Origin of the sequence: Tsuneonella litorea (assembly GCF_025154015.1) — a bacterium.
GTDB lineage: Bacteria > Pseudomonadota > Alphaproteobacteria > Sphingomonadales > Sphingomonadaceae > Tsuneonella > Tsuneonella litorea.
Genome location: NZ_JAOAMV010000001.1, coordinates 396983 through 617149, shown reverse-complemented (window position 1 = coordinate 617149; position 220167 = coordinate 396983). Strand labels below are relative to the sequence as shown.

Annotated in this window: 221 protein-coding genes (2 of these 221 only partly in view); 103 read left to right on the top strand and 118 right to left on the bottom strand. The window is 67.7% G+C overall.

What is annotated here, in order from left to right:
• Positions 1-613, top strand: the 3' portion of a protein-coding gene (locus tag N0B51_RS02915) for a hypothetical protein (protein ID WP_259960677.1). It extends 221 nt beyond the left edge of the window; the window shows 613 of its 834 coding nt (coding positions 222-834); the start codon falls outside the window, past its left edge; its stop codon occupies positions 611-613.
• A 4-nt stretch (positions 614-617) separates the two neighbouring features.
• Here the strand turns inward: N0B51_RS02915 and N0B51_RS02910 are convergent, their stop codons facing one another.
• Positions 618-1409, bottom strand: coding sequence for a COG4705 family protein (locus N0B51_RS02910; RefSeq protein WP_259960676.1), 792 nt, complete (start codon positions 1407-1409; stop codon positions 618-620).
• A gap of 95 nt (positions 1410-1504) precedes the next feature.
• On the opposite strand from N0B51_RS02910, the gene N0B51_RS02905 reads away from it, so the two are divergent.
• Positions 1505-1990 (top strand): helix-turn-helix transcriptional regulator, encoded by a 486-nt coding sequence (locus tag N0B51_RS02905; RefSeq protein ID WP_259960675.1) that lies wholly within the window; start codon positions 1505-1507, stop codon positions 1988-1990.
• Here N0B51_RS02905 and N0B51_RS02900 read toward each other — a convergent pair.
• A complete protein-coding gene (locus N0B51_RS02900) occupies positions 1987-2925 on the bottom strand; it encodes an adenosine kinase (protein ID WP_259960811.1) in 939 nt (312 codons plus the stop codon). The genes N0B51_RS02905 and N0B51_RS02900 overlap by 4 nt on opposite strands.
• Positions 2926-3075: 150 nt before the next feature.
• On the opposite strand from N0B51_RS02900, the gene N0B51_RS02895 reads away from it, so the two are divergent.
• The gene (locus N0B51_RS02895) at positions 3076-3774 is read left to right on the top strand and encodes an EI24 domain-containing protein (protein WP_259960674.1); all 699 of its coding nucleotides are present in this window, start codon (positions 3076-3078) and stop codon (positions 3772-3774) included.
• On the top strand, positions 3771-4187 hold the full coding sequence (locus N0B51_RS02890; protein WP_259960673.1) for a hypothetical protein: 417 nt from the start codon (positions 3771-3773) through the stop codon (positions 4185-4187). The genes N0B51_RS02895 and N0B51_RS02890 overlap by 4 nt, the downstream gene beginning before the upstream one ends.
• Before the next feature lie 33 nt (positions 4188-4220).
• On the opposite strand, the gene N0B51_RS02885 is transcribed toward N0B51_RS02890, so the two are convergent.
• The 12 genes from N0B51_RS02885 to N0B51_RS02830 are packed head-to-tail and all read right to left on the bottom strand — an operon-like array spanning position 4221 to position 12417.
• Entirely contained in the window at positions 4221-4577 is a 357-nt protein-coding gene (locus N0B51_RS02885; RefSeq protein WP_259960672.1) for a HesB/IscA family protein, read from the bottom strand.
• Complete coding sequence (locus N0B51_RS02880) at positions 4574-5077, bottom strand: GNAT family N-acetyltransferase (protein ID WP_259960671.1); 504 nt, start codon at positions 5075-5077, stop codon at positions 4574-4576. The genes N0B51_RS02885 and N0B51_RS02880 overlap by 4 nt, the downstream gene beginning before the upstream one ends.
• Complete coding sequence (locus tag N0B51_RS02875) at positions 5074-5586, bottom strand: SUF system Fe-S cluster assembly protein (protein WP_259960670.1); 513 nt, start codon at positions 5584-5586, stop codon at positions 5074-5076. Before N0B51_RS02875 ends, N0B51_RS02880 begins: the two co-directional genes overlap by 4 nt.
• A 14-nt stretch (positions 5587-5600) precedes the next feature.
• On the bottom strand, positions 5601-6767 hold the full coding sequence (locus N0B51_RS02870; protein ID WP_259960810.1) for an aminotransferase class V-fold PLP-dependent enzyme: 1167 nt from the start codon (positions 6765-6767) through the stop codon (positions 5601-5603).
• 5 nt (positions 6768-6772) lie between these two features.
• Positions 6773-7516 carry a SufD family Fe-S cluster assembly protein gene (locus N0B51_RS02865; protein ID WP_259960669.1) on the bottom strand — a complete coding sequence of 248 codons (744 nt, stop codon included), beginning with the start codon at positions 7514-7516 and terminating at the stop codon, positions 6773-6775.
• Positions 7513-7923 (bottom strand): hypothetical protein, encoded by a 411-nt coding sequence (locus tag N0B51_RS02860; RefSeq protein ID WP_259960668.1) that lies wholly within the window; start codon positions 7921-7923, stop codon positions 7513-7515. Before N0B51_RS02860 ends, N0B51_RS02865 begins: the two co-directional genes overlap by 4 nt.
• Positions 7923-8669 (bottom strand): Fe-S cluster assembly ATPase SufC, encoded by a 747-nt coding sequence (gene sufC / locus N0B51_RS02855; protein ID WP_259960809.1) that lies wholly within the window; start codon positions 8667-8669, stop codon positions 7923-7925. The genes N0B51_RS02860 and sufC overlap by 1 nt, the downstream gene beginning before the upstream one ends.
• Before the next feature lie 2 nt (positions 8670-8671).
• Positions 8672-8983, bottom strand: coding sequence for a hypothetical protein (locus N0B51_RS02850; RefSeq protein WP_259960667.1), 312 nt, complete (start codon positions 8981-8983; stop codon positions 8672-8674).
• Positions 8980-9513: an endonuclease domain-containing protein gene (locus N0B51_RS02845; RefSeq protein ID WP_259960666.1), complete on the bottom strand. Its 534-nt coding sequence runs from the start codon at positions 9511-9513 to the stop codon at positions 8980-8982. Before N0B51_RS02845 ends, N0B51_RS02850 begins: the two co-directional genes overlap by 4 nt.
• Positions 9510-11000 carry a Fe-S cluster assembly protein SufB gene (gene sufB / locus N0B51_RS02840; RefSeq protein WP_259960665.1) on the bottom strand — a complete coding sequence of 497 codons (1491 nt, stop codon included), beginning with the start codon at positions 10998-11000 and terminating at the stop codon, positions 9510-9512. The genes N0B51_RS02845 and sufB overlap by 4 nt, the downstream gene beginning before the upstream one ends.
• Positions 10997-11416, bottom strand: coding sequence for an RrF2 family transcriptional regulator (locus N0B51_RS02835; RefSeq protein WP_259960664.1), 420 nt, complete (start codon positions 11414-11416; stop codon positions 10997-10999). Before N0B51_RS02835 ends, sufB begins: the two co-directional genes overlap by 4 nt.
• Positions 11417-11448: 32 nt before the next feature.
• Positions 11449-12417 (bottom strand): AraC family transcriptional regulator, encoded by a 969-nt coding sequence (locus N0B51_RS02830; protein WP_259960663.1) that lies wholly within the window; start codon positions 12415-12417, stop codon positions 11449-11451.
• A 384-nt stretch (positions 12418-12801) separates the two neighbouring features.
• Between N0B51_RS02830 and N0B51_RS02825 the strand changes: the two genes are divergently transcribed.
• The 4 genes from N0B51_RS02825 to N0B51_RS02810 all read left to right on the top strand — a co-directional run bounded on the left by N0B51_RS02825 (position 12802) and on the right by N0B51_RS02810 (position 17990).
• Entirely contained in the window at positions 12802-13827 is a 1026-nt protein-coding gene (locus N0B51_RS02825) for a quinone-dependent dihydroorotate dehydrogenase (RefSeq protein WP_259960662.1), read from the top strand.
• A gap of 10 nt (positions 13828-13837) precedes the next feature.
• Positions 13838-15559 (top strand): gamma-glutamyltransferase, encoded by a 1722-nt coding sequence (gene ggt, locus N0B51_RS02820; RefSeq protein ID WP_259960661.1) that lies wholly within the window; start codon positions 13838-13840, stop codon positions 15557-15559.
• A gap of 69 nt (positions 15560-15628) precedes the next feature.
• Entirely contained in the window at positions 15629-17449 is a 1821-nt protein-coding gene (locus N0B51_RS02815; protein WP_259960660.1) for an AMP-dependent synthetase/ligase, read from the top strand.
• Positions 17450-17492: 43 nt separating this feature from the next.
• On the top strand, positions 17493-17990 hold the full coding sequence (locus N0B51_RS02810; protein WP_259960659.1) for a DUF2165 family protein: 498 nt from the start codon (positions 17493-17495) through the stop codon (positions 17988-17990).
• On the opposite strand, the gene N0B51_RS02805 is transcribed toward N0B51_RS02810, so the two are convergent.
• The 4 genes from N0B51_RS02805 to N0B51_RS02785 form a co-directional block, all read right to left on the bottom strand.
• The gene (locus N0B51_RS02805; protein WP_259960808.1) at positions 17987-18514 is read right to left on the bottom strand and encodes a hypothetical protein; all 528 of its coding nucleotides are present in this window, start codon (positions 18512-18514) and stop codon (positions 17987-17989) included. The genes N0B51_RS02810 and N0B51_RS02805 overlap by 4 nt on opposite strands.
• Positions 18515-18588: 74 nt before the next feature.
• On the bottom strand, positions 18589-19023 hold the full coding sequence (locus N0B51_RS02800; protein WP_259960658.1) for a hypothetical protein: 435 nt from the start codon (positions 19021-19023) through the stop codon (positions 18589-18591).
• Between the two features lie 69 nt (positions 19024-19092).
• Complete coding sequence (gene thiS, locus N0B51_RS02795) at positions 19093-20073, bottom strand: sulfur carrier protein ThiS (RefSeq protein WP_311201820.1); 981 nt, start codon at positions 20071-20073, stop codon at positions 19093-19095.
• Positions 20045-20464: a MerC domain-containing protein gene (locus tag N0B51_RS02785; RefSeq protein WP_259960657.1), complete on the bottom strand. Its 420-nt coding sequence runs from the start codon at positions 20462-20464 to the stop codon at positions 20045-20047. Before N0B51_RS02785 ends, thiS begins: the two co-directional genes overlap by 29 nt.
• A 94-nt stretch (positions 20465-20558) precedes the next feature.
• Between N0B51_RS02785 and N0B51_RS02780 the strand changes: the two genes are divergently transcribed.
• The 4 genes from N0B51_RS02780 to rpsI all read left to right on the top strand — a co-directional run bounded on the left by N0B51_RS02780 (position 20559) and on the right by rpsI (position 23040).
• Positions 20559-21596, top strand: a complete 1038-nt coding sequence (locus N0B51_RS02780) for a COX15/CtaA family protein (protein ID WP_259960656.1) — start codon at positions 20559-20561, stop codon at positions 21594-21596.
• Positions 21593-21916, top strand: a complete 324-nt coding sequence (gene cutA, locus N0B51_RS02775) for a divalent-cation tolerance protein CutA (protein ID WP_259960655.1) — start codon at positions 21593-21595, stop codon at positions 21914-21916. Before N0B51_RS02780 ends, cutA begins: the two co-directional genes overlap by 4 nt.
• Before the next feature lie 126 nt (positions 21917-22042).
• Positions 22043-22522 (top strand): 50S ribosomal protein L13, encoded by a 480-nt coding sequence (rplM, locus tag N0B51_RS02770; protein ID WP_259960654.1) that lies wholly within the window; start codon positions 22043-22045, stop codon positions 22520-22522.
• On the top strand, positions 22522-23040 hold the full coding sequence (gene rpsI / locus N0B51_RS02765; protein WP_259960653.1) for a 30S ribosomal protein S9: 519 nt from the start codon (positions 22522-22524) through the stop codon (positions 23038-23040). Before rplM ends, rpsI begins: the two co-directional genes overlap by 1 nt.
• A gap of 76 nt (positions 23041-23116) precedes the next feature.
• Here rpsI and N0B51_RS02760 read toward each other — a convergent pair whose 3' ends face one another.
• From N0B51_RS02760 to N0B51_RS02750, 3 genes are read right to left on the bottom strand one after another with little or no spacing between them, the layout of a single operon-like run.
• Positions 23117-23977, bottom strand: coding sequence for a metallophosphoesterase family protein (locus tag N0B51_RS02760; RefSeq protein WP_259960652.1), 861 nt, complete (start codon positions 23975-23977; stop codon positions 23117-23119).
• Positions 23967-24863: a diacylglycerol/lipid kinase family protein gene (locus N0B51_RS02755; protein WP_259960651.1), complete on the bottom strand. Its 897-nt coding sequence runs from the start codon at positions 24861-24863 to the stop codon at positions 23967-23969. Before N0B51_RS02755 ends, N0B51_RS02760 begins: the two co-directional genes overlap by 11 nt.
• Positions 24860-25126, bottom strand: a complete 267-nt coding sequence (locus tag N0B51_RS02750; RefSeq protein WP_259960650.1) for a hypothetical protein — start codon at positions 25124-25126, stop codon at positions 24860-24862. The genes N0B51_RS02755 and N0B51_RS02750 overlap by 4 nt, the downstream gene beginning before the upstream one ends.
• Positions 25127-25329: 203 nt before the next feature.
• Here N0B51_RS02750 and N0B51_RS02745 point away from each other — a divergent pair, with 203 nt between their 5' ends.
• Positions 25330-25626, top strand: coding sequence for a UrcA family protein (locus N0B51_RS02745; RefSeq protein ID WP_259960649.1), 297 nt, complete (start codon positions 25330-25332; stop codon positions 25624-25626).
• Between the two features lie 132 nt (positions 25627-25758).
• Here N0B51_RS02745 and N0B51_RS02740 read toward each other — a convergent pair whose 3' ends face one another.
• The 3 genes from N0B51_RS02740 to N0B51_RS02730 form a co-directional block, all read right to left on the bottom strand.
• Positions 25759-26523 carry a LytR/AlgR family response regulator transcription factor gene (locus N0B51_RS02740; RefSeq protein WP_259960648.1) on the bottom strand — a complete coding sequence of 255 codons (765 nt, stop codon included), beginning with the start codon at positions 26521-26523 and terminating at the stop codon, positions 25759-25761.
• On the bottom strand, positions 26516-27739 hold the full coding sequence (locus tag N0B51_RS02735; RefSeq protein ID WP_259960647.1) for a sensor histidine kinase: 1224 nt from the start codon (positions 27737-27739) through the stop codon (positions 26516-26518). The genes N0B51_RS02740 and N0B51_RS02735 overlap by 8 nt, the downstream gene beginning before the upstream one ends.
• A 76-nt stretch (positions 27740-27815) precedes the next feature.
• On the bottom strand, positions 27816-29342 hold the full coding sequence (locus N0B51_RS02730) for a fumarate hydratase (protein WP_259960646.1): 1527 nt from the start codon (positions 29340-29342) through the stop codon (positions 27816-27818).
• 148 nt (positions 29343-29490) lie between these two features.
• Between N0B51_RS02730 and N0B51_RS02725 the strand changes: the two genes are divergently transcribed.
• From N0B51_RS02725 to N0B51_RS02710, 4 genes are read left to right on the top strand one after another with little or no spacing between them, the layout of a single operon-like run.
• Positions 29491-30087: a protein-L-isoaspartate O-methyltransferase family protein gene (locus N0B51_RS02725; protein ID WP_259960645.1), complete on the top strand. Its 597-nt coding sequence runs from the start codon at positions 29491-29493 to the stop codon at positions 30085-30087.
• A 2-nt stretch (positions 30088-30089) separates the two neighbouring features.
• The gene (locus tag N0B51_RS02720) at positions 30090-31574 is read left to right on the top strand and encodes a TolC family outer membrane protein (RefSeq protein WP_259960644.1); all 1485 of its coding nucleotides are present in this window, start codon (positions 30090-30092) and stop codon (positions 31572-31574) included.
• A gap of 40 nt (positions 31575-31614) precedes the next feature.
• Complete coding sequence (locus tag N0B51_RS02715) at positions 31615-32133, top strand: DUF2497 domain-containing protein (RefSeq protein WP_259960643.1); 519 nt, start codon at positions 31615-31617, stop codon at positions 32131-32133.
• Positions 32134-32152: 19 nt separating this feature from the next.
• A complete protein-coding gene (locus N0B51_RS02710) occupies positions 32153-32530 on the top strand; it encodes a (2Fe-2S) ferredoxin domain-containing protein (protein ID WP_259960642.1) in 378 nt (125 codons plus the stop codon).
• Here N0B51_RS02710 and N0B51_RS02705 read toward each other — a convergent pair.
• Positions 32527-32814, bottom strand: a complete 288-nt coding sequence (locus N0B51_RS02705; protein ID WP_259960641.1) for a hypothetical protein — start codon at positions 32812-32814, stop codon at positions 32527-32529. The two genes, N0B51_RS02710 and N0B51_RS02705, sit on opposite strands and share 4 nt — an antisense overlap.
• A gap of 110 nt (positions 32815-32924) precedes the next feature.
• On the opposite strand from N0B51_RS02705, the gene N0B51_RS02700 reads away from it, so the two are divergent.
• From N0B51_RS02700 to xth, 3 genes are read left to right on the top strand one after another with little or no spacing between them, the layout of a single operon-like run.
• Positions 32925-33356, top strand: a complete 432-nt coding sequence (locus tag N0B51_RS02700) for a CBS domain-containing protein (RefSeq protein WP_259960639.1) — start codon at positions 32925-32927, stop codon at positions 33354-33356.
• Between the two features lie 31 nt (positions 33357-33387).
• The gene (locus tag N0B51_RS02695; protein WP_259960638.1) at positions 33388-33717 is read left to right on the top strand and encodes a HesB/IscA family protein; all 330 of its coding nucleotides are present in this window, start codon (positions 33388-33390) and stop codon (positions 33715-33717) included.
• A 10-nt stretch (positions 33718-33727) separates the two neighbouring features.
• Positions 33728-34501, top strand: a complete 774-nt coding sequence (gene xth / locus N0B51_RS02690) for an exodeoxyribonuclease III (RefSeq protein ID WP_259960636.1) — start codon at positions 33728-33730, stop codon at positions 34499-34501.
• A gap of 19 nt (positions 34502-34520) precedes the next feature.
• Here xth and N0B51_RS02685 read toward each other — a convergent pair whose 3' ends face one another.
• The 10 genes from N0B51_RS02685 to N0B51_RS02640 form a co-directional block, all read right to left on the bottom strand.
• Entirely contained in the window at positions 34521-35171 is a 651-nt protein-coding gene (locus N0B51_RS02685; RefSeq protein WP_259960635.1) for a cell wall hydrolase, read from the bottom strand.
• Positions 35172-35368: 197 nt separating this feature from the next.
• On the bottom strand, positions 35369-35704 hold the full coding sequence (locus N0B51_RS02680) for a DUF1491 family protein (RefSeq protein ID WP_259960634.1): 336 nt from the start codon (positions 35702-35704) through the stop codon (positions 35369-35371).
• Between the two features lie 4 nt (positions 35705-35708).
• Positions 35709-36194 carry a PaaI family thioesterase gene (locus N0B51_RS02675; RefSeq protein ID WP_259960633.1) on the bottom strand — a complete coding sequence of 162 codons (486 nt, stop codon included), beginning with the start codon at positions 36192-36194 and terminating at the stop codon, positions 35709-35711.
• Positions 36181-36642, bottom strand: coding sequence for a PTS sugar transporter subunit IIA (locus N0B51_RS02670; protein ID WP_259960632.1), 462 nt, complete (start codon positions 36640-36642; stop codon positions 36181-36183). The genes N0B51_RS02675 and N0B51_RS02670 overlap by 14 nt, the downstream gene beginning before the upstream one ends.
• Positions 36643-36738: 96 nt before the next feature.
• Positions 36739-37308, bottom strand: coding sequence for a ribosome hibernation-promoting factor, HPF/YfiA family (gene hpf, locus N0B51_RS02665; RefSeq protein WP_259960806.1), 570 nt, complete (start codon positions 37306-37308; stop codon positions 36739-36741).
• 46 nt (positions 37309-37354) lie between these two features.
• The gene (gene dnaQ / locus N0B51_RS02660) at positions 37355-38041 is read right to left on the bottom strand and encodes a DNA polymerase III subunit epsilon (RefSeq protein WP_259960631.1); all 687 of its coding nucleotides are present in this window, start codon (positions 38039-38041) and stop codon (positions 37355-37357) included.
• A 64-nt stretch (positions 38042-38105) separates the two neighbouring features.
• Entirely contained in the window at positions 38106-38699 is a 594-nt protein-coding gene (gene coaE / locus N0B51_RS02655; RefSeq protein WP_259960630.1) for a dephospho-CoA kinase, read from the bottom strand.
• Positions 38696-39553, bottom strand: coding sequence for a shikimate dehydrogenase family protein (locus N0B51_RS02650; RefSeq protein WP_259960629.1), 858 nt, complete (start codon positions 39551-39553; stop codon positions 38696-38698). Before N0B51_RS02650 ends, coaE begins: the two co-directional genes overlap by 4 nt.
• Positions 39550-40131 carry a Maf family protein gene (locus N0B51_RS02645; protein WP_259960628.1) on the bottom strand — a complete coding sequence of 194 codons (582 nt, stop codon included), beginning with the start codon at positions 40129-40131 and terminating at the stop codon, positions 39550-39552. The genes N0B51_RS02650 and N0B51_RS02645 overlap by 4 nt, the downstream gene beginning before the upstream one ends.
• A complete protein-coding gene (locus N0B51_RS02640) occupies positions 40128-40973 on the bottom strand; it encodes a pyruvate, water dikinase regulatory protein (RefSeq protein WP_259960627.1) in 846 nt (281 codons plus the stop codon). Before N0B51_RS02640 ends, N0B51_RS02645 begins: the two co-directional genes overlap by 4 nt.
• Before the next feature lie 315 nt (positions 40974-41288).
• Between N0B51_RS02640 and hemE the strand changes: the two genes are divergently transcribed.
• From hemE to rho, 3 genes are all read left to right on the top strand, one after another.
• Positions 41289-42314, top strand: a complete 1026-nt coding sequence (hemE, locus tag N0B51_RS02635) for a uroporphyrinogen decarboxylase (protein WP_259960626.1) — start codon at positions 41289-41291, stop codon at positions 42312-42314.
• Positions 42315-42345: 31 nt separating this feature from the next.
• Positions 42346-42789: a CopD family protein gene (locus N0B51_RS02630; RefSeq protein WP_259960805.1), complete on the top strand. Its 444-nt coding sequence runs from the start codon at positions 42346-42348 to the stop codon at positions 42787-42789.
• A gap of 182 nt (positions 42790-42971) precedes the next feature.
• Positions 42972-44237: a transcription termination factor Rho gene (gene rho, locus N0B51_RS02625; RefSeq protein ID WP_259960625.1), complete on the top strand. Its 1266-nt coding sequence runs from the start codon at positions 42972-42974 to the stop codon at positions 44235-44237.
• A gap of 163 nt (positions 44238-44400) precedes the next feature.
• On the opposite strand, the gene N0B51_RS02620 is transcribed toward rho, so the two are convergent.
• The 4 genes from N0B51_RS02620 to N0B51_RS02605 are packed head-to-tail and all read right to left on the bottom strand — an operon-like array spanning position 44401 to position 47997.
• Positions 44401-45255, bottom strand: coding sequence for a DUF3800 domain-containing protein (locus N0B51_RS02620; RefSeq protein WP_259960624.1), 855 nt, complete (start codon positions 45253-45255; stop codon positions 44401-44403).
• A gap of 22 nt (positions 45256-45277) precedes the next feature.
• Entirely contained in the window at positions 45278-45682 is a 405-nt protein-coding gene (locus N0B51_RS02615; protein ID WP_259960623.1) for a nuclear transport factor 2 family protein, read from the bottom strand.
• Positions 45682-47298 (bottom strand): FMN-binding glutamate synthase family protein, encoded by a 1617-nt coding sequence (locus tag N0B51_RS02610; RefSeq protein WP_259960622.1) that lies wholly within the window; start codon positions 47296-47298, stop codon positions 45682-45684. The genes N0B51_RS02615 and N0B51_RS02610 overlap by 1 nt, the downstream gene beginning before the upstream one ends.
• Positions 47299-47997 carry a dienelactone hydrolase family protein gene (locus tag N0B51_RS02605; protein ID WP_259960621.1) on the bottom strand — a complete coding sequence of 233 codons (699 nt, stop codon included), beginning with the start codon at positions 47995-47997 and terminating at the stop codon, positions 47299-47301.
• A 96-nt stretch (positions 47998-48093) separates the two neighbouring features.
• Here N0B51_RS02605 and N0B51_RS02600 point away from each other — a divergent pair, with 96 nt between their 5' ends.
• From N0B51_RS02600 to N0B51_RS02555, 10 genes are all read left to right on the top strand, one after another.
• A complete protein-coding gene (locus tag N0B51_RS02600; protein WP_259960620.1) occupies positions 48094-48360 on the top strand; it encodes a DUF6489 family protein in 267 nt (88 codons plus the stop codon).
• Between the two features lie 37 nt (positions 48361-48397).
• On the top strand, positions 48398-49669 hold the full coding sequence (mnmE, locus tag N0B51_RS02595; RefSeq protein ID WP_259960619.1) for a tRNA uridine-5-carboxymethylaminomethyl(34) synthesis GTPase MnmE: 1272 nt from the start codon (positions 48398-48400) through the stop codon (positions 49667-49669).
• A 64-nt stretch (positions 49670-49733) separates the two neighbouring features.
• Positions 49734-51584, top strand: coding sequence for a tRNA uridine-5-carboxymethylaminomethyl(34) synthesis enzyme MnmG (gene mnmG / locus N0B51_RS02590; protein ID WP_259960618.1), 1851 nt, complete (start codon positions 49734-49736; stop codon positions 51582-51584).
• The gene (gene rsmG / locus N0B51_RS02585) at positions 51581-52204 is read left to right on the top strand and encodes a 16S rRNA (guanine(527)-N(7))-methyltransferase RsmG (protein ID WP_259960617.1); all 624 of its coding nucleotides are present in this window, start codon (positions 51581-51583) and stop codon (positions 52202-52204) included. Before mnmG ends, rsmG begins: the two co-directional genes overlap by 4 nt.
• 8 nt (positions 52205-52212) lie before the next feature.
• Positions 52213-52989, top strand: a complete 777-nt coding sequence (locus N0B51_RS02580; RefSeq protein WP_259960616.1) for a ParA family protein — start codon at positions 52213-52215, stop codon at positions 52987-52989.
• Positions 52986-53948 (top strand): ParB/RepB/Spo0J family partition protein, encoded by a 963-nt coding sequence (locus N0B51_RS02575; protein ID WP_259960615.1) that lies wholly within the window; start codon positions 52986-52988, stop codon positions 53946-53948. Before N0B51_RS02580 ends, N0B51_RS02575 begins: the two co-directional genes overlap by 4 nt.
• A gap of 115 nt (positions 53949-54063) precedes the next feature.
• On the top strand, positions 54064-54543 hold the full coding sequence (locus N0B51_RS02570; protein WP_259960614.1) for a Csu type fimbrial protein: 480 nt from the start codon (positions 54064-54066) through the stop codon (positions 54541-54543).
• 203 nt (positions 54544-54746) lie between these two features.
• A complete protein-coding gene (locus N0B51_RS02565) occupies positions 54747-55229 on the top strand; it encodes a Csu type fimbrial protein (RefSeq protein WP_259960613.1) in 483 nt (160 codons plus the stop codon).
• Between the two features lie 32 nt (positions 55230-55261).
• Positions 55262-56047 (top strand): fimbrial biogenesis chaperone, encoded by a 786-nt coding sequence (locus N0B51_RS02560; protein ID WP_259960612.1) that lies wholly within the window; start codon positions 55262-55264, stop codon positions 56045-56047.
• A complete protein-coding gene (locus N0B51_RS02555; RefSeq protein WP_259960611.1) occupies positions 56019-58481 on the top strand; it encodes a fimbria/pilus outer membrane usher protein in 2463 nt (820 codons plus the stop codon). Before N0B51_RS02560 ends, N0B51_RS02555 begins: the two co-directional genes overlap by 29 nt.
• Positions 58482-58530: 49 nt before the next feature.
• On the opposite strand, the gene N0B51_RS02550 is transcribed toward N0B51_RS02555, so the two are convergent.
• Together N0B51_RS02550 and msrC are read right to left on the bottom strand one after the other, a co-directional pair.
• On the bottom strand, positions 58531-59364 hold the full coding sequence (locus tag N0B51_RS02550; RefSeq protein WP_259960610.1) for a YMGG-like glycine zipper-containing protein: 834 nt from the start codon (positions 59362-59364) through the stop codon (positions 58531-58533).
• 144 nt (positions 59365-59508) lie between these two features.
• Positions 59509-59991, bottom strand: a complete 483-nt coding sequence (gene msrC / locus N0B51_RS02545) for a free L-methionine (R)-S-oxide reductase MsrC (protein ID WP_259960609.1) — start codon at positions 59989-59991, stop codon at positions 59509-59511.
• 63 nt (positions 59992-60054) lie between these two features.
• Between msrC and N0B51_RS02540 the strand changes: the two genes are divergently transcribed.
• Entirely contained in the window at positions 60055-61515 is a 1461-nt protein-coding gene (locus N0B51_RS02540; RefSeq protein ID WP_259960608.1) for a PQQ-dependent sugar dehydrogenase, read from the top strand.
• A 16-nt stretch (positions 61516-61531) separates the two neighbouring features.
• On the opposite strand, the gene N0B51_RS02535 is transcribed toward N0B51_RS02540, so the two are convergent.
• Both N0B51_RS02535 and N0B51_RS02530 read right to left on the bottom strand, forming a co-directional pair.
• Positions 61532-62350 carry a DUF815 domain-containing protein gene (locus N0B51_RS02535; protein WP_259960607.1) on the bottom strand — a complete coding sequence of 273 codons (819 nt, stop codon included), beginning with the start codon at positions 62348-62350 and terminating at the stop codon, positions 61532-61534.
• Entirely contained in the window at positions 62347-64077 is a 1731-nt protein-coding gene (locus N0B51_RS02530; RefSeq protein WP_259960606.1) for an acyl-CoA dehydrogenase family protein, read from the bottom strand. The genes N0B51_RS02535 and N0B51_RS02530 overlap by 4 nt, the downstream gene beginning before the upstream one ends.
• Positions 64078-64137: 60 nt before the next feature.
• Between N0B51_RS02530 and N0B51_RS02525 the strand changes: the two genes are divergently transcribed.
• Positions 64138-65082, top strand: a complete 945-nt coding sequence (locus N0B51_RS02525) for an L-threonylcarbamoyladenylate synthase (RefSeq protein WP_259960605.1) — start codon at positions 64138-64140, stop codon at positions 65080-65082.
• Here N0B51_RS02525 and N0B51_RS02520 read toward each other — a convergent pair.
• From N0B51_RS02520 to N0B51_RS02495, 6 genes are all read right to left on the bottom strand, one after another.
• Positions 65079-65414: a hypothetical protein gene (locus N0B51_RS02520; protein ID WP_259960604.1), complete on the bottom strand. Its 336-nt coding sequence runs from the start codon at positions 65412-65414 to the stop codon at positions 65079-65081. The two genes, N0B51_RS02525 and N0B51_RS02520, sit on opposite strands and share 4 nt — an antisense overlap.
• A gap of 58 nt (positions 65415-65472) precedes the next feature.
• Positions 65473-66315: a head GIN domain-containing protein gene (locus N0B51_RS02515; protein WP_259960603.1), complete on the bottom strand. Its 843-nt coding sequence runs from the start codon at positions 66313-66315 to the stop codon at positions 65473-65475.
• A 127-nt stretch (positions 66316-66442) separates the two neighbouring features.
• Positions 66443-66976: a CarD family transcriptional regulator gene (locus tag N0B51_RS02510; RefSeq protein WP_259960602.1), complete on the bottom strand. Its 534-nt coding sequence runs from the start codon at positions 66974-66976 to the stop codon at positions 66443-66445.
• A 272-nt stretch (positions 66977-67248) separates the two neighbouring features.
• The gene (gene fdxA / locus N0B51_RS02505; RefSeq protein ID WP_259960601.1) at positions 67249-67587 is read right to left on the bottom strand and encodes a ferredoxin FdxA; all 339 of its coding nucleotides are present in this window, start codon (positions 67585-67587) and stop codon (positions 67249-67251) included.
• Complete coding sequence (locus tag N0B51_RS02500) at positions 67587-67895, bottom strand: RNA-binding S4 domain-containing protein (protein ID WP_259960600.1); 309 nt, start codon at positions 67893-67895, stop codon at positions 67587-67589. Before N0B51_RS02500 ends, fdxA begins: the two co-directional genes overlap by 1 nt.
• 7 nt (positions 67896-67902) lie before the next feature.
• Positions 67903-70383, bottom strand: coding sequence for a helicase-related protein (locus N0B51_RS02495; protein ID WP_375545926.1), 2481 nt, complete (start codon positions 70381-70383; stop codon positions 67903-67905).
• A 192-nt stretch (positions 70384-70575) separates the two neighbouring features.
• Here N0B51_RS02495 and N0B51_RS02490 point away from each other — a divergent pair, with 192 nt between their 5' ends.
• From N0B51_RS02490 to N0B51_RS02475, 4 genes are read left to right on the top strand one after another with little or no spacing between them, the layout of a single operon-like run.
• Positions 70576-72204 (top strand): M23 family metallopeptidase, encoded by a 1629-nt coding sequence (locus N0B51_RS02490; RefSeq protein WP_259960599.1) that lies wholly within the window; start codon positions 70576-70578, stop codon positions 72202-72204.
• A 43-nt stretch (positions 72205-72247) separates the two neighbouring features.
• On the top strand, positions 72248-73243 hold the full coding sequence (gene hemB / locus N0B51_RS02485; RefSeq protein WP_259960598.1) for a porphobilinogen synthase: 996 nt from the start codon (positions 72248-72250) through the stop codon (positions 73241-73243).
• Entirely contained in the window at positions 73236-73796 is a 561-nt protein-coding gene (locus tag N0B51_RS02480) for a GNAT family N-acetyltransferase (RefSeq protein ID WP_259960597.1), read from the top strand. The genes hemB and N0B51_RS02480 overlap by 8 nt, the downstream gene beginning before the upstream one ends.
• A complete protein-coding gene (locus N0B51_RS02475; protein WP_259960596.1) occupies positions 73793-74401 on the top strand; it encodes a gamma carbonic anhydrase family protein in 609 nt (202 codons plus the stop codon). The genes N0B51_RS02480 and N0B51_RS02475 overlap by 4 nt, the downstream gene beginning before the upstream one ends.
• A 114-nt stretch (positions 74402-74515) precedes the next feature.
• Here N0B51_RS02475 and N0B51_RS02470 read toward each other — a convergent pair whose 3' ends face one another.
• The gene (locus N0B51_RS02470; protein ID WP_259960595.1) at positions 74516-76108 is read right to left on the bottom strand and encodes a cisplatin damage response ATP-dependent DNA ligase; all 1593 of its coding nucleotides are present in this window, start codon (positions 76106-76108) and stop codon (positions 74516-74518) included.
• A gap of 81 nt (positions 76109-76189) precedes the next feature.
• Here N0B51_RS02470 and N0B51_RS02465 point away from each other — a divergent pair, with 81 nt between their 5' ends.
• The gene (locus tag N0B51_RS02465) at positions 76190-76546 is read left to right on the top strand and encodes a hypothetical protein (RefSeq protein WP_259960594.1); all 357 of its coding nucleotides are present in this window, start codon (positions 76190-76192) and stop codon (positions 76544-76546) included.
• A 1-nt stretch (position 76547) separates the two neighbouring features.
• On the opposite strand, the gene N0B51_RS02460 is transcribed toward N0B51_RS02465, so the two are convergent.
• From N0B51_RS02460 to N0B51_RS02445, 4 genes are all read right to left on the bottom strand, one after another.
• A complete protein-coding gene (locus N0B51_RS02460; RefSeq protein WP_259960593.1) occupies positions 76548-77552 on the bottom strand; it encodes a ligase-associated DNA damage response exonuclease in 1005 nt (334 codons plus the stop codon).
• A 34-nt stretch (positions 77553-77586) separates the two neighbouring features.
• The gene (locus tag N0B51_RS02455; RefSeq protein ID WP_259960592.1) at positions 77587-79617 is read right to left on the bottom strand and encodes an alpha/beta hydrolase family protein; all 2031 of its coding nucleotides are present in this window, start codon (positions 79615-79617) and stop codon (positions 77587-77589) included.
• Positions 79618-79679: 62 nt separating this feature from the next.
• Entirely contained in the window at positions 79680-82058 is a 2379-nt protein-coding gene (gene clpA / locus N0B51_RS02450) for an ATP-dependent Clp protease ATP-binding subunit ClpA (protein WP_259960591.1), read from the bottom strand.
• A gap of 155 nt (positions 82059-82213) precedes the next feature.
• Positions 82214-82414, bottom strand: coding sequence for a DUF1192 domain-containing protein (locus tag N0B51_RS02445; RefSeq protein ID WP_259960590.1), 201 nt, complete (start codon positions 82412-82414; stop codon positions 82214-82216).
• Positions 82415-82551: 137 nt separating this feature from the next.
• Here N0B51_RS02445 and N0B51_RS02440 point away from each other — a divergent pair, with 137 nt between their 5' ends.
• The 5 genes from N0B51_RS02440 to N0B51_RS02420 all read left to right on the top strand — a co-directional run bounded on the left by N0B51_RS02440 (position 82552) and on the right by N0B51_RS02420 (position 86967).
• Positions 82552-83529, top strand: coding sequence for an NAD(P)H-quinone oxidoreductase (locus N0B51_RS02440; RefSeq protein WP_259960589.1), 978 nt, complete (start codon positions 82552-82554; stop codon positions 83527-83529).
• Positions 83522-84163 carry a glutathione S-transferase family protein gene (locus tag N0B51_RS02435; RefSeq protein ID WP_259960588.1) on the top strand — a complete coding sequence of 214 codons (642 nt, stop codon included), beginning with the start codon at positions 83522-83524 and terminating at the stop codon, positions 84161-84163. The genes N0B51_RS02440 and N0B51_RS02435 overlap by 8 nt, the downstream gene beginning before the upstream one ends.
• A gap of 105 nt (positions 84164-84268) precedes the next feature.
• A complete protein-coding gene (locus N0B51_RS02430) occupies positions 84269-84424 on the top strand; it encodes a hypothetical protein (protein WP_259960587.1) in 156 nt (51 codons plus the stop codon).
• Positions 84425-84516: 92 nt separating this feature from the next.
• Positions 84517-85221, top strand: a complete 705-nt coding sequence (locus tag N0B51_RS02425) for a DUF1013 domain-containing protein (protein WP_259960586.1) — start codon at positions 84517-84519, stop codon at positions 85219-85221.
• Positions 85222-85284: 63 nt separating this feature from the next.
• The gene (locus tag N0B51_RS02420; RefSeq protein ID WP_259960585.1) at positions 85285-86967 is read left to right on the top strand and encodes a long-chain-fatty-acid--CoA ligase; all 1683 of its coding nucleotides are present in this window, start codon (positions 85285-85287) and stop codon (positions 86965-86967) included.
• A 29-nt stretch (positions 86968-86996) separates the two neighbouring features.
• Here N0B51_RS02420 and N0B51_RS02415 read toward each other — a convergent pair whose 3' ends face one another.
• A complete protein-coding gene (locus tag N0B51_RS02415) occupies positions 86997-87392 on the bottom strand; it encodes a bactofilin family protein (protein ID WP_259960584.1) in 396 nt (131 codons plus the stop codon).
• Positions 87385-88539, bottom strand: a complete 1155-nt coding sequence (locus N0B51_RS02410) for a M23 family metallopeptidase (protein ID WP_259960583.1) — start codon at positions 88537-88539, stop codon at positions 87385-87387. Before N0B51_RS02410 ends, N0B51_RS02415 begins: the two co-directional genes overlap by 8 nt.
• Before the next feature lie 234 nt (positions 88540-88773).
• Between N0B51_RS02410 and N0B51_RS02405 the strand changes: the two genes are divergently transcribed.
• The 4 genes from N0B51_RS02405 to N0B51_RS02390 all read left to right on the top strand — a co-directional run bounded on the left by N0B51_RS02405 (position 88774) and on the right by N0B51_RS02390 (position 92115).
• Entirely contained in the window at positions 88774-90045 is a 1272-nt protein-coding gene (locus tag N0B51_RS02405; protein ID WP_259960582.1) for a glutamate-5-semialdehyde dehydrogenase, read from the top strand.
• A 79-nt stretch (positions 90046-90124) separates the two neighbouring features.
• On the top strand, positions 90125-90403 hold the full coding sequence (locus N0B51_RS02400) for a hypothetical protein (protein WP_259960581.1): 279 nt from the start codon (positions 90125-90127) through the stop codon (positions 90401-90403).
• On the top strand, positions 90400-91461 hold the full coding sequence (locus N0B51_RS02395) for an aldo/keto reductase (protein WP_311201819.1): 1062 nt from the start codon (positions 90400-90402) through the stop codon (positions 91459-91461). Before N0B51_RS02400 ends, N0B51_RS02395 begins: the two co-directional genes overlap by 4 nt.
• 3 nt (positions 91462-91464) lie before the next feature.
• Positions 91465-92115, top strand: a complete 651-nt coding sequence (locus N0B51_RS02390; protein WP_259960580.1) for a nicotinate-nucleotide adenylyltransferase — start codon at positions 91465-91467, stop codon at positions 92113-92115.
• On the opposite strand, the gene galE is transcribed toward N0B51_RS02390, so the two are convergent.
• Entirely contained in the window at positions 92112-93146 is a 1035-nt protein-coding gene (galE, locus tag N0B51_RS02385) for a UDP-glucose 4-epimerase GalE (protein WP_259960579.1), read from the bottom strand. The two genes, N0B51_RS02390 and galE, sit on opposite strands and share 4 nt — an antisense overlap.
• A 387-nt stretch (positions 93147-93533) precedes the next feature.
• Between galE and rsfS the strand changes: the two genes are divergently transcribed.
• The 9 genes from rsfS (at position 93534) to N0B51_RS02340 (ending at position 100992) form a co-directional block, all read left to right on the top strand.
• Positions 93534-93956 (top strand): ribosome silencing factor, encoded by a 423-nt coding sequence (gene rsfS / locus N0B51_RS02380; protein WP_259960578.1) that lies wholly within the window; start codon positions 93534-93536, stop codon positions 93954-93956.
• Positions 93957-94015: 59 nt separating this feature from the next.
• Entirely contained in the window at positions 94016-94441 is a 426-nt protein-coding gene (locus N0B51_RS02375; RefSeq protein WP_259960577.1) for a 23S rRNA (pseudouridine(1915)-N(3))-methyltransferase RlmH, read from the top strand.
• Between the two features lie 18 nt (positions 94442-94459).
• A complete protein-coding gene (locus N0B51_RS02370) occupies positions 94460-95668 on the top strand; it encodes a murein hydrolase activator EnvC family protein (RefSeq protein WP_259960576.1) in 1209 nt (402 codons plus the stop codon).
• A 117-nt stretch (positions 95669-95785) separates the two neighbouring features.
• Positions 95786-97123 (top strand): S41 family peptidase, encoded by a 1338-nt coding sequence (locus tag N0B51_RS02365; protein WP_259960575.1) that lies wholly within the window; start codon positions 95786-95788, stop codon positions 97121-97123.
• On the top strand, positions 97123-97593 hold the full coding sequence (locus N0B51_RS02360; RefSeq protein WP_259960574.1) for a disulfide bond formation protein B: 471 nt from the start codon (positions 97123-97125) through the stop codon (positions 97591-97593). The genes N0B51_RS02365 and N0B51_RS02360 overlap by 1 nt, the downstream gene beginning before the upstream one ends.
• A 10-nt stretch (positions 97594-97603) precedes the next feature.
• Positions 97604-98101: a demethoxyubiquinone hydroxylase family protein gene (locus N0B51_RS02355; RefSeq protein ID WP_259960802.1), complete on the top strand. Its 498-nt coding sequence runs from the start codon at positions 97604-97606 to the stop codon at positions 98099-98101.
• Positions 98102-98162: 61 nt separating this feature from the next.
• Positions 98163-98759: a hypothetical protein gene (locus N0B51_RS02350; RefSeq protein WP_259960573.1), complete on the top strand. Its 597-nt coding sequence runs from the start codon at positions 98163-98165 to the stop codon at positions 98757-98759.
• A gap of 79 nt (positions 98760-98838) precedes the next feature.
• Positions 98839-100065 carry a glycosyltransferase family 2 protein gene (locus N0B51_RS02345; RefSeq protein WP_259960572.1) on the top strand — a complete coding sequence of 409 codons (1227 nt, stop codon included), beginning with the start codon at positions 98839-98841 and terminating at the stop codon, positions 100063-100065.
• Between the two features lie 6 nt (positions 100066-100071).
• Positions 100072-100992, top strand: coding sequence for a glycosyltransferase family protein (locus tag N0B51_RS02340; protein WP_259960571.1), 921 nt, complete (start codon positions 100072-100074; stop codon positions 100990-100992).
• 11 nt (positions 100993-101003) lie between these two features.
• Here the strand turns inward: N0B51_RS02340 and N0B51_RS02335 are convergent, their stop codons facing one another.
• The gene (locus N0B51_RS02335) at positions 101004-102722 is read right to left on the bottom strand and encodes a hypothetical protein (protein WP_259960570.1); all 1719 of its coding nucleotides are present in this window, start codon (positions 102720-102722) and stop codon (positions 101004-101006) included.
• Between N0B51_RS02335 and N0B51_RS02330 the strand changes: the two genes are divergently transcribed.
• On the top strand, positions 102658-103824 hold the full coding sequence (locus tag N0B51_RS02330) for a glycosyltransferase (protein ID WP_311201818.1): 1167 nt from the start codon (positions 102658-102660) through the stop codon (positions 103822-103824). The genes N0B51_RS02335 and N0B51_RS02330 overlap by 65 nt on opposite strands.
• On the opposite strand, the gene N0B51_RS02325 is transcribed toward N0B51_RS02330, so the two are convergent.
• From N0B51_RS02325 to rfbA, 5 genes are all read right to left on the bottom strand, one after another.
• Entirely contained in the window at positions 103815-104618 is an 804-nt protein-coding gene (locus N0B51_RS02325; RefSeq protein WP_259960568.1) for a sulfotransferase family protein, read from the bottom strand. The two genes, N0B51_RS02330 and N0B51_RS02325, sit on opposite strands and share 10 nt — an antisense overlap.
• On the bottom strand, positions 104615-105940 hold the full coding sequence (locus N0B51_RS02320; protein ID WP_259960567.1) for a lipopolysaccharide biosynthesis protein: 1326 nt from the start codon (positions 105938-105940) through the stop codon (positions 104615-104617). Before N0B51_RS02320 ends, N0B51_RS02325 begins: the two co-directional genes overlap by 4 nt.
• Before the next feature lie 199 nt (positions 105941-106139).
• Positions 106140-107195, bottom strand: coding sequence for a dTDP-glucose 4,6-dehydratase (gene rfbB, locus N0B51_RS02315; protein ID WP_259960566.1), 1056 nt, complete (start codon positions 107193-107195; stop codon positions 106140-106142).
• Between the two features lie 9 nt (positions 107196-107204).
• Positions 107205-107762, bottom strand: a complete 558-nt coding sequence (gene rfbC, locus N0B51_RS02310; RefSeq protein WP_259960565.1) for a dTDP-4-dehydrorhamnose 3,5-epimerase — start codon at positions 107760-107762, stop codon at positions 107205-107207.
• A complete protein-coding gene (rfbA, locus tag N0B51_RS02305) occupies positions 107753-108640 on the bottom strand; it encodes a glucose-1-phosphate thymidylyltransferase RfbA (protein WP_259960564.1) in 888 nt (295 codons plus the stop codon). The genes rfbC and rfbA overlap by 10 nt, the downstream gene beginning before the upstream one ends.
• Before the next feature lie 379 nt (positions 108641-109019).
• Here rfbA and N0B51_RS02300 point away from each other — a divergent pair, with 379 nt between their 5' ends.
• Positions 109020-109217: a UDP-N-acetylglucosamine 2-epimerase gene (locus N0B51_RS02300; RefSeq protein ID WP_375545914.1), complete on the top strand. Its 198-nt coding sequence runs from the start codon at positions 109020-109022 to the stop codon at positions 109215-109217.
• Between the two features lie 80 nt (positions 109218-109297).
• On the opposite strand, the gene N0B51_RS02295 is transcribed toward N0B51_RS02300, so the two are convergent.
• The 9 genes from N0B51_RS02295 to wecB form a co-directional block, all read right to left on the bottom strand.
• Complete coding sequence (locus tag N0B51_RS02295) at positions 109298-110311, bottom strand: NAD-dependent epimerase/dehydratase family protein (RefSeq protein ID WP_259960563.1); 1014 nt, start codon at positions 110309-110311, stop codon at positions 109298-109300.
• A gap of 144 nt (positions 110312-110455) precedes the next feature.
• Positions 110456-111694 (bottom strand): glycosyltransferase family 4 protein, encoded by a 1239-nt coding sequence (locus N0B51_RS02290; RefSeq protein ID WP_259960562.1) that lies wholly within the window; start codon positions 111692-111694, stop codon positions 110456-110458.
• Positions 111694-113130, bottom strand: coding sequence for a heparinase II/III family protein (locus tag N0B51_RS02285; RefSeq protein WP_259960561.1), 1437 nt, complete (start codon positions 113128-113130; stop codon positions 111694-111696). Before N0B51_RS02285 ends, N0B51_RS02290 begins: the two co-directional genes overlap by 1 nt.
• A 175-nt stretch (positions 113131-113305) precedes the next feature.
• Positions 113306-115423, bottom strand: coding sequence for a bi-domain-containing oxidoreductase (locus tag N0B51_RS02280; RefSeq protein WP_259960560.1), 2118 nt, complete (start codon positions 115421-115423; stop codon positions 113306-113308).
• 20 nt (positions 115424-115443) lie between these two features.
• On the bottom strand, positions 115444-116784 hold the full coding sequence (locus tag N0B51_RS02275; protein ID WP_259960559.1) for a nucleotide sugar dehydrogenase: 1341 nt from the start codon (positions 116782-116784) through the stop codon (positions 115444-115446).
• 282 nt (positions 116785-117066) lie between these two features.
• Positions 117067-117906, bottom strand: coding sequence for a class I SAM-dependent methyltransferase (locus tag N0B51_RS02270; protein WP_259960558.1), 840 nt, complete (start codon positions 117904-117906; stop codon positions 117067-117069).
• Positions 117907-118336: 430 nt separating this feature from the next.
• A complete protein-coding gene (locus N0B51_RS02265) occupies positions 118337-119587 on the bottom strand; it encodes a hypothetical protein (protein WP_259960557.1) in 1251 nt (416 codons plus the stop codon).
• Positions 119588-119589: 2 nt separating this feature from the next.
• Positions 119590-120096: an acyltransferase gene (locus tag N0B51_RS02260; protein WP_259960801.1), complete on the bottom strand. Its 507-nt coding sequence runs from the start codon at positions 120094-120096 to the stop codon at positions 119590-119592.
• 213 nt (positions 120097-120309) lie between these two features.
• On the bottom strand, positions 120310-121455 hold the full coding sequence (gene wecB, locus N0B51_RS02255) for a non-hydrolyzing UDP-N-acetylglucosamine 2-epimerase (RefSeq protein ID WP_259960556.1): 1146 nt from the start codon (positions 121453-121455) through the stop codon (positions 120310-120312).
• Between the two features lie 422 nt (positions 121456-121877).
• Between wecB and N0B51_RS02250 the strand changes: the two genes are divergently transcribed.
• From N0B51_RS02250 to N0B51_RS02225, 6 genes are all read left to right on the top strand, one after another.
• Positions 121878-122387, top strand: a complete 510-nt coding sequence (locus tag N0B51_RS02250) for an acyltransferase (protein WP_259960555.1) — start codon at positions 121878-121880, stop codon at positions 122385-122387.
• On the top strand, positions 122287-123336 hold the full coding sequence (locus N0B51_RS02245) for a Gfo/Idh/MocA family protein (RefSeq protein WP_311201817.1): 1050 nt from the start codon (positions 122287-122289) through the stop codon (positions 123334-123336). Before N0B51_RS02250 ends, N0B51_RS02245 begins: the two co-directional genes overlap by 101 nt.
• Positions 123333-124307: a dTDP-glucose 4,6-dehydratase gene (locus N0B51_RS02240; RefSeq protein WP_259960553.1), complete on the top strand. Its 975-nt coding sequence runs from the start codon at positions 123333-123335 to the stop codon at positions 124305-124307. Before N0B51_RS02245 ends, N0B51_RS02240 begins: the two co-directional genes overlap by 4 nt.
• Positions 124304-125389, top strand: a complete 1086-nt coding sequence (locus N0B51_RS02235) for a DegT/DnrJ/EryC1/StrS family aminotransferase (protein WP_259960552.1) — start codon at positions 124304-124306, stop codon at positions 125387-125389. The genes N0B51_RS02240 and N0B51_RS02235 overlap by 4 nt, the downstream gene beginning before the upstream one ends.
• A gap of 123 nt (positions 125390-125512) precedes the next feature.
• A complete protein-coding gene (locus N0B51_RS02230; RefSeq protein ID WP_259960551.1) occupies positions 125513-126973 on the top strand; it encodes a lipopolysaccharide biosynthesis protein in 1461 nt (486 codons plus the stop codon).
• Positions 126974-127274: 301 nt separating this feature from the next.
• Positions 127275-128423 carry a DegT/DnrJ/EryC1/StrS family aminotransferase gene (locus tag N0B51_RS02225; protein ID WP_259960550.1) on the top strand — a complete coding sequence of 383 codons (1149 nt, stop codon included), beginning with the start codon at positions 127275-127277 and terminating at the stop codon, positions 128421-128423.
• Positions 128424-128442: 19 nt separating this feature from the next.
• On the opposite strand, the gene N0B51_RS02220 is transcribed toward N0B51_RS02225, so the two are convergent.
• From N0B51_RS02220 to N0B51_RS02180, 9 genes are all read right to left on the bottom strand, one after another.
• The gene (locus N0B51_RS02220; protein WP_259960549.1) at positions 128443-129531 is read right to left on the bottom strand and encodes a glycosyltransferase family 4 protein; all 1089 of its coding nucleotides are present in this window, start codon (positions 129529-129531) and stop codon (positions 128443-128445) included.
• Entirely contained in the window at positions 129528-131381 is a 1854-nt protein-coding gene (asnB, locus tag N0B51_RS02215) for an asparagine synthase (glutamine-hydrolyzing) (RefSeq protein WP_259960548.1), read from the bottom strand. Before asnB (N0B51_RS02215) ends, N0B51_RS02220 begins: the two co-directional genes overlap by 4 nt.
• A 41-nt stretch (positions 131382-131422) precedes the next feature.
• Positions 131423-133324, bottom strand: coding sequence for an asparagine synthase (glutamine-hydrolyzing) (asnB, locus tag N0B51_RS02210; protein WP_259960547.1), 1902 nt, complete (start codon positions 133322-133324; stop codon positions 131423-131425).
• Positions 133312-134466: a glycosyltransferase family 4 protein gene (locus N0B51_RS02205; protein WP_259960546.1), complete on the bottom strand. Its 1155-nt coding sequence runs from the start codon at positions 134464-134466 to the stop codon at positions 133312-133314. The genes asnB (N0B51_RS02210) and N0B51_RS02205 overlap by 13 nt, the downstream gene beginning before the upstream one ends.
• Positions 134467-134509: 43 nt before the next feature.
• Entirely contained in the window at positions 134510-135946 is a 1437-nt protein-coding gene (locus N0B51_RS02200; RefSeq protein WP_259960545.1) for a hypothetical protein, read from the bottom strand.
• A gap of 38 nt (positions 135947-135984) precedes the next feature.
• The gene (locus N0B51_RS02195; protein WP_259960544.1) at positions 135985-137100 is read right to left on the bottom strand and encodes a hypothetical protein; all 1116 of its coding nucleotides are present in this window, start codon (positions 137098-137100) and stop codon (positions 135985-135987) included.
• Positions 137101-137242: 142 nt separating this feature from the next.
• The gene (locus N0B51_RS02190; protein ID WP_259960543.1) at positions 137243-139441 is read right to left on the bottom strand and encodes a GumC family protein; all 2199 of its coding nucleotides are present in this window, start codon (positions 139439-139441) and stop codon (positions 137243-137245) included.
• A gap of 3 nt (positions 139442-139444) precedes the next feature.
• On the bottom strand, positions 139445-140134 hold the full coding sequence (locus tag N0B51_RS02185; protein ID WP_259960542.1) for a polysaccharide biosynthesis/export family protein: 690 nt from the start codon (positions 140132-140134) through the stop codon (positions 139445-139447).
• A gap of 139 nt (positions 140135-140273) precedes the next feature.
• The gene (locus tag N0B51_RS02180; RefSeq protein WP_259960541.1) at positions 140274-141677 is read right to left on the bottom strand and encodes an O-antigen ligase family protein; all 1404 of its coding nucleotides are present in this window, start codon (positions 141675-141677) and stop codon (positions 140274-140276) included.
• A gap of 205 nt (positions 141678-141882) precedes the next feature.
• On the opposite strand from N0B51_RS02180, the gene N0B51_RS02175 reads away from it, so the two are divergent.
• Genes N0B51_RS02175 through asnB (N0B51_RS02165) form a run of 3 tightly spaced genes read left to right on the top strand, consistent with a single transcriptional unit; the run spans position 141883 to position 145580 of the window.
• On the top strand, positions 141883-143139 hold the full coding sequence (locus N0B51_RS02175; RefSeq protein WP_259960540.1) for a sugar transferase: 1257 nt from the start codon (positions 141883-141885) through the stop codon (positions 143137-143139).
• Positions 143136-143696, top strand: coding sequence for a hypothetical protein (locus N0B51_RS02170; protein ID WP_259960539.1), 561 nt, complete (start codon positions 143136-143138; stop codon positions 143694-143696). The genes N0B51_RS02175 and N0B51_RS02170 overlap by 4 nt, the downstream gene beginning before the upstream one ends.
• Positions 143697-143702: 6 nt before the next feature.
• Complete coding sequence (gene asnB / locus N0B51_RS02165) at positions 143703-145580, top strand: asparagine synthase (glutamine-hydrolyzing) (protein WP_259960538.1); 1878 nt, start codon at positions 143703-143705, stop codon at positions 145578-145580.
• A gap of 7 nt (positions 145581-145587) precedes the next feature.
• Here the strand turns inward: asnB (N0B51_RS02165) and N0B51_RS02160 are convergent, their stop codons facing one another.
• From N0B51_RS02160 to N0B51_RS02140, 6 genes are all read right to left on the bottom strand, one after another.
• Positions 145588-147216 (bottom strand): glycosyl hydrolase family 28-related protein, encoded by a 1629-nt coding sequence (locus N0B51_RS02160; protein ID WP_259960537.1) that lies wholly within the window; start codon positions 147214-147216, stop codon positions 145588-145590.
• A gap of 276 nt (positions 147217-147492) precedes the next feature.
• The gene (locus N0B51_RS14855) at positions 147493-147726 is read right to left on the bottom strand and encodes an HGGxSTG domain-containing protein (RefSeq protein WP_375545924.1); all 234 of its coding nucleotides are present in this window, start codon (positions 147724-147726) and stop codon (positions 147493-147495) included.
• A gap of 36 nt (positions 147727-147762) precedes the next feature.
• A complete protein-coding gene (locus N0B51_RS02155) occupies positions 147763-148344 on the bottom strand; it encodes a hypothetical protein (protein ID WP_259960536.1) in 582 nt (193 codons plus the stop codon).
• 671 nt (positions 148345-149015) lie between these two features.
• The gene (gene fabI, locus N0B51_RS02150; RefSeq protein WP_259960535.1) at positions 149016-149819 is read right to left on the bottom strand and encodes an enoyl-ACP reductase FabI; all 804 of its coding nucleotides are present in this window, start codon (positions 149817-149819) and stop codon (positions 149016-149018) included.
• A complete protein-coding gene (locus N0B51_RS02145) occupies positions 149816-150868 on the bottom strand; it encodes a YihY/virulence factor BrkB family protein (protein WP_259960534.1) in 1053 nt (350 codons plus the stop codon). The genes fabI and N0B51_RS02145 overlap by 4 nt, the downstream gene beginning before the upstream one ends.
• A 45-nt stretch (positions 150869-150913) precedes the next feature.
• Entirely contained in the window at positions 150914-151906 is a 993-nt protein-coding gene (locus N0B51_RS02140; RefSeq protein WP_259960533.1) for a DnaJ C-terminal domain-containing protein, read from the bottom strand.
• Between the two features lie 203 nt (positions 151907-152109).
• Here N0B51_RS02140 and pdxH point away from each other — a divergent pair, with 203 nt between their 5' ends.
• From pdxH to N0B51_RS02125, 3 genes are read left to right on the top strand one after another with little or no spacing between them, the layout of a single operon-like run.
• Complete coding sequence (gene pdxH, locus N0B51_RS02135; protein ID WP_259960800.1) at positions 152110-152718, top strand: pyridoxamine 5'-phosphate oxidase; 609 nt, start codon at positions 152110-152112, stop codon at positions 152716-152718.
• Positions 152715-153665, top strand: a complete 951-nt coding sequence (locus N0B51_RS02130; RefSeq protein ID WP_259960532.1) for a cation diffusion facilitator family transporter — start codon at positions 152715-152717, stop codon at positions 153663-153665. The genes pdxH and N0B51_RS02130 overlap by 4 nt, the downstream gene beginning before the upstream one ends.
• Positions 153662-154438: a PhzF family protein gene (locus N0B51_RS02125; RefSeq protein WP_259960531.1), complete on the top strand. Its 777-nt coding sequence runs from the start codon at positions 153662-153664 to the stop codon at positions 154436-154438. Before N0B51_RS02130 ends, N0B51_RS02125 begins: the two co-directional genes overlap by 4 nt.
• On the opposite strand, the gene N0B51_RS02120 is transcribed toward N0B51_RS02125, so the two are convergent.
• Positions 154423-155544, bottom strand: a complete 1122-nt coding sequence (locus tag N0B51_RS02120) for a serine hydrolase domain-containing protein (protein ID WP_259960530.1) — start codon at positions 155542-155544, stop codon at positions 154423-154425. The two genes, N0B51_RS02125 and N0B51_RS02120, sit on opposite strands and share 16 nt — an antisense overlap.
• 34 nt (positions 155545-155578) lie before the next feature.
• Between N0B51_RS02120 and N0B51_RS02115 the strand changes: the two genes are divergently transcribed.
• Both N0B51_RS02115 and N0B51_RS02110 read left to right on the top strand, forming a co-directional pair.
• Positions 155579-155911 (top strand): hypothetical protein, encoded by a 333-nt coding sequence (locus tag N0B51_RS02115; RefSeq protein ID WP_259960529.1) that lies wholly within the window; start codon positions 155579-155581, stop codon positions 155909-155911.
• A 59-nt stretch (positions 155912-155970) separates the two neighbouring features.
• Positions 155971-157350 (top strand): DUF2254 family protein, encoded by a 1380-nt coding sequence (locus tag N0B51_RS02110; RefSeq protein ID WP_259960528.1) that lies wholly within the window; start codon positions 155971-155973, stop codon positions 157348-157350.
• On the opposite strand, the gene mnmA is transcribed toward N0B51_RS02110, so the two are convergent.
• On the bottom strand, positions 157347-158513 hold the full coding sequence (mnmA, locus tag N0B51_RS02105) for a tRNA 2-thiouridine(34) synthase MnmA (protein WP_259960527.1): 1167 nt from the start codon (positions 158511-158513) through the stop codon (positions 157347-157349). The genes N0B51_RS02110 and mnmA overlap by 4 nt on opposite strands.
• A gap of 140 nt (positions 158514-158653) precedes the next feature.
• On the opposite strand from mnmA, the gene N0B51_RS02100 reads away from it, so the two are divergent.
• The 3 genes from N0B51_RS02100 to N0B51_RS02090 all read left to right on the top strand — a co-directional run bounded on the left by N0B51_RS02100 (position 158654) and on the right by N0B51_RS02090 (position 159672).
• The gene (locus N0B51_RS02100) at positions 158654-158959 is read left to right on the top strand and encodes a hypothetical protein (protein WP_259960526.1); all 306 of its coding nucleotides are present in this window, start codon (positions 158654-158656) and stop codon (positions 158957-158959) included.
• Positions 158956-159255: a CtrA inhibitor SciP gene (gene sciP / locus N0B51_RS02095; protein ID WP_259960525.1), complete on the top strand. Its 300-nt coding sequence runs from the start codon at positions 158956-158958 to the stop codon at positions 159253-159255. The genes N0B51_RS02100 and sciP overlap by 4 nt, the downstream gene beginning before the upstream one ends.
• A gap of 150 nt (positions 159256-159405) precedes the next feature.
• A complete protein-coding gene (locus N0B51_RS02090) occupies positions 159406-159672 on the top strand; it encodes a GlsB/YeaQ/YmgE family stress response membrane protein (RefSeq protein ID WP_259960524.1) in 267 nt (88 codons plus the stop codon).
• Positions 159673-159751: 79 nt separating this feature from the next.
• On the opposite strand, the gene msrB is transcribed toward N0B51_RS02090, so the two are convergent.
• The 4 genes from msrB to N0B51_RS02070 form a co-directional block, all read right to left on the bottom strand.
• The gene (msrB, locus tag N0B51_RS02085) at positions 159752-160246 is read right to left on the bottom strand and encodes a peptide-methionine (R)-S-oxide reductase MsrB (protein ID WP_259960523.1); all 495 of its coding nucleotides are present in this window, start codon (positions 160244-160246) and stop codon (positions 159752-159754) included.
• 40 nt (positions 160247-160286) lie between these two features.
• Complete coding sequence (locus N0B51_RS02080) at positions 160287-161615, bottom strand: cytochrome P450 (protein ID WP_259960522.1); 1329 nt, start codon at positions 161613-161615, stop codon at positions 160287-160289.
• 125 nt (positions 161616-161740) lie between these two features.
• Positions 161741-162964, bottom strand: a complete 1224-nt coding sequence (locus N0B51_RS02075; protein ID WP_259960521.1) for an ABC transporter permease — start codon at positions 162962-162964, stop codon at positions 161741-161743.
• Positions 162961-163956 (bottom strand): ABC transporter ATP-binding protein, encoded by a 996-nt coding sequence (locus tag N0B51_RS02070; protein WP_259960520.1) that lies wholly within the window; start codon positions 163954-163956, stop codon positions 162961-162963. Before N0B51_RS02070 ends, N0B51_RS02075 begins: the two co-directional genes overlap by 4 nt.
• Before the next feature lie 46 nt (positions 163957-164002).
• Between N0B51_RS02070 and queG the strand changes: the two genes are divergently transcribed.
• Positions 164003-165058 carry a tRNA epoxyqueuosine(34) reductase QueG gene (gene queG, locus N0B51_RS02065; protein WP_375545913.1) on the top strand — a complete coding sequence of 352 codons (1056 nt, stop codon included), beginning with the start codon at positions 164003-164005 and terminating at the stop codon, positions 165056-165058.
• Here the strand turns inward: queG and N0B51_RS02060 are convergent.
• From N0B51_RS02060 to N0B51_RS02025, 8 genes are all read right to left on the bottom strand, one after another.
• The gene (locus N0B51_RS02060) at positions 165042-166268 is read right to left on the bottom strand and encodes an NAD(P)/FAD-dependent oxidoreductase (RefSeq protein ID WP_259960518.1); all 1227 of its coding nucleotides are present in this window, start codon (positions 166266-166268) and stop codon (positions 165042-165044) included. The two genes, queG and N0B51_RS02060, sit on opposite strands and share 17 nt — an antisense overlap.
• Before the next feature lie 45 nt (positions 166269-166313).
• Complete coding sequence (locus N0B51_RS02055; protein ID WP_375545912.1) at positions 166314-171080, bottom strand: NAD-glutamate dehydrogenase; 4767 nt, start codon at positions 171078-171080, stop codon at positions 166314-166316.
• A 154-nt stretch (positions 171081-171234) separates the two neighbouring features.
• Positions 171235-172218: an LLM class flavin-dependent oxidoreductase gene (locus N0B51_RS02050; RefSeq protein ID WP_259960517.1), complete on the bottom strand. Its 984-nt coding sequence runs from the start codon at positions 172216-172218 to the stop codon at positions 171235-171237.
• The gene (locus tag N0B51_RS02045; RefSeq protein ID WP_259960516.1) at positions 172215-173045 is read right to left on the bottom strand and encodes a tetratricopeptide repeat protein; all 831 of its coding nucleotides are present in this window, start codon (positions 173043-173045) and stop codon (positions 172215-172217) included. The genes N0B51_RS02050 and N0B51_RS02045 overlap by 4 nt, the downstream gene beginning before the upstream one ends.
• Complete coding sequence (locus N0B51_RS02040) at positions 173033-173785, bottom strand: alpha/beta fold hydrolase (protein WP_259960515.1); 753 nt, start codon at positions 173783-173785, stop codon at positions 173033-173035. Before N0B51_RS02040 ends, N0B51_RS02045 begins: the two co-directional genes overlap by 13 nt.
• A 44-nt stretch (positions 173786-173829) precedes the next feature.
• A complete protein-coding gene (locus N0B51_RS02035; protein ID WP_259960514.1) occupies positions 173830-174039 on the bottom strand; it encodes a helix-turn-helix transcriptional regulator in 210 nt (69 codons plus the stop codon).
• On the bottom strand, positions 174036-174644 hold the full coding sequence (locus N0B51_RS02030; RefSeq protein ID WP_259960798.1) for a hypothetical protein: 609 nt from the start codon (positions 174642-174644) through the stop codon (positions 174036-174038). The genes N0B51_RS02035 and N0B51_RS02030 overlap by 4 nt, the downstream gene beginning before the upstream one ends.
• 2 nt (positions 174645-174646) lie before the next feature.
• Complete coding sequence (locus tag N0B51_RS02025; protein WP_259960513.1) at positions 174647-174832, bottom strand: hypothetical protein; 186 nt, start codon at positions 174830-174832, stop codon at positions 174647-174649.
• A gap of 149 nt (positions 174833-174981) precedes the next feature.
• On the opposite strand from N0B51_RS02025, the gene N0B51_RS02020 reads away from it, so the two are divergent.
• The 4 genes from N0B51_RS02020 (at position 174982) to N0B51_RS02005 (ending at position 180437) form a co-directional block, all read left to right on the top strand.
• On the top strand, positions 174982-176628 hold the full coding sequence (locus tag N0B51_RS02020) for an alkaline phosphatase D family protein (RefSeq protein WP_259960512.1): 1647 nt from the start codon (positions 174982-174984) through the stop codon (positions 176626-176628).
• A 243-nt stretch (positions 176629-176871) separates the two neighbouring features.
• Positions 176872-178884, top strand: coding sequence for a threonine--tRNA ligase (thrS, locus tag N0B51_RS02015; protein WP_259960511.1), 2013 nt, complete (start codon positions 176872-176874; stop codon positions 178882-178884).
• Positions 178885-178902: 18 nt separating this feature from the next.
• The gene (locus N0B51_RS02010) at positions 178903-179700 is read left to right on the top strand and encodes a class I SAM-dependent methyltransferase (RefSeq protein WP_259960510.1); all 798 of its coding nucleotides are present in this window, start codon (positions 178903-178905) and stop codon (positions 179698-179700) included.
• Positions 179697-180437, top strand: coding sequence for a sulfite exporter TauE/SafE family protein (locus N0B51_RS02005; RefSeq protein WP_259960509.1), 741 nt, complete (start codon positions 179697-179699; stop codon positions 180435-180437). Before N0B51_RS02010 ends, N0B51_RS02005 begins: the two co-directional genes overlap by 4 nt.
• Here N0B51_RS02005 and N0B51_RS02000 read toward each other — a convergent pair.
• Together N0B51_RS02000 and N0B51_RS01995 are read right to left on the bottom strand one after the other, a co-directional pair.
• On the bottom strand, positions 180434-180556 hold the full coding sequence (locus N0B51_RS02000) for a hypothetical protein (RefSeq protein WP_259960508.1): 123 nt from the start codon (positions 180554-180556) through the stop codon (positions 180434-180436). The two genes, N0B51_RS02005 and N0B51_RS02000, sit on opposite strands and share 4 nt — an antisense overlap.
• 35 nt (positions 180557-180591) lie before the next feature.
• Positions 180592-181581 (bottom strand): agmatine deiminase family protein, encoded by a 990-nt coding sequence (locus N0B51_RS01995; RefSeq protein WP_259960507.1) that lies wholly within the window; start codon positions 181579-181581, stop codon positions 180592-180594.
• Positions 181582-181666: 85 nt separating this feature from the next.
• Here N0B51_RS01995 and N0B51_RS01990 point away from each other — a divergent pair, with 85 nt between their 5' ends.
• The 6 genes from N0B51_RS01990 to N0B51_RS01965 all read left to right on the top strand — a co-directional run bounded on the left by N0B51_RS01990 (position 181667) and on the right by N0B51_RS01965 (position 189638).
• Positions 181667-184381, top strand: coding sequence for a bifunctional [glutamine synthetase] adenylyltransferase/[glutamine synthetase]-adenylyl-L-tyrosine phosphorylase (locus tag N0B51_RS01990; protein WP_259960797.1), 2715 nt, complete (start codon positions 181667-181669; stop codon positions 184379-184381).
• On the top strand, positions 184378-184848 hold the full coding sequence (locus N0B51_RS01985; RefSeq protein ID WP_259960506.1) for a peroxiredoxin: 471 nt from the start codon (positions 184378-184380) through the stop codon (positions 184846-184848). Before N0B51_RS01990 ends, N0B51_RS01985 begins: the two co-directional genes overlap by 4 nt.
• The gene (locus N0B51_RS01980; RefSeq protein WP_259960505.1) at positions 184845-185648 is read left to right on the top strand and encodes a ferritin-like domain-containing protein; all 804 of its coding nucleotides are present in this window, start codon (positions 184845-184847) and stop codon (positions 185646-185648) included. Before N0B51_RS01985 ends, N0B51_RS01980 begins: the two co-directional genes overlap by 4 nt.
• Positions 185649-185864: 216 nt before the next feature.
• Positions 185865-186479 carry a M23 family metallopeptidase gene (locus tag N0B51_RS01975; protein ID WP_259960796.1) on the top strand — a complete coding sequence of 205 codons (615 nt, stop codon included), beginning with the start codon at positions 185865-185867 and terminating at the stop codon, positions 186477-186479.
• A 179-nt stretch (positions 186480-186658) separates the two neighbouring features.
• Positions 186659-188230 (top strand): acyl-CoA synthetase, encoded by a 1572-nt coding sequence (locus tag N0B51_RS01970; protein WP_259960504.1) that lies wholly within the window; start codon positions 186659-186661, stop codon positions 188228-188230.
• Between the two features lie 58 nt (positions 188231-188288).
• Positions 188289-189638 (top strand): FAD-binding oxidoreductase, encoded by a 1350-nt coding sequence (locus tag N0B51_RS01965; protein WP_259960503.1) that lies wholly within the window; start codon positions 188289-188291, stop codon positions 189636-189638.
• 4 nt (positions 189639-189642) lie between these two features.
• Here N0B51_RS01965 and N0B51_RS01960 read toward each other — a convergent pair whose 3' ends face one another.
• A complete protein-coding gene (locus N0B51_RS01960; protein WP_259960502.1) occupies positions 189643-190539 on the bottom strand; it encodes a UTP--glucose-1-phosphate uridylyltransferase in 897 nt (298 codons plus the stop codon).
• Between the two features lie 70 nt (positions 190540-190609).
• Here N0B51_RS01960 and murA point away from each other — a divergent pair, with 70 nt between their 5' ends.
• From murA to N0B51_RS01945, 3 genes are all read left to right on the top strand, one after another.
• Positions 190610-191893 (top strand): UDP-N-acetylglucosamine 1-carboxyvinyltransferase, encoded by a 1284-nt coding sequence (murA, locus tag N0B51_RS01955; protein ID WP_259960501.1) that lies wholly within the window; start codon positions 190610-190612, stop codon positions 191891-191893.
• A gap of 29 nt (positions 191894-191922) precedes the next feature.
• Entirely contained in the window at positions 191923-192723 is an 801-nt protein-coding gene (locus N0B51_RS01950; protein ID WP_259960500.1) for a class I SAM-dependent methyltransferase, read from the top strand.
• A 100-nt stretch (positions 192724-192823) separates the two neighbouring features.
• Positions 192824-193063: a hypothetical protein gene (locus tag N0B51_RS01945; protein ID WP_259960499.1), complete on the top strand. Its 240-nt coding sequence runs from the start codon at positions 192824-192826 to the stop codon at positions 193061-193063.
• Between the two features lie 100 nt (positions 193064-193163).
• Here the strand turns inward: N0B51_RS01945 and N0B51_RS01940 are convergent, their stop codons facing one another.
• From N0B51_RS01940 to N0B51_RS01920, 5 genes are all read right to left on the bottom strand, one after another.
• Positions 193164-193409, bottom strand: coding sequence for a ribbon-helix-helix domain-containing protein (locus tag N0B51_RS01940; RefSeq protein ID WP_259960498.1), 246 nt, complete (start codon positions 193407-193409; stop codon positions 193164-193166).
• Positions 193410-193411: 2 nt separating this feature from the next.
• The gene (locus N0B51_RS01935; RefSeq protein WP_259960497.1) at positions 193412-194017 is read right to left on the bottom strand and encodes an outer membrane protein; all 606 of its coding nucleotides are present in this window, start codon (positions 194015-194017) and stop codon (positions 193412-193414) included.
• Positions 194018-194086: 69 nt separating this feature from the next.
• Entirely contained in the window at positions 194087-194554 is a 468-nt protein-coding gene (locus N0B51_RS01930; RefSeq protein WP_259960496.1) for a hypothetical protein, read from the bottom strand.
• A 149-nt stretch (positions 194555-194703) separates the two neighbouring features.
• Positions 194704-195426, bottom strand: coding sequence for an acetoacetyl-CoA reductase (gene phbB, locus N0B51_RS01925; RefSeq protein ID WP_259960495.1), 723 nt, complete (start codon positions 195424-195426; stop codon positions 194704-194706).
• Between the two features lie 129 nt (positions 195427-195555).
• Positions 195556-196320 (bottom strand): hypothetical protein, encoded by a 765-nt coding sequence (locus N0B51_RS01920; RefSeq protein WP_259960494.1) that lies wholly within the window; start codon positions 196318-196320, stop codon positions 195556-195558.
• A gap of 349 nt (positions 196321-196669) precedes the next feature.
• Between N0B51_RS01920 and N0B51_RS01915 the strand changes: the two genes are divergently transcribed.
• From N0B51_RS01915 to N0B51_RS01895, 5 genes are all read left to right on the top strand, one after another.
• On the top strand, positions 196670-197119 hold the full coding sequence (locus N0B51_RS01915) for a DUF3576 domain-containing protein (RefSeq protein ID WP_259960795.1): 450 nt from the start codon (positions 196670-196672) through the stop codon (positions 197117-197119).
• 20 nt (positions 197120-197139) lie between these two features.
• Complete coding sequence (leuS, locus tag N0B51_RS01910; RefSeq protein WP_259960493.1) at positions 197140-199677, top strand: leucine--tRNA ligase; 2538 nt, start codon at positions 197140-197142, stop codon at positions 199675-199677.
• On the top strand, positions 199674-200165 hold the full coding sequence (gene lptE / locus N0B51_RS01905; protein WP_259960492.1) for an LPS assembly lipoprotein LptE: 492 nt from the start codon (positions 199674-199676) through the stop codon (positions 200163-200165). Before leuS ends, lptE begins: the two co-directional genes overlap by 4 nt.
• A 25-nt stretch (positions 200166-200190) precedes the next feature.
• The gene (holA, locus tag N0B51_RS01900; protein WP_259960491.1) at positions 200191-201228 is read left to right on the top strand and encodes a DNA polymerase III subunit delta; all 1038 of its coding nucleotides are present in this window, start codon (positions 200191-200193) and stop codon (positions 201226-201228) included.
• Positions 201229-201382: 154 nt separating this feature from the next.
• On the top strand, positions 201383-202768 hold the full coding sequence (locus tag N0B51_RS01895) for a sugar transferase (RefSeq protein ID WP_259960490.1): 1386 nt from the start codon (positions 201383-201385) through the stop codon (positions 202766-202768).
• 13 nt (positions 202769-202781) lie between these two features.
• Here the strand turns inward: N0B51_RS01895 and N0B51_RS01890 are convergent, their stop codons facing one another.
• The 3 genes from N0B51_RS01890 to N0B51_RS01880 are packed head-to-tail and all read right to left on the bottom strand — an operon-like array spanning position 202782 to position 204662.
• Entirely contained in the window at positions 202782-203351 is a 570-nt protein-coding gene (locus tag N0B51_RS01890) for an LptA/OstA family protein (protein ID WP_375545911.1), read from the bottom strand.
• Positions 203348-204016, bottom strand: coding sequence for an LPS export ABC transporter periplasmic protein LptC (gene lptC, locus N0B51_RS01885; protein WP_259960489.1), 669 nt, complete (start codon positions 204014-204016; stop codon positions 203348-203350). Before lptC ends, N0B51_RS01890 begins: the two co-directional genes overlap by 4 nt.
• A 25-nt stretch (positions 204017-204041) precedes the next feature.
• On the bottom strand, positions 204042-204662 hold the full coding sequence (locus N0B51_RS01880) for a ribonuclease D (RefSeq protein ID WP_259960488.1): 621 nt from the start codon (positions 204660-204662) through the stop codon (positions 204042-204044).
• An 81-nt stretch (positions 204663-204743) separates the two neighbouring features.
• Here N0B51_RS01880 and N0B51_RS01875 point away from each other — a divergent pair, with 81 nt between their 5' ends.
• Positions 204744-205436: a uracil-DNA glycosylase gene (locus N0B51_RS01875; RefSeq protein ID WP_259960487.1), complete on the top strand. Its 693-nt coding sequence runs from the start codon at positions 204744-204746 to the stop codon at positions 205434-205436.
• Positions 205437-205512: 76 nt separating this feature from the next.
• Positions 205513-205695: a hypothetical protein gene (locus N0B51_RS01870; RefSeq protein WP_259960486.1), complete on the top strand. Its 183-nt coding sequence runs from the start codon at positions 205513-205515 to the stop codon at positions 205693-205695.
• Here N0B51_RS01870 and N0B51_RS01865 read toward each other — a convergent pair whose 3' ends face one another.
• From N0B51_RS01865 to N0B51_RS01850, 4 genes are all read right to left on the bottom strand, one after another.
• The gene (locus tag N0B51_RS01865) at positions 205696-207132 is read right to left on the bottom strand and encodes a glutamate synthase subunit beta (RefSeq protein ID WP_259960485.1); all 1437 of its coding nucleotides are present in this window, start codon (positions 207130-207132) and stop codon (positions 205696-205698) included.
• Positions 207133-207134: 2 nt separating this feature from the next.
• Positions 207135-211775, bottom strand: coding sequence for a glutamate synthase large subunit (gltB, locus tag N0B51_RS01860; protein WP_259960484.1), 4641 nt, complete (start codon positions 211773-211775; stop codon positions 207135-207137).
• Positions 211776-211975: 200 nt separating this feature from the next.
• The gene (locus N0B51_RS01855) at positions 211976-213661 is read right to left on the bottom strand and encodes a hypothetical protein (RefSeq protein WP_259960483.1); all 1686 of its coding nucleotides are present in this window, start codon (positions 213659-213661) and stop codon (positions 211976-211978) included.
• 44 nt (positions 213662-213705) lie between these two features.
• Complete coding sequence (locus N0B51_RS01850; protein ID WP_259960482.1) at positions 213706-214938, bottom strand: TIGR04063 family PEP-CTERM/XrtA system glycosyltransferase; 1233 nt, start codon at positions 214936-214938, stop codon at positions 213706-213708.
• A 68-nt stretch (positions 214939-215006) separates the two neighbouring features.
• On the opposite strand from N0B51_RS01850, the gene N0B51_RS01845 reads away from it, so the two are divergent.
• From N0B51_RS01845 to N0B51_RS01830, 4 genes are all read left to right on the top strand, one after another.
• Positions 215007-215138, top strand: a complete 132-nt coding sequence (locus N0B51_RS01845; RefSeq protein ID WP_259960481.1) for a hypothetical protein — start codon at positions 215007-215009, stop codon at positions 215136-215138.
• Positions 215135-216529 carry a putative O-glycosylation ligase, exosortase A system-associated gene (locus N0B51_RS01840; RefSeq protein ID WP_259960480.1) on the top strand — a complete coding sequence of 465 codons (1395 nt, stop codon included), beginning with the start codon at positions 215135-215137 and terminating at the stop codon, positions 216527-216529. The genes N0B51_RS01845 and N0B51_RS01840 overlap by 4 nt, the downstream gene beginning before the upstream one ends.
• A 63-nt stretch (positions 216530-216592) precedes the next feature.
• Entirely contained in the window at positions 216593-217042 is a 450-nt protein-coding gene (locus tag N0B51_RS01835; protein ID WP_259960479.1) for a MaoC family dehydratase, read from the top strand.
• A gap of 51 nt (positions 217043-217093) precedes the next feature.
• A complete protein-coding gene (locus N0B51_RS01830; protein ID WP_259960478.1) occupies positions 217094-218272 on the top strand; it encodes an acetyl-CoA C-acyltransferase in 1179 nt (392 codons plus the stop codon).
• On the opposite strand, the gene N0B51_RS01825 is transcribed toward N0B51_RS01830, so the two are convergent.
• Positions 218269-218595, bottom strand: a complete 327-nt coding sequence (locus tag N0B51_RS01825) for a DUF6285 domain-containing protein (protein ID WP_259960477.1) — start codon at positions 218593-218595, stop codon at positions 218269-218271. The genes N0B51_RS01830 and N0B51_RS01825 overlap by 4 nt on opposite strands.
• Positions 218592-219668 (bottom strand): phosphotransferase family protein, encoded by a 1077-nt coding sequence (locus N0B51_RS01820; RefSeq protein ID WP_259960476.1) that lies wholly within the window; start codon positions 219666-219668, stop codon positions 218592-218594. Before N0B51_RS01820 ends, N0B51_RS01825 begins: the two co-directional genes overlap by 4 nt.
• Before the next feature lie 83 nt (positions 219669-219751).
• Between N0B51_RS01820 and N0B51_RS01815 the strand changes: the two genes are divergently transcribed.
• On the top strand, positions 219752-220167 hold the 5' end (the start) of the coding sequence (locus tag N0B51_RS01815; RefSeq protein WP_259960475.1) for an acyl-CoA dehydrogenase family protein. It continues 871 nt past the right edge of the window; only the first 416 of its 1287 coding nucleotides appear in the window; the start codon lies at positions 219752-219754; its stop codon lies off the right edge, out of view.

Genomic DNA, 220167 nt, shown 5'->3' with positions numbered 1-220167 from the left:
GCTGTTCCCGTTGCTGATCGTGGGGCTGATGATGATCATCAACCACGCCGCAGCGCGCTTTGCGGCCAGGGAGGACGATTTCATCCTCTATGCCGGCCCCTCGTTCGGCGTCGGCATGGCGATCGCGATCGCGGCCTATCTCACGCTTTATTACCAGGCGCTGCGCCACCGCCGGACCGTGCGGCTGCACGCCGGGTATATGCTGGCCACCCCGATGATCCTGTTCGAATCGCCGTTCAGCCGGGTGATCGACCGGTACCTTCCGTGGCTCAACGTGATCGACAGCCAGGGACCGCAGGCCGTGTTCGACGAAATCCTGATCGGCGACCTGCTGATGACGGCATTCGCGCTGGCACTCTACTTTCGCAATCGCCGGCACGGTGCACCGTGGCTGGTCGCGGCGGCGTTTATGATGACGCAGGCGGTCGTCATGTGGACCGTGCCTGGAAACAAGGCGCTCGGAGACCTTTTCCGCGCCTATGCCGCGATACCCGCGTTCGTGACGCTTACAGCGGCGGCCTTGCTCGGCGGCGGGGCCGCGTGGCTGGGGTGGCGCGCCGCACCGGCAAGCGGCGAGGGCCGACGCGTTCGCGACGCCGCGCCGGCGGTCTGACCCGTCAGCGGCCGACCCGGCCGGCGCGCTGGGGCACGATCAGGACCAGGAGCAGGATCGCCCCCGCCAGCGCCGCAGAGGACGCCGCGCGGCTCAATTCGAGCCCGCCGTGCGAAACCGGCTTGTCCAGGAAGTCGCCGACCACCGCGCCGAGCGGGCGGGTGAGGATGAACGCGACCCAGAACAGCGCAACGTGGCTGATGCGGGTGCGCAAGTACGCGGCCGCGACGAGCGCGAGCGCCCCGCCGAAAATCGCCGCCGCGCCGGCGTACCCGAGCGCGCCGTCGGCGACCCAGTCGCCGAGCGCGGTGCCGAGCGTCTGCGAGAAGGTGATCGTGAGCCAGTAGTAGACCTCGGCGCGCGGCTCGTGGATCGAACTGACCGAAACCGACCCCATCGCGCGATGCCAGACGAACAGCGCAATGAGCACCAGCGACAGAAGCATCAGCGAACCGCCCGGGTAGCCGATGCCGAGCGAGCGCGTGGCGAAATCGGCCAGCGTGGTGCCCGCGGTGGTCGAGGCGATGATCGTCGTCCAGTAGAGAAACGGGTGGAATCGGCTCGCCCTGATCTGCGCGGCGACCAGCAGCGCCAGCGCGAGACCGAAGATCGCCGTGCCGACGAGGTATCCGTCGATCCCGAGCTGCCCCGCCCTGGCGGTGGTCTCGCCCAGCCAGCTCATGCTGACCGTGTCGCCCATCGTTTCGCCGAAGGTCGTGGCGAGGATCTTGATGATCCAGAACCCCAGCGTCACCGCCGGGACCTTGGTCAGCGTATCGCGCAATTCGTTCCTCATGGTCGCTCCTCAGTCCGGAACGCCGCAGCTAGGATTCACGCGTGCGATTGCCCATAAGCACGCGCTTATCGGAACGGTTTCAAGCAGGAGCGGACATGTCCGGGCGCGGCAGACAGGAAATTGCGGCGTTCGCGGTGCTGGCGCTCCAGGCGCTGGCCGCCGCGTATTTCATCTACGACGGAGCGGCCGAGGGATACGCCCCGGTCGACATCATTGTCGGTCTGGCGCTGCTCGCCGGCATCGCCTGGGCCGCGATGACGTTGCGCACCCTTCATGCCGAGGCGCATCGCCGCGATCGCGCGCTCGCCGCAGCACGCGGCGCATTGAGCGCGATCATGCGCGACCGTTTCGCCGAATGGAACCTCTCGGCCGCCGAAACCGAAGTGGCGCTGTTCGCGCTCAAGGGTTGCCCGATCGCCGAGATCGCGCGCCTGCGCGGTGCCGCGCAAGGCACCGTCCGCTCGCAGCTCAGCCAGGTCTATGCAAAGGCGGGGGTGGGCGGACAATCAGGCCTGATGGCGCTGTTCCTCGACGACCTGATCGAACCGATCGCGGCCGAGAGGAGCCGCGCGACCGCCTAGCCCAGCTTTTCCGCCATCAGCGCCCTGAGGTCCGCTTCCGGCCGCGCACCGTAGTGGCTGATGATCTCGGCCGCGCAGATCGCGCCGCGCCGGAGGCAGGTTTCGAGCGGTTCGCCGTTGACGTGCCCGTGGAGGAAGCCCGCGGCGAACAGGTCGCCCGCTCCGGTGGTGTCGACGACCCTGGTCGGCAAGGCGTCGGTGCGCGCCCGTTCCGCGCCGCGCACCGCCACGGCCCCGTCGGCGCTGCAGGTGACGACCAGGGTCGGCACCTTGCCCGCCAGCGCTGCGATTCCCGATTCGAGGTCGCTCTCGCCGGTCAGCGCCGCGAGTTCGGTGTGGTTGGCGAACAGCACGTCGATCAGCCCCTCGTCAATCAGCGCGCGGAAGTCGTCGCCGTGACGGTCGATGACGAAGACCTCGCTGAGCGTGAAGGCCACTTCGCGCTCCGCCCGTCGGGCGGCATCGATCGCCCGGCGCATCGCAGCCCGCGGTTCTTCCGGGTCCCACAGGTACCCTTCGAGGTAGAGGATTTTCGCCGCGGCGATCGCGTCCTCGTCGAGCGCGGCGGCCGGCAGGTACTGGCTGGCGCCGAGAAAGGTGTTCATCGTGCGCTGCGCATCCGGGGTGACGAAGATCAGGCACTGGGCGGTCGGCGGCTCGGCCGCACGCGCCGGGGTGTCGAAATCGATCCCGCCCGCGCGGATGTCGTGCGCGAAGACCTTGCCGAACTGGTCGTCGGCGACCTGGCCGATGAACGCGCACCGGCTGCCGAGCGCCGCGAGGCCCGCGAGCGTGTTCGCGGCCGAACCGCCGGAAATCTCCTTCGCCGGCCCCATCGCGTCGTAAAGCCGCGCGGCGCCCTCGGCGTCGACGAGGGTCATCCCGCCCTTGTTGAGCGAAAGCCGCTCGATCGTGGCGTCGTCGCAGGCGGCCATCACGTCGACGATGGCGTTGCCGATCGCGATCACATCGTAACGCGTCTCGGGGCGGGTATCGGTCACTCGGGTATCCTTGGATTACGAAAGCGAAAATCCCGGCGCGCCTAGCCGCTTGTGCCCGCGAGTCCAAGCGGTAGGAGTCGGGATATGATCCGGGTCCCTCACGCTTTCGCGCTCGCTCTCGGCCAGCTCGGCGACCGCCGCGTACTCGCGGTGCTGGCGAAAAGCATGGCGGTGACCCTGGCGATCTTCGTCGTGGCCGGCGGTGCGGGCCTTTTGGCGCTCCATCGCTGGCTGGTCTCGCTCGAGGTCGCGTTCAGCGCCGAGCTGTCGGCGCTCGCCGCGATGGTGCTGACGGTGCTGGCAGGGTGGCTCGGCTTCCGCATCGTCGCGCTGGCGGTGCTGCAGTTCTTCGCGGACGAAGTGGTACTTGCGGTCGAGGCGCGCAACTATCCCGCCGCGGCGGCAAGCGCCCGCACGCTGTCGTTCGCGCAGGACGCCCGCAACGCCTTGAAAGGGATCGCGCGCGCGATTCTCGTCAACGCGCTGGCGCTGCCGGTCGCGGTCCTCCTGCTGGCGACCGGGATCGGGACGCCGATCCTGTTCTGGGCGGTCAACGGCTGGCTGCTCGGGCGCGAGCTGATGGACATGGCCTGGCTGCGGCATCGGGCGTCGGACGCGGACGCTTTGCCGCTGTCCGGCTTGACACGCTTCGCGCTTGGCGGGATCGTTTCCGCGTTGCTGCTGGTGCCATTCGCCAACCTGCTCGCCCCGGTGCTGGGGGCGGCGGCGGCAACCCACCTCGTCCAGTCACGCAAACGCCAACCCGGAACCGATCAGCCTTGAACCGTCTCGCCTATCTTCTTCCGCTCGCGCTCGCTGCCTGCGGACCGACCACCGGCACACCGGTTGCCTCGACCCCTGCGCCCGCGCGCGTCGCGGCGGTCCCGGCGACCAGGCCGGCGCCTCCACCGGCGGGCGGTTTCCGGCCGGCACGGGTGATGAACATGCCGGGCCTCGAAGGGGTGATCGGCGCCGACAGCGCCGCCTTGCAACGACGCTTCGGACCTGCGCGGCTCGACGTGTGGGAAGGCGACGCCAGGAAGCTGCAGTTCTCGGGCGAGGCGTGCGTCCTCGACGTCTACCTCTACCCGCCGAGCGCGGGGGCGACGCCGACTGCGACCTATGTCGATGCACGGCGGGCAAGCGATGGGCTCGATGTCGACCGCGCGGCCTGCGTCAGGGCGCTCGGGAAGTAGGCGCCGCCGCCGGGTCGCGGGCCCCGGCGGGGTTCACACCATGAAGCTCTCGCCGCACCCGCACGCGCCCTTGGCGTTGGGATTGGCGAACACGAACCCGGCGGTGAAATCGTCCTCGACCCAATCCATCGTGCTGCCGACGAGATAGAGCACGCTGGCGCCGTCGATGTAGAAGGTGCCGCCCGGGGTTTCGATCTTCTCGTCGAACTTCGCTTCCTCGGTCACGTAGTCGACCGAGTAGGCAAGGCCCGAGCAGCCCCGCCGCGGGGTCGACAGCTTGACCCCGATTGCGCCCTGCGGCGCCTTCGCCATCAGCGCGGCCACCCGCGCCTCGGCGGCGGGGGTGAGGATCACGGCGGCGGGGCGCTTGCGGATCGGTGTGTCGGTCATGGCAGCTTCTTCTCCCAGAACTGGGCGTTCCCCATCGCGGGATCAAGCGCATACTGGCCGTAGCCGAGCGCGGAGTAGAGCGCGATCGCCGACGCGTTGCCCGACAGGACCTCGAGCGTGACCTTGCAGGCGCCGCGCGCCTTCGCCTCGGCCTCGATCGCGGCAAACAGGGCCTTGCCGATGCCCTTTCCGCGGTGGCCAGGCAGCACGGCCACGTCGTGCACGTTGACCAGCGGGCGCGCGGCGAAAGTCGAGAACCCGGTCAGGCAGTTGGCGAGGCCCACCGGTTCGCCGTCCACCCGCGCGATCAGCGAGAACGCGCCGGGATGCGCGGCGAGCCGCTCGACGAGGCGCGCGCGCACCTCGCCCGCCAGCGGCTCGCCCCCGCCCATCGGATCGCGGGCATAGGCGTCCAGCAGGTCGACCACCGCCGCGGCATCCGCCGGGTCGGCATAGTCGGCGCGCGTGACGGTCAGTTCGGGGGCAAGCGCGTCGCTCACAGCATGCCCAGTTCGAGCCGCGCTTCGTCGGTCATCTTGTCGGGGCCCCACGGCGGGTCCCAGACGAGGTTGACCTCGGCATCGCGTACCCCGGGCACCGCGCCGACGCGCAGTTCGACCTCGCCCGGCATCGATTCGGCGACCGGGCAGTGCGGAGTGGTGAGCGTCATCGTCACCTTGGCATCGGCGTCCTCGCTCACCTCGACCGCGTAGATCAGGCCGAGATCGTAGATGTTCACCGGGATCTCGGGGTCGTAGATTTCCTTGAGCGCCTCGACCACCGCCTCGTAGAGGTCGCCACCCGGCTCGCCGGCGTGCGCGACGTCCGGCTTCTTGGCGAGGAACCCTTCAAGGTAGTCGCGCTTGCGCTCGAAAGTCTCGCGGGGGGACTCGTCCGCGTCCGCCGCGTCGGACACGCGGGCGCGGGGCGGCTTGACCACCTCCTCATTCGGCGCGGGCGCGGCGACCCAGGTCTTCTTGACGTCGTCGGCGTCGGTTTCGGTGCTCATGCGAAAATCCTGCGTCACGAGAATATCCTCCGGGCGCGCTCGATCCCGCGGACCAGCGCGTCGATGTCGTCCTGCGAGCTGTAGAGCCCGAAGCTGGCCCGCGCGGTGGCCGACACCCCGAGGTGCTCCATCAGCGGCTGCGCGCAGTGGTGCCCCGCGCGGATCGCGACGTTCTCCTCGTCGAGAATCGTGCCGAGGTCGTGCGGGTGAACGCCCTCCATCGTAAAGCTGACGATCCCTGCGCTGTCCTCGGGACCCAGCAGCGTCACGTCGTTCATCGGCCGCAGCGCATCGCGCAGCGAACGGACCAGCCCGGCTTCGTGGGCATGAATGGCATCGAGGCCGATCGCGTCGACGTAATCGCACGCGGCGGCAAAGCCGATCGCCTCGACGATCGCGGGCGTGCCGGCTTCGAATCGCTGCGGCGGCGGAGCGTAAGTCGTGAAGGGGAACGTGACCTTGTCGATCATCGATCCGCCGCCCTGCCACGGCGGCATCGCGTCGAGCAGATCCGCGCGGCCCCACAGCGCACCGATCCCGGTCGGGCCATAGAGCTTGTGCGCACTGAAGGCATAGAAATCGCAGCCGATCGAAGCGACGTCGACCGGCATTCGCGGCACCGCCTGGCAGCCGTCGAGCAGCAGCTTCGCGCCAACGGCGTGCGCGAGGTCCGCCGCGCGCGTCGCGTCGAGCGTCGAGCCGAGCACGTTCGAGACGTGCGCGAGGGCGACCATCGTGTGTTCCGGCGTGAGCATAGCTTGCGCCGCGTCGAGGTCGATCCGGCCGTCGTCCGTCAGCGGGCAGACATCGACCTGCCACCCGGCAAGCTGCCAGGGGACGATGTTCGAATGGTGTTCGAGCGTCGAGAGCAGCACCCGGCCCTTTTCGGGGTAACTGTAGGCGACGAGGTTGATCGCCTCGGTCGCGCCGCGGGTGAAGACGATCTCCTCCTCGGCCCCGCCGACGAACGCCGCGACCCGCCGGCGCGCGGCCTCGTAGCCGAGCGTCATCTGCGCCGAGCGGCCGTAGACCCCGCGGTGGACGGTTGCGTAATCGGTCCCGAGCGCGCGGGTGACCGCGTCGATCACGCCCTGCGGCTTCTGCGCCGTGGCCGCGGTGTCGAGATAGTGCCAGCCGCCGGCAAGACCGGGAAATTCGCTCTTGCGGTCAATGGCGGTCATCTGGTTCACGCCCGCGCCTCCAGCGGCGACAGCGCCGCTTCGAGCAGGGCATCGGGTTTACCGTGCGCGGCGAAGGCATCAGCGACAAATGCACGCACGAGCAGCGCCCGCGCGGCTTCGGGCGGCAAGCCCCGGCTCGCCATGTAGAACCGCGCCGCCTCGTCCATCTGGCCGACCGCGGCGCCGTGGGCGCACTTCACGTCGTCGGCGAAGATCTCGAGCTCGGGCTTGGCATTCGCGCTCGCCCCGCGCTCGAGCAGAAGGCCCTTGAAGCTCTGCGCCGCATCGGTCTTCTGCGCGTGGCGCGCCACCGCGATCCGGCCGAGGAAATTGCCGGTCGCGCTGCCCCAGTGGACCGCGCGCACGACCTGGTTGCTCGTCGCCCCTGGCTCGGCGTGGTTCACGCGGGTGACAATCTCGCGGGTCGCCGCGCCCCCGCCAATGGTCACCCCGCCGAGTTCGAAATGCGCGCCGTCGTGCAGCGTCACCTCGACCTCGAGCCGGGTATAGGCCTGGCCCGAGAGCACCGCGAAGATCTCCGCCCGCGCGCCCGCGCCGACATCGAGCCGAACGCGGTGGATGCCGGCGTGCGCATCGCCCAGGATCAGGTCCTTGGTGCGCGTTTCGCCCGGAGCCAGCGTCACCGCGCGCCAGGCGTCGAGGTCCGCCGGCGCCAGTGTCTCGAGCGCCGCCGGATCGGCATAGCGCCATTGCTCGTCGCGCGTCGTGGGCAGCGTCCCGAGGCTCATTTCGCGCCCCCCCGCTTGCGCGCGAGCGCGGCGATGCCCTGTCCGCGATACTGCGTCATGCAGGTCTGCAGCCCGTCGAGGTGGGCGCGCATCCTCGCCTTCTTCTCGTCCTCAGTCCCCTTGCCATCGGCGATCGCCTTCAGTTCGGGGTAGGCGGGCTTGACGCACGACAGCGTGGCATAGCAGCCGATCGCGTCGATCTCCTCGTCGCCCGAGGACCTGACCGTCTTGCACGCGAGCTTGTCGCCCACCGCGCCCCAGCCGCCGCGCCAGTCGCGCAGCTTCTCAGCGATCTTGGGCACTTGCGCGGCGACCCCGGGATCGATCCTGGAGCGATCAACGTTGGCAGGCGCTCCGGCCGGCGCGGCCTGGGCCATGATCAGCAATGCGGGGGCGAGCCAGCCCATCACGCCGCCACCGCCGCTTCGTAGCCCTCGCGCTCGAGTTCGATGGCGAGTTCGGGGCCGCCCGACTTCACGATCCGGCCCTTCGACAGGATATGCACCTTGTCGGGCTGCACGTAGTCGAGCAGGCGCTGGTAGTGGGTGATCAGCAGCACCGCCTTGCCGGGCGCGCGCATGATCGCGTTGATCCCCTCGCCGACCACCTTGAGCGCGTCGATGTCGAGGCCCGAATCGGTCTCGTCGAGCACCGCCAGCTTCGGGTCGAGGATGCCCATGTGGACCATCTCGGCGCGCTTCTTCTCGCCGCCGGAAAACCCAACGTTCACAGCGCGCTTGAGCATCTCCATGTCCATCCGCAGCAGCCCGGCCTTCTCCTTGGCGAGCTTGAGGAACTCGCCGCCGGTGAGCGGCTCTTCCCCGCGGGCGGCACGCTGCGAATTGAGCGCTTCGCGCAGGAACTGGACGTTCGATACGCCCGGGATCTCGACCGGGTACTGGAAGCCGAGGAACAGTCCCGCCGCAGCGCGCTCGTGCGGATCGAGCGCGAGCATGTCCTCGCCGTCAAACGTCACCGAGCCTGCCGTCACCTCGTAGCCGGGACGGCCGCCGAGGACATAGGCGAGCGTCGACTTGCCCGCGCCGTTCGGCCCCATGATCGCGTGCACCTCGCCCGCGCCGATCTCGAGCGAAAGGCCGCGGAGGATCTCGGTGTCGCCGACGGTGGCGTGGAGATTTTCGATCTTGAGCATGGTCATGAGGTCAGTCCGGAAAAGTTGGCCACCGCTTGCGCGATTTCAGCATCGAGCTTGCGGCCCGCTTCGGCCTTGGCACTGGCAGTCGATGCGGCAGCGGCGCGGTTCTCGCGCACCCGCTTGATCTGCGCGCCGCAGAACGCGCGCGCCTCGATCACCTTGGCATTGAGGTCGGATTGCGTGGGCGAGGTCGCGCTCGCCAGCAGGCAGCCGCGCAGGCGCCCCTCGGCAATGTCGGCGGGCACGCTCTCCGCGAATGCGGGCGCGGCAAGGCTCGCGAGAGCCAGCGCGGCGATGAAGGGCCGGGTCATTCGCGGTTCTCCCGCGGGCGGCGGTTGGGCCGCTCGTAATGCTGGTTGGGATTTTCCGCGGCGTGCCTGCGCGCGGCGGTCTTCTTGTCGGCGATCCGCTCGCGCATGACCTCGGTGATGCGGGCGAGCACGGCGTCCATGTCGTCGAGCACGTCGGCGGCTGCAATCCGCATCACGCGGATGCCGACCGCCTCGAGGCTCTTGTCGCGGCGGGTGGCGAGCGCAGGATCCTGCCCCTCCTCGTCGAGCATGATCGCCAGCCCCAGGTTGGTGCTGCCGAAATCGACGATCGCGCTGCCGATCACCGTATGGCGGGTGAACTTCCACCTGCCGAAATCGGCCTTGGCAAACTTTTCCGCGAGCGCCTTGTGCGCGGGGCTCGAATGCCGCCGCTTCTCGCGCGCCATGTCGTGCAGCGCATCGAGACGCTTTTCGGAAATCTCCCACCCGCGCCCCTTCTTCCTGATCGCGGGCGCGGCGTCGGCGGTCTCGGACGGATCGCGGAGCTGGAGGGTCTTGCGCTCGGTCATCCCACGCTCCCTTCAAGGCTGATCGCCAGCAGCTTCTGTGCCTCGACCGCGAACTCCATCGGCAGCTCTTTCAGCACTTCTTTTGCGAAGCCGTTGACGATCAGCGCCACCGCTTCCTCCTGCCCCAGGCCGCGCTGCATCGCGTAGAACAGCTGGTCGTCGCTGATCTTGCTGGTGGTCGCCTCGTGCTCGATCTGCGCGGTGGGGTTCTTGACCTCGATGTAGGGCACGGTGTGCGCGCCGCACCTGTCACCGAGCAGCAGCGAATCGCACTGGGTGAAGTTGCGCACGTTCTCGGCATTGGCGGCGACGCGGACGAGGCCGCGGTAGGTGTTGTTGCTCTTGCCCGCCGAAATGCCCTTCGAGATGATCGTCGAGCGGCTGCCGCTGCCGTTGTGGATCATCTTGGTGCCGGTGTCGGCCTGCTGGAAGTTGTTGGTCACCGCGACCGAGTAGAACTCGCCCACGCTGTCCTTCCCGTTGAGAACGCAGCTCGGGTACTTCCACGTCACCGCGCTGCCGGTTTCGACCTGGGTCCAGCTGATCTTGGACCGCGCCCCCTGGCATAGCCCGCGCTTGGTGACGAAGTTGTAGATCCCGCCCTTGCCGTTCGCATCGCCGGGGTACCAGTTCTGCACGGTCGAGTACTTGATCTCGGCGTCTTCCATCGCGACCAGCTCGACCACCGCGGCGTGGAGCTGGTTCTCGTCGCGCATCGGCGCGGTGCAGCCCTCGAGGTAGCTGACGTAGCTGCCCTTTTCGGCGACGATCAGGGTGCGCTCGAACTGGCCGGTGTTTTCCGCGTTGATGCGGAAATAGGTCGAAAGCTCCATCGGGCAGCGCACGCCTTCGGGCACGTAGACGAACGTGCCATCGGAAAAGACCGCGCAGTTCAGGCAAGCGAAGTAGTTGTCGTGCTGCGGCACGACCTTGCCGAGCCACTTCTTCACCAGCTCGGGGTGTTCCTTGATCGCCTCGCTGATCGACAGGAAGATCACCCCGGCGCGCTTCAGTTCCTCGCGGAACGTCGTCGCCACCGAGACGCTGTCGAATACCGCGTCGACCGCGACCTTGCGCGCACCTTCCACCCCCGCGAGCACTTCCTGCTCGGCGATCGGGATGCCCAGCTTGTCGTAGACAGCCTTGATCTCGGGATCGAGCTCGTCGAGCGACTCGAGCTTGGGCTTCTTCCGCGGCGCAGCGTAGTAGTAGGCGCCCTGGTAATCGATCGCCGGGTAGCCGAGCTTGGCCCAGTCGGGCTCCTTCATCTCCTGCCACAGCCGGAACGCCTTGAGACGCCACTCGAGCATCCACTCGGGCTCGCCCTTCTTGGCGCTGATGAAGCGCACGGTGTCTTCCGACAGTCCCTTCTCGGCGAACTCGGTGTCGATCTCCGCCGACCAGCCGTGCTCGTAGTCGGCCGCCTTCGCGGCCGCCTCGCGGGCAGCGACATCGGTGATCTGGGTGTCGGTCGCGTCGTCGGTCACGCGGGTGTCTCCGGTTCGTAGTCCTGCGCCAGGCGGGTCAGTGTCACCCCGGCGAGGGCGCCACGGAGCGTCTCGTTGACGATCGGCCAGTGCGGGCGCACGCGGCAGTCGTGGTCGACCGCGCATTCGCCCCCGTCGATGCAGGCGGCGAGCGCGATGGGGCCTTCGACCGCCTCGACGATGTCGGCGAGGCTGATCGCCGCCGCCGGCCGGGCGAGTTGCAGCCCGCCGTGGGCGCCGCGCACCGAGCGCAGCAGGCCGGCGGCGGTCAGCTTGCTGACCACCTTGGCCACCGTCGGCGCGGGCAGCCCCGTCTCCACGGCGAGTTCGCCCGCACTTGTCCGTCCCCCGCCGCAATGGCGGGCCGCGGCGCTCATCGTGACGACGGCGTAATCGGCTAGGTTCGAAAGGCGCATGTCAATTCGGAATGATTCGGTCCGAATTGCACCTAGGCGTCGTGTCCCCCGGTTTCAAGCGGCGGCAGGGGCGCGACGTTGGGCTTGATCTCGCGGAAGTTGCGCACGTCGACGAGGGTGCGCAGGATCGTCTCGCTTTCCGCGAACAGGCGGGTGGGCGTTCGGCCCACGAATTCGCGGATCTCGCGGATCATGTGCGACTGGTCGTAAAACGCGTTCGTCAGTTCGGCCACCCGCTCGTCGGTCACGTCGGGTTCGGCGAGGAGCGCGACCACTCGCGTCGCACGGTAGGCGCGCACGAGGTGGCTCGGGCTCGACCCGAAATAGCGCGCGACGAGGCGCTGGACCTGGCGCGGGGAATAGCCGCACGCATCATACAGCGCCTGGACCGGCGGGTTGAGGTCGCTGCCGAGCCAGTCGGCGACGCGCCTGAGGACGTCCACGTGACCGCCTGGAACGGGCCGCAGGCGGGGGCGGATGAAATCGGAAAGCTGCCGGGCGAGCGCCTCGCCATCGGCCACGGGGTCGGCCTCGTAAGCCTCGCGCAGCGTCGCGCCCAACTCGTGCGCGCTCGGCCCCAGCACCTCCCCTGCGTCGTAGAGCCGATCGGCCGCCTCGTCCGCCGGAATCCCGGTCAGCGCCACCCAGCCCAGGGCGGACAGCGCGGCACCCAGAGCATGGAAGGGCCCCTCGACCTCGAACGGCGCGGCGACGGTGGTCGGCCCCTGAAGGGTGACCGGGTGCGATCGATCGACCCGGCCGTGCGGATAATACATCTGCCCCTTGCCGCGCAGGTAGACCTGGAACTGGCCCACGGCGGCGGGCTGGATGTCGCGGATGACCCGCTCGTCGCAGCGGAACAGGAAGAAGGTGGTCACGAAGGGCTGGAGATCGGCCGGAGGGGCGATGTAGGCGAGGCTCATCGCCTCGGGAGAGGTCAATGTCTCTTCAGCGATCTCGCGTTCGTCGCGCCACGCGGCGGCGTCGGTCGCCCGATCCATCGGTGTCTGCCCCTGTGTCTGTTCGCGCCCGCAGCAGCGATTACCCGTATCGGCGCGCGCTTTCAATGCGGCTGCCCGCAGACGGCGCGGACCCTCGGACTCCGGATGCCGGAAATGCGGACAGCCCGGCGACGCTGCGTCCGGATTAAAAAAGGGCGGCCCTGGCCGAAGCCGGGGCCGCCATTGAGTGGAGGAACTCGTTGCCAATGAAGCTTCGAGCCCTTCGGGTCGCAAGTGCGTACTAGACCGATTCGCTCGGGCGCGATTGTATGAAAGCGACGCGGAATCGGTCGGATCGATGACGATCGTTGTAAGGATTGGACATATCGGGCAACCATCTGTCGCCTCGACAAGCCACCCGCCCCCCGCCATAGCGGCGCCCCGATGCTCTACCGCCTCGCCGCTCCCGTGCTTTTCACACTCGGGCCCGAACGCGCCCACCGCCTTGCGATCGCCGCGTTGAAGGCTGCGCCAGCGCTGCCGCCGCCGACGCCCGGTCCGCTGGCGACGACCGTCGCCGGGATTGCCTTCGCGAACCCGGTCGGCCTTGCCGCCGGATTCGACAAGGATGCCGAAGTGCCCGACGCGATGCTGGGCCTCGGTTTCGGGTTCGTCGAGGTCGGCTCGATCACGCCGCGACCGCAGCCGGGCAATCCCAGGCCCCGCCTGTTCCGGCTGGCCGAGGACCGCGCGGTCATCAACCGGATGGGGTTCAACAACGGCGGCGCCGGGGCGGCGGCGGCGCGGCTCGCCCGCCGCAAGCGGCGCGGGACGATCGGCATCAACGTGGGCGCGAACAAGGATTCGCCCGACCGCATCGCCGACTACGTCAGCGGTATCGGGACATTCGCGCCGCTTGCCGATTACCTCACCGTCAACGTCAGTTCGCCCAACACGCCGGGCCTGCGCGACCTGCAATCCGAAGGCGAGCTCGCCGCCCTGCTCGCAGCCATCGCCGAAGCGCGGACCGCGGCGACGCCGCCCGTCTTCCTCAAGGTCGCGCCCGACCTTGCCGACGGCGATCACGAGCGGATCGTCCGCGCCGCGCTCGATCACGGGATCGCGGGGCTGATCGTGTCGAACACCACGATAACCCGCCCGCCCCTGCGATCCGCGCAAGCGGGCGAGGCTGGGGGGCTGTCGGGCGCGCCGCTGCGCGACCTGGCGCTCGAACAGATTCGCCGATTCCGCGCCGTCGCGGGAAACGCATTGCCGCTGGTCGGCGTGGGCGGGATCGCCAGCGCCGACGACGCCTGGGCGCGAATCCGGGCCGGGGCGAGCCTGGTCCAGCTCTACAGCGCGCTCGTCTATGAAGGACCGGGACTCGGCACCCGGATCGTGCGGGGGCTCGAAAAGCGCCTGCGCGAGAGCGGCTTCAGTTCGATTGCGGAGGCGGTGGGGAGCGAGTAGCACTGCCGCCATGTCGCTTCGCACAATGATGAGACTCAAGGTCCTCACCCCGTTCGCCGCCCTGTCGCTCCTCGCGGCCTGCGCCACCCTTCCCCCCTCTGCCGAGCCGCCCGCCGCGCTTGCCGGCAACGTCAGCGCCGCGGATCCGCGCGCGGAAGAAGCGGGGCTCGCGATGCTTCGCGCCGGGGGCAGCGCCACCGATGCGGCGATCGCCACGATGATTGCGCTGACCGTGGTCGAGCCGCAGAGTTCGGGCATCGGCGGCGGCGGCTTCCTGGTGCGCGGCGCCGCCGACGGCAGCGTGACCACCTTCGACGGGCGCGAGAAGGCGCCGGCAGGCGCCGGGCACGACTGGTTCCTCGAAGACGGCCAAGTTCCGCCGTTCGAGGTTTCCGTCAAGAGCGGCCTCAGCGTCGGCGTGCCCGGCAATATCGCGCTCGCGGCGAAGGCCCATGCCAAGTACGGCCGGCTTGCCTGGGCCAAGCTGTTCGAACCGGCGATCGCGCTGGCCCGGAACGGGTTCGCGATGAACCCGCGGCTGGTCCAGTCGCTGTCGCAGACGCCCGACCGCGCCGGATGGACCGCCACGGGCCGCGCGCTGTTCTTCGGCGCGGACGGCCAGCCCCTGCCGGCCGGCACGATCGTCCGCAACGAGGAACTGGCCCAGACCTTCGAGGCGATCGCCAAGGCCGGGCCCGGCGCGTTCTATCGCGGCCCGCGCGCCGAGGCGCTGGCAGCGACCGTGGCCGCCGCCACGCCGCGCCCGCGGCCGATGAACGCCGCCGACCTTGCTGCCTACGAGGCCAAGGAGCGGCCGGCGGTGTGCAGCCTCTATCGCGGCTACCGCCTGTGCGGCATGGGCCCGCCCACCTCGGGCGGCATCGCGGTCCTGCAGATCCTCGGAATGCTCGAGCGGTTCGACCTCAAGCAGCTCGGCGCGCGCAACCCGGTGACCTGGCACCTGTTCCTCGAGGCGCAGCGGCTCGCCTATGCCGACCGCGAACTATATCTCGCCGACAGCGACTTCGTCGCGGTGCCGGTCGCCGGGCTCGTCGACCCGGACTACGTCGCCAGCCGGTCGCGGCTGATCGATCCGGCGCAGACGATTGCCGATCCCCAGGCCGGGGTGCCGTTCGGCGCGCCGATCGCGCTCGCCGACGGCGACGAGCCCGAGGAGCACGGCACGTCCGATTTCGCCGCGGTCGATGGCAGCGGCACGATGGTCAGCTATACCTCGACGATCGAGAGCGCGTTCGGATCGGGGCTGATGACCGGCGGCTTCTACCTCAACAACGAGCTGACCGACTTCAGCCGCGCGCCGACGGTTGGGGGCAGGCTCGTCGCCAACCGGGTCGAAGGCGGCAAGCGGCCGCGCAGCTCGATGGCGCCGATGGTGATCTGGGACCCGGCGGGCCGGCCGGTGATCGCGGTCGGCGCGGCGGGCGGCAGCACCATTCCGGTGTCCACTGCGCGCGCGATCGTCGGCATGATCGATTTCGGGATGAGCGCCGAGGAGGCGCTCGCCCTGCCCTTCACGATGGCTTTCGGCGACACAGTCCTGCTCGAGAAGGGAACCTGGCTCGAATCGGCGATGCCGCAGTTCCGCGCGCTGGGGCACGCGAAATTCCGCACCGGCGAGGCCCCGATCAAGGTCAACGCGCTGCGCCGTACGCGGAACGGCTGGGAAGCGGGCCGCGAACCGCGGATGGAAGACCTGATCGATCCCCCATGAACGGGACGCTCTACGCACGGACCGTCCGCAGCTTGCCGCCGGGGTCGCGGGAATCTAGTCAGTGATCGGATGGGTAAGAGGGAGCCAGGGGCCTTGCAGCTGAGCGATATCGATTCGGCGGGCAATCTCGTCGAGCTGTTCCTCAAGCGTGCCGACGCGCGAAGCGCCCGGCCGTTCCTGGGCGCGCGCAAGGGTGGCGAGTGGCGCACGCAGACCTGGGGCGAAGTGGCCGACCAGGTCTGCCTGCTCGCCGAGAACCTGCGCAAGCTGGGCCTGGACGACGGGGACCGGGTGATGCTGATCTCGGAAAACCGGCCCGAATGGTGCATCGCGGACCTCGCGATCATGGCCGCGGGCTGCATCACCGTCCCCGCCTACACCACCAACACCGAGCGCGATCACCAGCACATCCTCGACAATTCGGGCGCCCGGGCGGTGATCGTCTCGACCGAGAAGCTGTCGGTGCCGCTGATCCCGGCGATCATGCGCTCGGGCCTTGCGGGGCACCTGATCCCGATCGACGGCGTGCGCCATTTCCAGAGCGGGCAGGTCTCCTGTCATCCGTGGAAGACGATGCTCGAGGGCGACGCGGCGACAGCGCGGGCTGCGGTCGAGGCGCGAATCGGCTCGATCGGGCGCGGCGACACCGCCTGCATCATCTACACCAGCGGCACCGGCGGCGCGCCGCGCGGCGTGCTTCAGCATCACGGCGCGATCCTGTGCAACGTGGCCGGTGCGGCGGAAATCCTGGTCGAGGATTTCGGGCTCGGCGACGACGAGCGGTTCCTGTCGTTCCTGCCGCTCAGCCATGCCTATGAACACACCGGCGGCCAGTACCTGCCGATCGCCTGCGGGGCGGAAATCTTCTATGCCGAGGGCCTCGAAAAGCTCGCCAGCAACATCGAGGAAACGCGCCCGACGGTGATGGTGGTCGTCCCCCGCCTGTTCGAGGTGCTGCGCACGCGGATCATGAAGCAGGTCGAAAAGCAGGGCAAGGTCCCCAACTACCTGATGACGCGCGCGTTGCAGATCGCCGCGCAGCCCAAGAAAAGGCTGCGCGACCGGCCCGCCGACATGATCATCGAGAAACTGCTGCGACCCAAGATCCGCCAGCGGTTCGGCGGACGGATTAAGGCGATGGTGTCGGGCGGCGCGCCGCTCAACCCCGAAGTCGGCAACTTCTTCGAGGCGATGGGGCTGACGATGCTCCAGGGCTACGGCCAGACCGAAGCGGGCCCGGTGATCAGCTGCAACCGTCCCAGGGCAGGTATCAAGATGGACACGGTCGGCCCGCCGATGCGCGGGGTCGAGGTGAAGATCGCCGAGGACGGCGAGATCCTCGTGCGCGGCGAGCTGGTGATGCACGGCTACTGGCAGAACAAGGCGGAGACCGAAAAGGCGCTCAAGGACGGCTGGCTCCACACCGGAGACATCGGCCACCTCGATGAAAAGGGCCGGATCGTCATCACCGACCGCAAGAAGGACATGATCGTCAACGACAAGGGCGACAACGTCGCCCCGCAGAAGGTGGAAGGGATGCTCACGCTCCAGCCCGAGATCGCGCAGGCGATGGTCAGCGGCGACAAGCGCCCGTACCTCGTCGGCCTGATCGTGCCCGACGCCGAGTGGGCGCTCGAGTGGGCCAAGGCGAACGACATCCGCTTCGACCTCAAGGAACTGCAGGACCTGCCGGCGTTCCGCAGCGCCGTGCGCGCGGCGGTAGACCGGACCAATCAGGACCTGTCGGTGATCGAGAAAGTGCGCCAGTTCGCCTTCGCCGACGAGCCCTTCAGCACCGACAACGAGGAAATGACCCCGAGCCTGAAAATCCGCCGCCACAAGATCCGCGAACGCTACGGCGACCGGCTGGACGCGCTGTACAAGGGCTGAAACAATCGTGCAGGGTCGCCTTTAGGGGGAGAGGACCGACCGGATGCTGAAGACTGTCAAGATCGCGCTCGTCGCCACCGTGGCCGCCTGGGGACTCGTCGGGGCGCTTGGAAACTTCGTCGACTGGGATGGCACCCGCGGCGCGGTCGCGGCGGCGACCTCGATGGCGACCTGGGAGGGCGGCGCCTCGTCATGGAAGGCCACGAGCAATCCGTTCGTGGTTCTCGCCGGAGCTGTCATGATCCCCGCGCTCAAGTTGACGAGTGCGGTGCTGTGCCTGCTGGGCGGATGGGCGATGTGGCGTACTCGTGACCGGGGGTACGAATTCGAGGCAGCCAAGCGCCTCGCGCTCGCGGGATGCGGCGTCGCAATGTTCCTGCTCTTCGCCGGCTGGATCGTGATCGCCGAGAGCTGGTTCGAGATGTGGCGTTCGGAGGCGATGCGCGGACCCGTGCTCGACTCGGCCTTCCGCTATCTCGGCTGCATTGCTCTCATTGCGCTGTTCGTCGGATTGCGGGACGATCGCCGAAGCCGCAGCTAGGCCGCCTCGCGATCGATGTATTCCGGGTAGAAGCTCGGCGCGCGGTCGCTCCAGCCCGGGGCGGTCGCGGCGGCTTCGCTCAGCGACTGGAGCAGCAGCTTGCGGCGGCTCGGCTTGATCTGCGGCAGCGCGCTGGCGGCGCAGAAGGCGCTTGGCAGCCACGGCCGCGCGTCGGCGCCGATCAGCCGCTCGTAGAGGAAGCGGAAGGCGGAGAAACTCTCGATCCGGTCCTGCGCGAGGTCGAACGCGGCGACGCGGGTGAGCTTGCCGATGAAACCCTCGACGCACTCGAAGCTGCTTTCCGCCGGGATCGAGGAACGCAGTACCTTGAGGTCCTGGTAGGCGACGTACTGGCTGCGGATCGCGGCGTTCTCGTCGGCGGTCCGCGCCCAGAGCTTGAAGGCGTCCTGCCGTCCCAGCCCGATGTCGAGGCTGCGGCGGATATAGCGTTGTTCGGCGGGCGTGAAGCTCGCGAACTCGCGCATCTCGGAAATCGTCATCGACGCGGCATTGGTGACGGCCATGGTCACTACCCCCCTGTTCGAAGAGGAACTTCGCCCAGGATGGTTAATTTCCCGTTAGCCTCGTGGCGGGACGATCACTCGCGGAAGCTTTCGCCCCAGATGGTGTAGATGAAGGTGGCCGACCAGGTGATCAGCATGAACCCGCTCAATGACAGGACCATGATCAGCAGCCGGATCGGCCCCGTCGCGTCGAGCTGGGTATAGCCCAGCGTGCCGAACGAGGTGCCCGCGAGATAGAGGAAATCGGCCGCGGTGCTGCCGAAACCCTCGCTGAGCGAGCCGTGTCCCTCGCCCGAGAGCACCAGCGCGAGTGCGACGGCGCCGACCGCGATCTCGACCAGGTGCAGCAGCGCCAGGCCCCAGAACGTCGCCAGCAGCCCCAGGTAGCGATGGTTGTCCTGGCTCGGCTTGAGGCGGCGGATCAGTTCGAGCCCGCCCACGTGGAGCCCGCCATAGGCGAGCAGCAGCAGGACGCCCCAGCCAAGCACGGTCAGTTCGGCGGTGGTCATGCAGGAACAATGGGCGCGGCGGCGCGGCGTTCCGGGAGTCTCGCACGCCTCCGCGAGGCGGCCCGTTCGCTAGATCAGTCCGGCCAGCGGGCTCGAGGGGTCGGCGTACTTGCGCGTCGCCATGCGTCCGGCGAGATATGCGCCGCGCCCGGCCTCGACCGCCAGCTTCATCGCCCGGGCCATGCGGATCGGGTCCTTCGCCTCGGCGATCGCGGTGTTCATCAGCACCCCGGTGCAGCCGAGCTCCATCGCCACCGCGGCATCGCTCGCGGTGCCGACGCCGGCATCGACCAGCACCGGCACCTTCGCGCCTTCGACGATCAGCCGGATGGTCACCCGGTTCTGGATGCCCAGCCCCGAGCCGATCGGCGCGCCGAGCGGCATCACGGCGACCGCGCCCGCCTCTTCGAGCTGCTTGGCCGCGATCGGGTCATCGACGCAATAGACCATCGGCTTGAAACCCTCGCCGGCGAGGACCTCGGTCGCCTTCAGCGTCTCGCGCATGTCGGGATAGAGGGTGCGCGCCTCGCCCAGCACTTCCAGCTTGACGAGGTCCCAGCCCCCCGCCTCGCGCGCCAGTCGCAGCGTGCGGATCGCTTCCTCGGCGGTGAAACACCCGGCGGTGTTGGGCAGGTAGGTGACTTTCTTCGGGTCGATGAAGTCGGTCAGCATCGGCGCGTTGGGGTCGCTGACGTTGACCCGGCGCACCGCGACCGTGACGATCTCGGCACCCGACGCCTCGAGCGCCGCGGCGTTCTGCGCGAAGTCCCTGTATTTCCCGGTGCCGACGATCAGCCGGCTGCGAAAGGTATGACCGGCCACGGTCCAGGTGTCCTCGTGATCGCCGCCGCCGACGAAGTGGACGATTTCCAGCGTGTCGCCATCGCCGAGCGCGACCTCGGCCAGGGTCGAGCGCGGGGCGATCTCGCCGTTGCGCTCGACCGCGACCTTCTCGGGCGCGAGGCCGAGTTCGCGGACGAGGTCGGCGACGGTCGCGGCGGTGGTACGGCGGCTTTCGCCGTTAACGGTCAGGGTCAGCGGTGCAGGCATTCCCGCCAGATAGCGAACAGCGGCACGCGCGCAAGTTGAGGATGTGCCCGGCGGACAGCAACCCGACGCCGATGATCGTCAGCACGGCCTCTTCGTAGCCGTGCGGCATCGCCAGCGCGCCGCCCATGAAGGTGAGGCCGGTCATCGCCGTGACGAAGGGGACCGGGCGCCGGTGACGCAGCGCGCCGAGGCCGATCGCCACCGCGGCGACCACCATCGCCAGCGCGAGGCCGACCTCGTGGATCAGGGGATTCTCGAACACGCTGCCGCCGATGCCGAGCGCGGACACCAGCACCAGCGTCGCCAGGCAATGCACCACGCACAGCGCGGACAGCGTGATGCCAGCACGGTCGAGGTTGCCCCGAATCGAGGTGATGAATGCATTCGCCATGGCCCGCCCCATGTATGTAACGCTGTATCGTTACGCAAGCTTGCACACTGTCGGCGCTTGCGATTCGCGCCCGGCGGACCCATGTGCGCGGCCGATGGAACCCTCCGCCGATCCCGCCGATCGCGCCAGGCCGCAGGCGCTCGCCCGCTGGCTCTTCGCAGTCGCCCTTCTCGTCGTCGCCATGGTCGTCGTGGGCGGCATCACCCGCCTCACCGAATCGGGCCTCTCGATCACCGAGTGGAAGCCGGTCACCGGCGCGCTGCCCCCGTTGAACGAATCGCAGTGGAAGGCCGAGTTCGAGGCCTACAAGCAGATCGGCGAATACCGCCAGGTGACCGGCCCGGCCGGGATGACGCTGGCCGACTACAAGTTCATCTATTTCTGGGAATGGTTCCACCGGCTGCTTGGCCGGGTGATCGGCCTTGCCTTCGCGCTGCCGCTGGCGTGGTTCTGGGTCCGCCGGGCAATCCCGGCGGGCTACAAGCCGCGCCTCCTGGCGCTGCTTGCGCTCGGCGGGCTGCAGGGGGCGTTCGGCTGGTTCATGGTCCGCTCGGGGATCAACGAGACATCGACCGACGTCAGCCACTTCTGGCTATCGATCCACCTGCTCACCGCGCTGTTCACGCTCGCCGGGCTGATCTGGACCGCGCTCGACCTGCGCGCGCTGGATCGCGATTCTGCGGCGCGACCCGCGCGGATGACCGGGTTCGCGGCGCTGACCGGCGCGGTGCTGTTCGTCCAGCTTCTTCTCGGCGCCTGGGTGGCGGGACTCGACGCGGGTCTCGCCTCGGACACCTGGCCGCTGATGCAGGGGCGGCTGGTGCCCGAATACGATTCCAGCCGCGGCTTCGCGTGGGCCGCGCTGCACGACCCGTTCCTGATCCACTTCCTCCACCGCTGGTGGGCATGGGTCGCGGTGGCATTCCTGATCGTGCTGGCACGGCGGGTGCGCGGGATCGAGCGGCGCGCCTCGATCGCGATCCATTCCGCCTTCGGCATCCAGATCCTGCTGGGGATCGCCACCGTGCTGACCGCGGTCGAGCTATGGATAGCGGTGCTGCACCAGTTCGTCGGCGCGCTCGTGGTGGCGGCAACCGTGTGGGGCCTGCACCTTCTCGGGCGCAGGGCATGAGCCTGGGCACCCCGGCCCTGATCTGGACCCCGATCGACACGGGCGAGAACGCCCGCGCCCTCGCGATTGCCGTCGTGGGCTCGGGGCTGGCGGCCTGTGCCAACGTCATCGGCCCGATCGAATCGCACTTCGTGTGGCAGGGCGCGATGCAGTCGAGCGAGGAATACGGCGTGCTGTTCAAGCTCGATGCCCGCACGCTCGACGCGGCGATCGCGATGGTCGAGGACCTGCATACCTACGATGTCCCGGTGGTAATCGGATGGCTGGCGGATCGCGCGCCGCCGGCGACCCTCGACTTCCTCGCCAACGGCCTTGCCTGACTTGCGGTATTATTTTACCTCCTCCGGAACCCGCCGTTTTGCTTGACTTGCGGAGCTTCGGACGCCAAAGGCGCCGCTCGCAGCGGCATGAGCCGCGCACGTAATTCGCAACCCTAAGGACCAGCCATGAAGGCGCTCAGCAAGACCACCCGGTCGATCAAGCCGGCCGAGGTCGAGAAGAAGTGGCACCTGATCGACGCCGAAGGACTCGTCGTCGGCCGCCTCGCCTCGATCGTCGCCAACATCCTGCGCGGCAAGCACAAGCCGAGCTACACCCCCCACGTCGACTGCGGCGACCACGTGATCGTGATCAACGCCGACAAGGTGCGGTTCACCGGCAACAAGCTGTCGGACAAGAAGTACTACAAGCACACCGGCTATGCCGGCGGCATCAAGGAAACGACCCCGGCCAAGGTGCTGGAAGGCCGTTTCCCCGAGCGCGTGCTCGAGAAGGCCGTCGAGCGGATGATCCCGCGCGGCCCGCTTGGCCGCCAGCAGATGAAGGCGCTGCATCTCTATGCCGGCACCGAACATCCGCACGCTGGCAACCAGCCCGAGACGCTCGACGTCGCTTCGATGAACCGCAAGAACAAGGTCACCGTGTAATGGCCGACGAAACCAACACCGTGTCGGATCTCGCCGACCTCAAGGACATCGCCGGCGACGCTCCGGCTGCAGAGGGCACCGCGCCCGTCGCCACCAGCACCGCGCCGCTGCGCGAGCAGGAGCTCGACAAGCAGGGCCGTGCCTATGCCACCGGCCGCCGCAAGGACGCCACCGCGCGCGTCTGGCTGAAGCCTGGCACCGGCAAGATCACCGTCAACGGCCGCGACCAGGAAGTCTATTTCGCGCGCCCGACGCTGCGCCTCGTCATTGACCAGCCGTTCGCGATCACCGATCGCCAGGGCCAGTACGACGTCGTCGCCACCGTCAAGGGCGGCGGGCTTTCGGGCCAGGCCGGCGCGGTCAAGCACGGCATCGCCCAGGCGCTGTCGAAGTTCGAGCCCGCGCTTCGCTCGACGGTCAAGGCCGCCGGGTTCCTGACCCGCGACAGCCGCGTGGTGGAGCGCAAGAAGTACGGCCGCGCCAAGGCGCGTCGCAGCTTCCAGTTCTCGAAGCGCTAAGCGTTTTTCCGCGACGGCGGAAAGGAAGGGCGGCCTCGCAAGAGGTCGCCCTTTTCGTTTGCCCCCCTGCGCGGGGTCAGCGCACCGGCGGATCGGTCCGCGGCACCGCGCCGACCGGGGCGACCGGTTCGCCGGGCCGGCGCGGCGGCATCGCGTCTTCGGGCACCGCGTCGATCTTCATCGCTTCGGTCGGGACGTCCTGGAGGTTGCGCGCCTCGACGCACAACCGGCCATCGGATTCGAAGCGCAGCTCGTTGAAGCTTTGCGGAGTGGAGCGGATCCGCTGCGAGAGCGTGCCCGCGCCGATCATCCGCACGGGCCCGTGGACCGTGTCCTGCGTCAGGTCGAACGGATCGTGGACGTGTCCCGTGAGGACGCCCGTGACGTTGCGCCGGGCCAGTTCGGCGAGCGCCCTCGTGCCGCCGTGGGTGAGCGCGGTGCCTCGCGTGCCGACCTCGACCAGCGGGTGGTGCGCGGCCACCAGCACGCGCTTGCCCGGCGGCAGCGCATCGATCGCGCCAAGGCACCGGGCGAGCGCCTCGTCGCTGATCCAGCCCTTCGACCAGTTGAGCCGCGGCTGCATCCGCGCGGCCGTCTTGAGCGGCACGATCGCGATGTCGGGAAGGTCGATCTCCTTCTCGATCATCTGCTTCATGCCCTGAAACCGCCGGTAGGGATCGAAGAACCGCTCCACGAGATTGAAGTAGGGCAGGTCGTGATTGCCGACGACGACCGTGACGGGAGCGGGCAGCGACAGGATCCACGCGCGCGCCGCGTCGAATTCGCGCGTGCGCGCGCGCATCGTCAGGTCGCCGGTGATGATGACCGCCGCCGGCTCCCGCGCCGCGATCTCGGCAGCGACCCAGTCGAGCGCGCGGTTGTGTTCGAGCCCGAAATGGATGTCGGACAGGTGAAACAGCAGCGTGCTATCGGCCATCCGCGATCCCAAGCAGATCGACGTCGAGCGTGTCGAGCGAAAACCGCACGGTCGCAGCGCCTTCGGACCGCTCGCCGTCGATCATCAGCGGGATCGGCTCGTCCTCGAGCGAGCGGCAGGTCACCGCGCGCGCGCGGCCCAGGTCGTCGTGCGGGCCGTCGCGGAAGTCACGCTTCAGGATGGCGAGCCCCTGCTGGACGTAATCGCCGAGGTTTTCGGCTCCGTATCCCTGGATCGCGATGCCGGCGGCGCGTGGGCACATCCTGATCCCGGCGTAGCCATCGTCCCGGCCCAGCGCCGGCCGTTCGAGCGCGACCATCGGCCCCACGGTGCTCGTTGCGGCGGCATCCCAGCCCTTGACGATCACTTCGCCGACGTTGGCCTCGCGCAGTTCCTCGCGCACGTCCGCCCACTTGGCGCCGGGGCCGGCGAGCAGTTCGCTGAGCGCGGTGACGCCATCGCCGCGGATGCAGGTGCGCCGCCGGACCACGAGTTCCCCCCGTCCCAGCATGGAGACAATCGCGCGCGCGTCGCGCTCGCCGAAGATTTCGCGCGCGAGGAGGTTGAACGTCCCGCCCGGAAGCGGGAGAACCGCGCCGCCGTATCCCTCGAGATCGCCGATCGTTCGGTTGAGGGTGCCGTCTCCGCCGTGGATGACGACCAGCCCGATGCCGAGCCGTTCGGCTTCGCGCGCGTCCGGCGTTCCGTGCTTGCAGTCGCGCACCTCGTCGGGCGCGGCGCCTGCGGCCCGCATACCCTCGACCAGGTCGCGCAGCACGTCGTCGTCGTGGCTTCCGCTCGAGCCGTTGTAGATCAGCCAGGTCGCGCCGCGCAGGTCCATGCGGGCAAAGCGTCGCTGGGGGTCCGCGGTTCCCGGCGGCGTCACACCCGCCGGGTGAGGATGAGCCAGACCGCGACCGCATTGAGCAGCGAGTAACCGAGATAGGCCCAAACGAGCCATCGCCAGCCTTCGGCAACGAGCAGAAGCGCGGCGAAGAGAAGCAGGAACTCGGTGGTCAGGGTGACCCTTCCGCCGAGCCGGTGAAGATACCACCGGTTCCGGCCGAGCAGGGGGTGGTCGCTGTGCATCACCGCGGCGTGCATCGCGAAATTGGCCACCCCGAGCAGGAAGATGAGCGTCAGCGGCATATGCGTGAATGTGGTGTGCGCCGGTCGGGCCACAATAGCCGTTGGTCCGGTCGATTACGCTTGTCGTCGTAACGACGGTGCCGTCGTCGAGCGATTCGGCGACCGCGTCGATCACGAACTGCACGCCGCCCGCCGGGGGCTATGTTGATTGCAGGGGGCCGAAAGGTGGCCACGCCACCCGAACCGAAACGAGGAGAGAAACCATGCGTACAACTCTTGCTGCCTTGGCCGCTCTGTCACTCGCCGCCACATCGGCGGCCGCTTCGGCCGAGGATCTCGTCATCCCGCGCGCCGATCTCGATCTTTCCAGCAAGCATGACCAGCGATTGATGGAGAACCGGATCGCGGCAGCCGCCCGCAAGTACTGCGGCGCGACCGCGGCCCGCACCGGGACCCGGATCCGCCATCCGGACGAGGCGCGCTGCGTCGCGGAGGCCAAACGGCTCGCCGGCGAACGCCTCGCCCTGCTGATCGACGAAGAGTCGCAAAAGGGCGGTTGATCCCCCAGCCGCCTCTCTCCCCCACCCGCGCGCTGCGGCGGGCGGGGGGGAGAGGCAAGCCGGCATCCGGGCCCGGGGCGGCAATCCGTCCCGGGTCCGGCCGCGCGCCGCCGGGCGGGTTGCCCGCCGGGTTCAGCGGCCGGCCATCGCCTTGACCTTGGCCATGTAGGTTCGCCCGATCCGCAGCGCCTCGCCATCGTCGAGTTCGATCGACCACACGCCCAGCCCGTCGTGCCGCAGCCCGCGGATGCAGTCGCGCCGCAGGATCGTCGACCGGTGGATGCGGATGAATTGTGCCGGATCGAGCCGCTGTTCGAGGCCGGCGATCGTCTGCAGGAGAAGATAGCTCCGGTCGCCCACGTGCAGCCGGACGTAATCGCGCTCGGCATCGATGCGGCTGACCTGCGATACTTCGATCCTGAGCAGTTCCGACCGGTGCGGCACCCACAGTTCGCTCAGCCAGGTGCTTTCGGAGCGCACCGCCTCGACCTCGCGCCGGGCCTCCACCCGTTCGATCGCGCGGCCGAGCCGTTCGGGGGTGACCGGCTTGAGCACGTAATCGACGGCTTCGAGATCGAATGCCTCGACCGCGAAATGCTCGTGCGCAGTGACGAACACGATCGCGGGCCGGTGGGTCTTCTTGGCAAGCGAGCGCGCAACCGCGAGCCCGTCGAGTTCGGGCATCGTCATGTCGAGCAGAAGGAGATCGGGCGCCAGAGCGTCGATCAGCCGCAGTGCGGCGGCGCCGTCGCTGGCGGTACCGATCACCCGCAACTGGGGAATCTTCGCGCAGATGATCTGCATCCGCTCGATCGCCAGCGGCTCGTCGTCGATGATCAGCGCGCGCAAGGGCTCGCCGGATCCGGCATCGGTCGTCGGTTCGCGGATGTCAGTCATCTTGCACCATCGGCAGTCGCAGTTCGCTTCGATAGCCGCCTTCGAACGGACCCGATACAAGCGTGGCGTCAGGTCCGAACCGCGCCTCGATCCGGTCGCGCACGTTGGCAAGTCCGATGCCGAAGCCGGGCGAGCCCACCTCGGCACCGCCGGGTCCGTCGTCGGCAACGGTGAGGACGAGTCGGCCGTATTCCTCGCGCGCCGAGATGACGATCGTCACGGGCCGCGCGACGGGCGCCACCGCGTACTTGACCGAGTTCTCGACCAGCGGCTGGAGGATCATGCCCGGCACGTGGAGGTGCGCCAGCTCCTCGGGAAGCTCGATCACCGTTTTCAGTCGCTTGGGAAAGCGCACCGCCTCGATCGCGAGGTAATCGCGCTGGAGCGCGATTTCGTCGGCCAGCTCGACGTCGCCGGTCGGGTCTTCGGCCAGGCTGTGGCGGTAGAAGCTCGAGAGCCGCTGGATCATCTCCTCGGCACGCTCTCCCTTGCCGGTCATCACCAGCGCGGAGAGCGAATTGAAGGCGTTGAACAGGAAATGCGGATTGACCTGGTAGCGCAGCGACCGCAGCTCGGCCGCGCGCGCCGCGCTGCGGAACCGCGCCTCGCGCCGCTCCGCTTCGCGGGCCCGACCGACGGCGCTGAGCGCGAGGTACAGCGCCGCCCACGACAGCAGAAGGAAATAACGGCCGATTGCCAGTTCGAGCACCGGAAGCCACTGCCTGCCGGCGTCCGACTCGGTGGGGAGCACGACCTTGGCGCGGCCGGCATTGTCGGGTCCCAGTGGTCCATCCACGTCCGGCCCGGGCACCGCTGGCGCCTCGATCACGATGTTGCCCGAGGCATCGCGGCGGATCGAATAGCCGCGCCGTTCGGCGATCTTGCTTTCGACCGTCTCCTGCACCTCGGCGAAGGCAAAGATGTTCAACTTGGCAATCGCCAGCGAAGCGGGAATCGCCAGCACGAGCGCGAGCCCGATCTGGAAGCCGAGCGAGCGGCGGTCGGCAAGGCGCAGGATCAACCAGAGCACGAAGGTGATCGCCATTCCTGCCAGGCACACGAGGGCCCTGCGCCAGAGCAGCTCGCCCTGCAGCTCGAGCCCGATCCAGGCGCGGATGGTGACCAGCACGAAATAGCACGTCCACAGGCCCGCGATCGAAGCGAGCACCGTGCGCAGCGATACGCCGGGGGGCGCGGGAACAGTGGAGCCGCTCATCGGTGCCGGTAGTGCACGACCGGCACGCCCGGCGCCAGAGCGCGCGTCGAGGCGATTCGGCGTTTCGTCGGCTTGGCTAGGCGGTCGGCAGAAGATGCTCGGCGGCGATCTTCTCGCGCCATTCGGCGGGAGCCAGCGTGTGCACGTTGGCGCCGGTCGAATCGACCGCGACCGTCACCGGCATGTCCTCCACGCGGAACTCGTAGATCGCCTCCATCCCCAGCTCCTCGAACGCGACGACCCGGGCCTCGCGGATCGCCCGGCTGACGAGGTAGGCCGCGCCGCCCACCGCCATCAGGTAGGCGACCTTGTGGCGGGCGATTTCCCGGACTGCACCCTGGCCGCGCTCGGCCTTGCCGATCATCGCCAGCAGGCCGAGGTCGAGCATCATGTCGGTGAACTTGTCCATCCGCGTCGCGGTCGTCGGTCCCGCGGGGCCGACCACCTCGCCAACCACGGGGTCCACGGGACCCACGTAGTAGATCGCGCGCCCCCTGAAACTGACCGGCAGTTCCTCGCCCTTCGCCACCATGTCTGCGATCCGCTTGTGCGCAGCATCGCGGCCGGTGAGCATCGCCCCGTTCAGCAACAGGCGATCGCCGGCCTTCCAGCTCGCGACTTCTTCGGGTGTGAGATTGTCGAGATCGACCCGCCTGGCCGCCGCATCGGGGGCCCAATGCACTTCCGGCCAGTCCGCCAGCTTCGGCTTCTCCAGGAAGCTCGGTCCCGAGCCGTCGAGGGTGAAGTGCGCGTGGCGGGTCGCCGCGCAGTTGGGGATCATCGCCACCGGCTTGCCCGCGGCATGGCAGGGCCAGTCCATGATCTTGACGTCGAGCACCGTTGCCAGCCCGCCGAGCCCCTGTGCGCCGATGCCGAGGGCATTGACCTTGTCGAAAATCTCGATCCGCAGCGCCTCGATGTCGGTCTGCGGCCCCCGCGCCTTGAGCTGGGCCATGTCGATCGGGTCCATCAGGCTCTGCTTGGCGAGCTTGACGCAGTGTTCGGCGGTGCCGCCGATGCCGATGCCGAGCATCCCCGGCGGGCACCATCCCGCGCCCATCTGCGGCAGCATCTCGAGAACCCAGTCGACGATCGAATCGCTGGGGTTCATCATCTTGAACTTCGACTTGTTCTCGCTGCCCCCGCCCTTGGCGGCGACGTCGATCGACACCGTCCGGCCCGGCACCATCTCGACCGACAGCACGCAGGGCGTGTTGTCGCGGGTGTTGCGGCGGGTGAAGGCGGGGTCGGCGAGGACCGAGGCGCGCAGCTTGTTCTCGGGATGGTTGTAGGCGCGGCGCACACCCTCGTCGACGACGTCCTGCAGCGATCGCTGCGATTCGAGGCGGCAATCCTGGCCCCACCTGACGAACACGTTGACGATCCCGGTGTCCTGGCAGATCGGCCGGTGGCCCTCGGCGCACATGCGGCTGTTGGTGAGGATCTGCGCGATCGCGTCCTTCGCCGCCGGGCCCTGCTCCGCCGCGTAGGCATCGCCGAGCGCGCGGATGTAGTCCATCGGGTGATAGTAGCTGATGAACTGCAGCGCGTCGGCAACGCTTTCGATCAGGTCGTCCTCGCGGATCGAAACCATGTTGCTCATCGGAACCTGTCTCCTCCTGATCGAATCGCCACACCCGCGATAGGATTGCCGCTCTAGGGCGTCAAAGCGCTTGGCCCTTGCGCCCGTTTGGGCCAATGACCAAATCGTTGACCGGCTGTATTGCATCGCTAAGACAGGTTCTCGTAAGATGGCATCCGCCCCCCGCCCCCTCACCGACTTCGCCGCCGCGCGCCGCGCGATGATCGATAGCCAGCTGCGCACCAGCGGCGTCAACGAGCCCTGGGTGCTCGCCCGCATGGCCGCCGTCCCGCGCGAGGACTTCGTGCCCGAGGGCGCGAAGGGCGTCGCCTACATCGACCGGGCCGTCCCGCTTGGCGGGGGGGCGATGCTCGCCGCGCCGCTGGTCCACGCGCGGATGCTAGCCGAAGCGAAACCGACACCGGCCGACCGCGTGCTGGTGATCGACGGCGGCAGCGGATACCTGCCCGCGCTGCTCGACGGCGTCGCCGGCTCGGTTACCGCCGTGTCCCCGGATGAAGCCCTCAAGGGCAGGAAGGGCGATTACACGCTCATCATGATCGACGGTGCTGCCGAGCAGGTGCCGGACGCGCTCGCGCGCCGCCTCGCTGAAGGCGGGCGGATCGTGACCGGCGTGGTGGAGGACGGCGTCACCCGCCTCGCCATCGGCAGTGCTTCGGGCGGGACCATCGCACTCCTGCCGCTCGCCGAGATCGGCATTCCCCGGCTCGCCGCGTTCGACAAGCCAAAGGCGTGGAGCTTCTGACAATGACCGCCCCGCTCCGCGCGATCCTGCTGCTCGGCGGCGCGCTGGTCGCCATCGGCGGTACCCCGGTGCGCGCCGACACGCTGCGCGATGCGCTCAACGGCGCATACCGCACCAACCCGACCCTGCAGGCGGCGCGCGCGCAGCAGCGCGCGGTCGACGAGAGCGTGCCGATCGAGAAATCGGCCGGCCGGCCCAACGTGACCGGCAGCGCCCAGTATATCGAGTTCGTCAAGCAGAGCTCGTCGAGCTTCACCGCGCCCGAGCGGGCGATCCTCGCGGGTGCGGACCTCGGCGTGCCGATCTATTCAGGCGGCGCGGTCAGGAATGCGGTCAAGGCGGCCGAAACCCGCGTCGAAGCCGGCCAGGCGGACCTGCGCGGCACCGAATCGGCGATCTTCACCCAGGTCGTGGCGGCCTACATGGACGTGATCCGCGGCGAGGCGCTCGTCGGGCTCAACGCCAGCCAGGTCGAGGTCCTGACGGTCAACACCCAGGCGACCAGCGACCGGTTCGAGATCGGCGATCTCACCCGCACGGACGTCGCCCAGTCACAGGCACGGCTGGCGCTCGCGCAGGGCAATTACCGCAGCGCCCAGGCAAACCTGGTCAACGCGCGCGAAACCTACATCCAGCTCACCGGCCTGGCACCCGACGATCTCCAACCGCCGCCCCCGCTGCCCGGCCTTCCGGCAAGCGCGGAGGACGCCGTCGCCGTGGCGCTCGAGCAGAACCCCGACATCATCGCCGCGCGCGAGCGGGCCGAGGCGTCGCGCTACGACATCAACGTCGCCGGTTCGGGGCGCCTGCCGCGCGTGTCGATTTTCACCGGGGCCGACTACAACAACTACCTCGGGACGATCTCCAGCCCCACGCCGGGCGTGTCGATTCCGCAGACGAGCACCGCGGTCCAGGCCGGCGTCAGCGTGTCGATCCCGCTGTTCCAGGGCGGGCGTCCGGCCGCGCTCCAGCGCCAGGCCCAGGCGCGGTCGGCTGCCGCGCTGGAAAACGTGATCGCGACCGAGCGAGACGTGATCGCGCAAGTCCGCTCGGCCTATTCGAGCTGGCTCGCGGCGACCCAGATCATCGCCAGCAACCAGACCGCGGTCGACGCGGCTGCCCTCAGCCTGGAAGGCGTGCGCGCCGAGAACACGGTCGGCAACCGCACGATCCTCGACATCCTCAACGCCGAACAGGAACTGGTCAACGCGCGCGCGCAGTTGATCACGGCGCGCCGCAACGCCTATGTCGCGGGCTTCAGCCTGCTGGCCGCGATGGGCAGGGCGGAGGCGCGCGATCTCGGCCTCGAGGACGACGGCCCGCTCTACGACCCGCAGGTCAACTACGACCGGGTCAGGAACAAGTGGAACGACTGGTCGCGCGACCCGGACCCGATTGTCCAGTCGACGCGCACCGTTGACATCCCCGCGCCGACCGCGGAGATTCGCGTTAACGATGATTCGGCGCCGGTTCCGCTCGGCGAATGATTGTCGCGTAATCGTTCAGGGGCTTAGGGGGTCTGCAAACATGCGCCAGGAGGGCGAGGCGTCGGTCGAGGAAATTCTCGAATCGATCAAGAAGGTGATCGCGCGCGACAATCGCGCGACCGCGCTCGATACCCGCCGCCGCCGCGAATCGGAGGGGCTAGATACGGCGCCCGAACCCGCCGACGCCGAAGAGGCCGAGGAAGTGCTCGATCTCGCTGCAGTCGACTTCGTGGAGCAGGCCCCGGCGTTCGTCGATGCCGATGCGGAGGCATCGGATGACGAAGACGATTACGAAGACGATGCCGCGTCCGGCGCCGAGGCGCCTCTCCTGACCGCGAGCGCGCGCGACGCGATGCGGGAAAACCTCGCCGCGCTCGCGATGCTGGCCGAACCTGGCGTTCCGCCGCAGATCGTCCGCTCGGGTGAGACCTCGCTTGAGGGGCTGACCCGAGACCTCCTGCGCCCGATGCTCGCCGAATGGCTCGACAAGAACCTGCCCGGCATGGTCGAGCGGATGGTCAAGGACGAGATCGCGCGGATTGCCGGCAAGCGCGGCTGACCCGCGCCCTGCCCGGTCCGTGAATTCCTCGAGGGACATCGCCAAGGCGCGCGCCGCGCTCGCCAAGATCGGCGGCGGGCGGATCGAGCGGCAAATTTTCCTTTGCGCGATGTCGGACAAGCAGAAATGCTGCTCGCGCGAGGAGGGCACGCGCGCGTGGAAGTACCTCAAGCGGCGGCTCAAGGAACTGGGACTTGCCGCAAAGACCGTGCAACGGACCAAGGCCGATTGCCTGCAGGTCTGCGAAGCCGGGCCGATCGCGGTCGTCTGGCCCGACCGGGTCTGGTATCATTCGTGCGACGAAGCGGCGCTCGAACGGATCATCCAGCAGCACCTCATCGGCGGCGAGCCGGTGGAGGACCTGCGCCTTCTCGAGGCCCCCGACGCGGCGCGCTAGTCGCGATCGGCCAGCGGGTCGACGACCGAATCGTCGTGCCCGGTGCCGTTCGACATGAAGACGAGCCCCATGAGCGCGCTCATCAGCAGCATCGACAGGCCGACCCCGAGGCCCACCGCGATGTAGAAGTGGATCGATACCTCGGGCAGCTCCATTCGGACGTAGGCGAGCACCCCGAGGACCGCGACGATCGTGATCGCGATCATGAGCCGCATCATCCGCCTCCAGCGTGCCCAGGCGAAGGCGGCGTTTTCGGGATCGTCGAGGGGGGAGGGGCTGGTCATGGGGGGTCATGTGGGCCCGCCGCGGCGCGCTGGCAATGGCCGCAAGCTGGCGTTCACGAGTGATTCGTGGCATCCTGCCCGCTCCTGGAACCATGACAGGGGAGAGTCCGATGGACATCGCCCGATTGCTGGCGAACCGCGCAAGCAGCGACGTGATCACCTGCGACGTCGACATGACCATGCGCGAAGCGGTGGCGATCCTCGCGACGCGGCGAATCGGCGCACTGCCGGTCATGCGCGAAGGAGAGGTCGCCGGAATCTTTTCCGAGCGCGACGTGATCTACTGCATCGAGCACGAAGGCGAAGCGAGCCTGGCTAAAAAGGTCGGCGACGTGATGACCGCCCCGGCGATCACCGTCGAGCCGAACGCCAAGGTCGAGGAAGCGCTCGAACTGATGACCCGGCGCCGGGTGCGGCATCTTCCGGTGGTGCAGAACGGGGCGATGTGCGGCTTCGTTTCGATCGGCGACCTTGTGAAGACCCAGGTCGACAGCCTGGCGCAGGAAGCCGAGGCGATGCGCGCCTACATCCAGACCGCTTGAGCAGGGCGGCGACAGACCCCATATCGGCGCCATGGCCGAACAGTTGATCCTGACCGAAAATGCCGCGAAGCGCGTTGCCGCGATCGCCGCGCGCCAGTCGAAGCCGGCGATCCTGCGCCTTTCGGTCGAGGGCGGCGGCTGCTCGGGCTTCCAGTACAAGTTCGATCTCGCCGACGCGCCCGAGGCGGACGACAGCGTAAGCGAGACCGGCCGCGTCAAGCTGGTGGTCGATCCGGTCAGCCTCGACCTCATCGCGGGCAGCACGGTCGATTTCGTCGAATCGCTGGGCGGCGCGGCCTTCAAGGTCGACAATCCGCAGGCAGCGGCCGGTTGCGGTTGCGGTTCCAGCTTCGGCATCTAAGACCGGCGGGATGCGAATAGCGTCCTTCAACATCAACGGCGTGAAGGCACGCCTTCCCCGCCTGCTCGAATGGCTCGAGGAAACCCGGCCGACTGTCGCCTGCCTGCAGGAGATCAAGAGCCAGGACGAAGGCTTTCCCGCCGAGGAGTTCGAGAAGATCGGCTACAAGGCGATCTGGCACGGGCAGAAGGGCTTCAACGGCGTCGCGATCCTGGCCGACGGGGTCGAGCCGGTCGAGGCGCAGCGCACGCTGCCGGGCGATCCCGACGACGAACACGCGCGGTATATCGAGGCGGACGTGAAAGGCGTGCGGATCGCGTGCATCTATCTGCCCAACGGCAATCCCGTTCCCGGCCCCAAGTTCGACTACAAGCTCGCCTGGATGGAGCGCCTGCGCGCGCGAATGGCCGAGCTGTGGGCGCTCGAACGGCCCGTCGCGGTGGTCGGTGACTTCAATGTCATCCCCGAGGACAAGGACGTCTGGTCACCGGCGGCCATGGCCGCCGACGCGCTGATGCAGCCGCAGTCGCGCGACGCCTATGCCCGGCTGCTCAGCGACGGCTGGACCGACGCGCTGGGCACGCTGAACCCGCGGGGCGGGGTCTGGACCTTCTGGGATTACCAGGCGGGCGCGTGGCAGCGCGATCACGGCTTCCGGATCGACCATCTGCTGCTCTCGCCCGAGCTCGCGGATCGCCTCGTCGCCGCGGGCGTCGACAAGGAATACCGCGGCCGGGAAAAAGCCAGCGACCACGCCCCGGTCTGGGTCGAGATCAGCGATTGACCGCCCGCCGGCGCAATCATCAGCGATAGAAGATGTGGGTGTCGATCGTCGCGCGGGCGATCTTCGTCCGGCTCCACGAGGGCCGCACGTAGTTCGCATGGAAATAGAGCGCGTCGCCGGCCTTGCTGTCCCACAGCCCCTCGTGCGCGATTCGGGCGATGGCCTTGGCGCGCTTCCAGGCGGTCGAGGAGCGATTGATGCGCGGCATCGTCCCGCCGCGAACGAACGAGAACTGCGCCTTCTGGAAGACGACGCCGCAGTAATCGGACGGGAACGCCTGGGAATCGGCGCGATTGACGACGACCTGCCCGACCGCGAGCTGGCCTTCGAGCGGTTCGCCGCGCGATTCGAAGTAGATGGCGCCCGCGAGGCATTCCATCTCGCGCGAAAGCGTAGACGGCGTGTCGATTTCCGCCACGAGCTCGCGCAGCGAGCGCGCGCCGTGCGCCTCGATCGCTTCGTCGGCCTCGGCGACCGGCTGGACGACTTCCTCGGAAACGAATTCGACCGCGGCGATTTCTGGAACCGTCTCGTCGGTCAGGACGGACGCGGTGGCGACGGTCTGGGGGATCTCGCTGGGCTCAGCGTTTGCGCCGGATCCGTCGGCGGTGAACAGGGTAAGGACCACTGTCGCGGCAAGCGCCGCGATGGTCGAACGATGAAACTGCATTGATCCCGTCGGTCAAGGCGGTGAACTGCCCGTCGCAGGTGGGGATCCATCCGCGTTAGCTGCGGTTGTAGGCGGATCCGTTTTGCAGCCTGCCGGCCGTCCCCCGTCTGCGCGCTGGCTGGGCAACCCCGTGTCGCCCATGCCGCCTGCGTCCGTGAAGGTGGGCGCCAGATAATTGCTGCAGCTGCGAAGTCAAATCAGGCGGGCAAACCTGCGACGAACCGTTCCTTATCCGGGACATCCGCCTCGATTAACCACAAATCGGGGTCCCGCGCCGTCCTGCGCGCCAGAATATCGGAGAATTCTTGTTTTTTTTCAGATATTTCTTCAACAGACAGAACGAAACGACGGTTCCCGTCGAGTTGCGGCATACGTTCGTAAAGCGCCGCGGGTTCACCGCGACCGATAATTACGATCGCGATCGTTCCCGCGTCGCGCTCGCCTTTCGCGAGGACCGTCGCGAACCCGCCGAGCGATTCGGCAAGGCGGCGAATCCCCGCGACCTCTATGTGCGCGGGCAGTCGCCCCTCCATCCGATCAGCTTCCTGCCGCGTAACCGGGCAGGCCCGACAGCGGTATCCGCGACCGCATGAAGGTTCCCGTACCGCGGCCGATCTCGTCGCCTTCGGCGTCGACCAGCCGCGATTCGGCCACCAGCACGCGCTTGCGACCGCTGATCCAGCGCCCCTCGGCCACGACCTCGCCCTGCCGGACCGGCTTGGTGAAGTGCAGGTTGAACGACGTGGTCAGCAGGAAGCGGTCGGTAACCAGCGTGTTGGCGGCATAGAAGGCGGCATCGTCGAGCATCTTGAAGTAGATCGTCCCGTGCGCCGCGCCGGCGGCATGGTAGACGCCCGGCTCGACGGTGAAGACCAGGCGCGAGCGCCCCTCGCCGACGATCTCCAGCCGCGAGACGAACAGAGCGTTGACCGGCGCGGCGGCGTAGAGGCGCTCGAGCGCGCGGTAGTGCAGGGCGGCACCGCTGCTCGCCCGGCCGCTCGCGGCATCGTCAGGCGGCGTCACGATCGGAGGCGTTGGTCAGCAGCGCGTAGAGCGTCTCGGTATCGCCTGCCTCGGTCAGCGCGCGGTGCATCTCCTCGTCGCGCACGAGTCGCGACAGGGCCGCGAGCGCGTGGAGGTGGGTGGCGCCGGCGTTGATCGGAGAAAGCAGGCCGATCGCGAGATCGACGGGCATCCTGTCGGCTGCTCCGAATTCGACCGGCCGCGCCAGCTTGAGCAGCGCCGCGACCGGCCGCTTGAGCCCCTCGATCCGCGCGTGCGGCAGGGCGACACCGCGGCCGAACCCCGTGCTGCCGAGCGCCTCGCGCTCTTCCAGACCTTCGAGCACGACGGTCCGGTCGAGCGCGTAGACTTTCGCGAACCGGGTCGCGAGCGCCGAAAGGATGCCGCCCTTGTCGGTCGGGGAATCGATCCACACGGCCTCGGGAAGGAGCTTGAAGATGACATTCATGGCATTGGCAATCGACACTGGCGCCGGGGGCGACCGGCAGGTTTCCGAACTCGTCTGGCGGGACTTCGACCGGCAAGGAGAACCGCGGGCACGAAGTCAGCGCGGTTCGACCCAGCCGATCGAACCGTCGCGGCGGCGATAGACCATATTGTGCCGACCCGTTCCAGCATTTTTGAACAGCATCGCGTTGGTGTCGCGCAGGTCGAGCATCATCACGGCGTCGGCCACGCTCGTTTCGGGAATGTCCGACGTCGTTTCGGCGATCACCATCGGCGCATCGCTTTCCTCGACCTCATCGACTTCGGAATCGGGCGCGGCGAAGATCGTGTAGGCCGCAGTTTCTTCGCGCGCGGCGTGGTCGGCCTGTTCGTGCCTGTCCTTGATCCGCCGCTTGTAGCGCCGAAGCTGCTTGTCGATCTTCTCGGCGGCCTGGTCGAGCGCCTGGTGCGCATCCTGCGCCACGCCGTGCGCCTTGAGTATCAGCCCCTGCATCACGTGGGTCACGATGTCGCAGCTGAACGCGCCGGCAGGAGCCTTGCCGAACGTGACGTGGCTGGACAGTGCGCGGCTGAAATACTTCTCGACGATTGAATTGAGGCGATCGGTGACGTGTTCCTGCAAGGCTGCGCCGGTATCGACCTGGTGGCCCGAAACGCGAATGTCCATCGGCACGCTTTCTCCTGTCATGTGCGACCCTTCAACCGAACAAACGCTAGCCAGACCAGATGGCTCCCTCGATTCCGCCGACGAATGCGCCGTGACGCGCGATTTCGGCGGCGGTGGGAGCGTGCGGGCGCGGCGGTCGGAAGGCCCGGTCCCGCGCGGGCTGAAAGGCGGGCTCGACGATCGTCTCGTCACCGCCCGAGGCGGCCAGCGCGAACCCGATCTGCCGCCCGCCGGTGAGTTCGACGTAGACCTGGGCGAGCAATTCGGCATCGAGCAGCGCGCCGTGCTTGACCCGGTGGCTGCGATCGATCCCGTACCGGGTGCACAGGGCATCGAGCGACAGTTTCGCGCCCGGATGCCGCCGCTTGGCGATGGCGACCGTGTCGACCATCCGACTCATGCACACCGCTTCGAGCCCGCACAGGTCGAGTTCGGCATTCAGGAAGGCGAAGTCGAACCCGGCGTTGTGGGCGACCAGCGGGGAATCGGCGATGAAGGCGAGCAGTTGGTCGCACGTGTCGCGAAAACGCGGCTTGTCCGACAGGAACGCGGCGGACAGCCCGTGCACCGCTTCCGCCTGTTCCGGCATGTCGCGGTCGGGATTGAAATAGGCGTGAAACGTCGCACCCGTGGGGACCCGATTGACCAGTTCGATGCAGCCGATCTCGACCATCCGGTCGCCCGTTCGCGGGTCGAGGCCGGTGGTTTCCGTATCGAACACGATTTCACGCATGAGGACCCTATCTATTCACCCGTTGGCGCAGGCTTGCAAGGGGCTGCGGACGGACCGCCGCCGGTCATGTCCCGGCAACCTTCTCGATCAGCGACTTAACCGCGTCCTCGGTCTTCTTTAGCGTCGTCCCGGTGTCGATCACGTGGTTGGCCCTTGCGCGTTTCTCGGCGTCGGGCACCTGCAGCGAAAGGATATGCGCGAATTTCTCGGGCGTCATGCCAGGCCGGGCAAGGACGCGCGCGCGCTGGACTTCGGGCGGAGCGGAAACGACCGCCACGGCGTCGACCTGCTCCCATCCGCCCTTTTCGAACAGCAGCGGGATGTCGAACACCACCAGCCGCTCGCCTGCGTGTTCGATCATGAACGCCTGCCGCTCTGCGGCGACAGCGGGATGGACGATGCTCTCGAGCCGCGCGAGCGCCTGGGGGTCGGCAAAGACCTGGGCGCCGAGCTGTTCGCGCAAGACCCCGTCGGGGCCGGTCGAGCCGGGAAAGGCGGCCTCGATCGCGGGAAGCAGCGCGCCGCCGCGCCCCTGCAGCCGGCGCACCACCGCGTCGGCATCGAACACCGGGACGCCGGCCGCCTCGAACATCGCGGCCACGGTCGACTTGCCCATGCCGATCGATCCGGTCAGGCCGAGGATGAAGGGGCGGCTCATGCCTGCAGCATCGCGCGAAGATCGGCATCGAATGCGCGCGGGGGCGAGCGGCCGAAGAACCGCTCGAAGGCGAGGGCGGCCTGGCCGATCAGCATCGCGAGGCCGTCGACCGTGCGGTGACCGGCAGCGCGCGCATCGCGCAGGAACGGCGTGTCGAGCGGGTCGGTCACGATGTCGTAGGCGATCGCGCCCGGCGGTGCGTGGCTCCAGTCGAATGCCAGCGGCGGCTGCCCGCGCATTCCCAGCGGGCTCGCGTTGACGACCAGGTCGAGACAGCCCGCGCGGTCATCGAACGCGAAGTCGGTGGTATCGGCGAAGTGCGCAAGCGGGGCGGCGTGATGATCGCCGCCCGGATCGATCGCGTCGAGGATCGCGCGCGCCTTGCCCGCATCGCGCCCGGCGAGGACGATGGTGAACCCGTTGTCGGCCAGGCCGGCGACGACCGCCCGCGCCGCGCCGCCGGTTCCGAGCACCCGCGCCATGCGGAAATAGTGCGTATCGCCCAGTTCCCCCGCCAATGGCTCCAGAAAGCCGCCGACGTCGGTGTTGCTGCCGATCAGCGCGCCGGTGTGGCGCCGGGTCACCGTGTTCACCGCGCCGACGAGTTCGGCGCCGATCTCGAGCCGGTCGAGCAGCGGCATGACCGCCTGTTTGTGCGGCATCGTCACGTTGCAGCCGCGCCAGTCAGGATCCTCGCGCCGGCCGGCGATGTATTCGGCAAGCGCATCGGGCGTCACGTGACACGCGCGGTAATCGGCGTCGATGCCCAGCTTCCCGAGCCAGAACCGGTGTATCGCGGGCGATTTCGATTGCGCGATCGGGTCTCCGATCACTTCGGCGTAGGGGCGGCTCATGCGGGCACCTCGCCCAGGTCGCGCAGCGCCCCCAGCACCGCGAGCAGCGGCATTCCGAGCACGGTGAAATGATCGCCCTCGATGCGCTCGAACAGCTGGACGCCGCGCGCCTCGATCCGGAACACGCCGACGCACTGCGCGACCGCGGGCCATTCGGCATCGAGGTAGCTTTCGATGAACGCATCGCCGAGCGGACGCACCTGCAGCGTCGCGATGGCCGCATGGCGCCATGCAATCGTTCCGCCGCGGGCGATCGCGGCGGCCGAGTGGAGCTGCATCGCCCGACCCGAGAAGGCGCGCAGGTGCTCGGCGGCCTCCGCGCGGCTGGCGGGCTTGTCGAACCGGCGGTCGCCCACGACCACCAGCGAATCGCTGCCGAGAACGAGCCGGTCTTCCGCGGAGACCGCCAGCGCCTTTGCCTCGGCCAGCGCCAGCGCGACCTGGTCCGGCCGGGCACCGGCCAGCGATGCCTCGAGCGCGCGCTCGTCGATGGGTACGGGGCACGCCTCGAACGCGACACCCGCCGCCGTCAGCATCGCGGCGCGCGACGCGCTTTTCGAGGCGAGCACGATCGTCATATCGGCTTGGGTCCGACGACCGGCGGCGCGCCGCGCGCCCGCCGCTCCGACAGCAGCCGGATCACCGCGGCGGCGGTTTCCTCGATCGATCGGCGGGTGACGTCGATCACCGGCCAGTCGTTGTCGGCGAACATCCGCCGGGCGAAGCGCACTTCCTCCGCCACCCGTTCGGCATCCGCGTAGCTCGATTCGCGGCCCTCGGCGATCGTCAGCAGGCGGTTGCGGCGAACCTGGACCAGTCGTTCGGGCGAGGTCGTCAACCCGACCACGAGCGGGTGGCGCAGCGAGAACAGCGCGGGCGGAGGCGGGCTTTCCACGACCAGCGGAATGTTGGCCACCTTGTAGCCGCGGTTGGCAAGATAGATGCTCGTCGGCGTCTTCGAGCTGCGCGACACGCCCGCAAGCACGATGTCCGCCGCCTCCCAGTCCTCGTGCGCGATGCCGTCGTCGTGGGCGATGGTGTACTGGATCGCCTCGACCCGCGCGAAATAGGCGGCGTCCATCGCGTGCTGGCGGCCCGGGCGTCCGTGCGCCTCCTGGCCGAGATGGCTCTCGAGCGCGGCGGTCACCGCGTCGAGCACGGGGACCGCCGGCAGGCCGAGGTGCCGGCAATGCTCCTCGAGCCGGGCGCGGGTCTCGTCGTTGACGAGGGTGAACAGCACCAGCCCCGGGTTCGCGGCAAGATCGGGCACGATCCGGTCGAGGTGCTGGCGGCTGCGCACCATCGGCCAGAAATGCCGCTGGACTTCCGCTTCCTCGAACTGCGCGAGCGCGGCCTTGGCGATCATCTCCAGCGTCTCGCCGGTGGAATCCGACAGCAGGTGAAGGTGAAGGCGGGGCATCGGCTCCTGACGGGTGCCTGTGGAGAATGCGCGGCATAAACCACGGGAGAGAACCGGGGACAAGCGAACCGGGGCGTTTCATGCCCGCTGACCCGATTCCGCGACGAGGCTTGTGGACATGGCGACAAGCTTTTCGACAGGCCGGGGATAGCGTGGACAAGCTTTGGTTGACGCGGATTCATCGCGATTCGAGGGCCCTGAAATTCTGGTCAGCGCGGGAAAAATCGGGCAGGGCGCCGCTGTCCCCGAAATCCACAGGGCCAACAGACTCCTTCATCTTATCTAAGAATCTTACTTGAATTGGAATCAGACCCGATGCCCGGCTTGCTTCTCGACACTCTGTGCGGAAATCGGGGCGAGGCAGTTCCGATGTGGCTCATGCGCCAGGCCGGGCGCTACCTGCCCGAATATCGCGCGCTGAGGGCGGAGAAGGGCGGGTTCCTCGAGCTGGTGTACGATACCGACGCCGCGGCCGAGGTGACGCTCCAGCCGATCCGCCGGTTCGGGTTCGACGGGGCGATCCTGTTTTCCGACATCCTGATCGTGCCCTATGCGATGGGGCAGGAGCTGCAGTTCCTTGCCGGCGAAGGTCCCCACCTCTCCCCCCGGCTCGCCGATCATGCGCTGGTGGCCCTTGAGGGGGTCCCTGAGCGCCTCGAGCCGATCTATGCGACCGTGGCCGCCGTGAAGGCCGGGCTCGGGCCGCAGACGACCCTCCTGGGCTTTGCCGGGAGTCCGTGGACGGTGGCGACCTACATGGTGAACGGCGAGGGGTCCAAGGACCAGCATGCCGCTCGCGAACTGGCTTACCGCGACCCGGCCGCCTTCCAGGCCATCATCGATGCCATCGCCGATGTCACGGTCGATTACCTCGTCGGCCAGATCGAGGCGGGGGCGGAGGCCGTGCAGCTGTTCGACAGCTGGGCGGGCAGCCTCGCTCCCGACGAGTTCGAACGCTGGGTGATCGCCCCCAACGCCGCGATCGCCGCCGCGGTCAAGGCGCGCTGCCCGCACGCACCGGTGATCGGCTTTCCCAAGGGCGCGGGTGCCAAGCTGGCGGCCTATGCCCGCGAGACGGGGGTCGATGCCATCGGGATCGACGAGACCGTCGAACCCGTATGGGCGGCGCGCGCGCTGCCCGCCGGAATGCCGGTGCAGGGCAACCTCGACCCCCTACTGCTGCTGGCGGGCGGCGACCGGCTGGTGCGCCGGACCGAAGCAATCCTTGCAGCATTCGCCGATCGCCCGCACGTCTTCAATCTTGGCCACGGGATCGGCCAGCACACTCCGATCGAGCACGTCGAGCTGCTGCGTGACACGGTGCGTGGATGGAGGGGGTGACGATGCCGCCGAGGGAACCTACATGGCCCACATGGAAAGCGTCCTCGCGATGATCTATCTCTGGCTCAAGGCCGGCCACGTGATCTTCGTGATCTTCTGGATGGCGGGCCTGTTCATGCTGCCGCGCTATCTCGTCTATCACCAGGAAGCGGCTCCCGGTTCTCCCGAGGAGGCGTTGTGGACCGAGCGCGAGCGCAAGCTGCTCAAGATCATCCTCCTGCCCTCGATCATCGCGGTCTGGCTGCTGGGGATCCTCCTGGCGACCTCGCAGCACCTGTGGGGCGAGCCGTGGCTGCACGCCAAGCTGCTGCTGGTCCTGCTGCTGTCGGGCTATCACGGATGGCTGTCGGCCTATTCGAAGAAGCTTGCCCGCGGCGAACGGACGCTGACCGGCAAGCAGCTGCGGCTGCTCAACGAGGTGCCCGGCCTCGTCGTCGCGCTGATCGTGGTGCTGGTGATCGTCCGGCCGTTCTGAGGCTGGAGCCGGCGATCCTGCGACGAGCCGAACGCCGGGCGAATTGACCGCGCGCGGCTACGCGCCTATTTCCCGCGGACCAACCGGCTCCTGCCGGTCTCGCCGAGCGGCGGGACCGGGTCGCGCTTTCCCCAAGCCCTTACGACGGCCGGCCGCACTCCATATTACGGATTACCAAGACAATGCACCTGAGAGACCTCAAGAAGAAAGCGCCGGCCGAACTGGTCGAGATGGCCGAGGAACTCGGCGTCGAAGGCGCCAGCACCATGCGCCGGCAGGACCTGATGTTCTGCATCCTGCGCGAGCTTGCCGAGGACGAGGAATACGACGACCAGATCATGGGCGTCGGCACGATCGAGGTGCTGCAGGACGGCTTCGGCTTTCTGCGCAGCCCCGAGGCGAACTACCTCGCCGGCCCCGACGACATTTACGTTTCGCCCAACCAGGTCCGCAAGTGGGGCCTGCGCACCGGCGACACGGTGGAAGGCGAGATCCGCGCGCCGAAGGAAGGCGAACGCTATTTCGCGCTGACCAGCCTTACCTCGGTCAATTTCGACGACCCCGACGCGGTGCGCCACCGGACCAATTTCGACAACCTGACCCCGCTCTACCCGGAAGAGAAGCTGTCGCTCGACACGCTCGACCCGACGGTGAAGGACAAGTCGGCCCGGGTGATCGACATCATCAGCCCCCAGGGCAAGGGCCAGCGCGCGCTGATCGTCGCCCCGCCGCGCACCGGCAAGACCGTGCTGTTGCAGAACATCGCCAAGGCGATCACCGACAACCACCCCGAGGTGTTCCTGATCGTCCTGCTCGTCGACGAGCGGCCCGAGGAAGTCACCGACATGCAGCGCAGCGTGAAGGGCGAGGTCATCTCCTCGACCTTCGACGAACCCGCGACGCGCCACGTCCAGGTCGCCGAGATGGTGATCGAGAAAGCCAAGCGCCTCGTCGAACACAAGAAGGACGTGGTGATCCTGCTCGATTCGATCACTCGCCTCGGCCGCGCCTACAACACCGTCGTCCCGAGCTCGGGCAAGGTCCTGACCGGCGGTGTCGACGCGAACGCGCTCCAGCGGCCGAAGCGGTTCTTCGGCGCCGCGCGCAACATCGAGGAGGGCGGATCGCTCTCGATCATCGCCACCGCGCTGATCGATACCGGCAGCCGGATGGACGAAGTCATCTTCGAAGAGTTCAAGGGCACCGGTAACTCGGAAATCGTCCTGGACCGCAAGGTCGCCGACAAGCGCATCTTCCCCGCGCTCGACGTCGGCAAGAGCGGCACCCGCAAGGAGGAGCTGCTGGTCGAGAAGGACAAGCTGTCGAAGATGTGGGTCCTGCGCCGCATCCTCATGCAGATGGGCACGATCGACGCGATGGAATTCCTTCTCGACAAGATGAAGGATTCCAAGACCAACGAGGACTTCTTCGCCACGATGAATCAGTAGGAGCGCGAATGCCGACGCCAGGCGGCAGGGAGGTGTTTCCAGTTTGTTCGAGTCGCAATAAATTCGATTCAGATTCTTGACGTGGAGTCAAGAGTGTATAGATTCAAAGCTGGCTCTGCACGAAGCGAAGCTTCAGGTTATCCTGTTGCACGAATCGAGAGATTCATAGCTCGTGCAGAGTTTTTTTCTTCTTTCCCATAGCCTTATCGTAGGCCCGCAATCGCGGAATGAATAACCAGTGCCGGTAAGGATGGAGCCACCTGTTTGCTCGATTGCCTTGATGTCCAGTGCTGATACCGATGTTGAAATGGGGATAAATGTCTCGGATGCGTCGTGAAATGTGCTGGTAGACCTTCTCTTTTGCCCGAGTTTTCTTGCCCCGCCGACGTTGCCCAAGGGGCTTGGCCAAATGGAGGTCATTTAATCGAAAGTGCATCGATCCTAGCACAACATCTGTGCATTGCAGGATAATGTGAGAGTGTGATTTGGCCTCGCCGATGTTCTCTGGCTGCAAATTAAGTCCGTTGGAGGCGAGCGTTCGACGATTCAGTCTCGCCAAAAAATCCTTGAAAGTTGCGATGTGCTCCGCATTTCGCGGAAATTGATCAAAGATCAAGCGTAGGTCTCTGTCGCCGAACTGGCGGTCGTATGACGACAGGCCCAATCCATTTTTGATGAACTGGTAGTATAGCAAAAAATAGGCGTTTCGGTGCTGGTCATGCGTAAGGCCGAGCGGAACCCATATATTTTGCGTAAAAAGGCACCTGAATTTGATGAATCCGTCGCGCACGAAATCAAAGTAGGTATCTATGATTGCGATGAACCGCTCATGCGTACTTGGTGAAATGTTGTTCCATTTCACCTCACATGTTAGGCCAAGTTGCTGAACGCGCTCGTTCAATGCATTCTCTATTACAGCTAGATCTTCTGACTTGATGATCGAAGCTCCGTAGAAATTGGAGAAGTGCGGTCCCTTCTTCGAAGACTCATCACAATAAACTATGAGTTGGCGCGGCATGCGCCGTTTCTAGCAGTCGCCCCTAACTTGTCGATACTGAGCGCTCGAGCTGCGCTCCCATCATTTCCCAGACCTTGTTGATCGCCTTCAGCGGGCGGACCATGACCTTGAAGTCGGCGATCATGCCGTCGTCGTCGAACGTGATAATGTCGACGCCGTTGATGTGGATGCCGTCGAGCTCGGTGACGAATTCGAGCAGCGCGTTGTCGCCCCCGCTGAATTCGCGCATGTAATGGAACTTGTCGGTGTTGAGCACCACGCCTGCCGCTGCGAGGTAGGCGACGACCAGCGCCCGGCCGCGTTGCGGCGTGTGGACAACCGGCGAATGGAATACCGCGTCCTCGCGGATGATGGCCGCCAGATCTTCGGGCTGATTGCCGCCTTCGAGGACCCGGTGCCAGTTCTGCAGGCCTTTTTCGGCGCTCATCAACCTCTCCCGAAACTGTCGGCCCGTGCGGCCGCCCAGTAGCGGGCATACTGCGTCGCGTCGGGATCGTCGAGCAGCGCACCTTCCCCGAGAAAGCCGTAGATCTCGTCGATCGGCGCGGCGCGCGCGCCGTCGAGCCTTTCGCTGATGTGAAACGGCTCGATCTGCCAGGGGTTGTCCAGACCCATCGCGACGACCATTTCGCGCAAGCCATGCAAAGTCTGGCGCTGGAAGCGTGCGACCCGCTCTGCCTTGTCGGCGACCACCAGCCCGCGCTGGCGGGTGGCATCCTGTGTCGCGATCCCGGTCGGGCAGGTGTCCTCGTGACAGCGCATCGACTGCACGCAGCCCAGCGCGAACATGAACGCGCGCGCGGCGTTGCACCAGTCTGCGCCGAGTCCGAAGTTGATCGCCATACCCGCGCCCGAATGAATCTTGCCGGCCGCGGCAAGCTTGACCTCGTCCTTCAGCCTCGACCCGACGAGCGCGTTGCGGACCAGGATCAATCCTTCGCGCAGCGGCATTCCCACCCGGTTCGACAGTTCCACCGGTGCGGCCCCGGTCCCGCCTTCCGCTCCGTCGACGACGATGTAGTCGAGCCGAATGCCGGTTTCGCGCATCGCCTTCATCAGCGCGAAGACTTCGTGCGGCTGGCCCACGCACAGCTTCGCGCCCACGGGTTTCCCGCCGGACAGGTCGCGCAGCTTCGCCGCCCAATCGAGCAGCCCGGTGGGGGTGGAGAAGGTCGCGTGCGCGGGGGGTGACACGCAGTCGTGGCCCTGAAGGATGCCGCGGGTAGCGGCGATTTCCGCGCTGACCTTTGAACCGGGGAGCACTCCGCCGTGCCCTGGCTTCGCGCCCTGGCTCAGCTTGATTTCGATCATCTTCACCTGATCGATCTGGGCGGTCTCGGCAAAGCGCGCCGGATCGAAGTTGCCGTTGGCATCGCGGCATCCGAAGTATCCGCTGCCGATCTCCCACACGAGGTCGCCGCCGCCCGAGCGGTGGTAGCGCGAGAGGCCGCCTTCGCCGGTGTCGTGGTAGAAGCCGCCGGCCGCAGCACCCTTGTTGAGCGCCATGATCGCGTTCGCCGACAGCGAGCCGAAGCTCATCGCAGAGATGTTGAGCAGCGCCGCTTCGTAGGGCCGCGCGCATTGCGAACTGCCAACCGGGACCCGCCATTCGAGCGGTGCCTGGGCGTTGGGCACGATGGAATGGGCAAGCCACTCGTATTCTTCGGAATAGACGTCGAGCTCGGTTCCGAACGGATGCGAATCGAGCTCTCCCTTGGCCCGCGCATAGACCAGCGCCCGCTCGTCGTGATTGAACGGCCGGCCTTCGAGGTCGCCCTCGACCACGTACGCGCGGGCGTAGGGGCGCAGGTCCTCCATGATCCAGCGCACGCGGGCCAGCAGCGGGTAGTTGCGCCGCAGCGTGTGGTCGTCCTGGAAGAAATCCCACGCCGCGATCCCCAGCAGCGGAAGCGTGACCAGCAGCAGCCACGGCCACCTGTCGCCGAGCAGCACGAAAGCGATCGACAGGATCGCCAGAACGATCGGCAGCGCGAACCGCGTGCCCACGTTCGCCGACCAGCGCCACTGGGCGCGGTTGATCATCTAGGCGAGATGCTCGGCGAAGAACGCTTCGGTACGGCTGTCGGCGAGTCGGGCGCCAGCCTCGTCGCGGCGGTTGCCGCTTTCGGTTGCGAAGCCGTGGTCGAGTCCCACGTAGTCGTGGAGGGTGACCTTGGGATGGTCGTCGAGCCCGGCGTGCATCCTGGCCTGCGCCTCCGGCCCGACGAAGTGATCGGCAGTGGGGATGTGGAGCATCAGCGGATTGGCGATCGCGTGCGCTTCGCCGAGCATTTGGTCGATCATCACTCCGTAATAGCCGACGGCCGCATCGATATCGGTCCGGGTCGCGGCGAGATAGGCCATCCGGCCTCCCAGGCAGTACCCCACCAGTCCGACCTTGCCGCAGCCCTGCGTGCGCTCGAGCCAGTGGATCAGCGCCTCGATGTCGCGAATGCAGGCGTCGGCGTCGAACTTGCCCATGTTGGCGATCGCCCGGTCGAACTGTTCGGGCACGTCGGGGTCGAGCTCCTCGCCTTCGGCAAAGCGCCAGAAGATGTCGGGCGCGGCGGCGTGGTAGCCCTTGCGCGCCCACGCATCGCACTTGGCGCGGATGCCGGCGTTGACGCCGAAGATCTCGGGAATGACGATGATCGCCGCCTTCGCCGCGCCGTCCGGCCGGGCAACGTAGGCGGGAAACGTGCCATATTCGTCGAGCGTGGGAATGCGGTGGATGTCGGACAAGTCGGTTCTCCCTCTTAAGCGGCCAGCCTAGCCTCGCGCGATGGACTTTGCCAAACCCCTGTGACAGGTGTCGCTGCCACAACGCAGGAGCCCGCCATGAAGGTCCATATCGAGATCGACTGCACCCCCGAGGAGGCCCGAACCTTCATGGGTCTGCCCGACGTCGGCAAGGTCAACGACGTCTACGTCGACGCGGTGACCAAGGCGATGAAGGGCGTTGGCAACATCGAAAAGCTGCAGGAATACGCGTCCCAGGTTGCGCCGATGGGTCAGGTGGGGCTCAAGCTGTTCCAGAACTTCGTCGAAGGCGCTGCGGCGGCGAGCCGCTCCGGCGAGGCGGGCAAGGGCAGCAAGGAAGGCTAGCGCGCGGGACTGGCCTCGCGCCCGCCCGCACTTCGGCATGGACACGATCTTCGCATTGTCGAGCGGCGCACCGCCCGCCGGGATCGCGGTCGTGCGCATCAGCGGCAGCCACGCGCGCGGCGCGCTCGAACGGCTCGCGGGAAACGTTCCGCAACCTCGCCGGGCGACCGCCGCCACCTTGCGCGGTGCCGAGGGCGGCGCGCTCGACCGGGCGCTGGTGCTGTGGCTGCCGGGCCCCCGGACCGCGACCGGAGAGGACATCGCCGAGCTGCACCTGCATGGGGGGCGGGCGGTCGTCGCCGCGGTCGAGACCGAACTTGCCCGCATGCCGGGGCTGCGCCGGGCGCAGGCGGGGGAGTTCACCCGCCGCGCGTTCGCCAACGGGCGGATCGACCTTGCGGAAGCCGAGGGCCTCGCCGACCTGCTTGCGGCCGAGACCGAGAGCCAGCGGCGCGCGGCGGTGGCGATGGCCGGCGGTGCGCTTTCGCGTCAGGTCGAGGTATGGCGCGAGCGCGTGCTCGAACTGTCGGCGGCGGTCGAGGCAGTCCTCGACTTCGGTGACGAAGATGACGTGGGCGGGCTGCCCGCGGATTTTTCGCGCCGGGTGGGGGAACTGGGCACGGACATCGACGCCTGGCTGGCACGTCCATCGGCAGAACGCCTCCGCGACGGTGTCAGGGTCGTTCTCGCTGGCCCTCCAAATGCCGGAAAATCGAGTTTATTCAATGCTCTACTGGATACGGAGGCAGCCATTGTCACGGACATCGCCGGCACCACACGCGACGTGATAGAGCGGCCCGTCGCGGTCGAAGGCGTGCCATTCGTCCTCGTCGACACCGCCGGGCTTCGCTCGGGCGGCACGGATGCGGTGGAGATCATCGGAATCGAGCGGGCGGGGGCGGAACTGGCGCGGGCGGACATCGTGCTGTGGCTCGGCGCCGAAGGGGAGGGGCCGGCGGGCGCGGTCGAGGTGGCAGCAAAGTCCGACCTTCCCGGGCCTTCCAAGTCGGGCGCCGTTGCCACTGTCTCGGCGATGACGGGTGCCGGCATAGCCGGACTCTGGCGCGTGCTGGTCGATCGCGCAGGCAGCTTGCTTCTGGTCCCCGGTGAGGTGGCACTCAACCAGCGTCAGCGAGCTGCATTGGTTGTGGCGGCAGACGAATTGCGCCATGCCATGGGTGAGACGAGGCCGCTTATCCTCGCCGAACAGTTGCGGCTAGCCCGGTTGGCGTTCGACCGCCTGACCGGGCGAGCTTCGACCGAGAACATGCTCGACGGCCTTTTCGGTCGGTTCTGCATCGGAAAGTGATGTTTCACGTGGAACAGCGCACGCTTTGACGCGTAAACCGCGCTCGCCTACGGGCAGGGTCAGTATGCACCGGTTCGATATCATCGTGGTGGGCGGCGGACACGCCGGAGTCGAGGCAGCGGCCGCTGCCGCGCGGATGGGCGCGCACGTCGCGCTGGTGACATTCGATCGCGCTGCGATCGGGGCGATGAGCTGCAACCCGGCGATCGGCGGGCTGGGGAAGGGCCATCTCGTACGCGAGGTGGATGCCTGCGACGGCCTGATCGCGCGAGCGGCCGATGCCGCGGCAATCCATTACCGAATGCTCAACAGGTCCAAGGGCAGTGCGGTCTGGGGCCCGCGAGTGCAGGCAGACCGGACCTTGTTTCGCAAATCGATCCAGAGTCAGCTCAGGCGACAGGGCAAGCTCGAAGTGGTGGAGGGCGAGGCAGCGGCGCTGCGCATGGACGGAGGTCGGGTCGCAGGGATCGTGCTGGCCGATGGGACAGCGATCGCCGCCAAGTCTGTCGTCCTGTGCACCGGCACGTTCCTGGGCGGGCGACTGTTCCGGGGAGAGGAACGGTTCGAGGGCGGCCGGATCGAGGAAGGCGCGGCCCATCGCCTCGCCGAGCAGTTGCGCGCGGCGGAGTTGCCGATGGCGCGGCTCAAGACCGGCACGCCGCCCCGGCTCGACGGACGGACGATCGATTGGGCCATGCTCGAGGAGCAACCCTCGGACAGCGACCATTGGATCATGTCGCCCTTGAGCCCGCACCGGGGCAACGCCCAGCTTGCCTGCGCGATCACGCGGACGAATGCGCGGACCCACGATCTCATTCGGGGCGCGCTCCACCGGTCGCCCTTGTTCAGTGGTGCGATCGGCGCACAGGGGCCGCGGTATTGCCCCTCGATCGAGGACAAGATTCACCGCTTCGGCGATCGCGATGGCCATCAGGTCTTCCTCGAGCCGGAGGGCCTCGACACCCACCTGGTCTATCCCAACGGGATCAGCACCTCGCTCCCCGCTGATGTGCAACTGGCGATGGTCCGCTCGATGCCCGGGCTTGAGCAAGCCGATATCGCCGTCCCCGGTTACGCTGTGGAATACGACCACATCGACCCGCGCGCGCTCGGCCGCGATCTCCAGGTCCGGGTCATGCCCGGGCTCTATTGCGCCGGCCAGATCAACGGCACGACCGGGTATGAAGAGGCAGCAGCCCAGGGACTCGTCGCCGGTTCTGCCGCAGCCGCGCAGGCTCTCGATCGGATACCGCTCGCGCTCGATCGGGCGAATTCGTATCTGGGCGTGATGGTGGACGACCTGACGCTGCACGGCGTGTCCGAACCGTACCGGATGCTGACCGCGCGCGCCGAATACCGCCTTCGTCTGCGCGCCAACAATGCTACCACGCGGCTTACCCCGCTGGCCATCGAATCCGGATGTATCGGACCTGATCGTCTTGAGTGGTACAGGAAGCGCGAGGAACGGCGTTCCACGTGGAACGCCGCCTTGGAGACTGGAGTATCCGGAAAGGTTCTTTTCGAGGCGGGCGTCCCGGCGCGCCGGGACACGCCGCGCCAACCCCTGTCGGACTGGCTGGCGCAGGGGCTGGAACCGGGCAGCCTCGGGCCTTGGCTACCGGCCGGGTTCGCCACCGACGAGGTGGGGATCGAATTGGCCGAAGATGCCGCCTATGCCCCCTATGTTGCGCGCCAAGAGGCCGAACTGCGCGAACTGCGTGCCTCGGAGAGCTTGGCGCTCGACCCCGCGTTTCCGTTTCGCACGGTTCCCGGACTGTCCAACGAAATGGTGGATCGCCTCGAGGCCGCTCGCCCGGCAACCATGGCGGCGGCCGGTCGGGTACCCGGGATCACTCCGGCGGCACTGGCAGCCGTCCTCGTGCACGCAAGGCGGCGCCAGCAGGAAGTGGCATGATCCTCGTGGGTGAGCGGGATTCGATGGATTACGTCGCGGCGCGTTGCGACGAGCGGGCCATGGCGCGAATCGGACGGTTCATCGACCTGCTGGTCGAGGAAAACGAGCGGCAGAACCTGGTTGCGGCGGCGACCCTGGACCACGTGTGGCAGCGCCACATAGCCGATAGTGCTCAGCTGCTCGAGTTCGCGCCGCAGGTTCCACGTGGAACGTGGGTGGACCTGGGATCGGGAGCGGGATTTCCAGGCCTCGTGATCGCCATGATGCGACCCGATCTTCACGTTAAGCTCGTGGAATCGCGGCGTTTGCGGAGCGCATGGCTCTCGTCTTGCATCGATGCCCTGGGGCTTGATAAGTGCGAGGTGAGCCATGGCCGCGCAGAGGTCCTGCCGGCGGAAGAAGCGGCCGTCCTGAGTGCGCGCGCCTTCGCGCCGCTTCCGAAGGCGATCGCAATCGGCCGGCGTTTTTCCACAGCCGACACAGTCTGGTTGTTGCCCAAGGGGCGCTCGGCGGCGCAGGAAGTGAACGAACTGCCCAAGCGGCTGCGCAGTATGTTCCACGTGGAACAATCGGTCAGCGATCCGGAGGCCGGTATCGTGACGGGGCGGTTGACGGAGTAAGCCGGACAATGATCACAATCGCTGTAGCCAACCAGAAGGGCGGGGTCGGCAAGACGACCACGGCGATCAACATCGCTACGGCGATGGCCGCAACCGGTTGGAAAACCTTGCTGATCGATCTTGATCCTCAGGGCAATGCATCGACCGGGATGGGAATTTCGAGCGAGGATCGCCACCGATCGAGCTATGACCTGTTGGTCGAAGGGGCTGCACTTGGTGATTGCGTCGGTGCCACGTCGATCCCCGGGCTCGACATCGTCCCTGCGACCGTTGATCTGTCAGGTGCCGAGGTGGAGCTGGTCAACGTCGAGGACCGGACCGCCCGGCTGACGGCTGCATTGGCCGACCATCGCGGGCACGAGATCGCCTTCATCGATTGCCCGCCGTCTCTCGGTCTTCTCACGCTCAACGCGCTCGGCGCGGCGGACACGCTGCTCGTTCCGCTCCAGTGCGAGTTCTTCGCGCTCGAGGGATTGTCCCAGCTTCTCCTCACCGTGGAGCGGGTGCAGCAACGCTTCAATCCCGATCTCGGCATCATCGGGGTCGTCCTGACGATGTTTGACCGCCGCAACCGTTTGACCGACCAGGTCGCAGACGACGTCCGCGCGTGTCTTGGCCCTCTGGTGTTCGAAGCGGTGATCCCGCGGAACGTGCGCCTGTCGGAGGCACCCAGCCATGGCCTTCCGGCGCTTGTCTACGATCACAACTGCACCGGCAGCCGCGCTTACATGGCGTTGGCACGCGAGCTGATCGGGCGCCTGCCCGCCGAAAGGAAGGCCGCATGAGCGAACCGACCGATCCTATCCGTTTTTCCATCCCCGAGCGGCCCAGGGACGATTCGCGCAAGCGGCTTGGCAAGGGACTGGGTGCGCTGATGGGTGAAACCCGTCGCGAGGAACCACTCGTCAAGGGAGAAAGCGCCGGTAAATCAGATGCTTCCCGGGCAGGAGGCCTGGCGTCCCTGCCGGTTTCGGCGATCGAGCCCTTGCCGGGCCAGCCACGCCGCCGATTCGACGAGGCTGCACTGGAGGAACTCGCGGCATCGATATCGCAGCGCGGGGTCATCCAGCCGGTGATCGTCCGGCCGCTTGCCGGGGGGCGTTACCAGCTCGTCGCGGGAGAGCGCCGCTGGCGTGCCGCGCAAAAGGCGCGCCTGCACGAGATACCCGCGCTCGTGCGCGATCTCGACGAGCGCGAGGTCATGGCCCTCGCCTTGATCGAGAACCTCCAGCGCGAGGATCTCAACCCGGTCGAAGAGGGACGCGCCTACCAGCGTCTTGCCGATTCGGAAGGGATGAGCCAGGCCGAGATCGCCTCGCTCGTCGACAAGTCGCGCAGCCACGTCGCCAACCTCCAGCGCCTGTTGCAGCTACCCGAGGCGGTGCTCGACCTGGTCGAGGAAGCGCAGCTCTCGATGGGACACGCCCGTGCGCTGATCGGCCATCCCGAAGCGGAATCGCTGGCCGCCCGCGCCGCGCGCGACAATCTCTCGGTGCGCGAGGTCGAATCGCTCGTGCGCCGCACCAACGGGAAAGAATCCGCCCGCAGGCAGGCGCGGGTGCCTCGCGACCCCGCGAAGGATGCCGATATCGCCGCGGTGCAGCGCCACCTGGAAGAGTTCCTCGGTCTTACCGTGCGGATCAAGACCGACGAGGATCCGCGGTCTGGAGCCGTCACGATCCGGTACCGCACGCTCGATCAACTTGACCTTATTTGTCAAAGACTTACTGGCGGAGATATCTGACTCAGACCGATTTCGGCGGTTAAGGTGTGCGAGGACGCTTAAAGGCCCGGTAAGGGTTTTGCCTTATTGGCCCACGATCGTGGGGGACCGAACCAGCCTTTCTCGGATGCAGCGCATGGGCGCTGCGATCGGCGCGATCGCGATCGCGTCGACCGCTACGCCTGCGCAGGCGCAGAAACGCACCACCCAGACGATGCCGGTCGTGCTGACGGTCGAGCAGGCCTGTCGCCTCGTCACCCAGCCGCTCGATTTCGGCATTCCCGACCCGAAGGCCAAGGCTGCAACATCGACAACCACGATCACGCTTACTTGCACGCCGGGGACCGTATATTCGATCGGAATCGATAACGGGCTCTACTGGGATGGCAGCACCCGCCGGATGTATGGCGGCAGCGCGAATGGCCAGGTCTGGTATGCCGACTACCAGCTCTATCACGATGCGCTTCATCTGCTGCCCTGGGGCATGGGGGCAACCGCGGCGGCCGGGGTACTTGGCCTGCCTGGCAAGACCTACACCGTCTATGGCGTGACGCAGATCAAGAACCTGCGCCCGGCGCCCTATCGCGATACCGTCATCGTCCAGCTCGACTTCTGACGCTTCGCGCGGGAACGCACCCGCCCCAAGCGCGAGAAAGGTCCAAAAAAGTCAGCCCGGACTTTACCTCGCGTTAACCATAAGTGCCTAGGCAATTCCCCGTAATGGACGGCAAATTTCCGAGTAACGTTTAGCAAAATCGCAAGATTTTGGCCTGCATAGGGCGGCTTGGCACTTAGCCAGACTGTTAGGGGATCTTTATCATGCGTAAGTTTGCTATCTGCGCCGCCGCGCTGGCTGCGACAGTCGCGACGCCGGCGATGGCTGGCCCGAACGGCACCATCACCCAGACCATGGACGTGCTTCTGAACGTCCAGACCTCGTGCACGCTGACCACGCCGCCGGCGATGAACTTCGGTTCGGTGAACACGGTGACCGCGGGCACCACCACCACGGCGACCACCTCGGTTCAGTGCACGCCCAACACGCCATACACGCTCAGGGTCGACAACGGTCAGCACGCCGATCTGACCAGCGGCCAGCGCCGCCTGCAAGCCACCGCGGGCACCGTCACCGTGGATTACGACCTGCTGCAGGCCGATACGACCGCCTGGCCCGTCGCCGGTGTCGGCGGAACGGGCAGTGGCACGGCCCAGAATTACAGCATGGTCGGCAAGCTCGTGCAGACCACCGAAGTGGCTGCCGGCAATTATGCCGACGTGCTGACGATCACGCTCGACTACTGATTCGGGCACGGACTTAGGGGGACCACCGAGCAATGATCCGCAACCAGCAGCTATCGCGCGCATTTGCCGCCATCGCCGCCGGCGGGTCGCTGCTCGGCCTCTCTGTCATCGGTGCATCTCCCGTCGTCGCCCAGGTGGCCGCCGACAATCCGGGGGCTGTCGCCAATCCCGAGATCGAAGCCGGCGCGACCCTGTCGATCGCCCCCTTGCGGGTCGACCTCGACAGCGATGCGACCGGGGCCACCGTGTACCTGACCAACTCTTCGGCTCGCGAACTGGCTGTTCAGACCAGGCTTTTCGGCTGGTCGCAGGACGCCGGCAACGACGTCTACGCGCCCAGTGGCGAGCTGACCGTATCTCCGTCCATTTCGATGATTCCGCCCGGCGAGACCCAGATTGTGCGCATCCTGCGCAAGTCCGGATCGAGTGCGGGTGAAAAGCGGTTCAGGCTGGTTGTCGACCAGTTGCCGGATCCCAAGAGCGCAGAAGGCGGCAGAGCCGAGACGCGCATCCGTTTCACCCTTCCCGTGTTCGTCGATCGCGACACGGCGGGCACCCCCGCGCTTGCGTGGCGGCTGGCCGACGACAAGCTTGAGGTCGTCAATTCCGGCGGCGCGACGGCGCGTATCGTGAGCCTCGCGGTGAAAACGGCAAACGGGAAAGACGTGACCGTGGGACGCAATGTCCTGCGCTACGTCCACGGCAATTCGACCATCGCCTGGCCGATCGGAAAGGGCTGCTCGCTCGGCGCGGTGACGATCATCGCGCAGGTCGAGGGCCAGACGGTCGATGCGCAGCCCCAGACCACGTGCGGCTAGCGCACTCCTGACCCTCATCGCGGCGTCCGGCGCCGCGCTGTTTCCGGTTCCTTCGGTCGCCCAGGCCGATCCCTTCGCCATTCCGCATTCGCTGACGTACAAGGCGGTTGCAGACACCGAGACCGGCCCCGTCCTGGCCGAGATCGTGATCGACGGCGCCAAGGCGCGCCGCATGGTGCATCTCGACGGCAAGGGCAGTGCCATGACGATCGAGGCCGCCGACGCCCGCACAGTCGGGTTGCCGGTCGAGGATGGTGCCGAGGGGCCCGTGCGGCTCGAAACGCTACGCCTCTACCAGTGGACCTACGATCCGCTGCGCCAGCAGCTCAAGGTCACGCTGTTCCGCAACAACGACGGGGTGAACTTTCGCGACCTGACTTCGCGGGTCCGGGGGCCAAGCGAGAGCCGACCGCTGACCGCCTTCCGCATCGATTACGACGTGACCGCAAGCGCGAACGCGTCCGGAGTGCAGGCCGGCGGCCTGTTCGAAGCGGCGCTCATCCGCGGCAATCTGTCCGCCGGATCGACCGCCCGGGCGGTGACCAGCCCTGCGCCCGGGAATCCCGCGTTCGTCCGCCTCGACAGCTCGGTGCGTTACCTGTGGGAAAAGAAGGGCCTCGTCGCCACCGCGGGAGACTTCGTCAGCGCCGGCAGCCAGTCCCAGCGACCCGTGCGCATGGGCGGGATCAAGGTCGGCACCGATTTCGACCTTCGTCCCGATCTCGTCACCGTCCCGCTGCCGGCGTTTTCCGGCTCGGTGGCGGTGCCGACTACGATCGACCTCGTCGGCGCGAGCCGCCGCTATCTGACCACCAAGCTCGAGCCGGGCGATTTCACCGTCCGCAACATCCCGGCGCAACCGGGGCGGGGCGAGATTACCGCGGTCCTGCGCGATTCGCTCGGCCGTGAGCGAATCGAGACAGCGCGGTTCTACGTTTCGCGCGACCTGCTCGCGCCAGGCCGGAGTGCCTATGCAGTCAACGCCGGGTTCGTCCGACGACGATTTGGGGAAACAAGCACCGACTACGGGCCCTTCGCAGCCTCCGCCTATTTCAGGCGGGGGCTTTCGCCGTCCCTGACGCTCGAGACGAGCGCGGAATGGACCGAGGGCACCGCTAATCTCGGCGCAAGGGCCGATTTCACGCTCGGCCACATCGCAAAGGCCACCGTGGAGGGACGTTTCAGCCACGACACGCGGGCGGGGAGCGGACACCTGCTCAATCTCGGCCTCGAATCGATCGGACAGGCGTTCGGCGGGGCGATTGGCGCAACTTTGCCCGGCGCGACTTATCGCGATGTCGCCACGCGGCTGGGCGATCCGGCGCCGCCAAGACGCATCTTCGCCAACGCCTTCTATCGGATCGGAGCGAACATCCAGGCGCAACTTTCGCTGGTTCGAAGCGAAAGTCGCGCCGAACCCCGTTACGCCCGCCTCAAGGAGCGGACCGATACCGCGGCCGCCAGCCTGCAGCTGCCGATCAGTTCGCGGCTGCGCTTCTACGGCTCGACCGAGTATCGGCGTGTGAACGGGCGCGGGGTGGCGAGCGTGTCGGCGGGGCTGTCGCTCAACCTGGGACCGCGGACCCGCGCGGCGCTGTATGCGCGCAAGTCGGGCAACTATGGAGCCGCCGGCGCGACTTTCTCGCAGAGCGAGACCCGGACCGATCCGTTCGGCTTTCACGTCGGTGCGCAGGTCACCGATCGCGGGCACGCGGTGAACGCCGGGGCGGCGATGCTTTTGCCGATGATGCGCGCCGAGGGCGAGGTGGAAGAGGTCGACGGACGCTTCGCCGCGCGGGGAACGGCCCGCGGCTCGATCCTGCTGGCCGGCGGCACGCTCTATGCCAAGGCGCGCAGCGAAATGGGCTTCGTCCTCGTTCGCACCGGCACGGTCGCAGGCGTGCCGATAACCCTCGAGAACCGCCTCGTCGGCCACACCAACGCGCGCGGTGCGCTTCTGGTCGAAGACGTCCCCGCGCTGGTCCCGGTCAAGATCGACGTCGACCCCGACCGGCTCCCGGCCGAGGCGCTCGTCAAGCGCACCGATCACAAGATCAGGGTGCCGCGCCGCGCTGTCGCACTGGTCGAGATCGACGCGGTTCGGTTCGTGCCGGTGGTGCGCCCGGTGGTCGACGCCGCGGGCCGGCCGCTTCCCGCGGCGCTTCGCGTGCGGGCCATGCCCTCGGGCGAAACCACGCTCACGGGGTTCGACGGGCTGGTCGAGATCAATGCCGGCGCCGAGGATTCCCGGCTTCTGATCGGCACGCCGGGCAGCGGCTGCGTGGTCGAGCTGGCGGGCATGGACCTGACCGATGACTCCGCGGCGCCGCTGGTCTGCGTGCCCGCGATCATCGCCGCGGAAGAGAAGGAACCGGACGCTGTGGCGAGCGCAACGGCGCGGGCCGGCCCGCGCCGAGTCGCGCGGCGCAACTAACCCGCGGGTCTCGCGCCCCGCAGGGGGGGGGCGAGATCCGCGCCGGGGCCTATTTCGACTTGATCAGCTTGGTTCGCTTGTCGCCGCGCGGCGCGGGCTGACGGATGGTCTTGCTGCGCGGAAGCGACCGGGACCGGACCCGGACCGGCTCGTCGACCCATTCCTCGGTGACGTATTCGCGAACCACCGCGCGTTGCGGGACCTGCATGAGCACCGCGACATAGGCGACGGCGGGGTAGCCATAGCCATAGCCATAGCCATAGCCATAGCCATAGCCCGGATAAGCGCCCCACGCATGGCCCGGCGCATGGGGCGCCCCGGCCATGTAGCGATCGAGGTGCCAGGCGCATTCGTCGTCGCGCTTGCGGTCGCTCGCCGCGTCGATCGCGCCGCCGATCACGAGCCCGGCAATGCCGCCCACGCCGGCCCCGATCAGCGTTCCGGCGAGGCGCTGCGAACCCCAGGCCCGGTTGCCGATGACCCCTCCCGCCACAGCGCCGAGGAGGCCGCCGATCACCCGGGCGCGATCCTTGCGGTCCACCCCGCGAATGCGATCGCGGCAATCTGCCAGCCACGCCTCGCGATCGAAGCCGGGCTGCGGGGGTGGGTAATGGCCCCCCGCGTGCGGCGCGGGAAAGCCCTGGCCGTAATAGGTCGGTGCAGCAGGCGGAACCGCCGGCGCCGGGGGCGCCGTTTCGATTTCGGTTTCGTAGATCGTCACGCGCTCCGCCGGATCGGCGGTCGGCGATGCGTCAGGGGCCGCCGCGCCGACCGGCTGGACCACCGGGACGCTCTCGAACACCACGTCGCCCGGGGTGTGCGGTTCGGCGGCGACGGGGGCGGCCGCCACAAGCGCGCCGGCGGCGACGGTCAGGGCGAGCATTCGTTGAGCGGGCATGCGCTGTATTTCCCCTGCTTCGCGCAAATCTGCCGACCCACGAGTCGGCTCACGCGTTAATGGAAAATTTAGCATTACCTAACGCCGGGCCCCAAGTCCCGGCCTGTCGCCTGTCCCGAAACGGGGCGCTTAGATGCGTCGCGCGAGCAGCGCGGCGAGCGCCTCGATCCCGGCGGCGTCGTCGGCGTCGAAGCGAGCGGGGTGCGGGCTGTCGAGATCGATCACCGCGATAACCGCTTCGTCGCGCACGACCGGCACGACAAGTTCGCTCCGGCTTGCCGCGTCGCAGGCGATGTGGCCGGGAAAGGCGTGAACGTCGTCGACGCGCAGGGTCCGGCCACTTGCGGCGGCGCTGCCGCACACGCCCTTGCCGAACGGGATGCGGATGCACGCGGGACGCCCGGCAAACGGCCCCAGCACCAGTTCGCCGTCCACCACGCGGTAGAACCCCGACCAGTTGAGCGCGGGGATGAATTCGGCGAGCAGGGCCGCCACGTTCGCCATGTTGGCGACCGCGTCGGGCTCGCCTTCGGTCAATGCGTCGGCTGCTGCGAGCAGCTGGCGATAGAGTTCGGGCTTGGCGATCGCTTCGTCGGGTCGAAAATCGTACATCGAACGCGGCTCTAGCGCAGCCCGGCGTTGCCGCAAGTCGCGCCAGCGCCTATTTCCCTGTCCATGAGCACCGGCCGCAAGATTTTCGCCGGCTTCCTCGTCGCTGTCCTCCTGGTCATCGGCGTCGTTGCCTACCTCGTAACCCCCGACACCGCGCGCCAATCGGTCGAAGACCTCGCCGGCACGGATCCGCAGCTTCTCCGGCCGCGTTACGAAACCGTTCCCACGGTGGGAGTGGCCGACGCGGTGGGCTGGCCCGACGACGCCGTGCCCGTCGCGGCCGAGGGGCTGGCCGTCAGCCGGTTCGCGCAAGGCCTCGATCACCCGCGGACGATGTACGTCATGCCGAACGGCGACGTCCTGCTCGCGCTGACCAACCGGCCTCCGTCAAAGGGACCGGGCGGGATCGAGGGCTGGATCATGAACCTGCTGTTCAAGAAGGCCGGGGCGGGCGGTCCGTCGCCGAACGCGATCGCGCTGCTGCGCGACACGGATGGCGACGGTAACGCGGACGCGCAGGCGATCCTCAAGAATGATGCGCTCAGTTCGCCGTCGGGCATGGCCTACCGGGACGGTACGCTCTACGTCGCCAACCACGACGCCCTGCTCGCCTTCCCTTACGAGGAAGGCGCAACCACCCTCGACGGGGCTCCGAAGAAGCTGATGGACCTGCCGCCGGCGGGCAACCACTGGATGCGCAACATCGTGCTCTCGCCCGACGGCAAGCACATCTACATCGCGGTGGGATCCGCCTCGAACGTCGGCGAGCGCGGGCTCGACCAGGAAGTGGGCCGCGCGGCGATCTGGGACTACAACCTCGAGACCGGCCGCCAGCGCCAGTTCGCGAGCGGGCTTCGCAACCCCAACGGCCTCGCGTTCTCCCCCTGGAGCGGCGAGTTGTGGACCACGGTGAACGAGCGCGACATGCTCGGTTCGGACCTCGTGCCCGATTACCTGACCAACGTGCCGATCGGCGCGCAGTACGGCTGGCCGTGGGTCTGGTGGCGCAACAACTTCGACGACCGCGTCGACGAGCCGACCCCGGACGGGTTCAACCCCGACTATATCCGCCTGCCCGAATACGCGCTCGGTCCGCACGTTGCCGCGCTCGGCCTCGCGTTCACCGGCAACGGCTCGGCCCTGGGCGACACCTATGCCACGGGCGCTGTGGTCGCGCGCCACGGTTCGTGGAACCGCAAGCCGAAGTCGGGTTACGACGTGGTCTACGTCCCGTTCGACAAGCGCGGCAATCCGGTGGGCAAGCCGCGACCGATCCTGACAGGTTTCCTCGCCGAAGACGGCGAAACCACGCGCGGGCGGCCGACCTGGGTCGCCTTTGCAAAGGACGGCGCGCTGCTGGTCACCGACGACACGGCCGGGATCGTCTGGCGGGTCACGGCGCCCGGTGCCGCGCCCTCGCCGGCGATCGAGCGGGTCACCGGCCGGCGCCTGCCGCCCCGGCGCGAACTGCGCGGCGGCGAGGCGACGTTCGACGAGGACTACGCGCGCGTGCCGACGCCCTAGGCGGGGATCGACCGCTCTAGAGCTCGCGACCGGCGCGCCCGGCCAGTTCGGTCACGTATTGCCACGCGGTGCGGCCCGAACGCGCACCGCGGCGCTTGGTCCATTCGAGGGCATCGCCGGGCTCCCACGAAAGGCCCAGCGGATCCGCGTAAGCCGCGACGATCGCAAGATAATCGTCCTGGCTCGCGGCGTGGAAGCCGATCGACAGCCCGAACCGGTCGGCGAGAGCCTGCAGGTCGTCGAGCGCGTCGCGCGGATTGACCGGGTCGTCCTGTTCGCTGAGGTGCCGCGGCACGATCGCGCGGCGGTTGCTGGTGACCGCGAGGCGGACGTTCGCCGGGCGCGCCTCGACTCCGCCCTCGAGCCACGAGCGCAGGTGCCGGGGCCCCACCGTGTCGCCTTCCGCAAAGCCCAGGTCGTCGAGGTAGACGAGGAAGGCGCGCGGCTCGCTCCGCAGTCTCGCGAACAATGCGGGGAGCGACGGCAGCGCGTCGGCCGCGACCTGCACGAGCGCGAGGCGCGACGCGTCGCCGGCCTGCGCGGCGACGGTGGCCGCCCGGACCAGCGCGCTCTTGCCCATGCCCCGTGCGCCCCACAGCAGCATGTCGTGCGCTGCCGCCCCCGCGGCGAGGCGGGCGACGTTCTGCGCGACCGCTTGCTTCTGCCGCTCGATGCCCTTGAGCTGGTCGAGCGCCGGAGCCTCGATCCGCTCCACCGGTCGCGCCGTCAGGCCGGTCCAGACATATGCCGGCGCACTTGCCCAGTCGATCGGTTCCGCCTGGCCGGGGACGAGGGCCTCAAGCGCTGCGGCGATCCGCTCGAGCGGGTCGCTCATCCCGCCAGTGCCGCCGCCGGAACTGCGTAGAGCAGGTCCGCGCTGCCGCGGGCCGATGCGGCAAGGCCGAGCGCCTCGGGCACGATGCGGGTCGCGAAGAACCTTGCGGTTACGGGCTTGCTTTCGGCCAGCGATGGCGCCGCGCCATCGGCGACCGCGCGTGCCTGGCGCGACAGCTGCCAGCCCGCGACCGCCACCGCGCACATCGCGGTGAATGGAACGCTGCCGGAAAGCCGGTCGTCGAGCGAAGCCTCCTCGCGCATCCAGCGCGCGATCTCGCGGCAGGTGCGGGCGAGGTCCGCCAGCGCGCCGTCCGAATCGCGTTCGACGTCCGCGAGCAGCGCGTCGAGCGCCGCACCGCCGTCGAGGCCGAGCTTGCGGGTGACGAGGTCGGCCGCCTGGATCCCGTTGGTCCCTTCGTAGATCGGCGCGATCCGCGCGTCGCGATAGTGCTGCGCAGCGCCGGTTTCCTCGACGAAGCCCATTCCGCCATGGACCTGCACGCCGAGGCTGGCGATCTCGACGCCCACGTCGGTGCCCCAGGCTTTGAGCATGGGCACCAGGCACTCCGCCCGCGCCGCCGCGGCGGCATCGCCCAGGGTGCCCCGGTCGACCTGCCCGGCGGTATAGTAAAGAAGCGCGCGCGCGCCCTCGGTCAGCGCCTTCATCCGGAGCAGCATCCGCCGCACGTCGGGATGCTCGGCGATCGCCACGGGCGACTTGTCGGGCGATCCGGCGCGCGCCGACTGGACCCGGTCGAGCGCGTAGGCGAGGGCGGCCTGGGTCGCCCGCTCGCCGATCTGCACGCCCTGGTTGCCGACGTTGATCCGCGCGTTGTTCATCATCGTGAACATCGCCATGAGGCCGCGGTTGGGCGCGCCGACGAGCTCGCCGATGCAGTCTCCGCTGTCGCCGTAGCTCATCACGCAGGTCGGCGAGGCGTTGATGCCGAGCTTGTGCTCGAGGCTGACGCACTTCACGTCGTTGCGCGGGCCGAGGCTGCCGTCGGGCTTCACGCGGTACTTGGGGACGACGAACAGCGAGATTCCCCGGCTGCCCTCGGGCGCGTCGGGCAGGCGGGCGAGAACGAGGTGGATCACGTTGTCCGCAAGCTCGTGCTCGCCCCAGGTGATGTAGATCTTGGTGCCCGCGATGCGGTACTTGCCCGCGTGCTCTCCGTCCTCGATGGGCGTTGCGGCCGTGCGCAGCGCGCCGAGGTCGCTGCCCGCCTGCGGCTCGGTCAGGTTCATCGTGCCCGACCATTCGCCGCTGATCATCTTCGGCAGGTAGAGCGCCTTCTGGTCTTCGGAACCGTGGTGCTCGAGCGCGTCGATCGCCCCGGTGGTCAGCATCGGCAGGAGGTTGAACGCGAAGTTCGCGGTGCCGAGGTTCTCGAGCACGTTGCACCCGAGCGCGAAGGGCAGCCCCTGGCCGCCGAAGTCGGCCGGCGCAGCGATCGCGTTCCAGCCCTGCTCGACATAGTGCGCGTAGGCCTCGGCAAACCCGTCGGGCAGCCGCACGACGCCGTTCTCGAGCCTTGCTCCCTCGACGTCTCCGACCCGGTTGAGCGGCGCCCATTCGCCTGTTGCGAATGCGCCGATCCCCTCGACGATCGCGGCCACCATGTCGGGTTCCGCCGCGGCGAAACGTTCCGATTGCGCGAGTTCGCCGATCCCGGCGCATACCTCGAGCGCGAGCAGCTGGTCGGCGGTGGCGGGACGGTACATCGTCGGGACTCTCCGGATGACGGGGTTGCCGGGCGCAGACATCGCTTATAGCGCGCGGGGATGGGCGACAAGCACGCTACGGAAAGGCTGGCGGGAGACGCCGCGGGAATTGCCCGGGCGGCAGAGCTGCTCGATTCGGGCGGTCTCGTCGCGCTCCCGACCGAGACCGTCTACGGCCTCGCCGGCCGCGCCGACCGGACGGCAACCGTGGCGGCGATCTATCGCGCGAAGGGACGGCCCGACTTCAATCCGCTGATCGTCCATGTACCCGATGTCGCGGCGGCGGAGCGCCTCGCCCGCTTCGACGACCGCGCGAGGGCGATCGCGGCCCGGTTCTGGCCGGGGCCGCTCACGATGGTCCTGCCGCTGGCCGAAGGAGCGCCCATCGCTGCAGCCGTGACCGCAGGATTGCCGACGATGGCGCTGCGCTGTCCGGCGCATCCGGTGATGCGCGCGGTGCTCGAACAGGCTGGCCTGCCACTCGCCGCCCCATCGGCCAACCGCAGCGGCGCGGTCAGCCCGACGAGCGCGCGCCACGTGCTGGCCACGCTCGACGGGCGGATCGACGCCGTGCTCGACGGCGGAGCGGCGGAAAAGGGGCTGGAATCGACGATCGTGGCGTTGCGCGATGGGGGTGGCTGGCAGCTGCTGCGCGAAGGCCCGATCGGACAGCCCGCCCTCGCCGCCATCCTTGGCCCCGCTACCCCGGTTTCCGAGGCACGCATCGAGGCGCCGGGGCAGCTCGCCCAGCACTATTCGCCCGGCAAGCCCGTGCGCCTGGAGGTGGTGGACGCGCGCGACGACGAGTTCCTGCTCGGGTTCGCGGCGGTGGCGGGCGACTGGTCGCTCTCGCCATCGGGCGATCTCGCCGAGGCCGCCGCGCGCCTCTACGAAGGGCTGCACCGCGCCGCGGCGTCCGCATTGCCGCGGGTGGCCGTGGCGCCGGTGCCCGACGCGGGGCTGGGCCGGGCGATCAATGACCGCTTGCGCCGGGCTGCGAGCTAGCGCGGTTCGTCGGGTTCGACGGGTACCCGGGGCAGGAGAGCCTGGAGTTCCGCATTGACCTGCGCGGCCTCGTTGCAGGCTCGGCGTTCGCCCTCGATGCACCGCTTCTCGAGCTTGTCGCGCTGGCGGGCGAGCTGGCCAAGCCGCTCCTCGCGCTTGCGGATCTCGCGCCCGCGCTTCTCGTCGGCCTCGGACTGGCTGGTGGTGGCGAGATCGACCGCCTTCGAGGCCACCTTCACCGGCGCCGTCGCGACGTCGAGCGCGGTCTTTGCGAGGCAGCCGGACAGGCCGAACGCCGCCAGCGAGAGAAGGGCAAGGGTGGGGCCGCGCATCGTGCAATCCTTTCGATGCGCGGCCCTAGGGGTGCAGGTGTTGCAGTCCGATGAACCGCTAGGGAGCGTCGGGAGCCCGCGGAGCCTCAGGCGGTTGGGGGGCCTCGGGGGCCTCGGGGGCCTCGGGGGCGGGGGGCGGTCCGTCACCGGCCGCCTGGTCGCCGCTCGAACCGGGATTGCACCGCAGCGTGCCCGAGCCCATCGACTTGATCGTGCACTTGGCGGACCCGGTCACGGTCACGTCGCCCGAGCCCATCACCGTGGCCTTCACGGTGCCGTTCGAGGCGAAAGACGCACTTCCCGCGCCTGCGATGGTCACGTCGGCGGTTTCGGCCTCGAGACCTGCCATGTTGGCATTGCCCGAGCCTGCCACCGTGAGGTCGAGCGCGTCGACCTTGCCCGCGGCGCGGTAGCTACCCGATCCGGCTATCGTGACGTCCAGCTTTGCGGCGGAGACCGAATTCGTCCGGGCGGTGCCACTGCCGGCGATCGTCACTTCCGACTTGCCGGCAAGCGAATCGGCCAGGACCGTGCCCGATCCGGCGATGGTCAGCTTCTCCAGCCCCGGCATGGTGACCGTCACCGTCGCCTTGCCGTCTCCGTCGACCTTGTCCTTGCCCCGCATGATTCCGAGCGTCTTTTCATCCAGCGTGAAGCGCAGCGCGGAAACCGCGCCGGGGTCGCCCGCCACATCGATCTTCAGTGCATCGCCGTCCTTCACCACGACGTCGTCGGGGCCGGCGAGGACGAGCGCGGTCGGCGCCTTGCCGGCAATGTCGAGTTCCTCGAGGGGAACCCCCTTCTCGCCGTTGATCGAGATGTTTCCGTCGCAGCCGCTTGCGCCGAACGCCGCGGCCAACGCGACGACGGGGGCTATCCCACGAATGATCCGGTGCAGCATGATCTGTTTCCTCGCTGATTGCGTATTGCCGATATAATACAGCAAGCACGTGGGTTCAACCGCGCAAAAGGAAAGGGCCGCCCTTGCGGACGGCCCTTCATCGGCGCGAGACGACGCTTGGTCGAAATCAGGCCTCTTCGGTGTTCTCGTAGTACTGCGGCGCATGCTCGCGCAGCACGTCGAGGATCTTGCCGAGCGCGGTCGGCTCGTCGGTCTTTTCCATCGCCGCGAGCTCGCGGGCGAGGCGGCTCGAGGCGGCCTCGAAGATCTGGCGCTCGGAATAGGATTGCTCGGGCTGGTCGTCGGGGCGGAACAGGTCGCGGGTGACCTCGGCGATCGATACCAGGTCGCCCGAATTGATCTTCGCTTCGTATTCCTGCGCGCGGCGCGACCACATGGTCCGCTTGACCTTGGGCTTGCCCTTCAGGGTCTCCATCGCTTCCTTGAGGGTCTTGTCGCTCGACAGCTTGCGCATTCCGATCGATTCGACCTTGTTGACGGGGACGCGGAGCGTCATCCGCTCCTTCTCGAACCGCAGAACATAGAGATCGAGCTTCATGCCGGCGATTTCCTCGCTCTGCAGCTCGATCACACGGCCGACGCCGTGCTTGGGATAGACCACGTAATCGCCAACATCGAAGGCGGGGGCCTGGCTAGCCATCAATAATCCTTTCGTGCGGGCGCAAGCGTGTGCGGCAGGACAGACTTTCCTTGGGCCGGACCCTGCCGAAACGGCGGGGCGCGGTCGGGGCAATCCTGTCGTAACGCTGGTGTGCTGGCGCCTTTCTGACCGTTCGCTTCGCCGCCGGGAATCGCTCACCGGAGGGCTTGTTGGATTATATAGCACGCTCGCAACAAAATTTCCACCCTGCGCTTACGTCAGCGTAAGGCGGTGACTCGGACAGACGCGAGAGCGCAAAAAGTCGGGCGCGGTCAGTCGCCCTCGCCGGGCTCGGGGGTGAAATACTTCTCGAACTTGCCCTCCTCGCCCTTGTGCTCGTCGGCGTCGGCCGGCGGCTCCTTCTGGCTCGTGATGTTCGGCCATTCGGCGGAGAACTTGGTGTTGAGCTCGAGCCACTTCTCGAGCCCGTCCTCGGTATCGGGCAGGATCGCCTCGGCGGGGCATTCGGGCTCGCACACGCCGCAGTCGATGCACTCGGACGGGTTGATGACGAGCATCGTCTCGCCCTCGTAGAAGCAGTCCACCGGGCAGACCTCGACGCAGTCGGTGTACTTGCAACGGATGCAGGCGTCGGTGACGACGTAGGTCATTACGGGTGGCCCCTCTCAGGCGGTTGGTCTTCGCCCGCTGCTATGCCGCGAACGGGGTGCGGGTCAAGCGCCCGGTAGCAGGCCCGCGCCTCGGCCGGCGGTCCCCGGCGGACCGGGTAGGCGACCAGCTCGATCACGCGGACCCCGCCCGGCAGGGGGATGGTCAGCGTATCGCCGATCGCCACGTCCTGGCTGGCGCGCACGACCCGCGTGCCGTTGCGCCGGACGTGGCCCGCCTCGACCAGCCCGTGGGCTAGGCTGCGGCTCCTGGTCAGCCGCAGCTGCCACAGCAGCTTGTCGATCCTCACGCCTTCCTCACAGCGACAGGTCCGCCAATGCGGCGAACGCGCTTCCCTCGCGGACCCGGGGGCGCGGCGAGGCGGGTTCCCGGCGGGCAGGACGCCAGGTCCAGCGGTCCGGCGCGGGCGGTCCGAGTGCGCCCGCCTTCAGCCGGCGGCCGTGCTGGACCTTGAACCCGGCCGCACCCAGCAGGCGTACCCAGCTTTCGGCGGTCAGCCCGGTCGACACCGCCAGTGCGGGGTCGAGCGCAAAATGGCGGGCCTTTGCGTTCGCCCGGGCTTCGTGCGCCGTGCGGACCAGCTTGTCCGCCACGTCGACGCGAATCGCCTGCGCGCCCGCGGGGCGATACCCGGCCGGTAGGTTCCGGGCCGTGGGCAGGACGGCAGGCATCTGCGCCGCAATCGGCCGGCGATCGATACCCGCGGCGTGGAGCGCCTGACGCGCCGCGGGCTTGAGCAGCACGGGGGCGAAGACGTCGAGCCCCCCGAACACGACGCCAAGACGGCGAAGAAACGGGCGCTGCTCGCGCGGGAGATGCTCGATCCCCGCACGCTCGCGGGGCACCGTGCCGTGACCTGCCACCAGCGCCAGGAGCAGTGCGCGCGCCTCGCTCCCGGCCGCCGGATCGCGGGCCGCCGCCGCGAGCCTGGCGAGCGGTGCCAGCGGCGCAAGGCGATCATCCAGCCAGCGGTCGATCGCCGCGAGCAGGGCCGCGCGGTCGGCTTCCGGAACGGGCGTAAGGTCGCGCGAAGCGAGCAGTTTCGGACGGGCGGCGGGCGAGGATGCGTCCAGCCGGGCGATTTCGCGCCCCCGCCAGCGCACTGCCCCGCGAACGAGCGCGAGGCCCCCCGCATCCGCGGCCACCGCCTGCGCCCGCGCGGCCAGGAGGCGCGGCAGGGCCTTTTCCGCCGCGGCGAGCAGCATCCGCCGGTCGGCGTGACCGGCGAGCGGATCGACCACGAACCGGAAGACATCGAGGTGGCCGATCGCCTCGCCTTCCACCGTCACGACGTCATCGTCGGCAAGCGCGACCGGGAGCAGTGCCGGGTCGGTGCCCAGGCTTTTCATCAGCACCGCCGTTCGCCGGTTGACGAAGCGTTCGGTCAGCCGCGCGTGGAGGGCATCGCTGAGGCGCGCCTCAACCGCGTGCGCGCGGGCGGCCATCTCGTCGCGCGCGAGCACCCAGTCGGGCCGCTGGGCGATATAGGCCCAGCTGCGGATCGCGGCGATGCGCCCCTGCAGTGTATCGATGTCGCCCTGTGGCCGGTCGAGCTCGGCGATCCGCGCCGCGACGTAGTCGGCGCCCAGCTGGCCCCCGCGCAGGTCCTGCCACAGCCGTGCGACGAACCGCGCGTGGGTGTCGGCCCCGCTTTGCCGGAAATCGGGCAGCGAGCACGCTTCCCAGAAGCGGCGCACCTGCGCTGGCCCGCGCACTTCGGCCCCCAGCGGGTCTTCGGCGAGCCGCCGGAGGACCGCCAGGTCGATCGCCTCCGGCGCGCGGACGAGGCCGGGCTCGGCCGGCGGCGCATCGAGATCGGCGATCAGCGTGGCAAGGCTGTCGAACCGCGGCTCCGCCTCGCGCCAGTAGAGCGCGGGTATCGGCGCAAAGCGGTGTTCCTCGATCGCGTAGACTTCCTCGTCGGTGAATTCGGGCGCTTTCCCGCCGGCCCCGGCCAGCGCGCCGAAGCTGCCGTCGGTCTGGTGACGGCCCGCCCGGCCCGCGATCTGCGCCATCTCGGCCGGGGACAGGCGCCGCTGGCGCACCCCGTCGAACTTGGTCAGCCCGGCGAAGGCGACGTGCCGCACGTCGAGGTTGAGGCCCATCCCGATCGCGTCGGTGGCGACGATGTAATCGACCTCGCCCGACTGGAAGAGCGCGACCTGCCGGTTGCGGGTTTCCGGGGAGAGGCCGCCCATCACCACTGCCGCCCCGCCGCGGAACCGGCGAAGCATCTCGGCCACCGCGTAGACCTGCTCGGCCGAGAACGCGACCACCGCGCTTCGCGGCGGCAGGCGGCTGAGCTTGGCCGTGCCCGCGTAAGTCAGCGTCGAAAAGCGGGGCCGGGTGACGATCTCCGCCTTCGGGATCAGCGCGCGGACCATCGGCTCGAGCGTCGAGGAGCCGAGCAGCATCGTCTCCTCGCGCCCGCGGGCGTTCAACAGCCGGTCGGTGAAGATGTGCCCGCGTTCGCGGTCTGCGCCCAGTTGCGCTTCGTCGAGCGCGACGAAGGCGTGACCGCCACCCAGCCGCGGCATGGCCTCCGCCGTGCAGCAAAAGTAGCGCGCGTCCTTCGGCTCGATCCGTTCCTCGCCGGTGATCAGTGCGACCGCCTGTTCGCCCTTGATCGCAACCACGCGGTCATAGACCTCGCGCGCGAGCAGGCGCAGCGGGAAGCCGATCGCGCCCGACGAATGGCCGCACATCCGCTCGATGGCGAGATGGGTCTTGCCGGTGTTTGTCGGCCCGAGGACCGCCTTGATCGTCACGCTTTTCAATGTGGCACCGGCCGGGCGCGCTGCCAACCGGTCGCCGCTCGCACCCCACAGCCCGTCTCACCGAGGACTCGGATCGTCGGATTTTAGCGTGGCATTAACTTCAATCGGGCAGGAAAGTCGGGCACGGGACCGGTGGGTCCGGGTCGCACGGAACCGGGATTTCCAGCGCGGCCCGTCTGAGTGGAGGGCGCGTTGTTCCAACCGCGCGAAACGGAGGCGTCGGGGCACGGCCCCGCAGACGGCGTGCCGAGCTGGCGCGCCGCTGCGCTGACGCACGCCCAGATCGCACGCGAATCCGAACCGATGGTCCTGCGCCGGGTGCGCGGACTGGCCGAGCGGTGGGACGCCTTGCGCTGGCGCGCCGAGGAGCGGCTGGCCGGGGTCGATCTCGCACCGGACCTTGCCGAAGGGATCGGCAGTCGCCGCTGGTTCCGCGGGCTCGGAACGTTCCTTGGCCTCGCAACCTTCAGCCTAGCGTTCTGGCCTGGATTCGCCCCCCTCGAGGCGGCCCCGGCGACCCGGGTCGACGACGCGGTGCGTGACGAGTTCCGCAGCCAGATGATCATGCCGCTCGCGCTGGGCGCGGACAGCGGCCGGCAGATGGCCGCCACCGCCAGGGTCGTCCCCCTCAAGGCCGCGCCCGAGCGGCCGTCGATCGAACTGGTGGCCACGCTCGCCGGCGGAGATAGTTTCGCCCGGATGCTCCAGCGTGCGGGGATCGGCGGCGCCGACCTTGCCCGGGTATCCTCGCTCGTTTCCCAGGCGATCCCGCTCGACGAGATCGAACCGGGGACCAAGATCGACATCACCCTGGGCCGCCGACCCGAGCCCGGCGCCCCGCGCCCGCTCGACGCGCTCGAATTCCGCGCCCGTTTCGACCTCGCGCTCGCGATCGAGCGGGGCGACGACGGCGGCCTCGCGCTCGAGCGCAAGCCGATCCGGGTCGACAACACGCCGCTGCGTATCCGGGGCCTCGCCGGCGACAGCCTCTACCGATCGATGCGCGCGGCCGGCGCCCCGGCGAGCGCGGTGCAGCAGTATCTCAAGGCGCTCGGCGAACAGGTCGATCTCGACGAGGGCGTGCGTCCGACCGACACGTTCGACATGATCCTGTCGTACAAGCGCGCCGCGACCGGCGAGCGGCAGGCGGGGCAACTGCTCTATGTCGGCATCGACCGGGGCGGAAAGCCGAAGACCCAGCTCATGCGCTGGGGCAGCGAGGGGCGCTTCTACGAGGCGTCGGGCGCCGGCGAGCAGCGCACCGGGCTGCTGGCGCCGGTCTCGGGCCGCGTCACCTCGGGCTTCGGGATGCGCCGTCACCCGATCCTGGGCTATACCCGCCGCCACGCGGGAATGGATTTCAAGGCCAGCTACGGGCAGCCGATCGTCGCGGTCACCGATGGGCGGGTGCTTTCCGCCGGGCGCGCGGGCGGCTGCGGCAACGCGGTCAAGCTCGCCCACGCGGGCGGTATCCAGACCCGCTATTGCCACATGAGCCGGATGGCGGTGAGCGCCGGGCAAAGCGTGCGGCGCGGCCAGGTCATCGGCTACGTCGGCTCGACCGGGCTGTCGACCGGCGCGCACCTGCACTACGAAATGTACCGGGGCGGCGTGGCGGTGAATCCCGCGAGCGTTGCCTTCGTCACCCGCGCGCTCCTGTCCGGCGAGAACCTGCGGCGTTTCCGCGAGGTGCTTGCGCAGCTCAAGACCGTCGAGGCCGGCGCCGCTCTTGCCGACCTTGCGCCTTCCGCCGCGGAAGCCACGGCGGACGAACCGCAGCGCGAGATCGACCGCGTCGAGGCAGCCAAGGCGGTGCTCTGACCGCGATTGCGCGTCGCGGCGCAATGCGGCAACAGCGCAGACGATGACCGCCGCCTATCCCAACCTTCGCCTTCGCCGGACCCGCGCCAGTGCGTGGAGCCGGGCGCTGCACCGCGAGACGGTGCTTACCCCGGCCGATCTCATCTGGCCGCTCTTTGTCACCGAGGGGACCAGCGTCGAGGAGCCGATCGGAAGCCTGCCCGGGGTGTCGCGCTGGTCGGTCGACGGGATCGCCCGGCGCGCGAAAGAGGCGGCAACCCTCGGCATCCCGTGCATTGCGCTGTTTCCCAATACCCAGGCCGACCGGCGCAGCGACGACGGGGCAGAGGCGCTGAACCCCGACAACCTGATGTGCCGGGCGATCCGGGCGGTGAAGGACGCCTGCGGATCGGACATCGGGGTGCTCACCGATGTCGCGCTCGATCCCTACACCAGCCACGGGCAGGACGGGCTGCTCGATAACGATGGCTACGTCGTCAACGACGATACGGTCGCGGTCCTCGTCGACCAGGCGATCAACCAGGCCGAGGCGGGTGCCGACGTGATCGCGCCGAGCGACATGATGGACGGGCGTGTGCGGGCGATCCGCATGGCGCTCGAGATGAACGGCCACCCGAACGTCCAGATCATGGCCTATGCAGCGAAGTACGCGAGCGCGTTCTACGGCCCGTTTCGCGACGCGGTCGGTTCGGGCGGGCTGCTCAAGGGCGACAAGAAATCGTACCAGATGGACCCCGCCAACGCCGAGGAGGCGCTGCGCGAGGTCGCGCTCGACATCGCGGAAGGGGCCGACAGCGTGATGGTGAAGCCCGGCCTGCCCTATCTCGACATCGTGCGGCGCGTGAAGGAACGGTTCGAGGTACCGGTGTTCGCCTACCAGGTCAGCGGCGAGTACGCGATGATCGAGGCGGCCGCGGCTGCCGGCGCGGGCGACCGCGACGCGCTGGTGCTCGAAACGCTGATGGCGTTCAAGCGCGCCGGGTGCAGCGGGGTGCTGACGTATCACGCGGCCCACGCCGCCCGCCTGCTCAATGGCTGAACCCGTCCGCATCGAGACCGACCGGCTGGTCCTGCGCGACTGGCGCGACGGCGACGCCGAGCGCTTCTTCACCGGCACCGACACGCCCGCGGTCATGCGCTGGCTGGGCGGCGTGATGGACGAGGAGGGCCGGCAGGCGCTGCTCGACAGGGTGTCGGCGTGCCGGGAGCGCAACGGGTTCTGCTTCTGGATCGTCGAGCGCAAGGCGGATGGCGACGTGCTCGGCTTCTGCGGCCTCAAGCGCGCCGATGCGCCGGGCTCGTCGGTCGCCGGGGCGATGGAAGTGGGCTGGCGCCTGCGCGAGGATGCCTGGGGGCACGGATATGCGAAGGAGGCCGCGATCGCCTCGCTCGATGCCGCGTTCGGCCGCTTCGGAGCCGGCGAGGTCGTCGCGCTCACCGTCGCCGGGAACGAGGCCAGCTGGGGTCTGATGAAGCGGCTTGGGATGCGCAGGCGCGCCGATCTCGACTACGTCGATTCGCGTTTCGGCCCGCCGCTGTGCGATACGATCGTCTACTCGATCGACCGGGACACATGGGAGAATCGTGCGTGAGCGGCAACCGGCCGGGCAGACCCGGCGTCAACATCATCCCCATACATGGCAAGGCGCCGCGGATCCACGACACTGCGTTCATTGCTCCGGGCTGCACGATCATCGGCGACGTGACGATCGGCGCGGGATCGAGCGTGTGGTACAACTGCGTGCTGCGCGCCGACGTGAGCCGGATCGTCATCGGCGAACGGACCAATGTGCAGGACGGCAGCGTGCTCCACTGCGATCCCGAGCGGCCCGGGGACCCGGACGGGAGCCCGTTGATCATCGGCGACGACGTGCTGATCGGCCACATGGCGATGGTCCACGGCTGCCGGATCGAGCACCGCGGCTTCGTCGGACTCGGCGCAATCGCGATGAACAAGGCGGTGATCGGTTCGGACGCGATGCTCGCGGCCGGCGCGATGCTCACCGAGGGCAAGGTCATGGGTCCGCGCGAGCTGTGGGGCGGCCGGCCGGCCCGCAAGATGCGCGACCTCGACGACATGGCGATCGCCGGGATGCGCATGGGGGTGGCGCACTACGCCGAGAACGCGCGACACCACGCGCTGGCGGTCGCCGGCGCACTCGGCCCGCACCCGGACGATGGCCGCACGCAGGGCTGACCTGCCGGTGCCCGCGGGAAGCGCGGCGTAAGTCTCGTCGTCGGGCGTCCGCAATCTTTCAGCCCCCGCCCGAACTGTTGCGCGGCGCGACTTCGCGGGCGAAGCTTCTGCGCGTCAGTCCCTGATCAGCGCGCGCAGGCTCTCGATCCGGTCGGCCTCGTGGGGAGGCTTGTCCCAGCGGATGCGGTGAATGCGCGGAAACCGCATCGCAAGGCCCGACTTGTGCCGCTTGCTCTCGTGGACCGAATCGAAGGCGACCTCGAACACCAGGCTCCGGTCGGTTTCGCGCACGGGGCCGAAGCGGTTGACGGTGTGGGTGCGCACGTGGCGGTCGATCTTCTTCAGCTCCGCGTCGGTGAAGCCCGAATAGGCCTTGCCGACCGGCAGCAGCTCCGCGCCCGCGTCGGGGTCGCCGTCCCAGCAGCCGAAGGTGTAGTCGCTGTAGAAGCTCGACCGCTTGCCGCTGCCGCGCTGGGCGTACATTAGCACGCAGTCGATCAGCAGCGGATCGCGCTTCCACTTGTACCACAGCCCCGTCTTGCGCCCCGCGACATAGGGCGAATCGCGGCGCTTGAGCATCAGCCCCTCGATCGCGTCGTCGCGCGCGCCCGCGCGGATTTGCCCGAGGTGATCAAAATCGATCGCCTCGACGACCTGGCTGAGGTCGAACCGGCTGTCGGACAGCCGGTCCATCAGCCGCTCGAGCGTCGCGCGCCGTTCGGACCACGGGCGGTCGCGCAGGTCCTCGCCTTCGAGGATGAGGACATCGTAGAGCCGCACGAAGGCGGGGTATTCGGCGAGCATCTTCTTGCTCACCGTCTTGCGGCCCAGCCGCTGCTGGAGCGCGTTGAAGCTCGCCGCGCCGCCCGCCTCCCCGCCCTGGTGGGAACCCCGCACGAGCAGTTCCCCGTCGAGCACCGCGTCCATCGGCAGGGCGTCGAGCAATTCGGGAAAGGTGCCCGAGATGTCGTCGCCGCCCCGCGAATAGAGTCGGGTTTCCCCCGCCATCCGGACCAGCTGCACCCGGATGCCGTCCCACTTCCACTCGGCGACGTAATCCGCGAGATCGACCACCGCGTCTTCGAGCGGGTGCGCGAGCATGAACGGCCGGAACGTCGGCAGGTTCGCGGTGTCGGGCGGCTTTGCGCCGTGCGCGGCCCAGGCGAACAACGGCTCGTAGGGCGGGACGAGGCCGTGCCAGTGTTCCTCCACCTCCTCGACCGGAACGTCGAACGCCTGCGCGAACGCGACCTTGGCGAGGCGCGAGGACACGCCGATCCGCATCGCGCCCGTGGCCAGCTTGAGGAGCGCGTAGCGGCCGGAGGGATCGAGTCGGTCCATCAGCGCGGGAAGCTCGGAAAAGACCGACTTGCGGGTCATCTTCGACAGCAGGTCGACCGTCTCGGACACGCTCGGCGGATCGGGGCGGGTCGCGGGTTGCGGCCACAGCAGGCTCGCCGTCTCGGCCGTGTCGCCGACGAAATCACGGCTGAGCGCCCACAGCACCGGGTCGCCGCGCTCGGTCAGGAGTGTCCGGATCGCCGACGACTTGACGGCGGGAAAGTCGAGCCCGCCGGTCAGCGCGGCGAGCGCCCAGCCGCGATCGGGATCGGGCGTCTCGCGCAGGTATTCGGCGATCAGCCGCAGCTTCTCGTTGCGGCTCCGGGTGTAGACCAGCGCGTCGATCAGGGCGGCGAACCGTTCCATCTATCCGCCGTTCAGCTTCGCGGGTACAAGGCGCGTCGGCGCGTGCCGGAACCGGCCGCGCGGACAGAGGGATATGCACGAATGAAGAAGATGGTTCTCGCTGCGGCCGGCATGATCGCCGCCCCGGCCCTGGCGCAGTCGGCGCCCGCCACCGATCACGCGCAGCACGCCGGACACGCGATGCATGGCGACCATGCGATGCACGCCGGCCATGCGCAGGCCGCGGCGAAGTTCACGCTCGACACGCCGATCGCCGCCATCGCCGCCGACGAAAAGGGCAAGGCGATTCTCGAGGCGAACCTGCCGGGCCTGACGACTCACGAACACTTCGAGATGTTCAAGGGGATGAGCCTCAACCAGCTCGCCCCGATGGCCGGCGACCGGATGCCCGCCGAGGCGCTGGCGAAGGTCAAGGCCGACTTCGAGGCGCTCAACTAAGTCAGTCATCCTCGTCCTCGTATCCGACGAGGGCGAGGGCGCGCGCCCTGCGCTGGTGCAACTGGTGCCAGCGCAGCAGCGCCTCTTCCCGCCCATGGGTGATCCAGGTTTCCGAGGGATTCACCTCTTCGACGGTGCGGGTCAGCTCGCCCCAGTCGGCGTGATCCGAGATCACCAGCGGAAGCTCGACATTCCGCTGCCGGGCGCGCTGGCGCACGCGCATCCATCCCGATGCCATCGCGGTGATTGGGTCGGGCAGGCGGCGGCTCCAGCGATCGTTGAGCGCGCTCGGTGGGCAGACGACCACATGTCCCCGCATTTCGTCTTTCGTCGCTCCGCTCACCAGCCTGAGCTCCCCCAGGTCGACCCCGAACTCTTCGTAGAGCCGGCACATCCTTTCGAGCGCGCCGTGCAGGTAGATGGGCGCATGGTGTCCCGCTGCGCGCAGTTCGGCGATCACCCGCTGCGCCTTGCCGAGTGCATAGGCGCCGACCAGCACGCAGCGGTCGGGATGCGCGGCGAGTCGGCCGAGCAGCTTGGCCATTTCCTCGGCGATCGGGGGATGGGTGAACAGCGGCAGCCCGAATGTCGCTTCGGTGACGAAGATGTCGCACGGCGTCACCTCGAACGGCGGGCAGGTCGGGTCGGGGCGCCGCTTGTAGTCGCCGGTCACCACCACCCGCTCGCCGGCGTGCTCGAGCAGGATCTGCGCGCTGCCGAGGACGTGACCGGCGGGGACATAGGTCACGTCGACCCCGCCCTTCAGGCGGATCGTCTCGCCATAGGCGACCGGGGTCGCGCCCTCGCGGGTCTGGTAACGCAGGTCCATGATCGCGAGCGTCTCGGGCGTCGCCACCGTGACGCCGTGGCCGCCGCGTGCGTGGTCGGCGTGGCCATGCGTGACGAGCGCGTGCGGCACGGCCCGGGCCGGGTCGATCCAGGTATCGGCCGGGACCACGTGAATGCCCCACGGTTCGGGGCGTATCCATGCGAAGTCGCGGGCCATCGCCTGCCTAACGGCCCGCGCGCCAAGCCGTTTCCTATTTTGACCGGTACCGGTCGAACCAGGCGATGATCGCGCTGGCCCGCGCGGCTGACTGGCTGGGCCGCGCGGTGATGCTGTGGCTTGCGCCGGGCACCCGGACGAGCGCGGTCGGCACCTCGCGCGCCTGCAGCGCGGCGTAATACTGCTCGGCTTCGGCGGGCGGCGTCCGGCGGTCCTCCGTGCCCACCACGACGAGGGTCGGAGTCTTGACGTTGCCGACCAGGCTGAGGGGCGAGCGCGCCCAGTACCCTTGCGGGTCTTCCCACGGCATCGTGCCGAACCAGTAAGGGCCGAAATAGGCCGGATTGTCGGCGATCAGCACCTGGCTGACCATGTTGATGACCGGCTTCTGCACCGCCGCGGCGCGGAAGCGGTCGGTCTTGCCGATCGCCCACGCGGTAAGGACGCCGCCGCCCGAGCCGCCGGTGATGAACAGGTTTTCGGGGTCGGCAATCCCCGCTGCCACTGCGGCATCGACCGCCGCCATCAGGTCGTCGTGATCTTTGCCGGGATAGGCCCGCTCGATGTGGTCGGTGAAGGCCTGGCCGTAGCTCGTCGAACCGCGCGGGTTGGTGAACAGCACGGCGTAGCCGGCCGCGGCGTAGAGCTGGTAGTCGGTCGCGAAATAGGCACCATAGGCGGTCGCCGGGCCGCCGTGGATCTCGAGGATCGTCGGCACTCTGGTGCCCTGGACGTATCCGGGCGGGGTCATCAGCCAGGCCGGCACGCGCAATCCGTCGGGCGCGGTCACGGAGAGCGCGCGTATCGAGCCAAGGTCCTTGGCGCGCAGCTGGGCGTTGAGGTCGGTGAGCACGCGCGCGTTGCCGTTGGCAAGCATCGCGACATCGCCCGGGGTGTCGACGTCGCCGGTGGTGAAGGCGATCGTGCCGTTCCGCGCCAGGCTGAACTCGCCCCCGGTATAGGGACGGTCGAGGCTGCCGCCGGCCAGTGCGTCGGTGACCGGCCGGACGGTCCCGTCGAGACCGACCCGCGCGAGCCTTCCCTTGCCGTCATCGTCGTACTTGATCACCAGCCCGCGGCTGTCGGCCGCCCACGCGATCGCATCGACGCCCCGGTCGAGGTTTCCGGCAAGCTGACGCGCCCCCGACCCGTCCGCATTGCCGACGTAAAGGCCGGCGTTGGCAAAGGCCTTGCCGACGTCATCGAACCCGCGCCAGGCGACCATTCGGCCATCGGGCGAGACGGCGGGGTCGAAATCCGGTCCCTTCCGGCTGGTGATTGCGCGCATCGCGCCGCTGGCGAGGTCGATCCGGTAGAGCTCGCTTTCCTGCGCCTCGCGCTGCCAACCCTCGTTGCGGTTCGCGCTTACCACGAGCGCGCGCGCGTCGGGCGTGAAGGCGATGCCGCCGTCGTGATGGAACTTGCCGAAGGTCAGCTGCCGCGGCGCGCCGCCGGTCGCAGGAACGACGAAGACGTGGGCGAAGCCCGGCTTCAGGTCGCCCGCGCCATCGGCGCGGAAGGTGACCCGGTCGATGATCTCCAGCCCCGGCGCCCAGTGCGCGCCTTCGGGCTTGCCGGCCGGGGCGGAGCCGAGCTTGGGACCCTCGTCGGGAACGATCATCGCATAGGCGATCGAACGGCCATCGGGCGACCATGTCAGGTTCGCGGGGCTGTTGGGCAATCCGGTGAGGCGCGCCGCCTCGCCGCTTTCCATCCAGCGGACGTAGAGCTGCGGTGCGCCGCCTTCCGCCGTCGAGACGTACGCGAGGCGCCGGCCATCGGGCGACCAGCGCGGCGAAATGTGCGCACCCGGCCCGGCGACCAGCGGCTGCTGCGTGCCGCTTGCGACATCGATCAGCCAGATCGTCGGGCGCATCGTGTCGGTCATCACGTCGGCGGACCGGCGGACGTAGGCGATCGTGCGCCCGTCGGGGCTGATTTGCGGATCGGCCGCGACCGACAGGCCGAACAGGTCCTGGCCCGTGAACGTCCGGTCGGGCGCCTCCTGTGCCGCGAGCGGCGCGGACAGGCCCAGCAGCAGTAAAACGAAAAGCAGATGACGCATCGACCACACCCCGTTGAAAACGGAGCGGTTCAATCACACGCGCGATGCTTTGACCAGTGGCCTCAGCCCTTGTCGTCGCCCTTGGTTCCATCCGCCTTGGCAGCGGGCTTCGCCTTCGACCTGGATTTGCCGGCGGCCTTCTTCTTGGCCGGGCGACTCTTCGGCGGGGCCGGGGTGAGCTCGAAGGCGGGTTGCCCGTCCTTCAGGCTCACGTGCACCTCGCCGCCGCTCGCGAGCTTGCCGAACAGCAGTTCCTCGGCCAGCGGCTGCTTGATCTTCTCCTGGATCAGGCGCGCCATCGGCCGGGCGCCATAGAGCTTGTCGTAGCCCTTGTCGGCCAGCCAGCCGCGCGCGTCCGAATCGAACTGGATGTGGACGTTCTGCTCGGCGAGCTGGAGCTCAAGCTGGAGGATGAACTTGTCGACCACCCGCGCCACGGTTTCGCGGCCAAGGTAGGTGAACGGCACGATCGCATCGAGGCGGTTGCGGAATTCGGGGGTGAACATCTTCTTCACCGCGTCTTCCTGCGCGTCTTCCTTCGACACGTCGCCAAAGCCGATGCCCTGCCGCGCCATGTCGCTGGCGCCCGCGTTGGTCGTCATGATGAGGACGACGTTGCGGAAATCGACCGTCTTGCCGTGATGGTCGGTCAGGCGGCCGTTATCCATCACCTGCAGCAGGATGTTGAACAGGTCCGGGTGCGCCTTCTCGATCTCGTCGAGCAGCAGGACGCAGTGCGGCTGCTGGTCGATCGCGTCGGTGAGCAGTCCGCCCTGGTCGTATCCGACATAACCGGGAGGCGCGCCAATCAGGCGGCTGACGCTGTGCCGCTCCATGTATTCCGACATGTCGAAGCGCTGCAGCGGGATTCCCATGATCGAGGCGAGCTGGCGCGCGACCTCGGTCTTGCCGACGCCGGTGGGGCCGGAAAACAGGAACGACCCGATCGGCTTGTCAGGATCGCGCAGGCCGGCGCGCGACAGCTTCATCGCGGTCGACAGCTTCCTGACCGCGACGTCCTGCCCGTAGACGACCTGCTTCAAGTCGCGCTCGAGGTGCTCGAGCGCCTTCTTGTCGTCGCTGGAAACGGACTTGGGCGGGATGCGCGCCATCGTCGCGATCACCGCCTCGATCTCGCGCGCGGTGATCTTCTTCTTGCGGCGGCTCGGCGGCACCAGCATCTGCATCGCGCCGACCTCGTCGATCACGTCGATCGCCTTGTCGGGCAGCTTGCGGTCGTTGATGTAGCGCGCCGACAGCTCGACCGCGGTCTTGATCGCGTCCGGCGTGTACTTGACCTGGTGGTGCTCCTCGAACGCGCTGCGAAGGCCTTTCAGGATCTTCACCGTGTCCTCGACCGTCGGTTCGTTCACGTCGATCTTCTGGAACCGGCGCAGCAGCGCGCGGTCCTTTTCGAAGTGGTTGCGGAATTCCTTGTAGGTGGTCGAGCCGATGCAGCGGATCGTTCCGCCCGACAGCGCGGGCTTCAAGAGGTTCGAGGCATCCATCGCCCCGCCGCTCGTCGCGCCGGCCCCGATGACGGTGTGGATCTCGTCGATGAACAGCACCGCCTCGGGCATCTTTTCCAGTTCGTTGACGACCTGCTTCAGGCGTTCCTCGAAGTCGCCGCGATAGCGGGTGCCGGCGAGCAACGCGCCCATGTCGAGCGAATATATCACCGCGTCCTCGAGAACCTCGGGCACCTCGCCCTCGACGATCTTGCGCGCGAGGCCTTCGGCGATGGCGGTCTTGCCGACGCCCGGATCGCCCACGTAGAGCGGGTTGTTCTTGCTGCGGCGGCAGAGGATCTGGATCGTCCGGTCCACTTCCGGCCCACGGCCGATCAGCGGATCGACCTTGCCGCTCTTCGCCTTCTCGTTGAGGTTGACGGTGAACTGGTCGAGCGCGGACTGGTCCTTGCCGCCCTTCGACTCGCCTTTCGCTTCCTGCTGACCCTCGCTTTCGCCCGCGCCCTGCGGGGGCTTCGATTCAAGCTGCTTGCCGCCCTTGCCGATGCCGTGGCTGATGTAGCTGACCGCATCGAGCCGGCTCATGTCCTGCTGCTGGAGGAAGTAGACCGCGTAGCTGTCGCGCTCGGAAAACAGCGCGACGAGCACGTTCGCGCCGGTAACGGTGTCCTTGCCGCTCGACTGCACGTGCAGGATCGCGCGCTGGATCACCCGCTGGAAGCCCGCGGTCGGCTGGGGATCGGCCTCGTCGGGCGTCTCCAGCTTCTGGTATTCCTCGTCGAGGTAGCGCCGGACCACTTCGCCCAGTTCGGCAAGATCGACCCCGCAGGCGAGCATGACCTGCGCCGCGTCCTCGTCGTCGATCAGCGCGAGCAGGAGGTGTTCCAGCGTCGCGTATTCGTGACGCCGCTCGGCCGCGCCCGCGAGCGCGCCGTGGAGGGTCTTTTCGAGGTTCTGGGCGAAACTGGGCATTCAGGTGTCTTTCTTGGGGGAGAATATGCCTCCGCCTGGGCGGAAGTATGCGCGAAGATGGTTAACGCCGCTTTTACGCCTGGCGCCGCGGGCGTGGTCCCGGAAGCTGTCCACCGATATAGGAGGCGGCCCGGCGAATGCGAGGGCCGCCGGGGTCACGATCCAGGCTTCCCGAACAAGGCGTCGGCGGCGTTGCGGTGCGCGGCAGCTTTCAGGCGGTGGCTCTCGACCCGGGCGATCTCGCGTTCGAGAAGCGAAATCCGTTCGCTCAGTTCGTCCTGCGAATAGGGGCCGAGATCCTCGCTCGCGAGAAGGCTGGCGGCATCGCCTTTGGGTCTGGGACGGTCTTCGTCCATGGCGATGAATCATCGCAAGCCCAGACGCTTGCTGTCAATGGCCCGCGCCGCTAGGTGCGCGAGGCGCCTGGCGCGCTGTCGCAAACCGGCAACAGGGGGCTGCTGTGCCAAAGGCCATTCCCGCAACGATGACCGCGATGGGGTACGACGCCCCCGGCGGCCCCGAGGTGTTTCGCCCCGAAACGCTGCCGACGCCCCAACCGGGCGCGGGGCAGGTGCTGATCCGTGTCGCCTACGCCGGCGTGAACCGGCCCGACGTGATCCAGCGGCAGGGTTTCTACCCCCCGCCGCCGGGCGCTTCGCCGATCCCGGGGCTCGAGGTGGCCGGCAGGGTCGTCGCGATCGGCAAAGGCGCGCAGCCCGAAATGCTCAACCAGCCGGTCTGCGCGCTCGTGTCGGGTGGGGGCTACGCCGAGTACTGCCTCGCCGACGCGCGGCACTGCCTCGTCGTGCCCGCAGACCTGCCGATGGACCAGGCCGCCGCGCTGCCCGAGACGCTGTTCACCGTTTGGCACAACGTGTTCGAACGGGCCTATGCGAAAGAGGGCGAGACGCTGCTCGTCCACGGCGGCACGAGTGGGATCGGCACGATGGCGATCATGCTGGGCAAGGCCTTCGGGCTTACGGTGATCGCGACGGCGGGGAGCGAGGAGAAGTGTGCCGCCTGCCGCAAGCTGGGGGCAGACCTTGCGATCAACTACAAGAGCCAGGACTTCGTCGAGGACGTGAAGGCGTTCACCGAGGGCAAGGGCGTCAACGTCGTCCTCGACATGGTTTCGGGCGATTACGTCGCGCGCAACCTGCAATGTCTCGCCGAGGACGGACGCCACGTGACGATCGCCGTGCTCGGCGGCCTGAAGGCGACGATCGACATGGCGCTTGTCATGCGCAAGCGGCTCACGCTGACCGGATCGACCCTTCGCCCGCGCTCGGACGACTTCAAGGCACTGCTCGCCGACGAAATCGCCGACGTCGCCTGGCCCTGCGTGCTCGACGGGACGGTGCGCCCGGTCATGGACCGGACCTTCGCGCTGGCCGACGTTTCGGCCGCGCACCAGCGGATGGAAGAGGGCGACCACATCGGCAAGATCGTGCTACACGTAGCCGGTGACTGACGAGCATCCCCACCAGCTGACCCTCCACGAGGACCCGCGCAGCGGGAACTGCTACAAGATCCGGCTGATCGCCGCGTTGCTCGGCACGCCCCTGGCGATCCGCGAATACGACATCATGCGGGGAGAAACCCGGTCCCCCGAATTCCTCGCCAACGTCAACGCCAACGGGCGCATTCCGGTCCTGCAGATCGGGGACCGGTTCCTGCCCGAATCGAACGCGGCGTGCTGGTATCTCGCCGAAGGCACTGCGCTGATCCCGCAAGACCGCTTCGACCGGGCTGACATGCTGCGGTGGATGTTCTTCGAACAGTACAACCACGAACCCAACATCGCGACGCTGCGGTTCTGGCTGGCGTTCGTCGGGGAGGCACACCTGTCCGAGCAGCAGCGGGCGATGATTCCGGCCAAACGGATGGCGGGCGAGGACGCGCTGGCATTGATGGACGAGCACCTCGCGACCCGTGAGTGGTTCGTCGGCGGCACCGTCTCGCTCGCCGACATCGCGCTCTACGCCTATACGCACGTCGCCGAGGCCGGATGCTTTCGCCTGCGCGACCGGTCGAACGTGTGTCGCTGGCTCGACCGGGTCGCGGCGCTGCCCGGCTACGTGCCGATGCCGCAGGCGGAGGACTGACGCGAACCGGTCACGCTGTCTTGAAAATGACCGAGAACCGTCACGACGGATTCGCATCCACCGGGTAGGTCCTCGGCAACGCGAAGCCGAGCAGAGGACGAAGCCATGCTGCAGGATTGGGAAGCCGGCCTGGTCGGCAACAACCCCGGGATCGTCGCCCGGCTGCCGCGCAGGCTGTCCGTCGCGCGCGTGGCGATCGATCTTGTCCGCAGGCGCCGGGTTCGCCTTCGCCCGGACCGGGCGCTGCCTTCCGCCGCCTGAGGACGCCCTTGCCTCGGAACGCCGCATGGCCTAGATCGGCTGCAACGGCCGCCCCGCGAGGGGCGGCCTCTCTATTTTCAGGACACCGACCAATGGCCGACCAACCCAAGCCGCTGATGCCGCACGCGACCGCCACCTGGCTGGTCGACAACACCGCGCTCTCGTTCGAGCAGATCGCGGAGTTCTGCGGCCTCCACATCCTCGAAGTCCAGGCGATGGCCGATGACCTCGCCGGCGCCAAGTACACCGGGCGCGATCCGGTGCACGCGGGCGAGCTGACCAACGAGGAGATCGAGAAGGGCCAGGCCGATTCGAACTATTCGCTCAAGATGCACAAGGCGCCGGTCGCGGTCAGCCGCACCAAGGGGCCGCGCTACACGCCGGTATCGAAGCGGCAGGACAAGCCCGACGGCATCGCCTGGATCCTGCGCAACCACCCCGAGGTGTCGCACGCGCAGATCGGCAAGCTGATCGGCACCACCCGCAACACGATTACCGCGATCCGCGAACGGTCGCACTGGAACATCCAGAACATCAACCCGAAGGACCCGGTCACCCTCGGCCTGTGCTCGCAGCGCGAGCTTGACGCGATGGTCGCCAAGGCGGCCAAGAAGGCGGGCCTCGAGGAAGACACCGGCGCGCGCGAGGCGCGGCTGGGCAACGACCGTGAGGCGCTGATCGAGGAACTGCGCGCCGAGCGCGAGGCCGCCGCAAAGGCCGCGGTCGAGGCCGCGCAGGAAGCCGAGGCCGCGGCCTGGCTCGAGAACAAGCGCGCCGAGGAGGCGAGCGAGGGCTGAACCCTGCCGCGGCGTCGGTGAGCATCGCTTGCAATAGGCGAAGGATTCCAGCATCCCGCTGACATGGATGTCAGTAGGCTCGATCATCCCGCCCCCGAAAGTTATGCGCATCCATGCGCGTGGGACATCGCGCTTCCAGAACTGACGGTTCCCGACTTGCTTGAACGCGCCGCGGCCGATGCGCCGGAAGCGCCCGCGGTCGATTTCATGGGGCGGGAATACACCTACGCGCAGGTCCTCGGCGAGGCACGGCGGGTTGCTGCCGGGCTGGCCGCGCGGGGCATCGGCAAGGGCGACCGCGTCGGGCTGTTCCTGCCCAACGTGCCGATCTACCTTTCGGCCTACTACGGCGCGATGATGGCGGGCGCGGTGGTGGTCAATTTCTCGCCGCTCTACACCGCCGAGGAACTGAGCGCGCAGGTCGCCGATTCGGGCGCGCGGCTGCTGGTGACGGTCGACGTCGCCAGCCTTCTGCCCACCGCGCTCGAGGTGCTCGATCGCTCGGCGCTCGAAACGCTGGTCGTCGGCAGCCTCGGCGCGATGCTGCCGTGGACAAAGCGGGTCGCGCTCAAGCTGCTTGGGCGTAAGGCACTGACGGCAATCCCGGTGCGGCCGGGCGTGAGCCGATGGGCCGATCTGCTGGCCGATCCGGGCGCCGCGATGCCTCCGCTTGCCCGCGAAGACCTCGCCCTGCTGCAATATACCGGCGGGACCACCGGGCGACCCAAGGGCGCGATGCTGACTCACGCGAACCTTGCGACCAATGCCCTCCAGGTCGAGGCGATCGATCCGCAGCAGGGCGCGCGCGACGTGATCCTCGGCGTGCTGCCGCTGTTCCATGTCTTTGCGAACACCTGCGTGCTTAACCGCACCGTCGCCAACCGGGGCTGCATCGCGATGCTGCCGCGGTTCGATGCAAAGCAGGCATTGAAAACGCTTCAGCGGGTCCGCGCCACCGCGTTCCCTGGCGTGCCGACGATGTACCAGGCGCTGCTCGACCACCCGGACCTCGCGAAGACCGATTTCTCGTCGTTGCGGGTGTGCATTTCAGGCGGCGCACCACTGCCGGCGCCGGTGCGCGAAAAATGGGAAGAGGCCACCGGCTCGCGCCTCGTCGAAGGATACGGCCTCACCGAAAGCAGCGGCGTGGTGTCCACCAACCCTTACGAAGGCCCGCGCAAGCCGGGGACGATCGGGCAGGTCCTGCCCCGCACCCGGGTTCGCCTGCTCGACAAGGAGGACCCGTCGCGCGACGCGCCTGCGGGAGAGGCGGGCGAACTCGTCGTCGCCGGACCGCAGGTCATGCAGGGGTACTGGAACCGCCCCGATGCCGCTGCGAACGCCTTCGCCGAGATCGAGGGGACGCGCTGGCTGCGCACCGGGGACGTCGCCGAGATCGACGCGGATGGGTTCATCGCCATTGTCGACCGGATCAAGGACATGATCGCGGTGGGCGGCTTCAAGGTTTTCCCGAGCCAGGTCGAGGCCGTCCTGCTCGAGCACCCGGCGGTCAAGGAGGCGCTCGTCCTGGGCCTGCCCGATGCCTACCACGGTGAGATGCCGCGGGCCTATGTCACGCTGGCCGAAGATGCCGCCGCGTCCGAAGACGAACTGAAGGGCTGGCTGAACGCGCGCGTCGGCAAGCACGAGCGGGTCAGCGGCGTCGAGATCCGCGCGGAATTGCCCAAGACGATGATCGGCAAGCTCGACCGCAAGGCGCTGATGGCGGAGGTGACCGGCGGATAGGTCCCGCCGGCCCGGTCAGCCGGCCAAGGTCAGCCGGCCAAGGTCAGCTTGGGCTCGCCGTCATCGGCGGGCTTCGCGGCGCCCGTCTTCGACGGAACGCGGTGCGCGAAACGGCCTTCGACCTCGGCGCCCTGCTCGATCGTCAGCGCGTCGTAGTGGACGTCGCCGTTGATCTTCGCGCTCTTGAGCACGACGAGCTCGCGCGCGGTGATCGACCCGCTGATGGTGCCGGCGAGCCGGGCTGTCTCGGCTTCGATCGCGCCTTCGACATGGCTGCCCGCGCCCTGGACGAGGCTGGCGCAGGTGATGTCGCCCTCGACCCGCCCGTCGATGTGGAGATCGACGGTCGCTTCGATGTTGCCGCGAATGACGACGTCGCTCCCGATCACCGAGAACGTCGAACCGCTGGGTGCCTGCCTAGCCATTGGCGGGCTCGATGGTGCGGACTCGTCGGGCTTCTTTGAGAACATGGGGGGCGGCCTCCAGGAAGGGGCGCGGGTTTACCGCGCGGTCGTTGACGCGCACCTCGAAATGGAGGTGCGGACCGGTCGAACGGCCGGTCGATCCGATCGCGCCGATGACGTCGCCCGCGGCGACCGCCTGCCCCACGCGCGAGTGGAACTTGGACATGTGGGCGTAGCGGGTGATCATCCCGCTGCCGTGGCTGATCTCGACGACGTTGCCGTAGCCGCTCTTGCGCCCCACGAAGCTGACCCGGCCATCCGCGGCGGCATAGATCGGCGCGCCCACCGGGCCGCGGAAATCGAGGCCCGAGTGCATCGCCGACGCGCCCGTGAACGGATCGCGGCGGAAGCCGAAGCTCGAGGTAAGCATCTCGACCTTGGCCGGCCGGTACTGCGGAATGCCGGACAGGCTGCGGTCGAGCGCCTCCATGCGGGCGAGGCTCAGGCCGAGGCGCTCGAAGCGCGGGTCGATCGAGCCGTCGCTCTCGGTGGCGAGCTTCTCGAGCGGGCCACCCATCGCGCCCTTGCTCGCGGCGCGCAGCATGGCCTTGGGGTCGAGGCCCAGCTTGCGGATCGCGGCGGCGCTCTTCTCGGCGCGGCGGTCGGCGTACCGGGTCAGCTTCTCGACGTAGGCGAGCTGGCGCGCCTCGATCCGGGCGAGGGCGCCGGCCTCGGGGATCAGGGCCGAGACCTTCGACACCGTCTTCGCCGCTTCGCCGGCCGAATCGGTGACCGTGCCGACGCGCTTGACGTCGTCGGGGAGCGATTCGGTCATCTCCTCGATGAAGTCCTGGCGTCGCTGCAGGTCGTCGGCGACTTCCTGGATGTTCGCCCGGTATGCGCCGACGCGCTCCTCGGACTTGGCGACGGTGGCCTCACGCTCGAGCAGCGAAAGCCGGTCGGCGGCGGCGCGATACTGCAACCAGCCCATGACGGCCATCGAGATGCCCCACGCGAGCAGCGCCGCGAGCACGGCGCCCGCGACGATCATCTGCACCCGTCCGGTGATCTTGATGAAGCGGACCTGGCCCTGCGAACGCATGAAGAATTCGCGATCCGGAAACCAGGTACGCAGGCGGCTCGTCCAGCCGCCGGCGACAGCATTCATGTGAGGTACGACCCCTATGTCCCGTTCTTATCCCGTCAGGGCGGCTAGCAAACAAGGTCGGGGCGGTCGAATCGACTCGTTAACTCTCGGGGCGAGTCGTTAGAGTCGCGGGACGAAACGTTCTCAAACAGCGAAATTATCTTCCCAGCGCGGGAACAGACCCGGCTCCCGCGAGTTGCGCCGCGCCCGGTTTTACTGGCTGGTCCTTGCGCGGCGTGGTGTTAGAGGGGGCCAATGGCCCTCGACGAACCCTCCCGCGACGCGGCCGCGCTGATCGACCGGCTGGCCGGTGCCGGCCGGCTGGCCCAGCGCAGGCTGGCGCGCAGCGATTCGTGCGAGCGCGCCCGCGCGCTCGAGGCTGCGGCGGACGCCCTCCGGTCCGATGCGCCGGTCATTCTGGCGGCGAATGCAGAGGACGTGGCCGCGGGAGAGGCCGCGGGGCTGACCCCCGCCATGCTCGACCGGCTGCGGCTCGACGCGGACCGGCTGGAGGGCATAGCCGCTGCGGTCGCCGCGGTCGCCGCCTTGCCCGACCCGGTCGGGCAGGCGATCTCGCGCGACACGCGGCCCAACGGCCTCGTGCTCGAGCGCGTGCGCATCCCCATCGGGCTCATAGGGATCATCTACGAAAGCCGCCCCAACGTGACGGCCGATGCGGCCGCGCTGTGCGTGCGGGTCGGCAATGCCGCCATCCTGCGGGGCGGCAGCGAGGCGGTGCGGTCCAACCGAGCGATCCACGCGGCGATGGTGCGTGGCCTGGAGAGCGCGGGACTGCCCGGCGAGGCGATCCAGCTCCTGCCGACCCAGGACCGCGCCGCCGTGGGCGCGATGCTCGCGGCGGCGGGGCTGATCGACATGATCGTCCCGCGCGGGGGCAAGGGCCTCGTCGCGCGGGTGCAGGCCGACGCGCGCGTTCCCGTGCTCGCGCACCTCGACGGGATCAATCACACTTACGTCCACGCCGCCGCAGACCCGGACAAGGCGCGCCGGATCGCGCTCGACGCCAAGATGCGGCGGACGGGCATCTGCGGGGCGATGGAGACCCTGCTCCTCGACGCCGCGTTTCCCGGGTCCCCCGCCATCGTCGGCGACCTCGTCGACGCGGGCTGCGCGGTGCGCGGCGACGCGCGGGCGCAGGCGATCGACCCGCGGGTGACGCCGGCCGACGACGCGGACTGGGATACCGAGTATCTCGACGCGGTCCTGTCGGTCGCGGTCGTCGACGGGCCGGACGAGGCGATGGCGCACATCGCCGCGCACGGATCGCACCACACCGACGCGATCGTCACCGAAGACGCGGACGTGGCCGAACGCTTCCTGCGCGAAGTCGATTCGGCGATCGTGATGCACAACGCCTCGTCGCAGTTCGCCGACGGCGGCGAGTTCGGCCTCGGCGCGGAGATCGGCATCGCCACCGGGCGTCTCCACGCCCGCGGTCCGGTCGCGCTCGAAGGGCTGACGACCTACAAGTGGCTGGTGAAGGGAACCGGGCAGGTGCGCGGCTGACCGGCCATCGGTATGCTTGACAGGCCGCCCGCGGTGACGGACCGTTCACCTCTCGGTGCCGCGATCATGGGGTGGTTTCATGGCTGAAATGGATTTTCGGGATTTTCAGAAAGAGATCGTGAAGCTCGGCTTCTATTCGTACGACGAACAGCAGTCGGTCTTCGAGCTCGCCAAGCGGTGCGCGAAGACCACCGGCCTGTCGGTCGGCGGCGCGGGCGCGGTCATGGGCGCCGCCGGCGCCGGGTTCGGCGCCGCGGCAGGGTTCCTCGGCGGGCTGGTCGCGGGGACCGCGATGTGCACCGCGGGCTCGATGCTCTACCGCGAGCAGATCAAGGAAATGCTGGCCGCGGGCAAATGACCATGCGCTACAACCGGCTCGGCTCGACCGGCCTGATCGTGTCCGAACTGTGCCTCGGCACGATGACGTTCGGGACCGATCCCGGGATGTTCGCCGCGGTGGCGGGGCTCGACCAGCCCGCGTCGACCGCGCTGGTCAAACAGGCGCTCGATGCGGGGATCAACTTCCTCGACACCGCCAACGTCTACACCCGCGGCCAGTCCGAACGGTTCACCGGGCAGGCGCTGAAGGACCTCGGCATCCGGCGCTCCGATGTCGTGATCGCGACCAAGGCGATGGGTTCGATGGGCGAAGGACCCAACGATGCCGGGGTCAGCCGCTACCACCTCATGAACCAGATCGACGCGAGCCTTGAGCGGCTGGGGGTCGATCACGTGGACCTCTACCAGATCCACGGGTGGGATTCGCAGACCCCGATGGAAGAGGCGTTGCGCGCGATGGAGGACATCGTGCGCAGCGGCCGCGCGCGGTACATCGGTGTGTCGAATTGGGCGGCGTGGCAGGTGATGAAGGCGCTCGGCCTGTCGGAGCGGCTGGGAATCGAGAAGTTCGCCTCGCTCCAGGCCTACTACACGATCGCCGGCCGCGACCTCGAGCGCGAGATCATTCCGATGCTGCAGAGCGAAGGCGTGGGCCTGATGGTCTGGTCGCCGCTCGCCGGCGGACTGCTCAGCGGCAAGTATACGCGGGGGCAGGACGACAGGAGCGAGGGCGACGGGCGCCGGGCACAGTTCGATTTTCCCTATGTCGACTCCGACCGGGGATGGGCCGTGATCGACGCGCTGCGCGCGATGGCCGAGGCCAAGGGCAAGACGGTGGCGCAGCTCGCGCTGGCGTGGCTGCTCTACCAGCCAGCGGTCTCGACCGTGATCGTCGGAGCCAAGCGCGAAGACCAGCTGGCCGACAACATCGGTGCCTGCGATGTCACCTTCACCGCGGACGATCTGAAGGCGCTGCACAAGGTCAGCCGCCTGCCGCCCGAATACCCGGGCTGGATGCTCGCGCGGCAGGGAAGCTACCGCGACGAGAAGGTCTCGCCGCGCCGCCAGCCCGGCTGACGGATGCCGGGCCGCGCGACGCGCAAGGGGCGGGCGACCGGCCTGCTGGGAGGCAGCTTCAACCCCGCGCACCGGGGGCACCGCCGCATCAGCCTCGCCGCGATCGACCGGCTGGGCCTCAACTCGGTCTGGTGGCTGGTGTCGCCCGGCAACCCCCTGAAGTCGGGCAGGGACATGGCTTCGCTGCCTGTCCGCGTGGCCTCGGCGAAGGCGGCCGCGCGCCGCGCACCGATCCGGGTCACCGCGATCGAGCGCGAACTCGGCACGCGCTATACCATCGACACGCTGCGGGCGCTCTTGCGGCGCTACCCGCGTCGACGGTTCGTGTGGATCATGGGCGCGGACAACCTGGCGCAGTTCCACCGGTGGAAGGACTGGCGCGCGATCGCCCGGCTGGTGCCGATCGCGGTGTTCGCGCGACCCGGCTACCAGGCAAGGGCCTTCACCAGCCCGGCGATGGCATGGCTGCGGCGCCATCGCGTTTCGTCCGCGGGGTTTCGCAAGGGGCAGGCCGCGCCGCCCGCACTGGTCTGGCTGCGCTACGATCCCGACCCGATATCTGCCACCGCGCTGCGCCGGGCTGATCCCGACTGGGCGGAGCGGTATGCGGGGCGGCACCCGCGTGATGGCGTCACCGGGCGGCGGATCGACTAGCCGCGGTGAATCGCGTCGAGCTTGCGCTCCCAGGCGAGCGCGTGACGCACGATCGTGTCGAGATCGGCGTAGCGCGGCTCCCACGGCAGGGTCGCCCTGATCCGCGCGTTGTCCGATACGAGGCAGCCGGGATCGCCCGCGCGGCGCGGCCCGATCCGGCGCTCGATCGGCGTGTTGGTCACCCGGTCGACCGCGTCGAGCACCTCCATCACCGAGAACCCGCGCCCGTATCCGCAGTTCATCTGCAGCGAGCGCCCGGGATCCGCGACCAGCGCCTCCAGAGCGAGCACGTGCGCCGCGGCAAGATCGGACACGTGGATATAGTCGCGCACGCCGGTGCCGTCGGGGGTGTCGTAATCGGTGCCGAACACCGCCACGTGGTCGCGCTTGCCCAGCGCCGCTTCCACCGCGACCTTGATCAGGTGCGTTGCGCCGGCGGTCGATTGCCCGCTGCGCCCCTGCGGGTCGGCACCCGCGACGTTGAAGTAGCGCAGCGCACAGTAGTTGAGCGCGTGCGCGAATGCGGTGTCGGCGAGCATCCGCTCGGTCATCAGCTTCGACCAGCCATAGGGGTTGATCGGCACCTGCGGGCAATCCTCGCCGACCCGCTCGACCTCGGGGACGCCATAGGTCGCCGCGGTGCTCGAAAAGATGAAATGCGGGACCCCCGCCTTCACCGCTGCTTCGATCAGCGCGCGGCTCTTGGCGGTGTTGTTGTGGTAGTATTTCAGCGGGTTCTCGACCGATTCGGGGACCACGATCGAACCCGCGAAGTGCATCACCGCGCCCACGCCGTCGCCCATGCCGTGCGCGGCGAAGATGCGGGCGAGCAGCGCAGCGTCCGCGATGTCGCCCTCGTAGAAGGGCATGTCTTCGGGCACCGCGAAGCGAAAGCCGGTGGTCAGGTTGTCGATGACCGCGACAGGATAGCCCGCGTCGCGCAGCGCGAGGACGGCGTGGCTGCCGATGTAGCCCGCGCCGCCGGTGACGAGCACCGGGCACGCCCCCGGGCCTTCAGATGGTCCGCTCATGATCTTCGCCCCGTCCGCTGGCCTCGGCAATCGGGCGTCCTATCGCAGCCGCCTGGCGGCGGCGCAAGGCGGCCGCGGGCAATGGGCCGCGATGGTCGTTGCAGCGCGGGCGCGGGCAAGCTATCATGGACCTGCCCGGCGGAGCGCCCGCCTCCGCCCGGTCCATCCGGTAACCGCGGGCAACGGGAGTGCATCGGCCGCACGTGCTGACGCGTTGGATTGTCGACAGTCTTCCGGCCCCGCGCCGGAATGCCAGCCTTCAGGCCGCGCCGCTCCCCGGTGCTCATCGCAAATCGTTCCGCACGCCGGAGGAAACTCCGCCCGAATGACGCGCGTTGGTGCCCTCGTGCCGTTGTCTTTCCCATCGAAGGAGCTTGTCCAACGCCTATGCAACAGGCGCATTCCCTGCCGGCCGCCGCCGGCGTTTCACCCGGAGGCCCGGTGACGCAATCCGATAAACCCGCAGATCGGCTCCACGCGCTCGTCCTCGCCCAGCTCGACGACGACCAGGCGCAGGACCTCGTCTCGATCCCGCTCGCCGGCAAGAGCTCGATCGCAGATCACATGGTGATTGCCTCGGGCCGCTCGACGCGGCAGGTCGCCGCGATGGCGCAGAAGCTTGCCGAGAAGGTCAAGGCCGAGGGGTTCGGGCCGGCCCGCGTCGAGGGTCTGCCCGCCGCCGACTGGGTGCTGATCGATGCCGGCGACGTCGTCGTCCACCTGTTCCGGCCCGAGGTGCGCAGCTTCTACAACCTCGAACGGATGTGGGGCTTCGGCGACGAGAAGGTCGCGGGCACCGGCACGGCCTAGGCCGGACGGCCAATGCGCGCGGGGTCGGCCTCGCGCCCGGCGCGTGAGGGCGCAGACACATGACCCAGCTGCACGTGATCGCGCGCGGGAAGATCGGCCGTTCGCCGGAGGCCGAGCTCGTGGCCCGCTACGAAAAGCGGCTGACCTGGCCGGTCAGGCTCACCGAATTGCCCGAGACCGGTGGCAGGGTGCCCGACGCGGTCACCCCCTGCCGCACAGTGCTGCTCGACGAACGGGGCGGGTCCCTGTCTTCCGAGGAATTCGCCGCGATCCTCGGCCGCTGGCGCGACGAAGGCGTGCGCGAGGCGCGCTTCGTGCTTGGCGCGGCCGACGGTCACTCCGACGCGGAGCGCGGCACAGCCGACCTGCTGCTGGCGATGGGCGGGATGACCTGGCCGCACCTGCTGGCCCGCGCGATGCTGATGGAGCAGCTCTACCGCGCGACCACGATCCTCGCGGGCCATCCCTATCATCGCAGCGGCTGATCGCGCTAGAAGGGGCCGATGACGCTGCGCTTCGCCCTGCCGGCCATGGCCGCTCTCGTGCTGGGTGCAAGCGCGTTCGCGCAGCTGGGCAGCGGATACCGCGACGCGGGCGAGACGCGGACCGCGCTCGCCGAGGCGCGCGCCCAGGCCCGTGCCGCGAGCGCACGGGCGAGCCGGCTCGAGGTCGAAGCCCGTGCGACCCGCGCCGCCGCCGAGAAGACCGCGCGCGAGGCCGCCGCGGTCGCCGCGCGCATCCAGCAGGCCGAGGCCCAGATCGCCGCGGCGCGGGCCCGCATCGCCCTTGCACGGAGCGAGCGGGCGCGGATCGAGCAGCGCCTGGCCGAGCGGCGCGGGCCGCTGGTCCGGCTGACCGCGGGCCTACAGAAACTCGCTCGCCGCCCGCTCGCGCTGGCGGTGCTGCGGCCGGGATCGCTGCGCGAGACGGTCCACCTGAGGGCAGTGCTGGAAACGACCCTGCCCGAAGTCCGCCGCCGGACCGCCGCGCTGCGCGGCGAACTGGGCCGCGTCCAGGCGGTCGAAGCCGAAGCGCGCGCCGCCTATGCCGCGCTGAGAGACGGTGAACGCGCGCTCGCCGATCGGCGCACCCGACTGGCCACCCTCGAGACGCGCCAGCGCCTCGCTTCCCGGCGGGTGGGCGGCGTCGCGGCGCGCGAGGCGGAACGGGCGCTGGCGCTGGCGGAGGAGGCGCGTGACCTCGACGCGCTCGTCGCACGGCTCGACGCCGCCGGAACGCTGCGACAGCAACTGGCTGCCTTGCCCGGCCCGCTGCTGCGCCCGCCGCGGCCCGGGGCGAGCGAGGTTCTCGCCGACGCGTCTCCGGCCGACGCCGCGCCGACCGCCCGCGCGCCCGCCTTCCAGCTACCGGTAAGCGGGCGCACCGTATCGGGTTTCGGTCAGCCGACCGGGACAGGCGGGCTGGCCAACGGCATCGCGCTCGCCCCCGCCGCAGGCGCCCTGGTCGTCGCTCCCGCCGCCGGCCGGGTCGCCTTCGCCGGGCCGTTTCGCGGGTTCGACCGGATCGTCATCGTCGAACACGCCGGCGGCTTCACCAGCCTCGTCACCGGCCTCGCGCGGGTCGACGTCGCGGTCGGCGATACCCTCGTCGCAGGGGCTACGCTCGGGGTGGCGGGCGCAGGCCGCCCGGTCGTGGGGTTCGAGCTTCGCCGGGCCGGAGAGCCGGTCAACCCGGTCGATTTCCTGCGCTGACCGCGCCGTGCGGCCCGGTCCCGCCGCGGGACGCCGCGATCGCGCGCGCCGCCTCATCTGGCGTTAACGCCCGCCGCGCGATACAAGCGGGCAAAGTCACTCGAGGATCGCCGTTACATGAAACTCGCCGCCATCGTCCGTTCCGCCGCCCTGGTCAGCGCGATCGCGCTGATACCCGCGACCACCGCGGGCCTCGCCCAGGTCGACGGCCGGGCGGGTCCCGAATTCGCCAAGCTGTTCGCGGTCTACCAGCGCATCAAGGCGAGCTATGTCGAGCCGGTCGAAGACGACAAGCTGATCCGCGGCGCGATCGACGGGATGCTCGCCAGTCTCGACCCGCACTCGGCCTATCTCGACGGCGGCGACCTCCAGCGGCTCGAGACGATGATCGACGGCAACTATTCGGGCCTCGGCCTGTCGGTCGTGATGGACGACGGCGCGGTGAAGGTCGTCTCGCCGTTCAAGGGCAGCCCGGCGGACAAGGTCGGGATCAAGGCCGGCGACTACATCACCCACCTCGACGGCAAGCTGATCTACGGCGGCGAGCTCGACGACGCGGTCGCCAAGATGCGCGGACCGGCGGGCTCGACCATCCGGCTGACGATCTTCCGCGCCGGCCGCGAGGAGCCCTTCGACGTGACCGTCACCCGCGGCGTGATCGAGCTCGAGCCGGTCACCCACAAGCTCGAGGCGGGGAACATCGGCTACATCTCGGTCAACGAGTTCAGCCGCGACGTGGGCGCCGACGTGCTCAAGTCGTGGAACGAGCTGAAGAAGCAGGCGGCGGGCCGGGTCAACGGCCTCGTCCTCGACCTGCGCCAGAACCCCGGCGGATCGCTCGACGAGGCGGTGGCGCTGTCCGACCTGTTCCTCGAGAAGGGACAGATCGTGTCGCAGCGCGGCCGGGCGAAGGGCGAATCTCTCGTCTACAATGCCGAGAGCGTGTTCCGCGGCGACATGGCCAAGGGCGTGCCGGTGATCGTGCTGATCGACGCCGGCTCGGCCTCGGCGAGCGAGATCGTCGCCGGCGCGCTGCAGGACCAGCGGCGGGCGGTCGTGATGGGCGAACGCAGCTTCGGCAAGGGCAGCGTCCAGACCCTGCTGCCGCTGGGCCGGACCGCGGCGCTCAAGCTGACGACGGCGCGCTATTACACCCCCTCGGGCCACTCGGTGCAGGAGGGCGGGATCACCCCCGACATCCAGGTGCCGCAGCTGTCCGATCCCGACCTCGCCAAGCGCGAGAAGTTCCGCCTGCGCGAATCCGACCTGCGCGGCCACCTCGTCAACGAGGCGGCGCTCAAGGACGAGGAACTCGAAAAGGACCGCAAGGACGATCCGCGGTTCCAGATGACGGCCGATCAGCTCAAGGAAAAGGGCATCGAGGATTTCCAGCTCACCTACGCCCTAGACACCTTGCGGCGGACGACGCCGAGCGCGATGGCCCGCCGCAACTGATGCCGACCCGTTCCGACAGGCTGGCACAGCGCCTGGCGCTGGCGGTTCCCGCCTTGCTGCTCGGCGGCGCGTACCTCGGCGAATACGGTTTCGGCCTCTACCCGTGCGAGATGTGCTGGTGGCAACGCTATCCGCATTTCGCGGCGGTCGGGCTCGCGCTGCTCTCGACGGTCGCCGCGCCGAAACGGATGTGGATCGCGCTGGCCGGGTTCGCGATCCTCGTTTCCGGGGGAATCGGGGCGTTTCACGCCGGGGTGGAATACGGCTGGTGGGAAGGCCTGACGGCCTGCAGCTCGCTTTCCTCGGGGGGCGGCGATCCGCTCGAGGCGATCATGAACGCGCCGCTGGTGCGCTGCGACGAGGTCCAGTGGAGCTTTTTCGGCATCTCGCTCGCAGGGTGGAACGCGTTGATCTCGACTGCTACCGCGCTTGCCATTCTCCGGCTGCTGGGGCTGCGCAGTGAAACCTGACACCAACCGAATGATCCGCGTCGACCAGGCCGGCGAGTACGGCGCGCAGCGGATCTACGCGGGCCAGCTCGCGGTGATGGGCGACCGCGCGCCCCATGCCGCCGAGATCGCCGGCATGGCCGAGCAGGAGCGCCGCCACCGCGAGGCTTTCGACGCACTGATGGCGGCGCGCGGGGTCCGCCCCAGCGCGCTCCAGCCGTTCTGGCACGTCGCCGGATATGCGCTGGGCGCGGGGACGGCCCTGCTCGGCCCCGAGGCGGCGATGGCCTGCACCGCGGCGGTCGAGGAAGAGATCGACCGACACTATTCGGCGCAGCTCGATGAACTTCGCGCCGACGGCGGCGATCCCGAACTGGCCGCGATGATCGAGGAATTCCGCGACGACGAGCGCGAGCACCGCGACGCCGCGCTGGCGGCCGGGGCCGAACGGGCCCCCGCCTACCCACTCCTCGCGGGCGCGATCCGCCTGGGCTGCCGCGTCGCGATCCGCCTGGCCGAGCGGATCTGAGGAACCTTGGCGCAGATCAATGCGCTTGGGATAAGCACTTCATAGGCAGTTCAGGCCCGCTATGGCCCGATGGCCCGGCATATTCGACGAGGACGACACGATGATCCGCCAGATTGCACTTCCCCTGCTTGCCGCCGCCGCGATGATCGCGATTCCCGCCGCGGCGCAGGATGCCGGCGGCGACAAGGTCCGCATGGTCATCCTCTACGGTGACGATCCCGCTCCCGAGGCGCAGGGCGACGAGATCGTGGTGGTCGCGCGGTTGCCCGAGAACGACCGCTACCGCATTCCCGAGGCGCTGCGCTTCAGCGACGACCCGGCCAACATGGCCTGGGCGCGCCGTGTCGAACGGCTCGACCTTATCGGCAAGTCCGGCACGATGTCGTGCTCGACCGTCGGCGCGGGCGGCTTCACCGGCTGCACCCAGCAGCTCATCGACGCCTATTTCGCCGACAAGCGCGAAAGCGCGAACGTGCGCTTTTCCGAACTCATCGCCGCCGCGCGGGCCGAACGCCTCGCGACGATCGATGACGAGGCGGCCGAGACGCAGGCACGGGTCGAGCAACTCGAGAAGCAGTACATGGAACGGCTCGAGAAGGAGCGCGCAGGCGCGCTGCCTGGAGAGGCCGATACGCCGCCCCCGCCGCCGGGCAACTAGCCCCCCGCCCGGTCCCTGCTTGAGGGAAAATTAACCAAATCCCGTCACTCATTGGAGGGCAAGGGATTTGGGGGGCTAAATGAACGCGACGATCGACCGCTTCGACGGTCTCCAGGTGACCGGGGCCGATCGGCCCGACGTTACCATCGTGATGCCCTGCCTGAACGAGTCGATCAGCCTGCCGCACTGCATCGGCCGGGCGCTCGAGACCCTCGCGCGGCTGCGGATCGAACTCGATCTCTCGGGCGAGATCGTGATCGCCGACAACGGTTCCACCGACGGCAGCCAGGCGCTCGCGACCGAGCTCGGCGCGCGCGTGGTGCCGGTCACCGACCGCGGCTACGGCGCGGCGCTGATCGGCGGCTGCCGCGGAGCGCTCGGCACCTACATCCTGATGGGCGACTGTGACGGCAGCTACGACTTCACCGAAGGCGTGGCGATGGTCGCCCAGCTCGTCGCGGGCCGCGACCTGTGCATGGGCAACCGGTTTCGCGGCGGGATCGCGCCGGGCGCGATGCCGTGGAAGAACCGCCACATCGGCAACCCCGCGCTCACCGGCATTCTCAACCTCTTCTTCCGCACCGGCATGGGCGATGCCCACTGCGGCCTGCGCGCGATCCGCAAGGATGCGTTCGAGCGGCTCAACCTCACCGGCAGCGGGATGGAATTCGCCAGCGAGATGGTCATCAAGGCCGCATTGCTGAAGCTCGACATGGCCGAGGTGCCAGCGACGCTTTCGCCCGACCTGCGCCAGCGCGCACCGCACCTGCGTCCGTGGCGCGACGGCTGGCGGCACCTGCGCTACCTCTTCATGCTGAGCCCGACGTGGGTCTTCGGCATTCCCGGCCTGCTCGCGCTGACACTTGCCGCGATCATCCTTGGCGGGGCGATGCTCCACTGGACTCACGTGTTCACCAGCGAGAGCTTCTTCGGAACGAGCTGGACGATCGTGGGCGGGTTCCTTGCCACGGGCGGTCACTTCGCGCTGCTGTGCGCGGCAGCCACCCATCTTCACGGGGTGCGCAGCGGCTACCGGCGGCTGCACCCGCTGCTCGCGCGGATCGGCCCGATGTTCACGCTCGAGACGATGCTCGTTCTCGGCGCCGGCCTGGTCCTGGCCTCGATCGTCGGGCTGGGCGCAATCGGTGCCAAGTGGATCGGCAGCGGCCTCGCCGCACTCGACAGCCAGCTGCCGCTGACCCTCGCGGTGATCACGGGCGCGATCGGGATGCAGACGCTGGTCGGCGGGTTCATGCTCGCGATCATCGCCGGCAACGACAACCGCTTCACGCCCTCTGCGCGGTAACCTGCCGTGACCGGCCGCCTCCTGACGGTCGTCATGCCGGTTCATGGCGGCGAGCGATGGCTCGGCGCGGCGCTCGACAGCCTGCCGGTCCGAGACCCGCGGCTCGCGGTAGTGATCCGCGATTCCACCCCTGCCGGCCCGTGCGCGGATCTGGTCGCGTCCTACGCCGACCGCCTGTCGATCGACTACGCGTGGTGGCCCGACGTGCCGAGCTGGACGCGCAAGACCAACCTCGGCGTAGCGGCCGCGTCTACCGACCACGTCTGCACCCTGCACCAGGACGACCTGTGGCTGGCCGGACGGATGGAGGCGTTCCTGCGCGATCTGGATACGGCGCCCGGCGCGCACCTGTTCCTGAGCGCCTCCCGCATCGTCGATGCCTGCGGCCGCCAGCTCGGTACCTGGTCGATCCCGGTGGCGCCCGGCCGTGTCGAGGGGCAAGCGCTGCATGACGCCCTGCTGGTGCAGAATACCGTGGCGATGCCGGCCCCGGTGTTCCGGCGCGACGCCTACCTGGCGGTCGGCGGGATGGACGAGGCGCTCTGGTATACCCCCGACTGGGACTTGTGGCTCAAGCTCGCCGCACGCGGCCCGGGGTTTTACGACCCGGTCCCGCGGACGGGTTTTCGCATCCATGGCGCGTCGCAGACGATGACCGGCAACCGGAGCGACCTCGAGGCGCAGCTGGCGGCAGTGCTCGACCGGCACTTGCCGCAGGAAAGCCCGCTCGACGCAATCTGCCGTGCCTCCGTGAGGGTCAATATCCTGCTGGCGCGCGCGGCCGCGGGCAATCCGCTCGACGTGCTGCGGGGCTTCGCCGAGATCGCCCGGCTCGGCCCGGTGGCGGCGCTGCGCTATTTGCACCTCTCGCGGCTCGCCCAGCGGGTCGTTCCGCGCGTGCGGGCGCGCCTTTCGGGCGCGCTGTAGACCCGTCCCCGCTAGTCGAGTGTCCTGCTGCAGCCCGTGCGGCGGGCGTATTCGACCAGCGCGGCGAAGCGCGGGCTGCGCCGTTCGCGACCGTCGCCCTGGACATCGGCGGGAACCGTGATGCCGAGACGGGCCAGTGCCGGCGCATCGGCAAACCGCACGCTGCCCAGCCGGCACAGCGTGGACACCTGGTCTTCGGAAAGAGCCTTGCTCGACAGCAGGATCGGCCGGTTGGTGAGGTCGGCGCGATTGCGCACCTGGTCGATCAGCGCCCGGTTGGAATCGGTATCGACGATCACAAAGTGCGCCTCCTGTCTGGCGAGCGCGCGGTAGACGCGCTCGTGCGGGGCGACGAACGCGTGCGCCGACCATGCGAGCCAGGGCAGGGAAACCAGCGCGGTCAGCGCCGCCGTGACCACAAGGAAGCCGGCCGCCTCGCCCGCGTCCTTTTCCTGCCAACGGGCGAACCCGTAACCCGACAGCAGGGCCAGGTTGCCGATCAGGCCGTGGACGTAGCGATAGCCCCAGCCGTGACCCTGGTACGGCAGCAGCACGAACATTGCCGCCAGAGTCAGCGCGAAGCCGGCGAACAGCGGCAGGGCGATGCCGCGGTTCTGCCGCACGTCAGGCCAGGCAAGCGCGACGAAGGGGACCATGAACAGCGGCATCCACGCGCTCAGCCGCAACAGGTTGTAGGCCATGTAGCCAAGCCCGCCGGCTGCCCGATCCGTGAAAAGCGGGAGGATGCGGCCCTCGACGAACGGCGCGACCCCGGCGGCCGATCCCGTCTGGGGGACGACGTCGACCATCGACGCGATGAGCGAGGGATAGGCGAACCAGAACAGCACCCCTGCGCCGTAGACGAGCGCATAGGCGCCGAAGAGCGCCCACCGGCGCCCGGCAAGCAGCGTCAGGATGAACGGCCCCGCGAACAGGGGGTGGAACACGACCTGGTGCAGTCCCATCGCGTAGAGCCCGACCGCCATCGCGAGCGCGTGCGCCCAGGGGCGGTTCCGCAGGAACAGCCACAGCCACACCACGTCGAACGCCAGGTGCGCGGTCATCGCGTAGGGCGTCATCGCCGCGACCAGGACCTGGGCCGACAGCACGAGCGTGGCGAGCGCGACCCAGGCGGCCCCGGCGCTGGGGCCGAACGTGCGGCGTGCGATGTCCCACAGCGCGACGACCGCGACGACGAGGAGAACCGGGTTGGTCAACTGGGGTTCGGCGATCCGGGCGAACAGCGTGCGCAGCAGGGCGTTGCCGGGCAGGTAGGTGGACACCAGCAGCGCGTTGCCGGGGATATCGAGCAGGAAATCGGGGATGAGCGCGCGCGCGAAGGGGCGCCAGAACGGGTCGAGCGGCTGCGCCAGCTTGCCGCTTTCGAAGATTTGCGCGTCGAACACCGCCATCTGCGTATCGCGGGCGACCTGGTAGTCGAACATAAGCCAGCGCGTGCCCAGCCAGGTCGCCAACCCGATTACGAGCGCGATCGCGCCCGCGTGCAGGGCGGTCGGCGGCGCAGGGTCGAACCGATATCGCACGGGCCGCAGCGCCAGGGCGACCAACGCCAGGCAGAGCAATGCGATGACCGGGGACCCCTGGGTGCGGAAATAGTGGGCCGACAGGCCTGGGTGCCGTGCGACCAGGAGCGCGCCGCCGAATATGCCCAGCGCGAGCGCGATCTTCAGCAGGAGACTTCGCTCGGCCGAAAGGTGCACGTTCCTCATCCCCCCGCGCGCCGCGCCTCATCCAGATCGGAATAGCGCGCCGCCGCCTGATGACCGCGACCCGGTTGTCCGTCTACAGGTGGGCGCAAGCCCGGGGACCCTCGACCGCATGCCGCCCGCAATATCCATCCTGATGCCGACCTACAACGGTGCGCTGTACCTGCGTGCCCAGCTGGATTCGATCGTCGCGCAGACGTTCGGCGACTGGGAACTGCTCGCCATCGACGACGGTTCGTCCGACGATACGGTCGCGATCCTGCGCGATTATGCCGAGCGGGACGCGCGCATCACGCTGGTGCCGTCGGAAGGCAACAAGCGGCAGAAGGCCCGCCTCGTCGAACTCCTGCGGCTGGCCCGGGGCAAATGGATCGCGATCTCCGACCAGGACGACGTCTGGGCGCCCGACAAGCTTGCGCGGCTGGTCGCCGCGATCGGCGACGCCGCGCTCGCGTTCGGCCGCTCGGACCTGATCGACAGCGAGGGCAGGCCTTTCGGCCGCGACCTCTTGCGGGTCCTGCGCTCGAGCCGGCGGCCCGACGACCGGCTGCTTACGGTCTTCCGCCCGCAGATATCCGGCCACGCGATGATCGCGGTGCGCGAAGTCATGCCCGAGGGCGTGTTCGATTCGGACGAACCGTTCGACTGGCTGATCGGTCTGCTTGCGGAATTCTCGCGCGGGGTGGTCTACGATCACGAGGCGGTGGTCCACCACCGGCTGCACGCGGCGAATTCGCACAACGACACGATCGCGATGCGGATAAACCCGTTCCTGCTCAGGCCGCGCCACTTCGCCATGTGGCTCGAACGGATCAACCGTTCGCGCGAGCGACTGATCGCGGCGATCGACCTGCTGGCCCACTCCGATGTGGTGCGGTCCGACGTGCGCGAGGCCTTCGGCCGGCTGCACGCCGTCAGCCGCTGCTGGGTGGCTTCGGGCGGGAGGAAGGACAGGACCCTCGTGCGCAAGGCTGTCCTGCGCGAGCTGCGGCCACTTGCCGGGTCATTGCAGGATTTCCGCCGCGCCGCGCGCAATGTCGATGTCGCGGTGCTCGGGGAATGGCACCCGAGGGTCCTGTTCAAGGCTTACAAGATCTATTCCTGAGCGCTCGTTGCACCGGCGACGGCCGCCAGGTCGCCGAACAGTGCGCGCGCTTCGGCCAGGAGCTTCCCGTCGTATCGGTAGGACAGCCGGTCGGGGTCGGGCGGGGGGGTCGGCCGGGCTACGGTAGTGATTGGCACCGGGTCGAGCGCGAACCCGCGCCCCCTCAGCCACCGGATCGCCGCATCTGCCTGCCCGACGAGATCGGTCACCACGAAGGTTTCGCCCAGCCGGATATGATCCAGCAGGCAGCGGTTATAGTGAACCCAGGCTCCGAGAAAGGCGTCATGGCTGCGATACCGGCCATCGCGCCACGAGCGGAAGCGATCCCGCAGGTTCGCGTTCTGCTTCACGAGCGCCCGGTCGCGCCGGTCGAGCGAGCGGACGACCTCGTCGAAGTGCCGGACCACCACGAGGCTTGTCGCTTGACGCAACACCTCGCGCCAGAGCGGCAGGAACAGGCAGGTGCGCGGGTCCTTCCAGCCGAACTGGGGCGGGCGGGTCGCTGCCAGAGCGATAGCCTGCCGGCGCGCGCGCGGGCTCACCGTGATCGCCGCGAACCGGTCGAACAGGAATGCGCGATCGTGGACGAACCGCAGGCCGTCTTCGGGCAGTCCGTTCTCGCGCAGGATCTCCTCGTGGAGCGCCAGGAACTGCAGGTCCTCGAAGTGGCCGTCGTCGTTGCCTTGCGAACCTGGCAGGAGGTCCGCACCGATGTCGAGGCCGCACTTCATCAGCCAATGCGCGGTCAGCGAGGTGAACGAGCGGTGCATCCCGAGGATCATCAGCGCGCTCATGGCGATCTCCGTCCGAGCGCCGCCACAGCGCCGAGAAGCGTGGGATCGAACCCGAACCGCCGCCGCACCGCGACGACCAGCGCGAGGTTCCACGCGGCTATCCCGCCCGCCATGCCGAGTGCAGCCCCGAGCGCGCCGAAGGCGGGGATCAGCGCGAGGCCGACCGCGACGTTGACCGCGAGGCCGAGCAGCTGGCCGGCAAGGGTCCATCCGCTGCGGTCGCTCATGATCAGCAGGGTCCCGACCGGTCCGCAGGCAGCGTTGAACACCTGCGCGGCTGCGATGAACCACAGAAGATGGGCGCCCTGCGCAAAGTCGCTGCCGAACACCCCGAGAAGCAGTGGGCCCGCCAGCGCGATGGCCAGCGCCACGCCGGCGGTCACTAGGACGGTGAGGATGGTGAACTTCACGGTCAGCGCGTGGATCTGTCCGATCTCGCCGCGTTGCCAGTGCCCGGCGACGAGCGGCGCGAACTGCATCAGCGCGGCCTGGACCGGCAGCATGATCAGCGGCGCGATGCGCACGACCGGCTGGAAGATCCCGGTTTCGAACGGCCCGGCGAGCCAGCCAAGCATCAGCGTACTCGCCTCGGCCTCGAGCAGTCCGGTAAGGCCGAGGCCGAGGAAGGGCAGCGCGGCGACCAGATGCGAACGCGCCCGCGCACCCCTTTCAGGCGCGGGCAGCGCCGAGAGCTCGTCGCGCCATAACAGGTATCCGAGAAGCAGGGCGGCGATCCACGTGCCGGCAATGGCGGTCCGGATGAAGGGCACCGGCCCGAAGGCTGTTCCGGTGACGAATGCGGCGGTCATCGCCGCGATCAGGATGCCTGGACGCACCAGGTCCCCGGGGACCTGCGCGAGCAACGCGCGGCCGAACCCTTGAGCGACGCCGCGCAGCAGGGCGATGATCGCCAGCGGCGGGATCAGCAGCCCGCACAGGGCGAGGACTTCGCGGTAGTCCCCGGCGATCCAGCTCGCCCGCCCGGCAAACCAAACGAATCCCGCCGCCGCGGCAATCGAGAGCAAGCCGACGACCGCCACCGAAACCGCGACGAACGAGGAAAGCCCCGCGGTATCGCCGGCGGCCCGGCGCGCAGCGATCTCGCGCACGGCAAGCGGTCCGAAACCCAGCAGGCAGACCGTCGCGATCACCGAGACGACCGACATCGCCCAGGCGACGCTGCCATATCCCGCGGCTCCCAGGAGGCGCGCGGCGAGGAGCGCCTGGCCAAAGGCCAGGCCGACCGCCCCGAGCTGGATCGCGATGCTCGCGCCCGTCGCGCGCGCGAACGGGGCGTTCAGCTGCCGAACGAGCGTTCCCAATTGCGATTTCGCTACCGACAAACGACCAGATCCATTATGGCGACTTCCTCCGGGGCGACCTTCGGCCGTATCCGAAGCGCGTAGCTACCAGCTTACGGTTAAACTTTGCCGTATGGCGGTTCTCAGGCGATACGCCGACCGCTCGGGTAATGTGCGATTTTCAGATCGCTCTTCGAAATGGTGTCGGGGCACCCGCAGATTATCGCGCGAGGAGTGGTCGCCACCAGTCCTCGTTCGCAAGGTACCAGTCGAGCGTTTGCGCAAGCCCGTCCTCAAACGAGCGTTCGGGGCCGTAGCCGAGTTCGTCGCGCGCTTTCGTTTCATCGATCGCGTAACGGCGGTCGTGGCCGGCGCGATCGGTGACGAAAGCTTTCAGCGAAGCGGTTGGCTCGCCGTGCGCCGCAGGGGCATCGGGAAAGCGCGAGGCAAGGTCGGGGTTGGTTGCGAATGCGACATCGACTGTGGCGCAGATACGGTCGATCACGGCCATGTTCGGCAATTCCTGCCCGCCGCCGATATTGTAGGTTTCTCCGATCCTTCCCGCTTCCAGGACGCGCTCGATCCCGCGGCAGTGATCTTCGACGTGCAACCAGTCCCGCACGTTCATCCCGTCGCCATAGATTGGCAGCGGCCGGCCATGCAGGCAATTGATTAGGAACAGCGGGATCAACTTCTCGGGAAACTGGTAGGGGCCGTAGTTGTTGGAGCAGTTGCTCGTCGTCACCGCCAACCCATAGGTATGGTGATAGGCCCGCACGAGATGATCGGATGCCGCCTTCGACGCCGAATAGGGTGAGTTGGGGGCGTAGGGGGTAGTCTCGCTGAACGCCGGATCGTCCGGCCCCAGGGAGCCATAGACCTCGTCTGTGGAGACATGGTGGAACCTATGCGGGCGGCCACCACCTGCATCGAGCCACACTTTGCGCGCAGCCTTGAGCAGGCTGTGGGTGCCCACCACGTTGGTATCGATGAACGCATCGGGCCCGCTGATCGAACGATCGACATGGCTCTCGGCAGCGAAGTGGACAAGCGTGTCAATCGAGCGACTCTCGAGCAAGTCCTCCACCAATGCGGTGTTCCGAATGTCGCCGACGACGAGATCCACCCCGTCGAGCCCATCGAGGTTCGCGGGGTTCCCGGCGTATGTAAGAAGGTCGAGCACATCGACGGTGTCGTCTGGATGCGCGGCACGCCAGTAGCGGACGAAATTGGCTCCGATGAAGCCGGCGCCGCCGGTTACGAGAAGATGGGCCACATGGCCTCCCTAGATATCGAAGGTGGGGACATCCGACAGCGACAAGCCCGCTTGGTCCTTGGCCGACAACTGGGGTGCGATGTCGTCTAGCCGGTCGAGCGGCCAGTCGATGCCGACGGCAGGATCGTTCCACGCGAGGCAGTGCTCGTGTTCAGGCGCGTAGGGGGTGGTGCACTTGTAAAGGAACTCGGTTCCGTCCGCGAGCGCAAGGAAACCGTGCGCGAACCCTTGAGGGACCCACAGCATTCGCTTGTTCTTCGCCGTGAGTTCGAGCCCGTACCACTGGCCGAATGTCGGCGAAGAGCGGCGCAGATCGACAATCGCGTCCCATACTGCTCCCGCGACCACTCGCACGAGCTTGCCCTGCGCCTCGGGCTGCTGGAAATGCATTCCCCGCAAGACGCCCTTTTGCGAGCGCGAGTGATTGTCCTGCACAAACGAGGGCGGCAGGCCCGCTGCTTCGAACGCGGAGGCATTCCAGCTCTCGAAGAAGAAACCACGCTCGTCGCCGAACACTCGCGGTTCGATCACCGCTGCTCCGGCCAATGGTGTGGGGATCACTTCCACTTATCGCTCCGGTCGAGCAGCTTGACCAAGTATTCACCATAACCCGATTTGCGAAGCGGTTCGGCCAGGGCGGCAAGCGCCTCGTCGTCGATGAATCCCATGCGCCAGGCGAGTTCCTCGACACAGCAGATTTTCAGCCCCTGCCGTTCCTCGGTGATGCGTACGTAGTTGGCGGCATCAATCAGCGAGGCATGTGTCCCAGTGTCGAGCCAGGCGTAGCCGCGCCCCATCATCTCTACCCGGAGTGCCCCTGCCTCGAGATAATGGCGGTTGAGATCGGTTATTTCGAATTCGCCGCGCGCTGACGGGGTGAGGTTGGCGGCAAGCTCGACCGCGCGGCCGTCGTAGAAGTAGAGCCCGGTCACCGCGTAGTTCGATCTGGGCTGAGCGGGCTTTTCCTCGATTGTCTCGGCTCGGCCGTCAGCGTCAAATGAGACGACGCCGTACGCGGTGGGATCCTCGACGTGGTAGCCGAACACCGTTGCGCCCTCGCTGCGCGCTGCCGCACGGGCAAGAAGATCGGTCAGACCGTGCCCGTAAAAGAGGTTGTCGCCCAGCACGAGCGTCGATGGGTTGGTCCCAACGAACTCCGCTCCGATATGATAGGCTTGCGCGAGGCCGCCAGGCTCAGGCTGGACGCCGTAGGATATCTTCATCCCCAGTTCGCTGCCATCGCCAAGCAGCGTTTCGAAGTCAGGTCGGTCATGCGGAGTGGTGATGACCATGACCTCGCGGATGCCGCTCATTATCAGCACCGAGAGCGGATAGTGGATCATCGGCTTGTCGTAGACCGGCATCAATTGCTTCGAGACCGCTTTAGTCAGCGGATAGAGGCGGGTGCCCGAACCTCCGGCCAGAATGATGCCCTTGCGGTTCATGCGGCGGTCTTCGGATTGCGGCGTCTCATTGGACCTCGTCGAGTCTTGAATCGCATGTCGAACTCGCTCATCGAGTGTTACCCTAATCACTTTGTCGAGATGACTGGTCCGTTGCTGCTATTGCAGTCATTTTTCGGCCAGGCAACGTGCCCGCGACCGGTTCTTCACCCTTCATGACGCAATCCGGAGGTTATTGCCTTGCAGTGACCTTGGCAGGGATTCGCCGTCAATCCAGTGCTCTTCTGAAGTCGAGTGCAGAGATCTCACCCCTCACTAGATTCCCATTACATAAGACTTCTAGACGGCGCGAAATGCGCGGCTTATTAAGATTCTTCTCCTGGCCGGGACGCTTCCCGAGACGATCAAGCTGTTCCCGCTGGTGCACGCGCTCGACGCCGATCCGCGCTTCGACGGGCGCATCTGCGTGTCCGGGCAGCACCGTGGGATGCTCGACCAGGTGCTGAAGATTGGCAGGGTGAGACTCGATCACGACCTCGAGTTGATGCGGCCCGAGCAGACGCTCGCTGCTTTGACGGCGATCCTGCTGACCGGGATCAGCAGCGTATTCGACGAGTAGCGGCCTGAGGGGGACGAGGGTGGCAGCGCGAAATTGGTCGGCATCGATGCCGACCGCACCGCCGAACTGCTGGCGGAGTGTCACACCCTGTAATAGTCGCGATACCAGGCCACGAAGCGCCGCACGCCCTCGCGGTATCCGGTCTCTGGCTTGTAGCCGGTCAGCCGCTTGAGCAGGTCGGCATTGGCCCAGGTCGCGGGCACGTCGCCCTTCTGCATCGGCAGGTAGTTGCGCACCGCCTCGCGTCCGCATTCGGCCTCGATTGCCTCGATGAAGTCGAGCAGGCGGATCTTCTCGCTGTTGCCGATGTTCACCACGCGGAAGGGGGCAACGGGGCTGAGGCTGTCGCCCGGCTCGATCTCTTCGGCGGTCTCGGGCGGTACCGGCGGGGCATCGATCAGCAGCCGGATCGCGCGCACAAGGTCGGTTACGTAGGTGAAGTCGCGGTACATCTCGCCGTTGTTGTAGATGTCGATCGGCTCGCCGTTCAGGATTCCCCTGGTGAACTTGAACAGCGCCATGTCCGGGCGGCCCCACGGCCCGTAGACGGTGAAGAAGCGGAACATCGTCGTCGGAATGCCCCACAGGTGGGCATAGCTGTGCGCCATCGACTCGTTCGCCTTCTTGGTCGCGGCGTAGAGCGTCATCTGCGTCTCGACCCGTTCCAGTTCGTCGAACGGCATGTCCTCGTTGGCGCCGTACACGCTGCTGGTGCTTGCCATCAGCAGGTGGTCGACCACCAGCTCGCGCGCGCACTCCATGACGTTGAAGGTGCCGACGATGTTCGCGTCGATGTAGGCGCGCGGGTTCTCGAGGCTGTAGCGGACCCCTGCCTGCGCCGCGAGGTGGACAATCACGTCCGGCTCTTCGGTCAGCATTAGCGCGTGCAGGCCCTCGAAGTCCTCGAGCATCCCGATGTGGGCCGAAAAGTGCTGGTTCTGCAGTAGCATCTGGTGCCGCCGCTCCTTGATGCGGACGTCGTAGTAGTCGGTCATCCCGTCGAAACCGACGACCCGGAATCCCTCGTCGAGGAGATGTTGCGACAGGTGGAAGCCGATGAAGCCCGCGCTGCCGGTGACGAAGATGGTACGCATCTGGAAATCCTGACGGGAGGGCCGAACGTGGCGGCCGGCTCTAGGTTGGCGACTTGCCGTTGGCAACGGCGCGGCGATGCGGATTGAAGAAGGAGCGCGTCGCTGTCACGCCGGCAGCCGCCCACCTTTACGGCCAAAAGGCGCTCACCTGTCGCCCGCCTGGACCGCCTCCTCGATCACCTCGAGCAGCCTCGAGGCCAACGCGTTGCGGTCGAAATCCGGTGCGGCGCCGCGTGACTGGCGAGCCAGGGTATCGCGAAGGGCAGGATCGGACACCAGCGCGCTCATCCGTGCGACCAGGTCGGCAGCATCTTCGGGTGCGAAGGCCATCCCGCTGCCCGTTTGCTCGATGATCTCCAGCGCCTCGCCCTTCACCCCCATCAGCATGGGAATGCCCATACCCATGCACTCGAATATCTTCGATGGGATCACGGTTGTGAACAGCGGATCATCCTTTAGGTGCACGATCGAAAAATCGAGCAGCGACCAGTATCTCGCGATGTCTTGCTTGCTCACTGCACCCACGAAGCGGACGTTGGATATCCCGCGCTTCGCGGCCGATGCCTCCAGCTCCCTCCGGTGCGCGCCGTCGCCGACGAACAGGAGCACCAGATCGGACAGGGCGGGATCCGATTGAGCGATCTCCGCCGCATCGAGCAGGGTACACAGACCGTGGGCCATGCCATGCGTGCCGACGTAGCCGCCGACCGTTTTCCCCTCCAAGGCGAGCTTGCGGACCAATTCGCCATCGCGCGGACGGGGTGCATAGCGAGACAGGTCGACACCGTTGGTGACCACCGAAATCTTGCCCCCATCGATACCGCGTTCCTGGAGTACGCGCTTGAAGGCATGGGTGACGGTCACGATCCGATCGGCACCGCGGTAGAGGAAAATCTCGAGCCGTTCGGCGAGGCGGATCAGCAGTGAATCGTTCATCGCGCCCACGGTTTTGACCGATTCCGGCCATAAGTCGCGCAACTCGAGAATCCACGGCACGCGTTTGACCTTCGCCGCGAACCATGCGGCAGGCAGGGTGAAAAACTGCGGCGAAGTTCCGATCACGATATCGGGTCGACGCTGAAAAGGGGCGATCAGCGCGGCCATGAACATGAAGCTGAAATAGTCGATCAGCCGCAACGTAAACCCGCTGTTCGAACTCATGAAAGTCCACACGCGGGTCACTTCGATGCCGTCTATCGTCTCGCGCTGAAGGAACCGGTTGCGATATCCGGGGAAGACCTTGCCGGTCGGAAAGTTTGGTGCGCAGGTTATGACCTGCACCTGGTGTCCCGCACGTACCCAGCGCACCGCGTGCTCGTAGGTCCTGCTGGCCGGAGCATTGGTCTCCGGGGGAAAGTTGTCGGTGAAGAAAAGAATACGCATCAGTTCCACCGCCACTGGATCACGGCCTCTCCTTTCGTCAACCGGACGTCGATCGCGCTGGTCGCAAGCCGCACCCCAAAACGCTGCGCATAAAAGGCCGGTTCGCGGCCCTCACTTCCCGTCGGGACGTCATAGAGAATGCCTTCAGGCAGCTCCTTCGAGACATCCGGATAAAGGATGTTACGCGCTACGGCCGGTATTTCGGGGAACATCAAGTCGCGAATCTCGAGCTCGTTCGCGCGCATGGTCCATGTGCGGTGGTGGACCGGCTTGCGTGGCAACCTGCGGTATCCATCGTGAGCGGCCGAAAGGCTCAACCCATCGGCGGTTCGGGTCAACTTGACATCCATTGGGCGCGCCCGGCGGGCGACCCGGAAACCGCCCCAAACTTCCGAGCTGTTGACTTCGGCAACGACGGTGCTGTGCGCCGATGTCCCGCGCTCGTGCAGCCTGATGGGACCGGTTCCATAGCAAGACGTGCCCCCATTGACGACGATCCGCCGTCGACCGACCGACAGCTCGTAAGAAAGGGTGTCGGCATGACCGTGGCCGGGCAGGTAACTCGGGCCGATCTGCGCCACATCGCAGAACGCGACCGCTCCTGACCCTTCGAGCCGCACGTAGCCACTTTCGGCGAGATGAATCGCCGTCGCCCCACGGCCTTCGATCCGCTCCCCAACCGTGAGCTGCGCGATACCGAGACGAACGGCGTAAGCTTTAAGCTCGGCCAGCCCCGAAGCGATGCCGATGGCGCAATCGTTGAAATGCGGCGGATCGCCGTCGGGATGGGTCATTACAGCCAACCAGCCAAGCATTCGTCCGGCGGTCCGGGAAATATCCTCGACCAGCGAACGAGGCAGGCGTCCGGGGAACACCCGGTCCAGTGCGACCAGGTCGAGCAGGTCGGCCAGGAAGATCGCGTGATACATCGGACTGAGTTCGAAATTCCCGCCGTCGGACAGAACCTGCTCGCGCACTTCCCTGCCCAGCCGTTCGAGCCCGAGCGCCAGCCACCGATCCGCTGTTTCGCCCGAGAAATAGGAACCTGCGAACACAAGCGCCTTCAGGTTGGAGAACAGGTGATTGCCAAGGATATGGGTCTCGAGGTTGCGAGCCAGCCAACCCGCTTGGTTGGCTAGACTGCGGCGCGCCTCGTCGCCAAGCTCGCTTCCGGCCATGTCCCACATGATCCAGTTTACCATGCGAAGCGATGTCGGGTATGGTGCCCAGCCAGCCCCTTCGACCGGCGGATTCTCGCGGATCCACCGTGCGATCAGAGCGCTGTGCCAGGGCCTGCGGTCCAACGAACCCGCGCGACGCAGGTCGTCGAAATAGTGCAGGTTGTACACCCAAAGAGCGCTCTTGTTCTGATCGTTCCACCCGTTCGCCAGCGTTCCCGTTTCGCCGACGAATTCGAACGAATCGGGGCCGTTCATCACCGCAGGCAGAGCGGGCCCGGGCACGAGAGAGCCTGTCTTTTGCCGAACCGGAAGTGGCTCTACCGGCGAAAAGGCCGGCTTCGATAAGCGGCGCTGTACCTGGCCGAGAACCTGCTCCGCCCGAAGATACCGGATCGTATGGAAATATCGCGCGAGAGGCTGCACGGCGCGCCTAGCGCAGCTGCGCGGCCAGGTTGATGGTCGTGCGCGAAACCTCGATCAACTCGTCGAGTGGAATTGGCCATCCGTCTTCACCTCGCACCGCCGAAATGAAACGTGCGGCACAGGCCGCCTGGCCCTTGTCCTGCCGCAACGAAGACCTGTTGGCTGCCCTGGGCATCCCGAAGCCCCTGAGCTTCCTGAAGTTATCCAGCTGAAGGACACCGCCCCCGACGAACACCTCGAGGCGCTCCTTCGGCAAGCCCTTGTTGCCGTTCGCGAAGTAATGGACCGTGCCGATCGAACCATCGGCGAACTTCAGGGTAAGGGTGGCGGTGTCGGGACGCGCGGCATCCATGCCGGTCGCGCGAGCTTCGACGATCGGTGCTCCTGCAAGGTGCCGCAACAGGTCGAGGAAGTGGCACGCCTCGCCAAGGATGCGCCCGCCACCCACTTCCGGGTCGAGGGTCCAATGCCCGGGCGGAACGGCACCCGCGTTGACCGTCATCGTCATGGCCTTGGGCTGCAGGAAGCGCGCCAGCTCGCTATGCATGGCCTCGACGAGCGGAGCGAACCGCCGGTTAAAGCCCACGGTGAGGATCGGTGCCTCGGCGCGGCCCGCATAGAAAGCCTCGATCGCGTCGAGATCGTCGTGGCTCATCGCAAGCGGCTTTTCTACGAAGACGTTCTTGCCGGCTTCCAGCGCGCGCAGCGCCAGGTCGGCGTGCGAGTCATGGCGCGTCGCGATCACCACGCTGTCGGCTTCGGGATCGGCGATCAGCGCGAAGGTCTCGGTCCCTGCCATCCTGAAGCCGTGCTTGTCCGCAAGCTGCCGCGCGGACAGGCCGCCGCCAGAACCGATCGCGTTCATCGTTGCCCCGGCTTTCGCGAAAGCGGGCACGAGCACTGCACTGGCGTAGTTGCCGGCCCCGATAACATTTAGCACGCCCGCCCCGGCCTGGTTGATTGGAGGGGCCGGGGATGCAGGCGACAGGATTTCGGTCGCGATGCGATCTGCCACCGGGGCAGGGTATTCAAGAATGACGCCCATCGAAGGCTCGGTGCCGCCGATCAACTCGTAGGCCTTGTCCGCTTCGTCGATCAAGAAGCGGTGCGTACGCAGGGGGGCGCAGTCGATCTTATTCGCTGCCATCATGTCGAGCACTGCCACAAAGTTTCGTTGCTCGGTCCAACGCACGAAGCCCGGCGGATAGTCGCGGCCCTTGTCCTCGTACTCGGGATCGTAGCGACCCGGCCCGTACGAGCAGGACACCTGGAAACTCAGCTCCTTCTCGAAGAAGTCGGCCCGCGAAAGGTTTAGCCCTGCAACGCCGACGAGAACGATACGGCCGCGCTTGCGGCTCATGCGTGCGGCGTCGGTCACTGGTCCATCGCTCTGCGTTGCGGCGGTTATCAATACCGCATCGACCCCGTCGCCGCGACTGAACGCCATTGCCGCGGATACGGGGTCACCGCCTTCGTCGATCTGCACGGCTTCGGCGCCAAATTCGCGCGCCAGTTCCACGCGCCGGCGATCGAAATCGAACCCGATGACGCGGCACCCGTTGGCGGCCAGCAACTGGACAGCAAGCTGCCCGATCAGGCCGAGCCCGATTACCGCCACGCTCTCACCCAGCGTCGGCGCAGCGAGACGAATGCCCTGAAGCGCAATCGCGCCGACGACGGTGAATATCGCGTCGTCATCGCTGACCGCGTCGGGAATTTTCGCGCAAAGATTGACCGGCACCGACACGAGTTCGGCGTGCTTGCCGTTGCTGGCCACACGGTCGCCTACGGCGAACCCGACTACCTCGCTGCCCACCGCCTCGACCACGCCGACATTGCAGTATCCGGGGGCGAGCGGTTGATCGAGCTTGTTGCGAACGGTCTCGACCGTCGCGGCGAGCCCGTCGGTCTTCGCCTTCTCGATCACCATGCGAACCTTGTCGGGCTGCTGGCGCGCCTTCTGGATCCAATTCCCCCGGCCGAAGTCGAGCATCATCCGCTCGGTCCCTGCAGAGATCAGCGAGCAAGTCGTAGCGATGCGTACCTGGCCTTTGCCGCAGCGGGGTGCTGGCACGTCGAGCACGTCGATCTTGCCGGTCTTGAGGCTCTGGGTAACCTGCTTCATGTGTTTGTCGCCCGCGGAGCCTAAAGGCTCCAGTAGAGGATATCGGCCGGAAGATCAGTGGGGTCGAGCGCCGATTTCACGTCAAGAAGCACGCCGCCGGTCTTCAGACGGCCTATCAAGCCTTTCCTGTCATCAAGGTAATGCCGATGGTTCACTGCCAGCACCAGCACGTTGAGATCGCGCAACTCGGCCTCGTCGCTCAAGGTCAGGCCGTATTCGTGCTGCGCTTCGCTGCCGTCGGCAAAGGGATCGTTGATGAGCGGGTCGATCCCGAACTCGCGAAACTCGGCGACTATGTCGGGGACCTTCGAATTACGCAGGTCGGGCACGTTTTCCTTGAAGGTCAGTCCGAAGATGCCGACTCTGGCACCGCTTAGCTCGTGGCCTTGCGACAGCAGCAGCTTTACGCCCTTGCGCGCAATTTCGCCGCCCATCGAATCGTTGATCCTTCGTCCGGCGAGGATCACCTCTGGGCGATAGCCGAGCCGTTCGGCGGCGCTCGTCAGGTAATAGGGGTCAACCCCGATGCAATGCCCGCCGACAAGCCCCGGCGAGAACTTGAGAAAATTCCACTTGGTGCCGGCCGCTTCGAGCACATCGCGGGTGCGCAAGCCCATCCGATCGAATATGAGCGCGATCTCGTTCATCAATGCGATGTTGATGTCGCGCTGGGTATTCTCGATAACTTTGGCGGCTTCGGCGACCTTGATGGAGGGGGCCACGTAAAGGCCGGCCTCGATGATCGAACCATAGACATCGATTACCCGCTCCAGCGCGGACGGCGTGTCGGCAGCGACGATCTTGGTGATCGTCTCGAGCCTATGCTCCTTGTCGCCCGGGTTTATGCGTTCGGGCGAATAGCCTAGAAAGAAGTCCTCGCCGGCCTTGAGGCCCGAACCGGCCTCGAGCAGCGGCCCGCACTCGTCTTCGGTCACGCCCGGATAAACGGTTGACTCAAAGACCACCACCGCATTCCGGGTAAGGTGGGGCGCGACAAGTTGGCAAGCGGAACGGATCGGGCCGAGATCCGGTCGGCGTTCGCAGTCGATTGGCGTCGGAACAGTAATGATGAAAAACGTGCCGTTCGACAGCGCGGCCTCGTCGCCAGTGATCTCGAGCGAGCAAGCCTGAAGTTGTCCGTCGTCGATCTCGCCGGTCCAATCCGTTCCGGAGCGCAACGAATCCACCCGTTGCTTGGACACGTCGAATCCGACTACGCCTTCGTGCTTGCCGGCCAGCGCCACCGCCAAGGGCAGGCCTACGTAGCCCAGCCCCAGGATGACTATCTTCTCACGAATCGCCATTAGTCCTACCTGTTGTTCTGCAAATGGGCGTCGGCGTTTGCCGGTCTTCGAACCCAAGCCCTGTCGTCCCACGCATCCAAACCCTTCCGGCGCGGCAAAACCCGGCAATTTGTCGTTACTCGGGGCGGGTTTGTGCCCCTATCAGATCGCGATCCCCGTGCAAGTGGCGGCTCGAGCCAGTCGTCTTTCTCAAGAAGGCGCCCTCATCGCCGCCGCTGACGACTATGACGATCGCCCACGGCGACGGACGATGACGACCTCGCGCGATGCCGCGCCGCGCTGTGAACAAGCCACGGCAGCGAGGGGCGGGAGGCTGACCGCTCCGCATCTGAAGCTTGCCTAGGCGGACTTGCGGAACACGATCTCATGGCAGCCGAGGCTTGTTGCCCGCGTACCCCGCACGTGCTCGAAGCCTGCGGTCTCGAGGAAATGCACCAGCGCTTCGTACGTCGCGAACTCGAAGGGAAAGCCCCCGATCCAGTCGATCAGGTCGTGGCTGAAGTTCATGCCCCGTTGCTTGCGATAATCGATGAGCGGCCGAATCGCGATCATTGGCTTCAGCTTGAGGGTGTACTTGAGAATGTTGAAGGCATTCGCGGCAAGGCCCACCGTCCAGGCGAACGCCGTGGCGAGTGGGCCCGGAAGCGAATTGTAAAACTTCTTGATGAGCCACCAAAGATGCGATTTCCATCCTTGGTCGTTATAGATAGCCAGATAGAACAGCCCGCTCGGCCGGACCATCGACGCCGCGTTCTGGATGCCAGTCCACATCTCGCCGGTGTGATGAAGCACGCCCCAGCTGTAGACCACGTCAAAGGTGCCAAGGGTGCGGAGGTGATCGCTGTCGAGGGCAGAGCCTTCCGCGACAGTCCATTGGGCATCATCGGGAAAGAAGCGGTCGCGCAAACTTCTGGTGCACCATACCGAACTGGGATCGAAATCGATCGAATGAACTTCCGCGCCCAGACGCCGCGCGGCGAGCGAGAACAGCCCACTGCCCGAACCGATGTCGATCATGCGCTTGCCGGCGAGGCTGTCGGTCCCGAGCATCGCGACTAACGACTTCTCGGCTTGCGTGACCCGATCCTCGTCGAGCAGGCCAAGGAAATCTTTCCAGTTGTCGCCGAAACCGAAACGCTCGCCGGAGAGGCGTTCCTCTGCGAATTTTGTTGCGGACATGCGCCGATCCCAATTGGCTGCGGATGAAATGCGCAGCTGGAAAAAATTCACGGTCTGATGCGCAGAAGCGACCTATTCGCGCAAGAGCGCACTCTAGATTGGGTCGGGCCCTCGTGAGGACCGCGCCTCGCGCCAGCGCGGCGATGCAACCGCGAACACTTATCGTCAAAAATCACCGCGTGTCATTAAGACACGCGACCCAAAGGGCGGTCCCAACTAGCATGGTGCCTGTCCTAAGGTTGTCCCGTGATGCGATCAACGTCCGGGCTGATCCGCCATTACCTGGAAAAATGACCGGGCGACGACGGAGCCCTGTCCTTGGACGATCGCTGCTCCCCCGGCAGGACAACCAAGTGAAGCGCGAAAAGTCCCATCAGCCAAATCGTTCGACCGTGAGCCAGCGAGAAAGTAACGGAGACGTGGCGATGACCTACGGGGCGGCGCCGCGATCAGCCACACGGCGGTGGCCGTGTGCTATGCGGTGTTCTGGCTCTTCCCCATTGAGCAAGCTGAGATATCGCCGTGCAAGCGCGATCCCTTGGTGCTGCCGATGCCATTCGGCCACCTCCCTCCCTATTCGCGCGAGCGATCCGCGGTCGTGCGAGAGAAGAATTTGGGCGATTTGATCAGGCCCGGCCACCTCGAAGTAGGCCGGCAACGACATGCCGGGCCAGTTGTAGTCATGAGGGCGCCCTACCTGGTGCAGTATTGGTTTGCCGAGGGAGATCAATTCCCACCCGGTCCCTCCCCAGATCATGCTCATGAACGCGTCCGCTCCGACGTCGGCCGCACGAGCGATGGCCAGGAGTTCGAGGCGTCTCATAGCCGGGAGCCAGACGACCTGCTCGTCGATGCCCAATTGTGCGCAAAGCCGCTTCGTTGCGTCAACATCCGGTCCGTACTCAAGCAGCACCAATACGGCGCTGTCGTCGCCGGAAAGTCCCACGTATCGGGCGAATCCCTCGACCAGCCAGTCGTTCTTTTTGCCCCCTGGCGGATAAGCTCCGCCGAGCTGCGTCAGCCATCGGTGCTGCGTCTGCGAAAAGACCGCAATAGAAGCTTTTCGCATCCGTTCGACCGCGGACCGCGCCAGGTCACCGAGTTCGGCTTCGTCGAGCGCCTCGTCGTCGTATTTGACCACGATCGGCATGGCCACGGTATCGAGGCCTAGACGCCGGTAGGTCGCAGTCGCCTTAGGGCTCTGATTTGCAGTTACGATTTCGCCCACACTGGTTAGTAGCGCCCGTTCCATCATTTTCTTCCGTGTCCACCGGAAGGTTGCTGAGACCGGACGTTTCCAGTTCGGTACGAATTCCGCGATGTGTTCCACACCCTCCCCATAGGGTACGAAGACATCGAGCCGCTTTTTCATGCGCCAAAAGAGTACGGGTGCTATTCCGTTGCCCAGGAACGCGTCGAAACCTTTGAGCGCCTCGTTCACTCCCGCAAGGCTTCCGAACATGCCATCTAGTCCGCCATTGGAAACAGGTAATTGGTGTATGTAGGAGCGCCATTTTTCCCAGCGCGTCGTGTCCAACTGAGGCAAAAAATGACACAGCTCGTTGTTATAAAGGAACAGATATGCGTCGGCCCCCAAATCGCGGAGGTATCGCAACAGCGCGAAGTTGCTGTTGTTCATGTTGCCGATGAGGGCTATCCGGCAGGCGCGGGTCATGTCCACGGTTATGCGTTACGGGTCAACGATCGAGTCGGCGAGCCCCCCACGCGAGCGCCCGCGGCAATGTCATTGAGTACCAAAGAGTTGGCTCCCACAACAGCTCCATCGCCGATAGTCACGCCCTTCGCGACGACCGTGTTCGGACCGATGTAGCAGTTGTCACCTATTCGCGTCGGGGCGCGCACCGGGGCAGCCTTGCCGCCGCTGGTTGCCCATTCGACCGTATCGTGCGTGTAGATCTGGACTCCGGCGGAAATCGCACAATTTTCACCGATGGTGAGCCCGCCAGAGCCGTCGAGAATTGTAAACGGCCCAATCCACGTGTTCCGGCCTACCGAGACATCCCCGAATACATGCGCGGTGTCGTAGATTGACGTGCCTTTGCCGAACCCCAGTCTCGCGGCTTTATCCCAGCGATCGACGACATAGTCGCCGAAAGGCAGAGTACGCGCGAACTGCGCGTCGACCTGATCGCGCCTGTCTTTCCAGAAAGCTGCTAGGAGTTCGAGCATGTTCACCCCGACTGGTTAATCCGCCTGGCTTCCACCCCGAACAAATTCGCGTCGGTTCTTGTGGCGTCGCGGGCATGGGTCTGGGTGGCTTCGATTTGCCGCGCACAAGAGCGACCGCAAACGACCGGATCCAACGCCAATGGTTTCACTGTGTTCCGGCTCTCACGTTAGGCCACGGCCTCTTAGACAGCCCCTCCGCGGTTTCAAACCCTATTAGCGCGGCGGCGCGGATGGTCGAAGCGAAGAACCCGGCCGCCCGATGGATCGGCGGTCGGGCAGGTCCAGTAGGATGTCGACGATCCGCTCGGCCGCCTTGCCGTCCCACAGGGGTGGCACGTTGCCCTGCTTCCATTCGCCCTTGAACAATCGATCGAGCCACGCGGGGACCACGGCCGGATCGGTCCCGACGAGTTCGTTGGTGCCCATCGTGACCGTTTCCGGGCGCTCCGTGGTGTCGCGCAGTGTCATGCAGGGCACTCCCAGAACCGTTGCTTCCTCGGTGATCCCCCCGCTGTCGGTGATCACGATGCGTGCGCGTTCGACGAGAAAGTTGAATTCGAGGTAGGAGAGGGGCTCGATGCAATGAAGGTTGCCAGGAAGCTCGCCAAGTTTTTCCAGCGTCTTCGCGGTTCGTGGATGGACCGGGAACACCACCGGAAGTCCTCGCGCATGATCGGCGATGATTCGGACGAACTCCGCCAGCTCGTCGGCTTGGTCGACGTTGGCCGGACGATGCATGGTCACAACGATGAAGTTTCCGTCGGTAAGGTCGAGCGCGTCCCAGCATTCCGGCCGCTTGAACCTCGACCGATTGGTGAGCAGGGTATCGATCATCGTGTTGCCGACGAAATGGATCGCCGCCTCGGGTACTCCCGACTGGCGCAGGGCTTCACCGGCGGTCTTGGAGGTGGTGAAGAACCAGTCCGTAACGGCATCGGTCGCCAGGCGATTGATCTCTTCCGGCATCGTCCAATCGCCTGAACGGATCCCACCCTCGACGTGACCGACGGCCACATGCATTTTCTGCGCTGTTATCGCGCAGGCCATCGTGCTGGTGACATCGCCGACGACGAGGCAGAGGTCGGGGCGATAATCCATCAGCACTGCTTCGTACCGCTGCATGATCGCGCCGGTCTGTTCGGCCTGCGTACCGGAGCCGACCTCGAGATTGTGGTCGGGCTGCGGGATCGCGAGCTGATCGAAGAACATCCCGGACAGCCGGGGATCGTAATGCTGGCCGGTGTGGATCAGGCGAAACCGAATGTCCTCACCCGCATTCGCGCGGGCTTGGATCGCCGCGATGATCGGCGCGATCTTGACGAAATTGGGTCGCGCACCAGCGATGATATCGATCAGCACGGCTGTTCCGGACGAAGAAGGGGGGATGCCATCATGCCCGCCACTACAGTCGCCAAACCCCTGAGTCACCCAGATAGGGGACCCGAGGATGCAAAAAAGCCCGGTGCAACGAGTTGTGCGTTACGCCCTGTCTGCGCCTTGCATTGGGTCGCGCTCGCTGAGCGGATCGGGGCAGTCCGATTAATGCGAAGAGATTGTACGCGGTCCGGCGGGCGGGCACCGGAAAGCGGCGGCAGGTTGGTTCCAGCTTGATTTCCGAAAGGTTCCTGACATTAACGCTGCCCCGTCGCGGCGATCCTGCGACGCACCTCCGCCGGCAGCCGGGGGCAGCTGTCACGAATGGGACTTAAGAGCTTTATGAAGAACTTCGATAAGGTGCCCGTAAGGCGGCTACCGACCTTGGACACGGCAGGCCCGTCGTCGTGAGCGACATCTTCATTCATGCCAGTGCATCCGTCGATCCGCGGGCGACGATCGGATCGGGTTCGCGGATCTGGATAAACGTCCAGGTACGGGAGAATGCGCAAGTCGGGCCCGACTGCATTCTGTCCAAGGACGTCTATGTGGACCATGGGGTTCACATCGGCAGCCGCTGCAAGGTCCAGAACGGCGCCTCCCTCTACAACGGTGTCGTACTTGGGGACGACGTCTTCATCGGTCCCTACGCAACCTTTACCAACGATCGCGTGCCGCGAGCGTTCAACACCGACTGGGTGGTCACGCCCACGCGCATCGACAATGGCGCGAGCATCGGCGCCAATGCCACCATCGTATGCGGCATAACGATCGGCGAGTTCGCAATGGTGGCCGCCGGGAGCGTCGTCACGAAGGATGTGCCGCCCTTCACGCTCGTTATGGGCAATCCCGCCCGACCCTACGCACGCATCGACAGGGACGGCAATCAGATTGAGAAGCTTAATGGAAGGTCCTGAGGTTCGGATAGGCCTGCTTGGCTTGGGGCAGATGGGACGCAATCATTTGCGCGTCCTTTCCATGCTTCGCGGGGCGAACATCTCGTTCGTATACGACAGCGACGGCAGCCATGCCCGAACGGTAGCCGCAGAACATGGCGTGCGGGCCGTCGATGACATCGAGCCCTCCCTGGAGGAGGTCGACGCGTTGATCATCTGCACGCCGACGTCCACTCACGCGAGCTATGTGGAGCGTTTCGTGGGAAGAGTACGCGCGCTTTTTGTCGAAAAGCCATTGGCGCACTCGGTGGAAGCGGCGCGGCGGGTGGAGCGAATCGTCAGCGAATCTGGCGTTTTGCTTCAAGTTGGTTTCATCGAGCGCTTCAATCCCGCGATAGCGGCGTTGCACCGCGTTCTGCAAAACGCGGAACGGGTGATCAGCATCGACTTTACGCGCACGAACAAGCTGAGCGCGCGGATCACCGACGTTGACGTGATCATGGACCTGATGATCCACGACATCGACTTGGCTCTTTACCTCAATGGGCCCGTGGAAGCGGTTTCTGCGCACGGGGTACGCCGCGGCGAGTTGATCGAATTCGCCTCGGCCCAGCTGCGACACGCGAACGGCCGGTTTTCACGGCTACAAGCCAGTCGCATCACCGAAAAGAAGATGCGCCTGGTGCAGGCTACCTGCGAAGATCGTTTCGTCGAATGCGATTTGCTGCGGAAGGAAATCGTGATCCATCGGCAATCGGTCCTCCAGCAATCGGGCGGCTCCTACTCCATCGCATCCCAACAGGAAGCGGTAACAATCGGTCTGCAAGAAGCCTTGCTCAGCGAGCTTCAGGCATTCATTCAGCTGGCGCGCGGCGAGGCGACCTCGGTCGTTCCAAACATTCGGGACGGCGTGGAGAGTCTGGTGATCGCCGACGCGATTGCCGCCGACGTGCTGAGAGACGGCGAATGAACAGGAAGCTCGCGGGGCAGACAATTCTCGTCACCGGTGGCGCCGGCTTCATCGGCAGTCATCTTGTCGACAGGCTGATCCAGGAAGGCGCAGAACAGGTCGTCGTGATCGACAGCCTGTTCGTCGGCGACGAGGCCAATCTGGATCAAGCCACCGCCAGCGGGAAGCTTGCATTCTATCGCGACGACATAGAGATCTCGAGTGCGCTCGATTATGTTTTTGAGAGGCACTCGATCGACAGCGTGTTCAACTGCGCCACCAAGGCCCTGAACTACTCGTTCCTCAATCCGTCAAACGCGTTCTCGACCAACGTGACAGGCGTGCTGAATCTGCTGGAATTGCAGCGACGTGGCGCCTTCAAGACACTCTGCCACTTTTCGACGAGCGAAGTTTACGGCACGGCGGTGTACGAGCCGATGGACGAGAACCATCCGCGCAATCCCACTACGACGTATGCTGCCGGAAAGGCAGCGGCCGACTTGGCGGTGGAGAGCTATGCTCGCATGTTCGATCTCGATTCGATCATCGTGCGGCCCTTCAACAATTACGGGCCGCGCCAAAATCACCGCGGCATGCTCGCAGGCGTTATTCCGATCACCGCCTGGCGTATCCATCAGGGTGGCGCTCCAGAGGTGCATGGTACCGGCCGGCAGAGCCGGGACTTTATCTATGTCGCGGATACGGTCGATGCAGTCGTCAAACTGTTCGAGCGCATGCCGGCAGGGGACAACGTGAATATCTCGACCGACAACCAGATAGCGATCGAGGACCTCATCGGACAGATAAGCAGGTATCTTGGCTTTCAGGGGCAGATGATCGGCCGCGATGCCCGTGCTGCAGACGTGATGTGTCACAACGCGAGCAACGAGAAGGTCCGGCGCCTGATCGATTTCCAATTAACGCCGTTCCCTGAAGGACTCGCCACGACCCTTGACTGGTATCGGTCGCGTTGGGAAGGCGCGGGCCAATGATCCACCTCATCCGTCCTTCCATCTCCTTCGAGGAAGTCGAGCCCGAGCTGCGGGCCATGTTCGAAAGCGGCGTGTTCACGCGCGGCAAGAACGTGGAGGCGCTGCGCAGCGAAATCGGAGAATATACCGGCGCGCGGCACGTCTATACCGTCACGTCGGCGACGACTGCGTTATGGGTTTGCCTGCGCTCCCTCGGGATCGGCCCCGGAGACGAGGTGGTGGTCTCCGACTTTTCCTTCCCGGCCTCCGCCAACGTGATCGTTGATGTGGGCGCAAAGCCGGTCTTCGCCGACGTGTCGCCGGATCACTACAACATGACGCCCGAAGCGCTTGAGCGAGCGCTCACGCCCGCCACCAAGGCGGTGATGTTCGTCGACGCGTTCGGCAACCCCACGGGGATCCATGCGATACGGGAAATCTGCCGCGCGCGAGGACTGCCTCTGATCGAGGACGCCGCGTGCGCGATCGGCAGCAGCGAACATGGGGTTCGCTGCGGCGCGATCGCCGATCTTACCTGCTTCAGCTTTCACCCGCGGAAACTGCTCAACACGGGCGAAGGCGGCGCCGTCACGTTCGACAATCCGGATTGGGTCGAATGGTTCGACGTAAAGCTTGGCCATGGCGCCTCGGGCGCGCTGGGATACGGGCTCGACTTCACCGATTACGGATATAATTTCCGCCTTTCTGAAGCGCAAGCAATCCTGGGCCGCGCGCAACTCAGGAAGCTCGACGAGATCATCGCCGAGAGGCAAGCGATCCGCGACGCATTCGTAGAGGAAATCGGTTCGCTCGGGTTTCGACCACAGGAGTTCGGCGATGACGCGGTCTCGAACGTCCAATCGCTTGTTTTTCGAGTGCCGCCTCGCTTTCAACGCGATGCGCTGATTGCGGCCCTTCGAGACGAGGGGATCGAGACCACTATCGGCACGTACTGCCTTAGCGGCACCTCTTTCTACCGCCGGCGCCACAACGACGTGCAGCCGGTGGCCCAGCGGCTTCAACAGGAAACCATCACCTTCCCGTGCTACGGCGGTATGGATGTAGAGCGGGTGCTTTCCGCCGTGACCCGGATTGCCGGCTAACCGAGTGGCCCGCCGCGCTGAACTGACCAACAGGGGCATCAGCGAAAGCGCCCCGCGTCGCGTGCGACCAATTCTGGAGCTGCCTGAAATGGGGGTTCGCGCCGACAGCAACTACGCCGCTCGATGATCAAGGCCCTTTTCCGTGACACCATGATCTATGGAGCCTCGGCGATCCTTTCGCGCGGGCTTTCGATCATCATCGTGCCGGTCTTCACGCGCATGCTCGCGCCCCAGGAATACGGCGCGCTCGACATGATCATGGTCCTCGGCGTGCTCGGTGCGTTGATCGTGCCGATGGAGGTCAACCAGGCCGTCGCACGCTTCTATGGCGATGCCGACAGCGTGGCCGACAGGCGCCGCCTGGCCAGCACGGCCCTGTGGTTTACAGCCGGTGGCTATGCCGCGGCTACGGCTGTTGCCTTTGCGGTGGCGGAGCCAATCGCCGAACGGCTGTTCGGAGGATCGGATATGACCGGCGCGCTGCGGGTCGGGTTTGCCGGGATTGCCGCCACGGGTCTCTTTTACCTGGCCCAGAACCTGCTCCGATTCGAGCTCCGAAGCACCGCATATGCTATCGTGAGCATCGTTTACTCAGCCGTGTCGCTTCTGCTTGCGGTTCTGCTCGGCCTGGGGCTGGGCATGGAGTTGCTGGGCGTTTTGTGGGGCCAGTTCATCGGGTCGGCGATGGCGGCGGCACTCGGCCTTTATCTCATGAGGGAAAGGCTCGGGCCGTTGTTCGACAGGACACTGCTCCGGCAAATGCTCACGTTCTCGCTGCCGCTCGTTCCAGCGGGACTGGCTACCTTTCTCACGCTGAACAGCAACCGGCTGCTGCTGAATAGTATTGAAGGTCTCGATGCGGTCGGCCTGTTCGGCGTGGCAGCGCGCGTTGCCGGCGTGATCACGCTGCTGGTAATTGGCCTCCAAACGGCGCTCACGCCGCTGATCTACGCGCATTATCGCGAACCGGACACGCCCCGCAAACTGGGCCGGCTGGCAGAAGAATTTCTGGCCCTGGCGCTGCTTTGCTGCCTGATGCTCGGCCTCTTTTCCTGGGAAATACTGGCCGTTGCGGTGGAGCCTCGCTATTTTGCAGCGGCTCCGCTAATCATGTTTCTCGCCCCCGCGACCTTGCTTAGCCAGAGCCATGTGTTCTTTCCGGGCATAGCGATCACCAAGCGCATGCGGCTTCAGCTCTACATCTTTGCAGTGACCGCCCTTGCCACCGTGGCCTTGACCTGGCTGCTGATACACGCGGCGGGCTTGGCAGGCGCAGCCTGGGCTACCCTGTTGTCGTCGATGTTGTTTATCGGACTGTGGATCGCGGTGAGCCAAAAGCTCTATCGGCTGGAACTGCGCTGGATGCGGCTCGTCTCGGCCGTTGCGCTGTTCCTGCTCGCGTCAGCAGCAGGGCTCTGGCTCCAGACAAGCGCCTTGCCTTCTCTCTGGACTGTCGCGGCAAAGGCCGCCCTTGCGCTGCTTTTCCTCATCGGCATCATGCTTTCCGGACTTCTTCAGCCCTTGAACCTGGTCGCAGCCCTGCGCCGCTCAGAAGACGAAGCAGCGGGATCCGCTCGACCGTAGGAGCCCGGTCGGTGGCGGGAGCGGGCAATGCGGGTTCTGCGCGACGTCTATCGGGGCACTTGACCCGGGAACGAAGATCGGCTTCTCGCCCAGCGAGTCTGCGCGTGCGAAAAGCCGCGGCCACTGGCCGTGGTTCGCCGGCGCGCCCGATGTTCCGCTCTAGCAAGGATGATACTCGATACCGACCTTAGCAGGTGCTCGTCATTGAAAGCCGTGCTTGGCACGCGACGATACCGCCGCCTCTATCCGATCTACGAAGCCGACCGTCCCGCCATGGACGGAGAAGCCGCAAGGAACTGTTATGCAATTTATCGACCTCAAGACCCAGCAAGCCGCAATTCGCGCCGACATCGACAAGCGCATCGCGGCGGTCCTCGGCCATGGCCAATACATCCTGGGGCCAGAAGTAACGGAAATGGAGCAGGTCCTTGAACGGTATGTCGGGACCAAGCACGGCGTCGCGATGGCAAGCGGCACGGACGCATTGCTTGTCGCCCTCATGGCGCTCGGAATCGGGCCCGGGGATGAGGTGATCACCAGTGCCTTCACGTTCGTGGCGTCCGGCGAGGTAATCGTCCTGACCGGCGCCACGCCAGTTTTCGCGGATGTCGAGCCGAACACGGCCAATATCGATCCTGCATCGATCGAGGCGAAGATCACGTCCCGGACGAAGGCGATCATGCCGGTTAGCCTGTACGGCCAGGTTCCCGACATGGATGCGATCAATGCTATTGCGGCGCGTCATAACCTGCCGGTTATCGAGGACGCAGCACAAAGCTTCGGCGCGACGTACAAGGGGCGTCGGAGTTGCGGCCTTTCGACCATCGGCTGCACCAGTTTCTTCCCGTCGAAGCCGCTCGGTTGCTATGGCGACGGCGGGGCCTTCTTCACGGATGACGACGACCTTGCCCAGGCCGCGCGGGAAATTCGCGTCCATGGTCAATCAGAGCGTTACATTCACACGCGCATAGGCATCGGGGGGCGCATGGATTCCATCCAGTGCGCTGTGATCCTGGCGAAATGGCCACGTTTCGAGTGGGAAGTGGGACAGCGAGAGCGGATCGGCCGACGCTATTCCGAAGAGATCCTGCAGAAAGTGCCCGGCGCGGTCGCGTTGACCAAGGGAAGCAACCTGGCAGAGCTCGATGCGCCTGTCGCGGTGCTTGAAATCGGCCCGTCGACTTCTTCGGTGTATGCCCAGTATACGGTCCTGTTGAAGGACCGGGCAGCGGTCCAGGAGTATTTCGCGGCGGCCGGGATCCCCACGGCGGTCCATTATCCGATGCCGCTGGGAAGCCAGCCGGCGTACAGCAAATGGGCACCTGACGCGGATACACCGGTTGCCGACGCCTTTGCCGCAGGCGTGATGAGCCTACCGATGAGTGCCGATCTCACCGAAGATGATCAGGATCGTGTCATCGATTGCCTGCGACGCGCGTTGGGGAGCTGAGTTCGCCGCTCCGCGCGAGTTAGTCCGCTTCGAGGCCGAGTGCTGCAATCAACTTGCCGCAATTGACGGACAGATCGTGAAGGCTGCGCGCCGCCTCGAGCGCGTGTTTTGACTGTACCTGGACCATCGAGCGATCGGCAACGTAGCGCTCGACGGCTGCGGCAATGGCCTGCGCATCGCCTACCGTGATTATTGCGCCGTTCCGACCGTCGATGACGCTGTCGGGCACCGCGCCGACAGGCGTGGCGATAACGGGCAACCCGTACGACAGTGCTTCCATGACCACGTTGGGGAACCCCTCCGCATGCGACGGTAGGACGAGGACATCGGATCGAGCCAGGACCGCACCCACCTCGTCGGCTGAAAGCCAGCCGGTGACTTCGATCGATCCCCTGGCTTCGGGCGCGTCCGCTTGCGCGCGGCATTCCTCGAGCAGGTCGCCGCCGCCAACGATCGTGAGCTTCGCCGTGACATTGCGCTCGCCAAGGATGCGCATCGCTCCGAGAAGCTCGGGCACGCCCTTCCCCGCCGTCAGCCAGCCGACGAACACCAGTCGCAGGTCTCCGCTGGACGGGGGGCGGGCGGGGGATAGCGGGGGACGGTCAAGCCAATTGGGGACCACCACGACGCGCTCGGAAGGCACGCCCGCATCGCGCAGCAATGGGCGCCAGCTGTCGCCCTGTACGCCGACCCGGTCGGGCACTGAAAGCATGAGGCGCACGAAGCGCCGGAACGCAACCGAACGATCGTAAGCGAGGCGGAAATTGCCGTCGCGGATCATCAACAGGACGGGCACGCCCGCGATCCGGGCGACAAGGGCCATGAGCGATCGCTCGACGAAGCTCATTCCCGCTCCAGCGAACAGGATCGCCCCGTCAGCCTCGCTCCGCAACGCCAGTCCGGTGAAGCGCACCAGCCTGCCTGCGGCACGCAAGATCCGACTGCTCAGCGAAGGCACGGGAAAATTGGATTGCAGGGTATCGACCCATTCGATCTCGATCCCGCGCTCTTCGGCAAAGCGGGCAAAGCCGGTCGTCGCCGTCAATTGGCCTCCCGCGTGCGCACGGTTTGCCGAGCGCGGGTCGGGCCCCGTGAAAATCACCTTCATCGGCCTGGCATCGTCACGCCGAAGCGATCGACCCACAACGCGAGGTTGAACGCCTTCCACAGAATGAAGCCATTGTCCGAACGGCCCGCGCGGTGCTCCTCGCGCAAACGTGCGATGTAGTCAGTGGCGAGCAGGCCCGGGATCCGAACGTTGGCGGCCGCCACTGCCGTATCCATCCCCTCGGCCAGCGGACCCGCCACCCAATTGCCGAACGGCACGCCGAACCCGCGCTTCGGTCCATAGAGAACGTCGTCGGGCACGATCCCGGCGAGTGCGCGCTTGAGCAATCCCTTCGGCTCGCCACCGGGTATCTTTCGAGCTGCGGGAATGGCGATGCTGAGATCGGCGAGGTCGTTATCGAGAAACGGTACCCGCACCTCGATCCCGCGGGCCATCGTCGACCGGTCGACCTTGGGCAGGAAGATGTCGGGCAAGATGATCGACATGTCGGTAAAGAACAGGCGATCGGCCAGCGGCAGGTGAGCGAAACGGGCCATGACCTCGCGATAGCGCGCGAACGGATTGTCGTCCGCGATCAACCGCTGCACCTCGTTTCCGAAAATCGCGGTGGGCGGTTTCGATCGACGCTCGACCGTCAGCAACAACGCGACGAGCTCGGCTGGATCGGCGGCGCCAAGAGCCTCGACATAGCGCCGCGCCCTGCCACAGCGCACGGTATCAGGGAGCAGCGCCGCAAAGGGACGGGCAAGCATCGCGACGCCCTTCCACCGGCCGAGCCGAGGCACGGTCCGATAGCGACTGTAACCGCCGAACAGCTCGTCGCCGCCGTCGCCCTGCAGGATTACCTTGTGAGTCCCTGAAACTCGTTCGCTCAGCAGCATCAGCGGGATGTTCGCCGCGTCCGAAAACGGCAGGTCGTGGCTGGCGACGAGATGCTCGATGGCGTCGAGGTTTTCGGACACGGCGACGTCAATTTCGTGGTGCCTGGTGCCGAACGTTTCGGCCACCGAACGCGCACGCGCCAGTTCGCTGCCGTCCCGATCGTAATCGAAAGCGACGCTGAAGGTTTCCAGCCGGTCCGGGTAATGGCGGGAAGCGAAGGCCGTGATCGCGGACGAATCGATCCCGCCCGACAGGAAGATGCCGACGGGGACGTCGCTTACCAACTGGCGCTCAACCGACTTTTCCAGTGCTTGCGCTACCTTTTGGGCGAGGTCGTCATCGGAGAGCTCGCCAAGGTCGGGCGACTTCTCGCGCTGGCCGACGATCGACCAGAAGACGCTGCGCTCGGTCTTCCCGGTGGCCAGGTCATGGCGAACCACGCCGGCAGGCTCGATTTCCTCGATCCCCTCGAACATCGTTCGCCCGCCGAGCGCGTTGCCGTACCATGCCCACTCGTGAAGCGAAGCGAGCGCCAGCTCCCTGTCCATCTTGGGGGCGAGCGCAAAGATCGCCTTGATCTCGGAGCCGAACAAGAGGCAGCCCTCGCGCTCGGCGAGGTACAACGGCTTGACCCCGAGGCGGTCCCGCGCAAGCCAAGCCACCCGCTCCTTCGTGTCGATGATCGCAAAAGCGAATATTCCGTTCAACCGCGGCAGGATTGCGGGTCCGAACCGCTCGAAGGCTTCCAGCAGGATCTCCGTGTCGCTGCCACTTTCGGCCTCGATCGAGAATTCCCGCGCCAGTTCGCGAAAATTATAGATTTCGCCGTTGTAGGCGATGACGAAGCGACCCGATTTCGACACCATCGGCTGGCGCCCGCGCGGCGACGGGTCCAGGATGGCCAGCCGCCGGTGGGCGAGCCCGCAATCGGAGCCGAGCCACCAGTCGCCATCGTTCGGACCGCGATGCTCGAGCACGTCCGCGGCAGCTTCCAGCCGCGCACGCAAGTCGCTGGGGTCTTGCCCCAGGTGCCCGCCGACGAAACCCGCTAGGCCACACATCGCGCATCACCCAGTCCGGTTCCGACGTCATCGCGTTGATCGACCCACGCTTCGAGCATCAAGACCGCCCAAAGCAGTTCTGCATGATCGGCTCGTCCAGAGCGATGACGCTTCCACAGCGTCGCGACCCGCGCCGCGTCGACCAACCCGGAGCGGCGCAGAGCGTCTTCAGCGAGCAGATCGTCCGCCCACTCGCGCAAGGGCCCGCGCAACCACGCTGCGATGGGAACGCCGAAGCCCTGCTTGGGGCGCTCGATGATAGCGCGGGGCACGTAGAGATCGAGAATCTGCCGCAGGACCCATTTGCCGACGAAGCCGCCGTCTGTCGGACGATGCTTGAGATTGCTCGCCAGCCGCCAACTCGCTGCAACGACCTGCGCATCGAGAAATGGCACGCGGGTCTCCAGGCTGACCGCCATTGCCGCGCGGTCGACTTTCACCAGGACGTCGTCGGGCAGGTAGCCAAGCTGGTCTTGCGCCATGAGATGTTCGACCGGCGACAGGCCGGGGTGATCCAGGGCGACGCCGTCACCTGGCCGCGTCGCTAGCCGCCCGAGCGCTTGGTCGGTCATTCGGCCATAGAAGTTGGCGATGTTAGGCGCCCCGGCGATCGCCATCGCCCGGTCGAGCCAGGCCGGCATTGCCTGCGCGAGAGCCTGCCATGGCTGGCGCAGCGCCGCGGGAATGACCTCGATCCGCCGCCAGGCGGCGAGCGCCGAGGCGTAGCGCGTATAACCGCCAAAGAGCTCGTCCGCGCCGTCTCCCGAGAGTGCGACGGTCACATGGCCGCGGGCGAACTGCGAAACGAGGAAGGTGGGAACTTGCGAAGAGTCGGCGAAGGGTTCGTCGTAGATTCGCGGCAGGTCGGGGATCACCGCGCGCGCATCCTCGGCGGTCACGACGAGTTCGCGATGATCCGTCTGCAGGTGTTCCGCCACCGCGCGCGCGTGATCGGCCTCGTTGAACGCGGCCTCTTCGAACCCGATCGAGAACGTTCGCGCGGTTCCACCGGACGCTTGCTGCATCAGAGCAACGATCAGCGAACTGTCGATCCCTCCCGAGAGGAAGGCGCCCAGCGGCACATCCGATATCAACTGACTGCGGACCGCGGCGGCTAGGCGGTCGTGGACGAGTTCGATGGCCTCGCGCGGGTTTTCCACCCGGTTGGCGACACCTTCCGCGATCACATCGCCGAGATCCCAGTATGTCTCGCTCCGGCTTTCGCCATTCTCTCCGATGCGCAGCACCGTGCCCGGCGCGACCTTGTTAATGCCCGCCCAGATGCTGCGAAGGCTTGGAACGCAGAGGCGCGCGAAATAGGCAGTCACGCTCGCGCGATCGATCCGTGCTTCGAAAGCCGGATGGCGGACGATGGCCTTCAATTCCGATCCGAACAGCAGGGCCCGGTCCGCGTCCACTCCTTGCCATCCGTAATAAAGCGGCTTCTCTCCCATGCGGTCGCGCGCGAGATAGAGTGCGCGGTCCCAACGGTCCCAGCAGGCGAGCGCGAACATGCCGGTGCTGCGAGCCAGGGTTTCGGTGAGACCCCAGCGCTCGAATCCCGCGAGCAGCGTCTCGGTATCGGAATGGCCGCGAAAGTCGGAACTGCCCCCGTTCATCCGCTCGCGCAGGTTCAGATGGTTGTAGATTTCGCCGTTGAAGACGAGCGCGAAGCGCCCGGAGCTCGAGATCATCGGCTGCGCACCGGCATCCGACAGCTCGAGCACCGAGAGCCGACGATGGCCGAGGGCGATCCCGGCGACCGGATCCGTCCAGATCCCTTTGGCGTCGGGTCCGCGCGAGCGGATTGCGGCGACCATCTGGTGAAGGATGGCGCTGTCTTCTTCGCGCCGGGCGTCCGGTGCCCAGAATCCGGTCAGACCGCACATGGGCGTCCTTCCGCTGGATTGGTCGCGCTGTCCAAGCGCAGCGGGGTGCCGTCGATGGCAGCGTCGAGCACGCGCTCGTAGCGATCGACCAGGCCATCCTCGGTGAACCGTTCGGCTATCGTCCGGCGGCCCGCATCGCCCATTGCCTGGCGCGATGCCCGATCCATCCGGCAAAAAAGGGCGATGGTCTCGGCGATCGATTCCGCGTCGAATGTCGGGAAAAGCAAGCCGGCGCCCGTGTTCTCGATGATATCCGGATGATCCGATATCCGCCCTGCGATCACCGGCAATCCCATTGCCATCGCTTCCGTCACCGCATTTGACATACCTTCGATGCCTGAGGGGTGGACGAGCACATCATGGCGGGCGATCACGTCATCGACGTCGCCGCGGACCCCCAACCAGGTCCACTGATCTGCCAGGCCAAGCACGGCTATCGCGGCGCAAGTTTCGCGGTACGCACCATAATCCTTCATATGCCCGAAGGTCTCGCCAAGCCACGATACTTTCGCTTCTATGCCGAAGGCGTCGCGTAGGTGGGCCAACGCATGGGCCAGCAGCACGCTGTTCTTGTATGGCATGAGACTGGATATCGCCAACACGCGCGGTGCGTCGACAATAGCCTCGCTGATTTCGACGGCATCGGGCGGCAGATTGACCGCGTTGTTGATCGTGACCAGGCGCTTCGCGAGGCTCGGCAGTTGCTCTTGCATGCGCAGATGCTGGCAGCGCGAATTGACTGTGACGTATTCCGCGAGACGATGCATGCTTTGTGTCAGCCGAAGGCCCAGCGGAAGCGGACCGTCGTCGTAGATCGAACGTTCAGCAACCACCACGCGCATCTGCGGGTCAAGGATGCGGGCCATTTCGGCTTTGGCGGCTGGCGAACGAAGAAAGGCGACGACCGCGTCGGCATCCATCCGGCGATAGAGGCGGGCAAGCTCGAGTATCGGCTTCGGCGACCAGCGGAACGGCTTGGCCAATCGCACGATATTGATCCCGACTTTCTTGAGCTCGGGAGCGAAGTGATCGAGATCGTTATATACCACGACGGTTACCCGGTGGCCCCTTCCCGACAGCCCCGCCGCCAGGGAAACGAACTGCTTCTGCGCCCCGCCCGATCCCAGACCGTCGATGAACATCAGGATAGTGCGCTGTTGCCGTGCGGGGGAGGGTTGACCAGCGTCAGGCATAGCGCAGGGCGAACCAGGCCAGGTGAACGAGCGCCAGGGTGGCCACTACCGCGATGAGCGCAAGGCGCGTCAGCCGCAAATCAGCCAGATTCCTCAGATCTGGCACCAGCCCGACCAGGAAAAAGAAGGACACGAAGGCGCCGAGATGGCGGGTCTCCAGACTCGTCAGTGCGATGGCCGCGGCCAGCACCAGAGGGGTCAGCGAGACGAAAACGAAAGCCGGGCTACGCAGCTGGCGTGACAGGGCGATCCGGACGATCCCCGCGAGCGCGAACCCGGACACGACATAGAACGACAGCGCATTGACCGACTTGAACAGCTGGACGGCGCTCGTGTCGTAGAAACCTACCCAGAACGGAATGGGGAAATAAAGCAGGTAGGGAATGCCCAGGGCCAGCCTGACGGGCAAGATCTGGTCAATGATCAGCGAGACGCCGAGCGAGCCGGAGCGGGCTTCCTCGAGTGACAATGTGCCATATGTTTCCCGACCAAGCAGGAAGAGCTGCTCGATCTGGGAGCCGAAAACGACCACTCCCACGATAAGCAATGCGACCCCCAGCAGCATCGATAACAGCATGATGAATCGCCTGTCACCGCGGCCCCGAGAGAAATTCAAGGCAAAGAGCCCCATCCCGGACACTAGTAGCGGGACATAGAAGAATTCATTCCGGAGAAGCTGGAGCGCCGGCATAAGAATGCCGGTGACGATCAGAGCCGGGAGCAACTTGCTTTTCTCGAGACGGGAAAGATAGCTGACCCAGACGTGGGTCAGGACGGCGACCGCCAGAAAGATCACGCTATCGCGGATGTGGATGCCGGCGAACAGCCAAAGAATCCCGCTGAACGAGAAGAACAGTTCGAGCCGGCGAAAACGGTACTTATCGTCTCCGTAAAGCGCGCGCGCGCTCCTCAGGCAGGAGACCGATCCCATCGCCACCATCAAAACGTTCATTGAAATCCCGATGTACGGCAATCGGGGAAAACCAAGGATGCTGGCAAGATCGTAAAACTGCGACCAGAGCACCACGGCCCCGGCGCCCTCGGTTATGGTCTGCAGGTCCTGGATCGATCGTGCCGGTCCTGCTTGGCTGGAAAGCTCGTAGAACGAGGAGGCGTCGGACGCGATCTGGTAGGGATCGAACAGGACGATCGCATAATAAGCCGAGATAGCGGCGGCAAACGTGCCCACCGCGAGCATGCGGGTGAAAATCGAAAATTCGGCAGCAAGCCCGTCGCCGCGAACCAACAGAAACAGGAGAATTGGCCCGGAAATCAGCAGAATGAATAATAGCGGCAGAATCGAGGCATAGAGCCAGACCTGCGCTGCAGCGCCGGAGGCGAACAGAAGGACAGTGGTCAGCGAGACGACCGATCGCGCCGACCCTTGCGCAGTGCCCGAACGAGACGCCAGGTGGGGGCTGCTAGCCATCGTCTGCTAGCTGGCCGGACTGCGAAGACAGAAAGCCATCACCGCGTCCTGGGCGAGGGAGCAGCAGTCCGCTTCGCGGGAACCAGCGTGAGACTTTCGAGAGCGATGTCGGTGGCGTAACCGGATGGGGCGGTATCCCTCCGTGCCCAAAGTTCGACCCAGGCGAACTTGCAGCCGCCTGCAAAATCTATGGACGTAGCGGTGCTCCCGATCTTGGCCGAGCTCGTGGCGCCTGCGCTTGCGCCGCCAGACGCACAGCGAAGCCGGAGGGACAATGAAGTCCCGGCAGCGTTCCGCGGATCAGGAAACTGTCCGCGCACAGAATATACGCCCGCAGGCAGTGTCACCAACTGCCGGGCGACCAGATTGTCCGCCGGACTTTCGGTATAGATGATCAGTGCCCCCGAGCCCTCGTCCACTTCGGCGCCATAGCGTGCGTCGGAATACGTTGCCCAGTCGAACGGTGGCAAGACGGGTGCGCGCTCAAACTGCCCATTCCGAAGCACGTTCGCGCCGGAGCGCCGGCTTCCGCTAACTTTGTTGAAGATGGCCGAAGCGATGTCGTAATGTCCCGCTCCAACCAGACGGGCGATGATGTCGGCATCGTTCTCCGCGGGGTTCGCCTTACCACTTTCCAGCAGTCTCAAGCGCAACCGTCCCACGTTGGCGATCGCTGCGTCGTTTACCGCCGCCTTGATCCAGAACGACCGGACCCACGGGGGATCGTCGACGAGTATCGTCTCGATATGCGGCAGGATCGCGCGTTCACGAAGGGATGTGAGCATAACGTCGAGCAGCGCCTCGGATGTCATGCCCCCCGTTCGGAGCAATACGTTGTACCGCTGGAGGATAAACCCGATCCTGCCATTATTGCTGGCGTCTTCGATCAGGGCGAGATTGGCGATCTTCTCCCTGGGAGACAGCAGCAGGGCATCGGCGTACAGAGTCCGCGCCGCCAGCTGGTCGCCTGCGAGTTGACGTGAGAGGGCGAGCGCGCTGACCGCCTTGCTGTTGGTCGGTTCGCTAAGAAACGCGCGGGCGGCCAGCGCTTCCATCGTGGATCCGCCGGTTTCGCCTTTCGTGCCATATGGCGTGTTGAGGCTATCGATCGCCAAGGCGGCATAGGCATTGGCGTCGACGATCGGAAGCTTCACGGCGCTCGCCGGCGACCGGCTGGCAAGCACGCTCGACGTGGCGGCAGACCCGCTCGCTGACGCAAGCACGAGCGCAGCGGCGAATACCCCGATTATTTGAAGCGGCTTCCGCATAACGGACTTTTGCAAGTTTCGCGATCGATCAGCCCGACGCCGAAGATCCATACTTGAAGGGGTCGTTCTGGTCGCTGCCGTAACCATAACCATAACCATAGCCATAGACCGGACTGCGCCGATCGACCTTGGTCAGGATAGCGCCGAAAATGTGCGTCTGCGCCGATTCCAGTCGGACGATGCCGTCCTTGATCCGTCGCGCCTTGAGGTTGTCCGCCTCCACCGCAAGCACCGCACCTTCGACCACGCGAGAAATCAGCGGCGCGTCGGCCAGGCCGAGAATCGGCGGGCTGTCGACCAGCACATGGTCGAAGCGCGAGGCGAGTTCGCGCACGATCGTCCGCATGCGCTCACTGCTCAATAGCTCGAGAGTACTGGGAGGGGTCGGTCCGGCCGGCAAAACCGAGACACGCCCGCCCTTGGTCGGCGCGATGAGGTCGCTCAGATCGGAATTGCCCGAAAGGTAATTGCTCAGACCCTTCTGGTTGGCCACCTCATAGAAGATGTGCGCGGTCGGGTTGCGCATATCCGCGTCGACGATCACCACGCTGCGCCCGAGCCGCGCGATGATCTCCGCCAAAGCGTAGACAGACGTGCTCTTGCCTTCGTTTGCAACCGTGCTGGTGAACATCATCGAGCGCGGAATGCCGTGATCCGTCAGGAACGACAGGCTCGTGGCAATCGAGGAGTAAGCTTCCGAAAGTTCCGACTTGCGGTCAGCAAGCGCCTCGAAGGCGTTCTCTTCTTCCGAGCGCGGCACGAGGCCCAGCAAGGACAAGCCGAGCACACCCGAAACGTCGGCCGGATCGGAGATGCTCTGGTCGATTTGCTCGCGAATGAAGACGTACGACATAGCTGCAGCGAGGCCGAAGATCACCGCCAGCGCCAAGTTGAGGCGCATGTTCGGGCTCGAAGGGCCCTCAGGCACGGTGGCGCGATCCACGATCGCCACGTTACTCGAACCAACGCCAGCGACGCCGATTTCCTTGTAGCGTTGGAGCAGGCCGTCGTAGAGCTCGCGGTTGGTGTCAACCTCGCGTTGATAGATGTTGTACTGGATTGAATCGGACCGTTGCTGGAAGAGGTTCGCTTCCAGCGTGTTGGCTTGGGTGAGAAGTTCGCGCTCGCGCTTCACAGCTTGGTCATATGCCTCCCGGGTGCCGCTGCCGACACGCCGCTCTTCGCGCGCGATGGCCTCGTCGAGCGAGCGCATCTGCGAGCGCAGGGCTTGGACCGGCGGATAGCCATCCTCGAACTGGGCGCTCAGCTTGGCATATTCCGATGCCACTTCCGCCCTGCGCGTCCGCAGGCCCGGAAGTGCCGCCCCACCCGCGTTTCCACTCTCGTTTGCCGCACCGCTCCCGCCGAGCCGGGCCTGGGCCTCGATGCGTTCGGTGGTCGCCTTCGCCAGCGCCTCGCTGATGCCCTGGAGTTTATCCGCCGCGATCGTGCGCTGCCCGATTGTGCGGCCGGAAGCATCGATGGTTGTTTCGATCGGAAGAATGCCCTTCTGGGCCGCATAATTGACCAGGTCTCGCTCGGATTGTTCGAGCTTCTGACGCAGTTCAGCCAGCCGATTGGTCAGGAACTCGCGTGCGTCCGAGGTTGAGTCGAAGCGGCGGGCAAGTTTCGCCTCGACGAACTGCGCAACCCACGCGTTCGCGATCCGCGCCGACATCTGCGGATCGGAACTGGTATATCGAAGATCGACGAGTGCCGAGTTGCGCACCGGCTCGACACTGACGTTGCGCATCAGCAAGTCCACTGCGAGTTGCTCGCGCTGCGAACGACTGCCCGCGCTGCTAAATTCGCCGTCGAGATCGACCCCGCTCGCCGCGAAGAAGGCATCATCGGAAGCGAGACGTTCGGCGCGCATCACCCGTTCGGCCAGTGAGCGTGCCTCGAGTAGTGAGTACTGGGTCTGGTAGAATTCCAGATCCTGTCCCGCCGTATCGGGCTGGAGGCCCTCCACATTGGTGACGCGATCCTGCTGGCGGCTGATCTCGATCCGCGAAGTTGCCGTGTACTTCGGGGTGGAGATCAAGGTGATCAACAAAGCCCCCAACAGCGCCAGAACGACGATGACCGCAAAATCGATACGGTATTTATTGAGTGCCAGCCATACGCGCTCGATCGCGGGGGTTTCTCCCGCGCCCTTGGGGCCACTCGCTCCGGTGTCGGAGAGACCCAAGGGATTGGCGGCCGGAAAAGCTATGAGGTCAGTCATTGATCAGATACTTTGTAGCAAGACGACCAAAGGCGAAACGAGCAGCGGCGAGAGGTCGCGGAATAGCTTCCTGGCGGCCGAATCGCCGACCACCACCACGTCGTTGGCGTAGACCTCGGGGTCGGGGTAATTGCCCTGGCGGATAGCTTTGAGGTTGTAAGCGCCGGCATAGCGTTGCCCTCCGACCTCGCGGAAAATGAGCACTGAATCGGTTTTTGCGACGTCGGTGGTTCCCTTGGCGGTAGCGATCGCTCGAAGCAGGGTCATCTTTCCGATCACCGGATAACGGCCGGGCTGGCCGACTGCGCCTTCGACCGTCACCAGCTGGCTCACCGATTCCATCAGGTTCACGGTGACTTGCGGATCGCGGATAATCCGCCCCCGCAGGCGCGATGCAAGCAGGTCGGATATCTCCTGGGGGGTCAGCCCACCTGCCTCGACGGTTCCAACGAACGGGAAGGAAAGACGCCCGCTGGCATCGATCTGGAATTCCTTGTCGTCGAGCTCATCGGCTCCGAACACGTCGATTTTCAACTTGTCGAACGGGCCGACAAGGTAGGGACGTTCCGCTGCGGTTACGTCCTCGCGTGTGGGCGCGGGCAATGCAGATTGCTGAACCAGCTGCAGGCCGGAATCAGTACCGATCTGCGGGCTGGCACATGCACTGACGAATGCAGCGAGCGCGAGCGCCATCAACCGGAAAGCCTTAGTCAAAACCGAATTTCCTCACGAGGTTTGGGTGAGCAGTAAGCGATTGTGCAGACCAAGTAAACCAAATCGCCCTCCGGTTCCGGCCTCCCCGTAAGATACTGATTTGTAAATCGAAATTCGCCTAATCGCGTTGGGCCAGAAGGGCCAAAGATATACCGCAGATGAACATGATGATGGGGGTCCGCAACGGATAGTCCACGATGCTGGCAAGCGCCGTGAGCAGGAGGATCGCGACGGCCACTAGTCGCACCCCATCAAATCGTTGCCGGATCGCTAGTACGACATTCGCCGACCGGCTCGCTGTCCATGCAAGCGCAATCGCCAGAAGCACCGCTCCGGGCAATCCGCCTTCGAGCGGGAACTGCAACCAGTCGTTATGGGCCTGATTGAACACGAACGGCGTCAGGATCGCGCTGGTTTCGAAGCCTTGGAAAGCGCCCTGGAAAGCGCCGAACCCGATGCCCAAGAGCCAGTGCTGGCGCAACATCTCGAGCACGATCGGCCACCGCTCGGTCCGCACATCGACGCGAGCACCGTTTTCTGCTAGTCGTTCAATCGACGCGGCCTGCGAGTTGTAGATTACCAGCGCGATGATCATCAAGACAGCTGCAAGGGCCACGACGGCGAGGCCGATCTTGACCTTGCGTCCCGGTTCGCCCCCCGAATGCTTGTAGGCTGCCCATGATAGCCACACCGCGATCGGGGCGGCGACGATTGCCAGAGCCAGGCCGGCGCGGGAACCGGCGACAAGCACCAGCGCCACCACCACGAGCGAACTCGCGCCCAGGATCGTCGCGTAGAACGGCCGCATCGCTCCCTCAAGGATCAGCCGCCGACTGATGTAGCCGATCAGGACGATCTCGATCGCGAGGAGCAGCGCCAGATGGTTGCGGTTGGCAAAGGGGCCAACCGGAAAGCCGTGGTTGGTTTGTGCATAAGTGTAGAGCGGGCCATGCGGAGGACCAGCGATCTGCGCCGCGGCCCACACAACCGCCATCGCCCCGCCGATGGCGATAGCGAAAAGCAGCCGGCGATGATTCTGGCTCGACTGTACCGCGACGATGCAAAGAGTGGCGAGCGGCACCGTCAGCGAGAAGAGCGCATTGAGCGTGCGCGCAGGTGAGAGGGTAAGGGGTCTCGCCACGTCGCCAAGACCGGCATCCGCCTGAATCCGCGCGTAGACCTCCCTGCCAGGCAGGTCTGCCCACCAGTCCTGCGGTAATGGGATGAGCTGAACCGCCATCAGCGCGGCGAGCGATAGCAACAATACCAGTGGAACGCGTATCGCGCGCAGTTGGCCGGGCTGAGCGACAATCAGCGCGTAGGCGGCGACGAATACCGCGAGCGGGCGTAAGAGCACGAGGGACGCGATGTCTGCTCGCGAACCGCCACCCATCAGGAATACCGCGGCGGCGAATGTGCAGCAGACGACAAAGCGCGCCTTCGCGTTGGTGGCCAGATCCCAACGCATATAATTGGCGAACCCGTGCTTGGCGCGGACCCGCTTCCTGCGGTTTGCTTGCATTGTTTCCTACTTGGCCGCGCTGGACGTGGGCCGATAGTGCAGCACTTCCCCGTTTGCAATACGAGGGCGCCACGCTGGTTCCGTATGCAATTGATTCTGCGCAGGCTCGACCCTATGGGCGTCCATTGCGAATTCGACTTTTCGATAGCTTTCGCCGACCGCGGCGTCCGGCATCTTGTTTCCCAGACAGTCCTCGGGTCCATCAATGAATCGTATCCTGCACTTTCTCGCGCGCTACCTGATCGGGTGGTCTGTGGTCTGCGGGCTGCCACTCGTCTTGCTCTATTTCGCGCGAGATCTTGTGTTCATTCGCGACACGTCCGCGTTGAACACCACCATCGCCTCGAGCATCGCCCTGTTTCTGGGCCTATACATTACCCGGCAATTGTTTTCCTTTCCCGGGACGCGGCAAGGCAATCAGGGGATTCCGGCCGTTTTTGCCGGATTTGCCATCATTGCGGGGGCGCTTCTCCTGTTTCGCATTCCCTATAGTGTCGGGCTGCTCGCATACAGCCTGATCGCAACCGCTGTCCTGATGGTGGTGCGGAAAGACCTCTTTGCCTCCACACCGCGCAACAACTTCCACGTCGTTCCGATCGGGGAGGCGGCGAGCCTCGGCGATATCGATGGCGTCACTCTGGTGATGATGGAGCGGCCGGGCTTGCCGTCCGATCCCCGTGCCAGCGTTGTTGCCGATCTTCGGGCCAATCTGCCGGCGGAATGGGAGAGGATCCTGGCCAGCGCAGCGCTGCGCGGTATACCGGTGTATCACTACAAACTGTTGCAGGAATCGATCGCGGGCAAGGTGAAGATCGAGCACCTTTCCGAGAACACCCTGGGCTCCCTGATCCCCGACCAGGCCTATAAGGAAATCAAGTGGGTGGTCGATCGGGTGGCAGCGGCGTTACTCCTGCCCATCCTGCTGCCCTTCCTCGTAATCGTGGCCTTGGTCATCAAGCTGCAGGATGGCCGCGATGTGCTCTATCGCCAGAAACGGATAGGCCTCGGCGGCAAGCCGTTCACCATCTACAAGTTCCGCTCGATGCGCCCCGCATCGGCTGACGAGGAGCTTGACGGTTCGGCGGCAAGTGCGATGACCGCCGCCAACGACGTTCGCATCACACGCTTCGGCAGCTTCATCCGCCGGTACCGGATCGACGAGCTCCCCCAGATCCTGAATATCCTCAAGGGCGAGATGAGCTTTATAGGGCCGCGTCCCGAAGCGATCCCACTTGCTGAATGGTACGAACGGGAATTGCCGTTCTATTCCTATCGCCACATCGTGCGCCCTGGGCTGACTGGATGGGCACAGGTCAACCAGGGGCACGTGACCGATCTGGAAGACATCGATCACAAGCTCCAATACGATTTCTACTACGTGAAATATTTCTCGGCATGGCTCGACATCCTCATCGTCTTGCGCACCGCGCGCATCATTCTAACCGGGTTTGGCTCGAAATGAGCACTGTCCCCCACGTCAAGGACTTCGACGCGACCCTGCGCACTGCGGCTCTATCCGCGATCGCCGCTACCGCCATTGCTATCGGAGGATGCTCCAGGCCGGCCGAGTCGCGGACCGCGGCGGACATCCTCGGCGCCGACAGTCCGGTAAGCGAGGCGGAAATGCGGGCCGCCCGAATGCTGTCGCTGGGCAACAATGGCGCAGTGCAGGCGATCACTGACCCGTTCCAGCTCTCGGTATCGTGCGTGGTCTCGCTGGAATGGCTTGGCCAACGCATGCGAGAAGGTGGTATGACGAACGCCGACCAGAACGCTAGCCTCGACAAGGCAATCAAGATCTACCGCGCCCGTGCACTCGACGGCGGGAATGCGCCTGTGGCCATTTCGCGTGCCCTCGAAACACGCCGGAGCGAGGACGTGGGGGACAGCCAGCAGGCAAAGCTCGCAATGGCCTGCCTCCGCCAACTGGCCCAACCCGCTCAGACCTCGCCCGCCGCGCCGACAAGGATGCGCGACGAGGGTTCGAGCGAGACGCTACAAGAACCGCAGGGCGGCTGACCGCGAATGTGCGGCATCGCCGGTACGTTGGGTTTCAACGAAGACCGCGTTGCGGTTGATCGCGCAGCGTTGCTCTGCGCGCTCCAGCGCCGGGGCCCGGACGACGAGGGCGCGTGGCACGACGGCCCCCTTTCGCTGGTTCATCGAAGGCTCTCGGTCCTCGACCTGACCGATGCCGGGCAGCAACCCATGCTCGACGGCTCGGGTCGATTTGCGATGGTCTTCAACGGCGAGATATACAATCACCGGGAACTGCGCGCGCAGTACCTTCCCGGTTATTCATTCAAGGGCAGCAGCGACAGCGAGACCCTGCTCGAATTGTACGCGCGCGACGGCGTGGATTGCCTTTCCCGCCTCAATGGCATCTTCGCGCTCGCGATATGGGACCGGCGCGAACGCTCCCTGGTGCTCGTGCGCGACGGGGTGGGGGTCAAGCCGCTCTATTGCTGGCGGCGGGCCGAGGGCGGCCTCGCGTTCGCTTCCGAGCTCAAGGCCCTGCGCGAACTCGATGGATTTACCTCTGCGCTCGACCCGGTCGCGGCCGCAGCGTACCTTACTTACCTGTATTCGCCCGGCGAGCGCACGATGTTCGCCGACGTTCGCAAGCATCCGGCAGGCGTGTGGCGGCGGTTTGATGCTGTCGGACGGGCGAAGGGCGAAGGACGCTTCTACAGCTTGCCGGCCTATGAGCCGCGAGCGATGTCGGCGGACGAGGCGGTGTCCGGCACCTACCGCGAACTCGGCGCGGCTGTCGATCGGCAGATGTTGGCCGACGTCGAAATCGGTGCGTTCCTGTCCGGGGGCCTCGATTCGACTTCGATCGTTCATTTCGCCAGACGTCAGGTCGAGCGGCCGCTGCGCTGCTTCACCATCCGCTACGACGCGGACGTGCGCGCGGCCGGGGAGATGGTGGCCGATCTGCCGTTCGCTCGCACCGCCGCAAAACATCTCGGCGTCGATCTCCACGAGGTCGCGGTCGATCCAGGTCTCGTTCGCGACCTGCCCCTGCTCGTCGACATGCTCGACGAGCCGCAAGCGGATCCGGCGGCGTTGGCGAACTATTTCATATCCAGTGCCGCACGCGATCTCGGAATCAAGGTGCTGCTCGGGGGGGCTGGCGGCGACGACGTGTTTACCGGATATCGCCGCCATTCCATCGCCGCACATGACGAAGGTGTCGGGACCGTTCCCGGCGGCTTGCGCAGGTTGGCGCTTAGCGTGGCAAGCGCAATACCGTCGAATAGCGAAGCGCTGCGACGGATGCGCAAGGCGCTCTCGGCAATCCAAGGCAGTCGCGAGGAGCGCCTCTTGCGCGCCTTCGAATGGCTGCCGGCGGATAGGGCCGCGAACCTGCTCGAGGCAGACGTCGATCCGGGCGCGGTGATCGCGCCGTTCTCCCACGCATTGGCGCGGACCGAGGGCAACCCGATCGAACGGATGCTTCGGCTGGAGCAGGAGTTCTTCCTGCGCGACCACAACCTGAATTACACCGACAAGACCGGCATGGCTGCGAGCGTCGAGATTCGCGTGCCGTTCCTTGACCCGGTACTGATGGAATTCGCAGCCGCCATGCCAACCGAATTCAAGCTTCGCGGCGGCAAGACCAAATGGGCGCTGCGCAAGGCGATGGAGCCTCACCTGCCGCATGACGTGATCTACCGACCGAAAACGGGGTTCGGCGTGCCGCTACGCAGTTGGCTGCTGGGACCCATGCGCGATACTATCGGCGATCTCACCGCCAGCGAACTCGTTGCCGCGCGCGGCCTGTTCGATCCGGCGAAGGTCACCGCGTTGCGCGACGATCATTTTGCCGGGCGGATCGACGCGGCCTATCCGTTGCTTGGCCTCGTCCTGATAGAATTGTGGTGCCGTCGCTTCGCCTGAAACGAACCTATCGACCCGCCACCGCATACGTCGCCACGCCGGAATACATGTCGCCCGCCACCTCGGCGTTGGCGCGCGCCTTGCCCGTGCGCGGATCGATCACCACCAGTCGATTGCCGCGCACCGCGATCGCGTTTCCGTTCGGATTTCGCTGGTCGCCAAGCACGACCCCGGCGCCTTCGCCGTCGGCGGCGGCGAACGGCAGGCCGACCAGCGCCGCTTCTCGCCGCGACCCGCTGGGCGGAAAGGCGATGCGAAATCGCAGGTGCACGATATTGCCAATCTTGGTGAAGGCGGCTGACCCGTCGACGAACGCGAAGCCGTCGCCACGGGGCGCAAAGACGCCTTCATTGTAATCGTCGAGCGTGCGGGAGTGATCCGAGCGAACTTCCGGTTCGGGGAAAACCACGCCGGCCGCACTTATCCGGGTCGCCGCGGCCCCTGGGGTTAGCGCTCCGCGCTCAATGCCGCGGTACGTCGTGCCCACGTCCTCGAGCACGGGTTCGATCACCGAGAGGCCATAGCAAGCATCGCCTCTGTCAATGAACGTGCCGCCGCCGGTGCCGCGGTACCAGCCGCCCATGATTGTCGTCGACTGGCTCGAGCCCAGACTGAGGGCCACGCCATCTGGAGCTACTGCGTAGAAACCCCCAACGATGGTGCAACCGCGCGAGTTGCCGCGCCGGGCGACGACGCATCGTTGCACGGCTTCGTGGTAGTTTCCCATCAACATGCAGCCGCGCGCTGCCACGAGCTCGATTCCGATCTCGACCGCCGACACATCGCAGTTCACCACACGGTTGGCGGAACCGTTGACGACCATCCCAATGGTGCCTGCCAGGTCCGGCTTGCCGATGATCCCGACGATGCGACAGCTGTTGAACGTATTGACGTTTACGTTGTCGATTTCGCATCGGATCGCGATGCTTTTGCGGCCCGGTCCGGGTAGGCCGGGACATGCGACCGCCAAGCCTTCGAAGCGGTTCGCCCAGCTCCGGTCGATGGTGACCGCGACCCGTTCGAATTCCCCTCGTCCGAACTCGCCCGAGACCGAGATATTGCTGAGGCTCGATTGGACGAGGCCGTAAAGCTGCATAGCATGGCGGTATTCCGCACCCGGTTCAGGAGCGATGAGCCACTGGCTTCCCTCCATGCGAAAATTGTAAACCGAGCCGTCGTCGCCTTCACGGGCGTGACGCTCAGATCCCACTATGAATGCGCCACCGGTTCCTGCGAGTTGCACCGTGCCTTCGGCAACGAAGACAATACCCCGCGTACCGGTGAGGTCGATTTTGTCGATGCGGTACTCGCCCGCGGGGAAGACTATTCGCTTCTCTCGATAGTCAAGCGCGTCCGCAGCGGCGAGTGCAGCGCGGATCGCGTCCCCGTCGGCGGCCTTACCGTCTCCTTTTGCCCCGAAATCGTGCACCGAGAGCGTGGCGATATCTGCGGGGTGCACTGGCACCTGAGCTTGTCCCCCAACAGCGGTCGCACCAAGGGATGCTCCCACAGCCAGACCTGCCGCTCCGGAAACGATTGCACGCCGGTCAATCCCGCGGGCGACCGAGGGTCCAGGTTCTCCCGGCAACTCCCCATTAGCTTTATCGATCACGATCTGCGCACGGTTATCGGTCAAGCGCCCACGGTCGGACGCCTCATCTGAGGCGCCAATACTGCATCGCCCAGCCGCTGGCCAACCCTTTGTCGCAAGCGAGCTGTGTCCGTCTACGGCATGATCTTGGTGCCGCCGTGCACTTTCGTCCGCTTGGCATGGAGCCCGCGGCGTTCGAAAGGGGCGCGTTTGCACTAGTATCCCAGCGAGGAGAGCGTATCCTTTATTGATTTCCAGCTCTGCCGACGATCGAAGGCTGACGCCGGACCGGTCACCGTTCGCGGCCTGCTTCGTCACAGATTAGAATGAGCGAAGCGCGTCCTTCAGCTTACGATGCATCTCCGCGAACGCGCGATCCCACTCCCGGGCTTCCCGAGAATATGCGCCGTGAATATAGGCGTTCTGATTGCCACGAGGCGCTCCCGACCCCTTCGCACCGCCGTGCATCCGACAGCGGGCTTTTCCCGAGACCGCCGGCGACTGGCACGGAGTGCCTCGCCGGGTCTTCGCCCCGCACCTCGGCGCCGCCTTCATTCCTTGGGTGTTGCGGACGTGATACGATGTCACCGGCTAGCTCTTCCCGCGCGTACGCCGAGCTGGCGATTCGGAATCGCGAGCGCTTCCGCGCCCCCGCGCGCTTTGGTCGGGCGTCAAGGGCGTTTCAGCAACTGGCATGCTGGTCTGCACGTGACCCACGATCGCCTGACCGCCAGAGCCGACAGTTACGTGCTCGACCGTGATCTTCTGTTCCTTGCCTTTGCCCCGCAACTTTTCCCAAGCATCGAGTTGACGCAAAAACAGATTCTGCAACTTCAGCGCTTGATTCATAACCTTCTCAAAGCGCTCGAGAGGACGACCAGGCTCCTGCGCATTGGCTATCAGTCGAAGTGAAGTCATGCATGTTGTCATCATTTGAGATAACAGTAGAGCCTCTATGGCATTTTCCGGCTCAAGATCGTCCAGCATTTCCTTTATACTGGAAATTGCCATAAACTGACCGCCAATATCGCCTCCGATACTAGCAGATGCCAAGTCAAGAAGCATGTCTCGAAGGTTTTCGCCTTTGATGCCCCATACTCGCGGGCCCGACTCCCCATAGAGTGCGGGTCCGTCGGCATCATCACCGAGGGCATCGCTGTCGCCGCTCGCCACAACGCTCGACGTCCTGCGACGGCGACGCCTCGCGGGCGACGCGTCTCTAGCTTCCGGTTCTCGTCGGCTCATGCCCCGGCGTCCTCAAGCAACCTGAAGACTGTCCCGGAAGTCCCGTCGACGCTGTTAGCGACGCCAATTTTGCTGAGAATCCTACAGTGCACGGGGTTGAACATAAGAAATATCCGCAAACGCCCCCCCCCGCTATAGCAACGATGGGGAGCCCTTGTCGATCCGGCACTTTCCTGGAGCCTCGACCGAGCGGAGTCGCGCTTGCTAGAACCGGCCAATACCCCCGCTTCCCATCGCTCACGGGGCGCTGATCGACCCGCAGCGCGACATGCCGCATCTCTTCGTGGTCGAGCGCATAAGGGCGTCATGGGGCCCCGCTCACCTTGCAATCAGCGCGCCTCTTTCAGTTTGCTTCTTGCAGTGCTTCCCGCCTTCGCGTTCCCTTTGACCAGGAGACCGCGCGTGGGTTTCCCCTTCCGAGGTGACGTTTTTCCGAGGGATCGCTCTTTCTCGGCGAAGCATCATGCGATGCTCGGTACGAAGGCGGGGTGCCCTCAGGAGTTCTTTGCACGGGCCGCGCCGGGCGTCGCCGTACTCGTACTGCGCCTGTCAGGATCCGACACTATCGGGGTTCGGACCGCTTCAAATCAGACGGGCCTTCACCCCAGCGCGATGTCGGGCGCGTCTTCCTGCTTCATGCCGACGACGTGGTAGCCCGCGTCCACGTGGTGGACCTCGCCGGTCACCCCGCTGGACAGGTCGGACAGGAAGTAGAGGCCCGACCCGCCGACGTCGTCGATCGTCACGTTGCGGCGCAGCGGCGCATTGAGCTCGTTCCACTTGAGGATGTAGCGGAAGTCGCCGATCCCGCTCGCCGCCAGCGTCTTGATCGGTCCTGCGCTGATCGCGTTCACGCGGATGCCGGCGGGGCCGAGATCGTTGGCGAGGTACTGCACGCTCGTTTCCAGCGCAGCCTTGGCGACGCCCATGACGTTGTAGTGCGGGACGACCTTTTCCGCGCCATAATAGCTCAGGGTCAGGATCGATCCGCCCGCCGACATCATGGCGGACGCCCGCTTGGCCACCGCGACGAGGCTGTAGGCGGAAATGTTCATCGTCATCAGGAAGTTGTCGAGGCTGGTGTCGAGGTATTTCCCGCGCAGCTCGTTCTTGTCGGAAAACCCGATCGCGTGGACCACGAAATCGAGCGTGTCCCAGCGTTCCTTGAGCCGCTCGAACGCCGCATCGAGCGCGGCCATGTCCGACACGTCGCATTCGAAGCAGAAGTCGCTGCCCAGCTGCTCGGCGAGCGGAATCACCCGCTTGCCCAGCGCCTCGCCCTGGTACGAGAACGCGAGCTCCGCACCGTGCTCGCGCAGCTTCTTCGCGATGCCCCAGGCCAGCGACTTGTCGTTCGCCAGGCCCATGATCAGCCCGCGCTTACCCGCCATCAGCTTGTTCATTCGATTCCCTCGTACTCGGCCTTCTGCGCCTCGATGTCCTCGCGCGACCGCGCCGCCGCCCGCCGCCGGTCGTCGCCCTGACCGATCCGATTCTCGGCCTCTTCCGGCGTCTCGGCGAGCGCGGCATTGAGCTCGGCCCCGATCACCATCCCTAGTCCGACGAGGTAGAAAAAGAAAAGCGCGATCATGATCCCGGCGAGGCTGCCGTAGGTCAGGTCGTAGCTGAAGAACCTGCGAATCGCCGGGGGCAGCGCGGCGGTGACCGCGAGCCACCACAGCGCCGTCGCCAGTGCGCCCGGCCACTTGGGATAGCGCCGCTCGCGGTAGGCCTTGGGGGTCAGCGTGTAGAACAGGAGGTACAGCGAGCCGAACAGGCCCATGGCCGGAACGATGCGCGACAGCCGCAGTTCGCCGATCGCGTTGCTGAGCTGGGGGAGGTAGGCGTCGATCACCTCCTGTGCGGCGCCGATGACGACCTGCGCGAGCAGGCTGAGCATGAGCAGGACGACCGCGCCGAAGATGATGCCGGCCGACCACAGCCGGTATTTCCAGAACGCGTGCGTCGCCGGGGTGCCGTAGGCGCGGCGCAGGATGTCGCGGATCGTCTCGACCAGGCTCGACACGGTCCACAGGCCGACGAGCCCGCCGAGCCAAAGCACCCAGCCGGTGCGCGCCTCGACCACGTTGCGGGCGACCGGCTCGATCACGTTGCCGACCATGGGCGGCAGGGCATAGAGCACCGCGTTGACGCTCGCCGCGCGCTCGCCCTCGTCACCGATGAAGCTGAACACCGCCGCGCCGAGGATGAAGAACGGGAAGATCGCGATGATCGCCATGTAGGCCAGGTTGCCGGCGTGGATGAAGCCGTCGTTGTAGGCCCCCACCGCCACCCGCTTGGCGACTTCCCACGCCTTGGTTCCGGGACCGACCCGGCTGATGACCTGGCTGCGGAAGCCCGGCCGGTGCTCGAGCGCGTCCTTGCGGCGTTCCTCGGGCGAGAGCGTATGCAGCTCGCGCTCGGGCACCTCCGGGACGATATGGTCGCTCATGCACCCCTTTCGTGTCTGCCGGGCCGCCTGCAGCGCCGGACAGGGCTAGACGCCGAGCTTGCCCCGCGGGTTGCGGTCGTCCTGCCAACCTTCGAGCCGCTTGGCCAGTTCCGTAACGTCATCGGGCAGGTCGATCTCGAGGGTGACGAGCTGGTCGCCGCGCTTGCCGTCCTTCCTCGAGAAGCCCTTTCCGCCGAGGCGCATCACCGTCCCGCCACTGGTTCCCGGCTTGATCGTCAGCATGACCGGGCCGTCGACCGTGGGCACCTTGACCTTGCCGCCGCAGACCGCCTCGGCGAGCGTGATCGGCAGGTCGAGCCGCACGTCCTGGCCCTCGCGCCGGAAGAACGGGTGGCGGTCGACCGAGATCGTGACGATTCCGTCGCCGGCGCCGCCCGGTCCGTGCTGGCCCTTGCCTTTCAGCCGCATCTGGGTCCCGTCCTCGAGCCCGGCGGGCAGCTTGAGGTCGATCGTCTTGCCGTCGGCCAGCGTGATGCGCTGGTCCTTGCGGGTCGCCGCGTCGACGAACGGCACGCGCAGCTTGTAGGCGATGTCGCCGCCTTTCTGCGGGGGAGGCGGCCGGCGCTGCTGGCCCGAGAAGCCCCCGCCAAACGGCCCGCCGCCCATCCCGCCGCGCGCGGACCGCGCGCCGCCGCCGCCGAACAGCCCTTCGAACAGGTCGCCAAGATCGACCCCGTCGGCCTCGCCGCCGAATCCGCCGCCGCCGAACGGGTTCTGGCCGCGCAGGTCTTCGGGCCGGAAGCCGCCGCCACCGAAACCGCCCCCGCGGCCCATCCCCGCGAACGGATTGGCCGGGTTGCCCTCGGCGTCGATCTCGCCGCGGTCGTAGGCGGCGCGCTTCTGGGCGTCGGAGAGGAGGTCATAGGCGCGGGTGACCTCGGAAAACCGCTCCGCCGCCTTGGGGTTGTCCTTGTTGCGATCGGGGTGAAGCTCCTTGGCGAGCTTGCGATAGGCGGACTTGATGTCCTTCTCGCTCGCGGATTTGGGGACGCCAAGGGTTGCATAGGGATCGGCCATGGCGTGTTAGCTAGGTGACACGCCCGTCTCCTGCAAGCGGCGAGACTTTCCTACACCGGGCGGGCAGGTTAGGAGCGGGCCATGTCCCTTGCCATCGATCTATCTCCGCCCCGCAAGACCGCCCTCCGGGCGTGCCGCGCTGTTTTGCGCCAGGACTGTGTGACAGGTGTGACAGGCCCTGCGTGCGGAAGGGCATCGGGGCGATGAGCGACGCGCAATCCGAGCTGCCCGACAGCGACCCGCTGGGCCTGTTCGGGGCCTGGTTCGCCGAGGCGCGGGCAAGCGAACCGAACGATTCGAACGCCATGGCGCTCGCCACCGCCACCCCCGATGGCGCGCCCTCGGTGCGGATGGTCCTGCTCAAGGAGTGGGGACCCGACGGTTTCACCTTCTACACCAACGCGCAGAGCCGCAAGGGCGCGGAAATCCTCGCCAATCCGCGGGCCGCGCTGCTGTTTCACTGGAAGAGCCTGCGGCGGCAGGTTCGCATCGAGGGGCCGCTGACCGAAGTCTCGCCCGAAGCGGCGGATGCCTATTTCCACTCGCGCGCCTTCGTCAGCCAGGTCGGATCGGCGGCCAGCGACCAGTCGCGCCCGCTCGACGACCGGCAGACCTACCTCGACCGGGTCGAGGCGATCGAGGACGCCTGCAAGGCTGCGGGCGAGGTGCCCCGGCCGCCCTACTGGACCGGGTTCACCCTGGCGCCGGCGGAAATCGAGTTCTGGCTCGACCGACCCAACCGGCTGCACGACCGGCGGCGGTTTACCCGCACGCAGGGGGGCGGCTGGACCAGCACGCTGCTCTATCCGTGACGCGCGAGGCAAGCGAGACCCGCGCCAGGCTCACCCGCAGCGCCGCGCTGGCCTCGATCACGATGGCGCTGTTTCTCGGCGTGCTCAAGGGCTGGGCGACCTGGCGCACGGGATCGACCGCGATGCTCGGCAGTCTCGCCGACACCGCGCTCGACCTGATCGCCAGCCTGGTGACGCTGTGGGGCGTGTGGTGGGCCGCGCAGCCCGCCGATGCCGAGCATCGGTGGGGCCACGGCAAGGGCGAGGCGCTGGCAGCGATCTTCCAGGTCATGCTCATCGCGATCTCGGCCGCGGCGATCGCCTTTCGCGCGACGGGGCGCCTACTCGCGGGCGGAGCGGACACCGCGGCAGCGGGTGACGGCATCCTCGTTTCCGGCGTCGCGATCCTTGCCACCTTCGCGCTGCTCGCCTGGCAGCGGCACGTCATCCGCCGCACCGGCAGCATCGCGATCCAAACCGACAACCTGCACTACCGTTCCGACCTCTTTCTCAACCTGTCGGTCATCGCCGCGCTCGTGCTCGACCAGTACCTCGGCTTCGCGGCGGCAGACCCGCTGTTCGGGCTGGGGATCGCGTTCTGGCTCCTCTTCGGCGCGTGGCGCGCGGCGAGCGAGGCGGTCGACCAGCTGCTCGACCGCGAGTGGCCCGAGGACAAGCGGCTCGCCTTCGTCGCCGCTGCGGCCGAGCACCCGGAGCTGTCGAACCTGCACGATCTGCGCACGCGGTCGGCCGGCGCACACGACTTCGTCCAGTTCCACGTCGACCTGCCCGCCGAGATGACCGTCGGCGAGGCGCACGACGTAATCGACAAGGTCGAGAAGGACCTGTGCCGCCGGTTCCCTGGGGTCGAGCTGCTGATCCATATCGACCCGGCCGGCCATGTCGACGAGCCTGGCAACCCGCTTGTCGAGGAGGACCAGTTCTCGCGGCTCGATTCGGCGCCGTGACGCTGCGCTACTGGCACGTCGATGCCTTTGCCAGACGGCCATTCGCCGGCAATCCGGCGGCGGTCGTGCTGCTCGATGACCTGTCCGACGCCGCCCGCCTGCAGGCACTTGCCGAAGAAATCGGGTTGCCGGCGACTGCCTTCGTCACGCCGGATCGCACGATCCGCTGGTTCTCGCCCGGCGCCGAGATCGCCCTGTGCGGACACGGCGCGCTGGCGGCGGGGCACGTCGTGCTGGCGCGCGAAGGGGGCGAGGCGGTTGCCTTTCGCAGCGTCTCGGGCAGCGTTGTCGAGGTACGCCGCGAAGGGGCGGGCCATGCACTCGCCCTCCCGGCCGTTCCCACCCGGCCGGCCGCGCGATCCGATGTGGGCGCGCTGCTCGGCGCCGACCCGCAAGAGGTCCGCGCGAGCGCGAGCCGCCACGTCATCTGCCTGTTCGACGACGAAGCGCAGGTCCGCGCCCTCGCCCCCGATCTGGCCGCGCTCGCCGCGGGGCGCGACGACCAGTTCATCTGTACCGCCCGCGGCTGGGAGACTGACGTCGTCAGCCGGGTGTTCGTCGGCGGGCCGGGGGCGCGGGAGGATGCGGTGACCGGCTCGGCCCACGCGGCGCTGGCGCCGTTCTGGGCGGCGCGACTGGGGCGCGACCGGCTCACCGCGCACCAGGCCTCGGCGCGCGGCGGCGATCTGGCGTGCCGGCTCGACGGGGACCGGGTCTGGCTCGCGGGCGGCTGCGTGACGGTGGCCGAAGGCGTGCTTTACCTGCCCGGATAGAGCGCGACGACGTCGGCGAGCTGCGGCATGAGCGCGCGGCGCTCGTCGGCGTCGGAATGGCCCAGGCGAACCACGGTCAGCTTCCGATCGGGCGCGACCAGCACGTACTGGCCCATGTGTCCGATCATCGCGAACAGGTTTTTCGGCCCGCGGTTCGCGAACAACGGATCGTCACCTTCCGGGGGGTCGCGGTTGAGCCAGGTCTGCGCTCCGTAATTGCCGCGCCGCGGCGAGGGCGTGATCATGAACTCGATCCAGCGTCGGGGGACGATCTGCGTGCCGCGATAGCTGCCCTTGTTGCGCAGGAACTCGCCGAAGCGCGCCCAGTCGCGCGCGGTGGCGTGCATCAGGCTGCCGCCGATCAGCGTGCCGGACCGGTCGAACTCGGGGACGATCGAGGTCATCCCGAGCGGCCCGAACAGCCGGGTGTGCAGGTAATCGGCGACCGCCGCCCGGCGCGTGTCGGGATCGGTGCTGGCGGTCAGCGCGCGCGTGGCGATGTCGGCAAGGATTACCGTGGTGTTGCTCGAATATTCGAACTTCGCGCCCGGTTCGGCCTCGAGCGGCTGGCTTTCGGCGAAAGTCGCCATGTCGTCGCGCCCGTCGAGTAAAAGCATCCGCACTTCGCTCGATTCATACGGCACGTCGCCCGATTCGGTGTGGCGCAGGCCGCTGCGCATCTGCAGCAGCTGGCGCAGGGTGATCTCGCCGCGCGGATCGCCCGGTCGCCGCCAGCGCGGGATCGGCGGCGGCTCGTCGAGCGTCAGCCGGCCATCGGCGATCAGCATCCCGATCATCGTCGCGGTCACCGTCTTGGCCATCGACCAACTGACGAAGCGCGTGTCGGGGCCATAGCCGGGCGCGTAGCGTTCCGCCGCGATCCGGCCGCCGTGCATCACCACAAGCGCCCGCGTTTCGCCGAGATCGTCCTTGCTGAACAGGTCGTCCACCTCGCGGGCGAGCTGTTCGGTCGGGGCGCCGGGATCGTCTTTTACCGCCGCCAGCGCCTCCTTCGTCAGCGGTGGCGGGGGCTCCGGGTGCGACGAACAGGATGCGAGGGCTGGCAGCAGGGCCAGCGCGGCGATAAGGGGCGGCAAGGTACGCATCGACGGCGCGCGCAATCGCACGAGGGGAATCGGGTTGGCAACGGCTAAAGGAAGGCGGAGCAACCGGCTCGTCTGGTTCGGGGCGGCGATCGTCGTGCTGCTCGCGCTCTGGCTGGCGTTCGGCGCGGCGGCGCTCGGCTATGCCCGCGCCGGGTCCGCCTACGGGGCACGGGTGGCGTGTTCGTGCCGCTTCGTCGCCGGACGGCCCTTGAGCGACTGCGCCCGGGACAAGGTATCGGGCATGGAACTGGTGACCCTGTCCGAGGACGAAGAGGACAAGAGCGTCACGGCGCGGATGCTGATTGTCAGCGATACCGCGCGCCTGAAGCCGGGATACGGCTGCGTCCTCGATCGCTGGAACGACTAGCGCGAGGGAACCCGCGATATCGAGACAGGTTCATCCCGTCGAAGGATTTGCCGGGCTCGATGAAGACAAGTATCTACGACACCCTCCGCCGCAGTTTCAGCGAGTTCCTGGCCGTGCCGTTCGGCATGGTTGCGGCGTTCCTGGTCGCCGCCTGGGGAACGAGCGCGATCGACGCGGCGGCCGGGAAGCGGGGCGATGCGTGGAGCGGCTGGCGCCGCTTCCTCGATTCGTTCATCGGCGATCCCGATCAGGCCAACCAGCTGATGTCGACCATCGCGACCAGTCTGGTGACGATGAGTTCGATCACTTTCTCGATCCTCCTGCTGGCGGTCCAGCAAAGCTCCGCGGCGCTTACCAACCAGGTGGTCGACCAGTTCATGCGCCGGCGCACCAACCAGATGTTCTTCGGTTTCTTCGTGGGCGCTTCGCTGTTCGTGCTGTCGTGCCTGGGCCTGGCGAAGAAGGATTCGGTGCCGGTCCTGGCGACGAGCCTGTCGCTGATCCTGGCGGTCGTCTGCCTGCTCGCCCTCGTGGCGCTCATCTATACCACGCTCGATCAGTCCCGCCCGACCGCCATCATCGGGACGATCCACGACACCACGGTCACGGCGCGCCGACGCGAAGCCGATGATCTCGAGGATGTCCGGGTCGTCGACGAGCGTCCTGATGGCGGGTATCCCGTGCGCAGCCGGCAATACGGATACCTCTCGCGGATCGACTTTGCCGCGCTCCGGCGCTGCGCCGATGCCCATCCCGACCGCACGATCGTGATCGACCGCTCGCTCGGCGCACCGGTTTGCCATGGCCAGCCGATCGCGCGCGTGATCGGCGGCCCGCCCCCGACCGAGACCGAGGCGGACAGCATTCGCGCGGCATTGCGGGTCACCCAGCGCCGCGAGCTGCAGGGGGATCCCACATTCGGGGTGGACCAGCTGGGCAACGTGGGCTGGACGTCGATCTCCACCGCCAAATCGAACCCCGCAGCAGGGCTGATCGCCGTCCACGCGCTCAACGACCTGCTGTTCCGGTGGGGCGACGAGGGCCTTATCGCCGTCCGCGGGAATCCCGCCTCGCGGGTGATCTATCGCGACACGCTGATCGATCACATGGCCTGCGCGTACGAGGGGCTGATGGTCGTGGCGTCCGAATCGATGCAGCACCAGAGCCTTGCCGAAGTGGCAAAGGGCATCGCGCGCGCGTTCCCGAAATTGCCGCACGTCATGCAGGACAAGCTCGTGCGGGCGGTGGAGGGCTCGCTCTCCGCACTCGGCGACCACGTTCCCACCGACGTCCTGTGCCGGGAGCTCGAGCGCCTGGAAGAGGTCTTTCGTGTCGAGGGACACCCCCGGGCCGCGGCGAAGCTGCAAAAGGCGTGGGAAAGCCTCGCGCGCGCCAGAGGCGATCTGCACTCGCGCGCGGACCGGGTGCCAGGTCCCTAGGGAAGGGCTGGCTCGGTCGCGGCGATCCAGCCACCGCCGACGACCCGGTCACCGGCATAGACTACCGCCGCCTGACCCGGGGCGACACCGAATTCGGGCGCCTCGAACCTGATCGTGGCCGCGCCACCCTCGCCGAAGGGCCCGTCGATCGTGACCGGCACGGGCTTTGCCAGGCTCCTGACCTTCGCGGCGAGCGGAAGCTGCGGCAGCGGGCCGATGCGGTTCGTCTCGACCAGGTGCGCGGCGCCGACGGCGAGCATCGCCTTCGGCCCCACCCGCACTTCGGCCGCCCCGGCATCGATCCCGACGACGTAGAGCGGTTCGGGCTGGCCGCCGATTTCAAGGCCGCGGCGCTGGCCGACGGTGTAGTGGATCACGCCCTTGTGCGCGCCCAGCGTATCGCCGGTCGCGGCATGGACGATCGCGCCCGGCCGCGCGCCTTCGGGCCGCAGCTTCGTGACGACCTTGGCGTAATCCCCGTCCGGCACGAAGCAGATGTCCTGGCTGTCGGGCTTGGCCGCGTTGCGCAGCCCCGCCGCCTCGGCGAGCCGGCGGACCTCGGCCTTGGGCAGCCCGCCGAGCGGAAAACGCAGGTAGTCGAGCTGCGCCTCGGTGGTGCCGTAGAGAAAATACGACTGGTCGCGCGCCGGGTCGGCGGCGCGGTGCAGTTCGGGCCCGCCCGGTCCGGCGGCTCGCCGCACGTAGTGCCCGGTGGCGAGGCAGTCCGCGCCCAGTTCGCGCGCCATGCGCAAGAGGTCGGTGAACTTGGGCCCCATGTTGCAGCGGATGCAGGGAACGGGGGTGCGCCCGGCGAGATAATCGTCGGCGAAGCGGTCGACGACCTCTTCGCGAAAGGCGCTTTCGTGGTCGAACACGTAATGCGCGATGCCCAGCCGGTCGGCCACCGCGCGCGCGTCGCGAATGTCGTCGCCCGCGCAGCAGGCGCCCTTGCGGCCGGTGGCGGCGCCATAGTCGTAGAGCTGAAGGGTGACGCCGATCACTTCCGCCCCGCTCGCGTGGGCCAGCGCGGCGACGACCGACGAATCGACCCCGCCCGACATCGCGACGACGATGCGGGAGCGGTCGGCAGCGCGCGGCAGATCGAACAGCGCGGCGGCGGCCGGCGGCGCGAGAAGCGCGGGAAAGGTATCGGTGTCGGTCATTCGGGGATCTCGGGCGCGGCCCATACACGTCCCCGCCTGCGGATACCAGTTTTGCGGGGTCCGCACGCTCGCCAAGCGCCTAACCGGGAGTAAATCGCCGCTTTACCGCTTCTTGACCGATGCGGGCCTATCAGGGGCGAATGTTCGAAGCAGTCCTCCTTCCGGCCACCGTCACCAGCGGCGAAGCATTGCGCCCGCTCGACTGGGGCGAGCTCGCGGCGCGGTTTTCGGCCGCCCGCGACTTGCGCGCGCTCGTCGTTCGTCCGTCAGGCGCGGGCAGCAGCTTCGGCGCGCGCGCGGGGGCCGGACTGCCCCACGATGCTCTTCGGGGCGGTCAAGACGAACCGACTGTTAACCTTGAAGGTTTAGAGGGCATGAAACCGCTCGGGGCAATAACCGCCGCCACGATGCAAAACGTGGCCGAGGGCGACCAGGGAACGCAATGATCGAAAACCAGAAAATCCGTCCGGCCCAGGTTATCGGCCCGCTCGGCGAACCGCTGGGCATCGAGGACCTGCCGCCGCCTGACACCAAGCGCTGGGTCGTGCGCCGCAAGGCCGAGGTTGTCGCCGCGGTCAACGGCGGGCTGCTGACCATCGACGAGGTGCTAGAGCGCTACGGCCTCACCCTCGAGGAGTTTGCCTCCTGGCAGCGCGCCGTCGACCGCTCGGGGATGCAGGGGCTGCGGGTAACGCGCATCCAGCATTACCGCGACCTCTACGAACGCCAGCTCAAGTACTGATTCGCCGCGCTCCAGCCGGCACAAGGTCCGTCCTCCCGATTACTCCTCGCAACTCCGGCTTGTCGCGGCCGGGGAACGCCTTGCCGTGCGCACCGTTTAAGCGGCGTACACAGCAAGTTCGGGCGCAACAACAAGAGGAGTGCCGGGAAAATGGGATGGATTATTGCAATTATCGTCGGCGGCGTCGCCGGCTGGCTCGCAAGCATGGTGATGGCGCGTGATGCCTCGATGGGCATCCTGTGGAACATCATCGTGGGCATCATCGGCGCCGTGATCGGCAACTGGCTCGCCTCGGCCCTGTTCGGAATCGAGGGCACGATCCAGTCGTTCAATCTGACGGGCTTCATCATCGCCATCGTCGGCGCGATCGTCTTGCTGGCGATCGTCAATCTCGTCCAGCGGGGACGGGTGCGCTAACCGACCAGGGCAACAAAAGACAAGACGGGCGGCGGAGTTACGGCTCCGCCGCCCTTTTTCATGGTGTCGGATGGATGCCCTAGGCCGGGCGGAAGGTCATCGCGCCGCCGTTCATGCAATAGCGCTTGCCGGTCGGCTTCGGCCCGTCGTTGAACACGTGGCCCAGGTGGCCCCCGCAGTCGGCGCAGAGCACTTCGGTCCGCGGGATGCCGATCTTGTAATCGGTGTCGGTCACGATCGCGCCGGGCAGCGGCTTCCAGAAACTCGGCCAGCCGGTGCCGCTGTCGTATTTCGTGGCCGACGAATAGAGTTCGTTCGCGCAGCCCGCGCACAGGAAGGTGCCCTTGCGTTTCTCCTTGTCGAGCGGGCTCGAAAAGGGGCGCTCGGTCCCGGCTTCGCGCAGGATCCAGTACTGCGTCTTCGTCAGCTTCGCTTTCCACTGCGCGTCGCTGAGGCCCTTGGGCCACGATTTCGCCTGCGCGGCACTGGTGCCGCCACAGGCCGCGAGCACGGGAACGGCGGCCCCCGCGCCGAGCCAGGCGATGAACGAGCGGCGGGTGTTCGGGATGGTCATGCGGGCACCATAGCACGATCGCCCGAGCCCTGCATGAACGTCAGAACTCGGTGACTTCGACCTCCAGCTTGCGAAAGCCATGGACGAAGTTCGCGCGCACCCGCTCGACGTCGCCGGCGACGTGCACCCGCATCCGCCGCTTGTGCATCTCCTCGAGCAGGACGCGCAGCTGAAGCTCGGCGAGGCGCGCGCCGACGCAGCGGTGAATGCCGTATCCGAAGGCGAGATGCCGGCGCGCGTTCTCGCGGGTGATGTCGAGCTTGTCCGGGTTCTCGAAGACCGTTTCGTCGCGGTTCGCCGAAAGGTACCAGAGGATCAGCTTCTCGCCCGCCTTGACCGTCTGGCCGAACAGCTCGCTGTCTTCGGTCGCGGTGCGCCGCATGTGCGCCAGCGGGGTCTGGTAGCGGATGCATTCCTGCACCGCGTTGGGGATGAGGTCGGGCTGGTCTTCGAACAGCTTGCGCTGGTCGGGGAACTTGTCGAACGCGTGGACGATCCCGCTCATCGTGTTGCGGGTGGTGTCGTTGCCGCCGACGATCAGCAGGATGAGGTTGCCCATGTATTCCTCGGGGCTCATCTGGTTCATCGCCGGCGAATGGATCATCATCGAGATGAGGTCTGGTGTCGGTTCCTTCTGCGCGCGCTCCATCCACAGCTGGGTGAAGTAGGCGCCCATCTCGCGGATGATGCCCTGGCGCTGCAGGTCGAGGTCGCGGATCAGGCCGATCTCGGTATCGCCCGCCCAGTCGGACCAGAACGTCAGCAGCCGGCGGTCCTTCCACGGGAAGTCGAACAGGATCGCGAGCATCCCGGTGGTCAGCTCGATCGAGACGGTGTCGACCCAGTCGAACACCTCGCGCCGGGGAAGGGTGTCGAGCAGTTCGCCGGTGCGCTGGCGGATCTCGGCTTCCATGTCGGCCATGTTCGACGGGGTGAACTTGGGCGCGACCGTGCGGCGCTGGCCCGTGTGCTTGGGCCGGTCCATCGCGATGAACATCGGCAGCTCGAAGCGGTCGCGGCCGAGCTCGGCAAGCTGCTCGTCGGTCAGCCGGTCGAGGATGGTGATCCCGTCGGCCGACGAATAGAGATCGGGCAGCGCCTCGATGTGCTGGATCGCCTTGTGCGTGACGACGTTCCAGTGCGGGCCGAAGGGCGAGCGTTCGACCTTGTGCAGGTCGCCCGCCGCGCGCATTTCGCGGAAGATCGGCTGCCAGCGGTCCTCGTAGTAGATGTCCGACCGGCTGACGTCCCACTTCTCGGTGTGTTCGGGCAGCGCCTGGGGGTTCGTGCGAAGCGCCTCCTCGAGCGCGTCGACCGCGCGGGGCGAAGTGGTCCATTCCTTGGGCGCTTCGAGTGGCTGGGTCGCCATCGGTACTCTCCTGTTCCGGCGACTCCCGGCGGGCCGCCTCTCCTCGAGCGTTATCCTGCGCCTACTTACCGCGGTGTCAATAGCCAGTTGCTAAATGCGACCGACCTGCCGCCCGGCCTGGCGCGTCAGGATCGCGCGCGGCGCAGGAAGCCGCGGCGCGATGTCGGGGCGGGGCCCGACTTCATCACCCGCCGCCGGAACAGCCGCGCGCCGAAGCGGACGAACAGCAGCACCCACAGTGCCTGCCAGGCAAGCGCTGCAAGGTGCGGCCACAGTGCGGGTTCCTGCGCGGCGCGGCTGACCATCGCGTAGGGGCTCGACAGCGGGAAGGCGAGCGCCACCATCTCCGACGGCGAGCCGAGGCTGCTGGTCGAATAGGTCGCAAGAAAGAACACCCCGAGCTGCAGCATCGTCGCCGGCAGCGACAGCGTCTGCACGTCGCGCACGGTCGGCGCCATCGCCCCGATCGTCAGGTAGATCGATCCGATCAGCAGGTAGGCCATCGAGAAATAGGCGAAGAACATCGCCGCGAAGAGCGGCCAGCCCACCGCTGGCGGCGCGAGCGGCTGGAGCGCGCCGCCCCCGAGCGTAAGGACGAGGCCCGCTATCCCGCCCCACACCGCGATGCCCACGAAGCTGACCCCCAGCATGGCGAACAGCTTGCCGATGAAGACCGCGTCCATCGGGATCGCCGCGGCGAGTATCTCGATGATCTTGTTGGCCTTCTCCTCGACCAGGTTGGACATCACCATGCCCGCCAGCAGCATCGTCAGGAGGAACATCAGCGTCAGCGCGGCGGTGGCGGTGTCGCCGCGCGCGCGCTTCTGCGTCGACTGGCTGGTCGCGGTCTCGGCGAGCGTGACCGGCGGAAAGGCCGCTGGCCCGTCGAGCGCGTTCGCCGCGATCAGCGCGACCGGTCCCCGCCAGCGTTCGAGCCGTTCGCGGGTGCCGGTCAGGCGCGGGGCGGCAAGCGTGCCGCTGAGCACGGCGCCGTAGTTCGCGTCCGCCTGCCCGAGCACCGCAGCGGGCGACGGCGCGGCGGCAGGTTCGACGATCGCGATCCGCGGCAGGTCGACCCGATCGCGCAGCCGGTCGTGCGCGGCGGAGAAGGCCCGCGCGGCCTCGGGCGCGAGCATCACCGCGAGAACGGGCGGTTCGGCGTTCTCGGCCGTCTTCCGGCCGATCGACGCCGAACCGATAAGGACCAGGCCGAAGAACACCGGGCCGAGGAGGAAGAACAGGAACGCCTTGGAAAACAGGATGGCGGAAAAATCGCGCCGCGCGACGACGAACGCGGCCTGGGCCAGCGGCAGGCGGCTCATCGGGGTATGTGGGGCGTCAGCGGTCATCGTGCCTGCTCCGCGGGACTGGCTTCCTCGAGCGCGCGGGCCGCGGCCTCGCCGGCGATGTGGACGAATGCGTCGTGCAGGCCCGCACGCTCGATCGACAGCGAAAGGATGCCCGCATCGCCTTCGATCAGCGCGCGCAGCAGCGGCTCGATCCCGCTCTCGGGAAGCGAGAACATCCAGTACTTGCCCTCGGCGCGGGCGTCGGCGGGCAGCGCGGCGCGCCACGGGCCGTCGCGCGCCTCGGTCTCGAGACGGACCTGCGCGGGGATCCTGTCGCGCGCGGCATCGACGCTGCCGGCGTAGGGTACCCGGCCGCCGGCGATGATCGCAACGCCTTCGCACAGGCGTTCGGCGTGGGCGATGACGTGGGTCGAGAAGATCACCGTCGTGCCGTTGGCGGCCAGCGCGCGGATCATCTTCTCGAGCTTGCCCTGGTTGAGCGCGTCGAGTCCGCTGAACGGCTCGTCGAGCACCACGAGGCGCGGTTCGTGGACCAGCGTGCCGAGCAGCTGGACCGTCTGCGCCATGCCTTTCGAAAGCTGGCGGATCGTCCGCTCGGCTGCGTGGCCGAGGCCGTGTTCCTCGAGCAGCCGCCGCCCGCGGGCCTTGGCGTCGGCCAGCGTCATCCCGCGCAGCGCGCCCAGGAAACCGATCGCCTCGTATGCCTTCATCGAGGGATAAAGGCCCCGTTCCTCGGGCAGGTAGCCGATCAGGCGGGCGATATCGTGCGGCCGTTCGTGGCCAAACACCCGGCGGACGCCCGCGTCGGGATCGATGATGCCGAGCAGCATACGCAGCGTCGTCGTCTTGCCTGCGCCGTTCGGGCCGAGGACGCCGTAGATCGCGCCTTGCGGCACCATTAGGTCGACCCCGTCGACCGCGATCGTTCCGTCGAACCGCTTGACCAGGCCGCGGGCCTCGATCGCGAGCGGGCCCGTTTGCGTCTGGGGTCGGTTGTCGGGAACGGCGGTTGCGCCTAGCGGAGCGTGCATGGCTGCAGGCGTTAACCCTGCGGCATGAACGGGAGCAACCCCAAGCTTGGTTAACGCGGCGGTTCCGGACGACTTGCGAGCGCGGTTGATCGAACGGGCGCGGATCGAGGGATTCGCGGCGGTCGGCATCGCGCCGGCCACGCTCGACCGCGGCGACCGGCTCGACCAGTGGCTTGCCGCGGGCCACCACGGCACGATGGAGTGGATGGAAAGCCGCGCGGCCGAGCGCGCTTCGCCGCAGGGGTTATGGCCCGCTGCGAAAAGCGTGATCGCGCTCGGCATGAGCTACGCGCCCGAAGCCGACCCGCTGGCTCTGGCGGCGCATCCCGAGCGCGGCCGCGTTTCGGTCTATGCCCAGGGCCGCGACTACCACGACACCGTCAAGAAGGCGCTGAAGAGGCTCGCGCGCTGGCTCGTCGCCGAGGTTCCCGGCAGCGAGGTGAAGGTCTTCGTCGATACCGCCCCGGTGATGGAAAAGCCGCTGGGCGAGGCGGCGGGGATCGGCTGGCAGGGCAAGCATACCAACCTGGTCAGCCGCGCGCACGGGAGCTGGCTGTTCCTGGGCGCGATCTACACCACGCTCGAGATCACGCCCGATGCGCCGCACCCCGACCGGTGCGGTTCGTGCGACGCCTGCCAGCGCGCCTGCCCCACCGACGCCTTCCCCGAGCCCTACCGGCTCGATGCGCGGCGGTGCATTTCCTACCTCACGATCGAGCACGCCGGGCCGATCCCGCGCGAATTCCGCAAGGCGATCGGCAACCGTATCTACGGCTGCGACGACTGCCTCGCGGTCTGCCCGTGGAACAAGTTCGCCGATGCGGCGGCCGCGAACCGGGCGTTCCTGCCCCGCGCCGAACTCGCCGCGCCCAGCCTCGCGGGGCTGCTGCAACTGGATGACGCCGCGTTCCGCTCGCTGTTCTCGGGCAGCCCGATCAAGCGGATCGGGCGGGATCGCTTCGTGCGCAACTGCCTGGTCGCGGCGGGCAATTCGGGCGACCTTTCGCTGGTTCCGCAGGTGCGCGCACTGGCGGACGATCCCCACCCGGTGGTCGCCGAGGCCGCAGCCTGGGCGCTCGGGGAACTTACAGCAGCTCCTTGAGCGGCACCGCGGCATCGGCGAGCGCGGCCGGATCGGGCGCGGCGCGCGCCTCGATCAGCTTGCGGCCCTGAACGTAGTCCTTGGTCGCGTTGACGCAGTCGAGCGCGATCACGCGGCCTTCTTTGAGGTAGATCACCGAGAACTTCGCCTCGGCCGGGTCGCCGCGCACCACGGTCGCGTCGTGCCCGATCGACAGGCCGGCGGTCTGCAGCCTGAGGTCATACTGGTTCGACCAGAACCACGGGAAGGCGCGGTAGGGTTCCTCGGTCCCGGTGATGTGCTTGGCGACCGTCGTCGCCATGTCGTTCGCGTTCTGCACCGATTCGATCCGGATCACCGCGCCGTCTGCCCACGGGTTGGCGTGCGCGGCGCAGTCGCCAATCGCGTAGACGTCCTCAAGGACGGTTCGGCAGTATTCGTCGACGTCGACGCCATTGGCACCCGATGCCCCCGCGGCAATCAGCGGGCCGGCGGCGGGGACGATCCCGATGCCGACGATGACCATGTCGCAGTCGACCGTTTCACCGTCGGCCAGCACGACCCGGCGGACCCACCCGTTCTCGCTCTCGATCCGCTCGACCGCGGCATCGAGCCGCAGGTCGACTCCGCGGGCGCGGTGATAGTCCTGGTAGAAGGCGCTCAGCGCCTCGCCCGCGACGCGTGCCAGCACGCGGGGCAGCGCCTCGACAAGCGTGACGCGGCAACCCAGCTTGGTGAGCACGGCCGCCGCCTCGAGCCCGATGTAGCCGCCGCCCACCACCACCACGCGCTTCGCACCGTTGTCGAGTTCGGCCATGATCCGGTCGGCATCCGCCTTGTCGCGCACCGCGTGGATGCCCGCGAGGTCCGCTCCGGGACACGACAGCCGCCGCGGATCGCCGCCCGCGGACCAGATCAGCTTGCCGTAGCCGACCTCGCCCCCTCCGGCGAGCTTGACGGTGCGCGCGGCCGGATCGATTCCGACGACCGCCGCGCCGGGGCGCAAGGTGATCGCGCGCTCGTCCCAGAAGGCGGGCGGGCGGATCAGGATACGTTCGAACGGCTTTTCGCGGGCGAGGTATTCCTTCGACAGCGGCGGCCGCTCGTAAGGCGGTTCGGGATCGCGGCCGAGGACCAGGATCGAGCCCGCGAAGCCCTGCTGGCGCAAGGCGATCGCCGCCTGTGCGCCGCCGTGGCCCGATCCGACGATGACGACATCCGCGCTGTCCATGCACGCGGGACTTGGCCAGCGGGCCGCCCCGCGTCAAGCGGAGAGCTACCGGCCGAGCAGGTTGCGCGCCTGGCTGGCGATCTGCGCGAGCATCGCCGGGGCCACCGGGCTGTGTGCCTGCGCGCGCCCGATCACGCCGCGAAACTGGCGCACCGCGGCCCCGTTTTCCTCCGCCCAGGTTGCGACGGCTCCCGCGGGATCGTCCTTCGCACCCTTGCGCCGCGACAGGCGGCGAAGGAAATCGAGGCGCATCTGCTGGAAGTCGCGCGACAGCCCGGCGACGAGCATCCGCTCCCACACGTCCGACGGGTTCATCATCGCCGCCACGCCCTGCGCCCAGTCGAGGCCGAGGCGGTCGCCAAGGTCGGTGAAGGCCGAGGTCAGCGCCCGCGCGTCGATTTCCGCAGCCTGCGACAGCGCGGCGAGGCCGACCGCCCCGTCGAGATCGTAGAGGTGGACGACCTTGGCTGCGAGCTTCTGCGGCGCGCCCATTGCCACGAACTCGGCGATCAGCGCAGCGGACTGCTTGCGCGATGCGTCGGGCAGGAGGTCCCCTGTCGCGGAGGACAGCTCTCCGACCCGGCTCTCGAGCGCGGCGATCATCTTGCTGGGAGGGGTGGTGCTGGCCCCCGCGCGGATCAGGTCGGCCATGTGGCTGCGCAAGGCGCCCGCGGTGTGGCGGAACATGTAGATCCGCGCGCTTTCCGGCATCTGCGCCGTCTCGAGTTCGGCCCACAGCGCCTGCGCGCCGAAGAGTTTGTCTGCCGAGACGAACGAGGCGCAGACGTCGGCGAGCCCGACGCCTTCTTCCTCCGACAGCTCGAAGACGTGGACCAGGCCCATGCGGTTGATCACGAGGTTGGCGAGCGCGGTCGCGATGATCGCCCGGCGCAGCTGATGGCCTTCGATCTGGCGCTTGAAGTCCTTGCGCATTGCGGTCGGGAAATAGCCGAGCAGGAGATCGTCGAGCGCCGGATCGTCGGGCAGCGAGGATTGCTCGATCGCGTCCTGGAGCACCAGCTTGGTCGATGACAGCAGCACGGCCAGCTCGGGCCGGGTCAGCCCCTGGCCGTCGCTGGACCGGTGCGACAGCGCCTCGCTGGTCGCTAGGCCCTCGGTCTTGCGGTCGAGCGCGCCGCGCGCCTCGAGCGTCTCGATCAGGCTCAGCTGGGCGGCCACCGCCTCCGGCCCGCCCGCGTGCGCGATCGACAGCGCGAGCGCCTGCAGCCGGTTGTCCTCGAGGACCAGCGCGGCGACCTCGTCGGTCATCGATTCGAGCAGCTTGACGCGCTTCGCCTCGCCGAGCTTGCCCGCCCGCCTGGCGGCGGCGAGCGCGATCTTGATGTTGACCTCGTTGTCCGAGCAGTCGACCCCCGCGGAGTTGTCGATGAAGTCGGTGTTGATCCGGCCGCCCTGGCCGTCGTCGCCGCCGGCCAGCGCGAACTCGATCCGCCCCGCCTGGGTGATGCCGAGGTTCGCCCCTTCGCCGATGACTCGCGCGCGCACTTCGCTGGCGTCGACCCGCAGCGCGTCGTTGGCCGGGTCGCCGACCTGCGCGGTCGCCTCGTGGCTGGCCTTGATGTAGGTGCCGATGCCGCCGAACCAGATGAGGTCGACCGGCGCCTTGAGGATCGCCGAGATCAGCGCCTCGGGTTCGATCTCGGCCTGGTCGATGTCGAGCGCGGCGCGCACTTCCTTCGACAGCGGAATGCGCTTGAGCGAACGCGCGAACACGCCGCCACCCTTGCTGATCAGCTTGGTATCGTAGTCCTCCCAGCTCGACCGGGGGAGGCCGAACATTCGCTTGCGTTCCTTCCAGCTTGCCGCCGGGTCGGGATCGGGATCGAGGAAGATGTGCCGGTGATCGAACGCCGCGACCAGCTTGATTGCCTTCGACAGCAGCATTCCGTTGCCGAACACGTCGCCCGACATGTCGCCGCAGCCGACGACGCGGGTGGTATCGGTCTGCACGTCGATGCCCATTTCGAGGAAATGGCGCTGGACCGAGACCCACGCGCCCTTGGCGGTGATCCCCATCGCCTTGTGGTCGTAGCCGTTCGAACCGCCGCTGGCGAAGGCGTCGTCGAGCCAGAAATCGCGCGATTCGGCGATGCCGTTGGCGATGTCCGAGAAGGTTGCGGTGCCCTTGTCGGCGGCGACCACGAAATAGGGATCCTCGCCATCGTGGATGACGACATCGGCCGGGTGGACGACCCTGTCGTCGACGATGTTGTCGGTGATCGACAGCAGCGTGCGGATGAACACCTCGTAGCTGGCGCGCCCTTCGGCGGCCCAGCCCTCGCGGTCGCGCGCCGGGTTCGGAAGCTGCTTGGGATAGAACCCGCCCTTGGCCCCGGTGGGTACGATGACCGCGTTCTTGACCCGCTGCGCCTTCATCAGGCCGAGGATTTCGGTGCGGAAGTCGTCGCGGCGATCGGACCAGCGCAGGCCCCCGCGGGCGATCGGGCCGGCGCGCAGGTGGATGCCCTCCACCCGGCGCGAATAGACGAAGATCTCGCGCCATGGCACCGGCTTGGGGAGGCCCGGGACGCGTGCGGAATCGAACTTGAGCGCCAGCGCCTCGCGCGCGGCAGGGGCGAACGCGTTGGTCCGCAGCACCGCCGAGATCGCCTCCTGGTACAGCCGCAGCAGGCGATCGTCATTGATCGCCGCCACCTGCGTCAGGCCCTGGCGGATCGCCTCGAGATGTTTCGTCGCTTCCGCTTCCCGGTCGCCGTGGAACGCCGGATCGTGCCGCGCGGCGAACAGCGCGACGAGCGGGACCGTGACCTGCGGCGCGCGGCGCAGCGCGTCGACGACCGTGTAGATCGTGAAGCCCATGCCGGTCTGCCGCAGATAGCGGTAGAATGCCCTGAGCCAGTCGGCTTCGTGGGCCGACAGCCCGGTGCCGACCACCAGCCGGTTGAACGGATCGTCCTCGGCCGCGCCGTTGAGGACATCGGCGACCGCCTCCTCGATCTGCATCGCGCGCTCGAGCAGCGGCTCGACCTCGTCGCCTTCGCCGAGCTCGAGGGTGAAGTCGTGGATGGTCCCGAGGCGGCCGACCCCGTCCTCCCCCGCGGCGAGCGGGGTCGGTACTTCCTCGAGCACGCGAAAGCCGAAGTTCTCGAGCGCGGGCACGGCGTCCGACAGCGCGAGCGCGCCGGACATCTGGTAGACCTTGAGCCGCAGCCGTCCCGCCTCGTCGCCCGGCATCCGGAACAGGCGCACGTCGCGCAGCGGCAGCGCGGCGTCGCTTTCGGCATCGAGCGCGGCGAGGCGGCGCAGCCGGCGCACGTCCTGCGCGGCCTCGCCCGGACCGTAGGCGGCGCGGTAGGCGGTCGGGAAGCTCTCGGCAAAGCGCGCCGCGAGTGCCGCCGCGCGCGAGGCTTCCTCGCCACTCGCGACGAGTTCGCTTTCGACCGCTTCGCCCCAGCCGCGCAGCAGCGCCTGGATCGCCGCCTCGATCCCGTCGGCGTCGGGCGAGCCGGTGCTCTCGCGGTAGTCGAGCACGTAGCGCAGCATCGCGAGGTTGCCGCCTTCGACCTGCAGGCTCCAGTCGAGCGCCTTGGCGCCCGATCCTTCCTCCAGCAGGTCCTCGATGCGATTGCGCACCTGGGTTGAGAGCATGTCACGCGGCAGCCAGACGAACGCGAACAGGTGGCGGCTGAGCGGCGCTTCGACGAGGGCCAGCCGCGGGCGCGGCCGGTCGACGAGGCTCATCATGGTCGTCGCGACGCGCTCGATGTCCGCGTCGGAGAACCCGATCACGAGGTCGTGCGGCAACGCGGTCAGCGCGTGGACGAGCGCCTTGCCGGCATGGCCGTGCGGGTCGAACCCGAACTTCGCGTTGAGATCGGCCAGCTGGGTGCGCAGCCGCGGCACCTGGGCGGGCGGGGTCGCCAACGAGGCGCTGGTCCAGACGCCTGCGTGAATCGACAGCGCGGCGACCTTGCCGTCCTCGATGACGGGCACGATGAACAGGTCGAGCGGCACCCGGCGGTGAACGTTCGACATCCGGTTCGCCTTGACGATCAGCGGCGCCCGGCCGCGTCCGCCGTCGCTGTCGTCGAACCAGGCGAAGGCGCGCTCGTAGCTGGGATCGGCGAGGATTGCCTTCGCGCTCTTGCGGCAGATGCCGAGCATGGCCGCCTGGCTGCCGTCGCGCCGGCGGGTCAGGTGGCCGAGCTGGGTCAGCATCCCGTCCTCGAGCCAGCGCAGCAGCGCGGCGCCCTCGCTGTCGGCGAGCCGCGCGGCATCGTCGAGGATCGCCTCGCGCATCTTCGGCCAGTCGGCGACCGCGGCCCGCACGTCTCCCAGGGTGACCCGCAGGTCGCGCAAGAGCTCGCGCCGCTGGCGTGCGTCGGCGCGCGGGGTCTCGATGTAGATCATCGATTCGCGCGCGGCGCCGGCGGCGGCGTTGCCCTCCGGCAGCGCGACGAGCTTGCCCTTCGCGTCGCGTTCGACCGGCACGACCGGGTGCAGCAGCCGGTCGATCGAAAGCCCATGCGCGGCAACTGTCGACGCGATGGAATCGACCAGGAACGGCATGTCGTCGTTGACCAGCGCGAGACGCATGAAGCGCCGTTCCTCGCTCGCCGAAGCGATCTCGATGACCGGTTCGCCCGGTTCGCGGCACGCCGCCGCCTCGATCACGAAGCCGGCCGCCTCGGTCAGTCGCTTCGAATCCAGCGCACGGTCGTCAGGCAGCAGCGAATCGCGCATCCGCTGGGCCAGCGTTTCGGCGCAGGCGCCGTCTCCACCCTTGCGGCGCGGGGAATCGGGGTTGGAATTCCGGACTTTGGCGGCCATCCTGCGTGCTCCGTCGACCCGTCGGTCGCGCGCGGGTCGCTATTATATTGTTGCCGCCTTTCGCAGCAATGTGGCGCGCGTTACGCTCATGCGTTGAGGCCCGCAAGCCCGCGTGACGGCCCGCCGCTTTCTCACTACGCACGAATTGCGCGGTTTATCCAGCCAGCGCCTCGACCGTCAGTTCGAGCGACCGCTCGCGCGCGGCCGGGTCGAACGTCGCCCCGGACACGATGATCTCGTCAGCGCCCGTCCGCTCGACGAAACGGCCGATCGCTTCGCGCACGCGGGCCGGCGAACCGATCGCGCTCGCTTGGCCGATGTGCGCGAGCAGCGACTGGGCCTGCAGCGGCAGGGTCTCGCGGTAGTTCGCCACCGGGGGCTTCAGCTTTCCGGGCCGGCCCGTGCGCAGCGCGACGAAGCTCTGCTGCTGGCTCGAGGCGATCAGCTCCGCCTCGGCGTCGGTCTCGGCGGCGAATACGGTCATCGCCGCCATGGCACGGGGTTTCTCGAGCCACTCGGACGGCTGAAACCGCTGGCGGTACAGCGCCAGCGCGGCATCGAGGTGATCGGGCGCGAAGTGCGAGGCGAAGGCATAGGGCATCCCGAGCCGGGCCGCGAGGTCGGCGCCGAACAGGCTCGACCCCAGCATCCACATCTCGACCCGTGCGCCGCGGCCGGGAGTCGCCTGCACGCCAAGCTGCGGATCGCCGTCCAGCAGCGCCCGCAGCTCGACCACGTCCTGCGGGAAGAACTCGGAGGCCTGGTGCAGGTTCTTGCGCAGCGCGCGGCTGAGTTCGGGGCCGGCGCCCGGCGCGCGGCCGAGGCCGAGGTCGATCCGGCCCGGGAACAGCGCGTCGAGCGTCCCGAACTGCTCGGCGATCACGAACGGGTTGTGGTTGGGCAGCATGATCCCGCCCGAGCCGATGCGGATGGTGCTGGTGGCATGGCCGACGTGGCCGATCACGACAGACGCCGCGGCGCCGCCGATCCCTTCCATCGTGTGATGCTCGGCGATCCAGAACCGTCGGTAGCCCTGCCGCTCGGCGACCTGCGCGAGCCGCGCGGTGGCGGCGTAGGCTTCGCCCAGCGTGCCGCCTTCGCGCACCGGCACGAGGTCGAGGACCGAAAAAGGGATCATCCGCCGATCTGCGCGAGGTAGGTTCTCGCTGCGGCGGCCTGCGGGCTGTCGGGCGCCGCGGCGACGACCGATGCGAACGACTGCCGCGCGGCATCGTCGCGGCCGCCTAGCGCGGCGATCACCCCCGCCTCGAGCCCGATGGCCGGGTCGCGCGGGTCGATCGCGGCGGCGCGCTCGATCTGCTGCTGGGCCGTCGCGAGGTCGCCCAGCCGCCTTGCCAGCGTGGCCGACAGCAGCCAGGCGTGCGCATCGGCGGGGATCAGCCGCCGCGCTTCGTCCAGCGCCGCGACCGCCGCGTCCGGGCGGCCCAGCGCGACGAGCGCCGAGGCCCGGTCCAGCGCGATCGCGCCCGACAGGTCGGCATCGCCAGCCGCCGCGCTCCGCGCCGCGTCGAGCGCGGCGAGCGCCTCGGCAGGCCTGCCCCCGGCGAGCAGCGCGCTGCCCGCGAGTGCGCCCATGCGCGCCTTAAAACCCGCTTCGTCGCCCGCCTCGTCGCGCGCCGCGAGGAAGGCGGCCGCCGCCGCCGCCCAGTCGCCCTGGTGGCCGGCTGCCACGCCGAGGCAGTGGCGGCCCGCCGCGCGCTGGAGCCCGCCGGTGCGCGACACCCATTCCTCGGCGTACGAGCGGGCCTTCGCCGGGTCGGTGCGCGCGGTGTCGAGGCACAGGTCGATCGCCGCCCGGCTCGCAGGCCGATCCGGCATGGCTGCATTGCGCACGGTGTCGCGCGGGGGGCGGTCCTGCAACTCGGGCGGCACCGCGGTCACCGGCGAGGACGTCGGCGCGATGCCGACCTGCATGAGCATGATGGGAAGGACTAGCGCGAGCATGGCACTCCAGATGATAGCGATCCGGCGGTGCGCAAGAGCAGGGCGATGTCCTGCTCCCGGCTCAGCCGGTGGTCGCCGTCCTTGACCAGCGCCAGGTGAACGTCGCGCGAACGCAGGGCTTCGAGAAGGCGCCGGGAGACATCCCACGGCACGTCGTCGTCGCGCATCCCGTGGATCAGCCGCACCGGGCAATCGATCGCGATCGCCTTGTCGAGCAGCAGGCTGGCCTGCCCGTCGGCCCAGAAGCGCGCGTGCATCGGGGTCGGTTCGGGACCGTAGGGGTTGGGATCGAATACCGTCTCGCCCGCTGCCAGCCTCTCCGCGTCGTCGGCGCTGCGGCCCCACTGGGTGAAATCGGGCGCCGCGGCGATCCCGATCAGGCCGTGAAGCCGGTCGCCGAGCCGCAGGCCCGCCAGCAGCATGAGCCAGCCGCCCATCGACGATCCCACGAGGACGACCGGCCCCTCGATCAACGCGTCGACCAGCGCGACCACCTCGTCGGTCCAGCGCGACAGCGTGCCGTCGGCGAATGCGCCGTCGGACTTGCCGCATCCCGAATAGTCGAGCAGCAGGCAGGCGCGGCCGTCGCGCTTCGCCCAGTCGAACAGCGCGGTCGCCTTGCCGCCCGCCATGTCGGACATGTAGCCGGGAAGGAACACGAGCGGCGGAGCGCGGCCGGCCGTGAAACGGTAGGCGATCCGGCGACCATCGGGCATTTCGTGGAACAATGGGAGGTCCATGGCGGCCGTCCATGCCCGCGGGCCGGCCCGGATGGCAAGCCGGGTTACCCGGTCTGCCGCTCCCGGTCGGGTTCGAACACCTGCTCGATCGCCAGTCCGAACACGTCGGCGATCCGGAACGCGAGGGGGAGGGAAGGGTCGTAACGCCCCGTCTCGATCGCGTTCACGCTCTGCCGGGAAACCGAAAGCCGGTCGGCAAGCTCCTGCTGGCTCCAGTCCCGTTCCGCGCGCAGGACCCTGAGGCGATTCTTCAAAGCGCACCCCACGAGCCGTAGGTCACCCGGTTGGCGACAGCGCCCGCGAACTGGCCGAAGAACCAGACCACCGCGATCCAGTAGGCATCGACGTGCGGCACCGCATCGGCCGCTTCGAGAAAGCCCCACACGGTCGCGGCGCTCAAGGTCAGCGCGGTGGCGACGAGGACCTGGCGTACGACCAGCATCCGCATGAATTCGTCGGTTTCCTCCACGATGAGCCGGCCAATGGCCCAGAACACGCCGAGGATCGCAAGCGCCGGCAGCAATCCGAGCGCGGCCCGCAATGGCACCGGCGGATGGCTCTGCGCCGCGACCAGCGCCTGCAGGGCGAAGGCGAGCAGGTAGGCGGCGGTGAAGGCCATGACCCGCCGGACATAGCGGCGCTGCACTTCGCCCTTGGGCTGGCACGCGCCGCCCGCGGCCGATCCGCCGGCGAGGCGCATCGCGCGATAGAGCAGCGCCGTCGGCACGATCAGCAGCAGCAGCGCCAGCGGTTTGCCGATTGCCCCGGTGAGGGCAAGCGCGACGTCCGCGCCGAATGCCGCGAACGCGAGGCCCGCCCACAGCGCCGGCGAAGCGCGGAGCGTGCCGGCGGCCGGCATCTTCACGCCTTGCCCGTCCGGTCCCGGCTGCAGGCGCGGCCGGTCCCGATCCAGGCGCCCGGGAACAGCGCGAGGAGGGTGATCGGCCCGTACTGGCCCACCCATTCGGGCACGATTCCCATCACCGCGAGAAGCGCGATGCCGATCATGGCTGCGGCGAGTGCGAGCGCCTTGTGGATCTGTGTCATGTCAAACTCCCTTTTCTTCATGTAAAGGTTGTTTGTCATAAAAGCCGACCCGTGTCAAGTTCGCTTTCCACCAGGCCGCACCTCGTGCCGCCCGTGCGATCGGCACGAGGTGCATTGACGCCGCTCCGTGGCCGTCGGACACTTCGGTGATGGACTCGCCTGCTGCCGAACCGCCTGTCGCCGCCCCGCTCCCGTCGCTCGATCGGCGGCGGTTGCTACAGGGCGGCCTTCTTGCCGCGGGTTTGGTCGCCGCCCCGCTTTCGGCACAGGTCGGCGGCGGTTTCACGCACGGCGTGGCGAGCGGGGAGCCGCAGGCCCGCTCGGTCCTCCTGTGGACCCGGTTCGTCGGCTCGGCGCCGACCCGCCTTCGCTTCGAAATGGCCGAAACCATCGCGTTCGCCCGCGTCCTTGCGGGCGGTGAGGTCGAGGCGTCCCCGGATCACGACTGGTGCGCCAAGGCAGTGGCGGGGGGTCTCGAGCCGGGCCGCTGGTATTACTACCGCTTCGTCGCGCCCGACGGCACCGCCTCGTCGATCGGACGCACCCGCACGCTTCCCGAAGGGCGGACCGACCGCTTCCGGATGGCGGTGTTCAGCTGTTCGAACCTCGGCTTCGGCTATTTCAACGGCTACGCCCACGCGAACGCCGCCGACGCGTTCGACCTCGCGGTCCATCTCGGCGACTATTTCTACGAATACGACCACGACACCTATCCGGCCGAGCGGCAGCGGGTTGACGGACGGTTGCCCGAGCCGCTGACGGAAACCGTCCACCTCGCCGACTATCGCCTGCGCTATGCGAGCTACCGCCGCGATCCCGACCTGCAGCGGCTGCACCAGCTCTACCCGATGGTCTCGATCTTCGACGACCACGAAACCGCGAACGACGCGTGGAAGGGCGGTGCGGAAAACCACCAACCGGAGACCGAGGGGCCGTGGCCGGCCCGCGTCGCGGCGGCGCTGCGCGCGCGCAGCGAGTGGCTGCCGGTGTCCGACGCGCCGTGGCACAGCTACGACATCGGCGACCTCGCCACGCTGCTGCGCATCGAAACCCGCATCACCGCGCGCGACCGGCCGCTCGACCTCGGTGCGATCACCCGCGGACTGCCGCCCGAGCGGATCGAATCGGCACTCAAGGCTTTCCGCGCCGGCGCCTGGCGCGATCCCTCGCGCACGCTGATGGGGGAACGCCAGGAGCATTGGCTGGCAAGGGCGCTGGCCGATTCGGTGCGGTCGGGCCGCAAATGGCAGGTCCTCGCGCAGCAGGTCGTGATGGGCTCGCTGCGCCTGCCGACCGCGATCGACCTCAAGCTCGATCCCGCCGTCGCCAAGCAGGTCTCGGGCCGCATGGCGGCGCTCAGCGCCGCGTCGGATGCCGGCATCCCGTTCAACATGGACGCGTGGGACGGTTATCCCGCCGCGCGCGACCGGCTGCTGGGTGCCGCGCGCGAGGCCGATGCGAACCTCGTCGTGCTGTCGGGCGACAGCCACAATGCCTGGGCGTGCGAGCTGGACGGCGCGGGGGTCGAGTTCGCCGGCCATTCGGTGACCTCGCCCGGAGCGGAAGCCTATTTCCGGGACATCGCGCCCCGCGACCTCGCCACCGCGCTGGTCGCCAAGAACCCGCAACTCGCCTGGGCCGACGTCGCGCAGCGTGGCTACATGGCGGTCGAACTGACTCCGGCGCGCGCGAGCTGCGAATGGCGCTTCACGAACGGGGTGCGCAGCCGCTCGGCCGCGCTGGCGGGGACGCACCGGATGGGCGCGGACCTCGGCGCCCGCCGGTTCACGACTTGAGACGGTAATCTTTCCCGGCTATGTCGCGCGGCGATGCGATGTGGCCGTGCCCCTGCGACGACTACTACCACCCCGGTCACCCGGGGGCGGTGGAGCGCGCGCTAGCACGACCCGCCGCCGCCCCCGGGCCGACCACGGCTCGGGCGGAACGGCGTCATCCTCCCGAAGCCTTGCGAACCAACTGACGCCTTCCGGCGCGGTGCCCTTTGTGCCAAGGGCGCGCCACACGAGACGAAGGTACCCATGAGCGAGCTTCTCAAGATCAGCCTCCCCGACGGTTCGGTGCGCGAGGTCGAACCCGGCACCACACCGGCGGACATCGCCGCGGCGATCGGGCCCGGCCTTGCCAAGGCGGCGCTGGCGGCGCGGGTCGACGGGGAACTGCGCGACCTCAACCGCCCGCTCGAGCGCGACGGAACCCTCGCGCTGGTCACGAGCCGGGACGAGGACGAGGCGCTCGAACTGGCCCGGCACGACTACGCGCACGTGCTGGCCGAGGCGGTCCAGTCGCTCTGGCCGGGCACGCAGATCACTTTCGGGCCGGCGACCGACGACGGGTTCTACTACGACGTCAAGGCGCCCGAGAGCCGCGATCCGTTCAGCATGGACGACCTGCCCGCGATCGAGGAACGGATGCGCGAGATCATCCGCGCCGACAAGCCGCTCACCCGCGAGGTGTGGAGCCGCCAGCAGCTGATCGACAAGTGGCGGGCCGAGGGCGAGACGTTCAAGGCCGAATGGGCCGCCGAGCTGCCCGAGGGCGAGAAACTGACGGTCTATCGCAGTGGTGACGACTGGCTCGACATGTGCCGCGGACCGCACCTTGCCTCCACCGGCAAGCTCGACCCGCAGGCGTTCAAGCTCATGCGCGTTGCCGGGGCATACTGGCGCGGCGACCAGAAGAACGCGCAGCTGACGCGCATCTACGGCACCGGCTGGCTGAACAAGAAGCAGCTCGACGCGCACCTCCACCGGCTCGAGGAGGCGGCCAAGCGCGACCACCGCAAGCTCGGGCGCGAGATGGACCTGTTCCACCTGCAGGAAGAGGCGCACGGCAGCGTGTTCTGGCACCCGCAGGGGTTCCGGATCTGGCGCGAACTCGAAGCCTACATGCGCCGCAGGATGGACGCCGCGGGCTACCGGGAGATCAAGACCCCGCAGCTGATGGACGTGCACCAGTGGGAGCAGTCTGGTCACTGGGGCAAGTATGCCGAGAACATGTTCGCGGTGCCCGATATCGTTCCGGAAGTTGACGGGCTCGGCGACGGTCCCGCCAACCCCCATGTCGCGCCCGACGCCGACTGGATGGCGATCAAGCCGATGAACTGCCCGGCGCACGTGCTGGTCTTCAAGCAGGGCATCACCAGCTATCGCGACCTGCCGATCCGGCTTGGCGAGATGGGCTGCTGTCACCGCAACGAACCGCACGGCGCGCTCCACGGACTGATGCGCGTGCGCCAGTTCACGCAGGACGACGCGCACATCTTCTGCACCGAAGCCCAGGTGGTCGACGAGGTGCGCGCGTTCTGCAGGCTGGCGGACGCGGTCTATTCGGACTTCGGCTTCAGCTACCACGTCAAGCTCGCCCTGCGCCCCGAGAAGCGGTTCGGCAGCGAGGCCGACTGGGACAAGGCCGAACAGGAACTGCGCGACGCGGTGGCCGAGGCCGGGATGGCCAACGACGACTACGGGTGGGAGGAACTGCCCGGCGAAGGCGCGTTCTACGCCCCCAAGCTCGAATGGCACCTGACCGACGCGATCGGCCGCACCTGGCAGGTCGGCACGATCCAGGGCGACCGCGTGCTGCCCGAGCGGCTCGATGCGAGCTACGTCGGCGAGGACGGCGAGCGGCACCGCCCGGTCATGCTCCACCGCGCGATCTTCGGCAGCTACGAACGGTTCATCGGCATCCTTATCGAGCATTTCGCGGGTCGCCTGCCGGTCTGGCTCGCGCCGACCCAGGCGGTGGTCGCGACGATCGTGTCCGACGCCGACGACTACGCGCGCGACGTGGCAAGGAAGCTCGAGGCGGCGGGCATCCGGGTCGAGAGCGATCTCAGGAACGAGAAGATCAACTACAAGGTACGCGAGCACAGCCTGGCCAAGGTTCCCCACCTGCTGGTGGTCGGCAAGCGCGAGGCCGAGGAAGGCACCGTCGCGGTCCGCACGCTGGGCGAGCAGCACCAGAAGGCCATGCCGCTGGCCGAAGCGATCGCGATGCTGAAGGCCGAGGCCACTCCGCCGGACCTGCGCTGAGCGAAAGGGGCGGCCGGCTTGCCTGTCACGGTCCACCCGACCACCCGCTTCGACCCGGCGATCGACCGGCTCGAGCGGTTGTCGGGCGGGTCGAACGCCTGGTACCTGGCGAACCACCGCGACCGGTGCTGCGACGATGTCGAACGCCTCGCCCGCCTGCGGCCGGGCGGGCGCATCCTCAACGTCGGCGGCCGCCCCTACCTGTTCGAGTTCGCCGCGCGGGAGGCGGGCCTTGCGGTGGATACGATCGATCTCGACCCGGGCCGCAACCCGCGCGAGGTGGCCGACCTCGGCGTGAAGGTACTTCAGGTCGACATCGAGGACCCGCAATCGCGCGCGGCGCTCGATCTCGCGCGGTACGACGTGATCTGCATGGCGGAAATCTTCGAGCACCTGCCGATCGATCTGCCCTCGACCCTGGGCTTCGTCCGCGACCGGATGCGCAAGGACGCGCTGCTCTACCTGACGACCCCGAACTTCTACTACGCGCCCAGCTTCCTCAAGGCGCTGGTCCAGGGACGCAGCGGCCCGTCGCTTGTCGCCGAATGGAGCAAGCTCGAGAATACCGGCCACATGGGCCACGTGCGCGAGTACGCGGCGGGCGAACTGTTCGAGTTCTTCGGCCATCTCGGATTCGCGGTCGACAGCTTCTTGGTCCGCAACAGCCGGCCAGTGGACCTGCGCGGGGGCGGCGTCGCGCAGTGGCCCGTGCGTTTGCTCGCGCGGTTCCTGGCGGCGCGGTTCGACCGGTTCGGGCAGGAACTCGTGTTCGTCCTCAGGGCCTCGCCGGAAGCCGAGCCCGATCCCACACCGTGATCGCGGGATTCGGGATCGAGCAGGCGCTGGCGGCCTTCGCCGCCGCGTTCGCCGCAGCCTATGTCCGCGGGCTCGCCGGATTCGGCATGGCGATCCTGCTCGTGCCGGTCCTGGCGCTCGCCATGACGCCCGTCGAAGCGGTGCTGGTGACCAACGGTGTCTCCGTGCTCGTCGGGCTGAGCGACATCCGCGTGACCCTGCGCGACGCCGAGCGGTCGGCCTGGCGGATCATTGCCGGGGTGGCGATTGGCACCGCACCGGGACTCTGGCTGCTCTCGCTCACGCCGCCTGGGTTTGCCCGGCTGCTGATCGCACTGGTCGCGGTGTCCGCCTTCGTCGCAGTGCTCCTGCCGCGGCGACCGGGTGCCATGCCGGGCCACCTTCATACCGGCGCGACGGGGCTGGTCTCGGGATTGCTGACGGGGTTCGCCGGGATGCCGGGGCCGCCGGTCGTGCCCTTCTACGTCGGCCGGGATATCCCGCGCGCAGTGGCCAAGGCCTCGATGCTGCTGGTGTTCATCGGCGCATCGACGATCGGTCTCGTCTCGGGAGCGGCACTCGGGGTGCTCGAGCCGAACTACCTCGTCCTCTCGTTGCTGCTGCTTCCCGCCGTTCTCGCGGGCAACGGGCTGGGCGCGCGCAAGTTCGGTCACGTGGCGGACCGCACCTGGCGGATCTTCGTGGCGGTGGTGCTGGGCGCGACGGCGCTGGCCGCGCTCGCCAAGCTGGCTCTCTAGAGCGGCAGCGCGCGTCCGGCGAAGATCAGCGCGAGCGGACAGGCGGTCGCGATAAGGAAGCGGACCACCTCGATCGCGGGCGACTCGGCGGTGCTGATATAGGCGATGGCTCTGGCCATGGACCGGAGGGTGCGCGCCAATCCCTAATTCGGGGTTAAGGCCGCGGGGACAGCCTCGGCATCTGCTGGCTCGCGCAGTGGAACCCCCCGCCGCCCGCGAGCACCGCGTCGGCCGGCAGGCCGATCGTCGCGCGGTCGGGAAACAGTGCCGCGACCGCGGCCACGCCGTCGGCATCGTGGATCGATCCGAACGTCGGCACGACGACGAGGTCGGTGGTGATCGCGAAGTTCGCGTAGCTCGCCGGCTCGACGAAATCGCCGCGAGTCACGAGCCCGGGCGAGGGGATGTCCGCCACCTCGACCCCGAAGGCTTCGGCGCGCGCTTTGGCGTCGGCGTAGATCGCGGCATTCGGATCGCCGGGACCGGTCGCGCGCGGCAGGGCCAGCCGGTTGGGGCCGACGAACCGGGCTAGGTTGTCGACGTGCCCGTCGGTGTGGTCGTTGACGAGGCCGTCGCCCAGCCAGAGCACGCGGTCGAACCCGAGGTCGGCACGCAGGCGGTCTTCGATGTCGGCGCGCGAGAGCGCGGGATTGCGGTTCGGGTTGAGCAGGCACTGCTCGGTGGTCGCGACGAGACCGGTGCCGTCGCCGTCGATCGCGCCGCCTTCGAGGATCCAGTCTCCCTCGATCACCGGCAGGCCCGCGTCCCGCGCGAGCTCGGCGCCCACGGTCTGGTCGCCGTCCATCAGGTACTTGCCGCCCCAGCCGTTGAATCCGCATCGCAGCGCGGTGCCGTCGGCGCGCACGAGGGGACCGGTGTCGCGCAGCCAGACGTCGCCGTAGGTCCGCCGATCGAGCCTGACCGCGCCCGACACCAGCGACCGCGCCCGCACCTCGTTCGCGGCATCGCGCACCAGGAGGCGCACCTCCTGCCCGCTCTCGGCCACGGCGTTGGCGAACGCCGCGATCTGCTCCTGCGCACGGGCGAGCACGTCCGGCCACTCGTCGGCATCGTGCGGAAAGCCGATCCACAGCCAGTCCTGGGGTGCCCATTCGGGCGGCATGGGGGTGGCCGTTTCGGTCATGCCGCGCGCTTTGGCAAAGGCGGCGACGGGCGGCAAGGCCCGCGCCGCTTGCGCCGGCGGGCCCGCGCGGGCAGTGCTCGCACCCATGGATGCCGACTGGCCAGCAGCGATCGCTCGGGCGCGCGGGAACGCACCGTTTCTCGCCCGCGCGCTGGATCGGCAGAAGCCGCTGGCCGACCTGCTCGCAGACGGCGACGGCGAGGGCGCGCTGGCCTGGGCGAAAGCGGCTGGCGAGGGCGCCGACGGCGCCGGGGTGGCGCTGCGCCGCGAACGGCTCGCGCTTGCCACCGCGCTCGCGGTGGGCGATCTCGCGGGGGCCTTTCCCCTGACCCGCGTCATGGGCGAGCTTTCGGACTTCGCCGACCGCGCGCTCGACGCCGCACTCGCCTCGGTGATGCGCGCGCGGGTGGCGGATGCCGAGCCGGCGGGGATGCTCGCGCTCGCGCTCGGCAAGCACGGCGCGCACGAGCTCAACTACAGTTCGGACATCGACCCGATCCTGCTCTACGATCCCGCGCTGCTACCCCGGCGCGAACGCGACGAGCCGGGCGAGGTCGCCCAGCGATACGTCCGCGAGGCGGTCCGCCTGCTGAGCGAGGTGACGAGCGAAGGGTATGTGTTCCGCGTCGACCTGCGGCTGCGCCCGGCGAGCGAGGTCAGCCCCCCGGCGATCCCCGTCGACGCCGCGCTGACCCACTACGAAAGCTCGGCGCTGGCGTGGGAGCGCGCGGCCTTCATCAAGGCCCGCGCGGCGGCCGGTGACGTGGCCGCGGGCGAGGCGTTCCTCGCCGCGATCCGGCCGTTCGTCTGGCGCCGCAGCCTCGATTTCGGGGCGATCGGCGACATCCGCCGGCTGTCTGCGCGCATCCGCGCGAGCCACGCCGGACCGCGGGTCCCGGGTCCCGGCTTCAACGTCAAGCTGGGGCGCGGGGGCATCCGCGAGATCGAGTTCTTCGCGCAGACGCACCAGCTGATCCACGGCGGGCGCGACCCGTCGCTCCGCCTGCGCGGGACCCGCGCCGCGCTCGATGCGCTCGCCGCGGCGGGCATCGTTCCGCCCGACGATTCGCGCGATCTGGGCGAAGCCTACGACCGGCTGCGCACGATCGAGCACCGGCTGCAGATGGTCGGCGACCAGCAGACGCATTCATTGCCCGACGGCGACCGTCTCGACGCGGTGGCGCGGCTCGACGGGCTGCCGGACGGGGCCGCGCTGGTCGCGGAACTCGAAGCGATCACTTCGCGGGTCGCCGCCGCCTATGATGCCCTTATCGCCGAGGACGACGGCGCGGCGACGACCGTCGCGGCGAGCGGCGAGGCGCTCGAGCGGCGGCTGGGCGAACTGGGCTTCGCCGATCCCGCGCGGCTGTCGGAGCGGATCGCGGGGTGGAGTGATGGCCGCATCCGCGCACTGCGTTCCGAGCCGGCGCGCGCCGCGCTCGAGGCGCTGTTGCCCGTGCTGCTCGAACGCTTCGCGGCCGCGCCCGAGCCGGACCAGGCGGTCAACCGGATGGAGCGGGTGCTGGCTTCGGTGCCCAGTGCGCTCAACCTGTTCAACCTCCTGCTCCAGCGACCCGCGCTGCTCGACCAGCTGGCGCGCATCCTCGTCCTCGCTCCGACGCTCGCCGACGAACTCGGGCGGCGACCGGAGCTGCTCGACACGCTGATCGGGCAGCAGGCGCTCGACCTGCCGGGGCCGGTGACAGAGATCGCAGCGCGGATGGTCGCCGCGGAGGACGGCGGCGGCTACGAGCGCCGGCTCGACCGGATTCGCCGCGTGACCGGCGAACTGCGCTTCGCGCTCGGGCTGCAGACGATCGCCGCGATACACGATCCGCTGGCGATCGGCGCCGCGCTCTCGCGCACGGCGGAAGCCGCGCTGGCGGTCGCCCAGGACGCCGCGGTCGCCGAATTCGAACGGACGCATGGCCGGGTGCCGGGAAGCGAGCTGGTGGTCCTCGGGCTTGGGCGCTTCGGCGGCGGCACGTTGACCCATGCCTCGGACCTCGACGTCGTGTTCCTGTTCAGCGGCAACTTCGAAGGCGAATCGAACGGCGCCCGGCCGCTGGGCGTCACGCATTACTTCAACCGGCTCGCCCAGCGGGTGACGGCCGCGCTCAGCGTGCCCACGGCGGAGGGCGCACTCTACGAAGTCGATACCCGGCTGCGGCCGCAGGGCGCGCAAGGCCCGCTCGCGGTCAGCTTCGACAGTTTCGCGCGCTACCAGCGGGAAGAGGCGTGGACGTGGGAGCACATGGCGCTCGCTCGCGCGCGACCGCTGACCGGCTCGGAGGCCGCCCGCGCGGCGCTGCGCGCGATCATCGACGACGTGCTCGACCGGCCGCGCGATCCCGCCACGGTGCGCGCGGACGTGCTGCGGATGCGGGCCGAAATGGCCGCGCACAAGCCGCCGCAGGGGCCACTCGACGCCAAGCTGCTGCGCGGCGGGCTCGTCGATCTCGAGTTTCTCGTCCACTACCTTCAACTGCGCGAGCGAAGGGGCTTCGATCCCGACCTCGGGCGCGCGGTCGATGCGCTGGTCGAAGGCGGTTTTCTCGGACCGCAGCTGCGCGAGGCGCTGGCGCTCATGGCGCGTCTGCTGGTCGCGGGGCGACTGCTGGCGCCGGACCTCGCGGTGCCGCCGCCCGCCGCCGCCGCGGCGCTCGCCGAGACGTGCCGCTTTGCCGACCTCCCTGCGCTCTTGCGCGCGTTCGCCGCCGCGCGGCAGGAGGTCGCCCAGGCCTGGGCCGATTCGCTCGGCGAGCCCTTGGCCAACCTCGACATGGGAGATACCGCATGACCACACCGACCATCGGCGACCCGATGCCCGACATCACCCTCGAGACTCCCGACGGGGGCACGATCCGCCCGTCGGACCTCGCAGGGAAGCCGGCGGTGATCTGGTTCTACCCGAAGGACAACACGCCCGGCTGCACCACCGAGGCGAAGGACTTTTCCGCGCTCGCGGACGCATTCGCGCGCGCCGGGGTGGCGCTGCTCGGGGTCAGCAAGGACAGCCCGCAGAAGCATCGCAATTTCATCGAGAAACAGGGCCTGACCGTCCCGCTCGCGACCGACCCGGCCGAAGGCGGGCTGTCGGATGCGCTGGGGATCTGGACCGAGAAGAAGCTCTACGGGAAGACCTTCCTCGGGATGGTCCGCACGACGTACCTGCTCGACGCCGATGGCCGCATCGCGCGCGTGTGGCCCAAGGTGAAGGTCAAAGGCCACGCCGAGGAGGTGCTGGAAGCCGCGAAGGCGCTGTGAGCACGCACGACGCCACCATCGGCGCAGCGATTCGCGGCGCGCTGCTGACCGCGGAGCCGCAGGCCAAGGTCATGGCGGCGCGCAAGGTGGCGCGCGATTGGCGCCTTGGCCGGCTCGCCTGGCGGTTCGATGCGCCGATGCCTGACCGGCCCGCGCGCCCCGCGGCGCCCGAGCTGCTGCCGCCCAACCGGATGCCCAAACGCGGCAAGGCCGGTTCGCAGCGAGGGCGCATCGCGCTGTGGCACGCGCTGGCGCACATCGAGTTCGTGGCGATCGACCTCGCCCTCGACATGGCGGGCCGATTCGGCGCCGCGATGGGGGAGGCGTTCGTGAGCGACTTCCTCGCCGTGGCGGCGGACGAGGCGATGCACTTCGCGCTGCTCGACCGGCACCTTGCCGCGATGGGCAGCGGTTACGGTGCTCTGCCGGCGCACGACGGGCTGTGGCAGGCCGCCGCCGATACCGCGCACGACGTCGCCGCGCGGCTCGCGGTGGTGCCGATGGTCCTCGAGGCCCGCGGGCTCGACGTGACCCCGGCGACACTCGCCCGCGTGCGCGCAAACGGTGACGCGGCCGGAGCGCGAATCCTCGAACGAATCCTTGACGACGAAATTCGCCACGTCGCTTTCGGCGTCAAACACCTTGCCGCTTGCGCCGAAATGCGCGGCGCCGATCCCGAAAACCTATGGATTTCGCTGGTGCGCACGTATTTTCGCGGTGGCCTTAAGCCCCCATTCAACGACTCGGCGCGTCTTGCAGCCGGTTTGTCGCTCAGCGCGTCGCGCGCACTTGCGTCATAAATCTTTCGCCGGTTAACCCACAATCCACGAGACGGCGGGGGGTTCCGATCAGTCTCAGGAAATTGTCGCGAAGGCCGGTTTTACGGTCGTTGCGCACGTGGGTTCGCTGCGGTGCCGGGGGGCGTCGTAAGAAAATTAAGGACGGGAAACTTGGTCGCAAACCTCATCCAGCGTCGCATCCTCGCAGCCCTCGCGGTTGCCGGTGCGTTCTTCTCGATGGGCGCCACGCCCGCTCTTGCAAATTCCAGCGCCGCTTCGGCCGACATCGCCGTCCCGGTGCGCGACGCCCGCGCTTCGGGCGTGACCGCGGGCGACGAACAGTTCAAGCAGCTCTTCGCCAGCTGGCAGTCGCTCGACAACGGCCGCTCGCCGAACCCGGTCGCGCCGACCACCGGCGTTTCGATCCCGTCGCGCGCGCCGCTTGCGGCCGCTGCCACGACCAGCAGCTACGGGATGCGCACGCACCCGGTGCTGGGCGGAATGCGGGCGCACAAGGGCATCGACCTTGCCGCGCCGACCGGCACCCCGGTCTATGCAACCGCTGACGGCGTGGTCGAGCGCGCCGATCGCTTCTCGAGCTATGGCCTCTTCGTTTCGATCGAGCACGGCGGCAACCTCGAGACCCGTTATGCGCACATGTCGCGCCTCGCGGTCGCCGCGGGCGAACGCGTCAAGAAGGGCGACGTGATCGGCTACGTCGGTTCGACCGGTCGTTCGACCGGCCCGCACCTGCACTACGAAGTGCGGGTCGCCGGCGAAGCGGTCAATCCGATCCCGTACATGGCCGAAACCGGCCCGGCGGCCGCGGGTTTCGATATCGCCGCCAAGTAATCGCGCAATCATTCGTCTGTCGACAAGGGCAGGTACCGGACACTTGGGAGGGTGCCGGACAAGGGCGGCGGGCCGAACGGCCCGCCGCCCTTTTCTCTTGCCCGGCTGCGGGCAGGCGATAGGTTTCGTTCCGAAACGAGGACAGGCGCACGCACGCCGCCGGGGAGAGACATTCGCCGATGCATCCGATCGAACACGCGCGCACCCGCCCAGACCATCCGGCGGTGATCATGGCCGGAAGCGGCGAGACGATGACGTTCGGCGAAATGGATCGCGCAGCGAATCGCTTTGCCCACCTTCTGCGCAGCCGCGGCCTCGGCGCCGGGGACGCGTTCGCCGTGCTGCTCGAGAACCGGCCCGAGTTCTACACCGTCATCTGGGGCTCGCAGCGCGCGGGCACGATCCTGATTCCCGTCTCGACCCGCCTGACCGCGCCGGAAATAGCCTATATCCTGTCGGACGGCGAGGCGAAGCTGCTGGTCACCTCGACCCGATACACCGACGTGCTCGGCACCATTCGCGACCGCTGCCCGGACCTCGACGTGCTGGTGATGGATGAAGGCGGCGAGGCGGATTTCGCCGCGGCGCTGTCCGCGCAGCCCGCCGAGCCCATCGCCGACCAGAGCGCGGGGCTGACGATGCTCTACAGCTCCGGCACGACCGGGCGGCCGAAGGGCGTGCGGCCGCGCCCCCCCGAGGACCCCTCGCCCACCGCACCGGTCGCGCTGATGGGCCTTGCGGTGATGGGCGCGGGGATGCCCGCCGACGGGTCGATGGTCTACCTATCGCCCGCGCCGCTCTATCACGCCGCGCCCATTGGCTGGTCCTCGGCGGTCCACCGGCTCGGCGGGACCGTGGTCCTGATGGAGAAGTTCGAGCCCGAGGCGGCGCTGGCCGCGATCGAACGGTACGGTGTTACCGACAGCCAGTGGGTGCCGACCCATTTCGTGCGGATGCTCAAGCTCGATGACGCGGTGCGCAGCCGCTACGACCTGTCGACCCACGCGCGCGCGATCCATGCCGCCGCGCCGTGCCCTGTGCCGATCAAGCGCGCGATGATCGAATGGTGGGGCCCGATCGTGATCGAATACTACGCCGGGTCCGAAGGGATCGGCATGACGCTCGTCAAGTCGGCCGAATGGCTCGAACGGCCAGGCACCGTCGGCAAGGCGATCTTCGGCACGCTGCACGTGTGCGGACCCGATGGGGAGGAACTGCCGGCGGGCAAGGACGGGCTGATCTATTTCGAGAACGCGGTCCTGCCGACCTATCACAACGATCCCGCCAAGACCGCCGAGGCGATGCATCCCAGCGGCTGGATGACGATCGGCGACATCGGCCATGTCGACGCGGACGGCTACCTGTTCCTGACCGACCGCAAGAGCCACATGATCATCTCGGGCGGGGTCAACATCTACCCGCAGGAGATCGAGAACCTGCTCGTCAGCCACGAAAAGGTGATGGACGCCGCGGTGATCGGCGCGCCGCACGGCGACCTTGGCGAACAGGTCGTGGCGGTGGTCCAGCCCGCCGACATGGCAGAGGTCGAGGGCGACGGCGGCGAGGCGCTGGAACAGGAACTGCGCGACTATCTCGCTCCGCAGCTTGCCCGCATCAAGATGCCGCGCCGATTCGACTTCCGGCCCGAACTGCCGCGCGAGGCCAACGGCAAGCTCTACAAGCGCGAGTTGCGCGACGAGTACGCGGCGAAGGCCGAGGCCGAGGCGCCGGAAGCTTCCTCGACCGCCTGACCCCCGATTTGGCGTTGCGGCAGGTGCCTGTTAGCCTCGACCCGCAAGGGAGGTTCACATGACCAACGGCCGTCCGACCGCGATCGGCATCGACCCGTCGCACGAGGATTTCGACCGTGCGCGACGCGGCTGGAACGCGATGATCGACCGCCGCCCGGCGCTGATCGCGCGCTGTTCGAGCGTCGACGACGTCGTGGAGGCGGTGACATACGCTGCCCGGGCAGGGCGCCAGGCGGTCGCGCGGTGCGGCGGGCACTCGGTCTCCGGCGCGTCGCTGATCGACGGCGGGGTGGTCATCGACCTCGCCGGGCTCAAGGACATCGCGGTGGATCCCGACGCGCGAATCGCACGCGTCGGTGGCGGCGCGTTGCTGGGCGAACTCGACGCCGCGACCCAGGCCCACGGGCTTGCGGTTACCGCGGGGGTCGAACCCGAGACCGGCGTGGGCGGGCTGACGCTGGGCGGCGGGATCGGATTCCTTGCGCGCAAGCTTGGCCTGACCATCGACAACCTCGTCGGCGCGCAGGTCGTGCTGGCCGACGGCAGCGTGGTCGAGGCGAGCGAAAGCGCGCATCCCGACCTGTTCTGGGCTCTGCGCGGCGGCGGGGGCCAGTTCGGCGTGGTCACCCGGTTCGACTTCCAGGTTCATCCGGTCGGCCCGCAGATCGTCACGGCTTGGGCCTTCTACCCGCTCGACCGGGCGCGCGAGGTAATGCGGTTCGTGCGCGAATACATGAACGACGCCTCCGACGACGTCAGCCTCGTCCCTGCCTTCATGAAGGCGCCGCCGACCGATGCCTTTCCTGCCGAATGGCACGGCAAGCCGTGCACCGCGGTGGTTGCGCTGCACCTCGGCGACGAGGACGAAGCGAACGCGGATCTCCAGCCGCTGCTCGATCTCGACGACCTGATAACGGGTTTCATCGCCCCGCAGCCGTACGTCGAGTTCCAGAAGGCGTTCGCCGGCGCCTCGCCGCATGGCGGGCGGTTCTACTGGAAGTCGATCTTCGTCGACGACCTGTCGGACGAGCTGGTCGACGTGATGGTCGACGGGGTCCGGACCATCCCCGGCGAATATTCGATGGTCTTCATGGAGACGCTCGGCGGCGCGGTGAGCCGGGTGGGCGTGACCGACACCGCATTTTCCAACCGGTCGGCACGCTACAACGTCGGGATCAGCGCCGGATGGGCCGATCCCGCGCTCGACGCCGAAGCGATGGCGGCAGCGCGCGCCTGCTTCGAGCGATTGCAGCCGTTTTCGGACGGAACGGTCTATCTCAACTACCTCGACCGCGACGAAGGCGACCGGGTGCGGAAGGGCTTCGGCCCCAATTTCGACCGGCTGCAGTCGATCAAGGCGCGCTACGATCCGGGCGGGCTGTTCCCGGGCGTGCTCGCGACGGGCTGACCCGTCAACCGCCCTGCGCGAGCAGCCTTCGGGCCATTGCCCGCACGTCTTCGCCCATGTCCTCGCGTTCGAGCGCAAGCGCCAGCGTCGCCTCGACGAAGCCGACCTTGCTCCCGCAGTCGAAGCGGCGTCCCGCAAAGGTCACCGCGTGGAATGGCTGGGTTCCGATCATCTTCGCCATCGCGTCGGTGAGCTGGATTTCGCCCCCTGCGCCCTTGCCCTGGCTTTCGAGCGTGCGCATGACCTCGGGTTGGAGGATGTAGCGACCCGAGACGATCTTGTTCGACGGCGCCTCGTCGACCGGGGGCTTCTCGACCAGCCCGGCGACTTCGGTCAGCGTGTCCGAAATCTGCGCGCCGGGGTCGATCACGCCGTAGCTGCTGACCGCGTCGCGCGGCACCTCGAGCACGCTGATCAGGTTGCCGCCGACGTCCTCGTAGGCGTCGACCATCTGCTTCATGCAGCCGGTTCCGCCGCCCGCCTGCGCCACCATCAGCTCGTCGGGCAGGAGGATCGCGAACGGCTCGTCGCCCACGATCGCGCGGGCGCACCAGATCGCGTGGCCGAGGCCGAGCGGAACCTGCTGGCGCACGGTGATGATGTCGCCGGGGGTGAAACGCGTCGGCTCGAGGATGGCGAGCGACTTGCCGCGCTCCTCCATCGTCGTCTCGAGCTCGTAGGCGATGTCGAAATGTTCGACGATCGCGGTCTTGCCGCGCCCGGTGACGAAGATCATCTGCTCGATCCCCGCCTCGCGCGCCTCGTCGACCGCGTACTGGATCAGCGGGCGGTCGACGATCGGCAACAGTTCCTTGGGGATGGCCTTGGTCGCGGGAAGGAAGCGGGTGCCGAGCCCGGCGACGGGAAACACGGCCTTGCGGATCGGTTTGCGGCTGCTCATGCAAGGCGGATAGCACCGCGATACGCCCGCGCAACCTTGCGAGCGGCGGGATTCCCGCTAGGGCGGGGCGATGGACAAGATCATCGTAGAGGGCGGCAAGCGCCTCAGCGGAACCATCCCGATTTCCGGCGCGAAGAACGCCGCGCTCACGCTCATCCCGTGTGCGCTGCTGACCGACGAGCCGCTGACGCTTCGGAACCTGCCGCGGCTCGCCGACATCGACGGGTTCCAGCACCTGATGAACCAGTTCGGGGTGACCACCGTGATCCAGGGGTCGCGGCCCGAGGACTTCGGCCGCGTGATGACGCTGGAGGCGACCCGGATCACCGGCACGGTCGCGCCCTACGATCTCGTGCGCAAGATGCGCGCCTCGATCCTCGTGCTCGGACCGATGCTCGCGCGGATGGGCGAGGCGACCGTCTCGCTGCCCGGCGGCTGCGCGATCGGCAACCGGCCGATCGACCTGCACCTCAAGGCGCTCGAGGCGTTCGGCGCCGAGATCGAACTTGCGCAAGGGTACGTCCGCGCCCACGCGCCCGACGGCGGGCTGCCTGGCGGCGAATTCGATTTCCCGGTGGTCAGCGTCGGCGCGACCGAGAACGCGCTGATGGCCGCGGTCCTCGCCAGCGGCACCTGCCGGCTGTTCAACGCCGCGCGCGAGCCCGAGATCGTCGACTTGTGCAACCTGCTCGTCGCGATGGGCGCCGAGATCGAGGGGATCGGCGGATCGGACCTGACGATCCACGGCGTGAAGCGGCTTCACGGCGCGACCTACCGCGTCATGCCCGACCGGATCGAGGCCGGCTCCTATGCCTGCGCCGCGGCGATCACCGGGGGCGAGGTCCTGCTCGAGGGCGCGAAGGCCGAGGACATGTCGGCAACGCTCCATGCCCTGCGCAACATCGGCGTCTCGGTGGAATCCGAGAAGAAGGGCGTGCGCGTCGCGGCCGATGGCAAGCTCAAGGCGGTGAACCTGTCGACCGCGCCCTATCCAGGCCTTGCGACCGACATGCAGGCGCAGCTCATGGCGCTGCTGACGGTGGCCGAGGGCACCAGCGTGCTCACCGAGACGATATTCGAGAACCGCTACATGCACGTGCCCGAACTCGCGCGCATGGGGGCGCACATCGAGACCTCGGGCCGCACCGCAATCGTCCACGGTGTGGGCGGCCTCACCGGCGCCGAAGTCATGGCGACCGACCTGCGCGCCTCGATGAGCCTCGTGATCGCGGGGCTGCGGGCGGAGGGGCAGACACAGGTTCGCCGGCTCTACCACCTCGATCGCGGCTACGAGCGGCTCGAGGAAAAGCTCGCACTCGTGGGCGCGCAGGTGGAGCGCGTCGGCGACGACTAGCAGGCCGTTACGGCCGAAGGAGCAGACCGATGGCCGGACAGGATGCGACGTTCGCGGGGGCAATTCCGCAGATCTACGACGAGTGCCTGGTCCCGGTGCTGTTCGCGCCCTACGCCGAGGATCTCGCCCGCGCGGCGGCGGCGCGCGCACCGGCCGACGTGCTCGAGGTGGCGGCCGGCACCGGTGCGGTCACGACCGCGCTGGCCGCGGCCCTGCCCGGCGCACGGATCGTGGCGACCGATCTCAACCCCGGCATGATCGAGCGCGCGCGATCGGTCCACGATCTGGCCAACGTCGAATGGGCGGTCGCCGATGCGCAGTCGCTGCCCTTCGCAGACGGCTCGTTCGATCTCGTCGCGATCCAGTTCGGCGCGATGTTCTTCCCTGACCGCGTCTGCGCCTACCGCGAAATCCGCCGGGTGCTGCGCGACGGCGGCGCGCTGCTCGCCAATGTCTGGGGCCCGCTCGAGGATAATCCCGGAAGCGCGGTGATCCACGACACGTTGTGTGCGATGCTGCCCGAACCCAGGCCCGGCTTCATTGCGCGCACGCCGTTCGGTTATCACGACCCGGTCGCGATCCGCGCGGAAATAGCCGCTGCGGGTTTTGCCGAATGCGCGGTGACCACGGTCGCCATGGAAAGCCCCCCCGGGTCTGCCGCACGGCTGCTGAAGGGCATGACCGAGGGCAGCCCGCTGCACGCCGAACTGGTGGCCCACGACCCAGGGAATCGCGAAGCGGCGATCGCCGCGGCAGCGAAGCGGCTGGAGGCCCTCGAGGCGCGCGGACCGCTCGGGATGACTGCGCTGCGAATCGTCGCCACGCGCTGACCGGCGCCCGAGTCCCACGATTCGCCCGATTCTCTGGTCCGCGGCGGGACACTTTTTCCGCCGTCCCGCGTTCTAGGGGTAACGGAAAGAGAGGTCAGCCATGCTCAAGCTCATCGCGCTCGGCGCACTCGGCTATGTCGGATATCGCTATTATCAGAACAACTTCGCGCATCACGGTCGCGCGGCCTTCGCCGACGGACAGGGCGCCGATGGCGCCACGCACCAAGTCCGCAACTCGGGACCCGAGGCCATGCGTGACAAACCCGTCCGATCATGGGACAAGACCGACGAAGCTGCCGACGAGAGCTTCCCCGCCAGCGATCCCCCGGCGACCTATTAAAGGAGCTACGGGACTGGATCGCCCTTGACGGGGCGAGAGGCGGGCGGATCCTTCGGGACCCGCCCGCTTTTTCGGATCTGCGCGTCCCCGGAGGGCGGGGTCAGGCGCCGTGTGCCACCAGCCACAGGCGGATCGCCCCCGCCAGCCCGCAAGGGGTGGGCGCGGCGATCCGTTCCTCGTCGATCCGCGCGACGAGGGCGTTCACGGGAACGCCCTCGCGCGCCGCGGCATCGCGCAACATTGCCCAGAACAGGGGCTCCAGGCTGATGCTCGTCTTGTGCCCGGCGATCTCGACCGATCGCTTGACCGGCGGGTGATAGGGGGCCGGGCCGCTGCGTGCGGACATCGTCAGAATCGGGAGCCGATTCCGACGAGCGCCTGGTGGCGATAGAGCCCGTCGTGGAAATTTGCGTAGCGGTACTCGCTGCGCAGGAAGAACGGCCCGTCGAGAGCGAATTCGATGCCTCCCCCGGTCCAGAAACCGATCAGCCGGCCGGGGCGGCGGAACTTCTCGGGTTCCGGGCCGCCGGGCTCGGTCGGAATAGTGTCGAGATCACCGCTGTAGTCCACGGCCATGTGCGTGCTGGCGGCGCCCGCGAGGCCGTAACCGAAAGAATGATCGCCAAGGCGGCGGCCGACCCGCAGCCCGAGATAGAGGTCGGTGCCGTATTCGACGTGGATCCGGTCGCCGGGGACGAAGAGATCGGTCACGACCTTGTCCGCGTTCGACCGGCTCAGGTCGACGTCGAATCCGACGCGCCACGGGCCGCTTCCATAATCCTTGCCCGCGCGCAGGCCGAACATGACCTCCGGGCCATCCTCGTCAGGCAACTCGGTTGCGTCGTAGCCGAGCATGACTTCGACGCGGGGGCCGGCAAACGGCGTGGGCGCCGCGCTCGCGCCGGTTCCGGCGAAAGCGAGCGCAAGCGGCAGGCAAGGCAGGGCGGGTCGCATCGGTTCGGCCCGCCCGGCTAGCCGCCGCGGCAGCGCGGCGTCAACCAGCCGCGCCGGACCCCGACATCGTCAATCGAGCTTCATCTTGAGTTCGCGCAGGATGTAGGTGCCCTTGATCTTGCGGATATTGTTGTACAGCTCGCGCACCGTCTTGTTGCTGCTGTCGATGTTCTGCTTGCCCCAGGCGCTGAGGAACGCATCGTACCGGGCCTTGTCGGCGGTGAGCGAGGCCATGCTGGGATAGTTGATCCGCAGCACGAGGTTCACCTCGTTGCCGCCATAGGGCACGGTGTAGATCCCGTAGTCGCTGATCTGGCCGAGCCGCTTCGACACCTCGTTGGCCCTGACCCAGGTCTGCTTCAGGCCTTCGAGGTAGCGATCAAGCTGCCCCTCGTCGACCTTCACGTAGGTCAGCTCGACCACCGTTTCCTGCGGCGTGTAGTCCTTCCAGACCTCGAGCTGGGCGGACGCGGGCGCGGACAGGCCCAGTGCCCCGGCGGCGATGGCGATCGTTGCGATCTTGCGCAGTGCGTTCATGGAAAATCCCCCTTGGATTGATCGACGTGAACGCGACCCTTCGGGGAGAGGCAGGCGACCCTGCTGATTTTCAACCGCTCCGACCGGTACTCTGGCGAGCCGGCGCAGACGAGTCAAATCCGCCGGCGCACCGCGAGCGACGGTCTCCGTCAGTACATGTGCTGCCCGCCGTTGATGCTCATCGTCGAGCCCGTGATGAAGCCGCCTTCGTCGCTCGTGAGGAAGGCGACCCCGCGGGCGATCTCTTCTGCATGGCCGAGCCGTCCGACCGGGATCTTGGCGATGATCTTCTCGAGCACGGGTTCGGGCACGGCGGCGACCATGTCGGTATCGATGTAGCCGGGCGCGATCGCGTTGACGGTGACGCCCTTCTTCGCGCCTTCCTGCGCCAGCGCCTTGGTGAAGCCGTGGATGCCGCTCTTGGCGGCGGCGTAGTTGACCTGGCCGTACTGGCCCGCCTGGCCGTTGATCGAACCGATGTTGACGATCCGGCCCCAGCCGCGGCTGGCCATGCCCGGAAAGCAGGCCTTGGCCATGTTGAAGCAACCGCCGAGGTTGATCCGCATCACGTCGTTCCAGTCGTCGAACGTCATCCGCGCGAGCGTGCCGTCGCGGGTGATCCCGGCGTTGTTGACGACGATGTCGACCGGGCCGACTTCCTCGGTGACCCGGGCGCACCCGTCGAGGCACGCCTGGTGGTCGCCCACGTCCCACTTGTAGACCCTGATCCCGTGCGCTTCGGCAAAGCTCTTCGCCTTGGCGTCGTTGCCCGCATAGTTGGCGACGACAGTGCGCCCCTGTTCCTTCAGCGCCAGGCTGATCGCCTCGCCGATGCCGCGGGTCCCCCCGGTCACGATTGCCACGCGTGTCATGTATGCTCCTTCGCCGTCAGGTGTGCCTCTCCGTCGACCTGACTAGGGGAAGCGAGGGCGCAGGCAAAGAAAAACCCCGCGCGCGGCGGGGTCCCGGATACCTATTCCGTAGCGGCAGGCGCCGGATGATCAGAAGCGCAGCTGGGTGCCGACATAGACCGCCTGGTCGTCGCGCACGGCATCGGTCAGCGGCGCAAGGCGGTCGCGCTCCTGGCTCAGCCGGACGCCGGCGGTCACGTTCAGGTTGCGCGACAGGCGATAACCGGCGCCCAGATCGACCGCCTGCTCGCCCGACCCTTCGAGCGTGCGGGGGCTGCGGCCGGTATTGCTCTCCGCTTCAAGGGCAAGACGCGGCTGGAGCCGGCCGGGGGTGTCCTTGACCCCTTCGCTGGGGCGGAAGCTGGCCAGGTCTGGCATCTCGATCCGCTTGAGGCCGAGCGTCGGCTCGACCGGCTTGGCGAAGCTTTCGTAGCCGCGTGACAGGCCCAGGTTGTACCGCGCCTTGGCCAGCGTGGCGATCGACGGGCCGGTGCCGGCATCGCCCTTGGCGGCGGCAATCGCCCCGCGAACCGAAATCGCCCGCGCTTCCTGCGGGTCGACGCGGATGGCCAGCGTCACCGTGCGATCGCGTTCGCGCACGCCGCTGGCCGGGGTGAAGCGCATCGCCTGGCCGCGAGCGGCGATCTTGGCGGCCACCCGGCGGGCGATCGCCGGATCGACGTTGGCAGGAGTGAAGGGGGCGATTCCAGCCGCAGCCGCGCCATCGGGGGCGGAGTCGGGCACCGCCAGAACGGCGGTCGGCGCCGCAACGAGCAGCCCGCACGCGCCGAGCAGGAGCAGTCCGCGCGCGGCGGTGCGTTCCCGTACTTTCGCGATGGTGCCCGTCTGCCTCATGGCAATGCCTTCAAGTGTCCCCTCTGCGCTTCGGCCCACGCGCGGGATTTTCGCCCGCATTGCCTGAACGCTTGATGAGCCAACCGGTTTCACCGGCAACCGACTCACCCCCGCTGTTGAATCAGGATCAAATGCTAGAATCATTTCAATGGTTTTTCCACTTTTTCCACAAGGTTGCCCGCTTTCGCGGCGCGCTGTTGCCCGCTGCCCACAATCGCGCCCGCGGCCGGGGCGATTAAGCGGCGGTTCACGGGGTCGGGAGGCAAGTGGCGCGACGATGCCTTGCCCGCGCCGCGCGGGCGCACTAGAGGCTGTGCCGACCTTCCAATCCGAGGACGTTTCCTTGAGCATGACCGCCCGTTCGCGTTTCCCCCGCCTGACCCGCACCGTGGTCGTCGTTGCCGCGCTCGGCGCGCTTGCCGCCTGCGGGGGCAAGGACCGGCCCCGGGCCGATCTCGCCGCGAGCCAGGTGACCACGATCGGCGTCAACGCCTATCTCTGGCGCGCGGCGCTCGAGACGGTCAGCTTTGCGCCGCTGCTCCAGTCCGACAGCAACGGCGGGGTGATCGTCACCGACTGGTACGCCAATCCCCGCAACCCGAACGAGCGGGTGAAGGTGACCGTGTCGATTCTCGACCGGGACCTGCGGGCCGACGCCGTGCGCGTGGCCGCCAGTCGCCAAGTCGCGCAGGGCGGGCAATGGGTTGACGCGCCGGTCCAGGCGGCGACCGTCCAGAAGCTCGAGGACATAATCCTGACCAAGGCCCGCGCGCTCCGCCGCCAGGCCATCGCCGGCTGATCGCAAACAGGGGTAGTCCGATGACAGACCAGCGTTTCGATCCGTCAGCGGCGGACGGGCGCTGGCAGCGCGCCTGGGACGAGGCCGACGCCTTTGTCGCCGACAGCGACAGCAACAAGCCCAAGAGCTACGTGCTCGAGATGTTTCCGTACCCTTCGGGACGGATCCACATCGGGCACGTGCGCAACTACACGATGGGCGATGTCCTTGCGCGCTATCGCAAGCTGACCGGGCACGAAGTGCTCCACCCGATGGGATGGGACGCGTTCGGGATGCCGGCCGAGAACGCGGCGATGGAAAAGGGCGTCCACCCGGGCGGCTGGACCCGCGCCAACATCGACCACATGAAGGCGCAGTTGAAGCGCCTCGGCTTCGCGCTCGACTGGAGCCGCGAATTCGCAACCTGCGACCCCGAGTATTACGGGCATGAGCAGGCGCTTTTCCTCCGGCTCTACCGGGCGGGCCTCGTCTATCGCAAGGAAAGCGAGGTCAACTGGGACCCGGTCGACATGACCGTGCTCGCCAACGAGCAGGTGATCGACGGCAAGGGCTGGCGCTCAGGCGCCGAGGTCGAGAAGCGCAAGCTGTCGCAGTGGTTTCTCAAGATCACCCAGTTCGCCGAGGAGCTGCTCGAAGGGCTCGATACCCTCGACAAGTGGCCCGACAAGGTGCGGCTGATGCAGGAGAACTGGATCGGCAAGAGCCGCGGCCTGCGCTGCACGTTCAAGCTGGTCGGCGAGGGCCACGGGATCGAGGTTTTCACGACCCGTCCCGACACGATGTTCGGCGCGAGCTTCGTGGCGATCGCGCCCGATCATCCGCTGGCGCGCAAACTGGCGGAAGAGGCGCCTCCGCTCGCGGCGTTCATCGCCGAATGCAAGAAGGGCGGGACCACCGCCGCGGAGATCGAGACGCAGGAGAAGAAGGGCTTCGACACCGGGCTAGAGGTCTCGCACCCGCTCGAGCCGACCTGGCACCTGCCGGTCTACGTCGCGAACTTCGTGCTCATGGACTATGGCACCGGCGCGATCTTCGGCTGTCCGGCGCACGACCAGCGCGACCTCGACTTCGCGCGCAAGTACGACCTGCCGGTCCACCGCGTCGTGTCGGACGGCGACAAGACCGAGGTCGTGTTCACGGGCGACGAGGCTTACACCGGCCCCGGCAAGATCGTGAATTCGCGCTGGATGAACGGCCTCGACATCGAGCAGGCCCAGGCCGAGGTGATCGCCAAGGCCCAGCACGAGGGATGGGGCCGCGGCGAAACGCAGTATCGCCTGCGCGACTGGGGCGTCAGCCGCCAGCGGTACTGGGGAACGCCGATCCCGTTCATTCACTGCCCGAAGGAAAGCGGGGGCTGCGGCATCGTGCCGGTGCCCGAGCACCACCTGCCGGTGACGCTGCCCGAGGACGTCGATTTCAGGACGCCCGGCAACCCGCTCGAGCGCCACCCCACCTGGAAGCACGTCCAGTGCCCGAAGTGCGGCGGTCCGGCAGTGCGCGAGACCGATACGCTCGACACCTTCGTCGACAGCTCGTGGTACTTCCTGCGCTTCGCCAGCCAGCCGGCGGGCGAGGCGTTCGACCGCGCCGAAGTGGCCAAGTGGCTGCCCGTCCAGCAGTACATCGGCGGGATCGAGCACGCGATCCTCCACCTGCTCTACGCCCGCTTCTGGACCCGCGCGCTCCAGCACATCGGCATGCTCGACTTCGCCGAGCCGTTCGCGTCGCTGTTCACGCAAGGGATGGTGACGCACGAAACCTATTCGCGGACCGAGAACGGGCGCGAGGTCTGGTATGGCCCCGACGAGGTCGAGCGGACTGGGTCCGGCGCCACCCTGCTGGCGGACGGTGCCCCCGTGACGATCGGCAAGGTCGTCAAGATGTCGAAGTCGAAGAAGAACGTCGTCGATCCCGATACGATCATCGACCAGTACGGGGCCGACGCGGTGCGCTGGTTCATGCTGTCCGACAGCCCGCCCGAGCGCGACCTGCCGTGGTCCGAATCGGGGATCGAGGGTTGCTGGCGCTTCGTCCAGCGGCTGTGGCGGCTGGTCGGCGAGCACGATGCCTCGGCGACCGGAGAGGACCGGGATCTTGCCCGCAAGCTTCACCAGACGATCGACGCGGTGGGCCGCGAGATCGAGGCGTTGGCGTTCAACAAGGCGGTCGCCCGCATCTACGAACTGACCAGCGCAATCGAGAAGGCGCCGGCCTCGGCCACGCGCAGCGAGGCGATCCGCGCGCTCGTCCAGCTGGTCGCGCCGATGATGCCCCACCTTGCCGAAGAGGCCTGGGACAAGATCGGACAGCCCGGGCTGGTCGCCGAATCGAACTGGCCCGCGGTCGATCCCGCGCTGCTCGTCGAGGACGAGGTGACGATCGCGGTCCAGGTCAAGGGCAAACTGCGCGATACCCTGACCGTGGCGAAGGGGCTGCCCGACGCCGAGCTCGAGGCGCTTGCGCTGGCCAGCGACAAGGTCCAGCGTTCGCTCGACGGAGCGCAGGTGCGCAAGGTGATCGTGGTGCCCGACCGGCTGGTGAACATCGTCGCATGAGGCGGCTCGCGTTTCTCGCCGGGCTCTGCCTTGCATTGGGGGGATGCGGCCTCCAGCCGATGTACGCCGGGGGATCGAGCGGCGCGATCGCGCGCGGCCTTGCCGCGGTCGAGGTGCCCGCGATCGAGGGACAGGCCGGCTGGCTGGTCCGCAACGCGCTGGTCGACCGGCTCGGCGCGGGTGGCGAGGCGGCGCCGCTCTACCGGCTGGATATTCGGCTGGACGACAAGCTCGAGGGGCTCGGCGTGCTTAGCGACGATACCGTCGGCCGCGAGCGGCGCAGCCTGCGCGCGCGTTACCAGCTCGTCGAACTTGCGAGCGGCGAAATCCTCGTCGACGCCACCGCGGGTTCGGACGCGGGAATCGACGTCGTCTCCAGCGAATACGCGACCATCGCCGCCGAGCAGTCCGCGCTGGAAAACCTGTCGCGCGAAGTCGCGTCGCAGATCGCCACGCGGGTCGCGCTGACGCTGCGCGCGCGGAAATAGCGGTGCGCCACATGATCCGGCGGACATGAAGGCGACCCAGAAGGATTTCGCCGCCGTCGCTCCCCGCGCGGTGCGGGCCTGCTCCACGTTCTTTTTCTGCGGACCCGACGAAGCCGGCGCGGCCGCCGCGGCGCAGCGGATCGCCGCGATGCTCGAGGAGCCGGGCGAGCAGGTCGAGCTCGCCGGCGCGGACCTGCGGCGCGACCCGGTCCTGCTCGGCGACGAGGCTCGCTCCGGGTCGCTGTTCTCGGGCGCCCGCCACGTCGTCGTGCGGGCGAGCGGCGACGAGGCGCACGATGCGCTGGCCAACCACCTCGCCGCGATCGATGCTGGCGAAGGCCAGCCCTGTCCGGTTCTGGTGATCGCCACGTCGGCGACCGACAAGTCGCGCACCGCCAAGCTGCTCGAGAAGCGCGGCGATGCGCTGGTGGCGATGTTCTATCCGCCCGACCTCGCGCAGCTGCGCGATGCGATCCGCACCGCGGGCGAGGAGCGGGGCCTGCGGATGTCGGGCCAGATCGCCGAGCGCATCGCCCGGGCGACGAGCATGGACCTGCGCCTTGCGCGGGCAGAGGTCGAGAAGCTCGCGCTCTATCTCGACGCCAGTCCCGAGGCCCCCGTGACCCCCGATGCCGAGGCGCTCGACGCGATCGGCGCGCGGACCGAGGACGACGGGTTCATGCCGCTGGTCAACGCGGTGCTCGGCGGCCGGACCGAGGCGCTGTCGGCCGAACTGGCACGAATGCGCGAGCTGTCGATCAACCCGGTCGGCCTGCTCCTCGCGTTCGAGCGGCGGGCCGCGCAGCTCGCCCAGTTAAACGCCCGGCTGGAGAGGGGAGAGCAGGTCGAGGCGTTCGTCGAGGCGGAAACGCGCGCGCGGCGGGTGTTCTTCAAGGACAAGCCCGACATCGTCGCCCAGTTGCACCGCTGGCGCGGGCGAAAGCTCGCCCGGCTGGTCGCGCGGCTGGTCGACCTGCACCGCGCGCTGCTGGCGAACAGCCAGGCCAATGATACCCTTCTGGCGCAGGCGCTGACGGGCATCGCCGCCGCCGCGCGGCATTGAAATGCCTGGCAAAGCCCGGCTTCAACGGCGACAGGCGAGGTCAATCGCGGGCCTTGCAAATATGAAAAAATCGGTGCACGGCAAAGGCTTGCCCGTTTCGGCACCACGGTGCGAAATTGCGCGTCAATCCGCAGCCGGTGATCGCGAACCCACGATGAATGCTCCGTTCGAGAGACCATTGAGCGAGACCGAGGGGCCCGGTCCCCTTGCGCCGTCGCTGGAACGCCGGCGTGTCCGGATCTACCTGTCAATGGTCCTGTTCGACGTGGCGATCCTCCTCGGCGGCTTCGGCCTGATGGAACTGGCCTACCTCGGCTGGACCCGCACGACCCACCTATTCGAGGCGCAGCTCCTGCTGCCGCTCTACCTCACCCTCGCGCTTTACGAGAGAACCTACTCGATCCGCGCGCTGCGCGACTGGCGCTTCGCGGCCCTCCAGGCCTCGATCGCGCTCGGACTGGCCGCCGGGCTCCTGCTGTTCGTGGTGTTCTATGCCAAGACCACCGCGGCCTTCTCGCGCGTGGTCTTCACGGGCGGCATGGCGCTCAGCCTGCTGATGCTGGCGGCCAGCCGGCGCTGGCTGTGCTGGTGGATGCGCCGGGCGTGGGGAGCCAGCGTGGTCAACGAGCTGGTGATCGAGGCGGGGGGGCCGCCGGTTGCGCTGGCAGACGCCATCCGGGTCGATGCCCGGGCACGCCCGCTGGTGCCCGATCCGTCCGACCCGGCGGCACTCGACCGGATCGGTCACTGCATGCTCAACATGGACCGGGTGATCGTCAGCTGCCCGTTCTCCCAACGCAACCAGTGGGCGCAGATCCTGCGGGCCGCCGGAGTGCGGGGCGAGATCGTCACCAACCAGCTCGACGAACTGGCGCCCATCGGCCTCGTGGTTTCCGATGGCTGGCGGTCGCTGGTGGTCTCGACCGGGCCGCTGGGGATGCGTCAGCGCGTCATGAAACGCGCGTTCGACCTCGCAGTGGCGCTCGGTGCGATGATCGCCGCCTTGCCGATCTTCGCGCTGACCGCGCTGGCGATCAAGCTGGAGGACGGCGGCCCCGTCTTCTTCGTCCAGCGGCGGCTCGGGCGCGGCAACCGCTTCTTCTCGATGTACAAGTTCCGTTCGATGCGGGTCCAGTCGAGCGACCATGCCGGTGCGCGCTCGGCGTCGCCGGACGACGACCGGACGACCCGGGTGGGGCGTTTCATCCGCCGTACCAGCATCGACGAGCTGCCGCAGCTGTTCAACGTTCTGGCGGGCGACATGAGCATCGTCGGGCCGCGGCCCCACGCGATCGGCTCGCAGGCCGGAGACAAGCTGTTCTGGGAGATCGACGGCGCCTACTGGGACCGCCATTCGCTGAAACCCGGGGTCACCGGCCTTGCCCAGATCCGCGGCCACCGGGGTGCGACCGACGAGGAAAAGCACCTCACCGACCGGCTCGATGCCGACCTGGAATACATCGCGGGCTGGTCCTTGTGGGGTGACGCGATGATTGTCCTCAAGACGCTCGGCGTGATCGTCCACCCGCGCGCGTTCTAGGACAGCGCCCCGGTCAGTTCTGCGGAACGCTGAACGATCCGCTGACCCGGCCGCTGCCGCTGCCGCTGACTGTTCCTGTTACCGACGACGAGCCGTTCGCGCGGCCGTCGACGCTCGACACGCCGCTCTTGAGGTCGATCACCAGCCGCCCGCCGTTGAGCGTGTCGCTGCCGCGGTTGAGGCGCACATTGCCGGCCATCGTGATCACCCGGCGGTTGAAGTCGTAGACGGCGACTTCGCCGGCCGCTCGCTCGTTGCCGCGGGTCACCGTGACGCCGCCTGTCGCGGTGATGCGCTGGATCTTCAGCCCGCCGGCGTCGCTGTAGTTGACCTGCGTGCGCGCGGCCTGGAGCCGGAGACCGGCCTGGGTGATGTCGACGTTGCCCGACAGCACGACGCGGTTGGCCCGGTCCTGCAGCTCGATGCGGTCGGCCGCGTAGTTGACCGGGGCGTTGGAGTTGTGCCCGGCGATCGCCTGTGCGCCCGCCTGAATGCCGGCCATCGCGACCAGGGTGGCGGTGAACCCGGCAAGGCTCCAGCGGATGGCGGTGGCTGCATGGCGGGAACGGCGGTGGGCGATCATCGGGGCATCCTCAGCTTGCCGGGAATCATGCGGAGCCGGGCATTGCCGGCAAGCGAAACGGTGCGCGCCTCGAGATCGGCCTCGAGCCGGTTGGCGGAGAAGGTGCCGGCAGGCACCGCGCCGCTGACTCCGCCCGATCCGACCATGCGCTTTTCCGGGATGTCGACCGTCACGCCCCGGGCCACCATCCGGTACCCGTCGGCGGCGGTTACCACCACGCCGCCGGGGACGCTGACGACCTCTTCGCGGATATCGTACTGCCCGGCGTCCGCGCGGACGCTCGCCGGGCCGCCGTCGAGCAGGATGCGGGCGACGAGATCCTGCATGCGCACGATGCCTTCACGGCCCGAACGCTGGACCGCCTCGCCCGCGGTGAGCGAAAACGGCCGCCCCTGCGCATCGGCGCCGCGATACATGGCATTGTCGACGCTCAATCGCTCGTTGATGACCTGCACCTTGTTCCGGTCCAGCAGGAAGCTGACCTCGCCGCGCGGCGAAAGCGGGGTCACGATCATCAGCGCGGCGATCACCCCGATGCCCATCGGCAGCGCCTTGGCGAGAAACGCGATGACCTTGTCGTGGCGGCCGCCCGGCGCGGCGAAGTGCTGGCGCGCGCTGCGCAGCGCCTTGGCTTCCTGGGTTTCGATGCGGGCGGACAGGGTCATGACGAGGGTCTAACGCGCGGGCGGCCTAATCGTGGCTGAATATGTCGCGATCGGCCCATCCGGCGAGGTCGAGCCGCGCGCGGGTGGGCAGGAAATCGAAGCAGGCCTGGGCGATGCCCGTGCGCTGCTCGCGCTCGAGCCGCTCGACCAGCACCTCGCGCAGGCGGTGCAGGAACCGCACGTCGGACGCGGCATATTCGCGCTGCGCCTCGTTCAGCTCCGGGCCGCCCCAGTCGGACAGCTGCTGCGCCTTCGAGATATCGGCCGCGAGCAGTTCGGAGACGAGGTTCTTGAGGCCGTGCCGATCGGTATAGGTCCGCGTCAGCTTGCTCGCGATCTTGGTGCAGAACACCGGTGCCGCCTCGACGCCGAGGTAGAACAGGATCGCCGCGATGTCGAAGCGGGCATAGTGGAACAGCTTGAGCCGGTTCGGATCGCCGAGCAGCGCCTTGAGGTTGGGCGCATCGTAGCTGCTGCCGGGCGAGAAGCGGACGAGGTGTTCGTCGCCGTGGCCGTCGCTCAGCTGGACCACGCACAGGCGGTCGCGGTGAGTGACGAGGCCCATCGTCTCGGTATCGACCGCGATCGGGCCGTCGGCGAACTGGAGCCCGTCGGGCAGGTCTTCTTCGTGGAAATGGACTGTCATGTGGCGGGAGCCTTAGGCCGATTGGGGATAGAGGGAAAGGGCCGCTGGCGAGCGGGCGCCCGCGGGCGTAGCGGACGAGGCATGGGCAGCGAGGCGATCCCCGAAAGCTGGCGGCCGGCGCTCGAAGGCGTGTTGGCGAGTGCCGAGGCGCGGCGGCTGGGTGGCTGGCTCCGTGCCGAGGAAGCGGCCGGCAAGACGATCTATCCGCCCCGCGGAAGCCGGCTTCGCGCGCTCGCGCTGACCCCGCTCGACGAAACGCGGGTCGTGATCCTCGGACAGGATCCCTATCACGGGCCGGGACAGGCGATGGGACTATCGTTCTCGGTCCCGCGCGGCGAGCGCCCGCCGCCGAGCCTCGCCAACATCTACAAGGAACTGGAAAGCGACCTCGGCCTGCCGCGTCCCGACCACGGCGACCTGACCCGGTGGGCGGAGCAGGGTGTGCTGCTGCTCAACGCCAGCCTCACGGTCGAGGCGGGCAGGGCCGGCAGCCATGCCGGGCGCGGCTGGGAAGCGGTCACCGATGCGGCGGTTGCCGCCGTTGCGGCGCGCCCGGACCCCACCGTCTTCGTCCTGTGGGGCAGTCACGCGCAAGCCAAGGCGGCGCGGATCGCGGGGCTGGCCGAAGGGGGCCCGCACCTCGTCATCCGCAGCCCGCACCCGAGCCCGTTGTCGGCCCACCGCGGGTTCTTCGGATCGAAGCCATTCAGTCGCGCGAACGCATTTCTGCGCGCACATGGGCGGGGCGAGATCGACTGGCGGCTCGACGGCTGAGGCGGCGCCGTCCCTGCCGCGCGCTTAACCAATTCGCCGAACGAATACGCAGGACCGGCAACCTACGACGCCAGCCATGCGACTTCTTTTCTTTCTTTCGGCGACCCTGGTGTGCGGCGCCTGTGCGGCGAGCCCCGACTACGTCGTCCGCTACGATCTTGCGCAGCTCGCGTTCGAAACTTCGGAGCGGGACGCATCGCCCGGATTCGCGAGCCTGCCCGAAAGTGCGCCGAAGGACGCCGAAGCGCCCGCCGCCTGATCAGCGCGGCAGCTCGCTCACTCCCATCAGCGCTTCATCGACCGCCCGGGCGGCCTGGCGGCCTTCGCGTATCGCCCAGACGACCAGGCTCTGCCCACGGCGCATATCGCCGCACGCGAAGACGTTGGCCTCGCTCGTGGCGTAGCGAACAGTGTCGGCGGCGACGTTTCCGCGCGCGTCGAATTCGACCCCCGCCTGCTCGAGCAGGCCGGCCTTGCGCGGGCCGGTGAAGCCCATCGCCAGCAGGATCAGGTCCGCGGGGATGGTGAACTCGCTCCCCGCGATTTCCTCCATCCTGCCATCGTTCCATTCCACGCGAACGCATTCGAGGCCGGTGACCTCGCCGCCCTCGCCGGCGACCCGCTTGGTGAGGACGGCCCAGTCGCGCTCCACGCCTTCCTCGTGGCTCGAGGACGTGCGCAGCTTGAGCGGCCAGTGCGGCCAGGTCAGCGCCTTGTTCTCGCGTTCGGGCGGCTGGGGCATGATCTCGAGCTGGACGACGCTTTCCGCGCCCTGCCGGTTGCTGGTCCCGACACAGTCGCTGCCGGTGTCGCCGCCGCCGATGACGACGACCTTCTTGCCCGTCGCGACGAGGCTGCCGCGCGGCGCCGCGCGGACCTCGTCGTCGCCCGCGTTGCGCTTGTTCTGCTGAGTCAGGAACTCCATCGCCAGCCGTACGCCGGGAAGCTCCGCGCCGGGGATGAGGAGCTGGCGCGGTTCCTCGGCGCCGCCCGCGAGGACGACCGCGTCGAAGTTGTCGCGCAGCGAGGCGAACGAGACGTCGACCCCGACCTCGGTCGAGGTTTTGAACGTCACCCCTTCCGCCTCCATCTGCACCGCGCGGCGGTTGATGAGATGCTTTTCCATCTTGAAGTCGGGAATGCCGTAGCGAAGCAGGCCGCCGAGCCGGTCGGACTTCTCGAACACCGTCACCGAATGGCCGACGCGGGCGAGTTGCTGGGCACAGGCGAGCCCCGCCGGGCCGCTGCCGACGACGGCAACGCGCTTGCCGGTCTTCCGCGCGGGCGGCTCGGGCACGATCCAGCCTTCGTTCCACCCGCGGTCGACGATCGCGCACTCGATCGACTTGATGGTCACCGGCTGGTCGACGATGTTCAGCGTGCACGCTGCCTCGCACGGGGCGGGACAGATGCGCCCGGTGAACTCGGGGAAGTTGTTGGTCGAGTGCAGGTTCTCGAGCGCGTTCTTCCAGTCCGCCTCGTAGACGAGGTGGTTCCAGTCCGGGATCAGGTTGTTCACCGGACAGCCGTTGTGACAGTACGGGATGCCGCAGTTCATGCACCGCGCGGCCTGCAGCCGCAGGTCGGGTTCGGGGTGCGGGACCACGAACTCCTTGTAGTGGCGCACGCGTTCCCTGGGATCGGCGTAGGTGCGATCCTTGCGTTCGTATTCGAGGAAGCCGGTTTCCTTGCCCATGACTATTCAGCGGCCTCCATCTGGGCTTCGGCGCGTTCCGCCTCGAGCTGCTTCAACGCACGCGCATAATCGGTCGGCATGACCTTGACGAACTGGCTCACGGCATTGTCCCAGTCGTCTAGGATCGCCGCTACCTTCGCACTGCCGGTATGGAGCTTGTGCCGTTCGACCAGCACGCGCAGCCGCTCGGCATCGTGGCGCAGCATGTCGCCGAGCCCCATGTCATCGACCGAACGCGGGCGCTGGAGCGGCCGGCCGGTCCCGTCTTCCTCGTCGCGTTCGGGTGAAACGGCCGACAGTTCGACCTGCGCCGTGTTGCACAGCTTCGCGAACTGGCCTTCCGGGTCGTAGACATAGGCGACGCCGCCGCTCATCCCGGCAGCGAAGTTGCGCCCGGTCTTGCCCAGCACCACGACCGCGCCGCCGGTCATGTACTCGCAGCCGTGGTCGCCGCAGCCCTCGACCACCGCGACCGCGCCCGAATTGCGCACCGCGAAGCGTTCGCCGGCAACGCCATTGAAGTATGCCTCGCCCGCGATCGCGCCGTAGAGCACGGTGTTGCCGACGATGATGTTGCTGCCCGGATCGCGGCTGACGCCGTCAGGCTGCCGCACGACGATGCGGCCGCCCGACAGGCCCTTGCCGACGTAGTCGTTGGCGTCCCCGGTCAGCCGCAGGGTGATCCCGTGCGCGAGCCAGGCGCCGAAGCTCTGCCCCGCGACGCCGGTGAACTCGATGCGGATCGTCTCCGGCTCCAGCCCGTGGTGGCCGTGCTTGCGCGCGACCTCGCCCGACAGCATCGCGCCGACGGTCCGGTTGACGTTGCGGATCGTGCGGGTGAGCTGGACCGGCGTGCCCGTGTCGATCGCGTCGCGGCAGGCCTCGATCAGTTCGACGTCCATCGCGCCGCCCAGCGCGTGGTCCTGTTCCTGCGAGTGGTAGAGCGTGTGCCCCTCGACCGGCTGGACCCGGTGGAGCAGGCGCGACAGGTCGATGCCGTGCGCCTTCCAGTGCCGTGTCGCACGCGCCATGTCGATCCGGTCGACGCGGCCGATCATCTGCTCGACGGTGCGGAAGCCCATCTCGGCCATGATCGCGCGCAGTTCTTCCGCCACGAAGAAGAAGTAGTTGATCACGTGCTCGGGCGTGCCGGTGAACCGCTTGCGCAGGACAGGATCCTGCGTGGCGACGCCGACCGGGCAGGTGTTGAGATGGCACTTGCGCATCATGATGCACCCGGCCGCGATCAGCGGCGCGGTGGCGAAGCCGAACTCGTCGGCGCCCAGCAGCGCGCCGATCGCCACGTCACGCCCGGTCCTGAGGCCGCCGTCGACCTGCACCGCGATGCGGCTGCGAAGATCGTTGAGCAGCAGCGTCTGCTGGGTTTCGGCGAGGCCGATCTCCCACGGCGATCCCGCATGGGTGAGCGAGGTCAGCGGCGAGGCGCCGGTGCCCCCCTCGTAGCCCGAGATCGTGACGTGGTCGGCCTTGCACTTGGACACGCCGGCAGCGACCGTGCCGACGCCGACCTCGCTGACCAGCTTGACCGAGATGCGCGCCTGCCGGTTCACGTTCTTGAGGTCGTGGATCAGCTGCGCGAGATCCTCGATCGAGTAGATGTCGTGGTGCGGCGGGGGCGAGATGAGGCCGACGCCCGGGGTCGAGTGGCGGACCTTGCCGATCACCTTGTCGACCTTGTGGCCGGGCAGCTGGCCGCCTTCGCCGGGCTTCGCGCCCTGCGCCATCTTGATCTGGATGTCGTCCGAATTGACGAGGTACTCGGTGGTCACGCCGAAGCGCCCGCTGGCGACCTGCTTGATGCGGCTGCGCATCGTGTCGCCATTGGGCAGCGGCTTGAACCGGTCGGGCTCCTCGCCGCCTTCGCCGGTGTTCGAGCGGCCGCCGATGCGGTTCATCGCGATCGCGAGCGTGGTGTGCGCCTCGCGGCTGATCGAGCCGAAGCTCATCGCCCCGGTGCTGAACCGCTTGACGATCTCCACCGCGGGCTCGACCTCGTCGATGTCGAGCGGGGTTTCGGCGGGCCTCAGCTCCATCAGGCCGCGAATCGTCAGCAGCCGTTCGGACTGCTCGTTGATCGCCTTCGCGTAGTCGGCATAGCGGTCCTGGCTGTTGCCGCGCACCGCGTGCTGCAGGTCGGCGACCGAGTTCGGCGTCCACGCGTGGTCCTCGCCGCGCAGGCGGAACTGGTAGATCCCGCCGGGGTCGAGCATGTGCTCGTAGACCGGGTTGTGACCATAGGCGATTGCGTGGCGGCGGACCGCCTCCTCGGCGACTTCGGCCAGGCCGACGCCCTCGATCGTGGTCGCGGTGCCGGTGAAGTACTTGTCGACGAAGGCGCTCGACAGGCCGACCGCGTCGAAGATCTGCGCGCCGCAGTACGACTGGTAGGTGCTGATGCCCATCTTGGACATGACCTTGAGCATGCCCTTGCCGATCGCCTTGACGTAGTTCTTGCGGACCGCCGATTCCTCGAGGTGCGAGAGCTTGGTGCGGCGGATTTCCTCGAGCGTCTCGAACGCGACGTAGGGGTTGATCGCCTCGGCGCCATAGCCCGCCAGGACGCAGAAGTGGTGCACCTCGCGGGCCTCGCCGGTCTCGACGACGAGGCCGGTCTGCATCCGCAGGCCCTGCCGCACCAGGTGGTGATGGACCGCCGCGGTGGCGAGCGCGGCGGGGATCGGGATCCGGTCCGGCCCGTGCGCGCGGTCGGACAGCACGAGGATGTTGTGGTCCTGCAGCACCGCCTCGGTCGCCGCCCAGCACATCTCCTTGATCGCGAGCTCGACCCCCTCGACCCCGGCACTGGCATCCCAGCAGATGTCGATCGTCGCGCAGCGGAACGCGCCGTCGAGCGCCGCTTCGACCGAGCGGATCTTGGCGAGGTCCTCGTTGGTGAGGATCGGCTGGCTGACCTCGAGCCGCTTGTGGGTGCCCGCGTCGTGGCCGAGCAGGTTGGGGCGCGGGCCGATCATGCTGAGCAGGCTCATCACCAGCTCCTCGCGGATCGGGTCAATCGGCGGGTTGGTCACCTGCGCGAAGTTCTGCTTGAAGTAGTCGAACAGCAGCCGGGGCCGGTCCGACAGCACCGCGATCGGGGTGTCGGTGCCCATTGACCCGATCGGATCGTCGCCCGCCTGCGCCATCGGCTCGAGAAAGCGGCTGACGTCTTCCTGGGTATAGCCGAACGCCTGCTGGCGCTGGAGCAGGTCGCTCGCCGGCGCGGGCACCGCCGACAGCTCGGGCTCGATGTGGTCGAGGTCTTCGAGCTTGTACTGCGCATGGTCGAGCCAGTCGGCGTAGGGCTCGGCACTGGCGAGTTCGGCCTTCAGCTCCTCGTCCTCGATGATCCGCCCCTGCTCGAGGTCGACGAGCAGCATCCGGCCCGGCTGGAGCCGCCACTTGCGCACGATGTCCTCTTCGGCGAACGGCAGCACGCCGCTTTCCGACGCGAGGCAGATGAGGTCGTCCTTCGTCACGCAGTAGCGCGCGGGGCGCAGCCCGTTGCGGTCGAGCGTGGCGCCGACCTGGCGGCCGTCGGTGAAGCAGACCGCGGCGGGGCCGTCCCACGGTTCCATCAGCGCGGCATGGTATTCGTAGAACGCGCGCCGCTCGGGATCCATCAGCGGATTCTTCGCCCACGCTTCCGGGATCAGCATCATCATCGCGTGGGCAAGGCTGTATCCGCCGAGCAGCAGCAGCTCGAGCGCGTTGTCGAGGCAGGCGGTGTCCGACTGGCCGTGCGGGATGATCGGCCACAGCTTGTCGAGGTCGGCGCCCAGCAGCGGCGATTCCATCGTCCGGCGGCGGGCGTTCATCCAGTTCACGTTGCCGCGAACGGTGTTGATCTCGCCGTTGTGCGCCATGAAGCGATAGGGGTGCGCCAGTCGCCAGCTGGGGAACGTGTTGGTGCTGAAACGCTGGTGGACGAGGCCAAGCGCCGAAACGCAGTCGGGATCGCGCAGGTCGTCGTAGAAGCTGCCGACCTGGTTCGCCAGCAGCAGCCCCTTGTAGACGATCGTCCGGCTGGAGAAGCTGGGGATGTAGAGCTGGATCAGCCCGGGGATGCCGAGCTTTTCCTCCTGGCTGCGCAAGGGGTTCTGGGTCTGCTTGCGAATGACGATCAGCTTGCGCTCGAACGCGTCCTGGTCCCTGCAATTGTCCCCGCGAGCAATGACGCACTGGCGCATCACCGGCATCGAGGCGACCACCGCCTTGCCGAGACCGTCGAGCGTGACCGGCACGTCGCGCCAGCCGACCAGGCGCTGGCCTTCCTTGGCGACGAACTTCTCGAACTGCTCGGTCACGAAGTCGCGCGCGGCGGCGTCCTGCGGCATCATGCACATCGCCACCGCGTAGTCGCCGGGCTGCGGCAGGTCGTGGCCCTCGGCCTTCGCCCACTTGCGGAACAGCGGGTCGGGGATCTGGATCAGGATGCCGGCGCCATCGCCCAGCAGCGGATCCGCGCCGACCGCGCCGCGATGATCGAGGTTGGCGAGAATCTCGAGCGCGCGGGTGACGATGGCGTGGCTCTTGTCGCCCTTGATGTGCGCCAGCAGCCCGACGCCGCAGGCGTCATGCTCGTTGACCTGGTCGTACAATCCCTGGGCAGCAGGAAAACCCATCGCGCTTCGATCCATCCCGTATTCGTCCGGCCACGAGGGGCGGGCGGCCGGGCAACGAAGCACGACTTACCAAGACTCCCCGCGCAGCAAAATTGTCGCGAGACTCGGCCATGGCGAAACGAATGGTTTTCCGCAACCGCGAAGGGATTTGAGCCGGATAAAGCGGGGCTTTCCCAGCCCCGTCACGCCGGTGCGATTCCTCAGGCGGTGCCGCTCATGCGCTGGAGCTTTTCAAGCGCGTCGCGCAGTGCGCGTTCGGTCTCGTCGGTGGGTGCGGCGCGGCCAGGAGCCGTCGCCGGACCCCGCGTTGCCGCCTCGGCGCGGACCCCTGGCGCATCGAACGGACGCGGGCCGGTGGCTGTCGGCGGGGCGGGCCGGTGCGCCTGGCCGGGGAAGACGACGATCGGTTCGATCGCCTCCTCCTCCTCTTCGCCCGCATCGCCCGTGGGCTCGTCGTCCTCGACGCGGACCGGTTCGCGCTGGATGCCGAACGGGCTCTTCATCGCCAGGAGGGAGGAATAGTTGCGGCCCGAGGCATCCTCGCCGGCGCTCTCGTCGTCGTCCGCCTCGCTCGATTCCGTTGCGTCCGCACGCGCGGCGGAGTCGGCAACGGCTGCGGCGGCGGGCCGGCTGAACGGCCGTTCGCCCTGCGCCAGCGAAAGCGAGAGATCGGGCAGCACGACCTCGTCGTCGTCCTCTTCGTCGTCGGCCCAGTCGTCGCAATCGAAGTAGAGTGGACGCAGTGCTTTCGGAACGGCCGGGGCCGCTTCGAGGCGATTGTCGGGGCCGTTCCCCGCAAGCGCGTCAGCAGACATGGCCGCGGGCACTGCGTCGCGGGTGGCGACGTCCGCCCCCGGCGCCTGGCGCGGCGAAAGCGCCGCAGTGAGATCGAGGATGGCGTCGTCGTCGCCGGATTCGGCCATTGCGGCCCCGCTCGCGGCCCGTTCGGCTTCGGCGGCCGCATCTTCGCGGTGGCGCTGAAGCGCACGCGCAAAGCGGCCGACCAGGTCGACGATTGCCACCTCGCCGGTCGCCGTGGCGGTCTGCGCGTGATCGGCGGGTCCCGGGACGGTGTGGCGGGTCATCTCGGTCGGCTCCTGTGCGGTGAGGTCCGCCTCGGGCATCGGCGTGGTAGGTGGCGGCGCGCTGAGCGCGCCGGTGCCGAAGCTCTGGAAGGCGGCCGATTCGAAGCGAACCGGGCTTTCGCGCCCGGGCTCGAGGTCCCAGGCACTCGCCGGTTCCTCCTCGCCGGAGGTGTCGAATTCGCCGAGGTCGAGGGGTTCCGCGCTCGCCTGCGTTTCTTCGCCGCAGAGCTCGGCTGCGATGGGTTCATGCGGCGCGTGCAGGGGCGCATTCTCGTCCGGGTCATGGCCGGGCAGCGGCGCGTTGTCGAAGAACTCGCTGCGCGCGCTGTCGTCGGTGACGGAGAGCGGGCGGCGGCGTCCGGCGAATCCCTCGCGCGCGGGGGAAGGCGGCGAGCCGGCGTCAAGGTCGCTGTCGCCCAGCTCCTCGTGCGCGGAGATCGGACGTTTTATGGTCGTCGCGGAGGCGCGCGGGTCGGCAGAGACCGCCGCCACCCGGCCCCGCACCGGCATCTCGCGGTGCGCGACCGCGATCCTGCGCGCGATCGCAAGGCCGGCGAGGAAGCCCGCCGTTGCCGCGACAAGCGCGATTGCGATCCGTGCGGTCACCCCGAGCGGAGGTTGCGCCAGCGCGAGGTAGGCCGGCAGGCCGGTCGCCTGACTGATGCGCTCTAAGAGGGCGACGGGCAGCACCAGGCTGCCGATCCCGAGCAGGGCCGCGAACCACAGCGCGACGATCGCGGGAAACGCCGGGTGCGCGCTGACGGACCCGCTTGCGGCCGTTCGCTTGCGCCTCTCGCTCACTGAACTACCCCGTTCCTGCGGAAGCCTGACGTCGGGCCGCGGGTTCACGCGGCGGCCGACAGCTTCCCGTTAGACCGCCGGGTTAACAGCAGGTGGTAAACGTCCTGATAACGACGAATGTTGTGCGCCCAGTCGTGCCGTTGGCGCACGCGCTCCCGCGCCCGCTGGCGGATCGCGGGCCACGCATGGCGGGCGGCCAGAAGATCGGCCAGGGCTGCGGCGCACGCATCGGGATCGTCGGGTTCGAACAGCACGCCGGTCTCGCCGTCGTCGACCAGTTCGCGGTGCCCGCCGACGTCGCTGGCGGCGACCAGTCGGCCCTGGGCCATCGCCTCGAGCGGCTTGAGCGGGGTGACGAGTTCGGTCAGCCGGCTCGCCTTGCGGGGATAGGCCAGCACGTCGACCAGCGAATAGTACCGCTCGACTTCTTCGTGGGGCACGCGCCCGGTGAAGCGGATCGCGTCGGAGCAGGGGGATGCGGCGGCGCGCTGGCGCAACGCCGCGTCCATCGGCCCTCCGCCGACAAGCAGCAGCCGCGCGCCCGGCTGCACGGCGCGCAGCGCGGGCATGGCGTCGATCAGCAGGTCGAGCCCCTCGTAGTCGTAGAAGCTGCCGATGAAGCCGATCACCGGATCGGTTTCGGCGTACCCCAGCTCGGCCGCCAGCGCCGCGTCGCGCGCGGGCGGGTCGCCGAACAGCGCGAGGTCGACCCCGTTGGGGGAGAGGCCGATCTTTCCGGCGTGGTGGCCGCGCCCGATCAGGTCGTCGCGCAGGCCGTGACAGATCGTGAAGACCGCGTCGGCTTCGGAGACCACCCTGTCCTCGAGCGCGCGGGTAAGCCGGTACCTGACCGACCCGGCGCGCCCCGCGCCGTTGCCGACCGCGGCATCTTCCCAGAACGCGCGTATCTCGTAGACCACCGGTATGCTCAGCGCCTTGCCGGCGCGGACCGCGGCCAGCCCGCACAGCGCCGGGGAATGGGCGTGGATCACGTCGGGGCGCCAGTCCAACGCCAGCGCGGCGATCGCTTCGGCCAGGCGGCCGATCTCGCGCCATTCGCGCAGGCCCGCCGGGCCGGTCGCCGCACCGCGGGTGCGGTGGAACAGCAGACCGTCGGCGACTTCGGCCACCGGCCCGTCCGCCGCGTGGCGCAGGCCGGTCACGCCGCGAACCTCGAGCCCCGCAGCGGCCTGGGCGCGCATGATCGCGCGCGTGCGGAAAGTGTAGCCGCTGTGGAGCGGCAACGAGTGGTCGAGGACGTGCAGCACCCGGGTCATGCACCACTTCTCGCACGACAGGCTTAACGGGCCGTCAACCGCGGTGCTGTAGGCGCGAACCCGCCCAGATGATCGACCTGTTCGCCCTCGCGCTGTCGCACGGCCTCTTGCTGCTCATGGTCGTGCGGCTGATGAGCCGCGACGATCTCGACCGCGATCCGGCGCCGCCAGCATCGGGTGAGGGAGACGCGGGCCGATGACCGACCTTGCGCTTCTCGGCTTCATCGTCGCCCTGCTGCTGCTCGGCCTGCGGCGGCCGTTCGTCTGGGTGCTCGCCTACATCTACATCGACACGCTCGCCCCGCAGGACATCGGCTGGCGCTTCGTCTCGGCGATTCCCGTCTCGCTGATCGCGTTCTGCGCGGCATTCGGCGGCTGGCTGCTCGCCGATTCCAAGCACGGCGCGCGGTTCGGCCTGCGCCAGGCGCTGCTCACGGTCCTGCTTGCCTGGTGTTTCGTCACGACGATGAACGCCGATTTCCCGGTGGAAGCGGCGCACAAGTGGGACTGGGTATGGAAGGCGCTGGTGTTCGCGATCTTCCTCCCCCTCACGCTCACCACGCGGCTGCGGATCGAGGCGGCGATCCTGACGATGGTGCTCACCGCCGGGGCGATCGTGATCGACGGCGGGATCAAGACGGCGACCGGCGGCGGCGGGTACGGCGTGCTTCACCTGTTCGTCCAGAACAACACAGGGATGTACGAAAGTTCGACCATCGCCACGGTCGCGATCGCGATCATCCCGCTCATCCTGTGGGCGATGAAGCACGGCACCGTGTTCCCGCCCGACTGGCGGGTGAAGTGGTTCGCCTACGCGCTGATCTTCGCCTGCCTGCTGATCCCGATCGGGACCGAGGCACGCACCGGCCTGCTGTGCATCGCGGTGCTCGCGGTGCTGATGCTGCGCGATGTGAAACGGCGATTTCTCTACGTCTTCGGGGCCGCCGCGCTCGGGCTGCTCGCGCTGCCGTTCGTGCCGAGCAGCTGGTACGCGCGAATGTCGACGCTGGAGAATACCGACGCCGATACCTCGGCCTCGACCCGCGTGGCGGTGTGGGAATGGACCATCGACTATGCCAACAACCACCCGATGGGCGGCGGGTTCGACGCCTATCGGGGCAACAAGTTCACCTACAAGGTTCCGGTCCGCACCACCCACGGCGAAGGGAACACTTCCGTCCGCTACGAGGATCACACCGACCAGGCACGGGCCTATCACTCGGCGGTGTTCGAGATGCTCGGCGAGCAGGGCTGGCCGGGGCTGGGCCTGTGGCTCTGGATCCACCTTCTGGGGCTGTGGCAGATGGAACGGATCCGCCGCCGCTGGAAGGGGCGGTCGCGGGTGGACCAGCAGTGGCAGGCCCCGCTCGCGGTGGCGCTGCAGTTCGCGCAGGCGATCTACCTCGTCGGTTCGCTGTTCCAGGGCATCGCCTACCAGCCGTTCGTGCTCACGCTGATCGGGGTGCAGTGCGCGCTGTGGACGTGGTGCCGGCTTGCCGAGTCGCCCCCGCAGCGCAAGCGGCATCGCCCCGCGGCGCGAACTCCGTCGGCAGGCGAGGCCGTAACGGCGGGAGCTACGCCGTTGCGCTGAGGCCTCACATGCGCCATGAGGCGGGCTGCTTTACGTTAGCGGCAAGTTGCAAAGGAGAGGCGCATGACCCCGCAGGAACTGCAGGCCAAGGTCGGCGAGACGATCGGCAAGAGCGAATGGGTCGAGGTCAGCCAGGAGCGGATCAACCAGTTCGCCGATGCGACGGGCGATCACCAGTTCATCCACATCGATGAGGAAAAAGCCAGGATGACGCCGTTCGGCGGCACCATCGCGCACGGCTTCCTCACGCTGTCGCTGATCCCGATGCTGCGCGCCAAGTCCGACTGCCCGCGCCCCGACGGGGTGAAGATGGGCGTCAACTACGGCGGCAACAAGGTCCGCTTCCTTGCTCCCGTGCGCTCGGGCAAGCGCGTGCGCGGGCATTTCAAGCTCCTCGAACTCGTCGAGAAGCGCCCGGGCCAGTGGCAGGAAACCATGGAAACCACCATCGAGATCGAGGGCGAGGACAAGCCCGCCCTGATCGCCGAATGGATCAGCCAGTTCTTCGTTTGACCCAGCGCCTCCCCGGGACCGGATCAACCCACCAGAAGTCAGGAAATCATTATGTCTCGTGATGCCGTCATCGTTTCGACCGCGCGCACTCCGATCGGCAAGGCCTATCGCGGCGCGTTCAACGCCACTCCCGGCGCGACGCTTGGCGCGCTGAGCCTTGCCCCTGCGATGGAGCGTGCCGGGATCGACCCGGGCGAGGTCGACGACGTGCTGTGGGGTGCCGCGCTTCAGCAGGGCGCGCAGGCCGGCAATCTCGCGCGCCAGGTCGCGCTGCGCGCCGGGTGCCCGATCGGCACCAGCGGGATGACCATCGACCGCCAGTGCTCGAGCGGCCTGATGAGCATCGCTACCGCCGCCAAGCAGGTCGTGATCGACCGCATGGACATCGTCGCTGCCGGCGGACAGGAGTCGATCAGCCTCGTCCAGACCAAGGAAATGCGGGTCATGCCCGATCCCGAGCTTCTGGCGATTCATGGCGCGATCTACATGCCGATGCTGCAGACCGCGGAGACGGTCGCCAACCGCTATGGCATCAGCCGCGAGGCGCAGGACGAATACGCGCTGCAGAGCCAGCAGCGCACCGCCGCCGCGCAGCAGAACGGCATCTTCGACGACGAGATCGTCGAGGTGACCCGCACGATGAAGGTGCAGAACAAGGAAACCGGCGAGGTTTCCGACAAGGAAGTCACGCTCAGGCAGGATGAGGGCAACCGTCCCTCGACAACCCTCGAAGGGCTGGCGGGCCTCCAGCCGGTTATCCCGGGCGGCTCGATCACCGCGGGCAACGCCAGCCAGTTGTCGGACGGTTCGGCCGCGGTGGTGGTGATGGAAGCGGGCGTCGCGGCGAAGAAGGGGCTGTCGCCGCTCGGCCGCTACGTCGGCATGGCGGTCGCCGGCACCGAGCCCGACGAGATGGGCATCGGCCCGATCTTCGCGATCCCCAAGCTGCTCGACCGGTTCGACCTCAAGGTCGACGACATCGGCCTGTGGGAACTGAACGAGGCGTTCGCGGTGCAGGTGCTCTACTGCCGCGACAAGCTCGGCATCGACAACGACCGGCTGAACGTCAACGGCGGCTCGATCTCGATCGGCCACCCCTACGGCATGACCGGCGCGCGCTGCGTCGGCCACGCGCTGCGCGAGGGCAAGCGCCGGGGCGAGAAGTACGTCGTCGTGACGATGTGCGTCGGCGGCGGCATGGGCGCCGCGGGGCTGTTCGAAGTCCTCTAGGGGACTCGCCAGCCGGCTCCGTCCCCTGCCGCGTCCTTCCAGGCGCGGAACGGGGGATAGGTCGGCTGGTCGATCTCCATCCGGGCGATCGCCAGTTCGATCAGCTTCCCGATCAGCGCATCGTCTAGAACCGCGGCCCCGCGGATCCGGTCGGCCAGTTCCTGCATATCTTCGGCGCCGGCAGGCGCGGCGCGTTCGAGTTCGCGCTGGGCGATGCCGAGCGCATTGGCCGCGACCTTCTGCGCGAAACCGGGTGCGAGGCCGCGTTCCAGCGCGGCGCGCACTTCGCTGACGATCAGCCGGGCGGGCGGATCGGCACTCATCCGGCCGCCTCCTGCCAGGCCGGATGACCGGGCGCGAGCATCCGCATCAGGTCGAACTCGGTTTCCGACGCGCGCCGCGCGATCACCGCGCCTTCGACCGACCGCGCGCCGTCCATGAACGCGCGCGCCGCGCCCGCGCACATCGTGCCCCAGTTCATCGTCTGGAACACCTCCCACGCGTAGAGCTCGTCGCGGTCGACCGCTGTGCCGCCCGCTTCCTCGTACCCCGCGATCAGGTCCTCGCGCTCACCGAATCCGCCCACCGGCAGGTCCGGCCGCTGGAATCGCCAGCTGGGCACGCAGAGCCACGCGAGGTCGCTCGCGGGCGCGCCGACGTGCGCCAGCTCCCAGTCGAGAACGGCGCGGATGCCCTCCGGCCCGACCAGAAGGTTGCCGGTGCGAAAGTCGCCGTGGAGCAGGCGCAGGTCGCCTCGGTCGGGCAGTCGCTCCTTCAGCCAGCGCAGCGCATATTCGAAGACCGGGCGCGGTTGTCCGGTGTCGCGATACCGGCGCTCGAGCCCGGCAAGCGCTGCGCCCGCGCTCCGCACCTCGAGTTCCGGCAGGTCCGGTGCGGGCACCGCGTGCAGCCGCGCGAGAACCTCGCCGCAACGGCGTGCCATGCCGGCGCGAGCCTCGGCGAGTTCGAGCAGGCGCACCACGCGCGGGCCGAGCGTTTCGCCTGCAAGCCGGTCCATCGCGTAACCATCACCCACTGGCGAACCAGCGGGCACGACAAAGGCGATGCCGGGCACCGGAACGCCCGCGTCCCCGGCGAGCCGGATCAGCTGGGCCTCGGCCGCCACGCTGCCGAGCGCCTGCCCTGACTGCCCCGCGCCGGGCGGGTTGCGCCGCAGGACGAGCGGGCGGGATGATGCCCCGGGCACTTCGAGGTCGAAGGCCCACAACTGCTTGCTGGCACCCCCGCCGAGCTTTGCCAGGCCCGCGATCCGCGCGTTTGCCAGCCCGGCATCGCGCGCCGCCCGTTCGAGATCGTCCCGCAGTGCGTCGACGTCGACCTCCGCCGCGCCGGCGCCGCCAAGGCTGGTGATCGGTTGTTTCGCGGAGGCCGCCATCGGTATCGGCGAGATTGCCCGACCGCTTCCGGTTGCGCAATCGCCGCGCGCGCGGCACGACGCGGGCGGGGAGAGACACGCGCATGGATTTCACGATTCCCGCCGACCTCGAGGCCTATTACGCCGAGCTCGAGGCGTTCATCGAGGCCGAGATCGAACCGCTGGTCGCGAAGGACGACAACGTCCGCTTCTTCGATCACCGCCGCGAGCACGCGCGCACCGACTGGGAGGCGGGCGGCCTGCCCCGGCCCGAGTGGGAGGACCTGCTGCGCCAGGCGCGCAAGGCGGCCGACGCGGCCGGCCACTGGCGCTTCTCGGCCCCGGAGCAATATGGCGGAAGGGACGGCTCCAACCTCTGGATGGCGGTGATTCGCGACCGCTTCGCGCAGCGCGGCCTGGGCCTCCACAACGACCTGCAGAACGAACACTCGATCGTCGGCAACTTTCCCTTCGTGGCGATGTTCGACACGTTCGGCACCGCGGAGCAGAAGGCGGAATT

Excerpts from the sequence above, each read along its gene's own strand:
- N0B51_RS02540 (WP_259960608.1), top strand. The coding sequence starts at position 60,055 with ATGAGCACCGGCCGCAAGATTTTCGCCGGCTTCCTCGTCGCTGTCCTC.
- N0B51_RS02745 (WP_259960649.1), top strand. The coding sequence starts at position 25,330 with ATGCGTACAACTCTTGCTGCCTTGGCCGCTCTGTCACTCGCCGCCACA.
- N0B51_RS01965 (WP_259960503.1), top strand. The coding sequence starts at position 188,289 with ATGACCAACGGCCGTCCGACCGCGATCGGCATCGACCCGTCGCACGAG.
- N0B51_RS02885 (WP_259960672.1), bottom strand. The coding sequence starts at position 4,577 with ATGACCGACACACCGATCCGCAAGCGCCCCGCCGCCGTGATCCTCACC.
- clpA (WP_259960591.1), bottom strand. The coding sequence starts at position 82,058 with ATGCCCAGTTTCGCCCAGAACCTCGAAAAGACCCTCCACGGCGCGCTC.
- N0B51_RS02600 (WP_259960620.1), top strand. The coding sequence starts at position 48,094 with ATGAAGGTCCATATCGAGATCGACTGCACCCCCGAGGAGGCCCGAACC.
- N0B51_RS02810 (WP_259960659.1), top strand. The coding sequence starts at position 17,493 with ATGCTGAAGACTGTCAAGATCGCGCTCGTCGCCACCGTGGCCGCCTGG.
- N0B51_RS01935 (WP_259960497.1), bottom strand. The coding sequence starts at position 194,017 with ATGCGACCCGCCCTGCCTTGCCTGCCGCTTGCGCTCGCTTTCGCCGGA.
- N0B51_RS02290 (WP_259960562.1), bottom strand. The coding sequence starts at position 111,694 with ATGCGTATTCTTTTCTTCACCGACAACTTTCCCCCGGAGACCAATGCT.
- N0B51_RS02780 (WP_259960656.1), top strand. The coding sequence starts at position 20,559 with ATGGAACCCTCCGCCGATCCCGCCGATCGCGCCAGGCCGCAGGCGCTC.
- N0B51_RS02240 (WP_259960553.1), top strand. The coding sequence starts at position 123,333 with ATGAACAGGAAGCTCGCGGGGCAGACAATTCTCGTCACCGGTGGCGCC.
- N0B51_RS02610 (WP_259960622.1), bottom strand. The coding sequence starts at position 47,298 with ATGATCAACCGCGCCCAGTGGCGCTGGTCGGCGAACGTGGGCACGCGG.
- N0B51_RS02730 (WP_259960646.1), bottom strand. The coding sequence starts at position 29,342 with ATGAGCAACATGGTTTCGATCCGCGAGGACGACCTGATCGAAAGCGTT.
- N0B51_RS02090 (WP_259960524.1), top strand. The coding sequence starts at position 159,406 with ATGGGATGGATTATTGCAATTATCGTCGGCGGCGTCGCCGGCTGGCTC.
- lptC (WP_259960489.1), bottom strand. The coding sequence starts at position 204,016 with ATGACCCTGTCCGCCCGCATCGAAACCCAGGAAGCCAAGGCGCTGCGC.
- N0B51_RS02470 (WP_259960595.1), bottom strand. The coding sequence starts at position 76,108 with ATGGAACGGTTCGCCGCCCTGATCGACGCGCTGGTCTACACCCGGAGC.
- N0B51_RS02900 (WP_259960811.1), bottom strand. The coding sequence starts at position 2,925 with ATGGCCGCCTGCGACGACGCCACGATCGAGCGGCTTTCGCTCAACAAG.
- rpsI (WP_259960653.1), top strand. The coding sequence starts at position 22,522 with ATGGCCGACGAAACCAACACCGTGTCGGATCTCGCCGACCTCAAGGAC.
- N0B51_RS01940 (WP_259960498.1), bottom strand. The coding sequence starts at position 193,409 with ATGTCCGCACGCAGCGGCCCGGCCCCCTATCACCCGCCGGTCAAGCGA.
- N0B51_RS02395 (WP_311201819.1), top strand. The coding sequence starts at position 90,400 with ATGACCATGCGCTACAACCGGCTCGGCTCGACCGGCCTGATCGTGTCC.
- N0B51_RS02410 (WP_259960583.1), bottom strand. The coding sequence starts at position 88,539 with ATGAATGCTGTCGCCGGCGGCTGGACGAGCCGCCTGCGTACCTGGTTT.
- N0B51_RS02000 (WP_259960508.1), bottom strand. The coding sequence starts at position 180,556 with ATGGCCAGAGCCATCGCCTATATCAGCACCGCCGAGTCGCCCGCGATC.
- N0B51_RS02295 (WP_259960563.1), bottom strand. The coding sequence starts at position 110,311 with ATGCGTACCATCTTCGTCACCGGCAGCGCGGGCTTCATCGGCTTCCAC.
- N0B51_RS02460 (WP_259960593.1), bottom strand. The coding sequence starts at position 77,552 with ATGGCCCGCGACTTCGCATGGATACGCCCCGAACCGTGGGGCATTCAC.
- N0B51_RS02725 (WP_259960645.1), top strand. The coding sequence starts at position 29,491 with ATGGCATCCGCCCCCCGCCCCCTCACCGACTTCGCCGCCGCGCGCCGC.
- N0B51_RS02325 (WP_259960568.1), bottom strand. The coding sequence starts at position 104,618 with ATGAGCGCGCTGATGATCCTCGGGATGCACCGCTCGTTCACCTCGCTG.
- N0B51_RS02445 (WP_259960590.1), bottom strand. The coding sequence starts at position 82,414 with ATGGACGAAGACCGTCCCAGACCCAAAGGCGATGCCGCCAGCCTTCTC.
- N0B51_RS01820 (WP_259960476.1), bottom strand. The coding sequence starts at position 219,668 with ATGGCGGCCTCCGCGAAACAACCGATCACCAGCCTTGGCGGCGCCGGC.
- N0B51_RS02140 (WP_259960533.1), bottom strand. The coding sequence starts at position 151,906 with ATGGCCGATCCCTATGCAACCCTTGGCGTCCCCAAATCCGCGAGCGAG.
- ggt (WP_259960661.1), top strand. The coding sequence starts at position 13,838 with ATGTCGCTTCGCACAATGATGAGACTCAAGGTCCTCACCCCGTTCGCC.
- N0B51_RS02805 (WP_259960808.1), bottom strand. The coding sequence starts at position 18,514 with ATGGCCGTCACCAATGCCGCGTCGATGACGATTTCCGAGATGCGCGAG.
- N0B51_RS02830 (WP_259960663.1), bottom strand. The coding sequence starts at position 12,417 with ATGGATCGGGCGACCGACGCCGCCGCGTGGCGCGACGAACGCGAGATC.
- N0B51_RS02560 (WP_259960612.1), top strand. The coding sequence starts at position 55,262 with ATGATCCGCAACCAGCAGCTATCGCGCGCATTTGCCGCCATCGCCGCC.
- N0B51_RS02400 (WP_259960581.1), top strand. The coding sequence starts at position 90,125 with ATGGCTGAAATGGATTTTCGGGATTTTCAGAAAGAGATCGTGAAGCTC.
- N0B51_RS02220 (WP_259960549.1), bottom strand. The coding sequence starts at position 129,531 with ATGAAGGTGATTTTCACGGGGCCCGACCCGCGCTCGGCAAACCGTGCG.
- N0B51_RS01890 (WP_375545911.1), bottom strand. The coding sequence starts at position 203,351 with ATGATCGCCCACCGCCGTTCCCGCCATGCAGCCACCGCCATCCGCTGG.
- N0B51_RS02525 (WP_259960605.1), top strand. The coding sequence starts at position 64,138 with ATGGGCGACAAGCACGCTACGGAAAGGCTGGCGGGAGACGCCGCGGGA.
- N0B51_RS01870 (WP_259960486.1), top strand. The coding sequence starts at position 205,513 with ATGCGACTTCTTTTCTTTCTTTCGGCGACCCTGGTGTGCGGCGCCTGT.
- N0B51_RS02070 (WP_259960520.1), bottom strand. The coding sequence starts at position 163,956 with ATGCACGCTCCGCTAGGCGCAACCGCCGTTCCCGACAACCGACCCCAG.
- mnmG (WP_259960618.1), top strand. The coding sequence starts at position 49,734 with ATGCACCGGTTCGATATCATCGTGGTGGGCGGCGGACACGCCGGAGTC.
- N0B51_RS01920 (WP_259960494.1), bottom strand. The coding sequence starts at position 196,320 with ATGAGGCAGACGGGCACCATCGCGAAAGTACGGGAACGCACCGCCGCG.
- N0B51_RS02695 (WP_259960638.1), top strand. The coding sequence starts at position 33,388 with ATGGCCGAACAGTTGATCCTGACCGAAAATGCCGCGAAGCGCGTTGCC.
- N0B51_RS01880 (WP_259960488.1), bottom strand. The coding sequence starts at position 204,662 with ATGACAGTCCATTTCCACGAAGAAGACCTGCCCGACGGGCTCCAGTTC.
- N0B51_RS02030 (WP_259960798.1), bottom strand. The coding sequence starts at position 174,644 with ATGCCGGCCGCCGGCACGCTCCGCGCTTCGCCGGCGCTGTGGGCGGGC.
- N0B51_RS01895 (WP_259960490.1), top strand. The coding sequence starts at position 201,383 with ATGAATGCTCCGTTCGAGAGACCATTGAGCGAGACCGAGGGGCCCGGT.
- N0B51_RS02720 (WP_259960644.1), top strand. The coding sequence starts at position 30,090 with ATGACCGCCCCGCTCCGCGCGATCCTGCTGCTCGGCGGCGCGCTGGTC.
- N0B51_RS02200 (WP_259960545.1), bottom strand. The coding sequence starts at position 135,946 with ATGGCTAGCAGCCCCCACCTGGCGTCTCGTTCGGGCACTGCGCAAGGG.
- N0B51_RS02870 (WP_259960810.1), bottom strand. The coding sequence starts at position 6,767 with ATGACCGCCATTGACCGCAAGAGCGAATTTCCCGGTCTTGCCGGCGGC.
- N0B51_RS02700 (WP_259960639.1), top strand. The coding sequence starts at position 32,925 with ATGGACATCGCCCGATTGCTGGCGAACCGCGCAAGCAGCGACGTGATC.
- N0B51_RS02740 (WP_259960648.1), bottom strand. The coding sequence starts at position 26,523 with ATGACTGACATCCGCGAACCGACGACCGATGCCGGATCCGGCGAGCCC.
- N0B51_RS02405 (WP_259960582.1), top strand. The coding sequence starts at position 88,774 with ATGGCCCTCGACGAACCCTCCCGCGACGCGGCCGCGCTGATCGACCGG.
- rfbA (WP_259960564.1), bottom strand. The coding sequence starts at position 108,640 with ATGAACCGCAAGGGCATCATTCTGGCCGGAGGTTCGGGCACCCGCCTC.
- N0B51_RS01840 (WP_259960480.1), top strand. The coding sequence starts at position 215,135 with ATGACCGACCTTGCGCTTCTCGGCTTCATCGTCGCCCTGCTGCTGCTC.
- N0B51_RS02180 (WP_259960541.1), bottom strand. The coding sequence starts at position 141,677 with ATGCAAGCAAACCGCAGGAAGCGGGTCCGCGCCAAGCACGGGTTCGCC.
- N0B51_RS14855 (WP_375545924.1), bottom strand. The coding sequence starts at position 147,726 with ATGAAGGCGGCGCCGAGGTGCGGGGCGAAGACCCGGCGAGGCACTCCG.
- N0B51_RS01930 (WP_259960496.1), bottom strand. The coding sequence starts at position 194,554 with ATGAACGCACTGCGCAAGATCGCAACGATCGCCATCGCCGCCGGGGCA.
- N0B51_RS02420 (WP_259960585.1), top strand. The coding sequence starts at position 85,285 with ATGGATGTCAGTAGGCTCGATCATCCCGCCCCCGAAAGTTATGCGCAT.
- N0B51_RS02800 (WP_259960658.1), bottom strand. The coding sequence starts at position 19,023 with ATGACCACCGCCGAACTGACCGTGCTTGGCTGGGGCGTCCTGCTGCTG.
- N0B51_RS02245 (WP_311201817.1), top strand. The coding sequence starts at position 122,287 with ATGTGCCGCCCTTCACGCTCGTTATGGGCAATCCCGCCCGACCCTACG.
- cutA (WP_259960655.1), top strand. The coding sequence starts at position 21,593 with ATGAGCCTGGGCACCCCGGCCCTGATCTGGACCCCGATCGACACGGGC.
- N0B51_RS02465 (WP_259960594.1), top strand. The coding sequence starts at position 76,190 with ATGAAGAAGATGGTTCTCGCTGCGGCCGGCATGATCGCCGCCCCGGCC.
- N0B51_RS01995 (WP_259960507.1), bottom strand. The coding sequence starts at position 181,581 with ATGACCGAAACGGCCACCCCCATGCCGCCCGAATGGGCACCCCAGGAC.
- rsmG (WP_259960617.1), top strand. The coding sequence starts at position 51,581 with ATGATCCTCGTGGGTGAGCGGGATTCGATGGATTACGTCGCGGCGCGT.
- N0B51_RS02515 (WP_259960603.1), bottom strand. The coding sequence starts at position 66,315 with ATGCTGCACCGGATCATTCGTGGGATAGCCCCCGTCGTCGCGTTGGCC.
- N0B51_RS02040 (WP_259960515.1), bottom strand. The coding sequence starts at position 173,785 with ATGGACCTCCCATTGTTCCACGAAATGCCCGATGGTCGCCGGATCGCC.
- rplM (WP_259960654.1), top strand. The coding sequence starts at position 22,043 with ATGAAGGCGCTCAGCAAGACCACCCGGTCGATCAAGCCGGCCGAGGTC.
- holA (WP_259960491.1), top strand. The coding sequence starts at position 200,191 with ATGAAGGCGACCCAGAAGGATTTCGCCGCCGTCGCTCCCCGCGCGGTG.
- N0B51_RS02550 (WP_259960610.1), bottom strand. The coding sequence starts at position 59,364 with ATGCTCGCCCTGACCGTCGCCGCCGGCGCGCTTGTGGCGGCCGCCCCC.
- N0B51_RS02850 (WP_259960667.1), bottom strand. The coding sequence starts at position 8,983 with ATGACCCGGCCCTTCATCGCCGCGCTGGCTCTCGCGAGCCTTGCCGCG.
- rsfS (WP_259960578.1), top strand. The coding sequence starts at position 93,534 with ATGCAACAGGCGCATTCCCTGCCGGCCGCCGCCGGCGTTTCACCCGGA.
- N0B51_RS02555 (WP_259960611.1), top strand. The coding sequence starts at position 56,019 with ATGCGCAGCCCCAGACCACGTGCGGCTAGCGCACTCCTGACCCTCATC.
- N0B51_RS01950 (WP_259960500.1), top strand. The coding sequence starts at position 191,923 with ATGGCCGGACAGGATGCGACGTTCGCGGGGGCAATTCCGCAGATCTAC.
- N0B51_RS02050 (WP_259960517.1), bottom strand. The coding sequence starts at position 172,218 with ATGATCCCTTTTTCGGTCCTCGACCTCGTGCCGGTGCGCGAAGGCGGC.
- N0B51_RS02120 (WP_259960530.1), bottom strand. The coding sequence starts at position 155,544 with ATGCGTACCTTGCCGCCCCTTATCGCCGCGCTGGCCCTGCTGCCAGCC.
- N0B51_RS01915 (WP_259960795.1), top strand. The coding sequence starts at position 196,670 with ATGACCGCCCGTTCGCGTTTCCCCCGCCTGACCCGCACCGTGGTCGTC.
- xth (WP_259960636.1), top strand. The coding sequence starts at position 33,728 with ATGCGAATAGCGTCCTTCAACATCAACGGCGTGAAGGCACGCCTTCCC.
- N0B51_RS02905 (WP_259960675.1), top strand. The coding sequence starts at position 1,505 with ATGTCCGGGCGCGGCAGACAGGAAATTGCGGCGTTCGCGGTGCTGGCG.
- N0B51_RS02865 (WP_259960669.1), bottom strand. The coding sequence starts at position 7,516 with ATGAGCCTCGGGACGCTGCCCACGACGCGCGACGAGCAATGGCGCTAT.
- N0B51_RS02650 (WP_259960629.1), bottom strand. The coding sequence starts at position 39,553 with ATGAGCCGCCCCTACGCCGAAGTGATCGGAGACCCGATCGCGCAATCG.
- N0B51_RS01835 (WP_259960479.1), top strand. The coding sequence starts at position 216,593 with ATGACCCCGCAGGAACTGCAGGCCAAGGTCGGCGAGACGATCGGCAAG.
- asnB (WP_259960547.1), bottom strand. The coding sequence starts at position 133,324 with ATGTGCGGTCTGACCGGATTCTGGGCACCGGACGCCCGGCGCGAAGAA.
- pdxH (WP_259960800.1), top strand. The coding sequence starts at position 152,110 with ATGAGCGACGCGCAATCCGAGCTGCCCGACAGCGACCCGCTGGGCCTG.
- N0B51_RS02835 (WP_259960664.1), bottom strand. The coding sequence starts at position 11,416 with ATGCGCCTTTCGAACCTAGCCGATTACGCCGTCGTCACGATGAGCGCC.
- N0B51_RS02645 (WP_259960628.1), bottom strand. The coding sequence starts at position 40,131 with ATGACGATCGTGCTCGCCTCGAAAAGCGCGTCGCGCGCCGCGATGCTG.
- N0B51_RS02615 (WP_259960623.1), bottom strand. The coding sequence starts at position 45,682 with ATGAGCGCCGAAAAAGGCCTGCAGAACTGGCACCGGGTCCTCGAAGGC.
- N0B51_RS02510 (WP_259960602.1), bottom strand. The coding sequence starts at position 66,976 with ATGGCTAGCCAGGCCCCCGCCTTCGATGTTGGCGATTACGTGGTCTAT.
- N0B51_RS02620 (WP_259960624.1), bottom strand. The coding sequence starts at position 45,255 with ATGCCGCGCCAACTCATAGTTTATTGTGATGAGTCTTCGAAGAAGGGA.
- N0B51_RS02100 (WP_259960526.1), top strand. The coding sequence starts at position 158,654 with ATGTTCGAAGCAGTCCTCCTTCCGGCCACCGTCACCAGCGGCGAAGCA.
- N0B51_RS02235 (WP_259960552.1), top strand. The coding sequence starts at position 124,304 with ATGATCCACCTCATCCGTCCTTCCATCTCCTTCGAGGAAGTCGAGCCC.
- N0B51_RS02335 (WP_259960570.1), bottom strand. The coding sequence starts at position 102,722 with ATGAGGAACGTGCACCTTTCGGCCGAGCGAAGTCTCCTGCTGAAGATC.
- N0B51_RS02785 (WP_259960657.1), bottom strand. The coding sequence starts at position 20,464 with ATGGCGAATGCATTCATCACCTCGATTCGGGGCAACCTCGACCGTGCT.
- N0B51_RS01850 (WP_259960482.1), bottom strand. The coding sequence starts at position 214,938 with ATGACCCGGGTGCTGCACGTCCTCGACCACTCGTTGCCGCTCCACAGC.
- N0B51_RS02280 (WP_259960560.1), bottom strand. The coding sequence starts at position 115,423 with ATGAAGCAGGTTACCCAGAGCCTCAAGACCGGCAAGATCGACGTGCTC.
- sciP (WP_259960525.1), top strand. The coding sequence starts at position 158,956 with ATGATCGAAAACCAGAAAATCCGTCCGGCCCAGGTTATCGGCCCGCTC.
- N0B51_RS02055 (WP_375545912.1), bottom strand. The coding sequence starts at position 171,080 with ATGGCCGCCAAAGTCCGGAATTCCAACCCCGATTCCCCGCGCCGCAAG.
- N0B51_RS02355 (WP_259960802.1), top strand. The coding sequence starts at position 97,604 with ATGATCCGCGTCGACCAGGCCGGCGAGTACGGCGCGCAGCGGATCTAC.
- N0B51_RS01960 (WP_259960502.1), bottom strand. The coding sequence starts at position 190,539 with ATGAGCAGCCGCAAACCGATCCGCAAGGCCGTGTTTCCCGTCGCCGGG.
- N0B51_RS02020 (WP_259960512.1), top strand. The coding sequence starts at position 174,982 with ATGGACTCGCCTGCTGCCGAACCGCCTGTCGCCGCCCCGCTCCCGTCG.
- N0B51_RS02415 (WP_259960584.1), bottom strand. The coding sequence starts at position 87,392 with ATGGCTAGGCAGGCACCCAGCGGTTCGACGTTCTCGGTGATCGGGAGC.
- hemB (WP_259960598.1), top strand. The coding sequence starts at position 72,248 with ATGACCGCCGCCTATCCCAACCTTCGCCTTCGCCGGACCCGCGCCAGT.
- fabI (WP_259960535.1), bottom strand. The coding sequence starts at position 149,819 with ATGAACAAGCTGATGGCGGGTAAGCGCGGGCTGATCATGGGCCTGGCG.
- N0B51_RS02895 (WP_259960674.1), top strand. The coding sequence starts at position 3,076 with ATGATCCGGGTCCCTCACGCTTTCGCGCTCGCTCTCGGCCAGCTCGGC.
- N0B51_RS02705 (WP_259960641.1), bottom strand. The coding sequence starts at position 32,814 with ATGACCAGCCCCTCCCCCCTCGACGATCCCGAAAACGCCGCCTTCGCC.
- thiS (WP_311201820.1), bottom strand. The coding sequence starts at position 20,073 with ATGCCTGCACCGCTGACCCTGACCGTTAACGGCGAAAGCCGCCGTACC.
- N0B51_RS02750 (WP_259960650.1), bottom strand. The coding sequence starts at position 25,126 with ATGCCGCTGACGCTCATCTTCCTGCTCGGGGTGGCCAATTTCGCGATG.
- N0B51_RS02630 (WP_259960805.1), top strand. The coding sequence starts at position 42,346 with ATGGAAAGCGTCCTCGCGATGATCTATCTCTGGCTCAAGGCCGGCCAC.
- N0B51_RS02360 (WP_259960574.1), top strand. The coding sequence starts at position 97,123 with ATGCCGACCCGTTCCGACAGGCTGGCACAGCGCCTGGCGCTGGCGGTT.
- N0B51_RS02530 (WP_259960606.1), bottom strand. The coding sequence starts at position 64,077 with ATGTACCGTCCCGCCACCGCCGACCAGCTGCTCGCGCTCGAGGTATGC.
- N0B51_RS02680 (WP_259960634.1), bottom strand. The coding sequence starts at position 35,704 with ATGGAGGGGCGACTGCCCGCGCACATAGAGGTCGCGGGGATTCGCCGC.
- N0B51_RS02735 (WP_259960647.1), bottom strand. The coding sequence starts at position 27,739 with ATGAGCGGCTCCACTGTTCCCGCGCCCCCCGGCGTATCGCTGCGCACG.
- mnmA (WP_259960527.1), bottom strand. The coding sequence starts at position 158,513 with ATGACCGACACCGATACCTTTCCCGCGCTTCTCGCGCCGCCGGCCGCC.
- rho (WP_259960625.1), top strand. The coding sequence starts at position 42,972 with ATGCACCTGAGAGACCTCAAGAAGAAAGCGCCGGCCGAACTGGTCGAG.
- hpf (WP_259960806.1), bottom strand. The coding sequence starts at position 37,308 with ATGGACATTCGCGTTTCGGGCCACCAGGTCGATACCGGCGCAGCCTTG.
- N0B51_RS02685 (WP_259960635.1), bottom strand. The coding sequence starts at position 35,171 with ATGCAGTTTCATCGTTCGACCATCGCGGCGCTTGCCGCGACAGTGGTC.
- N0B51_RS02230 (WP_259960551.1), top strand. The coding sequence starts at position 125,513 with ATGATCAAGGCCCTTTTCCGTGACACCATGATCTATGGAGCCTCGGCG.
- N0B51_RS02670 (WP_259960632.1), bottom strand. The coding sequence starts at position 36,642 with ATGAATGTCATCTTCAAGCTCCTTCCCGAGGCCGTGTGGATCGATTCC.
- N0B51_RS02390 (WP_259960580.1), top strand. The coding sequence starts at position 91,465 with ATGCCGGGCCGCGCGACGCGCAAGGGGCGGGCGACCGGCCTGCTGGGA.
- lptE (WP_259960492.1), top strand. The coding sequence starts at position 199,674 with ATGAGGCGGCTCGCGTTTCTCGCCGGGCTCTGCCTTGCATTGGGGGGA.
- N0B51_RS01830 (WP_259960478.1), top strand. The coding sequence starts at position 217,094 with ATGTCTCGTGATGCCGTCATCGTTTCGACCGCGCGCACTCCGATCGGC.
- N0B51_RS02715 (WP_259960643.1), top strand. The coding sequence starts at position 31,615 with ATGCGCCAGGAGGGCGAGGCGTCGGTCGAGGAAATTCTCGAATCGATC.
- msrB (WP_259960523.1), bottom strand. The coding sequence starts at position 160,246 with ATGACCATCCCGAACACCCGCCGCTCGTTCATCGCCTGGCTCGGCGCG.
- N0B51_RS02580 (WP_259960616.1), top strand. The coding sequence starts at position 52,213 with ATGATCACAATCGCTGTAGCCAACCAGAAGGGCGGGGTCGGCAAGACG.
- N0B51_RS01875 (WP_259960487.1), top strand. The coding sequence starts at position 204,744 with ATGGGCAGCGAGGCGATCCCCGAAAGCTGGCGGCCGGCGCTCGAAGGC.
- N0B51_RS02330 (WP_311201818.1), top strand. The coding sequence starts at position 102,658 with ATGCCCAGCGCGAGCGCGATCTTCAGCAGGAGACTTCGCTCGGCCGAA.
- N0B51_RS01865 (WP_259960485.1), bottom strand. The coding sequence starts at position 207,132 with ATGGGCAAGGAAACCGGCTTCCTCGAATACGAACGCAAGGATCGCACC.
- N0B51_RS02025 (WP_259960513.1), bottom strand. The coding sequence starts at position 174,832 with ATGACACAGATCCACAAGGCGCTCGCACTCGCCGCAGCCATGATCGGC.
- N0B51_RS02575 (WP_259960615.1), top strand. The coding sequence starts at position 52,986 with ATGAGCGAACCGACCGATCCTATCCGTTTTTCCATCCCCGAGCGGCCC.
- N0B51_RS02365 (WP_259960575.1), top strand. The coding sequence starts at position 95,786 with ATGAAACTCGCCGCCATCGTCCGTTCCGCCGCCCTGGTCAGCGCGATC.
- coaE (WP_259960630.1), bottom strand. The coding sequence starts at position 38,699 with ATGAGCCGCCCCTTCATCCTCGGCCTGACCGGATCGATCGGCATGGGC.
- N0B51_RS02110 (WP_259960528.1), top strand. The coding sequence starts at position 155,971 with ATGAAGACAAGTATCTACGACACCCTCCGCCGCAGTTTCAGCGAGTTC.
- N0B51_RS01970 (WP_259960504.1), top strand. The coding sequence starts at position 186,659 with ATGCATCCGATCGAACACGCGCGCACCCGCCCAGACCATCCGGCGGTG.
- N0B51_RS02370 (WP_259960576.1), top strand. The coding sequence starts at position 94,460 with ATGACGCTGCGCTTCGCCCTGCCGGCCATGGCCGCTCTCGTGCTGGGT.
- N0B51_RS02350 (WP_259960573.1), top strand. The coding sequence starts at position 98,163 with ATGGCCCGATGGCCCGGCATATTCGACGAGGACGACACGATGATCCGC.
- fdxA (WP_259960601.1), bottom strand. The coding sequence starts at position 67,587 with ATGACCTACGTCGTCACCGACGCCTGCATCCGTTGCAAGTACACCGAC.
- sufC (WP_259960809.1), bottom strand. The coding sequence starts at position 8,669 with ATGCTCAAGATCGAAAATCTCCACGCCACCGTCGGCGACACCGAGATC.
- N0B51_RS02570 (WP_259960614.1), top strand. The coding sequence starts at position 54,064 with ATGGGCGCTGCGATCGGCGCGATCGCGATCGCGTCGACCGCTACGCCT.
- N0B51_RS02825 (WP_259960662.1), top strand. The coding sequence starts at position 12,802 with ATGCTCTACCGCCTCGCCGCTCCCGTGCTTTTCACACTCGGGCCCGAA.
- N0B51_RS02345 (WP_259960572.1), top strand. The coding sequence starts at position 98,839 with ATGAACGCGACGATCGACCGCTTCGACGGTCTCCAGGTGACCGGGGCC.
- N0B51_RS02145 (WP_259960534.1), bottom strand. The coding sequence starts at position 150,868 with ATGAGCGACCATATCGTCCCGGAGGTGCCCGAGCGCGAGCTGCATACG.
- N0B51_RS02045 (WP_259960516.1), bottom strand. The coding sequence starts at position 173,045 with ATGCTCGCGCTAGTCCTTCCCATCATGCTCATGCAGGTCGGCATCGCG.
- N0B51_RS02640 (WP_259960627.1), bottom strand. The coding sequence starts at position 40,973 with ATGCCCCGCCTTCACCTTCACCTGCTGTCGGATTCCACCGGCGAGACG.
- N0B51_RS02375 (WP_259960577.1), top strand. The coding sequence starts at position 94,016 with ATGACCCAGCTGCACGTGATCGCGCGCGGGAAGATCGGCCGTTCGCCG.
- N0B51_RS02205 (WP_259960546.1), bottom strand. The coding sequence starts at position 134,466 with ATGTTCATCGACGGTCTGGGATCGGGCGGGGCGCAGAAGCAGTTCGTT.
- N0B51_RS02875 (WP_259960670.1), bottom strand. The coding sequence starts at position 5,586 with ATGAGCACCGAAACCGACGCCGACGACGTCAAGAAGACCTGGGTCGCC.
- N0B51_RS02480 (WP_259960597.1), top strand. The coding sequence starts at position 73,236 with ATGGCTGAACCCGTCCGCATCGAGACCGACCGGCTGGTCCTGCGCGAC.
- N0B51_RS01985 (WP_259960506.1), top strand. The coding sequence starts at position 184,378 with ATGACCACACCGACCATCGGCGACCCGATGCCCGACATCACCCTCGAG.
- N0B51_RS01990 (WP_259960797.1), top strand. The coding sequence starts at position 181,667 with ATGGATGCCGACTGGCCAGCAGCGATCGCTCGGGCGCGCGGGAACGCA.
- mnmE (WP_259960619.1), top strand. The coding sequence starts at position 48,398 with ATGGACACGATCTTCGCATTGTCGAGCGGCGCACCGCCCGCCGGGATC.
- msrC (WP_259960609.1), bottom strand. The coding sequence starts at position 59,991 with ATGTACGATTTTCGACCCGACGAAGCGATCGCCAAGCCCGAACTCTAT.
- gltB (WP_259960484.1), bottom strand. The coding sequence starts at position 211,775 with ATGGGTTTTCCTGCTGCCCAGGGATTGTACGACCAGGTCAACGAGCAT.
- asnB (WP_259960538.1), top strand. The coding sequence starts at position 143,703 with ATGTGCGGCATCGCCGGTACGTTGGGTTTCAACGAAGACCGCGTTGCG.
- N0B51_RS02860 (WP_259960668.1), bottom strand. The coding sequence starts at position 7,923 with ATGGGCTGGCTCGCCCCCGCATTGCTGATCATGGCCCAGGCCGCGCCG.
- N0B51_RS02175 (WP_259960540.1), top strand. The coding sequence starts at position 141,883 with ATGAATCGTATCCTGCACTTTCTCGCGCGCTACCTGATCGGGTGGTCT.
- N0B51_RS02455 (WP_259960592.1), bottom strand. The coding sequence starts at position 79,617 with ATGCGTCATCTGCTTTTCGTTTTACTGCTGCTGGGCCTGTCCGCGCCG.
- N0B51_RS01975 (WP_259960796.1), top strand. The coding sequence starts at position 185,865 with ATGGGCGCCACGCCCGCTCTTGCAAATTCCAGCGCCGCTTCGGCCGAC.
- thrS (WP_259960511.1), top strand. The coding sequence starts at position 176,872 with ATGAGCGAGCTTCTCAAGATCAGCCTCCCCGACGGTTCGGTGCGCGAG.
- murA (WP_259960501.1), top strand. The coding sequence starts at position 190,610 with ATGGACAAGATCATCGTAGAGGGCGGCAAGCGCCTCAGCGGAACCATC.
- N0B51_RS02190 (WP_259960543.1), bottom strand. The coding sequence starts at position 139,441 with ATGACTGACCTCATAGCTTTTCCGGCCGCCAATCCCTTGGGTCTCTCC.
- N0B51_RS02910 (WP_259960676.1), bottom strand. The coding sequence starts at position 1,409 with ATGAGGAACGAATTGCGCGATACGCTGACCAAGGTCCCGGCGGTGACG.
- leuS (WP_259960493.1), top strand. The coding sequence starts at position 197,140 with ATGACAGACCAGCGTTTCGATCCGTCAGCGGCGGACGGGCGCTGGCAG.
- N0B51_RS02520 (WP_259960604.1), bottom strand. The coding sequence starts at position 65,414 with ATGCGCGGCCCCACCCTTGCCCTTCTCTCGCTGGCGGCGTTCGGCCTG.
- N0B51_RS02270 (WP_259960558.1), bottom strand. The coding sequence starts at position 117,906 with ATGTCCGCAACAAAATTCGCAGAGGAACGCCTCTCCGGCGAGCGTTTC.
- N0B51_RS02425 (WP_259960586.1), top strand. The coding sequence starts at position 84,517 with ATGGCCGACCAACCCAAGCCGCTGATGCCGCACGCGACCGCCACCTGG.
- galE (WP_259960579.1), bottom strand. The coding sequence starts at position 93,146 with ATGAGCGGACCATCTGAAGGCCCGGGGGCGTGCCCGGTGCTCGTCACC.
- hemE (WP_259960626.1), top strand. The coding sequence starts at position 41,289 with ATGCCCGGCTTGCTTCTCGACACTCTGTGCGGAAATCGGGGCGAGGCA.
- dnaQ (WP_259960631.1), bottom strand. The coding sequence starts at position 38,041 with ATGCGTGAAATCGTGTTCGATACGGAAACCACCGGCCTCGACCCGCGA.
- N0B51_RS02285 (WP_259960561.1), bottom strand. The coding sequence starts at position 113,130 with ATGAACGGCCCCGATTCGTTCGAATTCGTCGGCGAAACGGGAACGCTG.
- N0B51_RS02845 (WP_259960666.1), bottom strand. The coding sequence starts at position 9,513 with ATGACCGAGCGCAAGACCCTCCAGCTCCGCGATCCGTCCGAGACCGCC.
- N0B51_RS01945 (WP_259960499.1), top strand. The coding sequence starts at position 192,824 with ATGCTCAAGCTCATCGCGCTCGGCGCACTCGGCTATGTCGGATATCGC.
- N0B51_RS02440 (WP_259960589.1), top strand. The coding sequence starts at position 82,552 with ATGGGGTACGACGCCCCCGGCGGCCCCGAGGTGTTTCGCCCCGAAACG.
- N0B51_RS02565 (WP_259960613.1), top strand. The coding sequence starts at position 54,747 with ATGCGTAAGTTTGCTATCTGCGCCGCCGCGCTGGCTGCGACAGTCGCG.
- N0B51_RS02060 (WP_259960518.1), bottom strand. The coding sequence starts at position 166,268 with ATGGACAGCGCGGATGTCGTCATCGTCGGATCGGGCCACGGCGGCGCA.
- N0B51_RS01825 (WP_259960477.1), bottom strand. The coding sequence starts at position 218,595 with ATGAGTGCCGATCCGCCCGCCCGGCTGATCGTCAGCGAAGTGCGCGCC.
- N0B51_RS02815 (WP_259960660.1), top strand. The coding sequence starts at position 15,629 with ATGGGTAAGAGGGAGCCAGGGGCCTTGCAGCTGAGCGATATCGATTCG.
- N0B51_RS02075 (WP_259960521.1), bottom strand. The coding sequence starts at position 162,964 with ATGACCGCTGACGCCCCACATACCCCGATGAGCCGCCTGCCGCTGGCC.
- N0B51_RS02535 (WP_259960607.1), bottom strand. The coding sequence starts at position 62,350 with ATGAGCGACCCGCTCGAGCGGATCGCCGCAGCGCTTGAGGCCCTCGTC.
- N0B51_RS02225 (WP_259960550.1), top strand. The coding sequence starts at position 127,275 with ATGCAATTTATCGACCTCAAGACCCAGCAAGCCGCAATTCGCGCCGAC.
- N0B51_RS02760 (WP_259960652.1), bottom strand. The coding sequence starts at position 23,977 with ATGGCCGATAGCACGCTGCTGTTTCACCTGTCCGACATCCATTTCGGG.
- N0B51_RS02185 (WP_259960542.1), bottom strand. The coding sequence starts at position 140,134 with ATGGCGCTCGCGCTCGCTGCATTCGTCAGTGCATGTGCCAGCCCGCAG.
- N0B51_RS02430 (WP_259960587.1), top strand. The coding sequence starts at position 84,269 with ATGCTGCAGGATTGGGAAGCCGGCCTGGTCGGCAACAACCCCGGGATC.
- N0B51_RS02170 (WP_259960539.1), top strand. The coding sequence starts at position 143,136 with ATGAGCACTGTCCCCCACGTCAAGGACTTCGACGCGACCCTGCGCACT.
- N0B51_RS02260 (WP_259960801.1), bottom strand. The coding sequence starts at position 120,096 with ATGCTCGAACTCCTAGCAGCTTTCTGGAAAGACAGGCGCGATCAGGTC.
- phbB (WP_259960495.1), bottom strand. The coding sequence starts at position 195,426 with ATGACACGCGTGGCAATCGTGACCGGGGGGACCCGCGGCATCGGCGAG.
- N0B51_RS01845 (WP_259960481.1), top strand. The coding sequence starts at position 215,007 with ATGATCGACCTGTTCGCCCTCGCGCTGTCGCACGGCCTCTTGCTGCTC.
- N0B51_RS02080 (WP_259960522.1), bottom strand. The coding sequence starts at position 161,615 with ATGGCGACCCAGCCACTCGAAGCGCCCAAGGAATGGACCACTTCGCCC.